194 protein-coding genes, 9 tRNA genes, 1 other RNA gene and 5 pseudogenes (1 of these 209 running past the window's edge) are annotated in these 230686 nt (G+C 50.2%); 134 read left to right on the forward strand and 75 right to left on the reverse strand.

Translation table 11 applies throughout. The features are described from left to right. The 10 genes from C2M36_RS16835 to C2M36_RS13520 form a co-directional block, all read right to left on the reverse strand. Window positions 1-906: hypothetical protein (locus C2M36_RS16835; protein ID WP_442792659.1), on the reverse strand; the 906-nt coding region annotated here is incomplete at its 3' end. 10 nt (window positions 907-916) lie between these two features. Continuing rightward, entirely contained in the window at window positions 917-2512 is a 1596-nt protein-coding gene (locus tag C2M36_RS13480; RefSeq protein WP_158678951.1) for a ShlB/FhaC/HecB family hemolysin secretion/activation protein, read from the reverse strand. Between the two features lie 424 nt (window positions 2513-2936). After that, entirely contained in the window at window positions 2937-3770 is an 834-nt protein-coding gene (locus tag C2M36_RS13485; protein ID WP_105255337.1) for a hypothetical protein, read from the reverse strand. 174 nt (window positions 3771-3944) lie between these two features. After that, a complete protein-coding gene (locus C2M36_RS13490) occupies window positions 3945-5294 on the reverse strand; it encodes a sodium-dependent transporter (protein ID WP_105255338.1) in 1350 nt (449 codons plus the stop codon). Window positions 5295-5491: 197 nt separating this feature from the next. Next, window positions 5492-6508, reverse strand: coding sequence for an ATP-binding protein (locus C2M36_RS13495; RefSeq protein WP_105255339.1), 1017 nt, complete (start codon window positions 6506-6508; stop codon window positions 5492-5494). A gap of 26 nt (window positions 6509-6534) precedes the next feature. Continuing rightward, window positions 6535-6753 carry a hypothetical protein gene (locus C2M36_RS13500; RefSeq protein ID WP_105255340.1) on the reverse strand — a complete coding sequence of 73 codons (219 nt, stop codon included), beginning with the start codon at window positions 6751-6753 and terminating at the stop codon, window positions 6535-6537. 22 nt (window positions 6754-6775) lie between these two features. Continuing rightward, window positions 6776-7498: a response regulator transcription factor gene (locus C2M36_RS13505; protein WP_105255341.1), complete on the reverse strand. Its 723-nt coding sequence runs from the start codon at window positions 7496-7498 to the stop codon at window positions 6776-6778. Continuing rightward, window positions 7498-7920: a DUF3019 domain-containing protein gene (locus C2M36_RS13510; RefSeq protein ID WP_105255342.1), complete on the reverse strand. Its 423-nt coding sequence runs from the start codon at window positions 7918-7920 to the stop codon at window positions 7498-7500. The genes C2M36_RS13505 and C2M36_RS13510 overlap by 1 nt, the downstream gene beginning before the upstream one ends. Continuing rightward, a complete protein-coding gene (locus C2M36_RS13515; RefSeq protein ID WP_105255343.1) occupies window positions 7910-8746 on the reverse strand; it encodes a MipA/OmpV family protein in 837 nt (278 codons plus the stop codon). Before C2M36_RS13515 ends, C2M36_RS13510 begins: the two co-directional genes overlap by 11 nt. Window positions 8747-8842: 96 nt before the next feature. After that, on the reverse strand, window positions 8843-9670 hold the full coding sequence (locus C2M36_RS13520) for a hypothetical protein (RefSeq protein ID WP_158678952.1): 828 nt from the start codon (window positions 9668-9670) through the stop codon (window positions 8843-8845). A gap of 143 nt (window positions 9671-9813) precedes the next feature. On the opposite strand from C2M36_RS13520, the gene C2M36_RS13525 reads away from it, so the two are divergent. Next, window positions 9814-10965 (forward strand): serine hydrolase domain-containing protein, encoded by a 1152-nt coding sequence (locus tag C2M36_RS13525; protein WP_105255345.1) that lies wholly within the window; start codon window positions 9814-9816, stop codon window positions 10963-10965. A gap of 90 nt (window positions 10966-11055) precedes the next feature. Here the strand turns inward: C2M36_RS13525 and yhbY are convergent, their stop codons facing one another. Continuing rightward, entirely contained in the window at window positions 11056-11352 is a 297-nt protein-coding gene (gene yhbY / locus C2M36_RS13530; RefSeq protein WP_105190062.1) for a ribosome assembly RNA-binding protein YhbY, read from the reverse strand. Between the two features lie 89 nt (window positions 11353-11441). Between yhbY and rlmE the strand changes: the two genes are divergently transcribed. From rlmE to C2M36_RS13675, 29 genes and pseudogenes are all read left to right on the forward strand, one after another. After that, on the forward strand, window positions 11442-12071 hold the full coding sequence (gene rlmE / locus C2M36_RS13535) for a 23S rRNA (uridine(2552)-2'-O)-methyltransferase RlmE (protein WP_105255346.1): 630 nt from the start codon (window positions 11442-11444) through the stop codon (window positions 12069-12071). 64 nt (window positions 12072-12135) lie between these two features. Next, entirely contained in the window at window positions 12136-14070 is a 1935-nt protein-coding gene (gene ftsH / locus C2M36_RS13540) for an ATP-dependent zinc metalloprotease FtsH (RefSeq protein ID WP_105255347.1), read from the forward strand. A 115-nt stretch (window positions 14071-14185) separates the two neighbouring features. Beyond that, on the forward strand, window positions 14186-15034 hold the full coding sequence (folP, locus tag C2M36_RS13545; protein ID WP_105255348.1) for a dihydropteroate synthase: 849 nt from the start codon (window positions 14186-14188) through the stop codon (window positions 15032-15034). A gap of 19 nt (window positions 15035-15053) precedes the next feature. After that, window positions 15054-16394 carry a phosphoglucosamine mutase gene (gene glmM, locus C2M36_RS13550; protein ID WP_105255349.1) on the forward strand — a complete coding sequence of 447 codons (1341 nt, stop codon included), beginning with the start codon at window positions 15054-15056 and terminating at the stop codon, window positions 16392-16394. An 80-nt stretch (window positions 16395-16474) separates the two neighbouring features. Next, the gene (gene tpiA, locus C2M36_RS13555) at window positions 16475-17218 is read left to right on the forward strand and encodes a triose-phosphate isomerase (protein WP_105255350.1); all 744 of its coding nucleotides are present in this window, start codon (window positions 16475-16477) and stop codon (window positions 17216-17218) included. A 6-nt stretch (window positions 17219-17224) separates the two neighbouring features. Then, window positions 17225-17581, forward strand: a complete 357-nt coding sequence (gene secG / locus C2M36_RS13560) for a preprotein translocase subunit SecG (RefSeq protein ID WP_105255351.1) — start codon at window positions 17225-17227, stop codon at window positions 17579-17581. Window positions 17582-17590: 9 nt separating this feature from the next. Then, window positions 17591-17676, forward strand: a tRNA-Leu gene (locus C2M36_RS13565). Between the two features lie 440 nt (window positions 17677-18116). Beyond that, window positions 18117-18572: a ribosome maturation factor RimP gene (gene rimP, locus C2M36_RS13570; RefSeq protein ID WP_105255352.1), complete on the forward strand. Its 456-nt coding sequence runs from the start codon at window positions 18117-18119 to the stop codon at window positions 18570-18572. Between the two features lie 38 nt (window positions 18573-18610). After that, entirely contained in the window at window positions 18611-20110 is a 1500-nt protein-coding gene (gene nusA / locus C2M36_RS13575; RefSeq protein WP_105255353.1) for a transcription termination factor NusA, read from the forward strand. 25 nt (window positions 20111-20135) lie between these two features. Continuing rightward, window positions 20136-22811 (forward strand): translation initiation factor IF-2, encoded by a 2676-nt coding sequence (gene infB / locus C2M36_RS13580; RefSeq protein WP_105255354.1) that lies wholly within the window; start codon window positions 20136-20138, stop codon window positions 22809-22811. A gap of 105 nt (window positions 22812-22916) precedes the next feature. Continuing rightward, window positions 22917-23306 (forward strand): 30S ribosome-binding factor RbfA, encoded by a 390-nt coding sequence (gene rbfA, locus C2M36_RS13585; RefSeq protein ID WP_105190053.1) that lies wholly within the window; start codon window positions 22917-22919, stop codon window positions 23304-23306. A gap of 5 nt (window positions 23307-23311) precedes the next feature. Further along, window positions 23312-24253 (forward strand): tRNA pseudouridine(55) synthase TruB, encoded by a 942-nt coding sequence (gene truB, locus C2M36_RS13590; RefSeq protein ID WP_105255355.1) that lies wholly within the window; start codon window positions 23312-23314, stop codon window positions 24251-24253. Window positions 24254-24350: 97 nt separating this feature from the next. Continuing rightward, complete coding sequence (rpsO, locus tag C2M36_RS13595; protein WP_105190051.1) at window positions 24351-24620, forward strand: 30S ribosomal protein S15; 270 nt, start codon at window positions 24351-24353, stop codon at window positions 24618-24620. A gap of 263 nt (window positions 24621-24883) precedes the next feature. After that, on the forward strand, window positions 24884-27013 hold the full coding sequence (gene pnp / locus C2M36_RS13600) for a polyribonucleotide nucleotidyltransferase (RefSeq protein ID WP_105255356.1): 2130 nt from the start codon (window positions 24884-24886) through the stop codon (window positions 27011-27013). 86 nt (window positions 27014-27099) lie between these two features. Further along, window positions 27100-27978: a lipoprotein NlpI gene (gene nlpI / locus C2M36_RS13605; RefSeq protein ID WP_105255357.1), complete on the forward strand. Its 879-nt coding sequence runs from the start codon at window positions 27100-27102 to the stop codon at window positions 27976-27978. Beyond that, on the forward strand, window positions 27968-29155 hold the full coding sequence (locus tag C2M36_RS13610; RefSeq protein WP_105255358.1) for a hypothetical protein: 1188 nt from the start codon (window positions 27968-27970) through the stop codon (window positions 29153-29155). Before nlpI ends, C2M36_RS13610 begins: the two co-directional genes overlap by 11 nt. Window positions 29156-29419: 264 nt before the next feature. After that, complete coding sequence (locus tag C2M36_RS13615) at window positions 29420-32212, forward strand: monovalent cation/H+ antiporter subunit A (RefSeq protein ID WP_105255359.1); 2793 nt, start codon at window positions 29420-29422, stop codon at window positions 32210-32212. After that, window positions 32212-32562 carry a Na+/H+ antiporter subunit C gene (locus C2M36_RS13620; protein ID WP_105190046.1) on the forward strand — a complete coding sequence of 117 codons (351 nt, stop codon included), beginning with the start codon at window positions 32212-32214 and terminating at the stop codon, window positions 32560-32562. The genes C2M36_RS13615 and C2M36_RS13620 overlap by 1 nt, the downstream gene beginning before the upstream one ends. Beyond that, window positions 32563-34086 (forward strand): monovalent cation/H+ antiporter subunit D, encoded by a 1524-nt coding sequence (locus C2M36_RS13625; RefSeq protein ID WP_105255360.1) that lies wholly within the window; start codon window positions 32563-32565, stop codon window positions 34084-34086. Between the two features lies 1 nt (window position 34087). Beyond that, entirely contained in the window at window positions 34088-34624 is a 537-nt protein-coding gene (locus C2M36_RS13630) for a Na+/H+ antiporter subunit E (protein WP_105255361.1), read from the forward strand. Then, a complete protein-coding gene (locus tag C2M36_RS13635) occupies window positions 34618-34887 on the forward strand; it encodes a K+/H+ antiporter subunit F (protein ID WP_105255362.1) in 270 nt (89 codons plus the stop codon). Before C2M36_RS13630 ends, C2M36_RS13635 begins: the two co-directional genes overlap by 7 nt. A gap of 8 nt (window positions 34888-34895) precedes the next feature. Beyond that, entirely contained in the window at window positions 34896-35225 is a 330-nt protein-coding gene (locus C2M36_RS13640) for a Na+/H+ antiporter subunit G (protein WP_105255363.1), read from the forward strand. Window positions 35226-35646: 421 nt separating this feature from the next. Then, the gene (locus C2M36_RS13645; protein ID WP_105255364.1) at window positions 35647-36906 is read left to right on the forward strand and encodes an efflux RND transporter periplasmic adaptor subunit; all 1260 of its coding nucleotides are present in this window, start codon (window positions 35647-35649) and stop codon (window positions 36904-36906) included. Between the two features lie 29 nt (window positions 36907-36935). After that, complete coding sequence (locus C2M36_RS13650) at window positions 36936-37670, forward strand: ABC transporter ATP-binding protein (protein WP_105190041.1); 735 nt, start codon at window positions 36936-36938, stop codon at window positions 37668-37670. A gap of 1 nt (window position 37671) precedes the next feature. After that, window positions 37672-38985, forward strand: a complete 1314-nt coding sequence (locus C2M36_RS13655; protein ID WP_105255365.1) for an ABC transporter permease — start codon at window positions 37672-37674, stop codon at window positions 38983-38985. A 9-nt stretch (window positions 38986-38994) separates the two neighbouring features. Then, window positions 38995-40199: pseudogene (locus C2M36_RS13660) on the forward strand (ABC transporter permease). A 48-nt stretch (window positions 40200-40247) separates the two neighbouring features. After that, entirely contained in the window at window positions 40248-41573 is a 1326-nt protein-coding gene (locus tag C2M36_RS13665; RefSeq protein WP_105190038.1) for a sigma-54-dependent transcriptional regulator, read from the forward strand. Continuing rightward, window positions 41573-42889, forward strand: coding sequence for a sensor histidine kinase (locus tag C2M36_RS13670; protein ID WP_234399177.1), 1317 nt, complete (start codon window positions 41573-41575; stop codon window positions 42887-42889). Before C2M36_RS13665 ends, C2M36_RS13670 begins: the two co-directional genes overlap by 1 nt. 105 nt (window positions 42890-42994) lie before the next feature. Further along, window positions 42995-43717: an SIR2 family NAD-dependent protein deacylase gene (locus C2M36_RS13675; RefSeq protein WP_105255366.1), complete on the forward strand. Its 723-nt coding sequence runs from the start codon at window positions 42995-42997 to the stop codon at window positions 43715-43717. Window positions 43718-43794: 77 nt separating this feature from the next. Here C2M36_RS13675 and C2M36_RS13680 read toward each other — a convergent pair whose 3' ends face one another. Further along, on the reverse strand, window positions 43795-44220 hold the full coding sequence (locus C2M36_RS13680; protein ID WP_105255367.1) for a hypothetical protein: 426 nt from the start codon (window positions 44218-44220) through the stop codon (window positions 43795-43797). Window positions 44221-44469: 249 nt separating this feature from the next. Between C2M36_RS13680 and C2M36_RS13685 the strand changes: the two genes are divergently transcribed. Beyond that, the gene (locus tag C2M36_RS13685) at window positions 44470-45405 is read left to right on the forward strand and encodes a general glycosylation pathway protein (RefSeq protein ID WP_442792663.1); all 936 of its coding nucleotides are present in this window, start codon (window positions 44470-44472) and stop codon (window positions 45403-45405) included. Window positions 45406-45518: 113 nt separating this feature from the next. Here the strand turns inward: C2M36_RS13685 and rnk are convergent, their stop codons facing one another. Next, window positions 45519-45932, reverse strand: a complete 414-nt coding sequence (gene rnk, locus C2M36_RS13690; RefSeq protein ID WP_105255369.1) for a nucleoside diphosphate kinase regulator — start codon at window positions 45930-45932, stop codon at window positions 45519-45521. A gap of 427 nt (window positions 45933-46359) precedes the next feature. Here rnk and C2M36_RS13695 point away from each other — a divergent pair, with 427 nt between their 5' ends. Next, window positions 46360-47169, forward strand: a complete 810-nt coding sequence (locus tag C2M36_RS13695) for an ion transporter (RefSeq protein ID WP_105190035.1) — start codon at window positions 46360-46362, stop codon at window positions 47167-47169. Between the two features lie 365 nt (window positions 47170-47534). Here C2M36_RS13695 and C2M36_RS13700 read toward each other — a convergent pair whose 3' ends face one another. Continuing rightward, the gene (locus C2M36_RS13700; RefSeq protein ID WP_105255370.1) at window positions 47535-48080 is read right to left on the reverse strand and encodes a hypothetical protein; all 546 of its coding nucleotides are present in this window, start codon (window positions 48078-48080) and stop codon (window positions 47535-47537) included. 78 nt (window positions 48081-48158) lie between these two features. Between C2M36_RS13700 and C2M36_RS13705 the strand changes: the two genes are divergently transcribed. After that, window positions 48159-49259, forward strand: coding sequence for a hypothetical protein (locus C2M36_RS13705; RefSeq protein WP_105255371.1), 1101 nt, complete (start codon window positions 48159-48161; stop codon window positions 49257-49259). Between the two features lie 126 nt (window positions 49260-49385). Beyond that, on the forward strand, window positions 49386-50057 hold the full coding sequence (locus C2M36_RS13710) for an inovirus Gp2 family protein (RefSeq protein ID WP_105255372.1): 672 nt from the start codon (window positions 49386-49388) through the stop codon (window positions 50055-50057). A gap of 30 nt (window positions 50058-50087) precedes the next feature. Here C2M36_RS13710 and C2M36_RS13715 read toward each other — a convergent pair whose 3' ends face one another. The 3 genes from C2M36_RS13715 to radC all read right to left on the reverse strand — a co-directional run bounded on the left by C2M36_RS13715 (window position 50088) and on the right by radC (window position 51730). Further along, window positions 50088-50570: a lecithin retinol acyltransferase family protein gene (locus C2M36_RS13715; protein ID WP_199883051.1), complete on the reverse strand. Its 483-nt coding sequence runs from the start codon at window positions 50568-50570 to the stop codon at window positions 50088-50090. An 11-nt stretch (window positions 50571-50581) separates the two neighbouring features. After that, complete coding sequence (locus tag C2M36_RS13720) at window positions 50582-51142, reverse strand: tyrosine-type recombinase/integrase (protein WP_105255373.1); 561 nt, start codon at window positions 51140-51142, stop codon at window positions 50582-50584. A gap of 120 nt (window positions 51143-51262) precedes the next feature. Then, the gene (radC, locus tag C2M36_RS13725) at window positions 51263-51730 is read right to left on the reverse strand and encodes a RadC family protein (RefSeq protein WP_105255374.1); all 468 of its coding nucleotides are present in this window, start codon (window positions 51728-51730) and stop codon (window positions 51263-51265) included. 117 nt (window positions 51731-51847) lie between these two features. On the opposite strand from radC, the gene C2M36_RS13730 reads away from it, so the two are divergent. From C2M36_RS13730 to C2M36_RS13755, 6 genes are all read left to right on the forward strand, one after another. After that, entirely contained in the window at window positions 51848-52036 is a 189-nt protein-coding gene (locus C2M36_RS13730; protein ID WP_105255375.1) for an AlpA family transcriptional regulator, read from the forward strand. Window positions 52037-52130: 94 nt separating this feature from the next. Beyond that, on the forward strand, window positions 52131-52847 hold the full coding sequence (locus C2M36_RS13735) for an NYN domain-containing protein (protein ID WP_105255376.1): 717 nt from the start codon (window positions 52131-52133) through the stop codon (window positions 52845-52847). Window positions 52848-53089: 242 nt separating this feature from the next. Then, window positions 53090-56320 (forward strand): ATP-binding protein, encoded by a 3231-nt coding sequence (locus C2M36_RS13740; protein ID WP_158678953.1) that lies wholly within the window; start codon window positions 53090-53092, stop codon window positions 56318-56320. Further along, window positions 56313-56900: a DUF7680 family protein gene (locus tag C2M36_RS13745; RefSeq protein ID WP_105255378.1), complete on the forward strand. Its 588-nt coding sequence runs from the start codon at window positions 56313-56315 to the stop codon at window positions 56898-56900. The genes C2M36_RS13740 and C2M36_RS13745 overlap by 8 nt, the downstream gene beginning before the upstream one ends. A gap of 9 nt (window positions 56901-56909) precedes the next feature. After that, window positions 56910-60137: a DUF1156 domain-containing protein gene (locus tag C2M36_RS13750; protein WP_105255379.1), complete on the forward strand. Its 3228-nt coding sequence runs from the start codon at window positions 56910-56912 to the stop codon at window positions 60135-60137. Window positions 60138-60165: 28 nt separating this feature from the next. Next, entirely contained in the window at window positions 60166-63987 is a 3822-nt protein-coding gene (locus tag C2M36_RS13755; protein ID WP_105255380.1) for a helicase-related protein, read from the forward strand. 7 nt (window positions 63988-63994) lie between these two features. Here C2M36_RS13755 and C2M36_RS13760 read toward each other — a convergent pair whose 3' ends face one another. The 3 genes from C2M36_RS13760 to rnt all read right to left on the reverse strand — a co-directional run bounded on the left by C2M36_RS13760 (window position 63995) and on the right by rnt (window position 66542). Beyond that, window positions 63995-65185: an integrase domain-containing protein gene (locus C2M36_RS13760; RefSeq protein ID WP_105255381.1), complete on the reverse strand. Its 1191-nt coding sequence runs from the start codon at window positions 65183-65185 to the stop codon at window positions 63995-63997. 164 nt (window positions 65186-65349) lie between these two features. Continuing rightward, window positions 65350-65706, reverse strand: a transfer-messenger RNA (tmRNA) gene (gene ssrA / locus C2M36_RS13765). Window positions 65707-65870: 164 nt separating this feature from the next. Then, entirely contained in the window at window positions 65871-66542 is a 672-nt protein-coding gene (gene rnt, locus C2M36_RS13770) for a ribonuclease T (RefSeq protein ID WP_105255382.1), read from the reverse strand. A gap of 173 nt (window positions 66543-66715) precedes the next feature. Here rnt and C2M36_RS13775 point away from each other — a divergent pair, with 173 nt between their 5' ends. Then, complete coding sequence (locus tag C2M36_RS13775; RefSeq protein ID WP_105255383.1) at window positions 66716-67582, forward strand: flagellar protein MotY; 867 nt, start codon at window positions 66716-66718, stop codon at window positions 67580-67582. 50 nt (window positions 67583-67632) lie between these two features. Here C2M36_RS13775 and C2M36_RS13780 read toward each other — a convergent pair whose 3' ends face one another. Together C2M36_RS13780 and mnmC are read right to left on the reverse strand one after the other, a co-directional pair. Next, window positions 67633-67992 (reverse strand): hypothetical protein, encoded by a 360-nt coding sequence (locus tag C2M36_RS13780; RefSeq protein ID WP_105255384.1) that lies wholly within the window; start codon window positions 67990-67992, stop codon window positions 67633-67635. 165 nt (window positions 67993-68157) lie between these two features. Further along, entirely contained in the window at window positions 68158-70137 is a 1980-nt protein-coding gene (mnmC, locus tag C2M36_RS13785) for a bifunctional tRNA (5-methylaminomethyl-2-thiouridine)(34)-methyltransferase MnmD/FAD-dependent 5-carboxymethylaminomethyl-2-thiouridine(34) oxidoreductase MnmC (RefSeq protein WP_105255385.1), read from the reverse strand. Window positions 70138-70323: 186 nt separating this feature from the next. Here mnmC and fabB point away from each other — a divergent pair, with 186 nt between their 5' ends. The 10 genes and pseudogenes from fabB to purF all read left to right on the forward strand — a co-directional run bounded on the left by fabB (window position 70324) and on the right by purF (window position 83283). Beyond that, entirely contained in the window at window positions 70324-71538 is a 1215-nt protein-coding gene (gene fabB, locus C2M36_RS13790; RefSeq protein WP_105255386.1) for a beta-ketoacyl-ACP synthase I, read from the forward strand. Between the two features lie 105 nt (window positions 71539-71643). Beyond that, window positions 71644-72758, forward strand: a pseudogene (locus tag C2M36_RS13795) (4-phosphoerythronate dehydrogenase). A 17-nt stretch (window positions 72759-72775) separates the two neighbouring features. Then, on the forward strand, window positions 72776-73792 hold the full coding sequence (locus C2M36_RS13800; RefSeq protein ID WP_105255387.1) for an aspartate-semialdehyde dehydrogenase: 1017 nt from the start codon (window positions 72776-72778) through the stop codon (window positions 73790-73792). 240 nt (window positions 73793-74032) lie between these two features. After that, the gene (locus C2M36_RS13805; protein ID WP_105255388.1) at window positions 74033-77155 is read left to right on the forward strand and encodes a FimV/HubP family polar landmark protein; all 3123 of its coding nucleotides are present in this window, start codon (window positions 74033-74035) and stop codon (window positions 77153-77155) included. Window positions 77156-77446: 291 nt separating this feature from the next. Then, the gene (gene truA / locus C2M36_RS13810; protein WP_105255389.1) at window positions 77447-78235 is read left to right on the forward strand and encodes a tRNA pseudouridine(38-40) synthase TruA; all 789 of its coding nucleotides are present in this window, start codon (window positions 77447-77449) and stop codon (window positions 78233-78235) included. 144 nt (window positions 78236-78379) lie between these two features. Beyond that, the gene (accD, locus tag C2M36_RS13815; RefSeq protein ID WP_105199116.1) at window positions 78380-79255 is read left to right on the forward strand and encodes an acetyl-CoA carboxylase, carboxyltransferase subunit beta; all 876 of its coding nucleotides are present in this window, start codon (window positions 78380-78382) and stop codon (window positions 79253-79255) included. A 27-nt stretch (window positions 79256-79282) separates the two neighbouring features. Then, window positions 79283-80542, forward strand: a complete 1260-nt coding sequence (gene folC / locus C2M36_RS13820; protein WP_105255390.1) for a bifunctional tetrahydrofolate synthase/dihydrofolate synthase — start codon at window positions 79283-79285, stop codon at window positions 80540-80542. Between the two features lie 12 nt (window positions 80543-80554). Continuing rightward, complete coding sequence (locus C2M36_RS13825; protein WP_105255391.1) at window positions 80555-81196, forward strand: SPOR domain-containing protein; 642 nt, start codon at window positions 80555-80557, stop codon at window positions 81194-81196. Between the two features lie 60 nt (window positions 81197-81256). Then, window positions 81257-81751, forward strand: a complete 495-nt coding sequence (locus C2M36_RS13830; protein WP_105255392.1) for a CvpA family protein — start codon at window positions 81257-81259, stop codon at window positions 81749-81751. A 17-nt stretch (window positions 81752-81768) separates the two neighbouring features. Then, a complete protein-coding gene (gene purF / locus C2M36_RS13835; protein ID WP_105255393.1) occupies window positions 81769-83283 on the forward strand; it encodes an amidophosphoribosyltransferase in 1515 nt (504 codons plus the stop codon). Between the two features lie 78 nt (window positions 83284-83361). Here purF and C2M36_RS13840 read toward each other — a convergent pair whose 3' ends face one another. Then, window positions 83362-83961, reverse strand: coding sequence for a Yip1 family protein (locus C2M36_RS13840; protein ID WP_105255394.1), 600 nt, complete (start codon window positions 83959-83961; stop codon window positions 83362-83364). A gap of 153 nt (window positions 83962-84114) precedes the next feature. On the opposite strand from C2M36_RS13840, the gene miaE reads away from it, so the two are divergent. After that, entirely contained in the window at window positions 84115-84885 is a 771-nt protein-coding gene (gene miaE, locus C2M36_RS13845) for a tRNA isopentenyl-2-thiomethyl-A-37 hydroxylase MiaE (RefSeq protein ID WP_105255395.1), read from the forward strand. A gap of 89 nt (window positions 84886-84974) precedes the next feature. Here the strand turns inward: miaE and C2M36_RS13850 are convergent, their stop codons facing one another. Both C2M36_RS13850 and C2M36_RS13855 read right to left on the reverse strand, forming a co-directional pair. Continuing rightward, complete coding sequence (locus tag C2M36_RS13850; RefSeq protein WP_105255396.1) at window positions 84975-85709, reverse strand: UDP-2,3-diacylglucosamine diphosphatase; 735 nt, start codon at window positions 85707-85709, stop codon at window positions 84975-84977. 48 nt (window positions 85710-85757) lie between these two features. Beyond that, window positions 85758-86249, reverse strand: a complete 492-nt coding sequence (locus tag C2M36_RS13855) for a peptidylprolyl isomerase (protein ID WP_105255397.1) — start codon at window positions 86247-86249, stop codon at window positions 85758-85760. A gap of 188 nt (window positions 86250-86437) precedes the next feature. Here C2M36_RS13855 and cysS point away from each other — a divergent pair, with 188 nt between their 5' ends. Both cysS and C2M36_RS13865 read left to right on the forward strand, forming a co-directional pair. After that, window positions 86438-87817 carry a cysteine--tRNA ligase gene (cysS, locus tag C2M36_RS13860; protein ID WP_105255398.1) on the forward strand — a complete coding sequence of 460 codons (1380 nt, stop codon included), beginning with the start codon at window positions 86438-86440 and terminating at the stop codon, window positions 87815-87817. A gap of 291 nt (window positions 87818-88108) precedes the next feature. Continuing rightward, window positions 88109-89005 carry a DMT family transporter gene (locus C2M36_RS13865; protein ID WP_105255399.1) on the forward strand — a complete coding sequence of 299 codons (897 nt, stop codon included), beginning with the start codon at window positions 88109-88111 and terminating at the stop codon, window positions 89003-89005. Between the two features lie 31 nt (window positions 89006-89036). Here C2M36_RS13865 and folD read toward each other — a convergent pair whose 3' ends face one another. Beyond that, complete coding sequence (folD, locus tag C2M36_RS13870) at window positions 89037-89891, reverse strand: bifunctional methylenetetrahydrofolate dehydrogenase/methenyltetrahydrofolate cyclohydrolase FolD (protein ID WP_105189989.1); 855 nt, start codon at window positions 89889-89891, stop codon at window positions 89037-89039. 361 nt (window positions 89892-90252) lie between these two features. Between folD and C2M36_RS13875 the strand changes: the two genes are divergently transcribed. From C2M36_RS13875 to ppiD, 11 genes are all read left to right on the forward strand, one after another. Then, a tRNA-Pro gene (locus tag C2M36_RS13875) sits at window positions 90253-90329 on the forward strand. Window positions 90330-90459: 130 nt separating this feature from the next. Beyond that, window positions 90460-90536: transfer RNA gene (locus C2M36_RS13880), tRNA-Arg, on the forward strand. An 8-nt stretch (window positions 90537-90544) separates the two neighbouring features. Then, window positions 90545-90620 (forward strand) — tRNA-His (locus C2M36_RS13885). Between the two features lie 21 nt (window positions 90621-90641). Then, window positions 90642-90718: transfer RNA gene (locus tag C2M36_RS13890), tRNA-Pro, on the forward strand. A 52-nt stretch (window positions 90719-90770) separates the two neighbouring features. Continuing rightward, window positions 90771-90847, forward strand: a tRNA-Pro gene (locus C2M36_RS13895). Between the two features lie 442 nt (window positions 90848-91289). Then, window positions 91290-92594 (forward strand): trigger factor, encoded by a 1305-nt coding sequence (gene tig, locus C2M36_RS13900; RefSeq protein WP_105255400.1) that lies wholly within the window; start codon window positions 91290-91292, stop codon window positions 92592-92594. A 104-nt stretch (window positions 92595-92698) separates the two neighbouring features. Then, window positions 92699-93316, forward strand: a complete 618-nt coding sequence (gene clpP, locus C2M36_RS13905) for an ATP-dependent Clp endopeptidase proteolytic subunit ClpP (protein WP_105255401.1) — start codon at window positions 92699-92701, stop codon at window positions 93314-93316. Window positions 93317-93437: 121 nt separating this feature from the next. After that, entirely contained in the window at window positions 93438-94721 is a 1284-nt protein-coding gene (gene clpX, locus C2M36_RS13910; RefSeq protein WP_105255402.1) for an ATP-dependent protease ATP-binding subunit ClpX, read from the forward strand. Window positions 94722-94848: 127 nt separating this feature from the next. Beyond that, window positions 94849-97209: an endopeptidase La gene (gene lon, locus C2M36_RS13915; protein WP_105255403.1), complete on the forward strand. Its 2361-nt coding sequence runs from the start codon at window positions 94849-94851 to the stop codon at window positions 97207-97209. A 224-nt stretch (window positions 97210-97433) separates the two neighbouring features. After that, window positions 97434-97706, forward strand: a complete 273-nt coding sequence (gene hupB, locus C2M36_RS13920) for a nucleoid-associated protein HU-beta (RefSeq protein WP_105189984.1) — start codon at window positions 97434-97436, stop codon at window positions 97704-97706. A gap of 161 nt (window positions 97707-97867) precedes the next feature. Beyond that, the gene (ppiD, locus tag C2M36_RS13925) at window positions 97868-99769 is read left to right on the forward strand and encodes a peptidylprolyl isomerase (protein ID WP_105255404.1); all 1902 of its coding nucleotides are present in this window, start codon (window positions 97868-97870) and stop codon (window positions 99767-99769) included. A gap of 147 nt (window positions 99770-99916) precedes the next feature. Here ppiD and C2M36_RS13930 read toward each other — a convergent pair whose 3' ends face one another. From C2M36_RS13930 to pspF, 6 genes and pseudogenes are all read right to left on the reverse strand, one after another. Next, on the reverse strand, window positions 99917-100678 hold the full coding sequence (locus C2M36_RS13930) for an ATP-binding cassette domain-containing protein (protein ID WP_105255405.1): 762 nt from the start codon (window positions 100676-100678) through the stop codon (window positions 99917-99919). Beyond that, window positions 100678-101718, reverse strand: a complete 1041-nt coding sequence (locus tag C2M36_RS13935) for an oligopeptide/dipeptide ABC transporter ATP-binding protein (RefSeq protein WP_105255406.1) — start codon at window positions 101716-101718, stop codon at window positions 100678-100680. Before C2M36_RS13935 ends, C2M36_RS13930 begins: the two co-directional genes overlap by 1 nt. After that, a complete protein-coding gene (locus tag C2M36_RS13940; RefSeq protein WP_105255407.1) occupies window positions 101718-102611 on the reverse strand; it encodes an ABC transporter permease subunit in 894 nt (297 codons plus the stop codon). The genes C2M36_RS13935 and C2M36_RS13940 overlap by 1 nt, the downstream gene beginning before the upstream one ends. Next, the gene (locus tag C2M36_RS13945; RefSeq protein WP_105255408.1) at window positions 102598-103632 is read right to left on the reverse strand and encodes an ABC transporter permease; all 1035 of its coding nucleotides are present in this window, start codon (window positions 103630-103632) and stop codon (window positions 102598-102600) included. The genes C2M36_RS13940 and C2M36_RS13945 overlap by 14 nt, the downstream gene beginning before the upstream one ends. Further along, a pseudogene (locus C2M36_RS13950) lies at window positions 103629-105232 on the reverse strand (ABC transporter substrate-binding protein). The gene C2M36_RS13945 and the pseudogene C2M36_RS13950 overlap by 4 nt, the downstream one beginning before the upstream one ends. 3 nt (window positions 105233-105235) lie before the next feature. Beyond that, window positions 105236-106327, reverse strand: coding sequence for a phage shock protein operon transcriptional activator (gene pspF / locus C2M36_RS13955; RefSeq protein WP_105255409.1), 1092 nt, complete (start codon window positions 106325-106327; stop codon window positions 105236-105238). A 189-nt stretch (window positions 106328-106516) separates the two neighbouring features. Here pspF and pspA point away from each other — a divergent pair, with 189 nt between their 5' ends. The 21 genes from pspA (at window position 106517) to C2M36_RS14060 (ending at window position 127873) form a co-directional block, all read left to right on the forward strand. Further along, on the forward strand, window positions 106517-107188 hold the full coding sequence (gene pspA / locus C2M36_RS13960) for a phage shock protein PspA (protein ID WP_105255410.1): 672 nt from the start codon (window positions 106517-106519) through the stop codon (window positions 107186-107188). 82 nt (window positions 107189-107270) lie between these two features. Continuing rightward, entirely contained in the window at window positions 107271-107504 is a 234-nt protein-coding gene (gene pspB / locus C2M36_RS13965; RefSeq protein WP_105255411.1) for an envelope stress response membrane protein PspB, read from the forward strand. After that, window positions 107501-107899 (forward strand): envelope stress response membrane protein PspC, encoded by a 399-nt coding sequence (gene pspC / locus C2M36_RS13970; protein WP_105255412.1) that lies wholly within the window; start codon window positions 107501-107503, stop codon window positions 107897-107899. The genes pspB and pspC overlap by 4 nt, the downstream gene beginning before the upstream one ends. Window positions 107900-107975: 76 nt before the next feature. Then, window positions 107976-109367 (forward strand): YcjX family protein, encoded by a 1392-nt coding sequence (locus C2M36_RS13975; protein WP_105255413.1) that lies wholly within the window; start codon window positions 107976-107978, stop codon window positions 109365-109367. Continuing rightward, complete coding sequence (locus C2M36_RS13980; RefSeq protein WP_105255414.1) at window positions 109364-110413, forward strand: TIGR01620 family protein; 1050 nt, start codon at window positions 109364-109366, stop codon at window positions 110411-110413. The genes C2M36_RS13975 and C2M36_RS13980 overlap by 4 nt, the downstream gene beginning before the upstream one ends. A gap of 109 nt (window positions 110414-110522) precedes the next feature. Further along, window positions 110523-111707 carry a methionine gamma-lyase gene (gene megL, locus C2M36_RS13985; protein WP_105255415.1) on the forward strand — a complete coding sequence of 395 codons (1185 nt, stop codon included), beginning with the start codon at window positions 110523-110525 and terminating at the stop codon, window positions 111705-111707. A 237-nt stretch (window positions 111708-111944) separates the two neighbouring features. Then, window positions 111945-112742 carry a phenylalanine 4-monooxygenase gene (gene phhA / locus C2M36_RS13990; RefSeq protein WP_105255526.1) on the forward strand — a complete coding sequence of 266 codons (798 nt, stop codon included), beginning with the start codon at window positions 111945-111947 and terminating at the stop codon, window positions 112740-112742. A 10-nt stretch (window positions 112743-112752) separates the two neighbouring features. Continuing rightward, window positions 112753-113097: a 4a-hydroxytetrahydrobiopterin dehydratase gene (locus tag C2M36_RS13995; RefSeq protein WP_105189970.1), complete on the forward strand. Its 345-nt coding sequence runs from the start codon at window positions 112753-112755 to the stop codon at window positions 113095-113097. 111 nt (window positions 113098-113208) lie between these two features. Continuing rightward, on the forward strand, window positions 113209-113754 hold the full coding sequence (apt, locus tag C2M36_RS14000; RefSeq protein WP_105199146.1) for an adenine phosphoribosyltransferase: 546 nt from the start codon (window positions 113209-113211) through the stop codon (window positions 113752-113754). A gap of 2 nt (window positions 113755-113756) precedes the next feature. Next, on the forward strand, window positions 113757-116210 hold the full coding sequence (gene dnaX, locus C2M36_RS14005) for a DNA polymerase III subunit gamma/tau (RefSeq protein ID WP_105255416.1): 2454 nt from the start codon (window positions 113757-113759) through the stop codon (window positions 116208-116210). Between the two features lie 56 nt (window positions 116211-116266). Continuing rightward, on the forward strand, window positions 116267-116593 hold the full coding sequence (locus tag C2M36_RS14010; protein WP_105189967.1) for a YbaB/EbfC family nucleoid-associated protein: 327 nt from the start codon (window positions 116267-116269) through the stop codon (window positions 116591-116593). A 146-nt stretch (window positions 116594-116739) separates the two neighbouring features. Then, complete coding sequence (locus tag C2M36_RS14015; protein ID WP_105255417.1) at window positions 116740-117528, forward strand: FG-GAP repeat protein; 789 nt, start codon at window positions 116740-116742, stop codon at window positions 117526-117528. Between the two features lie 100 nt (window positions 117529-117628). Next, complete coding sequence (gene recR, locus C2M36_RS14020; protein WP_105212950.1) at window positions 117629-118240, forward strand: recombination mediator RecR; 612 nt, start codon at window positions 117629-117631, stop codon at window positions 118238-118240. Window positions 118241-118384: 144 nt separating this feature from the next. Beyond that, window positions 118385-120301 carry a molecular chaperone HtpG gene (gene htpG, locus C2M36_RS14025; protein WP_105255418.1) on the forward strand — a complete coding sequence of 639 codons (1917 nt, stop codon included), beginning with the start codon at window positions 118385-118387 and terminating at the stop codon, window positions 120299-120301. Window positions 120302-120435: 134 nt separating this feature from the next. Next, window positions 120436-120780 carry a hypothetical protein gene (locus tag C2M36_RS14030; protein ID WP_105255419.1) on the forward strand — a complete coding sequence of 115 codons (345 nt, stop codon included), beginning with the start codon at window positions 120436-120438 and terminating at the stop codon, window positions 120778-120780. Window positions 120781-120884: 104 nt separating this feature from the next. Next, window positions 120885-121490 (forward strand): class I SAM-dependent methyltransferase, encoded by a 606-nt coding sequence (locus C2M36_RS14035; protein WP_105255420.1) that lies wholly within the window; start codon window positions 120885-120887, stop codon window positions 121488-121490. Between the two features lie 108 nt (window positions 121491-121598). Beyond that, window positions 121599-122633, forward strand: coding sequence for an isoaspartyl peptidase/L-asparaginase family protein (locus C2M36_RS14040; protein WP_105255421.1), 1035 nt, complete (start codon window positions 121599-121601; stop codon window positions 122631-122633). Window positions 122634-122709: 76 nt separating this feature from the next. Next, window positions 122710-123138, forward strand: a complete 429-nt coding sequence (locus C2M36_RS14045; RefSeq protein ID WP_105190259.1) for a CBS domain-containing protein — start codon at window positions 122710-122712, stop codon at window positions 123136-123138. A 67-nt stretch (window positions 123139-123205) separates the two neighbouring features. Continuing rightward, a complete protein-coding gene (gene hrpA, locus C2M36_RS14050) occupies window positions 123206-127108 on the forward strand; it encodes an ATP-dependent RNA helicase HrpA (protein WP_105255422.1) in 3903 nt (1300 codons plus the stop codon). 73 nt (window positions 127109-127181) lie between these two features. After that, complete coding sequence (locus C2M36_RS14055; RefSeq protein WP_105255423.1) at window positions 127182-127553, forward strand: response regulator; 372 nt, start codon at window positions 127182-127184, stop codon at window positions 127551-127553. Between the two features lie 20 nt (window positions 127554-127573). Further along, window positions 127574-127873: a PilZ domain-containing protein gene (locus C2M36_RS14060; protein WP_105255424.1), complete on the forward strand. Its 300-nt coding sequence runs from the start codon at window positions 127574-127576 to the stop codon at window positions 127871-127873. A 38-nt stretch (window positions 127874-127911) separates the two neighbouring features. On the opposite strand, the gene C2M36_RS14065 is transcribed toward C2M36_RS14060, so the two are convergent. After that, window positions 127912-129102 (reverse strand): class I SAM-dependent methyltransferase, encoded by a 1191-nt coding sequence (locus tag C2M36_RS14065; protein WP_105255425.1) that lies wholly within the window; start codon window positions 129100-129102, stop codon window positions 127912-127914. A 379-nt stretch (window positions 129103-129481) separates the two neighbouring features. Here C2M36_RS14065 and C2M36_RS14070 point away from each other — a divergent pair, with 379 nt between their 5' ends. The 3 genes from C2M36_RS14070 to C2M36_RS14080 all read left to right on the forward strand — a co-directional run bounded on the left by C2M36_RS14070 (window position 129482) and on the right by C2M36_RS14080 (window position 131302). After that, on the forward strand, window positions 129482-130120 hold the full coding sequence (locus tag C2M36_RS14070) for an HD domain-containing protein (protein ID WP_105255527.1): 639 nt from the start codon (window positions 129482-129484) through the stop codon (window positions 130118-130120). Next, a complete protein-coding gene (locus C2M36_RS14075; RefSeq protein WP_105255426.1) occupies window positions 130113-130511 on the forward strand; it encodes a VOC family protein in 399 nt (132 codons plus the stop codon). Before C2M36_RS14070 ends, C2M36_RS14075 begins: the two co-directional genes overlap by 8 nt. An 80-nt stretch (window positions 130512-130591) precedes the next feature. After that, window positions 130592-131302 (forward strand): M48 family metallopeptidase, encoded by a 711-nt coding sequence (locus C2M36_RS14080; protein ID WP_105255427.1) that lies wholly within the window; start codon window positions 130592-130594, stop codon window positions 131300-131302. An 84-nt stretch (window positions 131303-131386) separates the two neighbouring features. On the opposite strand, the gene C2M36_RS14085 is transcribed toward C2M36_RS14080, so the two are convergent. After that, window positions 131387-131471: transfer RNA gene (locus tag C2M36_RS14085), tRNA-Tyr, on the reverse strand. A 38-nt stretch (window positions 131472-131509) separates the two neighbouring features. Next, window positions 131510-131594, reverse strand: a tRNA-Tyr gene (locus tag C2M36_RS14090). A 112-nt stretch (window positions 131595-131706) separates the two neighbouring features. Between C2M36_RS14090 and C2M36_RS14095 the strand changes: the two genes are divergently transcribed. Further along, the gene (locus tag C2M36_RS14095; protein WP_105255428.1) at window positions 131707-132216 is read left to right on the forward strand and encodes a VC2046/SO_2500 family protein; all 510 of its coding nucleotides are present in this window, start codon (window positions 131707-131709) and stop codon (window positions 132214-132216) included. 99 nt (window positions 132217-132315) lie between these two features. Next, on the forward strand, window positions 132316-132852 hold the full coding sequence (locus C2M36_RS14100; protein WP_105255429.1) for a hypothetical protein: 537 nt from the start codon (window positions 132316-132318) through the stop codon (window positions 132850-132852). 47 nt (window positions 132853-132899) lie between these two features. Here C2M36_RS14100 and C2M36_RS16905 read toward each other — a convergent pair whose 3' ends face one another. Both C2M36_RS16905 and C2M36_RS14110 read right to left on the reverse strand, forming a co-directional pair. Beyond that, window positions 132900-133358, reverse strand: coding sequence for a YchJ family protein (locus tag C2M36_RS16905; RefSeq protein ID WP_105255430.1), 459 nt, complete (start codon window positions 133356-133358; stop codon window positions 132900-132902). Between the two features lie 123 nt (window positions 133359-133481). Beyond that, window positions 133482-133928 carry a hypothetical protein gene (locus tag C2M36_RS14110; protein WP_105255431.1) on the reverse strand — a complete coding sequence of 149 codons (447 nt, stop codon included), beginning with the start codon at window positions 133926-133928 and terminating at the stop codon, window positions 133482-133484. A 231-nt stretch (window positions 133929-134159) separates the two neighbouring features. On the opposite strand from C2M36_RS14110, the gene C2M36_RS14115 reads away from it, so the two are divergent. Further along, window positions 134160-135452 (forward strand): NCS2 family permease, encoded by a 1293-nt coding sequence (locus tag C2M36_RS14115; protein ID WP_105255432.1) that lies wholly within the window; start codon window positions 134160-134162, stop codon window positions 135450-135452. A 278-nt stretch (window positions 135453-135730) separates the two neighbouring features. Here C2M36_RS14115 and C2M36_RS14120 read toward each other — a convergent pair whose 3' ends face one another. Both C2M36_RS14120 and C2M36_RS17155 read right to left on the reverse strand, forming a co-directional pair. Next, a complete protein-coding gene (locus C2M36_RS14120) occupies window positions 135731-137587 on the reverse strand; it encodes a DNA polymerase II (protein ID WP_325050555.1) in 1857 nt (618 codons plus the stop codon). Then, window positions 137542-138090 carry a hypothetical protein gene (locus C2M36_RS17155; protein WP_325050556.1) on the reverse strand — a complete coding sequence of 183 codons (549 nt, stop codon included), beginning with the start codon at window positions 138088-138090 and terminating at the stop codon, window positions 137542-137544. The genes C2M36_RS14120 and C2M36_RS17155 overlap by 46 nt, the downstream gene beginning before the upstream one ends. Window positions 138091-138346: 256 nt before the next feature. Here C2M36_RS17155 and C2M36_RS14125 point away from each other — a divergent pair, with 256 nt between their 5' ends. Next, complete coding sequence (locus C2M36_RS14125) at window positions 138347-139204, forward strand: hypothetical protein (protein ID WP_158678954.1); 858 nt, start codon at window positions 138347-138349, stop codon at window positions 139202-139204. A gap of 61 nt (window positions 139205-139265) precedes the next feature. On the opposite strand, the gene C2M36_RS14130 is transcribed toward C2M36_RS14125, so the two are convergent. Then, window positions 139266-140030, reverse strand: a complete 765-nt coding sequence (locus C2M36_RS14130) for a hypothetical protein (RefSeq protein ID WP_105255434.1) — start codon at window positions 140028-140030, stop codon at window positions 139266-139268. Between the two features lie 353 nt (window positions 140031-140383). Between C2M36_RS14130 and cysB the strand changes: the two genes are divergently transcribed. After that, complete coding sequence (gene cysB, locus C2M36_RS14135) at window positions 140384-141361, forward strand: HTH-type transcriptional regulator CysB (RefSeq protein WP_105255435.1); 978 nt, start codon at window positions 140384-140386, stop codon at window positions 141359-141361. Window positions 141362-141445: 84 nt separating this feature from the next. Here the strand turns inward: cysB and C2M36_RS14140 are convergent, their stop codons facing one another. The 3 genes from C2M36_RS14140 to pabB form a co-directional block, all read right to left on the reverse strand. Next, on the reverse strand, window positions 141446-142822 hold the full coding sequence (locus tag C2M36_RS14140) for an L-serine ammonia-lyase (RefSeq protein ID WP_105255436.1): 1377 nt from the start codon (window positions 142820-142822) through the stop codon (window positions 141446-141448). Between the two features lie 83 nt (window positions 142823-142905). Beyond that, window positions 142906-143484 carry an NUDIX hydrolase gene (locus tag C2M36_RS14145; RefSeq protein WP_105255437.1) on the reverse strand — a complete coding sequence of 193 codons (579 nt, stop codon included), beginning with the start codon at window positions 143482-143484 and terminating at the stop codon, window positions 142906-142908. Window positions 143485-143494: 10 nt separating this feature from the next. Next, window positions 143495-144847 (reverse strand): aminodeoxychorismate synthase component I, encoded by a 1353-nt coding sequence (gene pabB, locus C2M36_RS14150; RefSeq protein ID WP_105255438.1) that lies wholly within the window; start codon window positions 144845-144847, stop codon window positions 143495-143497. A 157-nt stretch (window positions 144848-145004) separates the two neighbouring features. Here pabB and C2M36_RS14155 point away from each other — a divergent pair, with 157 nt between their 5' ends. From C2M36_RS14155 to C2M36_RS14175, 5 genes are all read left to right on the forward strand, one after another. After that, complete coding sequence (locus C2M36_RS14155; protein WP_105255439.1) at window positions 145005-146531, forward strand: fumarate hydratase; 1527 nt, start codon at window positions 145005-145007, stop codon at window positions 146529-146531. A 53-nt stretch (window positions 146532-146584) separates the two neighbouring features. Further along, the gene (locus C2M36_RS14160; protein WP_105255440.1) at window positions 146585-148639 is read left to right on the forward strand and encodes a S9 family peptidase; all 2055 of its coding nucleotides are present in this window, start codon (window positions 146585-146587) and stop codon (window positions 148637-148639) included. Window positions 148640-148983: 344 nt separating this feature from the next. After that, the gene (locus tag C2M36_RS14165) at window positions 148984-150024 is read left to right on the forward strand and encodes a Leu/Phe/Val dehydrogenase (RefSeq protein WP_105189940.1); all 1041 of its coding nucleotides are present in this window, start codon (window positions 148984-148986) and stop codon (window positions 150022-150024) included. Between the two features lie 87 nt (window positions 150025-150111). After that, window positions 150112-150795 carry a CatA-like O-acetyltransferase gene (locus C2M36_RS14170; protein ID WP_105255441.1) on the forward strand — a complete coding sequence of 228 codons (684 nt, stop codon included), beginning with the start codon at window positions 150112-150114 and terminating at the stop codon, window positions 150793-150795. Window positions 150796-150924: 129 nt separating this feature from the next. After that, a complete protein-coding gene (locus tag C2M36_RS14175; protein WP_105255442.1) occupies window positions 150925-153897 on the forward strand; it encodes a ligand-binding sensor domain-containing diguanylate cyclase in 2973 nt (990 codons plus the stop codon). Here the strand turns inward: C2M36_RS14175 and C2M36_RS14180 are convergent. Next, window positions 153894-156260 (reverse strand): DEAD/DEAH box helicase, encoded by a 2367-nt coding sequence (locus tag C2M36_RS14180; protein ID WP_105255443.1) that lies wholly within the window; start codon window positions 156258-156260, stop codon window positions 153894-153896. The genes C2M36_RS14175 and C2M36_RS14180 overlap by 4 nt on opposite strands. Window positions 156261-156351: 91 nt before the next feature. On the opposite strand from C2M36_RS14180, the gene C2M36_RS14185 reads away from it, so the two are divergent. The 5 genes from C2M36_RS14185 to C2M36_RS14205 all read left to right on the forward strand — a co-directional run bounded on the left by C2M36_RS14185 (window position 156352) and on the right by C2M36_RS14205 (window position 162610). Continuing rightward, the gene (locus C2M36_RS14185) at window positions 156352-157179 is read left to right on the forward strand and encodes a M90 family metallopeptidase (protein WP_105255444.1); all 828 of its coding nucleotides are present in this window, start codon (window positions 156352-156354) and stop codon (window positions 157177-157179) included. Between the two features lie 138 nt (window positions 157180-157317). Further along, window positions 157318-157635, forward strand: a complete 318-nt coding sequence (locus C2M36_RS14190; RefSeq protein ID WP_105189935.1) for a hypothetical protein — start codon at window positions 157318-157320, stop codon at window positions 157633-157635. A 53-nt stretch (window positions 157636-157688) separates the two neighbouring features. Beyond that, complete coding sequence (locus C2M36_RS14195; protein ID WP_105255445.1) at window positions 157689-158204, forward strand: outer membrane protein; 516 nt, start codon at window positions 157689-157691, stop codon at window positions 158202-158204. Between the two features lie 223 nt (window positions 158205-158427). Further along, window positions 158428-161622, forward strand: a complete 3195-nt coding sequence (locus tag C2M36_RS14200) for an amidohydrolase family protein (protein ID WP_105255446.1) — start codon at window positions 158428-158430, stop codon at window positions 161620-161622. Between the two features lie 154 nt (window positions 161623-161776). Then, complete coding sequence (locus C2M36_RS14205; protein ID WP_105255447.1) at window positions 161777-162610, forward strand: Tim44 domain-containing protein; 834 nt, start codon at window positions 161777-161779, stop codon at window positions 162608-162610. A gap of 50 nt (window positions 162611-162660) precedes the next feature. Here the strand turns inward: C2M36_RS14205 and C2M36_RS14210 are convergent, their stop codons facing one another. After that, window positions 162661-163554 carry an AraC family transcriptional regulator gene (locus C2M36_RS14210; RefSeq protein WP_158678955.1) on the reverse strand — a complete coding sequence of 298 codons (894 nt, stop codon included), beginning with the start codon at window positions 163552-163554 and terminating at the stop codon, window positions 162661-162663. A gap of 156 nt (window positions 163555-163710) precedes the next feature. Between C2M36_RS14210 and exaC the strand changes: the two genes are divergently transcribed. Beyond that, on the forward strand, window positions 163711-165231 hold the full coding sequence (exaC, locus tag C2M36_RS14215; RefSeq protein WP_105255449.1) for an acetaldehyde dehydrogenase ExaC: 1521 nt from the start codon (window positions 163711-163713) through the stop codon (window positions 165229-165231). 71 nt (window positions 165232-165302) lie between these two features. Here the strand turns inward: exaC and C2M36_RS14220 are convergent, their stop codons facing one another. From C2M36_RS14220 to C2M36_RS14250, 8 genes and pseudogenes are all read right to left on the reverse strand, one after another. Then, window positions 165303-166811: a leucyl aminopeptidase gene (locus tag C2M36_RS14220; RefSeq protein ID WP_105255450.1), complete on the reverse strand. Its 1509-nt coding sequence runs from the start codon at window positions 166809-166811 to the stop codon at window positions 165303-165305. 173 nt (window positions 166812-166984) lie between these two features. After that, a complete protein-coding gene (locus tag C2M36_RS14225) occupies window positions 166985-167404 on the reverse strand; it encodes a hypothetical protein (protein ID WP_105255451.1) in 420 nt (139 codons plus the stop codon). A 65-nt stretch (window positions 167405-167469) separates the two neighbouring features. Next, entirely contained in the window at window positions 167470-168006 is a 537-nt protein-coding gene (locus C2M36_RS14230) for a helix-turn-helix domain-containing protein (RefSeq protein ID WP_105255452.1), read from the reverse strand. Between the two features lie 222 nt (window positions 168007-168228). Further along, window positions 168229-169257 (reverse strand): CNNM domain-containing protein, encoded by a 1029-nt coding sequence (locus tag C2M36_RS14235; RefSeq protein WP_105255453.1) that lies wholly within the window; start codon window positions 169255-169257, stop codon window positions 168229-168231. An 85-nt stretch (window positions 169258-169342) separates the two neighbouring features. Continuing rightward, window positions 169343-170050, reverse strand: coding sequence for a LysR family transcriptional regulator (locus tag C2M36_RS14240; protein WP_234399178.1), 708 nt, complete (start codon window positions 170048-170050; stop codon window positions 169343-169345). Between the two features lie 48 nt (window positions 170051-170098). Beyond that, a pseudogene (locus C2M36_RS17210) lies at window positions 170099-170227 on the reverse strand (LysR family transcriptional regulator); the annotation flags it as partial. A gap of 780 nt (window positions 170228-171007) precedes the next feature. Further along, a tRNA-Pro gene (locus C2M36_RS14245) sits at window positions 171008-171084 on the reverse strand. A 135-nt stretch (window positions 171085-171219) separates the two neighbouring features. Further along, window positions 171220-171870, reverse strand: a complete 651-nt coding sequence (locus C2M36_RS14250) for an arylesterase (protein WP_105255455.1) — start codon at window positions 171868-171870, stop codon at window positions 171220-171222. Between C2M36_RS14250 and C2M36_RS14255 the strand changes: the two genes are divergently transcribed. Next, the gene (locus C2M36_RS14255) at window positions 171871-172587 is read left to right on the forward strand and encodes an ABC transporter ATP-binding protein (RefSeq protein WP_105255456.1); all 717 of its coding nucleotides are present in this window, start codon (window positions 171871-171873) and stop codon (window positions 172585-172587) included. Further along, entirely contained in the window at window positions 172577-175078 is a 2502-nt protein-coding gene (locus C2M36_RS14260) for an ABC transporter permease (protein WP_105255457.1), read from the forward strand. Before C2M36_RS14255 ends, C2M36_RS14260 begins: the two co-directional genes overlap by 11 nt. A 23-nt stretch (window positions 175079-175101) precedes the next feature. Here C2M36_RS14260 and C2M36_RS14265 read toward each other — a convergent pair whose 3' ends face one another. Next, the gene (locus C2M36_RS14265) at window positions 175102-175992 is read right to left on the reverse strand and encodes a TIGR01777 family oxidoreductase (RefSeq protein WP_105255458.1); all 891 of its coding nucleotides are present in this window, start codon (window positions 175990-175992) and stop codon (window positions 175102-175104) included. Window positions 175993-176257: 265 nt separating this feature from the next. On the opposite strand from C2M36_RS14265, the gene C2M36_RS14270 reads away from it, so the two are divergent. Beyond that, complete coding sequence (locus C2M36_RS14270) at window positions 176258-177265, forward strand: AI-2E family transporter (RefSeq protein WP_442792664.1); 1008 nt, start codon at window positions 176258-176260, stop codon at window positions 177263-177265. Between the two features lie 10 nt (window positions 177266-177275). Here C2M36_RS14270 and C2M36_RS14275 read toward each other — a convergent pair whose 3' ends face one another. The 5 genes from C2M36_RS14275 to C2M36_RS14295 form a co-directional block, all read right to left on the reverse strand. Beyond that, window positions 177276-177695, reverse strand: coding sequence for a lysozyme inhibitor LprI family protein (locus C2M36_RS14275; RefSeq protein WP_105255460.1), 420 nt, complete (start codon window positions 177693-177695; stop codon window positions 177276-177278). Window position 177696: 1 nt separating this feature from the next. After that, complete coding sequence (locus C2M36_RS14280; protein WP_105255461.1) at window positions 177697-179034, reverse strand: ATP-binding protein; 1338 nt, start codon at window positions 179032-179034, stop codon at window positions 177697-177699. Then, complete coding sequence (locus C2M36_RS14285) at window positions 179028-179702, reverse strand: response regulator transcription factor (protein WP_105255462.1); 675 nt, start codon at window positions 179700-179702, stop codon at window positions 179028-179030. The genes C2M36_RS14280 and C2M36_RS14285 overlap by 7 nt, the downstream gene beginning before the upstream one ends. After that, complete coding sequence (locus C2M36_RS14290; RefSeq protein WP_105255463.1) at window positions 179702-179956, reverse strand: PepSY domain-containing protein; 255 nt, start codon at window positions 179954-179956, stop codon at window positions 179702-179704. The genes C2M36_RS14285 and C2M36_RS14290 overlap by 1 nt, the downstream gene beginning before the upstream one ends. Window positions 179957-180107: 151 nt before the next feature. Further along, complete coding sequence (locus C2M36_RS14295) at window positions 180108-180410, reverse strand: YciI family protein (RefSeq protein WP_105255528.1); 303 nt, start codon at window positions 180408-180410, stop codon at window positions 180108-180110. A gap of 244 nt (window positions 180411-180654) precedes the next feature. Here C2M36_RS14295 and C2M36_RS14300 point away from each other — a divergent pair, with 244 nt between their 5' ends. Beyond that, a complete protein-coding gene (locus tag C2M36_RS14300; RefSeq protein ID WP_105255464.1) occupies window positions 180655-182079 on the forward strand; it encodes a sodium-dependent transporter in 1425 nt (474 codons plus the stop codon). Between the two features lie 15 nt (window positions 182080-182094). Here the strand turns inward: C2M36_RS14300 and C2M36_RS14305 are convergent, their stop codons facing one another. Next, a complete protein-coding gene (locus C2M36_RS14305; protein WP_105255465.1) occupies window positions 182095-182733 on the reverse strand; it encodes a CPBP family intramembrane glutamic endopeptidase in 639 nt (212 codons plus the stop codon). A 58-nt stretch (window positions 182734-182791) separates the two neighbouring features. Next, the gene (locus tag C2M36_RS14310; protein WP_105255529.1) at window positions 182792-183385 is read right to left on the reverse strand and encodes an inner membrane-spanning protein YciB; all 594 of its coding nucleotides are present in this window, start codon (window positions 183383-183385) and stop codon (window positions 182792-182794) included. A gap of 134 nt (window positions 183386-183519) precedes the next feature. On the opposite strand from C2M36_RS14310, the gene C2M36_RS14315 reads away from it, so the two are divergent. Beyond that, window positions 183520-183795, forward strand: coding sequence for an HU family DNA-binding protein (locus C2M36_RS14315; RefSeq protein ID WP_105255466.1), 276 nt, complete (start codon window positions 183520-183522; stop codon window positions 183793-183795). Here the strand turns inward: C2M36_RS14315 and trpA are convergent. The 6 genes from trpA to C2M36_RS14345 are packed head-to-tail and all read right to left on the reverse strand — an operon-like array spanning window position 183792 to window position 190346. Further along, on the reverse strand, window positions 183792-184595 hold the full coding sequence (gene trpA / locus C2M36_RS14320) for a tryptophan synthase subunit alpha (RefSeq protein ID WP_105255467.1): 804 nt from the start codon (window positions 184593-184595) through the stop codon (window positions 183792-183794). The genes C2M36_RS14315 and trpA overlap by 4 nt on opposite strands. Further along, a complete protein-coding gene (trpB, locus tag C2M36_RS14325; protein ID WP_105255530.1) occupies window positions 184595-185779 on the reverse strand; it encodes a tryptophan synthase subunit beta in 1185 nt (394 codons plus the stop codon). Before trpB ends, trpA begins: the two co-directional genes overlap by 1 nt. Window positions 185780-185786: 7 nt before the next feature. Next, window positions 185787-187151 carry a bifunctional indole-3-glycerol-phosphate synthase TrpC/phosphoribosylanthranilate isomerase TrpF gene (gene trpCF, locus C2M36_RS14330; protein ID WP_105255468.1) on the reverse strand — a complete coding sequence of 455 codons (1365 nt, stop codon included), beginning with the start codon at window positions 187149-187151 and terminating at the stop codon, window positions 185787-185789. After that, window positions 187144-188148: an anthranilate phosphoribosyltransferase gene (gene trpD / locus C2M36_RS14335; protein ID WP_105255469.1), complete on the reverse strand. Its 1005-nt coding sequence runs from the start codon at window positions 188146-188148 to the stop codon at window positions 187144-187146. Before trpD ends, trpCF begins: the two co-directional genes overlap by 8 nt. 3 nt (window positions 188149-188151) lie before the next feature. After that, entirely contained in the window at window positions 188152-188742 is a 591-nt protein-coding gene (locus C2M36_RS14340; RefSeq protein ID WP_105255470.1) for an aminodeoxychorismate/anthranilate synthase component II, read from the reverse strand. Further along, window positions 188739-190346: an anthranilate synthase component 1 gene (locus tag C2M36_RS14345; RefSeq protein ID WP_105255471.1), complete on the reverse strand. Its 1608-nt coding sequence runs from the start codon at window positions 190344-190346 to the stop codon at window positions 188739-188741. Before C2M36_RS14345 ends, C2M36_RS14340 begins: the two co-directional genes overlap by 4 nt. Window positions 190347-190856: 510 nt before the next feature. Here C2M36_RS14345 and rnm point away from each other — a divergent pair. The 5 genes from rnm to rluB are packed head-to-tail and all read left to right on the forward strand — an operon-like array spanning window position 190857 to window position 194666. Continuing rightward, entirely contained in the window at window positions 190857-191696 is an 840-nt protein-coding gene (gene rnm, locus C2M36_RS14350) for an RNase RNM (RefSeq protein WP_105255472.1), read from the forward strand. Between the two features lie 19 nt (window positions 191697-191715). Further along, window positions 191716-192336: an L-threonylcarbamoyladenylate synthase gene (locus tag C2M36_RS14355; protein ID WP_105255473.1), complete on the forward strand. Its 621-nt coding sequence runs from the start codon at window positions 191716-191718 to the stop codon at window positions 192334-192336. Next, window positions 192333-193184, forward strand: a complete 852-nt coding sequence (locus tag C2M36_RS14360; RefSeq protein WP_105255474.1) for a segregation and condensation protein A — start codon at window positions 192333-192335, stop codon at window positions 193182-193184. The genes C2M36_RS14355 and C2M36_RS14360 overlap by 4 nt, the downstream gene beginning before the upstream one ends. A gap of 25 nt (window positions 193185-193209) precedes the next feature. Next, the gene (gene scpB, locus C2M36_RS14365) at window positions 193210-193797 is read left to right on the forward strand and encodes an SMC-Scp complex subunit ScpB (protein ID WP_105255475.1); all 588 of its coding nucleotides are present in this window, start codon (window positions 193210-193212) and stop codon (window positions 193795-193797) included. Beyond that, a complete protein-coding gene (gene rluB / locus C2M36_RS14370) occupies window positions 193797-194666 on the forward strand; it encodes a 23S rRNA pseudouridine(2605) synthase RluB (protein WP_105255476.1) in 870 nt (289 codons plus the stop codon). Before scpB ends, rluB begins: the two co-directional genes overlap by 1 nt. Before the next feature lie 78 nt (window positions 194667-194744). On the opposite strand, the gene C2M36_RS14375 is transcribed toward rluB, so the two are convergent. Continuing rightward, on the reverse strand, window positions 194745-195491 hold the full coding sequence (locus C2M36_RS14375) for a YciK family oxidoreductase (protein WP_105255477.1): 747 nt from the start codon (window positions 195489-195491) through the stop codon (window positions 194745-194747). Between the two features lie 199 nt (window positions 195492-195690). On the opposite strand from C2M36_RS14375, the gene C2M36_RS14380 reads away from it, so the two are divergent. Beyond that, window positions 195691-198114, forward strand: coding sequence for a VolA/Pla-1 family phospholipase (locus C2M36_RS14380; protein ID WP_105255478.1), 2424 nt, complete (start codon window positions 195691-195693; stop codon window positions 198112-198114). A gap of 100 nt (window positions 198115-198214) precedes the next feature. After that, window positions 198215-199231, forward strand: a complete 1017-nt coding sequence (sohB, locus tag C2M36_RS14385; protein WP_105255479.1) for a protease SohB — start codon at window positions 198215-198217, stop codon at window positions 199229-199231. A 77-nt stretch (window positions 199232-199308) separates the two neighbouring features. Here the strand turns inward: sohB and C2M36_RS14390 are convergent, their stop codons facing one another. Continuing rightward, window positions 199309-200643: a dicarboxylate/amino acid:cation symporter gene (locus C2M36_RS14390; RefSeq protein ID WP_105255480.1), complete on the reverse strand. Its 1335-nt coding sequence runs from the start codon at window positions 200641-200643 to the stop codon at window positions 199309-199311. Between the two features lie 426 nt (window positions 200644-201069). On the opposite strand from C2M36_RS14390, the pseudogene topA reads away from it, so the two are divergent. Next, a pseudogene (gene topA, locus C2M36_RS14395) lies at window positions 201070-203720 on the forward strand (type I DNA topoisomerase). A gap of 105 nt (window positions 203721-203825) precedes the next feature. Here the strand turns inward: topA and C2M36_RS14400 are convergent. Both C2M36_RS14400 and C2M36_RS14410 read right to left on the reverse strand, forming a co-directional pair. Then, a complete protein-coding gene (locus C2M36_RS14400) occupies window positions 203826-204062 on the reverse strand; it encodes a hypothetical protein (protein ID WP_105255481.1) in 237 nt (78 codons plus the stop codon). A 270-nt stretch (window positions 204063-204332) separates the two neighbouring features. Then, the gene (locus C2M36_RS14410; RefSeq protein ID WP_105255483.1) at window positions 204333-205949 is read right to left on the reverse strand and encodes an alpha-glucosidase family protein; all 1617 of its coding nucleotides are present in this window, start codon (window positions 205947-205949) and stop codon (window positions 204333-204335) included. A 657-nt stretch (window positions 205950-206606) separates the two neighbouring features. Between C2M36_RS14410 and C2M36_RS14415 the strand changes: the two genes are divergently transcribed. The 5 genes from C2M36_RS14415 (at window position 206607) to C2M36_RS14435 (ending at window position 216849) form a co-directional block, all read left to right on the forward strand. Then, window positions 206607-209411, forward strand: coding sequence for a TonB-dependent receptor (locus tag C2M36_RS14415; protein WP_105255484.1), 2805 nt, complete (start codon window positions 206607-206609; stop codon window positions 209409-209411). Window positions 209412-209472: 61 nt separating this feature from the next. Then, on the forward strand, window positions 209473-210984 hold the full coding sequence (locus C2M36_RS14420; RefSeq protein ID WP_105255485.1) for a tryptophan halogenase family protein: 1512 nt from the start codon (window positions 209473-209475) through the stop codon (window positions 210982-210984). Window positions 210985-211107: 123 nt separating this feature from the next. Next, window positions 211108-212949 carry an alpha-amylase family glycosyl hydrolase gene (locus C2M36_RS14425; protein WP_105255486.1) on the forward strand — a complete coding sequence of 614 codons (1842 nt, stop codon included), beginning with the start codon at window positions 211108-211110 and terminating at the stop codon, window positions 212947-212949. Then, complete coding sequence (locus C2M36_RS14430; RefSeq protein WP_105255487.1) at window positions 212939-214426, forward strand: MFS transporter; 1488 nt, start codon at window positions 212939-212941, stop codon at window positions 214424-214426. The genes C2M36_RS14425 and C2M36_RS14430 overlap by 11 nt, the downstream gene beginning before the upstream one ends. A gap of 14 nt (window positions 214427-214440) precedes the next feature. After that, window positions 214441-216849, forward strand: a complete 2409-nt coding sequence (locus tag C2M36_RS14435) for a glucan 1,4-alpha-glucosidase (RefSeq protein WP_234399180.1) — start codon at window positions 214441-214443, stop codon at window positions 216847-216849. 69 nt (window positions 216850-216918) lie between these two features. Here C2M36_RS14435 and C2M36_RS14440 read toward each other — a convergent pair whose 3' ends face one another. Beyond that, on the reverse strand, window positions 216919-217806 hold the full coding sequence (locus C2M36_RS14440) for a hypothetical protein (protein ID WP_158678956.1): 888 nt from the start codon (window positions 217804-217806) through the stop codon (window positions 216919-216921). A 27-nt stretch (window positions 217807-217833) separates the two neighbouring features. Further along, window positions 217834-218283, reverse strand: coding sequence for a hypothetical protein (locus tag C2M36_RS14445; RefSeq protein ID WP_105255489.1), 450 nt, complete (start codon window positions 218281-218283; stop codon window positions 217834-217836). Between the two features lie 253 nt (window positions 218284-218536). Here C2M36_RS14445 and C2M36_RS14450 point away from each other — a divergent pair, with 253 nt between their 5' ends. After that, window positions 218537-219001, forward strand: a complete 465-nt coding sequence (locus tag C2M36_RS14450; RefSeq protein WP_158678957.1) for a hypothetical protein — start codon at window positions 218537-218539, stop codon at window positions 218999-219001. Between the two features lie 32 nt (window positions 219002-219033). Here the strand turns inward: C2M36_RS14450 and C2M36_RS14455 are convergent, their stop codons facing one another. After that, the gene (locus tag C2M36_RS14455; protein ID WP_105189889.1) at window positions 219034-220059 is read right to left on the reverse strand and encodes a LacI family DNA-binding transcriptional regulator; all 1026 of its coding nucleotides are present in this window, start codon (window positions 220057-220059) and stop codon (window positions 219034-219036) included. A gap of 357 nt (window positions 220060-220416) precedes the next feature. Here C2M36_RS14455 and glk point away from each other — a divergent pair, with 357 nt between their 5' ends. The 10 genes from glk to C2M36_RS14505 all read left to right on the forward strand — a co-directional run bounded on the left by glk (window position 220417) and on the right by C2M36_RS14505 (window position 230453). Beyond that, on the forward strand, window positions 220417-221478 hold the full coding sequence (glk, locus tag C2M36_RS14460) for a glucokinase (RefSeq protein ID WP_105255491.1): 1062 nt from the start codon (window positions 220417-220419) through the stop codon (window positions 221476-221478). Window positions 221479-221496: 18 nt separating this feature from the next. Next, window positions 221497-222534 (forward strand): LacI family DNA-binding transcriptional regulator, encoded by a 1038-nt coding sequence (locus C2M36_RS14465; protein ID WP_105255492.1) that lies wholly within the window; start codon window positions 221497-221499, stop codon window positions 222532-222534. A gap of 364 nt (window positions 222535-222898) precedes the next feature. Next, complete coding sequence (edd, locus tag C2M36_RS14470) at window positions 222899-224761, forward strand: phosphogluconate dehydratase (protein ID WP_105255493.1); 1863 nt, start codon at window positions 222899-222901, stop codon at window positions 224759-224761. Between the two features lie 25 nt (window positions 224762-224786). Continuing rightward, window positions 224787-225410, forward strand: a complete 624-nt coding sequence (gene eda / locus C2M36_RS14475) for a bifunctional 4-hydroxy-2-oxoglutarate aldolase/2-dehydro-3-deoxy-phosphogluconate aldolase (RefSeq protein ID WP_105255494.1) — start codon at window positions 224787-224789, stop codon at window positions 225408-225410. A gap of 14 nt (window positions 225411-225424) precedes the next feature. Next, window positions 225425-226429, forward strand: coding sequence for a type I glyceraldehyde-3-phosphate dehydrogenase (gene gap, locus C2M36_RS14480; RefSeq protein ID WP_105255495.1), 1005 nt, complete (start codon window positions 225425-225427; stop codon window positions 226427-226429). A 140-nt stretch (window positions 226430-226569) separates the two neighbouring features. After that, window positions 226570-226914, forward strand: a complete 345-nt coding sequence (locus C2M36_RS14485) for a metalloregulator ArsR/SmtB family transcription factor (RefSeq protein WP_105189883.1) — start codon at window positions 226570-226572, stop codon at window positions 226912-226914. Window positions 226915-226940: 26 nt separating this feature from the next. Next, complete coding sequence (locus tag C2M36_RS14490; RefSeq protein WP_105255496.1) at window positions 226941-227945, forward strand: ArsJ-associated glyceraldehyde-3-phosphate dehydrogenase; 1005 nt, start codon at window positions 226941-226943, stop codon at window positions 227943-227945. Window positions 227946-227955: 10 nt separating this feature from the next. Beyond that, window positions 227956-229161 carry an organoarsenical effux MFS transporter ArsJ gene (gene arsJ / locus C2M36_RS14495; protein ID WP_105255497.1) on the forward strand — a complete coding sequence of 402 codons (1206 nt, stop codon included), beginning with the start codon at window positions 227956-227958 and terminating at the stop codon, window positions 229159-229161. A 93-nt stretch (window positions 229162-229254) separates the two neighbouring features. Beyond that, window positions 229255-229962: a signal peptidase I gene (gene lepB / locus C2M36_RS14500; RefSeq protein ID WP_105255498.1), complete on the forward strand. Its 708-nt coding sequence runs from the start codon at window positions 229255-229257 to the stop codon at window positions 229960-229962. Between the two features lie 65 nt (window positions 229963-230027). Next, window positions 230028-230453, forward strand: coding sequence for a hypothetical protein (locus C2M36_RS14505; protein WP_105255499.1), 426 nt, complete (start codon window positions 230028-230030; stop codon window positions 230451-230453). Window positions 230454-230466: 13 nt separating this feature from the next. On the opposite strand, the gene C2M36_RS14510 is transcribed toward C2M36_RS14505, so the two are convergent. Further along, window positions 230467-230686 carry the final stretch of a patatin-like phospholipase family protein gene (locus C2M36_RS14510; protein WP_234399181.1) on the reverse strand. Its footprint extends 650 nt past the window's final position, so the window shows 220 of its 870 coding nt (coding positions 651-870); its start codon lies off the right edge, out of view; its stop codon occupies window positions 230467-230469.

Genomic DNA, 230686 nt, shown 5'->3' on the forward strand with positions numbered 1-230686 from the left:
TTCGATGGGTGTCGGCACGGCTACATCGGCTTTATTGGGCTCCGGATAGCCCGTGCGAGTCGGCGTCGGTGTTTTCTGCTCGATGGGTGTCGGCACGGCTACATCGGCTTTATTGGGCTCCGGGTAGCCGGTGCGAGTCGGCGTCGGTGTTTTCTGCTCGATGGGTGTCGGCACGGCCATATCGGCTTTATTCGGTTCCGGGTAGCCCGTGCTGGCACCCGTGTTAATGGGCGTCGGTGTTTTCTGCTCGATGGGCGTGGGCACGGCCACATCGGCTTTATTCGGTTCCGGATAGCCAGTGCGAGTCGGCGTCGGTGTTTTTTGCTCGATGGGCGTGGGCACGGCCACATCGGCTTTATTCGGTTCCGGATAGCCAGTGCGAGTCGGCGTCGGTATTTTTTGTTCGATGGGCGTAGGCACGGCTACATCGGCTTTATTGGGCTCCGGGTAGCCGGTGCTAGTCGGCGTCGGTGTTTTCTGTTCGATGGGCGTAGGCACGGCTACCTGAGTAAGTTCAGGCTCAACAAGTTGGGAAGGGGTTGGCTTGGTCTTTGAATTGTAAGTGGCCGTAGTAGAGGGCCGAGGCTTTAACGTCGCTTTTTTCCCTAGGCCGTAGGCATTCGGCCCCTTATGGTATTTTTTCTTAACTGCCAAAGGGTGAGTGATAACTGGGGTCACATCGACATTGTGTTCGCTGGTAGTTGAGCCCAGCGTCGGGTTTACCGGATCGGGATTCGGTGTTGTGCCCGCGTTATTGCCGCTATTAGGCGGATTCTGATTTGTTTGCCCATGATTTTGCTGGCACTGCCAGGAGTGGGACGTTTGGCAATGAGGCGATGCCTCGGCTACCTTGGCCACAGTGATTGATGCGATTGCCAGGGTGAAAAAAACTAGGTTACTTTTCATGATTGCGGCCTTAAAAACTGTAAATGGCTTGCGCCCAAAAGCGATAATCACTGTCCGATTCATCTGTGTCGAAACCTGTGAGGGCATCGGCCCCCAGATTACTACCCACCTGTTTTCCTGCAATTAAATTTACGCTGAAGTCATCACGCAGGTTGATATGGGCACCAAGGCCTAAGGATTTGAGTTTAATTTTATTGCGTAGGGTCGGGTTATTTAGTTGCCAATTTGGCCAGGTGTTGTGGTACAGCTTTGCCTCGCCGTATGAATAGAAGGCTGAGACCTGCGCGCCATAAAGGACGTTAAGATCATAACGAATATCGGCATAAACAAGGGTCGCATCATCACCGCTCAGTTCACCGACCGGATAGCCGGGCGAGCTATATGGCCCGCCGATATAAAACTTTTGCGACGCGTCCAGGTTTTCGCTGGCTCGCTGACCCTTTAATGAAAAATAGGCAGAAAATGCGCCCCCTAAGTGCTGAGCACGCGCAAGTTCAAAATTTATTTTGCTAAAGTGACCGGACGTTTGTGCATTGGCGTTATCAAAGTCGATGTAATCCTGATTTGCCGCAATGTCCAGGTCGCCGTAAGTCACCGAAAAGGAGTAGTAGGAGACTCCAGCGGCAAAGAGTTCATCATCGTGATCGCCACTGATCCCAAGTTGCAGCGCATTGAGTCGCCTTTTCGAAAGAAGCCCAGAGTTATCGCTGTCTTTTGAAGATAGGTGGACCAAATCACCGAGGAAATTAAGGCTTTTATGGCGGCTAGCGATAAATGGGTAGGAGGCAAACACCCTGAATTCGGAGCTGTTTCCCTTGGCATCAAGTACGGCGAAGCGTTTACCTAATTTGTAGTCCACCGCATCCGCACTGAGGCCAAAGCGGGCGCCATTACCGCCCAAGGGCCTGCTGTAACGAACCAGGAGGTAATTCGACTTTGAGCCAGAACTTACCACATCAAGGCTGAGCAGATCACCCGACTTGGTGGGGCTGTTAACGTTAATATTTGCACCCAGGCGCTCTTCGCCGGTGTAATAATTACCAAAATTATTGACATAAACACTGCCATCGAGCTTTGGCTCATCGAAGGTCTCAACTAAAAAATTGGCTGTGCCCACCTCGGCGCCCGGGTAGAGCGTTGCCTTAGAGCTGATCCCGGGAATGCGTTCGATTAAGGTGATGACCCGCTCGAAGTCATCCGCAAGGACATGTTCCCCCTGAGTAATGTTGTTTTGCAAATAGGAGATGAGGCGCTCATTGTCTACCCGCTCCTGAGAATTCACCAGGTGAACGCCATTATTGGCCAGCAACCCTTCATAGACATGCAAAACAATCGTCCCTTTACTCACGGCCTGTGCTGGAATAATGACACGGGCCGCAAATAGACCTTGGGCTCTATAGGCCTGCTGTAGCGCATTGGCGGCTTGGTGGATTTCTGCGGTGCTCAGTTTTTTATCCTTGTAGGGAGCCAGTACCTGTTCAACCAGCTGTTTGTTGAGTAGGGTATTACCATGAACTGTATAAGCCTGCACCCATACGGCTGCAGTCGACTGCGTCCGCTCGGTTGTGGGCAGCAACTGGTTTTGCTCTAGTTCGGCGCGCTCCACTGGTTTTAGAGGTTGCCTGTTTTGTTGCCTTACTAAAGTACTTGGGTCCGCGTTCCTTACGGAAGGCGCAGCAGATGCGTATCCGTACCCGCACATAAATAGGGCTGCAGGTATCCAGAATGCTCTGCCAGCGAAGCAAAGTTTGTTCATGTTATTGTTGGCTTTTCTAAAAGAGAAACAGTTGTTTTTCTACTTTTAGTCCATTTCCTCCTATTTTTCAATAAATTAGAAATGAATTTTTATATAAGGATGGCCGCTTAATTCGACACGCCAAAGCACATTTTTTCTTCAGTAACCTAGATAAGTTGGCCGTTAAACCTGTTATTTAATTTCTACTACTGAGGCGAGTCTTATGCTTTGGGGCAAAACAAAGCGGAGCACTAGGCTCCGCTTTTGGCTCTCACGGTTGGGGATAGCTCATAGATTAGGGGTAGGTTTGGAAAGCCTGATCTATGTATGGGGCTAACGGCTCAAGCGGCGTCTCTTGGGTATAGCCAAACGGGTCTTGATACTTGATCCTAAACTGGTGGTCAGTGAAGCCATCAGGGAAGGTCTGCGTTTGAATTTCCAAATCGGCCGCTTTAAAGAATGAGTATTCTTCGGCCGGAATGGGTGCAGGGACGTTAATGATTTTTTCTCCGTTGCCCATCCAGTTCACCTTGATCTTAAAACCTTCGCCATTGAACTCGTCAAACTTGGGCTTTTGATACAAGGTGAGGGTCATGTCTTTCTCTTGGTAGCTGATGGTTTCAACATCGGCGACCGTCATCGGAGTGACATCGTTTAAAATTCCGTTGGCGTTGAATATCATCAGGCCGTGCGAGTAATTTAGCTCGTTCAGGGCATTGGTCATTTCCATAACCTGTAAGTCGATAGTAAGGTCCTTACCGCCGCTAATCTTACCAGGAGCGGTTACGGTGACCAATACTTTGCTGTACACCCAGGCATCGTGAGCTACGGCTCTATATACTTCAGAGCCGTTATAACTGTATGAACCACCTTCTTTTTGAAAGCCTTTAACGATCAGGTTAGTGGCATTTTCGAAAACAATTTCGACTTCATCCAGTGATTGTTCGGGCGTATGAATTGAGCTCGATGTTTTGACCTTTACCTTTTTTACCATGTTCAGGTCCAGGCCCGGGTAAGGCACTGATGAACTGGCGCTAGGGTAGTTGATTTCATACTCTGCGGCCTTAGCTTCGGAGCTTAGGCCTAGTGTCAGAACTAGGGTAGATAAAAAAACCAGAATGGCTTTCATTTGTATTTCCTTGTTATGTGTTTGTTATTCCAAATGTGAAAGCCAACAAATGCTAGCATAGAAAAATCGGTACATCCCGTCTAACGAGCAATTAGCTTGTTTTATAAGGCATATTTAAGGAAAAGGGGTGATAAAAAAGGCCGCGAGTGCGGCCTTTTTTAGTATTACGTAGAATTAACGTAACGAGTTAATAAACACCAGGGCAATACACACCGGGCATACAAATTTGATGTACCAGGGCCAAATCTTCCAGAACCAACCGTCAGCGGCTTCCGGGTGGCCGGATTGGATTTCTTTAAGTAAAGACGCACGGTGCCAAATCCAACCCACAAAAATACAACACATCAAGCCCAGCAGCGGTTGACCTATACGTGTGGTGATGGCGATCACCAGGCCGAAAAGCTGTTCAAAGTTAAGCAGGATGATGGTGCTGACAGAGCCTATCAATGCACCTATGGTCCAGGTGGCAGGTTTACGGTCAAGGCCAAACTTCTCTACCGTGTACGACACCGGAGCCTCTAGCATGGAAATAGAGGAAGTCAGGGCGGCAATACTCATAAGCGCGAAGAAGGCAAAGCCAACAAACAAACCGGCGCTGCCCATGGTATCGAATAGGGCCGGTAGTACCTGGAATACTAATGTGTCTTCTGAGAGTAATTTACCTGCCTCGTCAAAAATCTGGACGCCTTGCTCCTGTGCCACATACATGGCTGGGATAATTAACAGACCGGCAACGAAGGCGATAAACACATCGATAAGCGTCACCGAAGCACCCAGGGTAACCAGGTTCTCTTGCTTAGAGATATAAGAACCATAGATGATCATCACGCTGGTACCGAGCGACAGGGAGAAAAACGCCTGGCCGAGCGCGCTTACCAACAGGGTCGGCTCGAAGATGGCGCTAAAATCTGGAAGTAAGTAATTGCGCAGACCTTCGCTGGCGCCGTCTTGGCTCATTACATAAGCGATCAACGCAAATAAAATACCCAGCAAGGCCGGCATTAGACGCTTGGACCACTTTTCGATGCCGTTCTCCACGCCCTTACTGATGATCATCACCGTCAGCACGATAAAGCCGCCGGCGAAAAGCAGGTTACGGGATAGAGATTGGCTGGTTAGCCAGTTTGCTGCCTCGGGAGCGCCTACAAGTTTGGCAACGGGTTCAGCGGTATAGCTAATCATCCAACCGGCCACGATGGCATAAAAACTTAAAATCATACCGGCACAAATAATGCCGCCAAAACCAACTAAAAATGCCAGTGGATGTTGCCATTTATGATTGGATACTTTTTTCAGCGAGCTAACGGCATTGGCTTGACCATAGCGGCCAACAACCAGTTCAGCCATTAATGCTGGATAGGCTAAACAGAAGGCCAGAACCAGATAAGCAAGCACAAAGGCAGCACCACCATTGGAGGCGGTTTGAGTAGGAAAGCCCCAAATATTACCTAGCCCCACCGCCGAACCGGCAGCGGCCATTATAAAACCAAAACGGGAGCTAAACTCCCCACGCGACGCACTCATATTATTATACTTCTCTGTAGGTGAACTGCGCCCTAAATCTACTGTAATTTACATGAAATAAAAAGCACAAAGCGGTAATTAGTGCTGTGCAGCCAGGGTAAAGCGCGCTATACGGACAAATTCCAATCTATCCGCGCAGTGCCTAGTTGCAGAGCGTCGCCACGTTACCGAATTGCCTGAGCGTTGTAAACACTGTGTTACAACGGTAGCCTTAAGGTGAATTGTGCCCCACCTAATTTTGTCGAGGAGCCTACCTGCAAGTTGCCCTGATGCCACAGCATCACTTTATGGCAAATGGCCAAGCCCAAACCATAGCCATCCTGGTTGCGATGCTTGGCACTTTGATAAAAGGGCTTAAGCACTGCGGCGCGTTCTTGTGGCGGGATACCGGGACCATCATCGGCGATGGCAATGCATAGTTGTTGGGCATGGGTGTAGGCGCTGATAACGACCTGGCCATTGGCATAGCGTAGCGCATTGGTAATTATATTGTGGATGCAGCGGGCCAACCAATGCAGATCGCCATGCACTACCAATTCGCGGGGACAGTCTATGTGCAGCTGTTTATCGCCCAGTTGTGGTAGTAACTGCTCACCTACCTCCTGTAGATAGGGGAGAAGCTCGGTGCGGGTATAATTAAGGGCAATATTTTGCTGTTGCAGCGCGGCAAAACTGAGGTAGCTTTTGAGCATGGACTCCATGGTGTCAAGATCCTTTTCCATGCGCTTAAGGTAGGCCTGTTTGCTTTGTTCGTCCTCACTGTCCATGGCAGCATCAAGGCCAAAGCGCAGGCAGGCGATGGGGGTGCGAATGTCATGGGAGAGACTCGACGCCATCAGTTTGTTTTCGGCCAGAAGCGCATTTATCTGCTCGGCCATGGAGTTAAAGCTGTGCTCGAGCTGCTGTGTATAGCTAAAACGGCTTTTAGCAATGCGGGTGTCGAGCTTGCCTTTAGCAAAGCGTGTGGCGGCATTGGCTAAGGTGGTAATTCGGCGGGTTAAAGGAATAAGGGGTAACCACATGCACAGGCTGAAGCCGCTGTAAAACAACACAGTGAGCAGCAGGTCGTGTTGGGTGCTGGCCGGTTTGGGTAGACGCATGGTGAGATGGTGGTTGTTCAGCTGCTCTGCCGAGCGCACCAAATAGAGGCCATCTTCATCGGCCAAGGTTATGCCCTGATAGTGTTCTAGCTGTTGGCGCAGGGGCGAGGGCAAGGCCAGGGTGCTGTTGGCTGCGTAACCTAGGTCGAGATTAAAGTGGCTGTTAAGCTCTGCAAGTCGTTGGCGTTGTGCTCTGCGGGATAGCTGCCTAAATAGGAGAGCATGCCGCTCAACAGCGCCTGCTGCTGACTAAAATCATTGTGTTCATCATTATCGTTGGCAATCCCGTCGATCAGCCAGCTCAACAGCACCACAGACAGCAGTGCCGTGCCAAGTAGGGATATATAGAGCTTTTTCATTGCTGCCGCTTACCTTGGTCGCCTAGTCGGCGGCTTCCATATGCCAGGCATCTTTAACCAATAAGTAGCCCTTGCCCCAGATGGTTTTGATCCGTTGCGGTTGCTCGCCATCACCATCAAAACGCTTACGCAGCGCCGAGATCACTACATCTATGCTTCTGTCTAAGCCATCATATTCGCGACCCTTAATGGCTTTGAACACCGAGTCTCGGTCAACAACCTCGCCAGCGTGACGGGCAAGATAAGCGAGCAGTGAAAACTCCGCATGAGAGAGCTCCACGGGTTGCTCGGCCAGAGTCACGCGGTGCGCTTGAGTGTCGATATGCAATTGCCCCACGTTAATATGCAGAGGCTCTGCTTGTGGCTGTGAGTCATCGCTGACATCGCGTAAATTAGCCTTGATGCGTGCCAGCAATACCCGGGGACGAGCCGGTTTAGCGATGTAGTCGCTAGCGCCGACCTCCAAGCCAATCACCTCGTCGAGCTCATCATCCCGTGCGGTAAGCATAATAATGGGTTGCTGATAAAATTGGCGCAAGCGGGTACAGACGCTGATCCCGTCGAGACCGGGGAGCATAATATCGAGCAAAATTAAATCCGGGCTATGCTCGTGCACGTAGGCTTCGACGTCGGCGCCGTTATCGCATAAGCCGACGCGGTAGCCGTTTTGAGAAAGAAACTCACGCATCCACTCGCTTAGCGAGGGGTCGTCCTCGACCACTAAAATAAGGGGCTGCTGACTCATTAAAATAACCTCCATCGCCGTTTTTTCTGGCCACTGGTGTATACCCACTGCACCCGAACTTCGGTGCTGGCAAGTACTTTTCCCGTGGTGACATGAACCAATTCAAAACCTTGTGCCGTAGCGCTGGCAAATTCCAGTACCAATTCACCTTGTTGCTGCTGTTGCCAGCAGTGCAGGACCTGAGTTGCCTGGCTTTGACGGATACAGTAGCGCTCTTCATTGGCCACCTGCCAGCTCAGGGTGATATCGGAATAACAGGTGCGTCCCTGACGCAGCGCCACACAGGTATTCGGGGTACTTAGCAGTGCCGAGCTAGGCGATGGGCCTGGCGCCGAGCTCAGCATGGCTTCGCCCTGAGTGTTGCTCGCCCAACCCGGTGCGGCAAACAGTAAACTAAGGCTCGCATAGACTCTAAAAAACATAGCGTACGCCTACCTTGGCCTTATGCTGGTATTCTTGAGAAATTATCGGGCTGTCGCTGATCTCTGAGGAAAACCAAGTCGATAACCAGCCCGCTAAAAACACCCAGTTTTGCGATAGCGGATGTTCGGCGTGCAGCTCCAAGACTAAGGACTGGGAGGCATGGGCTTTGTATACGGGCCGCTGGTCGGTGGTTTCATGGGGATCGATGCCAAAGTAATAATCGGTGAAATCGCCGCCATAGTAGTTAACACCCAGGCCGGTGCGCAGCTCCCAGTTTCGGTATTGGCTAATGCGCGTTAAGAAGCTGGTAAAAATCCATGAATTATGGGTGCCGGTCACATCATGCATCAATTCAAAAGACAGCTGAGAGTCGCCAAAGCGCCGAGTTAGCCTTAGGCCCACATCGAAATCGTAATGGCGGCGGTCGATACCCGCGAGCTCGTCCACCACATCGCGGTCATAGATTTTTAGCCCGGTTTCGTCGAACCCCGATTGCACATTGGTGCCGACTATATCCAAGCCCCAGTCAAACTTATCTATGAGGGAGTAACCTATGACCAGGCCGCCACTTAATTGACTGTGGTCGATATCCAGGTAAAAGTTGTTGTAGCTGACAACCAGGTTTAGATCCGGCTCAAGGCCGTCGTCATATGAGTCGAGACCAACCAGGTAGGAGTCTTCAATATAGTAGCCGGCGCCTATGCTCCAATCCCAATTGAAGCCAGGTTGGGGTTCCAGGCGGTTGTCGGAATAATAGCGGTTGGTAGCCAGCGTTTGTTGGCTAACAAGCAAAAACAGCAGGACAAGTAGGGTACGAATTGGCATAGCTTCAGGCTTTTTATTTTATAGTAGGTTGCTTGGGCGCCGAAAACTGTAAGAAATTGTAGATGGGCTTGCCCGTGCGTTGACAAGCCCCTGTGCTCAGTTGATGTTGATCTTCTCCAGCAAAATACCGCTTAAGTAGTAGTGCAGGTCCGGCACCAGGGCACTCACCTCTGTGTCATTGCAGGCACCGGCGACTTTTTCCAGCGCCGAGGTTTTGCTTACCACCTTATACTGAGGTGCCTTAGGCGCTGGGTTTTCGCCGCGCTTAGCGAGGGCGTCTGGTGAGTTATGAGTCTGTACGAATTCCTGCACTTGCTGCAGATTATCTATGTAATCTGTGATGGTCAGCTGATAGCGCAGTGGGTTGCGTTGGAAACTGGCGGTATCGAGGGATGATTTGGCAAACCAGACCACGTCTTTGGAATCACGATGAAACAGTTTCATGCTCACCGAGCCGGAGATATTGCTGCATTCTTGCTGCGCAAACTCTTCCATAAGGCGCTCATCACCCAGAATATGGCTGTTGCTTAGGCGATAATCAACCTTGTCTGCTTCGCTGATATCTAGTTGGTTGATGCTTAGAATATAGTCAGCCTGTTTGGCGTCACTGATCACCGTGAGCGCTTTATCGTTAAAAATGGCAACCAGGCGATTGCGCAGGCGGTCTGTTAGGGCCACTTGCTCGCTTTCGATCACCACGCTTTGCCCACGTCTAACCGGATGAGCAGGCAACTGCACGGATTTCACCCGTGGTTGCTGATGGTCAACCTGGTATTCAAGAACATAGGTGCGCTCACTGAGGCTCGGCTTAGCCGGCATAGCAACCCTTTGCGTCTGTTGTACAGAAGTGGTCTGGAAGCTGCTGCACCCGCTGATCAGGATTGCCAAACCAAGCATTCCCAGTGCTAAAGAATTCTTCATCATACTATTTATAACTCTTAGTTTCCCTTATCGCTGCGCCTGGGCGCCCCTACTCAGGTATACCCGAACAGCATTGTACGTGAGTTTAACCCAAAGTTCATGATAATATTTACCCAATCTGAATTGTTAACACTAAAACAACAATAATGAAAACCAAGAGTTTAGTTGCTTCTTTCTGTCTTTTCCTCAACAGTTTAGTGCCGGCTTATGCCGCTTCCATGGGGACCGATGCGCGTCAATGGCATGGCTTTGTGGATTCTTATGTCACCGATTTAGAGCGCCAGCTTAAGCAAAAGCGTGTGCCGGGGGCGGCCTTATCAATCGTGCACCCAGATTATCCCTCCATCGCCTTGGGTTTTGGTAAAACCAAAGTAAGAAGAGGGCGCCGCGTTGATGTTAATACCCGTTTTCGACTTGCCTCGGTATCGAAAACCTTTGCCGGGTCGCTGGCCGCAAAGCTGGCCGAACAAGGGGTGATCAAGCTGGATGCCCCTGTTTATCAATACATTCCCGAACTGCGTAGCACGGATTATAAAAATACTCTTAAGGTTTCCCACTTACTGAGCCACTCCAGTGGCCTAGTGCCCAATGCCTACGATAACCTTGTAGAATCGCGCATGTCCTATGCGGATATTGTCGAAAAGCTGCTTAAAGTAGAGCCCGTATGCGAGCCTGGAGAGTGTTATGGTTATCAAAATGTGATGTTTTCTTTGGTTGGCGATGTGATTGAGCGTGCCAGCGGCAAAGATTATGAAACCTGGATGCGAGAGGATATTTTCCAGCCGCTGCGGATGCGTCACGCCAGCTTAGGTTATGAAGGCATGATAGCCGATGAAAACTATGCCTATCCCCACATACGTGGGAGCAAACGTTGGCGTACTGCGCGTTTAAAGAAAAACTATTATAAGGTGCTGCCCGCGGCGGGCGTTAATGCCAGTGCCGCGGATATGGTGCAATGGCTGAAGGCGCAATTGGGCATGTACCCAAGTGTGTTGCCACCGGCGGCGCTGCAAACCCAAGTGCAACCTTATACCCTGACCTCAAAAGAGCGTCGTCGCCGCATTTGGGGCGAGCATGTTAACGAGGCGCACTATGGTTTGGGGTGGCGCATTTACCAGTATGATCATGAAACCATCTACTACCATAGCGGTTGGGTACAAGGCTATAGAACCGATATCGTGGTGATCCCGCGTCTCAATGTTGGCTTTAGCCTATTACTCAATGCCGAAACGGGCTTAATCAATGAACTGACCACGCAATTTATCGACCAGCTATTGGCTTTGCCACGTACCGCCTAATTGTGAAGCCAAGAACTGAACAACAAAAAAGGTCAGCAGTTGCTGACCTTTTTTTCTTTATCCGATACGAGCCAAAGGCACGCCAAGCGATTAGTTGCGCGGCAACTGAATCTTGCGGTCTTCGCTTTGGCGATACAGAGCAATGATGTGACCAATGCTTTGCACCTTATGAGCACCGGTTTCGCGTACGATGGCGTCAAAAATCAGGGCTTTGGTCTCACGATCTGTGGTTGGCACCTTCACTTTGATCAACTCGTGAATATCCAAAGCACTGTCTATTTCGGCGATGACGCCCTCGGTTAGACCATTGGCTCCCAGTAAAACCACAGGTTTCAGTGGGTGCGCAAGGGATTTAAGATACTGCTTTTGTTTATTCGATAGTTTCATAGATTTTATAAATTTTGCTGATTCGAGCTTGAATTACGGGTATTCTAACGCCATCTAGCAGATATTACTATTAAGTTACGTGTTAATTTATGACGAATAAAAAGCACTCGGCGAGCTCGAAGCGCTGGCTAAAAGAGCATTTTGACGATCACTATGTTCATGAGGCACAGAAACAGGGCTGGCGCTCGAGAGCGGTGTTCAAACTCGAAGAGATTCAGCAAAAAGATAAATTACTCAAACCCGGCATGGCGGTGGTGGACCTCGGGGCTGCTCCCGGTAGCTGGTCCCAATATCTGGCACAGCAGGTGGGCGACAATGGCCAGGTGATTGCCTGTGACATTCTGCCCATGGACTCATTGGCCGGCGTTGATTTCCTACAAGGCGACTTCCGCGAAGAGGCGGTGCTTAATGCCTTGCTAGATCGTATCGATGGTAAAAACGTCGACGTGGTCTTTTCCGACATGGCACCGAATATGAGCGGGAATATGAGTACCGATCAGGCCGGCAGTATGTATTTGGTCGAACTGGCCTTAGATATGTGTCACCAGGTGTTGAAGAAAAATGGTGCTTTTGCGGTCAAAGTATTCCAGGGGGAAGGTTTTGATCAGTTCGTCAAGGACGTACGCGAGAGTTTCCGTACCGTAAAAATCCGCAAGCCCGATGCGTCAAGACCGCGCTCTCGCGAGGTATATGTAGTAGCGACGGGCTACAAACTGTAGTACAGTTGTCGGGAAAAGTTGAACTTAATTAATTTAGATACAAGAGGTTAACACCTTGAGTGATATGGCAAAGAATTTAATACTCTGGCTTGTTATTGCCGTGGTTTTAATGTCTGTTTTTCAGAGCTTTAACGGTTCGGAAAACATCGACAGACAAACGAGTTACACCCAATTCGTAAAGGATGTACGCAATGGCGCGGTACGTGAAGTCGTTATCGATCGCGGCACTGGCGCTATTACCGGCACAAAAACCAGTGGCGAGCGGTTCCAAACCACCATGCCAATGTATGACGAAGACTTGATGAATGACTTGTTGAAAAACGACGTCAACACAAAGGGTGTTCAACCTGAAGAACAATCCCTGTTAGCCAGCATTTTCATTTCGTGGTTCCCAATGCTGTTGTTGATAGGTGTGTGGATCTTCTTCATGCGTCAGATGCAGGGCGGTGGCGGTAAGGGCGCTATGTCCTTCGGCAAGAGTAAAGCCCGCTTAATGAGTGAAGATCAGGTTAAAACCACCTTTGCCGATGTAGCCGGCTGTGATGAAGCCAAGGAAGATGTCACCGAGTTGGTTGATTTCTTGCGCGACCCATCTAAGTTCCAAAAATTGGGTGGCAGCATTCCTAAGGGTGTATTGATGGTGGGTCCTCCTGGTACGGGTAAAACCTTGTTAGCCAAGGCCGTGGCCGGTGAAGCCAAGGTGCCATTTTTCACCATCTCAGGTTCTGACTTCGTAGAAATGTTTGTGGGTGTCGGTGCGTCGCGTGTACGTGATATGTTCGAGCAAGCGAAAAAAGCCGCGCCTTGTATCATCTTTATCGATGAGATCGATGCTGTAGGTCGCCAACGTGGTGCCGGCATGGGCGGTGGTCACGACGAACGTGAGCAAACGCTTAACCAAATGCTGGTAGAAATGGACGGCTTTGAAGGTAATGAAGGCATTATTGTAATCGCTGCCACCAACCGTCCTGATGTGCTTGACCCTGCGCTATTGCGTCCTGGTCGTTTCGACCGTCAAGTCGTAGTTGGCCTACCGGATATTCGCGGTCGTGAACAAATTCTTAAGGTACATATGCGTAAGGTACCACTGGCAGACGATGTAGAAGCATCCGTGATTGCCCGTGGTACGCCAGGCTTCTCTGGTGCGGATTTGGCTAACCTGGTGAACGAAGCCGCCTTATTTGCAGCCCGTGGTAACAAGCGCGTGGTGAGCATGGCCGAATTCGACGCCGCTAAAGACAAGATCATGATGGGCGCCGAGCGCAAGTCCATGGTGATGTCGGAAGAAGAAAAAGAGATGACCGCCTACCACGAAGCGGGACACGCCATCGTGGGTCGCATTGTGCCGGAGCACGACCCTGTTTATAAGGTGTCAATCATTCCGCGTGGCCGCGCCCTGGGTGTAACCATGTACTTGCCAGAGCAAGACCGTGTGAGCCACTCTAAAGAGCATCTGGAGTCAATGATTTCCAGCCTGTACGGTGGTCGTATTGCCGAAGCCATCATCTACGGTGATGATAAGGTTACAACCGGTGCCAGCAATGATATCGAACGTGCCACGGAAATCGCCCGTAAGATGGTGACTCAGTGGGGTCTAAGTGCCAAGATGGGCCCACTTCTTTATGCCGAAGAAGAAGGCGAAGTCTTTATGGGTCGCGGCGGTTCGCGCAGCATGCACATGTCTGACGAGACCGCGAAAACCATCGATAGTGAGGTTCGCCTGCTCTCGGATCGCAACTATCAACGTGCCGAGCAGATCCTTCGTGACAACATTGATATTCTGCATTCAATGAAAGACGCACTGATGAAGTACGAAACCATAGATGCGAAACAAATCGATGACCTAATGGCTCGCCGTGAGGTTCGCCCACCGAGCGATGCCCATGACCAAAAAGCTGCCAAGGCAAAGCCGTCAGTAGCAGAGCCTGAAAAATCGGCACCAGATCAAAATGCCTCATCCTCTCAGGATGACAATCCAAGCTCTGAAGACGATAAGTAATAAACTCAAGCCCCAAAACATTGGGGCTTTTCCTTCTTTGGATCATCTTATATACCAGCACCCACCGAACTTTCGTTTCCAGGGCGCTGTGTCTTTTTATTAGGGAAGAGTAACCATGTTATCTTTACCCCGAGGTCGTCTACTAGACCTTAACACCCCTCAGGTGATGGGGATCCTCAATGTCACGCCAGATTCCTTTTCTGACGGTGGCCAGCACAATGACTTAGACAACGCTGTCAAAAAAGCGCTAACCATGTTGGAGCAGGGGGCCACCATTATTGATATCGGTGGTGAGTCGACCCGCCCAGGGGCGGCGGATGTAATCGAACAAGAAGAGCTTGAGCGGGTTATCCCAGTAATAGAGGCGATACGCGCACAGTCAGATTGCGTGATCTCCATCGACACCAGCAAAGCCGCAGTTATGACAGCGGCGGTTCAGGCCGGAGCCGATATTATTAATGATGTGCGTGCATTAGAAGAACCGGGCGCATTACAAGCAGCGGCCACCTTAGACGTTCCCGTGTGTTTAATGCATATGCAGGGGCAGCCAAGATCCATGCAGCAAGCGCCGGATTATAAGGATGTGACCGCCGAGGTCTGTGCCTATTTGGCTAAGCGCGCCCAGACCTGTATTGATGCGGGCATTAAAGCCGAGCATATTATGATCGATCCGGGTTTCGGCTTTGGTAAATCGTTGCAGCACAATTATCAATTATTAGCCGAGCTTGAGCAGTTGCAACAGCTTGGTTATCCGGTATTAGCCGGGCTTTCACGCAAATCCATGTTTGGCCAACTGCTGGGGCGACCGGCAGACCAACGCCTCAGCGCCAGTCTGGCGGGGGCATTGATTTGTATGCAAAAGGGCGCGGCAATAGTGCGCGTTCATGATGTTCAAGAAACCGTCGACCTGTTGCGAGTGCATGAGGCGATGTTGCGGCCCACAGACGTGCAGCCGAAAGAATAAGAGTACAGGAGTAACAAGAATGAGTAAGAGAAAATATTTTGGCACCGACGGCGTTCGTGGCCTGGTTGGGCAATACCCGATCACTCCTGAGTTTGCCCTAAAATTAGGTTGGGCCGCGGGTAAGGTGCTATCAAAAATTGGCACCAAAAAGGTCATTATTGGTAAAGACACCCGCATTTCCGGTTATATGCTAGAAACTTCGTTGGAAGCCGGACTTATCGCCGCGGGCATCGATGTGGTCTTGCTTGGTCCTATGCCAACTCCGGCGGTGGCGTATCTAACGCAAACTTTCCGCGCCGAAGCCGGTATTGTGATCAGTGCCTCGCATAACCCTTACCATGACAACGGTATTAAATTTTTCTCCAGCGAAGGTTTGAAACTGCCGGATGCAGTTGAGCTCGAAATTGAAGCCATGATGGATCAGGACATGGAATGTGTGCCTTCTGAAAAACTGGGTAAGGCCCGTCGCTTGGTGAGTGCCGATGGTCGTTATATCGAATTCTGTAAGAGTCAGTTTCCTCAAGGTCATTCCCTTGAAGGCTTGAAGATCGTGCTGGACTGCGCCAATGGCGCGACTTATCACATTGCCCCAGCGGTAATGCAGGAACTCGGCGCTGAGGTGATCCCTTTTGCTTGTGAACCCAATGGCCTGAATATCAACGCCAAATGCGGTGCTACCGATGTAGCCGCCTTGCAAAGCAAGGTTGTTGAAGAGGGTGCTGACGTGGGCATTGCCTATGATGGTGACGGCGACCGAGTGATGATGGTGGATCAGCAAGGGCAAGTATTCGATGGTGACGACATTGTTTATATCATCGCCTGTGCCCTGCATGAGCAAGGCGCTTTAGGTGGTGGTGTTGTCGGTACCGTGATGTCGAATATGGGCTTAGAAAATGCTCTTAAGGCGAAGGGAATTGGTTTCGAGCGCTCCAAGGTAGGTGACCGTTACGTTATGGCACTGCTAAAAGAAAAAGGCTGGAAAATCGGTGGAGAAAGTTCGGGTCACGTGTTGAATCTTGATCTGATCAGTACCGGTGACGGCATTATTTCAAGCCTGCAGGTACTTGCCGCCATGGTAACTAGCAGCAAAACCCTACGTGATTTGGGCAACGGCTTTGTTAAATACCCGATGAATATGATCAACGTGCGCTATCAGCCTGGCACCGACCCAACGCAAAGCCCAGAGGTGCTGGCAGCGGTAAGTGAAGCAGAGGAGTTGCTCGCGGGCAAAGGTCGAGTGTTACTGCGTAAATCCGGTACCGAGCCGGTAGTGCGAGTGATGGTTGAAGCCGAGGACCAAAGTCAGGTCCTTGAGTACAGCAGCAAAATCGCGCAAGTTGTTGAAAGTGTGAGCAGTTAAGCGGCGCTACAAAAATAACTGCTTGTAACTTAGGGCGAGTCGAGTTAGTATCTCGCCCGCTTTCGAACATGGAGTAAATCATGACATCACGTAAGCCTCTAGTGGCTGGAAATTGGAAGTTAAATGGCTCGTTAGAGCTACTTAATGACATGGCCCCCGCGCTTAAAGCCGTAGCCGGCCAAGATGTTGATGTGGCTCTTTTTGTTCCTGCATTGCTGGTAGCCAGTAGCGCGCAGCAGGGCGTAGTGACAGGTGTTCAAACCGTCTCTGAATACGAATCCGGTGCCTATACCGGAGAGATTCAAGCCTCGCTGGCTAAAGAGCTAGGCGCAAGCTTCGCCTTAGTGGGCCACTCTGAGCGTCGCCATATTTTTGGTGAGAGCAATGAAGATGTTGCCGCTAAGTTCGCCATGGCACAACAACAAGGTTTAACGCCTGTTCTTTGTGTTGGTGAGACCGAACAGCAACGCGAGCAAAACGAAACAGAATCAGTTATCAGCGCGCAAATCGACGCGGTGATAGAAAAATTAGGTGTGGCTGCGCTGGCGCAATCTGTGGTAGCATACGAGCCGGTTTGGGCCATAGGCACGGGTAAAACCGCAACGCCGGAACAAGCTCAACAAGTACACCAATTTATTCGTGCGAAAATCGCTTCGTTAGACAGCGAAATTGCACAGCGACTGCTTATCCTTTACGGTGGCAGCGTTAATGAACAAAACAGTAGTGAATTATTTGCACAAGCGGATATAGACGGTGGCCTAATTGGTGGTGCCAGTCTTAAAAAAGATGCCTTCATAAGCATCTGCGAAAGTGCAAAAGGATAGAATTAAATGTACGAAATTCTTTTAGTAGTTTATTTAATTGTTGCTTTAGCCTTAGTTGGCTTCGTGCTAATTCAACAAGGTAAAGGTGCTGACATGGGTTCGTCATTTGGTGCTGGTGCCTCGGCAACCGTTTTCGGTTCATCGGGCGCAGGTAACTTTATGACTAAAACGACCACGGTACTGGCCACGATTTTCTTCGTTTTGAGCATAGTGTTAGGTAACCTAACCGCTGGTCAAATCAAGCAAACCGATCAATGGGAAAACCTGGAAGCAGCCCCGGCGGTAGAAACCGTTGAACAGCCTGCATCAGACGTTCCAGTTGAGGAAGAAAAGGGTTCTAATAACCCGGACGTTCCAAACTAAAAAAATTAAGCCGTGGTGGTGGAATTGGTAGACACGCCATCTTGAGGGGGTGGTGAGCTATGCTCGTGCGGGTTCAAGTCCCGCTCACGGCACCAAATAAAAAGGCCAAGCACTTAGCTTGGCTTTTTTGCGTATAAGGCCCAGCTAGTAAGGGCTTAAGTGGTTAACTAAGGTTGCTTATTAGCGGCCATGCCACTATAATAGTCGCCGTGAATGAAGTTGGTTCGTAGTGACCCTTCAGGCAGCAGATTTATAAACGAGTAGAGCGCTATACTCTACTTGCTTATGTGATGTTCGCGCATTCTTTGAAATGCGCGTTTTGCGTTTAGCAGAAGAGATTTTGCTAAGTCGTCGCAGCGGTTTTATCGTACGGATATAGCCCGCAGCCAAGCTAGGCCCTAGGCCGCACAGAAAATCAGGTTGCATATACTCAGGTATATGTTGCCAGTGTGACGCCCCGCTTGGTTCGGGGCGTTGTTGTATCTGTATTGAAAATGGGGCTTTAGCCCTTTTTTTGTTTCTATGGAGAAGTTTCGTGACAAAGCTCGAACAAACATTAACCGAGATGTTAACTCCGGCAGTCGAAGCATTAGACTTCGAGCTCCTGGGCCTTGAGTTTATTCAAGCCGGTCGTCATTCCACCTTACGTGTGTATATCGACCACCCAGACGGTATTACGGTAGATAACTGTGCGGATGTCAGTCGTCAAGTTAGCGCGATCCTCGACGTAGAAGATCCCATTACCAATGAATATGATTTGGAAGTGTCTTCACCTGGTGTCGATCGTCCACTGTTCAAACCAGAACATTATCAAAATGCAGTGGGTGAGGAAGTCAGATTAAGAACTAAGCTTCCACAAGATGGTCGCCGTAATTTTAAGGGCGATTTAGTAGCAGTTAACGGTGATATGATCACAATTAATGTTGATAACCAAGAGCACATGCTCATGATCAGCAACATTGAGCGTGGGAACATCATCGCCAAATTTTAATTTCAGTGCGAAGGAATAGGGCAAGCGAGGCAATACCTATGGCAAAAGAAATACTGTTGGTGGCGGAAGCCGTTTCCAATGAAAAAGCGGTCCCCAAAGAGAAGATTTTCGAAGCATTAGAGTTCGCACTAGCGACCGCAACAAAGAAAAAACATGACGGCGACATTGATGTACGCGTATCCATCGACCGTAAAACCGGCGAGTACGATACTTTCCGTCGTTGGCAAGTAGTTGAAGCGCTAGAGGATGGCAGCTTAGAAAACCCATACCGTGAAATCACCCTAGAGGCAGCGCAGGTCGATGAGCCTGAAATTCAATTGGGTGATTACGTTGAAGAGCAGATCGAGTCAATCAAGTTTGACCGTATCACCACGCAAATGGCGAAACAGGTTATCGTACAAAAGGTACGTGAAGCCGAGCGTGCTCTTGTGGTTGAAGCTTACAAGGATCAAGAAGGCGAACTAGTAACAGGTGTGGTTAAAAAAGCCAGCCGTGACGCCATCATTCTTGACTTAGGCAACAACGCCGAAGCCGTTATCTACCGCGATGACATGCTACCGCGCGAAAACTTCCGTCCAGGCGACCGTGTACGTGGTCTTCTGTACGCAGTACGCCCAGAAGCTCGTGGCGCTCAGTTATTCGTAACTCGCTCGAAGCCGGAAATGCTGATGGAGCTATTCCGCATTGAGGTGCCAGAGATTGGCGAAGAGATGATCGAGCTTCGCTCGGCGGCTCGCGATCCAGGTTCACGTGCGAAAATCGCTGTTAAATCAAATGACAAGCGTATCGACCCTGTTGGTGCCTGTGTGGGTATGCGTGGTGCACGCGTACAAGCGGTATCATCCGAGTTGGGTGGCGAGCGTGTTGATATCGTGCTTTACGATGACAACCCGGCTCAATTCGTTATCAATGCGATGGCTCCGGCAGAAGTTGCCTCTATCGTGATGGACGAAGACTCGCGTTCAATGGATATCGCCGTAGAAGCGGATAACCTGGCACAAGCCATCGGCCGTAACGGTCAAAACGTACGTCTAGCCAGCCAGCTGACTGGTTGGGAGCTAAACGTCATGACGGTTGAAGACATGCAGGCGAAGAACCAGGCCGAATCAGACAAACTGATCACCCTGTTCACCGAAGGTCTGGACATCGACGATGATTTTGCCGAGCTACTTATCGGTGAAGGCTTCTCAACGTTAGAAGAAGTGGCGTACGTACCGACCAGCGAATTCCTAGAGATCGACGGCCTAGACGAAGATACAGTAGAAGAGCTACGTAATCGCGCCAAAGACGCCTTAACAACGAAAGCGTTGAAAGACGAAGAAAGCCTTGAAGGCGCAGAGCCGGCTGAAGACCTATTAAACCTGGACGGCCTAGATCGCCACCTTGCCTTTGTCATGGCGAGTAAGGGCGTAGTTACGCTTGAAGATCTAGCCGAGCAGGGCATCGACGAACTAGTAGAAATTACTGAGCTTTCTGAACAGGAAGCGGGCGACCTAATCATGGCCGCACGTAATATTTGCTGGTTCGGTGACGAGTAATTTATTAACGGAGGTAACAAAGAATATGGCAGAAGTAAGTGTAACAAAACTGGCCGAGGACATTGGTACAACTGTTGATAAATTGCTACAGCAATTGGACAGTGCGGGCATTAAAAAGCAAGCGGGCGACCAGGTAAATGAGTCGGAAAAAGCGCAGCTGCTCGATCACTTGTCTAAGCAGCACGGTGGGGCTGGCGCCTCGGGCCCAGAGCGCATGACTTTACAACGTAAGAAAAAAAGCACCCTAAGCGTGACCGGTTCAACCGGTAAGGCCAAGGCGGTGCAGGTTGAAGTGCGCAAGAAGCGTACCTACGTTAAGAAAAGCGCCCTGGAAGAGCAGCAAGAACAAGCGCGTTTAGAAGCACAAGAGCAAGCGCGTCTTGAAGCCGAAGCACAGGCCAAGCAAGAAGCAGAGCGTAAGGCTAAAGAAGAAGCCGAGCGTAAAGCGAACGAAGAGGCAGAGCGTAAGGCCAAAGAAGAAGCCGAACGTAAAGCCAAAGAAGAAGCGAAGCGTAAAGCCGAAGCACAGCGCAAAGAAAGTAAAGGTTCTGCAAAGGATGAGGCGCAAACTCAGAAAGAACGTGATGAAGCAGAGCGCTTACAGAAAGAAGCAGAAGAGGCAGCATTGAAGAAAGCCGAAGAAGAAGCACAACGTCAAGCGGAAGAAGCTCGTCGCCTAGCCGAAGAAAACGAAGCGCGTTGGAAGAAAGAGGAAGAGGAACGTAAACGCCGTGAAGAAACGGCAGATCACCACCTAACGACCTCTACCTACGCACGTGAAGCGGAAGACGAGTCGGATGCACGCGAAGAGAAAAGCGCGCGTCGTAAGAAGAAAAAGCCTAAGGGTAAAGAAAAACCTGAAGCACCAGTTAAGCTCAAAGGTAAAAAAGGCAAGCTTAAAGCGCCTACCTCATTACAGCATGGTTTCCAAAAGCCTGTTGCCGATAAGAAAGCAGAAGTACGCATCGGTGAAACCATCACGGTTGCCGAGCTTGCTTCACGTATGGCGGTAAAAGGTGCCGAAGTCGTTAAGACCATGATGAAAATGGGCGACATGGTAACCATTAACCAGGTTATCGACCAGGAAACTGCACAGCTAGTTGCCGAAGAAATGGGTCACAAGGTTGTGGTAGTTCGTGAAAACGAACTGGAAGAGAAAGTACTAAGCGACCGCAGCGAAGGCGGTAAAGCTGAATCTCGTGCACCGGTAGTAACCGTAATGGGTCACGTTGACCACGGTAAAACATCGACTCTGGACTACATCCGTAAAGCTAAAGTTGCTTCGGGCGAGGCCGGTGGTATTACCCAGCACATTGGTGCATACCATGTTGATACCGACAACGGCATGATCACCTTCCTTGATACTCCGGGACACGCGGCATTTACCTCAATGCGTGCTCGTGGTGCGAAGGCAACGGATATCGTAATCCTGGTTGTTGCTGCGGACGATGGTGTAATGCCACAGACCAAAGAAGCGGTACAGCACGCTAAAGCGGCTGAAGTACCTCTGATTGTTGCCGTGAACAAGATGGATAAAGAAGGCGCCGATCCTGACCGCGTTAAGAACGAACTAGCTCAGCTAGACGTTATCCCAGAAGACTGGGGCGGTGAGACACAGTTCGTACACATCTCGGCTAAAACCGGCCAGGGCGTTGACGAGCTACTTGAAGCTGTACTAATGCAATCAGAAATCCTTGAGCTAACCGCTGTTTCTGAAGGTATGGCCTCGGGTGTGGTAATCGAATCTCGCCTTGATAAAGGTCGCGGTCCGGTAGCTACCGTACTGGTACAAGAAGGTACGCTGAAGCAAGGTGATATCGTTCTTTGTGGTCTTGAGTATGGCCGTGTTCGTGCAATGCGCGATGAAAACGGTGAAGAAATCAAAGAAGCAGGCCCTTCAATCCCGGTAGAGATCTTAGGCCTTTCTGGTGTACCTGCCGCTGGTGACGAAGCAACGGTTGTTCGCGATGAGCGTAAGGCACGTGAAGTTGCTCTATACCGTCAAGGTAAGTTCCGTGAAGTGAAGCTAGCGCGTCAGCAAAAAGCTAAGCTTGAGAACATGTTCACCAACATGACCGAAGGCGATATCTCAGAAGTGAATATCGTACTGAAAGCGGACGTACAAGGTTCTGTTGAAGCCATCTCTGATTCATTGGTTAAGTTGTCTACCGACGAAGTGAAAGTGAAGATCGTAGGTAGCGGTGTAGGTGGTATCACCGAAACCGACGCATCACTTGCGGCTGCTTCTAACGCCATCATGGTTGGTTTCAACGTTCGTGCCGACGCTTCAGCGCGTAAGGTTATCGAAGCTGAAAACCTAGACCTGCGTTACTACAGCGTAATCTACGACCTGATCGAAGAAGTGAAGCAGGCCATGACTGGTATGCTTGCTCCTGAGTTCAAACAAGAGATCATCGGCCTTGCCGAAGTACGTGACGTGTTTAAGTCACCTAAGATCGGTGCGGTTGCAGGCTGTATGGTTACCGAAGGTGTGGTGAAGCGTTCTAACCCAATCCGTGTACTTCGTGAAAACGTGGTTATCTACGAAGGTGAACTTGAATCACTACGTCGCTTTAAAGACGACGTACAAGAAGTTCGTAACGGTATGGAATGTGGTATCGGCGTTAAGAACTATAATGACGTTAAGGTCGGTGACCAAATCGAGGTATTCGAGATCGTTGAAGTACAACGTTCTCTATGACCTTGATCATTAAGTAAATTTGATGGGGGCCCTTGTGCCCCCATTTGTGATTGTGTAATACCTGCCGCCTCGTTTGCGCAGGTATCCTAAATATAAGTGGTGAAAATGAGAGAATTTTCTCGCACAGAGCGCGTTGCGCAACAGATCCAAAAAGAAATCGCGGTGATCATTCAGCGTGAGATTAAAGACCCCCGTTTAGGCATGGTAACGGTATCGGCGGTAGAAGTGTCGCGTGACCTGTCTTACGCAAAAATCTTTGTTACCGTGTTCAATCAAGAAGACGAGAGCAAGAGCAAGCAGAGCCTGCGTGTGCTAAACGATGCCAGCGGTTATATTCGTTCTTTACTGGGCAAGCGTATTCGCGCCCGTATTATTCCAGAGCTACGTTTTGTTATTGATACTTCATTACTAGAAGGTATGCGTATCTCTAACCTGGTCGAATCGGTTATGCGCGAAGACAAGCAAAAGCGCGGCGGCAGCGACGAGGAAGAATAATCAGTATGGCCAGACGTACAAAAGGCCGTCCGGTCGATGGCGTGCTGTTATTGCACAAGCCACAAGGGATCTCCAGTAACCGCGCCTTACAACAGGCCAAAGGCATTTACTATGCGCAGAAGGCGGGGCACACAGGGGCACTTGACCCGTTAGCCACCGGCATGCTGCCGATTTGCTTTGGTGAGGCGACCAAGTTTAGTCAGTTCTTACTCGATACCGACAAGACCTACGTGGTGCGCGCCAAGCTGGGTGAACGTACCACCACCTCGGATGCCGATGGCGACGTGGTTGAAACTCGTGATGTGCAGGTCACCAAGGCGCAAATCGAACAGCATGTTGCCGGCTTTATTGGTGAGTCGGATCAGTATCCGTCCATGTATTCGGCGCTCAAGTATCAAGGCCAGCCCTTATACAAGTATGCCCGCGAAGGCATTGAGGTGCCACGCAAGTGTCGTCGCATTACCGTCTATAGCTTGACGCTGGACGAGTTTGACGAGCAGACCAATGAAATTCAGATGACCGCTCATGTGTCTAAAGGCACCTATATTCGCACCATAGTGGATGATTTAGGTGAGTTACTCGGCTGTGGCGCGCATGTGATCATGCTTCATCGCTCCAAGGTGGGCCATTACCCGGCTGAGAAAATGGTGACTCTTGACGAGCTTCAAGCCCTGCTTGATGAAGCCAAAAGCCAGGACAAGGCACCCAGCGAGGTGTTGGATCCCCTGTTGCTGCCCATGGATACGGCAGTGCAAGACTTGCCCAGCGTGGAAATTGACGAGCAACAGGCAATAGCTTTTACCCATGGGCAAACCGTGGTGATTGGCGAGGTGCCAGAGGAAGTGTGCGCCGTGCGTTGTGGCGAGCGTTTCCTGGGTGTGGGTGAGCGTAACCAGCATGGTCATCTAAAAGCCAAGCGTGCCGTGGCCATCACAAATAACTTGTAGTTATTGGTCAGCTTGGTAAAATAGCGCGCTCAATTGGTGGGGCTGGATTAGTGATCGGCTCTTACCGTATATAAACACTCATTTTTTGGAGTAATTTATGTCACTAAGCAACCAAGAAAAAGCAGATATCATTGCTAAATTTGCACGCGCTGAAGGCGATACTGGTTCACCTGAAGTACAAGTTGCACTTCTAACTGCAGATATCAACAAGCTTCAAGGCCACTTTGCTAACCACAAGCAAGACAACCACTCACGTCGTGGTCTTCTTCGCAAAGTAAGCCAGCGCCGTAACCTGCTTAACTACCTTAAAGGTAAGAGCATCGAGCGTTACACTGCGCTGATTAAAGAACTTGGCCTACGTCGCTAATTCTTTGATACCAGTTTGAAAAAGGGGCCTAATCGCCCCTTTTTTTGTGCGCTTTTGGCGAGTATACTTAGCTCTGTCTAAGTAAGTAGGCTGAGCCTACACACTAGATGGCACCATATTGCCAATTGTAGTAAATAAAGGCATTCGCTCGAGTGTGGTTATTTACTGTAATTGGTAAGGTGCTTAAGAAAACCTTTTTAACCTAGCTTAAGGTTGGCAATTCAACTTTTGAGCGGGTTAAATGCAACTTAAGGAATGATTAAGTGCAAGCAATTATTAAAGAATTTCAGTACGGACAACACACTGTAACGCTAGAAACCGGTGCTATTGCCCGTCAGGCTGACGGTGCGGTACTAGCAAGTATCGGCGATACGTCGGTACTAGTAACCGTAGTAGGTCGTCGCGAAGCGAACCCAGGTCAGGACTTTTTCCCTCTGACTGTTAACTACCAAGAAAAAATGTATGCGGCTGGCCGTATCCCTGGTGGTTTCTTAAAGCGTGAAGGTCGTCCTAACGACGGCGAAACGCTTATCGCGCGTCTAATCGACCGCCCAATTCGTCCACTTTTCCCGAAAGGCTTCGTAAACGAAGTGCAGGTAATCGCGACCGTGGTTTCAGTAAACCCTGAAATCCAGCCTGATATCGTGGCCCTAATTGGTACTTCTGCGGCCCTAGCGCTTTCTGGTATTCCATTTAACGGTCCTATCGGTGCATCACGCGTAGGTTACATCGATGGTCAATACGTATTGAACCCATCACTAACCGAGCTTAAAACAAGCAAGCTAGACCTCGTTGTTGCCGGTACCGACAACGCCGTACTTATGGTTGAATCAGAAGCAGAAACGCTTCCAGAAGACGTAATGCTTGGCGCCGTTGTTTACGGTCATGAGCAGTCTCAAGCCATCATCAATGCTATCAACGAGTTCAAAGCCGAAGCGGGTAAAGCTGCTTGGGATTGGACTGCGCCAGCAAAAGATGAAACCCTAGCGGGTAAAGTTGCAGCTATCGCCGAAGAGAAAATCGGTGAAGCGTACCGCATTACCGACAAGGTAGCGCGTAAAGACGCTCTTAGCGCAGCGAAAGCAGAAGTGATCGAAAAACTAAACGCTGAGCTTGGCGAAGACGAAAGCGTGGACGAGCAAGAAGTATCAGGCGAGTTCGGTTCACTTGAGAAGAAAATCGTTCGTGGTCGCATCATCGCGGGTGAGCAGCGTATCGATGGTCGTTCACCTGAAATGGTTCGTGCCCTTGACGTGAAAACTGGCGTACTAGCCCGTACTCACGGTAGTGCTATCTTCACCCGTGGTGAAACTCAGGCGCTAGTAACGGCAACACTAGGTACAGAGCGTGATTCTCAGATGATCGACGACCTAACAGGTACTTCTACTAACCGTTTCATGTTGCACTACAACTTCCCTCCATTCTGTGTGGGTGAAACTGGCTTTGTTGGTTCGCCTAAGCGTCGTGAAATCGGCCACGGTAACCTAGCGAAACGCGGTATTGCTGCGGTACTACCTACACTTGAAGAATTCCCGTACTCAATCCGTGTGGTATCTGAAATCACTGAGTCTAACGGTTCATCGTCAATGGCTTCTGTATGTGGTACCTCACTGGCGCTAATGAACGCCGGTGTTCCTACTAAGGCATCAGTTGCCGGTATCGCCATGGGTCTAGTGAAAGAAGGCGACAACTTCGTTGTTCTTTCTGACATCTTGGGTGATGAAGATCACCTTGGCGACATGGACTTTAAAGTAGCCGGTACCTCTGAAGGTGTTACCGCACTACAAATGGATATCAAGATCGAAGGTATCACTAAAGAAATCATGCAGATCGCCCTTAACCAGGCACAGGCTGCTCGTCTACACATCCTAGAGGTGATGGACGAAGCGATTTCTGCACCGGCTGCTGAGCTTTCTGACTACGCGCCACGCATCTATGTAGTGAACATTCCACCTAAGAAGATTGCCGATGTTATCGGTAAAGGTGGTGCGACGATTCGTGCGCTTACCGAAGAAACCGGTACTACCATTGAAATCGAAGACGACGGTACAGTTAAGATTGCTGCAACTGACGGTGAAAGCGCTCGCGCTGCCATCGCGCGTGTTGAGCAATTAACGGCTGAGCTGGAAGTAGGTACCATCTACGAAGGTAAAGTAGTACGTATCGTTGATTTCGGTGCCTTTGTTAACGTTCTACCTGGTAAAGACGGCTTAGTACACATCTCACAGATCAGTGATGAGCGTGTTAACAACGTTGCCGACCACCTGAGCGTAGGCCAGGAAGTAAAGGTTAAGGTACTAGAAGTTGATCGCCAAGGCCGTGTACGCCTAAGCATCAAAGAGGCGCAAGAGCAAAACGCGCCTGCAGCGGAAGCGGCAAAAGACGCCGAATAAGCGATAAAAGCATAGTAAAAGGGGCTGTTTAGGCCCCTTTTTTATGGTTTAATGAAAATCCACACACGGATTATAGGTATAGGACTTTGAGAAAAACATTATCGCTTACGGTAGCCAGCGTTATCACGCTACTCTTAACCGGTTGCCAATCCGTACCAGATAGTCCCCAATACGTAGTTACCGTGCCTTTTGCCGCGCCTTTGCCCAGTGATTACCGCAGTGAAGTGGCAGTTGCCCGCTACAGCGAGCTGATTGAGCAGGCCGAGCTGCCCAGTGAGCAACAAGCCTTACTTTATTATGATCGCGGTAAGCTATTCGACAGTCTGGGGTTAAGTACCTTAGCGCGCATCGACTTTAGCCGTGCGGTGAACCTGAAACCAGATCTGGCCGAGGTGTATAACTTCCTTGGCATTCATCACACCCTGATGCAGCAATACGGCAAGGCCTATGAAATGTTCGACTCGGTGTTAGAGCTCAACAGCGAGCATGAATACGCCTATTTGAACCGCGGCATCGCTCTGTATTATGGCGAGCGCCCGGGCTTGGCCAGCGACGATCTACAGGCCTTTTTACGTTTTGCCCCGGACGACCCCTACCGGGTACTTTGGGTTTATCTCGCCGAACGCGCCGAAGATCCGCTAAAAGCCAAGACCAGTCTGGCAGATATGGCTCAGGCCTTAGATCCACAAAATTGGGCCTATCAACTGGTGGCCTTCTATCAGGGGAAAATCACCGAAAGGGAACTCCTGGCCACCTTGGCCGAGGGAGTCGAGTCGCATCAAGAATACGCCGAGCGTTTGTGTGAGGCCTATTTCTATATCGCTAAAAGCCATCAGGCTAAGGGCGAAAATACCCTGGCCAGCGACTATTTCAAACTGGCGCTGTCGACCAATGTGTATGAGTTTGTCGAATATAAGTATGCGCGCCTTGAGCTGGACATAATGGCAGGCGAGGGTGCGCACTAGCCTTATTGCCCTCATCTTGTTATGCCTGTGCGGGAGTATCAGTCATACCCCCGCATTGGTGTATTTCCAGGCGCCTAATCATGTCGCCGCCGCCACCTTTTGGTTTTATCACAGCCCCGAACACTTAACCTATCAGGATTACAGCGAAGCTGTGTTTCGCCGCCTCGCCAAGCTGGGTGCGCCCAAGGCCCGGGTTTTGTTAGCGCAACAGCTGCTCAAGCAAGGCGATATTAATGGTGCTCGCCTACATTGGCAGCAGGCGCTGGGCGATAATGAGGAATTAGGGGGCACACTACAGCTATGGCAGCAACTGGCCGAGACCTTGGCACAACGCGGGCAATGGCAGGCGCTGGGCGAAATTAATCAGGTTTATGCCTTACCCGATGAGCTGGAATATCGCCGCCGTTTCCATCTTGGTTTAGAAGTTGGGCCCGCCGGACAAGTGCAGGCTCGGCAGCTGGGTTTTGGCACCGACTTACGACAAGTGCGGGCGCAATCATGCCGCTACAATTTGCTGCTCCTTGGTGACAGCCTGGCAGCCATGCATAAGTTGCAACAATTGCGAGGGCGCTACCTGGCTAATCCCGAGCCCGAGGCCGGGTTATTTTGTTTGTCTGAGCCGCAGTATCTGGGCGATACCCTGGATTGCCAATATTCCGCCGATAGCTTTGGTCGCTGTGACTGGCGCCCGTTAGCGCGCAAACCGAATAAGTTGCCGCCGGGATTTGATTTTATCGTCATGATGACGGGCGGGGGCCTGGCCAATGTTCAGGGCGGCATTATGCACCTGAGCGTAAGTGCCCCTTATCATGTGTTTATGCACGAGCTCCTGCATTTCAGTGGCTTCACCGATGAGTATCCGGCGCCGCCAGCGCAGCAAAGCGCCTGTGAACAATCGGGACGTGTGTATGCCAACCTCTTTGTCGGTGAGCAGGCGCCTCAGGGCTGGGTGCCCAGTGCCTATTGCGGGAATGGTCGTGGCTATAAACCCAGCGCAGAACAAAGCCTGATGGAGCAATCGGAAGTCGGGATGACGCCTTTATACAGAAGGCTGTGGCTAGCCGAGCTGGCAAGGCCTAGGAAGCATATTCGTTTTGCCGACTTATTTTATCGTCTCAGTGGCGAAACTCGGTGGCGTGAATATCGCGACGCACTGGATAATAAAAGTGACTCTTAGCCATGTCACATTGGGGTGTGGCCTAGATTTTTGTTAGGTAGGTTAGTAGGGTGTTAACCGGCGTCTAAGATTTAGCCGAATAGCCTTAGCGAGTCTAGACAAAGCCTGGGCAGCCCAGTATAACTGATTAATTATTAAAATTTAATTGGCACTGAACTAATCTTAGTATTGACGCTCTCGGTGTCTCAAGAGCCCGCCCCTTGCGGGGTCAAAAATAACAGTTTTACCAAGGAATTTGGTAACAAAAGTGAAGGTTTTTAAACTATGACATTGCTGTGGATACCCTTGTTATCCTTGTTAGGCAGTTTACTTGCGAGTTTTACCGGCAAATTGTCGCGCAATCAAAGCGCCGCCGTGACCGCAATCATGCCTATAATCTGCCTGGCGCTGGTGATCAGCATGGCGCCGCAGGTATTGGCCGGCGAAACACTCTACGCCAGCCTACCTTGGATACCTGAATTAGGGGTGAATTTATCCTTTCGCTTAGACGGTTTAAGCCTGCTGTTTTGTATTCTGATCTTGGGTATAGGTCTGCTGATCATCCTCTATGCGCGCTATTATTTGAGCGCCAACGACTCCATGCCCAAGCTCTATGCCTATTTAATGCTGTTTATGACCGCCATGCTCGGCATAGTCACGGCGAACAACATTATTCAAATGTGGTTTTTCTGGGAGCTGACCAGTGTCAGTTCTTTCTTGCTGATCAGCTATTGGTGGTATAACCCCGAGGCGCGTAAGGGCGCGCGTATGGCTTTGGCTATTACCGGGGCCGGTGGTCTGGCCCTGCTTGCAGGTTTGGTGCTACTGGGACAACTGGTTGGCAGCTACGAGCTGGATGTGATTTTGCAAAGTGGCGAGCTGGTAAAAAGCTCCGAGTGGTATCCGCTTATTCTGGTGCTGGTGCTCCTTGGTGCCTTTACCAAATCGGCTCAGTTTCCGTTTCATTTCTGGTTGCCCCATGCCATGGCGGCACCGACGCCAGTCAGTGCCTACTTGCACTCGGCAACCATGGTTAAGGCGGGTATCTTCCTGCTGGCGCGTTTCTATCCGGCTTTAGCGGGTACCGAGCTGTGGTTTATTATCGTTGGCGTTACCGGCTTAACCACCTTGTTGGTGGGTGCTTACATTGCTTTGTTTAAGCACGACCTCAAAGGTTTGTTGGCCTATTCGACCATCAGTCACTTAGGTCTGATCACCTTGCTGTTGGGTCTGGACACTCAACTGGCAACGGTGGCGGCGATTTTCCATATCATCAACCATGCCACTTTTAAGGCCTCCTTGTTTATGGCCACGGGTATTATCGACCATGAAACCGGCACCCGGGACATGCGCAAACTCAATGGCATGTGGCGTTATATGCCCTATACGGCGACCTTAGCCATGGTGGCCGCGGCGTCCATGGCCGGGGTACCGCTCCTGAACGGCTTCTTATCGAAAGAAATGTTTTTTGCCGAAACCCTGCACCAGCAGATGCTAGGCTCCATGTCCTGGCTGATCCCTGTACTGGCGACCGTAGCCGGTGCCTTGTCGGTGGCTTATTCGGCGCGCTTTATCCATGACGTATTCTTTAATGGTGAGCCAAAAGATTTACCAAAACAGCCTCATGAAGCGCCGCGCTATATGCGTGTGCCGATCGAAATTCTGGTGACCCTGTGTGTCTTGGTTGGTCTGTTCCCAGCATTTGTGGTGGACCCGCTGTTAACCGTGGCCTCTCACGCCGTGCTGGGTGCCGAGGCGCCGGACTATCACCTGGCTATCTGGCATGGTTTCAACCTGCCGCTACTAATGAGTGCGGTGGCGGTGGCCGGTGGTCTCTTTATTTACTCGCAGCGTAAATACCTGTTCCAATTCCAGGCCTCTTTGCCTAGCGTCAGTGCCAAAAAAGCGTTCGATGCCAGTATTCAACGAGTGGTGGTGTGGTCGCGCGAGCAAATCCTGCGTATTGAGAACGGCTCATTGCAGCGTTACGTCTTTATTCTTTTGCTCTCTACCTTAGTGGTGGCGGGTTTACCCTTGTTTGAAATGCACACCCTGGCTGGGGCAACCGGACTTAGTGAGATAGATGCTCATAATGCCATCGGTGCGGCGTTGCTGATGATAGGTGCGCTGGCCACCTTGATATGGCATCGCTCGCGGATGATAGCCTTGATCCTGGTGTCCGTGGTGGGTCTGATGACGTCCGTGGCCTTCACCCGTTTCTCGGCGCCGGATCTGGCCCTGACTCAGCTTACCGTAGAGGTAGTGACCGTGATGTTGCTGATGCTGGCGCTGTTCTTCTTGCCGCAGCGCACCCCGAAGGAGTCGAGTTCGCTGCGTATCTTGCGTGACTTAGGGGTTAGTAGTGCCATAGGTATTGTAGTTGGCAGTATCTGTTATGCGCTGTTAACGCGCCCGCAAGAGAGTATTTCCCAGTTCTTTATCGGCAACGCCAAAACCGGCGGTGGCGGTACTAACGTGGTCAACGTGATCCTGGTGGACTTCCGTGGTTTCGATACCCTAGGTGAAATCACCGTACTAGGCATCGCCGCCTTGGGTATTTACAAGCTGTTATTAAATCTACCGTTATTTATGCCGGCCTCGGACAGCGAAGGGCGTCCTTGGGCACGTGAACGCCATCCTTTGCTGTTGGCGAGTATTTCACAAAGCTTGTTACCGCTGGCGATTATGGTCTCCGTGTATATCTTCCTACGCGGTCATAACCTGCCGGGTGGTGGCTTTATCGCCGGCCTGGTAACCTCGATTGCCTTTATTTTGCAATACATGGCCAACGGCTCCAATTGGATCCGAGCGCGTATGGATATTAACTACCGCAAGGTCATCGCCTCGGGTCTGGCCATTGCCACCCTGAGCGGAATAGGTAGCTGGCTGTTTGGCCGTAACTTCTTAACCAGCTGGTTCGATTATTTCGATATCCCCTTGGTGGGTAAGACCGAATTGGCCAGCGCCATGATATTTGATTTAGGTGTGTATCTAACTGTGGTAGGCGCAACATTAATGATCCTTGCCAGTCTTGGTAAATTGACGGCAGAAACCCCGAAAGAAAAGGTTAATCTCTAATGGAACTCTTATATGCAAGTTGTGTAGGTCTGTTAGTGGCCTGCGGCATTTACCTGATTTTGCGCGCCCGTACTTTTCCCGTGGTGCTGGGGCTGACCATGCTCTCTTATGCGGTCAATCTATTTCTGTTTTCATCGGGCCGATTGAAAATAAACCAGGCTCCGGTGCTTGGACAATCCGCCAGTTATGCAGACCCATTGCCACAGGCGTTGGTACTGACCGCTATCGTAATCGGCTTTGCGATGACCGCCTTTGTGGTGATCCTAGCCATTCGTGGCCGTGCCGATTTGGGTAACGACCATGTGGACGGTCAACCGCGAGCAAGCCGCGCCACTAAGGGGTCGAAATAAATGCAGCATTTGATCACCTTACCCGTATTATTGCCGCTGTTGGCGGGCATCATTTTATTGCTGCCGCCATGCGGGAAGAACCTGGTATTAAGACGTTGGGTGGCCACCTTTATGGCCTTGTTTACCCTGGTTGCGTCGACCTTGCTATTAACTACTATCTTGGGCAGTGGTCCCCTGGTCTACGCCATAGGTGAATGGCAGCCGCCCTTTGGTATCGTCTTGTATGCGGACCCGCTGGCGGTGGCCCTGTGTATCCTCACCAGCTTTTTGTCTTTGGTGACCATAGTGTATGCCAGTCGTGGCGACGACAAGGCGGGGAGTTTCTTTCATCCTTTGGCGCATTTCCTGCTGATGGGCGTTAACGGTGCCTTTTTAACCGGTGACCTGTTTAACCTGTTTGTATTTTTCGAGGTCTTATTGATCGCCTCGTACGCTTTGCTGATGCACAAAAAAGATAAGCACACCACCAAGGCGGCGCTGCATTATGTGATTTTAAACCTGGTTGGCTCGAGCATTTTCTTGATAGCCCTGGGCGTACTGTACGGCGTGCTGGGTACCTTGAATATGGCCGATATGGCAGTGAAGGTGGCGCTGTTGCAAGGCGATGATATTTATCTAGCCAAGATTGGTGGTCTGCTGCTGCTTATCGTGTTTGCCCTCAAGGCAGCCTTGCTGCCCTTGCATCTATGGCTGCCGGCTACTTATGGCCGTGCTATGCCGGTGATTGCCGCTCAATTTGCGATCATGACCAAGGTTGGGGTCTACGCCATTATGCGTGTCTTCACCATGATCTTTGGCGAGCAGGCAGGGGAGCTAAGCGGTATCGCCAGCACCTGGTTGTGGCCTTTGGCCCTGGTTACCCTGGTGGTGGGTGCGGTAGGCGTGTTGGCGGCGGAAGACTTACGCCGTTTAAGTGCCAATCTGGTGATTGTGTCCGTCGGTACCCTGATTGCCATGGTGGCGCTCAACAACGAGCAGGCCACGGCGGTGGCCATCTATTACCTGATCCACTCCACCATTGCCTGTGCCGCCATGTTCTTGGTTGCCGATATGATAGCCCTGCAGCGCGGCAAGGTGCAGGATCGCCTGGTTAATAGCCGTGGCGTCGCCCAGCCTAAATTGTTGGGTTTCTGTTTTGTGTTTGCCGCCATCGCCCTGGCCGGTTTACCACCCTTATCCGGTTTCGTTGCCAAGCTGTGGTTGCTCGACGCCTCTTATGGCGCCCAAGTGGCCTGGGTGTTTTGGCCCATTTATCTGCTAGCCAGCCTGGCCACCCTGGTGGCGTTGTCGCGCGCCGGAACCAGTTTGTTCTGGCACGATCACCCCAATCAGGATGAGCAGTTTGAAGACAATGTCTACGCCGGTAAACGCCGTACCTGGGCCTTGGTGTTGATTTTGGCCGTGCCCCTGATGATGACGGTGTTTGCCGCGCCGCTAAGTGAGATGAGTAATCAGGCGGCCGCCGCTTTGCACAATTCTCAGGTGGCCATAGACACAGTATTTGCCTTGGCTAAGGAGCAATAACATGCGCTTACAAGCTCGTTATAAGTGGTTGCCAACGCCATTTCGTAGCATTTTATTATTCGCCGTGTGGCTGCTGTTAAACAACAGTGTTTCCGCCGGCCACCTCATTCTTGGCGCCGTGCTGGCGATTGTGATCCCCCTGGTGATTGCACCGTTTCGGACCGCCCAGCCACTGATTTTGCGCCCGGGCCTGGCGACCAAGCAGTTGTTTATTGTATTGTGGGACATCATTACCGCCAATGTCGAAGTGGCCTTTAAAATTCTGGCTCCGACCAAACGCTTGCGCCCAGGTTTTATCAAGGTGCCGCTGGACTTAGAGCATGAGCTGCCTATTACCATGCTGGCCAGCACGGTGTCGTTAACGCCCGGCACCGTCAGTGCCGAGGTGTATCCCATTCCTGAGTCCTTGCCCAAAGGCGAGGTGCCAACGCAGCGCTTCTTACTTATCCATGTGCTGGACCTTGATGATGAGCAGGCCCTGATCGAGACCATTAAGCGTCGCTACGAAGCGCCCCTTAAGGAGATTTTTCAATGCTAGAAAATGTATTACTGATGGTTTTTGCCATGATCGGCGTGTCCTTGATGCTTAATCTGTGGCGCTTGATCGTCGGCCCTTCGGTACCGGATCGCATCCTGGCCTTGGACACCATGTATATCAACACCATAGCGCTAATTATTCTCTATGGTATCGGCATGCAAACGCAGATTTATTTTGAAGCGGCGTTGCTTATTGCCATGTTGGGTTTTGTCAGTACGGTGGCGGTCTGTAAGTACCTGCTCCGTGGCGACATCATTGAATAGGAGCGGCTATGACTGAATGGCTTATTTCGGCGTTATTAATCCTCGGCGGACTGTTTATCCTTATCGGCTCCATTGGCTTGGTGAAAATGCCGGACTTTTTTATGCGCCTGCACGGGCCGACTAAGGCCACTACCTTGGGTATGGCCTTGCTACTGATAGCCGCCAACGTGTTCTTCAGCGTAGAAAATGGGGTGATTAATATTAAAGAAATCCTGATCTCCATCTTCTTGTTGATCACCGCGCCCATTACCGGCTATATGTTGATCAAATCAGCCATCCATCATGAGCTCAAGGCGAAAGATGGCACCAAGGGCATGGATAATATCGAGGACGATTAAATCTCCCAAGTCCCATCGGTGGCCGAGGCATCTGCGGCCACCCAGTTATTTTCCCGTTTCTTCTTACTCACCAATCATATTTATCTCTCACTGCTACTTTGTATCCTTTGGGCTTATCCTGGTTCGGCCAAAAGCGTCCGGCTGTCGCGAAAAAAGTGTCCGAAGCGGACACTTTTAATGTCCGCGGACAAGCGCCAAGCTTCACCTTTTTAAATTAAAACCCATTAAAAACAAGAAGTTATATTTTTACTTATATTGGCACGCTTCTCGTAACTAATAAACCAATTAGAAAACATACGGATAGCACCATGTTGATCACTACCTTAGTCTTTTTTACCTCGCCACTGTTGATGCTAGTGGCGGCGTTTATTATTGGTTTGATGAAAACACCCAACCTCACTAACCAGTGTGAGGCGTTACTATGATCCGCGATACTCAGGGGCAAGATATTCAACTAGCGGCCACTAAAAGCTACCGCAAATATTGGCTTGGAGCGGCGTGCGTGGCCTTGGTTGCGGCCTTGGCTGCCTACGGCCTGAGCGCCAGTAACGGTGATACCCAATTATCACTAAGCCGAGACGCGGTGAAAACTGCAGCCGTGGTCCGTGGCGACCTAGTTCGTGATATCGCTACCACAGGGTTTATTGTGGCCGCCAATGCGCCGCAAATTTACAGCCCGTCAAAGGGCTATGTACAGCTATTGGTCAACCCAGGCGACGAAGTGGCAAAGAACCAAACCATAGCTAAGGTGCACAGCCCGGAACTGACCAACGAACTTAAACAACAAGAATCAGAGCTGCAGCGCCTGAGCGATGAGCTATCACGCAAAGAACTGCAGATCCGTCGCGACAAGTTGACCCTGGCGAAAACCTTAGACATGGCCGAAGTCACCCTGAATGCCGCCGAGCGTGAGCACCGCCGGGCGCTGTTATCTATTAAGGATAACCTTATCAGCCAAATCGACATGGAGCAGGCCCAGGACGACCTGGCGCGCGCTAAGCTGGCCTACAAACACGCCCAACAAGAAGTTGAAATCGGTAAAGACACCTTGGCTTTTGAGCTTAAATCGGCGCAGGGAGATGTAACGCGCCAGCAACTGGTGGTGGATGAACTAAACCGCCGCGTTAACGAGTTGCAGATTGTCGCTCCCGTTGATGGAGTGGTGGGTAACTGGCTGGTGCAGCAGCAGGGGGCGGTGTCGCCAAGCGAAGCGCTGATGACCTTGGTTGACCTGAGCGCCTTTGAAGCCGAGCTGCAGGTGCCGGAAAGCTATGCCAACGAGCTGGGCCTGGGTCTGGAGGTTGAGCTTAAAATTGCCGACAACCGCGTGGTGGGCACCTTGTCGTCCATCTCGCCGGAAGTGAAAGAACGCCAGGTCAGTGCCCGTGTACGCTTCGATCAATCGCAGTTTGACAAAATTCGTCAAAATCAACGCCTATCGGCACGCATCCTATTAGAAAACAGAGAAAACGTATTGATGGTGCGTCGCGGGGCCTTTATGAACGAGGGCGGCTTGATAGCCTACCGCGTCAATGGCGATGTGGCCGAGCGCATTCAAATTCAAACCGGAGCGACCAGCGTAGCCAATGTGGAGCTCACCGCCGGCGTCGCCGAAGGCGATACCCTGGTGGTATCAAACTATGACTCATTTAAGCAGGCCGAGCGCGTTTTACTGCGCTAACTCCAGCTCAACATCAGAGGAAGAATACAATGATTAAAATGAATAACATCAACAAGGTATACCAAACGGAAATGGTGCAGACCCATGCGCTACGAGACTTTAATCTCGAGGTGGAGCAGGGCGAGTTTATCGCCGTCACCGGCCCAAGCGGCAGCGGTAAAACCACCTTTTTAAATATTGCCGGCATGCTGGAGCCCTTTTCAAGCGGCACCTATGAGCTCGATGGTATCGATGTCGGCAAGCTCAACGACAATCAGCGTGCCGATCTGCGTAACCAAAAAATCGGCTTTATCTTTCAGGGCTTTAACCTTATTCCCGACTTGAATCTGTATGAGAACGTGGAAGTACCCTTGCGGTATCGCGGCATTAAATCAGCGGAGCGCAGAAAGCGCATTGAACGTTGCCTGGAGCTGGTAGGCCTGGGCGCCCGTGCCAAACACCTGCCGCAGCAGCTTTCCGGTGGTCAGCAGCAGCGGGTGGCCATCGCCCGGGCTTTGGCCGGTGAGCCACGTTTTTTACTCGCCGATGAGCCAACCGGTAACCTGGACAGTTTAATGGCTCGCCAAGTGATGGAAATCCTCGAAGAAATTAACCGCGAAGGCGCCACCATAGTCATGGTGACACACGATCCTGAGTTGGCTCGTCGCGCGCCGCGCAATATTCAGGTGGTCGACGGTCAACTTGCCGACTTCAGCCTGTATCAGGGTGCGCCCAATAAAGAACAGACGGCGGGTGACATCGCCGCACGCGCAGCGGAGGCCTAATATGCTTTGGTACTATGTAGATTTAAGCTGGCGTTCGTTTAAACGCACGCCCCTGGTCAGTGCCTTGATGGTGATAGCCATTGCCATAGGTATCGGCATCACCATGACCACCTTGTCGGTGTATCACATGATGAGCGCCGACCCCATTCCAAGCAAAAGCGAGCAGCTATTTGCGCTGCAACTGCAAACCATGGACGAAGGCGAGGGTTGGTTTACCAAGGATGATATTCCCTACCAGTTGACCTTTAAAGATGCACAAAGGTTGATGACGGACGCCAAAGGCGATGCCCAGGCAGCCATGGTGCGCACCGGCTTTGCCGTGCACCTGGGCGACGAGAGCAATACTCCTAAATTGATGGACGCCAGGGCTACGGGGCGGGACTTCTTTTCCATGTTCAACGCCCAATTTATCCATGGCGGCCCGTGGAGCCAAAGTGATGAGGACAATGCGGTGAACAAGGTGGTGTTAGAGCGTAGCCTCAGCGAAGAGCTCTTTGGTGATGCCAACCCGGTAGGCAAGACGGTGTTTCTCGACAAGTTCTTGTTTGAAGTGGTGGGGGTGATTGAGCCGATTACCGAGCACACCAAATACTACGATTTGAATAACGGTGCTTTTAGACGTGCCGAGCGGGTGTTTTACCCATTTTCACTGGTCAAGGAGCTGGAAATCGGCACCTGGGGTAACAGCAACGGCTGGAAGCGTGAAATGGTGACTACCTTTAAACAAAGGCTCGATTCTGAAGTCATCTGGATCCAGTACTGGGTGCAGCTCAATAGCCCTGAAGCGAAAGCCAATTATGAGCAGTATCTAAAAGGCTATATTCAGGAGCAACAGAAAATAGGTCGCTTTGCCCGAAAAGACCCTAAATATAGCCTGCGCGATGTTAACCAATGGATGGAATACAACGAGGTGGTCAGCGAGGATAACAAGATACTGGTGTTGTTAAGCTTTATGTTCCTGGCCGTGTGTTTGGCCAATATTCTAGGTCTGCTGTTAGCTAAATTTATGCGCCGAGCGCCCGAGGTGGGCGTGCGTCGTGCCCTGGGGGCGAGTAAAACTCAGGTATTTTTTCAGCACCTTGTTGAGGTGGGGCTATTGGGACTCTTCGGTGGCCTGCTGGGCATTTTACTGGCGCAGCTATGTTTGTGGGGTGTCAGAGAAAGCTACAGCTATTATTCGGGTCTGGCGAAGATGGATTTTTTGATGCTCGCCAGCGCCCCCATCATTGCCATTGTCGCTTGTATTTTGGCGGGTTTACTGCCGGCCTGGCAGGTGTGTCGCACTAACCCAGCTTATTACCTGAAAACGCAGTAGGAGAGACCCATGTTAGAATTAAAACCCATGATCAACGCACTGCTGCGCTCAAAAATAGGGGCGGTGCTCTTGCTGATACAAGTGGCAATCACCCTGGCCATCGTCAGCAATGCCGCGTTTATGATCAGTGACCGCCTGACCTATCTGAATCAAGAAACCGGTTATGACGAAGAAGCGATTTTCGGCCTTAGTGTCAGCACCTTCGACCCCAGTATTAACCTGGTGCAGCAATATGCGCAGGATGAGCGCGACCTGCGCGCCATTGACGGTGTTATCGATGCCGCCATGACTAACTGGATGCCGTTGTCGGGCAGTGGCTCGTCAAGTAGCATGCATGTGGTGCCGGATCCCGAGATAGTACCGGGGTGCGGGCGGCTTACTTCACCACCAATGAACATATGCTCAATACCTTGGGCGCCAAACTGATCGCAGGGCGTAATTTCTACCCGGAAGAAGTGGTGCACGCGGATAACTACGATAAGTTGCCCAGTACCACGATAGTTACCAAGGATTTTGCTGAAGAGCTGTATCCCGATGGCTCAGCCCTCGGCAAGTCGCTGTATCAGGGCGAAGATGCGGTGGAAATTATCGGTATTATCGACACCATTAAAGGCCCCTGGCTGAATGACAGCCGTCCGGCTAACGTGGTGATCTTCCCATTCAACCTGTCTCAACCTCGCACCGGATTTTTAGTACGTACCGAGCCAGGCAAGCGCGCACAAGTGATGGCAAAAGTGGAAGAGATCTTATTAAAAAGCGAATCGCGCCGTGTTTTTTACGGCATCGAAGGCTTGGATGAAAGCAAGGCATCTTATCTGGCCCGTGATACCCTGGTGATGCGCATGCTGATGGTCTTGATTGTGGTGTTGGTGCTGGTCACTGCTCTGGGTATTTTCGGCCTTACCCTGTTCAATATCAGTAAACGCACCAAGCAAATTGGTACGCGCCGCGCTTTAGGGGCACGCAAGTCGGCCATTGTTCGCTACTTCCTCATTGAGAACCTGTTAGTTGCTGGACTGGGACTGGTTATTGGCGCGGCCTTGGCGGTCTTGTTAGGACAACAGCTAATGAAAATATTCTCATTACCTAGCTTATCTTTGAGTTTCGTATTGGCGAGTGCGGTATTTATGCTCATAATGAGCCTAGTGGCAGCATGGGGACCCGCACTGCGCGCTGCCAAAGTGGCACCAAGTATTGCCACGCGCTCAATATAATAACAACAATTCAGCGCGCCCTTGGGCGCGCTCTAGATTATGGATAATATGAAAAAGATACTGATAGTTGACGATAACCCGGCGGTGTTAGACGCCTTGTCGCTGCTCCTAGAGCTGCATGACTACCACGCCGTGACCTGTGAAACGCCCGCCGAGGCGTTACATATTGTGCGCTATCAGCGTATCGCGCTGGTGCTTCAGGATATGAATTTCAGCGCCGATACCACCTCGGGTGAGGAAGGCAAAAAATTATTTTACGACTTGCGCGACATTAACCCTCATTTGCCCATCGTCCTTATCACCGCCTGGACCGAGCTCAGTACCGCGGTGGAGCTGGTTAAGGCCGGAGCCGCCGACTATCTGAGCAAGCCCTGGGATGACCAAAAGCTGCTCACCACCATAGATAACCTGGTGGCCCTGGGCGAGGCGGCCAGTGAAAATGCCACCTTTAAACGCCAGGCTCAAGAGCGCACCCAGGTCCAGGAAGGTGCCGATTTGGCCGGTCAGGTCTTTGCCAGTGCCGCCATGCATCGGGTGGTGGACATGGCCTTGCAGGTGGCGCGCTCGGATGTGCCCGTGCTTATCACCGGTGCCAACGGCAGTGGTAAAGAAGGCATCGCCGAGATTGTCCACCGTAATTCTCCCCTTAAAGCCAAGCCTTTTATTAAGGTTAATGCAGGAGCCTTGCCGGCGGATTTGATTGAGGCCGAGCTCTTTGGCGCCGAAGCGGGGGCCTTCACCGGTGCCAAGCAAACCCGAATCGGTCGTTTCGAAGCCGCCGATGGTGGCACCTTGTTTTTGGATGAAATTGGCAACCTGCCGCTCGATGGTCAGGTGAAGCTGTTGCGGGTGCTGCAAACCGGCGAATTTGAACGTGTGGGTTCAACCCAAACCCGCAAGGTGAATGTGCGGGTGATCTCCGCCACTAACGCCGATTTGCTCGGTGATATCCAGCAGGGGCGCTTTCGCGAGGACCTGTACTATCGTCTTAATGTTATCGAGCTTAGCATTCCCCCTTTAGCGCAGCGCAAGGACGATATTGCCGCCTTAATCGCACACTTTCTACCGGGACGGGAATTAAGCCCTCATGCCGAAGCCATGCTGCGCCAGCATTCCTGGCCTGGCAATGTGCGTGAGCTGGAAAATGCCTGTAAGCGCATTGGTGTGCTCAAACCCGAAGGAGAGTTGCAGGCTGAAGACTTCGCGCTGCATCATGTCGGTGAGAATCACCAGGTTAAGCATGAACCGGAAAAACACGAAATTGAAGCGGCCATGCGTGCCCATCAGGGAGTAGTCGCTAAGGTCGCTCGGGAGTTTGGTTTATCGCGTCAGGCCTTGTATAGACGCATGCAAAAGTTTGGTATCGATTACTGATGATTATATTTCCCAAAGGGGCGGGTCGACTTATCTGGCAGCTCAGTCTGTGGATGAGCCTGTTTATCTGCCTGCTTGTCACCATCGGCGTCTTATTTGACGTATTTAACCTTATGCAGGGGCTGGTTCTGGCCCTGGCTTTGGGTGTAGTTCAGGCGCTCTTTGTGACCCTGGTGGTATCGCCCATAGCAAAAGGCTTACAGGCGGTCGAGTCGGGGCTGTTAAACTTTAAAGACGGGGATTTTTCAACCACCTTGGCCTATCAGGGCAACAATGAGCTGGGGGATTTATGCAGCCTGTACAATGAAACCGCCAACAAGCTGCATCAAGAGCGCCAGTGGATCTATCAACGAGAGCTGATGCTCGACAAGGTGCTGCATAACTCGCCGCAGGCTTTGCTGTTGGTGAATTCGAAAGGGCAAATCGTGTATACCAATCACAGTGCTCGCGGTTTGCTATTTGCCGGTATTAAGGTGGAAGGGGAAACGCTCTCGAATCTTTTTAGTGGCATGCCCGAGGCCATTGCCGAAGCCTTGCAACGCGGCGGAGAGGGTCTGTTTAGCGTTGATCAGGAGCAGCAACAAAGGCAAACCTGGCACCTGGCCACCGGCGAGTTTTTATTAAATAACCAACCCCATAATCTCTATATTCTAAAACCCATGACCCGGGAAATATCGCGTCAGGAAGTACAGGTATGGAAGAAGGTGATACGCATTATCAGCCATGAGCTGAATAATTCACTGGCACCGATTTCTTCCATGTTGCACTCCGGGCGTTTAATTGCCCAACGGGTAGACGATGAACGCCTAGAGCGGGTGTTTAATACCATAGACGAGCGCATCGCCCGCCTGAGTGAGTTTGTACAAGGCTATGGCAAGTTCGCCAAACTCCCGCAGCCACAACTCAGCGAATTTAGATGGGCCGAATTAATACAAGGGTTGGCGCAGCAATGGCAGTTCAAGGTCAAGGGGGAGTTGGCGGAGTTTGGTTATGGCGACGAAACACAAATTCAGCAACTGCTTATCAATCTGTTGAAGAATGCTCATGAGGCGGGCGGTGCCGCAGAGGATGTCTGGCTGAGCGTGGAAAGCCATGGACAGCAGGTGATTTGCGTCGGCGATAAGGGCAAGGGCATGACCGAGACCGTGATGGCCAGCGCCTTGGTACCATTTTATTCCACCAAAAGCAGTGGCAGTGGTCTTGGCTTAGCCCTGTGTCGGGAAATCTGCGAGGCCCATCATGGTGATATCAGCTTGCATAATCAGCAACAGGGTGGGCTGGTGGTGCGGGTAAATCTGCCCATGGTCAAGGTTTAGCCTTGGCCGTAGCCTTTGGCTCTGATAAAAACGGCGGGCAATTACACTTGCTCGCTCACATCGCTTGGGGCAAGCTAACCACATGATCCTTAATCGCCCACAATTATGAGCAATACCTTGTATATCACCGGTGCCGGCGTCAGTGCCGCCAGCGGTATTCCCACCTTTCGCGGTGAAGACGGCTTTTGGCGCATCGGCAGTAAAAATTATACGCCGATGGAAATGGCGACGCGGCGCATGTACCAAATGCGCCCGGATGAGTTTCTCGCCTGGTATTACCATCGATTTGCCAGTTATCGTAACCATGGTCCGAACGAGGTGCATTACTGGTTGGCGGATAAAAATCTGATCACTCAAAACATCGATGGTCTCGATGGCAAGGCCGGTAACCAGGACTATATCGCCATTCATGGTCGCCTGGATTTGATGACCGAATTTCACAATCAGGGCGAGCCGGTTGATAAACTAACTGCTCCCTGGGAGCAGGTGGATGAGTCGCGGCTAAGCCAATCCCTATTAGAGGTGTTTGCCATCCCAGAGCAGGGGCCGGTGCTGCATCGCTCGTTTAAGCCCTTTGTGTTGCTGTTTGATGAGTACTATACCGACCTGTACGGTATAGATGAGGCGCAGCGGCGCATGCTGGCGGCGGATCGCATGGTGTTTATGGGCACCTCTTTTAGTGTCAATATTACCCAGATGGCACTCGAGGTGGCGCGCAGCTTAGCCATTCCCATTGAGGTGGTCGACCCGCAGCCCACGCATATTCTGCACCCTAACGTCACTTATCATAAAATGACGGCCTTGGAATATATTCAAAAGCAGGGCTAGGGCGAGCCCAGGTTTTGGGCAAATAAAAACCCGGCTTTCGCCGGGTTTGGTAACATCACATTTGGGTGGTTAAACGCTTATTGATTCGCTTCTAACTCTTCACGGGTTTCGCGGATTTTCTCAATCAGCGCGTCAATCTGGTTTTTGGTTTCATCCGATAGCTCGCCGGCACCTTCTTTTGACTCATCCCAGGCCTTTTGCGCTAACTCTTTGGAGTCGGCCATCAGCTGGCTGAACTGAGTTTTGCCTTCTTCACTGGCCGCTGAGGCAAGCGCCTTGGTTTCAGCCATCAATTCATCAACTTTTTCAGAGAAGGATTCTTCTTGCAAGTTGTTGGCCGCTTCTTTTACTTCCTCAACGGCGCTGTCCCAGGCAGCCACCACTTCTTCTTTGGCCTCTGCGGCGCTTTCTTTGGCTTTTTCGCTGCTGGTTTTGGCATCTTCACAGGCGCTTAGTACGAATGCGCTGGCGAATAAGGTGATTACGGCAACTAGCTGTTTCATAACATTTTCCCTTTTTTGTATTACTAATGGGTTCATTATAGAACAAGAACTTAAATAGAGAATGAATGTTTTTACAGGTTGCACCGAAGCGGGGCACGGGCTTAGTGATTTCGCCCCGTTTTAGTACATCCAGAGTCCAGATAAAGGCGGTTTTAAGATGTAATCATATGATATTTAGGCTTAATTTAATTTGGCATCAAACCTGCGTGCAGAAAGCTTAAGCAATTGCAGCGAGGATTGAGTATGGCGATGAGTTACTTAAGCGTTATTGAGCGATATCGAGAACATTACGCCGATGTGGTGCCCTTATTGGAATCTTTAATACATTCGCTGGTTGCCCAGAACGATTGGCCGGGCAATGTGAATAAAGCAGTGGCACAGGTATGTCGGTGTTATGGCTTTGCCGAGCTGGTGTATGTGCTAAATGCCCAAGGCATGCAGCTCAGTGCCAATATTCAAGCCGATGGCCATATTGCTCCGGGCAGGGGCGTCAATCGTGCCAGCCGGCCTTATTTTATCGCCATTGCGGACAATCAATCCGCCGTGGTGATGACCGAGCCCTATATCTCTTTAGCATCGGGCAATTTGTGCGTCTCTGTATTAACAAGTTGCACCCTGGCAGAGCATAAACAAGGTTACGCGGTTGTCGATGTTAACCTGGTTAAGCTTATTGAATATATCATGGGGGATCGCTCCCGCGGCCGTTTTAGTGGTGCATTTAAAGTCGGATACAGTGTGATTGTGGTGAGCTTATTTACCCTGGTTTTAGTCTTGGTTTATAACGTTGGTATAGAAATAGTAGATTTACTGGCCAACCTTAATAATGTGAGCGATCCGCTAAGGCCGTTCGGAATTATTATTTTTATCACCTTAGCCCTGTCAATATTTGACCTTGGCAAAACCATTTTAGAAGAAGAAATCTTAATGCATAAGGATATCTTCAGACATAGCTCAACCCGACGTACCATTACCCGGTTTATCTCGACGATATTGATAGCCGTGTCCATCGAGGCATTGCTCACCATGTTTAAAGCCTCGTTAGGGCAAGGCGAATTTACCATTCCTGCCTTATTGATGATGCTGAGTGTTATCGGCTTATTAATCGGCTTGGGGATTTATGTTTACCTTGGTGCCAAGGCCGAATTAATGCTGGTGGAAGCGCAGCAGCGGCGCACAAAAGTGTAGATTGCGCAACCAAAGGCAAGTAGGGTAATGCCCTAGTTAGGGTTTAAATAGTTATGGGGGAAATAGCCAAGTCCGGTATTTCCCCTGTTGTTTAAGCCCAAATAGGGTTTACTTTATGAAACGAAGTCGCCAGCGCGCTCGGGCTGATACAGTACCTCGGTAATTTGTACTTTAAGGGTGCCACCACTGGGCTTAGGCCACTCAATTTCATCGCCCACGGCCAAACCAATTAAGGCACTGCCTGCCGGTGCAAGAATAGATATTTTTTTACCGCTGGTGTCCATATCTTTTGGATACACTAAGGTCAGTTCGAGTTCTTTATCCGTCGACGCCACGTAAAATTTAACCGTTGAATTCATGGTAACCACATTGGGTGGCATCTGCTCAGGCGGCAGCGCATTGGCTCGATTTAGTTCTTCCTCCAACAACTCAAGGCCAGAGGCGCTGTTGTGAGGCAAGGACTCAATCAAGTCATAAAGGCGATCTAAATCTAAGGTAGAAATAGTAATGTCAGGCTTCTTGTTCATTTTTCTCAGCTAGCAAATAAATGCCCATAGGCATACAGGGTATTTAGCCGAGTATATCTACAAAATAAATAAAACCAATGGTTATTTTTGATGTTTTATTTAAGAGGGTTTATTGGCTTTTTTGCAATATAAATATTGATTCCAAGGTGGGGGAATAAAATTGATATCGCTCCCTTTTCATGGAAACCAGTCAAGAACGTAAGGCCACAATGAAGAACGTTATATAGATGCCTTTGGCACTCGTGGCCCGGGCAATTCGCGCTCCCTGCAAGGGATTCGGCTGCTTGACCTAATGTGCTTAAGGCTCCTAATGTACACCTAGTGTAATCATCTGCTCCAACTAAAAATTTAACGATACGCTTTTTGTTTTCCAATGATAGAATCGCGCTCACTGCGTCTATTTTTGGTTTATTAAATTTAGCTCATCATGTACGAAAACATTAGATACTCGTTAAACAACCTGAAGAACAACAAGCTGTTCGAGCTGGCCGTGGTGTCGGTGATAATTATTTCCGCCTTAGAGATAGGAGCAAAAACCTTTTCTTTACCCGATGGTGCGATGTCTTTCACCAACATACTGGATGTATTCATCACCGTCTTCTTTTTGTTCGAAATATCGATCCGCTTCATCACAGATGAAGATAAAAAGAACTTCTTCAAAAAAGGCTGGAATATCTTTGATACCCTGGTTGTCGCGGTCAGCCTGATCCCCATCAATGACAGTGAAATGGCCCTGTTAGCGCGCCTGGTCAGGGTATTCCGGGTACTGCGTATGGTGTCGGTGGTGCCGGAGCTGCGGGTACTCATCAACTCCCTTATCAAAGCTCTGCCCCAGTTGGGTTATGTGATCCTGCTGATGTTTATTATCTTCTATATCTACGCGGCGTTTGGCAGCTTTCTCTTTAAAGACATCAACCCCGAACTCTGGGGCGACATTGCCATTTCCATGCTGACCCTATTTAGGATCATGACCTTCGAAGACTGGACGGATATTCAATACGAAACCATGGAAGTCTATCCCATGTCTTGGATTTTCTACCTGACGTTTATCTTCTTCACCGCGTTTGCATTTTTGAACATGGTGATAGGCATCGTCGTTAACGTAATGGAAGACGAACACGCTAAGGTGCGCCAGGAAAAGGAAGCGGCGGACAATACGCCAACCATCGACGATCTGCACAAGGAAATACAAGAGCTGAAACAGCTAATTAAAGAGCAGGGCAAGGGGCAAGGCTAAGCGCCTCTATCTCGGTGGGTCTTTTATATCCACCAATCATATATAAGACAGAGCCATCGGGTTTAAAACTCATCAATAGTTTGACCTGATGGCTGATTTTATCGCCTTATCTTACCTGTGTAATTGTACGCCATTTCATTCATGCACCTGCCTGAGCAGCCTAATCTGCTCTTGGTATATTTGTCACTATCCAAATTCCACGCAATAAAAAACCCCGTGCTTGTCAGCACAGGGTTTCTTTATTGGTGGAGCTGGGGGAGTTAAAGTTAGCTATGTAGTAATTTGTTTTTTATAGTTTTATATATTTGTTCTAGGTCGGTTTGTTACCTTGTTTGTTACATTTATGGCTAGTGTGGTCACAGCGTCTAATTTGTATCTAGTAATTTTTGACTGAGTTTTTCTAGAATTTCATATTGTTTCGATATATCTTTTTCCAGCTTAAATATTGTTTGCTTTAAATATAAGTCCCTATCTTTAGGTTTAGTTTCAAGACTCTTGGTTTTAGCTGCTTTTACATTACGCCTATTCTCTATATAAGCGTGATAATTGTTGTCAATTAACAATGCTAAAGTTTCGTTAATGCTCTTCCCCTCCACCTCCGAGGCGAGCTTGATGAGCCTTTTCCTGACTTCATCAGATATTGTTATTTCTAACCTATTCGTTTTCGATTTTTTATTTGCTCTATAGCAATGGGCTCTCCATGCATCAAGCATGTTTTTATATATTTCACTTTCGGTATTGAAGTGACATGCATTTTGATACAGAGCTTTAATTGCTAAACCTTTGTCCTGATGAACAAGGGAAGGCATTGGATACTTTCTTTGCAAGTAATCAATAACCCAATCCATCTTATTTTTTTGGTGCTTATCTTTATTAATCCAACTTACTAACTTCTGAAATTTACCATTCATAATCTTGGTCGTGATGCGTAACGTGACAAATCATGTTTATTTCTATATTGTAGGATTTATAGATGCTAGAGGTTAATTATGCAATTAAAATATCATGAGTTACTTATTGCATTGAACACAGATGACACATTGAAAATGGTAATTTCAGTCAATGAGCGCGTGTTTTTGAGTAAGCTTGTGACTCAAATAATATTTAATAATTCTTCGGCTACGGTTCGGCATATAGCTTCAACAACATCCACAAATTTAAGAGTTGTGAGTGACCATCTAAAAGCTTTAAGCGAAAGGGGGGTGCTAGAGAAAGTCCAGTTGTTAAACCTGTATTCAAGCTCTAGAGGGGCAAGGTTTAAATATCAGTTGTCGCTTCATACACAACAATTAATTTCCGAAGCAATGTCCAAGTCTAAGTTTCGCTATATATGTGGAGTTTTTCGTCAGTGCATTGAGAAGTTAAGTGTTGCAAAGGGTACTAAATCAAGTGGTTTGGCTGATGTGTTAGCCATTTTAGTAAGTATTGCAGACAAGCAGTTGTTGTTGACTGAGCAATCATTTCGGCTTTTCTCGCAAATGTATAAGGTAAAAAAGAAAGACCTGCCTCTTTATATAAATGAGTTAATTAATGTTGGCATCCTTCAATGTTTTGACTTATTTGAAACTAGTAAATCTAAACTTAAATATTGGGAGATCATCGTACCTTCAAAAAGCTTGAGCGCTAAAACTCAATTGGTTTTCAGTAAATCTAAAAGTGGCGTACCCGCACCACTTTTAGATTTGGTCAAGTTTGAAACTTCAGTGAACAAAAAAAATATTGATAGAGAGGTGTTAGGTACTCTAAACGATATGATGTGCCACATGTTGAGTAAAGAAATTACAACTGAATGTGAGGAGCTGTCTAGGGACAAATATTTATTTTTTGAAGATATTATCGATATGTTTGAAATCAGAACACAAGCAGATCGCAATGAATTTAGGGAACTCTTAATTGGTACGTATTCTGATTTTTTAGAGTTAAGTAAGCGAAGATTGAACAGTGATTCAAGCAGATTCATGCTATTAAAGCTCCACCAGTTTTGGGATACCTCCACTACTCACCCTAAGTGCTTTAGCTTCTTTTCTATGATCAAACTTGACTCTAACTCCCCAGAACACCAATTTACGAATACCCCACGAAATAAATAAGTTTTTGTTTTAAGGCGCAACGATTCTATAGGGTATCGCTGTCTGTAATAGATATATAGATCTACCCATCAATAAAAAAATAAACAACTGACAACTCCTATGTCATAAACCAATAGGAAAGCTCAGATGAATCAATCAAATAAAACACCTAAACACTTAACAATAAATACAGCTAGCTCTTATCAAGGTCTTAGCGTGAATAATAACCATGGGATGGTTGTTCAGTACTTAGATAGAACGAAAATCGTTCTAGATAATGCACTTCAGCAGTTTCCAAGAACTTTAGTTATAAATTTTGGCCTAAGCTTTCCTCAAAGTTGGGAGGGAAGCTGTGTGCACGCTGACGTAATTAATCGGTCAATATCCCTCTTTTTTAAAAACTTCGAAAGAGAAGTAGATAAAGTGTTAGCTGAACGGAGGGGGCAGGGTAAACGCGTTCACCCGAATTGCATTCGGTACGTTTGGGCTCGCGAGCGTGGGAGTTCATTAAACCCACACTACCATGTAGCTATCTTTTTAAATGCGGATTGTTTTAGGGGCACAGGAGCTTATGACTTAGCTAGCAATTCGATAGCTTCAAGTATTCAAATTGCTTGGAATAAAGCGCTATACCTTGATTCATTTCTTTCTTACGGGTTGGTTCATTTTCCTCAGAACAGCGAGTATCGAGTAGATTCAAATAGTATGTTATATCCAAAGCAATACGGTGATGTAATAAATAGGCTTAGCTATTACTGCAAAATCACGACAAAAGAGTATAGTTCTGCACATCGCAACTTCGGCTATAGTTTAAAGTAAGTAAGGGAGTGGGCGTATAGCCCACTTTAACTAAAACAAATCAATATCCCATTGTCGCCAAATATTTGCTCTGAAGTAAGTCTCGCACTCATATTTCAGCAGCCTTAACATATTGGACGAGTTTTCAAAATCACCGGTAATACATCCTGCTGAGAATTGGTGGCAGTTATCTAGCAACACATTGTAGTTACGTTTGTCATGAATTGCTTGCCGAGCCCTGTCTGCTGTGAAGTCGCAACCAACAGCATATTTGTTACGGCATGAAACATAAATATTTATGGCTGTAGTGCCTTCAACAAACTCATACGGTGAAACTACTTCTACCTTACCTTGTCCATTCAAATGAACAATTTGGCCATCACCAATATAGACACCTGAATGTTCTGCGTAACCAAATACCAAGTCGCAATACAAAATAGAGCCCTCAACTGGAGTGACTTGAACTCTACAACTATCCACGACACCTTCCACCATGTTTACCAGTGGCGTTACAAATGGTAAAAACTTCAACATAACGAACCTCCTTATAATTCCAGTGAAACAAAGTCATGATCGACTTCTTCTTGAGTGATACCGATATAACGAAGGGTGACACCTTCTGAGCTATGGCGTAGCATTTTCATCACACGACCAAGATCTTTTGATTGCTTGTATAGGTGATAGCCACGTGTTTTTCGCATTGAGTGAGTACCGAGTGCTAACTTGAGCTCGTGTCCTACTTCTTGAAATGCGTGAGTTACAGCTCTTCGAGAGAGCGGCTTAGGTATACCGAACTTTGTTTGATTACATCGGTACGATTGAAAGAGGTAATCGTGAGTAGGGTGAGAGGTTTTAATCTCGTTGATAATCGTGAGTGCTTTATCATTGAGTTTAATACTGGCTAACTTACCTGTTTTCTTTTCGATAACATGAATACGGTCATTTTGAATGTCATCAAACCTTAAATTTAGTAAGTCAGAGACTCTTAGGGCAAGGTTGATACCTAGTTTCCATACATGGGCCATTTGCTTACTAAATCGGATTTCTAGCAAATGACCTATCATACTGATGGTTTGGGGGTCTTTAATCGCGTGAACTTCAGCCATGATGCTTCCTTATTTGGATTTAAATGAAGAAAAAGAGAAGTAAAATCAGAAAGGATTTGTAAGTTACTGATTTTATTAAAGTGGCAGCTTCCCAAAATGTAAAAATGAGGAGCTGGTGGATTAGGCGCCTAGGCAACCATGTTCTGCCATTGAATAAACTGATTCTCCGACAATCAAATGGTCAAGCACAGGCACGTCAATAAGAGCAAGCGCGTCAGCAATTTTTTTGGTGATTTGCTTATCTGCAAAAGAAGGCTCAGAGACCCCAGATGGATGGTTATGAGCCAAAATCACACTAGCGGCATTGTTTGCTAGTACGGTTTTAACAATTTCTCTTGGGTAAACCGATGCAGCATTGATAGTGCCGTAAAACAGCTCATCCATTTCAATCAGTCGGTTTTGAGAATCAAGTAGTAAAACCGCAAATATTTCCCGCTCATTCATTCTCAGCTTACATGCTAAGAATTGCTTAACCTCATTAGGCGACTCAAACACAGTGTCTTTAGATAGCTTTAGGTTTAATACCGCAGCGGCTTGTTCAAGCACTTTACATTGCTCTTGTTTAGTTAATGTTGATACGTCACGCATAGTTAACTCCTTAGTTAGGTTGATATGCGCGTAAGTAATATAGAAGTGTAATTTTTTGGTTTGATATTTTTTTACATACCAGCTCCATGATGTGCACTAATACATCGGAGTAAAAAGATGAAATTAATCAAACTGGCAGAAGTGAAAGAGATTACAGGTTTAGGCCGTTCAACAATCTACAACTTTATTAAAGATGGGATTTTTCCAAAACAAGTTGAGCTAGGGCCTAGGGCCGTTGCATGGGTAGAGGAAGAAGTTTTAGAATGGATTGAAGGTAAAATCTCTGCTAGAGATAACGCTGCCTAGTGCAGTGTTATCTCTTTTTTATGCCGTGACGTTTTAAAAAATATGATAATGTTCGACTGCCCAGTGGAAGGTCAAGTTAAGGATTTAAAGCATAATGGAAAATAAAAGAATTGCGGTACTCATTGATTCTGAAAACACACAGCACTGCAAACTGAATTTGATAATTGATGAATTGTCGAGTTATGGACAAATTGTTGTAAAAAGAGCATATGGTGATTTTTCTAGTGATCAACTTAAAAATTGGAAAAAACCGTTAAACGAGATAGCGATTCAGCCGAGGCAACAATTTGCTTTCACCACAGGAAAGAATTCAACAGATGCCTTAATGATAATTGATGCTATGGACCTACTCTATAGCGGTAGGTTTGACGCATTTGCATTAGTTTCCAGCGACAGTGACTTCACAAGCTTGGCTACTCGCTTACGAGAATCTGAAATCCAAGTCATAGGTGTTGGTAAAACAACAACCCCTAAATCATTCAAGAACGCTTGTGATGACTTTATAAGCATAGAAAACTTAGAGCCTGAACTTAGCCCACAAAACAATAAAGCAATCGATAACGAAGTGGATAAAGAGTTATGGCAGCTTATGCATCAAGCTTGGCAAAATTATCGTGATGAATCTGGTTGGGCAAAACTAGGTGAAGTCGGTAAATATATTAAACGACTAAAACCAGACTTCGATCCAAGAAATTATTCTTTAAAAAAACTATCAGACTTCTTTGATTACTTTCCCAACAGATATGAAACAAGAAGCAAGAAAGGTAGTGGATTAGAGATTAAATTAATAACTAAAGCGAGTTTGAAGTGATTATGTTAAAGATTAAATGAGTGAATTTAAGGCAATGATTGTTCACCAAAACAGCGATTATGAGCTTTTTGTGTTTAAAATTGAATACTCCTAAATTTTCCCATATTCTCTCATGTAAAATTTTAATATAAGTGTGAACTTGAAAGAGCAATTTAGGCGGAAGATCAAATACTTACACTAAAAGAAGTAGGGCTGCAAGGCCTCAACAAATAAGTATCAGAATAATAATGGAATTAAATTCAATGAGTATTTTACAAAACTGTAACCCTAGACAAGATATCATCCAAGGTTCTTTCAATCCTGAAATCTTCACTGCCTCGATCAGTCAGGTTGCCTCCGCATACTCAGGAAAAGGCAGCGCGATTGATTCAATCTACACAGATGCCGAAGCGTTCTTCAGAGAAGCAACTTTCCCGACCGAAGGCTTACGCCGCGTCGTGCGGGATGTAATGGGTCGCCTTAATGGTGATAGCAGCAAGCCAGCTATTCACCGATTAGAAACAGCATTCGGTGGTGGTAAAACCCACACCTTGATCGCGCTAACACATCTCAGCCATCGCGGAAGCGACATTGTATCGGCCGCTGCAGATGTCGTTGAAGCTAAAGTTCTACAGCCTGCTGGTAGCATTGATGTTGTTGCCATTGCCTGTGATGAAATGCCGGTAATCGCACCCAGCGGTGAAAAAGTACTGGCATATACTCTCTGGGGAGAAATGGCAATTAAGCTTGGCGGCGAGAGCTTCTACAACGACAACATTAAAGAAGTGACTTCAGCGGCATTCCCAGGCCAATACTTTTTGGAGCGTATGTTTGAAGGTCGCAAAGTACTGATCATGCTCGACGAGCTGGCACAATACGCAACCCGTTATGAAGCTGCTCACGTAGGCGGTGGTGAACAAATTAGTGCATTTTTAATGGCACTTCTAGGCTACGCACGTACTCATAGCTGTGTCAGTATTGTGCTTACCCTTGCCAGCCAAAGTGATGCATTCCAAGGTCAAACCGGCATGCTGCAGGGGGTTCTATCTTCAACACTAGGCCGAGATGTTGATGAAGAAGAAGCTGCCGCACTAGCGCAGCGAGCAAGCCAAAGCATCATGAGTGTTGTAAAGCGTGATGCAACCACAACGGTACCTGTACGTCCCACGGAGATCTCTCGAGTATTGGCACGTCGCTTGTTCACTAAAATTAACGGTGCCGAAGCTTCTACAACCGCCACAGCCTATATGGAAATGTATAAGCGCAGTGGCTCGCAATTACCTGACACAGCTACCCGCGACGATTACAGCAAATCGATTGTTGCGAATTACCCATTCCACCCAAGTTTTATTGCCTACTTGACTAATAAGCTTGCCTCTGCTGAAAGTTTCCAAGGCACGCGAGGAGTCTTACGCGTGTTGGCCATGGCCATTCGCACTATTTGGCAAAAGCGCATGGAAATTCCTTTGGTACATACCAGCCATCTAAACATGGCAAACCCAGACTTAGCAGATGAGCTTATCGGTCGTACCGGCGCGAATGACCTATTAACAGTTCTCAATGCCGATGTGGGTGGTGCAGACTCAAGTAACCTGGAGATGGGCTTATCTGTTGCGCAAAACCTTGATCGCAACAATCCTCACCCGCAAGGTTTACCGCTTTACGAGTGGACCTGGAAAACCGTATTTCTGCATAGCCTTATCGGCCGTGGCGAAGGTCTTTCTTCTAATGTCTTCGGCATTACATTTGCCGATGCATTGCTTGAAGTGGCGATGCCTAATATCCCGCCATCACAGGTTGAAGCGGCATTAAAAGCTATTTCAAACGAAGCCTATTATCTACGCGCAAAAGACGGTCGTTTCTACGCGCATACTGATCCTACCGAAGCGCGTATCGTTTCTACGATTAAACAAGGCCTCCAGCCCGATGATGTTGAAGAGCAGCTCACGGTCGTGGCACGTAAAGTGGTTAGTCACAACAGCCCAACCTTCCAAGTGGCTCAAGATGTCTCTGCACCCGAGCACGTGCCTGATAAAACTGGTCGCCCTGTATTAGCCATTGTTCGCCTGGATGCAAACAAGGTCGATCCAACGGATATGACCACAACAGCTGGTAACGGTCAGCCTCGCTTAGAGCAAAACAACGTATTCATGCTGGTGCCAGAAACCGTTCAAGTCGCTGGCGATACTTGGAGCGAAGATCGAGTCAAAAAATCCCAGTACCGCAAAGACCGTTTAAATGATGTCGCACGCACCGTTATCGCCATGCGTCGCTTACAGAGCAAGCCCGAAGACTACGGCATGTCAGCGGCCAAGCTGCAAGACAGTGGCTTCACTGCCAAGCTTAAAGAGCGAGAAATGGCGCTACAAACCTCGGTTGCACAGGCTTACGACACTATTTTATTCCCAGGCGCTTCGGGTCAGGTTACCCAGAAAAGCATCAAACAAGCAGGCGGCGAAGGCGGCTTATCTGTGGATGAAGAGATTCGTCGAGTCCTGACTGAAGAAGGTGAATTGATCACCGCTGAAGCAGCAGCGACACAATCCATGCTGTTACAACTCGGCCAACTCATCTTTGGCAGTATCAGCCAAACCCCATCGTTGGAGCAAATCAGCAACCAGTTTAATCAAAACCGTCGCTGGCCAATTCTGGACAATCAACGTGTACTGGAACAAATCATTCGCAGCGGTGTAGAGAAAGGCCAATGGTGCCTGTATCGCATGGAATCAAGCGAATCCACCAAACCTGAGCACTTCCACAGCCGTGAAACCGGTGGAATTCCACTAGACGTTAACTTGTCCGAAAAAGGCTGGAAGTTGGTATCTGAGCAAGGTGCCAAACAGCGTGGCTGGAATCCGGAAGCCGAACCTGCGGTTGAGCAAGTGACTCAATGGGTTGAACAAGTGATGACTGAAGAGCCTTGCACCAAGGTCAAAGAAGTCATCGCAAAGGTTCAAGAAAAGCATGGCAGCGTGCAAAACAGCACCGTCTTGCAAGCGGTAGATAACATCGTCCAAACCGGTCGCGTGTATACCTATGAAGTGCGAGAGCCAAGCGATGAAGACAGCCCGAACCTAATCTATGGCTCTTCTGCCATGTTCCATCAAACGCAGGAAGACGACATGCTCGTTACGCCTGCAACGGCAGCAGAGAAAGGCTGGGTACAACCGGAAGATACCCGCTACACAAAACAAGGCCATGGACTTGCTATAGCGCTGCATAAACAGCTCAATAAGATCAGCTCCCTATACAGCCGAGGAGCAACAACCGAGCCCGATACTTTGCGCCTGGCTTATTTACATCTACCAGGCGGTGGCAAGTTAAATCTTGACCTAATCAACGCCACCAGCAAAGACATGAAGGCATTAAGCGAATTGTTTGAGGTACTCGCCGATTTAACAAGTGTAGGCGACGACAGTCAGGCAATGATAGACATTCAAAATGCACCAGAAGACTGTGCATTTTTAGATTTGGTAAAACAAGCTGATGACTAAAAAGAAACTGACGTTACAAGAGCTCTTCGACAAGACCTTAAAAAATCGCTGGCGCACAGCACCTTTTGTCTTGCGATTTACTGAGCTCGCTGATCACACCGGTACGGTTTTGGTGATCAAAGAACGTGTTGAAAAAGAAACCTCCGAGAGCGGTAAAAAGCTCGGAAGTCTGCGTGATCGCGGCACCCTATATGGTGAAAATTTAAAAATACTTTCGCCGCGCCTCAAGCCTATTTTGGAGCAAGTGGTTGATGATGGTGGCGTGCCCTTAGACCTGCAACGCTTTATAAGCCAAGAAGGTTTCAAGCTGCGAGATAACCTACCTTTAGATGAAGAAGCCGGAGCAAAAATTGCCTTGATTGTAAAGTTGCAGTCTCGCCTTCACAACCCTGACCGTCTTGAACTGCTCGCCCGACGAGTACAGCGATTTAGCCGCGAAGAGGCTGCCTATTGGCTAGGCCGCACTACTCACTACGGTGCCGATGCAAACCGCTGGGCAGTCGCTGGATTACGCACCATGCTATGTGGCACAACAAATAATGATGTTGGCATTACTCGCCAGCTGAACAAATTAAGGTAATTGAACGTTATGACCGATAGACGACTGATTGAGGCAGGCTTTCCTTGCCACCAGGTAGGTGCCGAAACCGCTAGGGAGCGCGGGGCAAGCAATATGCTGCCACCAATATACTACTTACATGTTTGGTGGGCGCGCCGCCCTCTGACGCCTAGTAGAGCCGCTATCGCAGGCTCTCTTTTACCTGAAGAAACGAATGTCGAGACATTTGTTAAAGAGCTTGGTATCGAAAAGCAAGTTGTCGAGCTAAATGGTGGCCAGTGGGTGCTCACAGGCAAGCTACTGGAACGGATTGAAAAATCAGGGGCTATCGAATCATTAAAGGTGGACGCTGTTGTCTTACGCGCTTTTGATAAAGAGCTTGCCAGAAGAGCAAAGAACTTGGAAACCATTGCTCTGCTTAAGCAACATTCGGTCGAGCTTGCTAACAACCCGGTATTACTGCGATGGGAGAAAGAGTCTCAACATCTAGGGCAGTTACATAGCGGTGAAGTATTGAGCATTAGACGAGTAATGGGTGACCCTGCTCACACTAATGAGCGGATCGAGTTTAAAAAACTACCAGAAGTTAAAGAGGCTTTGGGTGGCGAACTCAATTGGGACAATGATGATCTTTATGGCTACAGCAGAGCATATCAAAATGACCATCCAGTAAAGCCTTCTGGACTAACTGTTCTTGATCCCACGTCGGGTGGTGGCTCTATTCCATTTGAAGCTTTACGACTAGGTCATAAGGTAATTGCAAATGAACTGAATCCAGTAGCAACAACCATACTAAATGCGACTCTGGATTTTCCCTCGCGCTTCGGAATTAGCCTTTTGGATGAAATTACTGAGTGGGGATCAAAACTTGTTGACCTCGTTGAGCCTAAACTCAGTTCTTTCTACGCCACAGGGGATATTCCAAATAGCGAATTTAAAAAGCTTTCCATACATCTTGAAAATTATCCTGAATATATTGACAGTTATAAGAAAGAAGAAATTGCAGATTTTTTATATTGCCGGGAGGTTACATGCCCAAGCTGTCTTAAAAAAACACCTTTACTAAATACTTGTTGGCTATCTAAAGCAAATAGCGATGCTTGGGGTGTAAAGCCAATTCCGAAAAAAGGCAATAACGATGCTCCTTATCATTTTGAAACATACCAGTGTCAAAAAGGACTAGGTCCTAATGGCGAGAATCCCGAGCCTGGTACAGTTAAAAGAGGAATTGGGCAATGTATTCATTGCAGTCAGGCTATCGAAGGCGATGAAATCAAGAGACAAGCTCGGAACGAATCTGAAATCGGAGAATGGAAGGATACTATCTACGTAGTCGTAGCCACACGGACGCAACCAAAAATCAATAAGAAAGGAGAGTTGCAGGTATATTCTACTGGAGAACTCAAAGGCACACCTAAACTTGAGACAGTACGATATTTCCGAGCTCCAACCCAATCTGATATCGATATTTATAACATAGCTAATCAAGAACTTCAGAATAAATGGGAGTATTTTGAGGATCAGGGATTAATCCCAACAGAGAAATTGCCAGATGGTTCTAAAACCAGCGAACCACTCCGTTATGGGATGAATAGGTTTTCTGACATGTTCAATTGTAGGCAGCTTTTGGCACACCTACATATTATGGAGTCACTTCAAAGCTTAAAACCGGAGATTATCGATAGGTATGGATTTGAAAAAGCAAAAGCCATCATTACATACCTGCAGTTTGGTGTTGACAAAATTGTAGACTATAACAGCAGACAAACTCGCTGGATTACTCAGCGAGGCATAGTATCAGGAACCTTTGGTCGCCATGATTACTCCCTCAAATGGACTTATGGAGAAATGAATTATGTTGGAATTCATTCGGGTGCTAGATGGGGTCAGAAACAAGCTGCTAAAGCCTATAAAGAATTAAGTGGTCTTTTAGAAAGTGTACATAGCACATATCAAGGAAAGCCTCCTCTTCAAATCGTGAATGGCACCGCAGCGCATATAGAAGGGGTTGAAGATAAATCCGTAGATTTGGTGTGTATGGACCCTCCGTACTATGACAACGTTCAGTATGCGGAGTTATCGGATTTCTATTACGTTTGGCAAAAGCGAACTTTAAAAGACCTATATCCTGATGTCTTTTCAATCCGATTAACCAACAAAAGAGATGAAGCTGTCGCCAACCCATCGAGAGATGGTTCCGCGAAAAATGCCAAGGCCGAATATCAAAGGCTAATGCAGGAAATATTTGAAGAAAGTCGCAGAGTTGTAAAAGACAATGGCGTAATGACTCTGATGTTCACCCATAAAGCGCAAGACGCCTGGGAGACATTAACTAGGTCTTTAATTGAGGCTGGCTGGGTGATAACCGCATCATTCCCTGTGGAATCCGAATTTGGCTATTCAACTCATCAGCTAAATTTAGCTGCCGCAGCAAGCTCGATATTTATCACCTGCCGAAAACGCCAAGAAGTACAAACACAAGCTGCTTTTTGGTCTGGCTTGGGCGGCACCGGCGTACAACACCAAATTCGCTTTGCTGTAGAAGCAGGCCTTGATGAATTCAGACCACTGAAACTCAACGCCGTTGACCAGATGATTGCCTGTTACGGTCGCGCCCTTCAGGTATTAAGTGAAAACTGGCCAGTAATGGATGGCGATGAAGAAGTATCGCCTATTCGCGCCATGAACGAAGCCAGCCGAGTCGTTGCAGAACACCAGATAAAAGTGATTACGGATGGCAATATCTCAGTTGACGACTTGGATACTGAAACTGCCATGGCGCTGACCATGTACGGTATCTGGGGGCATAATGAGGCTTCCTTTACCGAAGTATTAAACCTGTCGCGCTCGCTCAATATTAGCCTCGAAACCCGCACCGGTGGTTACGGCATTGAAGGCCGCATGGTGGGTATTAACACCGAGATCAGCGGTCGTACTGCCGTTGCAGGTCAAGCTGCCGAAGACAAAGGCTACGCCGCACCATTAGTGAAAAAAGGCTCCAAGCTGCGTTTGGCTAAACCGCAAGAGCGCAGTGCTCGCCGGGTTGCTAAACCACAATCAGATTGGGATGTACTGCATGGCCTGTTGCTGAAGTTCCGCGAAGGTGATGTACCAGTGGCACGTGCTTATTTAGATGAACAGCGTGAAGGCAATGACAACATCATACTCGACTTGCTTGAGGTTTGGGGAGAGGAAGCCGAAACGCCAGAAGCACGTAACGAAGCCCGAGCACTACTGTTTGGCTTAAGGCAACAATAAGACTGGTTTGGAAGGAGCTAGGCGTCGAATGGGGCTGAAAGATTTTAACTGGGAATACAGTTATAAAACATCTCAGGTGAGAGCACCGGGAGAGCCTGCCGTAGATATTCTGCGGGAATTCTATGTGCCATTGTTGCAACGTATTGTTCGCTATGATCGGGTAGCTGGTTTCTTCCGTTCATCGTCGCTTGCTCTTGCCAGTCGAGGCATGACTTCTTTTGTTAATCGCGATGGCAAAATGCGCCTGATTGCTGGCGTCGATATGACACCTAAAGATGTGCAAGCCGTTATCAACGGCCAGCATGCCATTCTTGAATCGCATCTTGATCAGGAACTTACCGGTAAAGAACAATGGCCAGAAGAAGCTGAGCGTGGTGTCGAGTTACTTTCTTGGATGGTTGCCCATGGCCACTTAGAGATAAAAGTTGCCTTAAGGAAACATGCCCAGACCGGTGAAGCAATCAGCCTGGATTCCAGTGAAGATGGCTACGTGCATGAAAAATGGGCACTGGCATACGATGATGAAGGCGAAACCCTCTATGCCAGTGGTTCGTGGAACGAATCAGAAACAGCGCTGAAACGTAATGCAGAGAATGTCGACGTTGATTGCTCGTGGGAAGGTAAAAAAGAACGTGCGAAAATTGCCGACGCTGCGCAATCATTTGATGCAATGTGGAATAACACCCATCCTGCTTTTTTAGTTAAAGACCTGCCTTCGGCTGTGCGTGAAAAGCTACTGCGTTTTTCTGAAAGTATCACGGTTCCAGTAGAGATCGACAACCAACCCGCGGAGCTTGAGCAACCTAAGATTTCCAGTAAGGATGCATTACGTTTTACCGCTCTGAAATACGCACCTTTGATGCCTAATGGTGAATACGTTGGTATGTATACAGCACCAGTTGAGGCTTGGCCCCATCAAGAAGTGGTTGCTCGACGAATTATCGAGAACTTTCCAGCATCGCACCTGATGTGTGACGAGGTTGGACTCGGTAAAACCATTGAGGCAGGCCTAGCCTTCCGCTCGCTATACTTAAGCAAACGTGCAGAAAGAATACTTATAGCAGCCCCAGCCAGTTTGACGCGCCAGTGGCAACGTGAAATGGCAACCAAGTTTTATCTTGGGTTTGACCGAGTAACAGCATCTCCATCACCGCAAAGTGAATCGATCTTTCCTCTTGAAGAGAAAAAGTTTATCGGCAGTCTATATAGCCCTAACCTAACGATCGTATCGACAGGTTTGATGGCGAGAAAGGAAAGACGCCGATTGCTGGATCAAGCGGATAAATTCGATCTGGCCTTGGTGGATGAGGCTCACTATGCCCGTCGGCAAAACTCTCAACGTGGAACGAGAGGCTTTCCTCGTTTTAATCAGCTATATCAGACTATTGCTGATCACATGCGAGGCAATACTCACTGCTTGCTCTTGGCAACTGCAACGCCGATGCAGCTTGACCCTGTGGAAGTGAGTGACTTGATTCGGCTCACCAATCGCGTTGGCGCATTTCAATACGACCCATCATTAATGCTGGCTTACTATCGCCTTGTTAATGCGGTTGCCTCTGGCGAAAAGCTAAAGCAGGAAGAATGGGACTTTATTCGTAAGTCCGTCACGACAATAGAAAACCTGGACCCGAAACTTTGGCGATATCTTAACGACGTAGTCATTGATCCTATGTCGAAGATCTCGCTGGAGCAATGGTTAAATCGTGGCACGATCCCAATGCAACATGAGCTCGCCGCCTTAGCGAGACTATTATTTGCGGCAGCACCACTGTCTCGAGTGATGCAGCGCCATACGCGTGATTTGCTCAAAATTTATCGACAGAAAGGCAAGCTCAGCGCAAACCTAGCCGATAGAACCGTTATTCCAACACCCCGAATAACCTTTACCAAGAAAGAGGCTCGCGTAGATGGCCTGCTCGGTGAATATTGCGAAGGATTGAGAGAACAGCTTCTGGCTAGTGGGCTCAATGAGCCAGGTCAGGTGGCACTAGGCTTCTATTTAAGCTTCTTGCGCCTACGATTTGCATCCAGCCTTAAGGCATTACAACTGACACTTTCGCGACGTAAAACAAAAGTTGAAGCAACGCTCATTGAGCAACTGAAATACAGTACAGATCCTACCGATAATGAGGAGCTTCAGGAGTTACTCATTGACGGTGGTGACGATGACATTGACGCAGTTGAAATGCTGCTCAACAACAGGACCAAAGATGATCTAAGGTGGGAACGCGATATGCTCGACTCACTGCTAGGTGAGTTGGCTGACATCTATGAGGACTCGAATAAGTTCAGAGCGTTACTGACCGCACTCAAGCCCCGCATCGAGGGCAAGCGCATTAAGCAAACCGTAATTTTTACCCGCTTTCTCGACACCCTTCATGATATCCGGGAGCGACTACAGGCCAAATTTCCCGAACTACTCATAGGAACCTATTCAGGTGAAGGTGGGCATTACTACGACCCACATAAGAATCAAATGGTGGGTGTAGAGCGTGACGTAATCAAACATCGATTTGTTCAAGGCCATATCGATATTTTGCTCTGTACCGACGCTGCCGCTGAAGGTCTTAACTTACAAACCTCTGATCTACTGGTTAACTATGATTTGCCCTGGAACCCAATGAAGGTTGAACAGCGTATTGGTCGTATCGACCGTATTGGGCAAACTCACAAAGAGATTTTTGTTCTCAATCTATGTTTTGCTGACTCTGCAGAGCAATTTGTCTATGAGCGCTTATTGAATCGTTTGGCTAGCGCAAATCTTGTGGTAGGAACACAGCAATTCTCAATGCTCCCTGTTAGTACGGAAGAGTTCCAAAAATTGGCCGAAGGGACGATGACTGAAAAACAGGTAGAACAGGCTGCAATGGACCGAGCCAAAATCCAACAAGCGAACAACAAGCTTATGGAAGTACCTGTGGAGGAAATGTTTAATGTGTATGTAAGGCTCAGCCAAACATACCGCAAACAGCCTCTGCCGGTTTATTTAACTGAAATTTGGCAAACCCTAATTGAATCAGAATTCCTCAAAGAAATTGGCTGCAAGCTGAGTGATTGTGGAAAATACCTTACCTTAAATGGCATTGAATCGATCGTTGATGGCTCTGTATTAACTATCGATAGGTCTTTATTTGATACGGGTCTACCGGATGGCTCGCACGTTTATTTCGCTACCTACGGTGAGCCCGTTTTTGAGCGATTGCTTAATTTCGTATTGGAGCAAATTGACGAACCAGTCTGCCAAGTTATTCACTCAAAGGAAGACAACATTGAATGTGCAGCTATTGCGTATTTAGATCATAACAACAGAATGCAACTGGCAACCTCTGTGAAACAAGCTCTCGCTGCCGATGATGTCAAGAGTTGTGAGGACCAAACTAGCATCCAACGCGCTCAATCGCAGATAGATAAATTCGCTAAAGACACTCACCGAAACCAAAGCAAAATCGCAAATGTAGAGAGGAACAACCTGCTTCAAGCAAAGGCTCAGGTGCTATTGAACAATCAGGTCGTTCGTTCATTGATGTCTTCCAAACTCAAAACCAGCAAGCTCGATGATAACGCTACGGTCATGCTTCGAGCGTTGGAAGAGCAATTCAGTAAACGAGATACGGCCGTAAGAATCAGTAATGTCCCAAGAAGCATGGAGGCCCCGCTGACTGCAGGTATCATCGATGCAAAGTTTCCTCGACAAGGCGACGGGCATATTGATACACCGGTGCTTATCGTGAATACGGCACTAGAGTCTCTTGCTAGAAGAGTTGATGGGAGTAAAGGTGGTGCTCGCAGGCAAACAGCCAGTGCGATCATTGATGGGATTCAAAAAAATCCCGAAGAGATTTGCTGAGCCCTAATTATGAATTAGCCTTTTCAATATGATTAGACCACCAGCACATCATCTCTCTGCGCTTTTCAATATACTCTGCACGGTTATATGCCCGGCGAACTTCGTTTTTGTCTAAGTGGGCAAGCGCGGCTTCAATAACATCTGGGTCAAAGCCTTCTTCATTTAATGTTGTACTTGCTAGGGCACGCATGCCATGCGCAACAAGCTTACCGCCATAGCCCATTCGCTTCAGCGCCGCATTAGCACTTTGCTCATTCATATGGCTTCTCGGGTTTCTGTCTGCGGGGAACAAATGTTCTCTGTGGGCGGAAATCGGCTTTAACATATCTAAGATTGAGAGCGTTTGTGGCGTTAGCGGGATTCTATGCTCTAAATTTTTCTTCATCCGTTCAGCCGGAATAATCCACAGTTCTTTGTCAAAATCAATTTCTTCCCACTTGGCACCGACCGCCTCTGACGGGCGAGTCATTGTGTGTAACTGCCATTCTATAAGTAACCTAGTTGTCCTTTTGATACTTGCATAGCTAATATCTTTCATCAACTTACCAAGCTCTTCAGGCTTGAGCGTGGCGTAGCTTTTTTTCTGAGGAGATGCGAAAGCGGCTTTTATTCCTGTCAGAGGGTTTGAATGTACAAGCCCGGTATTTACTGCATATGTCATGATTTCGTTTAGTCGTTGGCATAACCTTTTTACTGTTTCTAGGCTTCCCTTAGCCGCAATTGGCTTTATAACTTCAATGGTTTTTGGGGCCGTGATATCAATAAGAGGTGTATTACCTATTGATGGGAATATATGCAGTTCTAGAGAATTCCAAACATCTTCAGCGTAGTTGGCGCTTACTTCGGTTTGTTTTACTTTAAACCACTCTTCTGCGGTTAACTTAAGTGTTTGCTGCTGCGCAGCATATTGATTGTTTTTTAGATCGATCTTATGTGTTTTAGGGTCAATACCATTTCGAATTAGTTCTCGGTATTCGCTTCTGATCTCTCTGGCCTTTGCTAAGGTCATTTCTGGATACGGACCAAGACTCAAGTTTCGTCGCTTTTTCAAAGTAGGGTGGGTGTAATTGAAAATCCAATACTTACCGCCGTTTGGCATAATGCGTATTGACAGCCCTTGACCATCAGACAAGTTATATTCTTTATCTTTTGGCTTGGAATTCTTGATTTGAGTATTGTTAAGTGGTGTAACAGCCATATGTAACAAATCCTTCTGAGCATAAATGCTTTTGTTACGTTTAATGTTACAAAAAACATTGGATGTTACAAGTTCACTTTGGACTGTAATGGAAATAAAAAACCCGCTAAACCTTTATTTTATTGGGTTTGCGGGTTTTTAATGGTCCTTAATGGACCTTGTGTTGGTGGAGCTGGGGGGATTTGAACCCCCGTCCGGAAAGCGTCGACCTTCGGTCCTACATGTTTAGTATCGTCTATTGGTTAACCTTTGAGTCTCGGACGAACACGATAAACAAAGGCGAGGCCGCTTAGTTTTAGCCCTTCAACCCCGGCCAGGGTTTCCGTAGCGAGTCCGTGTAGGGTGACACTTCAGAACCGGGTCCACAGACATACACCGGAGAAGTGCTAGCGGGCTATTATGCCGCTAGAGCGTAGTTATCGTCGTTTGCGATTACTTTAAATGCGGCTTTTTTACGAGGCCAACCGCACCTCGACATGCACCTTAGGCTTCTTGAATCCCGTCGAATCCTAATCAGCCCCTGAAATACGTTTCAGTCCTTGTAGTATAACTGAGTCGGCGCCTTTACCACAAGCACGATATTAGAAATTGTTATAAATCAGGAGCCTTAGCCTAATTACTGTGCAAGAAAATGCGCTCTGCAGACCAAAAGACTTATCATCAGCCCTGTTTGCGGGTATCGGAGCTACTCCGAGGCCGTTTGCTCTTGCGCTTCTTCTAATTCTTCGACCGGCAAAGGCCAGCCGCCGAGGGCTTGCCATTTATTGACGATATAACAGAAGAGCTCGGCGGTGCGCTCGGTATCATACAGGGCGCTGTGTGCCTGAGAGTTATCGAATTCGATGCCAGCGGCACGACAGGCCTTGGCCAGCACGGTTTGCCCCAGTGCCAATCCCGCTAAAGAGGTGGTATCAAAGCTCACAAAGGGGTGGAACGGCGTGCGCTTAATTTTGCAGCGCTCAATGGCGGCATTAAGAAAGCCGTGATCAAATGCGGAGTTATGAGCAACCACCACCGAACGTTGGCAGCCCGCATCCTTTTGTGCCTTGCGCACAAACTTACAAATGCTTTTCATCGCATCAAGCTCGTCAACCGCACCGCGCAGCGCGCAAAACGGGTCGATGCCGTTAAATTCGATGGCCGCTTGCTCAATATTGGCCCCTTCAAACGGGGTAATATGCAAATGCTGGGTTTGGTCCAGGCTCAACACCCCCTGGTCATCCATTTTTAGGGTGGTGACGGCAATTTCCAATAACGCATCGGTTTCTTTATTAAAGCCAGCGGTTTCGACGTCGATAACTACAGGAAAAAAGCCGCGAAAGCGTTGTGAAAAAAGAGGTTGTTGTGCGTCTGCCATCTAATTACTGCCCAAAGCCGATAAAGGTCGGCTATTATGGCAAAAACTCGACGCGGCCAACAGGGCTAAGGAAAAATTATTCTAGTCACAGAGCCGTCTGGTAATGGTACATATATTGCTTGTAACTTTAGATTGTAATTTGATGTCAAAGAACCAGCGAGGTGGGGAAACCCATGATTAAGTATACCGCCATTGTTATGGCACTTGTGGCTAGCACTGGCGCTCAGGCGGCCATGCGCACTTATACGGCCGATGCCCAATCATCAACCTGGGAAATGGTTGAAAACTCGCGCCTGCAGTGTCAGCTTAATCATGCCGTGCCTTTTTATGGCGATGCAGTATTTCGCAGTGTTGCCAGTAAAAACAAAGACGTACGCTTCAATCTCGATATGGTGGTACGCCCTAATAACTATGATGTGGCGGCGTTAGAATCGGTGCCGCCAAGCTGGCGTCCGGGTCAGCAGGGTAAGGCTTTGGCCTCCATGGAGCTGTTACGTCAGTTCGATGGCGAGCTTAATAACGACACCGCCTGGCTCATGCTGACCGAGCTGGAAAAAGGCTATCATCCAACCTTTTACTATCAGGATTGGCGCAATGAGCAAGACCGCATTGCCGTGGCGTTATCGGCAATTAATTTCCCATCCGCCTATTGGTCTTTTCTGCAATGCCGCGATGCCTTGCTTCCCTATAGTTTTGAAGACATTGCCTTTACGGTGATGAATTATAAGAAAAACTCCAGTGATTTAACCAAGTCGTCGAAGCAACGTCTGCAGCAAATTGGCGAATACCTTAAGCATGACAAAGAGATAGAGTCGGTCACCATTGCCGCCTACACCGACAGTTATGGTGGCCGCTGGAATAACCTGGAGCTATCAAAGCGCAGGGCCGAGGCCATTGCCGAATATATCAAAGAGTTGGGCGTGGACGAGGGTAAGCTGGTTACCACAGGGTTTGGTGAAAAGCGCCATGTTGCGCCCAATGAAACCGTGATCGGCCGGGGGAAAAACCGCCGCGTGGTGATTCAGATTGCCAAGCCTTAGCAGGCATGAGAGAAAAGTAAAAAGCCAGCGAGTTGCTGGCTTTTTTGTGCTTACATGTCGCTTGCGCTCTTGGCATTGACCATGGCGCTGATTTCCGTCCATTCACCGCGTTGGTATACGGCGATGCGCAGCGGGTGGCCGGCAACATTATAAAACAGGGTAAAGCGATCGATATCACTGGTGATCTTCATTGGCTCACCCAGTTTATCGCTGTAAAACGCCTGTACTTGAGTGTCGCTAAGGCGAGTGAAACCGTCCAATACCATAGGGTACTTCTTTTCCACCGTCATGTGGGTTTGAAAATCTTCTGGCAACGGCAAAATAGATAAGTCGGCGTTAGCCTGTTGGCTGGCGGCCATTAACAGGCCCGCAAATGTTAAGGTTGCCGCTCGACGAAGCGCGTTGTTCATGATTTCACTCCATTTATATAAAATTATTAACCTGCGTTGTGGGGTTAGGGCTTTATTCGCCTTGTCCTTGCTAAGAGAATAAATAAGTTACAGCTCAAGCAGTTACTATCCCAGTTCAGGTTTATTACTTATCATATATAAAGTTAACCCATGTTTAACGAAAAATCATGTTATTTGTCCGCGTTTTAGGCCGCGGATAATAAATCGGGCCGGGTGTAGCGCCTGATCGACCCGTAAACTCAGTGGGCTTGGCTCGTCACACAGGCTCGCGACCAGAGCTTCGGCACAGAGAGGCGCACTGCATAATCCCCTTGCTCCGAGGCCGGTAAACAGGTGCAAACCGGTATACTCGTGCTGCAACGGCTCGGCTTGTTGCCAAACACCCACACCCAGTTGCGGAAAGGCCTTCATATACTCATGGTCCTGGGCATATTGACCAAACAGCGGCAGGTGATCGCTTAAGGTGGCCCGTATCGCCGCTTTCGCCCCGCTAATGCTGCCTAATTCCTCGGTCCATTCACTCTGGCCATAAAAGTCGGCAAATTGTTGCCAGTTGCTGTCGTTATCCTCGGCGCGAATATCCCGCTCTTGGGTGTCCTTGGTAAAGGTGGCGCCCATGCAATGCGCGCCCCGATTACTCGGGGTGAAATAGCCCTTGTGACAGAGCACGGTATTGAGCTTGCTTGACGCTGGACTGCTTTGCAGGTGTGACACTTGTCCGCGCACGCTTTGCAGTGCCAACCCCTGACCCGGCAGCAGGCTATCGCTGTGCTCACCCATGCAAATAAAGACATCGTTGAACGGGCCATAGGTCTGCTGCTCGCCCTCTAGATACCATTGTCCGTCTTGTTGGCTCAGGGAGCGGATAGGGGTATTGAAGTTGAGTTCATGTGCCACCTTTTGACAGGCGGCATTCGTTAGCGCCTGTACCAGTTGCGGTGGGCTCAACCAGCCGCCTTGGGGGATAAACAGACCGCCATAAGGAATATCCACGGCGGCTAATTTGCTGGCCTGCTCGGCATCCACTTCATGGATAAGCCAGCTTGGCCAGTTATCCTTGGCCACCAGGTTAGCATGACGTTTGCGCATTTCCTCTTTTACGCCTTGTAACAAGACGCCGCACCATTGATGGTCGAAGGCATAGCCATCGGCCAGCAACTGCTCATAAAGGCGTTTGGCGTAGATAAAGCTATGAGCGAAGAATTCGCTTGAGGGTGACACATCCGCCTGCAGGTGCGGGTAGAGGGCTCCTTGATTATTGTGCGAGGCTCCCTGGGCCAAATCGCCATCGGCACAAAACAAGGTGGCGGCTATATTACGGGCGCTAAGGCGATGCAACAACAGGCTGCTGGCGATGCCGCCGCCGATAATGGCGACCTTATTTAAGGTGCGAGCCTGGCGTTGATAGGGAGCTGGGTAGTTGGCCTGTGCGGTAGGTGTAGTCAGCTGACCGACGATCATCTCCCGTTTACGACCATAGCCTTTTACTTTTTGTACCTCAAAGCCGGCATCCTTCAAGCCGCGACGGACAAAACCGGCTGCGGTAAAGGTGGCAAAGGTGGCCTGCTCGCGGCCTAAGTGGGCCATGGCATCGAACAGGCTCTGCTGCCACATATCCGGGTTTTTGCTCGGTGCAAAGCCGTCTAAAAACCAGGCGTCGACCAGTCCGGCGCTGCCATAATTAAGCTGTGTTAAGGAGTCTTGTACATCGCCTATCCATAAGTCCAGGGTGACCTTATCGAAATGCAAACGATGGCAACCGGGCAGGGCATCCGGGTATTGGGCCAGCAGTTGCTCGGCGAATTGGCTCAACTGTGGCCAGTTATTCAGGGCCTTGGCCAGGTCTTCTTTGCGAATGGGAAATTTTTCAAAGGAGATAAAATGCAGGCGTTCAGCCTTTTTATCGGCACACTGGCTAAAGCGATGCCAGGCGTTAAGAAAGTTTAGGCCGGTGCCAAAACCGGTTTCGGCAATCACAAAATGTTTGCGCGGGTGCGTTTTTAATCTCTCATCTATATGATTATGCTGATAAAATACAAAATCAGATTCGGCCAAGCCGTCTTCGTTGGAAAAATAAACATCGTCAAAGGCATCGGCAACCGGCGTGCCGGTGTCATTAAAATGGATAGTCGCGTGGGTGATCATGAAGACTCAAGGCTTAACAGTTTGGCCACTATTTTAGCGTCTTTAAAGCGGCACGTATATTGTCACCAAAAGATCATCGCGACACGCTTGAAAAATTCAGAGTACAGATGTACGCTGGAATGACCACTTCGTAGGAAGTTTCCGCGTACACTACACGCAATTTAGGAATAAGCAGGGTAAATTCTCATGAGAAGAGCCGTAATTACGGGTATCGGTGTGGTTTCAAGCATCGGTAATAATAAAGAAGAAGTATTAGAGTCTTTAAAAACGGGCAAAAGCGGCATCGCTTTTAACCCGGAGTTTGCTGAATATAACCTTCGCAGCCAGGTTTCTGGCAGCATAGATTTAGATGTAAAAGAGCACGTTGATCGCAAAGCATTCCGTTTTATGGGTGATGCGGCGGCTTATGCTTATATCTCAATGGCACAGGCGATTGCCGATTCTAAACTATCGGATGAGCAAGTATCTAACGAGCGCACTGGCCTTATCGTTGGTTCGGGCGGTGGTTCATCTAAGTACCAGGTTGAAGCGGCGGATACCCTGCGTGAAAAAGGCGTTAAGCGTGTAGGTCCTTACATGGTTCCTCGTACTATGGCGAGCACCACCTCTGCGTGTTTGGCCACTCCTTTTAAAATTAAAGGCGTTAACTACTCAATCAGCTCGGCCTGTGCCACATCTGCACACTGTATCGGTCACGCGGTTGAGCAAATTCAGCTGGGTAAACAAGATGTGATCTTTGCCGGTGGTGGTGAAGAGCTACACTGGACCCTGGCAATGGAATTCGACGCCATGGGTGCCTTGTCTACCAAGTACAATGAGACTCCTGAAAAAGCATCACGTACCTATGACGCTAACCGTGACGGTTTCGTTATCTCTGGTGGTGGCGGTATCGTGGTTGTTGAAGAGCTAGAGCATGCCCTTGCTCGTGGCGCGCACATCTACGCTGAAATCACAGGTTACGGTGCCACGTCTGACGGTTACGACATGGTAGCCCCTTCGGGTGAAGGTGCGGTACGTTGTATGCGCCAGGCCATGCAAGACCTAGACACGCCGGTTGATTACCTGAACACGCACGGCACTTCGACACCTGTGGGTGACGTAAAAGAGCTGGGTGCGATTCAAGAAGTATTCGGTGGTAACTCACCTGCTATCAGTGCAACCAAGGCGATGACGGGTCACGCCCTAGGCGCGGCAGGTGTACACGAAGCGATTTACTCACTGCTAATGCTTGAGAACAACTTCGTAGCGCCGTCTATCAATATCGACGAGCTGGATGAGCAGGCACAAGGCCTAGACATTGTGACCGAGCGTCGTGATGTTGAGCTTAACACCGTGATGTCTAACAGCTTCGGTTTTGGTGGCACCAACGCGACCTTGGTAATGAGCAAGTACAAAGCTTAATACCGACCTGAGTTTGCAGAAAAAGCCACGCAATTGCGTGGCTTTTTTGCTTTGTGGCAGCAGCATGATTAAAATAGCGCTCCGCCGTTGTTGCTAGGATAAATAATGAAAATATTAGCAGACCAAAACATGCCCCTTGTGGATGCCTTTTTTGCCCCTCTGGGCGAAATTGAGCGATTCGATGGCAGGGCCTTGACTCCAGAAATGGTCAAGGATGCGGACGTATTACTGACGCGCTCGGTGACCCAGGTTAATGCTGCGTTATTGGCGCAAAATACCAGCTTAAAATTTGTCGGCACCGCCACCATAGGCGTGGATCATATAGATCAAAACTACCTGGCCGAGCGCCAGGTGCCTTTTGCCAGTGCCCCAGGCTGTAATGCGGTGGCCGTAGCCGAATATGTGCTCAGTGCGGTGTTTGCCCTGGCGCAAGAGCAGCATTTCTCGGTGTTCGACAAAACCATCGCCATTGTTGGTGTGGGCAATATCGGCCAGTGTCTGGCGGATAAACTCGCCGCTATCGGTGTGAAAACCCTGTTGGTCGACCCACCACGGCAGGCGCGGGTGATGCCGGTGACTGGCACAGCCTGGAGGCGGCGTTAGCCGAGGCCGATATCATCACCTTTCACGTGCCTCTGGTTAAAGACGGTGAGCATTGCACCTATCATTTACTCGATAAGCAGCGCATTGATGCTCTGGCCGAGGGTAAAATTGTGATCAACGCCAGTCGTGGCGATGTTATCGATAATCAGGCCCTGTTAGTGCGTCAACAAGCCCAAGATGATTTATGTTTGGTCTTGGACGTGTGGGAAAACGAGCCGGACATACTCGAAGACTTGTTGCCCTATGTGGAGTTGGCCTCGGTGCATATTGCCGGACACACGCTAGAAGGCAAGGGCCGTGGCACCTTGATGCTGTATCAAGCCCTGTGCCAGCACCTGGGTCTAACACCTAGCAGTGATTTAGCGCAGCACTTACCGACACCAAGCCTAGCTCAGCTCACTCTGAGCGAGAGTTGGAGCAAGGAGGAGCTAGGCGCCCTGGTTCACCTAATTTACGATGTGCGTCGTGATGACGCCATTTTACGTGCACAACTGCATAGCCACGGCTTTGATCTGTTGCGCAAAACCTATCCGGTTCGCCGCGAGCTCAGTACCTTGACGCTCGGTGGCAACAACCCTTACCTGAGCGCCTTGGCAGCGTTTGGGTTTAGTATTTAACGCCTTGAGGAAGACACATGTCGCAAAAATATAATGTCGCGGTATTGGGCGCCACTGGTTTAGTGGGCCGTCAAATCATAGAGACCTTGGCGGAAAGAAAATTTCCGGTTGACCAACTGTTCCCATTGGCCAGCAGCCGTTCGGCGGGTGAAGAGATTGAATTCAACGGCGAAACCATTGAGGTGCTAGATGTTGAGCAATTCGACTTTGCCAATGCGCATATCGGCTTGTTCTCAGCCGGTGGCAGTGTTTCTGAAAAATACGCGCCTATCGCCGCCGAAGCTGGTTGCGTGGTGATCGACAATACCTCACAGTTTCGTTACGACTATGACGTGCCCCTGATTGTGCCAGAAGTGAATGCGGCGAGTCTGGCGGACTTTCGTAACCGCAATATTATTGCCAACCCAAACTGTTCAACCATTCAGATGCTGGTGGCACTTAAGCCTATCTATGATGCCTATGGCATTGAGCGTATTAACGTCTCTACCTATCAGGCGGTGTCGGGTGCCGGCAAAGAAGCGGTTGACGAGCTGGCAAAACAAACCGCTAATCTGATGAACGGCCGTCCTCTGGATAATCAAGTCTTCATCAAGCAGATGGCGTTTAACGTGATCCCGCAAATCGATGCCTTTGAAGATAATGGCTATACCCGTGAAGAAATGAAGATGGTGTGGGAAACACAGAAGATCCTGGGTGATGAAACAGTGATGGTAAACCCAACCGCGGTACGTGTGCCTGTGTTCTTCGGTCATGCCGAGGCCATTCATTTAGAAACCCGTATGCCGGTGGACATTGAGCACGTTAAGCAGTTATTACAGGATGCGCCGGGTGTGGAGCTTATCGAAGACGAGCATGATTACCCAACGCCGGTTTCCGATGCCAGCGGCAACGACAGCGTGTATGTAGGTCGTGTCCGCCAGGATATCTCCCATCCCCATGGTTTAAATCTGTGGGTGGTGAGTGATAACACCCGTAAAGGGGCGGCAACCAACAGTGTACAGATTGCCGAAGAGCTGATTGCTCATTACCTCTAAACTGTGTCTAAAAAGAGAGCGGCCAATGGCCGCTTTTTTTATACATATCAACTGCTTCGATATACCTTGAAATTGCTACCTTGGCCGTGGATATTCACCCATATCTGGTTTATAGTTTGCTGGTGGAATAATACTTGCTATAAAACGCAATAAAGCTCAAAAATAATAACGAATCGTCAAAAAATGCTCGTTTGCCCACGGTCCTGCAAATACAGCACTTAACGTTAGTAAAGGAAAAGCATGCGCTCTCTAGTTACCCTGTTTTTTTTACTCCTAGCCCTGAGCCATGGGGGTGCCAGTGCGCAAAGCACCGAAATTCGCGGCCCCAAAGGGGTTGATAATAGCGAGCAAGGTCGCGCTATCGGTCCCATCAAACCCAGCGATACGCTGTGGCGTATCGCTGCCAAGGTGCGCCCGGACAATTCGGTGACCATGTACCAGGTTATGGTCGCGCTGTATGAAAAGAATCCAAATTCCTTTTTAGATAACAACCTCAATCACATGCGTGACGGTGCTTACTTACAGATACCGTCAATGAGGGAAATTCGCACCGTTGATCCGCAGCAGGCCAAGGCCAAATCGGAGCTGGATGACAAGCTGTGGGCCGGCCTTAAAACCGCCTCCGCGGCAGGTAACAAGGCGGGGGCCAGCGCCACTTCGACTACCACAGACAAGCAAGCGAGTGCCGCGCGTCAACGGCAAACGGCCCTAGCAAAACAAGAATTGGAATTAGAACTGGAGCGGCTGAAACAGCAGCAAAATGAGCGCTTAATCGAACTACAACAGCAGCTTAGCGCTTCGGTAAGCAATGCGGAGTCGATCTTGGCGGACAATGATCGTCTGCGAGCACAATTGCAGAAGATCACCGAACAGCTCACCCAGGTTAAGGCGCAACTCGATGAAAAAGATGCCGAGTTGCAGCAACAGCTACAGCAATTTATGGCCGAACGTAAGGCCATGGCGCGGCAACAGCAAATTCAACAAGAGCAAAATGCCGGCTGGTTTAACGCCCTGCCGGGTTGGTTGAGTTTACTGTTAATGATGACCTTACCGGCGCTAGCCATTTTGGCGCTGGTGGTGGTGTTCTTGAAAAAGCGCAACCAGGACGAGGATTCAAAGCCGGTCGCCGAAGAGCCCTTGATGGACATGTCACAGCCGATTGCAGCGACTAGGCCTACGAGTGGATTGGACGAGCTGGATTTGTCGAAGGGCGACGATACCCTGGAAGACTTGCCGCTCGATGACACTCTTGAGGAACGCCTGGATGACTTCCTTGATGAGCCCTTAGACGAGCCTCTGGATGACCCTTTAGACCAGCCGTTGGAAGACCCTTTGGAGGACCCCTTAGGGGACATGTTCGCAGAGCAGGGTATCCAGCTTGATGAGGGCAGCGATGATACCCTCTACGACGACAATGATGACGGCAAGAGTATAGACTCCTTGCTAGAACAAGATGAGTTAGATGATCTGCTTGCCGATGACGATCTGCTTTTTGGCGATGATGGCAAAAAAGACATTAGCCCGGAGGAAGCGGTCCTTCAGCAGAATTTTGATTTGCCCAGCGACGATATGGAGGCGCTGAGTGATGACGAAATTGATGACTTGTTTGCGACAGAAGCGCCTAGCAGTGTGGAGCCTGCTCTTGATGACTTGCTTGATACGCTACCGGAAGATTTACCCGAATACTCGGATGAGCGAGAAAATGAGGTATTACCCGAGGACGTATCTGAGCTTTCAGCCGAGCCGTCAGCCGAACTTTCAGCCGAACTTCTACCTGAAGATCTACCTGAACTCTCGGGTGAGCAGGAAAATGAGGTAGCCAAAGTAGTAGAAGACGTCGCGGATGAATTCGATATCGATGATCTACTTGACGAAGTTCAGGACGAACAAGATGAGTCTGTGGCCGAGCCTTCAGCCGAGCCTTCTGCCGAGCAATCAGATGAACTTTCAGTGGAACTTTCAGCCGAACTTCTACCTGAAGATTTACCTGAGCACTCAGCCGAGCAAGAAAATGAGGTATTACCCGAGGACTTGCCTGAACTTTCAGCCGAACTTTCAGCCGAACTTTCAGCCGAACTTCTACCTGAAGATTTACCTGAGCACTCAGCCGAGCAAGAAAATGAGGTATTACCCGAGGACTTGCCTGAGCTTTCAGCCGAGCATTCTGCCGAAGTAGTAGAAGAGGTTGCGGATGAGTTCGATATCGATGATTTGCTGGATGAGGTTCAGCAAGGCGACGACACGCTTGATGAACTCGAAGAGGAAGGCTTAAGTGAGCTTGATGAAGCTGAACCCACCAAGCAATCTGCACAGCTACTTGAGGATGAATTGGACGAGGCGCTGGCACTGAGCGACGATTTGGATGCGGGGGACGATCCACTGGCGCAGCTGGACGGGCCTCTAGCGGAAGAAGACAGTGGCGACGCCAGCATGCCTTCAGCCGAGCTTTCAGTCGAGACCTCAAATACAGCCCTATCCGGTGACAATTTAGCCGAGTCAGCGGCATCTCTCGATGCTGTTGACGCAGACTTAGACATCGACCTGGGTGATGATCCCTTGTTGGCGGACGACGACCTCGAATCGCAAAGTAACGCCGACCTTCTTAGCGAACAAGTCGACTTGGGTGATGTGAACAATCCCAGCGCACAGCTTGAGGATTATCCCGAACTGGAAATGGATGAGCAGTTCAGCAGTGCCACCGAGCAGCAGCTGAGCGAGGCGATGGCCGACGCCGATGAGTTTGATATAGATGCCATGTTGGCCGCCGAGTATGATGAAGACTCGGCCCTGGATGATGAGCAACTGGATGAAGACTTTCTTGCCGACCTGAGCGAGACGGACTTCGATGCCATGCTCGACGAATTGGCGGAGTCGCCGGCTCAGTCACAGGAACACTCGCCGGAGCGGGATGATATTGCCGGTGATTTAGACCTTCAGGCACTGTTGCATGACGGTGATAATGAACTGGCTGACCTTGAAGAAGCCGCGGATGCAGCCCAAAACACAAATGATGCCCAGCCGGCAGAGGTAACGCCTGAAGCGGTCACCGACAGTGAGGGCAATTATGTGGACATCGATGAACTATTGGCGCAAAGCGATGACGCCGAGCTCGATGATGAGCCCTATAAGGATGCCAATATGGATGTGGGCCTGGGTGAGTTCGATGATTTGCTGGAAGATACACCGAAAACCGATGTCGATACCGAAGACGGTGGCTACAGCGCCAAGCTGGATCTAGCTCGTGCCTATTTGGAAATTGATGATGTCGACTCGGCACTGGAGGCCTTGCAGGAGGTGCTTGATAACGGCCCGCAAACCTTGCAGCAAGAAGCGCAGGCACTTAAGGAGCGACTACAAAGCTAAGTGCCTAGGCGTAAGCTTGTAAATCGATAAAAAGCAGCCCTAGGTTGCTTTTTTTGTCGCTGCCGGACTATACCAATTCACTTAAATAGCTAATCACTCTAGCGGGCTAAATATCATGCTCACGGCGTTGAAATTTTTCTATGTAGAATAACTACATAAGAAACATTCCGCCTTGTGAACATATCATTTATCCAGCGCAATCTCTGCTCACATACATAACAGAATTGGTATTAGCTATTTAGGGCCAGAGCAGATAAAATGCCGAAAATTTTGCAAACGAAAAGAGTGTCAATGCGCGTCGCGTTAGGAATTGAGTATAACGGTGCTCGCTACAGTGGTTGGCAGCGCCAGTCCCATGTCAGCAGTATTCAGCAAGAAATTGAAACGGCCTTATCGCGAATTTGCGATCATCCGGTTGAGATCACCTGTGCCGGGCGCACCGATGCCGGTGTCCATGCCACGGGGCAGGTTATACACTTTGATACCCACGCCAAGCGTGATATGGGCGCTTTTACCCTGGGCATGAACTCGCAACTGCCCGACGACATTGCCGTGCGTTACGCCATGCAAACGGATGACGAGTTTCACGCCCGCTTTAGTGCCACCGCTCGCCGTTATCGTTATGTTATCTACAATCATCCCTACAGACCGGGTATTTTACGCTCCGGTGTGACCCATTATCATCACCCTTTGGATGCCGAGCGCATGCAGGCCGCTTGTCACTATATGCTGGGCGAGCAAGACTTTACCTCATTTAGGGCGGTGCATTGTCAGTCGAACACGCCGTTTCGCAATATTCATCATCTTAACGTTGAGCGGGTGGGGGATTACATAGTCGTCGATATTAAGGCCAACGCGTTTTTGCACCATATGGTGCGTAATATCACCGGCTGTCTGATGGACATAGGTGTGGGGGCACAAGAACCCGACTGGATGCAACACTTGTTGCAGATTAAAGACCGCACCCAGGCCAGCGCCACCGCCAAGCCTAACGGGCTGTACCTCGTTGATGTCGACTATCCCGAGAAGTGGCAGATACCCTCTACGCCCTTGGGGCCTCTGTTTTTACCTAATAATTAAGCATGAGAGGTCGGTAGTTTGGACTACACCGACCAGTTTTTTATATCTAAGCAACTAAATTCATGTTTTAATTGTGCTAATTTATCGGCTAATTTTGGGGTGGTGCATCTGCCCCGCTACTAACAAGCATTAAGAGAGTTGCAAATGAGCTGGTTAGAAAAGATCTTACCAAAAACAACCAAGTCTTCGGGCAAAAAAGAGATCCCAGAAGGTGTTTGGGCTAAATGTACTTCGTGTGACGCCATCCTTTATAAGGCTGAGCTAGAAAAAGCGATGAACGTGTGTCCTAAGTGTGACCACCACATGCGTATCACCGCCCGTAAGCGTCTGGAGCTATTCCTAGACGACGCCGGTCGCACCGAGTTGGGCGCTCAGCATGAGCCTAAAGATGTCTTGAAATTTAAAGACTCGAAAAAGTATTCAGATCGCATCAACGCTGCACAAAAGAGCAGCGGTGAGAAAGATGCTCTAGTGGCCATGAAAGGCCAGCTTAAGGGTATTCCGGTAGCTGCTGTTTCATTTGAATTCGCCTACATGGGTGGTTCAATGGGCTCGGTAGTGGGTGCGCGTTTCGTTGAAGCCGTGAATGTGTGTTTAGAGCACAACATGCCACTGGTGTGCTTCTCTGCGTCGGGCGGTGCTCGTATGCAAGAAGCGCTTATGTCACTGATGCAGATGGCGAAAACCAGTGCTGCACTGGCGAAGATGAGCGAAAAGGGCTTGCCGTTTATTTCGGTATTGACCGACCCAACCATGGGTGGTGTATCGGCGTCATTAGCCATGCTAGGTGACGTTAACGTGGCTGAGCCAAAGGCACTTATCGGTTTCGCCGGTCCACGCGTAATCGAGCAAACTGTACGTGAAACCCTGCCTGATGGTTTCCAACGCAGTGAGTTCTTATTGGAGCACGGTGCCATCGACATGATCGTTGACCGCCGCGAAATGCGTGACACCTTAGCGCGTCTGCTGGCCAAGTTAATGAACTTGCCTTCTACTGAACAAGAGCATAGAGTAGCGTAAATTTCTCGGCAATCTAGAAACTTACCTATGTCAGATTCGAAACCGAGCCAATCATCTAGCCTAGATGATTGGCTTTGTTATTTAGAGCAGATCCATCCTGCCAATATTGAAATGGGCCTCGAGCGCGTCCAGCGCGTGGCAGAGCAAATTGGCCTGCTTGATACCCGCAGCAAAATCATTCTTATCGCCGGCACCAACGGCAAGGGCACCACAGCACAATGCCTGGAAGCGCTCTTGTTAGCCCAGGGCTATAGCGTCGGTACCTATGCCTCGCCTCATTTGATTCGATATAACGAGCGGGTGCGTATTAACGGCGCCGAGCTTGACGACCAAGTCCATGTGGATGCCTTCAGCGCGCTTGAGCAAGGGCGAGGGGATACCGCACTCACCTATTTTGAATACGGCACCTTAGGGGCGCTACACATCTTTAAGCGCATGGATGTTGACTATGTGCTGATGGAAGTAGGCTTAGGCGGGCGTTATGACGCCACCAATATCGTCACTCCCGTTGCCAGCGTGATCACCACGGTAGACCTGGATCATAAAGAATACCTGGGCGATACCCGCGAATTGGTAGGCTATGACAAGGCCGGTATTTTCCGCACCGGTGTGCCTGCGATTGTGGGCGATTTGGATATACCCCATACCGTAGTCGATTACGGTGAGGAAATTGGCGCCGACCTCTGTTTATCCCGTCGTGATTTTCATTTCAGCGAAGATGAGGTCACCTTTAGCTGGCAAATGGACGATTATGATCTGTGCTTTGCGCAACCGGCCATTCCGGCGCAAAACGCCGCTACGGCGCTGAGCGTACTCTATAAACTCAACCTATTACCGGATATTACGGTGATCGCCGATTGTCTCAAGGCCCTGAAAGTCACCGGGCGTTTCCAGACCTTGAGCGAAAAGCCACTGGTGGTTACGGATGTGGCCCATAACCGCGAATCTGCACGTTTTCTCGCCAAGCGTTTACAATCCTTTAAGCAACAAGGGCTTACTATCTATGCCGTGGTTGGCATGTTGGCCGACAAAGAGCATGATGATGTGATTGGTGCGATGAAGGATGTGGTCGATTATTGGCATGTAGCTACCTTGGATAACCCCAGGGGCACACAGGCCGAGCAGCTGTCACAGACCTTGAGTAAGCAGGTAAATGTGGCTGGTGCGCATACGTGTGTTGGTGATGCCATTGAGGCGGTTTTACCACAACTTTGTGAGCAAAGCCTTTTGATTATATTCGGATCGTTTTACACTGTAGCAGAAGCAATCACATTTTTTGAGAGTTAGGGGCTGTAAAGAGTGAACTCAGGGTTTGTTAATCGTTTGATCGGAACCACTATTGTAGTTGTTGCTGCTATTGTTTTTATTCCCAACATCTTGGATGGAGACAAGGTGCGCTACAAGGAAGGTTTTAAAGCCATTCCCGAGCGCCCTGAGTTCAAGTCTATCGACTTACAGCAGGCCCTCTCTGCCAAGGCCGATGCGGCTGCGCTACCCAAAGATGAAGCAGTAGAAGAAGTGGCTCCGGACGATGACAAGCTAGTGGCTGAAGGTTCGGCCGACGGCTCGGTTGCTAACACCGCCGATGAGCCATCACCAAAACCGCAACAAGCCGACGCTGAAAATGACACCGTAACAGTTGCGACCCTAAACAAGGAAGAGCCTCTGGAGCGTCCGGCACAAAGCGGTTTAACGCAAATGGCGTACGTAGTTCAATTAGGGGCCTTTTCTCGTCAGGCTAGTGTCGATGCTTTGATGGCCAAGCTCAAAGACAACGGTTTTAAGGTCTTTACCCGTAAAGTGAAAACGCCTAATGGCACGCTCACCAAGGTGTTGGTGGGCCCGGAGTTGAGTAAGGCAACCCTTGAAAAGCAACTGCCTAAGTTACAAAAGCTGACTAATTTACAAGGTCGCATCACCCAGTTTCAAGTAACAAAATGATCTGGTATTTAACGCCTCGCTCCGCTAGAATGCGCCCCAAACGAACGACTAGTGGTTATTATGATCTGGGTTGATTACGCCATTGCCGGCATTATTGCACTGTCTACCATTATTGGCTTAGTGCGAGGCTTTATTAAAGAGTCGATGTCGCTGGCCGTTTGGGCCGCTGCGTTTTTTGTATCCAGTATCTTTTACCCCTATTTAGCTTCCTACCTAACCAATATTTCAGAACCCCTTTTAAGAAATGCCGCAGCGATAGCCATATTGTTCTTCTCTACGCTGTTGTTGGGTGGATTGTTAAATTACATTTTAGGTGAATTGGTGCAACGCACCGGTTTGTCGGGTACCGATCGCGTTTTTGGAATCGTGTTTGGTGCTTTGCGTGGCGTGTTGGTCGTAAGCGCCGTCCTATTCTTTCTCGATGCCTTTACCGGAGCCCCAAATACAAACTGGTGGAGCGCATCTCGACTTATCCCTGAATTTGGCTTTGTGATCGAGTGGTTTTTTGACTACCTTGAGCACAACTCAAGCTTTTTAAATTCAGCTAACCGTTAATCGGCGAGGAAAATTTAATGTGTGGTATCGTTGGTATAGTCGGAACATCGCCTGTTAATCAGGCTTTGTATGATGGCTTAACTGTTTTGCAACACCGCGGTCAGGACGCGGCGGGTATTATTACGATTGAAGATAATACCTTCAGTCTGCGCAAGGCCAATGGCTTAGTAAAAGATGTGTTCCATACAAGGCACATGAAGCGCCTGCAGGGCAATATCGGTCTTGGCCATGTGCGCTACCCAACCGCGGGCACATCAAGCTCAGCGGAAGCCCAGCCTTTCTATGTGAACTCGCCATTTGGTATTGCCATGGCCCATAACGGTAACTTGACTAATGCTGAGCAGCTAAAAGAGCAGCTGTTCAACGAGGCACGCCGTCATGTTAATACCACCTCGGATTCAGAGATCCTGCTGAACGTGTTAGCTCATGAGCTGAGCAAGAGCGATAAGCTGAAATTAGGCGCAGAAGATATCTTTGCCGCGATTTCAGAGGTGAACTCTAAGGTGATCGGTGGTTACGCCACGATTGCCATGATCATCGGCCACGGCATGGTGGCGTTTCGTGACCCACACGGTATTCGTCCGCTTATCTTTGGTAAGCGCGAAACGGAAAAGGGTACCGAGTACATGTTCTCATCAGAGAGCGTGGCACTGGACACCGACGGCTTTGAAGTTATCCGTGACGTTGCCCCTGGCGAAGCCATTTATGTGACCGAAGACGGCCAGCTATTCTCACAATTGTGTGCCGATAAGTCGGTTTACAACCCCTGTCTCTTTGAATTCGTATACTTTGCCCGCCCTGACTCGACCATCGACAATATGTCGGTATACGCCACGCGCGTAAACATGGGCACCAAGCTGGGTGAGAAGATCAAACGTGAATGGGCTGATAAGGACATTGACGTGGTGATCCCAATTCCTGAGACGTCGTGTGATATCGCATTGGAAATCGCTTCTGTACTTGAACTGCCTTACCGCCAGGGTTTTGTGAAGAACCGTTATATCGGTCGTACCTTCATCATGCCGGGTCAGGAACTGCGTAAAAAGTCGGTACGTCGTAAGCTCAACGCCATTGCCCGTGAATTTAAAGGCAAAAACGTTTTGTTGGTTGATGACTCAATCGTTCGTGGTACCACGTCGGCCCAGATCGTAGAAATGGCCCGTGAAGCCGGCGCCAAGAATGTGTACTTTGCCTCAGCGGCGCCAGAAGTACGCTTCCCGAACGTCTATGGTATCGATATGCCATCGGCCGCCGAATTGATCGCCCATGGTCGTGAAGTAGAAGACATCAATGCCAGCATTGGCGCCGATGGTCTTATCTATCAATCGCTGGAAGATTTGGTTGCGGCGGTGTCGCAAGAGAACCAGGAAATCACCCGTTTTGAAACCTCCGTTTTCGATGGTAACTATGTGACCGGTGATATTAACCAGGATTACCTAAATCGTATCGACGAGCTGCGTAATGACTCGGCCAAATCTGGTCGTGAAAAGGCGATGTCGGCCAACTTGGAAATTCATAACCAAGACGATTAAGTGCGTGCATAAGCAATAAAAAAGGAGCCACAGGCTCCTTTTTTATTGCTTAAAATTATTGCTAGCGGCTGAAGTCAGCTAGCTAAAGATGGGTGAGACGATACCGTTGGTCCATAAAATGGCGGTAGCAGCCAAGATTATCACCAGTAACACCAAACCACAGGTCACCACCGAGCTGGCATAAATAAAACCGCGTTCGTAGGGGATATGCATCAGGATCGGCACACCGGTGTAGAGTAGATACACCGAATAGCTGAGCGCTACCAGGCCAACACAGACAATAAACCACAGAGTCGGGTAGAAGGCCGCAAAGGCCGCCATAAATACCGGAGTCGAGGTATAGGCCGCAAGCTCAAGCGTTTGCGTGAAGGTCGGCTCAGCGCCGAAGGTTTTTGCCATCCAATGAGCCAGATAAGCGAGCGCAAATACGCCGACAATCAAGGCCGCATACATGGCGCCAGCGATCATCAAGGCACTGTCGTGAGTCAGGTAAACCGGATCACCGGTACCAACACTCCAGCCTAAATGAACTGCCGAATAATAGCCCATGATACTGGGGATCAAGGCAATGAGTAGAATGTGCGATAAGCTATAGAGCAGGCTTTCGTGGCGATTGTCGATGGTTTGCCACTCTTCAACTGGATGGGCATATAAGCCCCAAAGGTGATTTAGAATCATAGAGTTACCCCTTAAATAAACTGGTTTTTGGCTGTATTATTTTTCACCAGCACTCATTTATGTATCGTCTAGAGCCTGGCGTTTGTCAAGAAAGTCCCCGAGCGCGTCGAATATGGTAAAATAGCGCCAATTACCAAGATATTGATTGAAGTTATGCTGGCCAAGTACCAAGAATTATTAGCTCCCATTCATTCGTTTTTAGGATGTGAAACGCCGCAATCCTGGGTTGAAGAAGCGAAAAAGCCTGAGAATCTGCGCATTATTCTGACCGATCACCTGATCTGTGAACTCAAAGCCGCGCAAAGCGCCATGTATCTTATTCGCCGTTACGCGGTGGACGAGCAAAGCGGCGAGGCCTTGTTGCAGTGGCTGAAGCCTTACGAAGACTTTACCTATCGCCAGGTGGGTGATTGGCAGGCCTTGGCTGATCACAATAAGCTCAATAAATCCATAATCCCCAAGTCTAGTGTGCCCTATGGCCAGGACCTCATAGATAAAATGGTGCTGCTGATCAAAGAGGAATTGCACCACTTCTATCAGGTGCTGGAAATCATGCAGGAGTGCGGCATCGACTACGATAAAATCACCTCCAGCCGTTATGCCAAGGGGTTATTGCGCCATGTACGTACCTATGAGCCACAAGCCCTGATCGACAAGCTGATCTGTGGTGCCTATATCGAAGCGCGCTCATGCGAGCGCTTTGCCATGTTAGCGCCTCATGTGGATACGCGTCTGGGAGAGTTTTATATTTCCTTGCTGCGCTCGGAAGCGCGTCATTATCAGGATTACCTCACCTTGGCTTCGGCTCTCGCCGGTGAGGATATTTCCGAGCGCATCGCGTTTTTTGGTGAGGTGGAAGCGGAGTTAATTGCTTCACCGGATGAGGATTTTAAGTTTCACAGTGGCGCACCCGTTGCCGCTTAGTACCTAACTAAAAGTGACTAACTAAAACAAAAAAGCCCAGGTTCAAATTACGCCTGGGCTTAATTCAAACAGAGCTATCGGCCGAGTTGCTAAAAGAACAAACGCTCGCGCTCATGGCCATGACACAGGGTAAGACCGCTAGCATCGGCTACTATGTAGGAGCTGTGCTCATACCAATCACCGAGTACCACCCGGGTTTTACCGCCGTGGTCATGAATAGCGGGGCGGTGGGTGTGGCCGTGGATCATCAGCTCCACCTTATGGGCAGCAAAGGTTTCCAGCACCGCACTAGGCTCGACATCTAAAATCTCGGCGCGTTTGTTTTGCTGGCTCATTTTACTCTTGATACGCGCATTGCGGGCAACGCGGCGGCGATACCAAAGCGGCATGGCCAGCATTAAGCGCGGCCACCACCAACCGCGTGACTTGCGGCGAAACTTTTGATATTCGATATCCTGCGTACACATTTCATCGCCATGGAGCAGTACCACCTGGGTACCGTAAAGGTCGATAACGGTTTGCTCGGGTAACAAAGTCATGCCCGCTTGGGCCGCGTATTTTTGGCCGAGCAGGAAATCACGGTTGCCATGAATAAAGTAGACCTTAACGCCACTATCACTTATCGCTTTTAATCTTGTGGCAATATCATCGCTCAGTGCTTCATTGGCATCATCACCAACCCAGACTTCGAAAAAATCCCCGAGAATATAAAGCGCATCCACATCTGCATCTATATGGGTATCTAAAAACTCAAAGAAGGCGGCGGTGATATCTGGCTGAGCGGCGCTCAAATGCAGGTCGGAAATAAACAGCGTACGTTTCATGGGGCCCTTAATAGCAAAAAGCGCGACAGAGCCGCGCTTAATAAAGTATTACTCTACAGTAACCTTAGTGATCACCACATCTTCAAGTGGTACATCCTGGTGGAAGCCAGCAGAGCCAGTGGCTACGCCTTTAATCTTCTCTACCACGTCCATGCCTTCTACTACTTCTGCGAAGACACAGTAGCCCCAGCCTTGTGACGTTTCGCTGCTGAAGTTTAGGAAGTCATTGTCATTAACATTGATAAAGAACTGAGCGGTCGCAGAATGTGGATCCGGCGTACGCGCCATGGCTACCGTGCCTTTTTTATTGCTAAGGCCGTTGTTAGCTTCGTTTTCAATTGGATCTTGCACAGACTTTTGGTCCATACCCGGTGCAAAACCACCACCTTGAACCATAAAGCCATCGATAACACGGTGGAAAATAGTGCCATCGTAAAAGCCAGACTTGGCGTAGTTTAAAAAGTTGGCGACCGTTTTTGGTGCTTCTGTTTCAAATAGCGCCAGCTTAATGGTGCCCATATTGGTTTCTAATACAACCATGATGATTCTCTATGTATTAAGGTGAAAAGGTTATTTTATCCCACGGTGGTGAAACTCTCAATCTACTAAGGGAGGATAGGGCCATTAAGTCCTTTAATTTTGTTGCTTTTAGCCTTTTGCGCGGTGGCGGCTTGCCATGCGCGATGGTAAGATAACGCCATTAATATAACCGATAGGATCCCCTTGTAATGTTGCAGATATACAACACACTTTCACGTCAAAAAGAACACTTTGAGCCCTTGAATGCCAATAAAGTGGACATGTATGTGTGTGGGATCACCATTTACGATTATTGCCACGTTGGCCACGCCCGTACTTATGTGTCGTTCGACGTGATGAACCGTTATTTGCGTTACCTTGGCTATGATGTCACCTATGTGCGCAACATTACCGATGTCGACGATAAGATCATCGCCCGTGCCAATGAGAACAAAGAGCCCATCGACGCTTTAACCAAGCGTATGACGGCCTCCATGCATGAAGACTTTGATGCCCTTAATATCCTTGCGCCGGATATCGAGCCTACGGTAACCGGTCATATGGACGATATCATCGCCATGATTGAGCGTTTGATTGCCAAAGGGCACGCTTATGTAGCGCAAAGCGGCGACGTGCTGTTCGATGTTTCCAGCTTCAACGATTACGGCAAGCTTTCACAGCAGGACTTGGAGATGCTTCAGGCCGGTGCGCGTGTCGAAGTTGCCGAAGGCAAAGACGATCCTTTGGACTTCGTGCTATGGAAAAAAGCCAAGGCCGGTGAGCCAAGCTGGTCGTCACCTTGGGGTGAAGGTCGCCCGGGCTGGCATATCGAATGTTCGGCCATGAGCTCTAAGCACCTAGGCGAATACTTTGATATTCACGGCGGTGGTTCGGATCTGCAGTTCCCACACCATGAGAACGAAATTGCCCAGTCGTGCTGTGCTAACAATGGCCGCTATGTGAAAACTTGGATCCATACCGGTATGGTGCAGGTAAATAAAGAAAAGATGTCTAAGTCATTAGGCAACTTCTTTACCGTGCGTGAAGTATTAAAAGCCTACGATCGGGAAACCGTGCGCTACTTCCTGATCAATGGTCATTATCGCAGCCAGTTGAACTACTCGCAGGAAAACCTGGAGCAGGCTCGTGCATCCTTGGAGCGTATCTACACCGCCTTACGTGATGTTGAGCCGGTTGAGATTGAGCTTAAAGGCAACAAGTATGCGGCGCGTTTTGAAGCGGCCATGAATGATGACTTCAATACGCCGGAAGCCTTGCCTGTGTTATTCGAGCTGGCAAAAGAAGTGAACCGCCTTAAGGGTGAAGATGCCCCAGCGGCGGGCCAACATGCTTACCTGCTGGTTAAGCTGGCGGAAGTATTAGGTATTGCTCAGCAAGACCCAGCAGCTTTCCTTCAGGGTGAGCAAGACGACGATGAGGCGGCGCACATCGAAGCGCTGATTGAACAGCGTCGTCTGGCCCGTGAGAACAAAGACTGGGCAGCAGCGGATGAAGCCCGTGATGCGCTTACGGCCTTGGGTGTGGTGCTTGAAGACAGTGCCGGTAAAACCACCTGGCGTAAAGCGTAAACGCAAAGGTATAACGCCTTGTTAAAAACGCCGCGCATTTGTTCGCGGCGTTTTTGTTTGTCGTTTCTGTCTTGACCTCAAGCTAATACCAATTCACTTAAATAGCTAATCATTCTAGTGGGCTAAATATCATGCTCACTGTGTTGGAATTTTTCGATGTAGAATAACTACATAAGAAAAATTCCGCCTTGTGGTCCTATCATTTATCCAGCGCTATATCTGATCACATACTTAACAGAATTGGTATAAAGGTTTTAGCCTGGCTGCCGTTATTATCAATCAGGAATCCGAATGAATATTTTTCTTGCCATGATCCCCGCCTTCTTATGGGGAACCACCTATGCGGTCACCAAGTACGCCATGCCCGACTGGCCACCCATTTTACTTGGTGCCTTGCGAGCTTTACCGGCAGGGATTGTGCTGTGGTTTCTTAAACCCTCTTTGCCCAAAGCCGGGCAGTGGCGCCCCTTGCTGCTTTTGGCTGCGGTGAATATCGCTCTGTTTTTTGCCTGTATCTTTGTGATGGCGGTTAATTTGCCAGCTGCCATTGCCGGGGTTGGCATGGTTTCCGTGCCCGTGGTCGCACTGCTTTATGCCTGGTTGGTAAAAGGGCAGCGACCGGCCATCATCCAAGCCATTTGCGCCCTGTCTCTAGTGTTTTTGGCCTGGCTCTTATTTGACCCGCAAGAGGTGAGTTTAACCCTGATAGGCATGGTGGCGTTATTTGCCTCCATGCTGTGTATTGTGGTTGGCAGTGCCTTAGTGCAAAAGTTTTCCCTGCATATTCATTGGTGGACGGTATTGACCTGGCAACTGATACTTGGCGGCGGGTTACTTGCCTGCGCCGCTATTGTCCAAGCACTTTATTTTCAGCCTCACGCTTATGCGGTGCTTCAGGAGCCGATAGCAAACCAACAATGGCAGGCAATAGTGTGGCTCGTGCTGCCTAATACCGCAGTGGCATACAGCCTGTATGTATGGTTGTTAGGGCGCATGTCGGTGGTGGAGTTCACCTTTGGCACCATAGCTAATCCCATCGCAGGTATAGTGACGGCGGTGTTGCTATTGGCAGAGACGTATCAAGGTTGGCAATATGCCCTGATGATGGCGATGATAGTTTTTTCGGTGGCGCCACAAGGGGTGCAGTTATTGCGTACGCGATGGGGAAACAAAAAGGCCAGCATTTAAAGCTGGCCTTTGGCGTGATTAACACTATTACTTAGCTGTGATAGTTTTCACAGGCTTCCAAGGTGTTTTCAATCAGGCTGGCAACCGTCATTGGGCCCACACCACCTGGCACCGGTGTGATGTAGCTGGCGCGTTGACTGGCAACGTCATAGGCTACATCGCCTACCAAGGTGCCGTTATCTAAACGGTTAATGCCCACATCGATCACCAGGGCGCCTTCTTTGATCCATTCACCAGGAATAAACTCCGGCTTACCTACGGCCACTACCACTAAGTCGGCACGGCGTACGTGGGCTTCTAAGTCTTGAGTGAACTTATGACACACAGTGGTTGTACAGCCAGCCAAGAGTAGCTCAAGAGACATAGGACGGCCAACAATGTTCGAGGCGCCAACCACAACCGCGTGCATGCCTTTATAGCGAACGCCAGTTGAGTCTAGCAGGGTAATAATGCCTTTTGGCGTACAAGGGCGTAGCGCCGGCATGCGCTGGGCTAGGCGACCAATATTATAAGGATGGAAGCCATCCACATCTTTATGTGGGGTAATGCGCTCCAACACTTTCTCGGCATTGAGGCCCTCTGGAAGCGGCAATTGCACTAGGATGCCATCAACCTCAGGATCGGCATTAAGCTGGTCAACTAAATCTAGAAGTTGTTGTTCGCTGGTATCACCAGGCAGATCGTAAGACTTAGAAACAAAACCTACTTCTTCACAGGCCTTACGCTTAGAGCCAACATAAACCTGGCTTGCCGGATCCTGACCTACCAGTACAACCGCTAGGCCGGGTGCGCGCAGACCTTGCTCTTTACGTTCGGCAACACGCGCTGCCACTTGGGCGCGAACTTGCTTTGCAATTGCCTTACCATCAATGATGTTTGCCGTCATGAGTAACCTTTAATTGGGGTTAGTGTGCTTTTTAGGGGGCGCTAAAGAGTCACACGAAATTAGAACGAAATACTTATAATAGTGCCGTGCGGTATAAAAAGGGGTCACCACACTGAACTTGACCAATATTTTCGCAGAAAAGCGCTGCCTAGCCAAGCTGTGAGCTATAGGAAAGCACTGTTTTATGGGCTAAATTGATAAAATATCGAACAAATTCGTTAAAACTTAATCAAAGCGGGTTAAAAATAAGCAAACGCACCACGGCAGCGAAAAAAATGTTTGACCTCGCCAGGTCAAATCACTATTATGCACCCCGTTGTCAACGAGGGGTCGAGTTCGAAACCTCAGGCAAAACAAGTATCGGCGATTAGCGCAGCTTGGTAGCGCACTTGGTTTGGGTCCAAGGGGTCGCAGGTTCAAATCCTGCATCGCCGACCACTTTTCAAAAGTGAAGTGAGCGTCTTGGTTTGGGTATTTAATCCAAACTATCGCAGAATCTAATTCCGCATGTCGATCACTTTCTTTAGGAAGTGTCACTTGATGAGCACGAAGAAGTATTCGTTGCACCGCGCCCGTAGCTCAGTCGGATAGAGCAACGGCCTTCTAAGCCGTCGGTCGAAGGTTCGAATCCTTCCGGGTGCGCCATTATTGTGGCGGCTGTAGCTCAGTTGGTAGAGCCCTGGATTGTGATTCCGGTTGTCGCGAGTTCAAGTCTCGTCAGTCGCCCCATTTTTCTAAATATACGTATATCGGCGTTTAGCGCAGCTTGGTAGCGCACTTGGTTTGGGTCCAAGGGGTCGCAGGTTCAAATCCTGCAACGCCGACCACCTTTTCTTAAGGTGAAAGCGAAAACATATTTAGAAAACACAATTTGAGTATCGGCGATTAGCGCAGCTTGGTAGCGCACTTGGTTTGGGTCCAAGGGGTCGCAGGTTCAAATCCTGCATCGCCGACCACTTTATTTATAAGAAATAAAAAGCAGTTTGTTTGGGTATTGTGCCCATCGCTTGCAGGTTAAAATCCTGTATCGCAACCACGTTCTCCCCCCTAAAAAATATCTCTTTTTTCTTTTAGATAGCAATAACTCTTAATTTAAGTAGCTCCAGCGTATCATTGTGATCAAGTATTTGACGCGAACTGTATGCAAAGTGCGCTAAGTCATGCCCAATAGCCGCAGATCCGCTAATTTCTCGGCCTGCGCTCTCGACTCTTATAAATATTAGGTTATAATGCCGCGTCTATTGTTAAACATAAGTGCCCATAGGGCAGTGCAGGCATAGGGATCGCCCCCGTCATCACCGCGGCAAAATTGCCATTTTGCGTGAGTGGCCATGATAAACGATCGCCGTGTATGTAACGAAGGCGCAACGCCGCCATATTTGAAGATTGAGGTAAATCATGCAAGTTTCTGTTGAGACGACTCAAGGCCTTGAGCGCCGTCTGACTATCACTGTTCCTTCAGCGAACGTTGAGACCGAAGTTAAAAAACGCTTACAACAATTGTCTAAAACTCAGCGTATCGACGGTTTCCGTCCGGGTAAAGTACCAGTTTCTATCATCCAAAAACGCTTCGGCGCAGCGGTACTTCAAGAAGTAGCTGGCGACCTAATGCAGCGTAACTACATCGATGCCATCATCGCTGAAAAAATCAACCCAGCCGGTGCACCTACTTTCGCTCCTAAAGCGCTTGAAGCAGGTAAAGACCTAGAGTTTGAAGCCACTTTTGAAGTTTACCCAGAAGTTGAGCTTAAAGGCCTAGAGAACATCGAAGTTGAGCAACCAGTTGTTGAAGTAAAAGACGAAGACCTAGCTAACATGCTAGAAACACTTCGTAAGCAACACGCTTCATGGACTGAGTCTGAAGAAGCTGCTGGCGAAAACGCACGCGTTACTATCGACTTCGTTGGTACTATCGACGGCGAAGAGTTCGAAGGCGGTAAAGCTGAGAACTTCCCACTTGAACTTGGTCAAGGTCGTATGATCCCAGGTTTCGAAGACAACATCGTTGGTAAGAAAGCCGGTGAAGAAGTTGTTGCCGATGTAACTTTCCCAGAAGAGTACCACGCTGAAAACCTAAAAGGTAAAGACGCGCAGTTCACTATCACTGTGAAGAAAGTAGAAGTACAAGAGCTTCCAGAACTTAACGAAGAGTTCGCGGCGCTATTCGGTATCACCGAAGGTGGTGTTGACGCACTTAAAGAAGAAGTGAAGAAGAACATGAGCCGTGAGCTTAGCCAAGCTGTTAAAGCTAAGGTTAAAGAGCAAGCGATCGAAGGTCTTCTAGCGCAAAACGAAATCGAAGTACCAAAAGCCCTTGTAGAGCAAGAGATCGACGCACTTCGCAAGCAAGCTGCACAGCGTTTTGGCGGCGACGCTCAAAACATGCCTGAGCTTCCAGCTGAGCTATTCCAAGAGCAAGCTATCAAGCGCGTTAAAACTGGCCTACTACTAGGCGAAGTGATCAAGTCTGGCGAAATCAAGGCTGACGACGCGAAAGTAGAAGAGCTAATCAGCACTATGGCTTCTGCTTACGAAGATCCAAGCGAAGTAGTTGAATACTACAAAGCCAATGAGCAACTAATGCAGCAAATGCGTAACGTTGCCATGGAAGAGCAAGCGATTGAAGCAATCGTTGAGAAAGCTAAAGTAACTGACGTAGAAACTGCGTTCGACGACATCATGAACCCGCAGGCGGCTCAATAAGTCGTTGACTTAAGTTACAAGCAACGTTTAAATGGCTCGTATGCTTTGCTCGCAAAGCACCGAGCCATTTTAGTTTGTGTCGCTCATTAAGGAATCAAGTAATAATGAACAATGGTATGACAGATCCGCTTAACGCATTAGTTCCCATGGTGGTAGAACAAACCGCTAAGGGAGAACGCTCTTATGACATCTACTCGCGCCTTCTTAAAGAGCGAATCATCTTTTTAACGGGTCCGGTTGAAGACCATATGGCCAATCTGATTGTGGCCCAGTTGCTATTCTTGGAATCAGAAAATCCAGAAAAAGACATTCACCTGTATATCAACTCTCCGGGTGGCTCGGTCACCGCAGGTATATCTATTTACGACACCATGAATTTTATCAAGCCTGACGTCAGCACCTTGTGTGTGGGTCAAGCGGCCAGTATGGGGGCATTTTTGCTTTCTGGTGGTGCCAAGGGTAAGCGTCATTGTCTGCCTAATTCACGTGTGATGATCCACCAACCGCTAGGCGGCTTCCAGGGTCAGGCATCCGATTTTGAAATTCACGCTAAAGAAATCCTGTCTATCAAAGATAAACTAAATAGATTGTTGGCAGAGCACACGGGACAGCCTTTGGATGTGATCTCTCGTGACACCGACCGTGACAACTTTATGAACGCCGATGCAGCGGTTGAATATGGTCTGGTTGACTCTGTTTTTGATCGACGCAGCGCCAAGTAATCTAATTGCTGCGCTTTAACCAATTGGCGGCGCAATGCGCCGCAAAGTTTGGTATATTTGTTTAAGAAGTCCATTTGCTACAATGTAATAAAGCTCGTAGCGTAAAGAATGAGGTAGCTGAATGTCCGATAAACCAACAGACGGCGAAAAGACAAGTAAACTGCTGTACTGCTCGTTTTGTGGTAAATCTCAGCACGAAGTACGAAAGTTGATCGCAGGCCCATCCGTTTATATTTGTGATGAGTGTGTTGACCTGTGTAACGACATCATCAGGGAAGAAATTAAGGATATCGCGCCCAAGGCGAACGCATCTGACAAGTTGCCGGTTCCAAAAGAGATCCGCTCTCACCTAGATGATTATGTAATTGGCCAAGAACACGCCAAAAAAGTACTGTCGGTTGCGGTTTATAACCACTATAAGCGTCTGCGTAACGCCGGTAATACCGATGGCGTTGAATTAGGCAAGAGTAATATCTTGCTGATCGGTCCAACCGGTAGCGGTAAAACCCTATTGGCCGAGACCATGGCGCGCCTATTGGATGTGCCTTTTACCATGGCCGACGCCACCACCTTAACCGAAGCCGGTTATGTGGGTGAGGATGTTGAAAACATCATCCAAAAACTACTGCAAAAATGTGATTACGACGTTGAGAAAGCGCAGCGTGGTATCGTCTATATCGATGAAATCGACAAGATTTCTCGTAAGTCGGATAACCCGTCTATCACCCGAGATGTGTCCGGTGAGGGCGTGCAGCAAGCGCTACTGAAACTGATTGAAGGTACGGTTGCCTCAGTTCCACCGCAAGGCGGCCGTAAGCATCCGCAGCAGGAGTTCTTGCAGGTAGACACCTCTAAGATCCTCTTTATCTGTGGTGGTGCCTTTGCCGGTCTTGATAAGGTTATCGAGCAACGCAGTGCCAAGAACACGGGTATTGGCTTTGGTGCCAATGTGAAATCGAGCAGTGCCGAGCGCAGCCTAAGCGAGTCTTTTAGAGACGTGGAGCCGGAAGATCTGGTTAAATATGGTTTGATCCCAGAATTTATCGGTCGTCTTCCCGTGGTAGCAACACTGACAGAGTTAGACGAAGATGCGCTGATTCAGATCTTGAATGAGCCGAAAAACGCCTTAACGAAACAGTTTGCCTCCTTGTTTGCGATGGAAAATGTTGAACTGGAGTTCCGTGAAGACGCACTAAAAGCCATTGCTCATAAAGCCATGGAGCGTAAAACCGGTGCCCGTGGTTTACGTTCAATTGTTGAGGGTGTCTTGCTTGATACCATGTACGAGTTACCGTCTATGGAAGATGTCAGCAAGGTAGTAATCGACGAAACCGTGATCAAAGGTGAGTCCGACCCCATCCTTATCTATGAAAATAACAGTCAGGATAAGGCTGCATCAGAATAAAAACTAAGCAATTGAATTTAAAAAGGAGCCTAAGGCTCCTTTTTTTATAAATTTGTTGAACTTTGCCCCGCCAATCCCCATATACTTGGGTAATTGTTAAATTTTGAGAAGTCCGAAGAGAGTTAGTATGACGCTTGAAAGAACGGATCGCGTTGAAATTCCAGTACTGGCATTAAGGGACGTGGTGGTCTATCCCCACATGGTGATCCCGCTATTTGTCGGTCGCGAAAAGTCGATTCGCTGTCTTGAGGCAGCGATGGATAAAGACAAACAGATTTTCCTAGTGGCGCAAAAAGACGCCTCGGTAGACGATCCAACCAGTGAAGAAATTTATACCGTTGGTACGGTTGCCAGCGTTTTACAACTATTAAAGCTGCCCGACGGCACGGTTAAGGTGCTCGTTGAAGGCACCCAGCGTGCGCGCATCGAAAAATACACCCAAGAAGATGACTTCTTTGTTGCCGAGGTTGAGTACATTCCCTCTAGCGATATCGACGAGCGTGAGCACGAAATCTTTATTCGCAGTGCGGTGAGCCAATTCGAAGGCTACGTCAAACTGAATAAAAAGATCCCGCCCGAGGTACTGACCTCGGTGTCCGGCATTGAAGAGCCGGCACGTTTGGCCGACACCATGGCAGCACATATGCCGATTAAGGTGCCGGAAAAGCAAAAGGTGCTTGAGATCAGCGATGTGACCGAGCGTCTGGAATACCTGATGGCGATGATGGAAGGTGAAATCGATCTATTACAGGTCGAGAAGAAAATCCGCGCCCGGGTGAAAAAGCAGATGGAAAAATCGCAGCGTGAGTATTATCTCAACGAGCAGATGAAAGCCATTCAGAAAGAGCTCGGTGAGATGGAAGATGTGCCAGACGAGTTCGAAGGGCTGCAAAAGAAAATAGCCGAGTCGGGCATGCCGGCCGAGGCCGAAGAAAAGGCCATGGGCGAGCTGAAAAAGCTGAAAATGATGTCGCCGATGTCGGCCGAAGCCACGGTTGTGCGCTCCTACATCGAGACCATCACCAATGTGCCGTGGAAGAAAAAGTCGAAGGTGAAAAAAGACCTGGCCGGGGCGCAGAAGATCCTCGATTCTGACCATTACGGTTTAGAAAAGGTTAAAGACCGCATCATCGAATACCTCGCGGTGCAGCAGCGTACCAATAAGCTCAAAGGGCCGATTCTGTGTTTAGTAGGGCCACCGGGTGTAGGTAAAACCTCGCTGGGGCAGAGTATTGCCCGCGCTACCGGTCGTAAGTATGTGCGCATGGCCTTAGGTGGCGTTCGTGATGAAGCGGAGATCCGTGGTCACCGCCGTACCTACATAGGTTCTATGCCAGGTAAATTGATTCAGAATATGACCAAGGTCGGCGTACGCAACCCGCTGTTCCTGCTTGATGAAATCGATAAGATGTCATCGGATATGCGTGGCGACCCGTCATCGGCATTGCTTGAGGTATTAGACCCAGAGCAAAACAGCACCTTTGCGGATCATTACCTTGAGGTGGATTACGATCTGTCGGATGTGATGTTCGTGGCGACCTCCAACAGCTTTAATATTCCTGGCCCCTTGTTGGACCGTATGGAAGTGATCCGTCTGTCCGGTTATACCGAAGACGAGAAGCTTAATATCGCCAAGCAGCACCTTATTCCTAAGCAGATTAAGCGCAATGGTTTAAAAGAAAAAGAGCTGACCATAGACGACAGCGCCATCATCGGCATTATTCGTTACTACACCCGCGAAGCGGGCGTACGTGGTCTCGAGCGTGAAATTTCTAAACTATGTCGCAAAGCGGTGAAAAACATTCTACTTGATAAGAGCCTGGAGCATATCACCATAGACGATAATAACCTGGAGGAATACCTCGGGGTGCAGCGTCATGATTATGGTAAGGCCGAAGGTGATGACCGCATTGGTCAGGTAACCGGTTTGGCGTGGACCGAAGTGGGCGGCGATTTGCTAACCATAGAATCATCTGCGGTACCAGGCAAGGGCAAACTAAGTTACACCGGCTCCTTGGGCGATGTCATGAAAGAGTCGATTCAAGCGGCCATGACGGTAGTACGCTATCGTGCCGAAAAGCTGCGTATTAGTTCGGACTTCCACGAGAAGCGTGACATTCATGTGCACGTGCCTGAAGGGGCAACGCCGAAAGACGGCCCAAGTGCGGGTATCGCTATGGTGACTGCCTTGGTGTCTAGTCTCACAGGGAACCCGGTGCGCTCGGATGTGGCCATGACAGGTGAAATTACACTGCGCGGTGAAGTATTGCCTATCGGCGGCTTAAAAGAGAAGCTGCTGGCGGCACACCGAGGCGGCATTAAGACGGTGATCATTCCGCAAAAGAATGAACGCGACTTAAAAGAAATCCCTGAGAATGTTCGCGAAGGCCTAGCTATTCACCCTGTGCAATGGATTGACGAGGTGTTGGAGCTTGCTTTAGCCCAGCCAATCGAGCGTTTTAGCCTTGATTGCGCAAAAAGTGAGTAAAAATAGTAAAAAAATATCGTAAAGGGCTTTTCAAATCACTAAGGTGTGATAAGTTAGGCACTGGATTTGAGCCTAGGCCTTGTGTGGCCTAGGTTTCAAGACGATTAAGGCGTTTGGAAAGGATGCGTTCTTTTCTAAATTTAATAGCACAGAGATGCTCTCAAGCTGTACACTTTTCACAAGCTGAGTCGCTCTGGATAATAACAATGTAAGGGGATGATATTGTGAATAAGTCTCAATTAATCGATCAAATCGCAGCTGATGCTGATATCTCTAAAGCGGCTGCCGGTCGTGCGTTGGATTCATTCATTGAGTCAGTATCAAATGCACTTAAAGAAGGCGATTCAGTTGCCCTAGTTGGTTTCGGTACTTTTTCTGTACGTGAGCGTGCTGCTCGCACCGGCCGTAACCCACAAACTGGCGAAGAAATTCAAATTGCTGCTGCAACCATTCCTTCGTTCAAAGCAGGCAAAGCGCTTAAAGACGCAGTTAATTAATTTGCGAAGCTTGAATTGCTAGCAAACGGAAAACGATTGTTAGCTTCAAGTGAAAAAGCGTATCTGCTAAGATACGCTTTTTTTATATCCTTCACTTTATTGTAAGGTTAAAACCGTACTGAGAAGTGAAGGGGGTACTAAATAAATAGAGATAAAGATAAATGCTAGAAAAAATCAGAGAAGGCTCGCAAGGCTTGGCGGCCAAAATTATTCTAGGGCTAGTGATTTTATCTTTTGCTTTGGCAGGGATCGGGGGCTACTTAGGTCAGACTACCGAGCAATCCGTCGCTGAGGTGAACGGGGTAAAAATCACGCAGCGCGACTTTGCCAGAGCATTCGACAACGAACGCGCTCGTCAAGAGCAGCAATTCGGTGAATACTTTGCGCAATTAGCCAATGACCCAACCTTTATGGCTCAACTTCGCCAGTCCGTTACCAATCGCTTAATCCAACAAGAACTACAATCGCAATTAGCGGCAGAAATGGGTTTACGCGTAAGTGATGCAGAAGTACGTAAAGCAATTATAGACATGCCAGCCTTCCAGTTTGGCGGCAAGTTTAGCAACGACCGTTACCTTCAGGTCATGCGTCAAATGGGTTTCCAAGCCGATGACTTCCGCGAGTTTCTTCGTAAAGAAATGACGCGTTCACAGCTGGTCAGCGCCCTGGCAGGTACCGATTTCACCTTGAGCAACGAGCTAAACCAAGCGGTTGGCTTGCAGCAACAAGAGCGTGCGATTGATTATTTAGTCATTGATAACGACAAGTTTAAAGAAACGGTCACCGTTAGCGATGAAGAAATTCAAAATTACTATGACCTAAACCAAGCCCAGTTCTTAGCGCCTGAGCAGGTTAAGGTGGCGTACGTTGAGCTTAATGCCGACACCCTTGAGTTGGCCGAGCCTATCAGCGCAGAGCAAATCAAAGAGTACTACGAGCAGAACCAGGCCATGTACAGCGAGCCGGAAAAACGCCGTGTTGCGCATATCTTAATTGAGAACAGTGAAGATGACGCCGCAGCACAGCAAAAGGCTGAGGAGTTATTAGCGCAACTGCAGCAGGGTGCCGACTTTGCCGAACTGGCCGAAACTCAGTCGGACGATATCGTCAGTGCTGAACTAGGTGGTGATCTTGATTGGATTGAGCGCGACATGCTTGACCCTGACTTTGAAGATGCGGCGTTCGCACTGAAGGACGTAGGTCAGCTGTCAGAGGTAGTGCAATCTGAGTTTGGTTATCACATCATCAAACTAACCGACTTGCAGCCGGGTGAAATGAAGGCCCTGGCCGATGTTGAGCCTGAGATCCGCAGCGAGCTTGAGAAAGTTGAAAAAGCCGACATCTATTACGAAAAACAAACAGAGCTGGCAGAGCTGGCGTTTGAAGTATCGGATAGCTTGGAAGATGCGGCAGCGGCAATTGGCGCCACGGTGCAAACTACAGACCTATTAGCACGTGTACAACTGCCTGCACCGCTAAATCAGCCCAACGTTGCTAGCGTTATCTTCTCGCCTGAACTGCTTGAAGATCGTGTTAACTCAGAAGTATTAGAGCTGGGTAACGAACATGTAGTAGTGGTACGTGTTGATGAGCACAAGCCAGCGGCTACCAAAGAATTGGCACAAGTACGTGAGCAAATTCAAGATATCCTGGTAGCAGAAAAAGCTTCATCGCTTGCTAAAGAGCAGGCCGAGACCTTGTTCGCCGAGCTAGAAGCTGGCACGGCTATCGCTACACTAGCGGAGCAAGCCGGTGTTGAACTGCTAAGCGAAGATAAACTAACGCGTCGTACCTTTAGTGTGCCGCCAGCGTTGACTCAACAGGTGTTCAAGCTGGCTCACCCGGATGCGACTCCTGTGGTTGACCTGGTAGAGCTTAATAACGGTAACGTGGCCCTGGTAGCGCTTAAGTCGGTAAATACGCCGAGCGAAACCGAGGTGGACGATCAGGTTAAGCAAAGTCTAACCATGCAACTTGCTAATAAAAACTACCAGACCTTCGTAGAAGCGCTAGAAGCGCAAGCGGAAGTGGTACGTAAGCCAATGGCACCGCAAGGCGAATAATCATCGCTAAAGCATAAAAGAAAGGCCGCATTTGCGGCCTTTTTTATTGCTGTGCGCGACTCTTCGGTGAGCAAGGGCAGAGTGTTTAATAGGTTAAGTGTGTCCTGAGTCCGTACTTGAACCCTAAGCTTGTTTTATCCAGGGTAACTAGCAGGTCAGCAGCCGCTGACAGGTTTTTGATTGCGGGTTGGTGAAGATTTCCCGGGTGTTACCGTACTCCACAACCTCGCCGTGATCCAACACCATCACCTGATCGCTCATATGCTTTACCAGGCTCAGGTGGTGGGTGATCAATACATAGCTTAGGCCGCTCTCGCGTTGCAACTCCAACAGCAGATTCACCGTCTGTGCCCGTACCGAAGGATCCAAAGAGGATAAGGCTTCATCAAGCACCAACACCTTGGGGTCGAGGATAAGCGCTCTGGCGAGCGCCACTCGCTGCAACTGCCCGCCGGAGAACATATGCGGATAATAGTGGCGGTGCTCAACTAACAAGCCCACTTTGGAGAGGGTCTGCTTAATTTTTTCCAGGCGCTCGGCAGCGCTTAATTTAGTATTAAAACGCAGGCAATCGTCCAAGGTTTCCTCTATGGTCAGGGCCGGATTAAGCGAGGTCGTTGGGTCTTGAAAGATCAGGCGGATAGCACTGCTATCACCCAAATGCTTGGGGCCATCCTTAATCAGCTCGCTTTCAAGAATGATCTGCCCACTACTGACTTCATCGGCACCGGCCAACACCTTGGCGAGCGTGCTTTTCCCCGCGCCGGTTTCGCCTATCACCGCCAGGGTTTCGCCTTGGCCAATACAAAAGGAAATATCTTTGAGCAGGGACACCTTTTTATGGCTGAGCAAACCGGCGCGGACATTGATCATTTTATTCAGTGCTTGCACTTTCAGTAGGGGTTGCATCAGCTTTGCTCCTGCTTATGTTCCTGTAATTCCTGCTCTAGCGTATGTTCTTTCTCCTGCTTATGCAGCGGAAAGTGGCAGGCGTAGCTGTGGCCATGCTCTTTTTCCAGCTTAGGTGTCACCACACAGGCTTTTTGTGCGTTGGGACAGCGGGGACCCAGGCGACAGCCTATTGGCAGGTGCTGCAAGGTCGGAATGGTGCCTTTGAGGGCGTACAGGGGTTGCTTATGGCCCAGGGCCATATCGTAGTCGGGCAGGCTTTGCAGTAATGCCTTGGTGTAAGGATGGCGCGGGTGAGCAAATACCTGCTCGGTGGGCCCTGCTTCTACCATCTGACCGCAATACAGTACATGCATGCCATGGGTCCAGTCTGTGAGCTCTTCGAGTTCGTGGGAGATCATCAAGATGGACATGTTTTTGAGCTGGTTTAAACTCTTTAACAGCCTAAATACCTGGGCGCGCGTGGTACTCTCAAGCGCCGTGGTGGGTTCATCGGCAATAAGCAAGCGCGGTGAGCGGGCGATGGCCATGGCGATCATCACCTTTTGACACACCCCTTCGGAGAGTTCATGAGGGTAGCTGGACAGCACCTTTGAGTGCTCCTTGATACCGACCTTATGCAACAAGGCACGTACGCGTTTTTTCTTGGCACGGCGGCGCTGGAAAATATTACCGCTTTGATCCGTTTCGGGAATACTTTCTTCAATCTGGTCGCTGATTTTCGCCGTTGGATCCAGGCAGCGGCTTGGCTCCTGATAAATCATCGCCAGGTCTTGGCTCACCAGCTTACGGCGCTTTTCATCGGACAGGCGCATTAGGTCCACACCGCGCCAGTGCATACGATCCGCACGCACCTCCCAGCGTTTATTGAGGGCACCCACCAAGGCTTTGGCAATCAGACTCTTCCCCGAGCCGGACTCGCCGATAAGGGCATGCACTTCACCTTCTTTAAGGCTGAAATTAACACCGTCAACCACGCGAATAATGGAGTCCGAGGTTTTCAACTCTATGGTGAGGTTGCGAATATCAAGTAACTGCATTAGTCCGCCCGTCGCTCTTTAAGTACGTTGCGCAGGCCATCGCCAACCAGGTTGGTGGACAGCACGGCTAAAAATAGCAAGATCCCCGGCAGCGCTACGGTCCAGGGCGCCAGATAAATTAAGCCGAGGTTTTCCGCCAAAATCGCACCCCATTCTGCGGTCGGGGGCTGGGCACCGAGCTTTAAAAAGCCCAGGGCAGCAATATCGAGGATTGCCAGCGACAAGGCCATGGTGAAGATAACCACGATGCGCTCATAAATGTTGGGGAAAATACCGCGCACTAAAATTTGCCAATGGTTAGCGCCGTCCAAACGAAAGGCGCTGATATAGTCCTTGCTCAGCTCTTCCACCACCAGGTTGCGTACCGAGTGAATAAATTGCGGCAGCAGTGCGAAAATAATGGCCCAGACGGTATTCATCAGACCCGGACCGAGTATGGCAATAATAATAATGGCCAGCAGCAACGAGGGGATGGACAGGGTGATATCAAGCAGGTGATTCAAAAAGCTGGCCCGCAGTCCGCGGCTGATCCCAGCAACCGTACCCACCAACACGCCCACGAGCGTGGTCACCAGCGCCGCCACGATAGATAGGCCAAAGGTGTAGGTGGCGCCATTCATTAGCCTGGAGAGCACATCACGGCCCAGATCATCGGTGCCGAGAATAAAGCGCACATCGCCGTCTTCGTGCCAAGATGGCGGGATCAACAGCGCGTCGGCATGTTGCTCATTGATACCATAAGGCGCCAACAGGGGGGCGGTGGCCGCTAACACGGTAAGCGCCAGGAACAACCACAAGCCAACCAGGGAAACGTGGTTGGCCCTAAATTTACGCCACAGCCTGAAAAGCGGCGAGACGTTGGATTGTTCGGTAAATAATTTAAAGTTTGCCATGCGCTTGATTCCGTGAGATCGGGTCGAGCAGGGTATAGAGTAACTCGGTGAAAATAGTCGCAAAAATAATAAACATGGAAATAGCTAACAGGCCACCCTGAATAGCCGGGAAGTCACGCTGATAAATGCTGTCGATAAGCCAACGGCCTATACCCGGCCAGGAGAAAATAACTTCGGTGATCATCGCCAGGGTGATCAAGGCGCTAAACTGCAAACCAATTTGCTTAATGACCGGCAGCAAGGCGTTACGCAGGGCGTGGTGAATAATCAACTGGCGACGACTCAGACCCTTGGCGCGCGCGGTTTTGATGTAATTTTGTTCTAGTACGTTGAGCATGGAATCACGGGTAAAGCGCACCAATACCGTGGTTGGGTAGGTGGCCAGCACTAGGGTCGGCAATGCCAGGTGATGCAGGGCATCGGTAAAGGCCTGACCGCCATAGGGGAAACCGGCAAGCATCACATCAAGGAGAATAAAGTGGGTGCTGGCGGGTATTTCATACAATAAACTGATGCGTCCGGACATGGGGAACAGGCCCAATTGCAGGCAAAACACCATGATCAATAACAGCGCCAGCCAAAATATGGGCACCGAGTAACCCACCAGGGTGATGCCGCTGATCAGCTTATCGGGCCAACGACCCTGCGACAGCGCCGCGAGAATACCGGCGGGAACGCCGACAATCACCGAGACCAACAAGGCATACACGGCGAGCTCGAAGGTGGCCGGTGCCAAGGTAAGCACATGACTAAAAACCGGATCCCCTGAGGCAAAGGATAAGCCCCAGTCCCCTTGGAGAATACGCCCGACAAAGGCCAGATATTGGCTGATATAGCCCTCATCGAGATGGTACTTGGCGCGTAGCTCGGCGCTTTGTGAAAAGCCCGCAGTTTCTATGCCACTGAAATTGGTGAGCGGCTCTCCGGGAAACAGATAGCCCAGGGAAAAGGTAAACAGGCTCAGGGTAAAGAGCATAAACAGCAGCAGCGAGAACCGGCGAATGGCAAATTCAAACATCATGGCTCTTTACTCGCGTGGGCTAGGGAAATACCGCCAAACGGGCTTAGGGTAATGCCTTGGATATTGGCATCATTGGCCTGTGAGCGTTTACCGTGGGCCAAAGGCAGCAGCGGCAATTGCTCGGCAATCATTTGCTGGGCCTTAACATAAAACTCTTTGCGCTGTGCTTGATCCGTGGTGGCCAGTGCCTGGGTGAGCAAAAAGTCGAATTCCGGGTTACACCAGTTGGCTGGGTTTTTACCGCTAAAGGTAGCGGCACAACTGAGTAAGGGACTAAAGAAGTTATCTGGGTCCGGGGTGTCGGCAGCCCAGCCCAATAACACGCTGTCGTGACGATGTTCATCGACGCGCTGCAAGAAGGTGTTCCACTCGTATTCGACTATGCGCACCTTCACGCCCACCTCGCGTAAGTCGCTCTGCATCAGCTCCGCCATTTTACGCGCGTTGGGGTTGTAAATCCGGCTCACCGGCATGGCCCAAATGCTCATTTCAAAGCCATTTTCATAGCCGGCCTCGGCCAGTAGCTCGCGGGCCTTATCCGGGTTGTATCCGGGTAAGTTATTTTGTTCCTGGTAGGCCCAACTAATGGGCGGCAGCATGGAGGTCGCCTTCACACCTTGGCCGTAATACACCGCCTGCATGATTTTATCCACATTAATGGCGTGGGCGAGGGCACGACGCACCTCGGGGTTGTTAAAGGGCACACGCTCTGTGTTAAAGGCCCAGTAGCCAATATTTAAATTATCCTGCTGCTGTAAGTCTATGTCACTGCGCTGGCGTAATACATCGAGCTGGGTGGCACTGGGGTGCGGGGTGACATCACACTCCTTGGTTAACAGCTTGACGATACGCGTGGTGCCGTTGGGGGTAATATCAAACACCAGCTGGTCGAGGTTGACCTGGTGCTCCCAATAATCCGGGTGGCTGTAATAGCGAATAAAGCGGTCTCGTTGATACTCGCGATAAACGAAGGGTCCGGTGCCCACTGGGTATTGGTCGAACAGCTCCATTTGCTCGTTTTCCATCAGTTTCATGGCGTACTCGCGCGAGGTGATGGCGGCAAAGTCGGTGGCCAGGTTGGCTAAAAAGCTGCTTTCCGCATTAAAGAGCTCAAAGGTCACCTGATATTCCGAGTCCTTGCGAATATTGCGGATCAACTGATCCAAGCCGACACTTTGAAAATACGGGTAATTGGCTTCACCAACAAAGTGATAAGGATTATAGACATGAACAAGCGATTAAAGGAGAAGACTACATCGTCGGCGTTGAAAAGGCGCGTGGGTGAGAAATAGGCGGTGTTATGAAAATGCACGTCTTCACGCAGTTTAAAGGTGATTTCGGTGCCATCTCGGCTTATTTTCCAACTGGTCGCCAGCTCGGGAATAAATTCGCCGCTGACCGGGTCGATACGCAGCAGTCTGTTGTAAAGTTGTTTGGAAATGATGTCTATGGTGGAGCCGGAGGTGGTCACCTGAGGGTTAAACGACACCGGGTTGGCTTCGGCGCAATAAACCATGCCTTCTATGGGCGCATAGTGGGCATCTTCATTTTGGCACCCGGCGAGAACTAACGCCACGGTGCCCAACAACCATTTATACACGGGCTAAGCCTCTTGTTTTTGCTGCGAATCAAGCAAATTGTATTTCTTTAAATATCCTCTCAGTTGATGATACGTTAATCCGAGCATTTGTGCAGTTTTCTTTTGATTAAATTGACTAAATTTAAGCGCTTGGCGTAACAGCTCGGTTTCGTATTCAGCGGATAACTGCTTCAGGTCGCACGGGAAGCTAAAGCTTGGTTCGCTGGTGTTGTTGGCCACCGTCCCAGCGCTTCCTGAGTCACTGTTTTGGGCCGAGTCGTGAGCGCCTATTGATGGCGTGGCGATCGGGCGGTTAGTTGATGCCTGTGGTCGAAACGGGCTGGCAAAGGGATCAAGGTTAATGCTGTGCACCGCCAGGTCTTCATTACCATGGCGATAGAGGCTGCGTTCAATTACGTTTTTTAATTCACGCACATTGCCGGGCCAGTGATATTCCAACAGGGCTTGTTTGGCTCGGGTGGTAAAGCCGCTAAAGAGTTCCCAACCGAGATTACGGGCCATGTTTATGGCGAAGTGCTCTGCCAACAGCAATATATCTTCTTGGCGCTCACGCAGTGGCGGCAAGGTGATCACATCAAACGCGAGGCGGTCGAGTAAGTCGTGGCGAAAATGCCCTTGGTCGGCCAGGGCGGGTAAGTCTTCATTGGTGGCACAAATGAGCCGGGTGTCGACCTTAATTGGCGCGCGGCCACCGACGCGCTCAAACTCGCCATATTCTATTACCCGTAACAGTTTTTCCTGTACCGCGGCCGGGGTATTGGCTAATTCATCGAGGAACAGGCTACCGCCATTGGCGCGCTCGAAGCGCCCTTCATGGCGTTTGCTGGCGCCAGTAAAGGCCCCGCTTTCATGGCCAAACAGCTCGCTTTCCAGCAAATTTTCGTTCAGCGCCGCACAGTTGAGGCTCACATAGCTTTGATCCCAACGTCGCGAGAGATAGTGTAAACGGGCGGCAATAAGTTCTTTACCCGTACCGCGCTCGCCAATCACCAACACCGGCTTATCCAGTGGCGCCAGTTGAGAAACCTGATCGAGCACGGTTAAAAAGCTGTCGGATTGGCCGAGCAGATTGTCATTTTTACGAAACTGACTCATTTACACTAACTCTTAGTAATTTTTGCTAAAGCTTAGTGTATTTCATTATTTGACGATTAGAAAGGGGTTTGTTAAAAGTGGTGTAACTGAATGAAAAGTATGGCTTTATTAAGTTATTTTAAAGTTGGCAAGCAACTTGATACCACGTAGAGTAGTCAACGAAGACTTCTACATTTGAGGTATAAGATTATGGGAATTTTCTCACGTTTTGCAGATATCGTTAATTCGAATATCAATGCCATTTTAGACAAGGCCGAAGATCCTGAAAAGATGGTACGCCTGATTATTCAGGAAATGGAAGACACCTTGGTTGAGGTGCGTTCTACTTCGGCAAAAACTTTGGCGGAAAAGAAAGATCTTAGCCGTCGCTTGGAAACACTGAACAAGCAGGTTGAGCAGTGGCAGGAAAAAGCCGAGCTGGCGCTGTCGAAAGACCGTGACGACCTGGCTCGAGCGGCGCTTATCGAAAAGAATAAGGCGGCGGAAGCCCAAGTTGCTCTAGAGCGCGAGATGGAGCATGTTGAAGAGCACATCAACAAGCTGCAGCAAGAGATCAGTACCTTGCAGGAAAAGCTGAGCGATGCCAAAGCTCGTCAAAAAGCCATTATTTTGCGTCAACGCTCGGTACAATCGCGCCTTGATGTCAAGAAAACACTTGATGGCAACAAGGTACAGGACGCGCTTGATAAGTTTGAGCGTTACGAAACTAAAATCGACGGTTTAGAAGCCCAGGTTGAATCGTACGAGCTAGGTCAAAAGTCATTGTCTGACGAGATCGAACAGTTGGAAAAAGACGAAAAGATCGACGACGAATTGTCGGCGCTTAAAGCGAAAATGGGTAAAAGTGAAAAAGCAGAATAACAATGATTAGTGGGCGAGCTCGACAAGTTTCACGGCTACGCCCACACTTATAATACGCCGAAGCAACAGGCAGGAGAGGAAGATGTTTGATTTTGATTTATTATTGCCCCCCATCGTAATATTTTTGGTGTTGGTGGCGCCGCTGTGGCTTATTCTGCACTATCGCAGTAAAAAGCAAGTAAGCCAGGGGTTGAGCGAGCACGAGCATCGTCAATTGGTTGAGCTGGCGAACAAGGCCGAGAAGATGGCCGAGCGTATTCATACGCTAGAAACGCTGCTTGATCAGGAATCGCCACAGTGGAGGAATAAGGTATGAGCACCAAGCGCGAACTCTATCGCGACCCCAAACGCGGTAAATTAGCCGGGGTATGTGCGGGGATCAGCGATTACTTTAATATCGAACTGTGGCTGGTACGCATTGTTTTCGTCACCGCCGTTCTACTTGCCGGTGGCCCACTGTTTATCGTTGCCTATATTGCCGCCTGGTTTATTCTGGATACCAAGCCCGCAGACGTGGCTCAAGCAGACGCGCAAAAAGCGGCACATGTGGGTGAGGTTAAAGCCAAGGTCTGGCAAAGGGGTGAGCCGCCACGCAAGGCACTGAAAGATTTAAAAGAGTTTATGACCGATTTAGATGGGCGCATTCAGCGCATGGAAACCCATGTGACCTCGCCAACCTTTACGGTGAGCCGAGAAATAAACAAACTTTAATAATCCCATCCTGCCCAATGGATAAGCTGACCTCGTCGGCTTATCCTTTTATTGTTTTAGGGAAAAAGGAGCTAATTTGTCCTACTCTCGCCTTGATACGCTCAAAGACAAAGCTAAAAAAACACTGCAGCGCACCCTCGATGGTCATATCACTCTGGCGGTGACCGGCTTGTCTGGCAGCGGTAAAACCGCATTTATTACTGCCTTGGTACACCATTTAAGTGAGCAGGCCAACGATAAGAATCTGCCTTTTTTCCGCGTCATGCGCGAAGGGCGCCATATAGCGACCACCCAGGTGCCACAAAAAGCCCTGAACATTCCGACTTTCGGCTATCGCCATGCCATCGAAAGCATTACTCAGGAGCCGCCACAGTGGCCACAATCTACCAAGCGCATTAATACCTTGCGCCTGGCCATGCGCTATCGCCCCCACCGCGGGCTGCGGGCGCAACTTGGCGACACCGCCACCTTGACCATAGATCTAATCGATTACCCCGGCGAATGGTTAATGGACTTGCCGATGCTGAATATGGATTACGCTACCTGGAGCGAACGTCAGATCACCATGCTTAATTCCAAGGTCCGCCGCGCCCATAGCGAATCTTTTTTAGCGCAACTGGCAGGCTTTGATAGCCAGGCCCCAGTGGATGAAGCACAACTAAAGACCCTGAGTAATGAATATAAACAGGCGTTGATGACCATTAAAGCCAATGCCCATGCCGCCAATTTACAGCCAGGGCGCATGCTTATTCCCGGTGAATTGGAAGGGGCACCCTTGTTGGCATTTTTCCCTTGCCCAACGCCGCAGGAATCTGGTGAGAACACCCAGTATACCCAACTGCAAGCGCGTTTCGAGGCCTATAAAAGCCAGGTGGTGAAGCCGTTTTATAAAGACTATTTTTGCCGCTTTGACCGTCAGGTGGTGTTGGTGGATTTACTTCAGGCCTTAAAACTCGGTCCGGAGATCTTTGCCGAGCAGGCCGAAGCCATTACCGAGTTACTGGCGTTTTTTGAATACGGTAAAAGCAACCTGCTGCGACGCTTATTCCGCCCCAACATAGATAAGCTGCTGTTTGTAGCGAACAAGGCCGATCAGGTCGGGGTGAACTACCACCAGGACTTAGCCCTGCTGTTGCATGACTTGGTGAAGGCCAAGGCCAATGAACTCGCTTTTGCCGGGGTCGAAGTCGACACCATGGCTATGGCCGGGGTGTGCGCCACTCAAAGCAAGACGGTCAGTGAGCAAGGCCGTAATTTGCACTGTATATATGGTAAACCCCTAAGCGAGGAAAACTGGCTTACCTATTTACCGCCACAGCCACCACGGCATCGCCTTAACGAAGGGCAGTGGCCAAAACAAGGTTTTGATTATATCGATTTTGCGCCGCTGCCAGGTAATGACGGCAAGCTGCGTCATATGCGCCTCGACCATGCCTTAGAATTTTTATTGGGAGATAAGCTGCGATGAGCGACGAAGTAAAGTTGAGCGCCGGACGCCGCATACAAGAGCAAGGCCCCACACCAGGGGCCGAGCAACTGCAAGGCGCGCAGATAGTGGCGCGCTCTGAACAAGCCCCTAGCAGCGAAGAGGAAGCCCTCTTTGGTGATGACTCTGAACTTGAACAAAGCATCGAGAGCACCATCAAGGGTCGCAAGGGCTCGCTGTTAAAGCGGTTATTTGTATTATTGTTACTTAGTTTAATCCTGGTGGAGACCGGATTGAGCATTGTCGCCAGCTTTGCCACCGCATGGTGGTTAGGCGCCTTATACAGCGCCGTGATCGCCTTGGCTGTACTATTAATGGGGCGCTTGTTATGGCGTGAGTTGGTGAATTTAAAGCGTTTGAAGGTCAATCAACATCATCAGCAGCAGGCCGAGCGTTTGCTTGAGAGCGAGCAAATAGGTCAGGCCTTGCCCTGGTTGCAAAGCGTTAATCAGATACAAACTCATCCTGAATTTGAAACCTTTAAGGCGCGCATTGGCGATCATTTAAGCGACCGTGAGGTGATGATCTTATATCGCGATACACTGCTGGTCAGTCAGGACCAACAAGCCAAGCAGTTGATCAATCGTTATGCGGTGGAGTCTGCGGTACTGGTGTCGGTGAGTCCACTGGCGGTGGTCGATATGCTGGCGGTGCTGTGGCGTGGCTTAAAGCTGGTGGATGTATTGGCTAATAACTATGGTCTGGCTCTGGGATATATGAGTCGGGTGCGCTTATATCGCAGTCTGCTCAAGCAAATGCTGTTCGTGGGCTCAACCGAATTGCTGGCCGATTTGGCCGCCACCGCCTTTGGTGGCAAGTTGTTAAGCGTGTTGTCGACGCGAGCGGCGCAGGGCCTCAGTGCCGGCGTACTCACCGCGCGCATAGGCTATAAAACCATGGAGCTATGTCGTCCCTTGCCGCGTCTTGAAGCGAAACCTTCGCTGCTTAGGGCCACGGTGAAAAGTCTGGCCAGTCGGTTGGCGCGAGTCGACAAACAAACCAATGAAGAGCAAAAAAACGTCAACTAAGGTTGACGCTTTTTTGGCCCTAAAATAGTGTTTCATGGCCGTCCAAGCGGCTAGCTTGCTTGTTTTTAAAACAATTATGCCCCTATTTTAAAAGAAAAAAGGTGGCAATATGAGCAAACACACATACACAGACGAAACCCTTTGCATCCACAGCGAGCAAGGTCGACAGGATCCCCACAGAGCGCTTGCGGCGCCCTTATATCAAACCTCTACCTTTGTCTTCGACAACGCTGCTCAAGGGGCAGCACGCTTTGCTGGCGAAGAAGCCGGCTATATATATTCTCGCTTAGGCAACCCTACTGTCCGTGAGCTTGAAGAGCGACTGGCGGCACTTGAACAATGTGAAGATGCGGCGGCCTGTGCCACGGGGATGGGAGCGGTTTCGGCGGCGGTCATGAGCTTTTTAAGCGCCGGCGACCATCTGATTGCATCCAAGACCGTTTATGGCTGCACCTATGCCTTATTTAGTCATCTGCTCACTCGCTACGGGGTTGAAGTGACCTTTGTCGACTTTAGCGATCTGGACGCTATTAAGGCGGCGCGCCAGCCCAACACCAAGATGGTCTTTGCGGAAACCCCGGCCAACCCAAATATGAAGGTGTATGATCTTGAGCAGATCTGCGCCTTTGCCAAACTGCATAACCTAATAAGTGTTGTCGATAACACCTTCTTGACGCCGCTGTTGCAAAAACCGGCTACCCTGGGGGCGGATTTAGTGGTGCACAGTGCCACCAAATACCTAAACGGCCACGGTGATGTGGTGGCAGGGCTGGTGTGCGGCAGCGCCGAGCATATACAAACTATTAAGTTTACCGTGCTTAAGGATATAGGCGCGACCATGAGCCCGTTCGACGCCTGGTTGATCCTGCGTGGTTTAAAAACCTTGTCGGTCCGCATGAAGGCGCATTGCCAAGGGGCACATACGGTGGCTGAGTACTTGGCCGCCCACGAAAAAATTGAAAAGGTGTATTACCCAGGTCTGGCAGGGGACCCCGGCCATGCTTTTATTGGCACGCAGATGAAAGACGCAGGCGGTGTTATTGCGTTTGAGCTCAAAGCTTCGTTGAAAAAAACGGAATCCTTTATCAATCGCCTTGAACTGTGCACCCTGGCGGTGAGTTTAGGTGACACCGAAACGCTAATACAACATCCGGCCTCAATGACACACTCCACCTATGAGCCTGAGCAGCGCCGCGCCGCCGGGATAAGCGATGGCCTGGTGCGCATTTCCATTGGCCTCGAAGATGTTAACGAAATTATTGCGGATTTAGAAATGGGGTTGGCATCCATTTAGTTAGGTGTAATTAATATTGTACGAATGTTTTGATAGGTATCCCTTTAATTTAAAGGGGTGTCTATTTTTGTTTATGTGCGTGTAATTTTAGGTTTACGAACGATTGTGTTTGACGATAGCCCTTGTTAGCTCCATCTATTACAAATCTGCGTACTTTTACTTAGTATCTGGTTAACACAGATTAGCTACCAGTTGAGCGTTTAGGTACGTTCATTGGTCGAAGATGTAAAGGTTATTATGGCTAAGTCAAGTAAGTATGTCTCCAAGACCCCCGATGAAAATGGGGTGATCCACTGGAGCGATGAAGAGAACCAAATTTGGTCAGAATTGGTTGAGCGTCAGTTGGCCTGTATTGAAGGCAAGGCCTGTGACGAATACCTGGAAGGGTTAAAGAAAATTAACCTGCCACATGATCGCATTCCGCAATTACACGAACTGAATGAAGTGTTAGAGCGCGAAACCGGCTGGCAGGTTGCCCCTGTGCCGGCGCTTATCGACTTCGATGAGTTTTTCCGTTTATTGGCGAACAAACAATTTCCTGTGGCGACCTTTATTCGTACCCGTGAAGAGTTCGATTATCTGCAAGAACCGGATATTTTCCATGAAATCTTTGGTCATTGCGCCATGCTGACCAACCCGGATTTTGCCGAGTTTACTCATAAATACGGTCAGCTAGGCTATGCGGCAGATAAAAAAGACCGCGTCTATCTAGCACGTCTATACTGGTTCACCGTTGAGTTCGGCCTGATGCAAACCGAAAAAGGTCTGCGTATATACGGCGGCGGCATCTTATCGAGCCCGGGCGAAACCCAGTACGTGTATGGTGATGAGCCAGAAATTAATCCAATGAATGTACTGAATGTGCTGCGCACACCGTACAGAATCGATATTATGCAACCGGTGTACTACACCATTAACTCCATCCATGATTTATTTGATATTTCACAGATGGATCTGATGGCATTGGTAGCCGAGGCAAAAGAATTAGGCTTGTTTGAGCCCAAATTTCCCCCTAAAGAAAAGATAGCAAGTTAAGGAATTAGTAATGTCTGAATTAAGCGCACAAAAATGTGAAGCGTGTCGTGCGGATGCGCCTAAGGTGTCAGATGATGAATTGGCAGTATTGATCAGAGATATCCCTGAGTGGGTGCCTGAAGTACGTGATGGCATTATGCAGCTTGAGCGAGTATTTAAGTTCAAAAACTTCAAGCAAGCACTGGAGTTCACCAACCTAGTAGGCGCCATGGCCGAAGAAGAAGGTCATCACCCGGGTCTTCTGACCGAATGGGGCAAAGTGACCGTTACTTGGTGGTCGCACTCTATCAAGGGTCTGCACAAGAATGATTTCATTTGTGCTGCCAAAACAGACGCGGTTTTTGCTGCTCTGTAATTAAATACTTCCGTGTTTGAGCCACCTCGCTATTCTCTAGCCGGGTGGCTTTTTTGTTTTTCACAACTTGCTATAATGCAGCGCTAAACAAAACAAAATATGAAATGAAATATGAGCGCTGCTGATCTTGATTACATCAAGCAATCCATTGCTACGGTTGCCGATTATCCTAAACCGGGCATTATGTTCCGTGACGTTACCAGCCTATTAGCCGACCCTAAGGCATTACAACTGACCATAGATCATATGGTTAATAAGTATAAAGACCTTGGTTTTACCAAGATCATTGGTACCGAATCGCGCGGCTTTATCTTTGCCGCACCTTTGGCTTATGTATTAGGTGTGCCTTTTATTCCGGTGCGTAAGCCGGGCAAATTACCTCGTGCGGTCATTGCACAAAGCTACCAGTTAGAATATGGTGAAGATACCCTGGAGCTGCACCAAGACGCCATAGTGGCCGGTGATAAGGTATTGTTAGTCGATGATTTATTGGCAACTGGCGGCACCATTGAAGCCACCGCGAAATTGGTTGCCAAGCTCGGCGGCGAAGCAACTCATGCGGCCTTTGTGGTTTCCTTACCGGACTTAGGCGGTGAGCAACGCGTGCGCCAACAGGGAATTGACGTATTTAAACTAGTCGAATTCGAAGGCGATTAAGCATGAGCTATCAGGTTCTTGCCAGGAAATGGCGACCGCAAACCTTTCACCAACTTGTTGGTCAAGACCATGTAAAACAGGCACTGGTAAACGCCCTGAATGAACAGCGTTTACACCATGCTTATTTGTTTACAGGGACGCGAGGCGTGGGTAAAACCACCATCGCCCGAATCTTTGCCAAGAGCCTGAACTGTGAGCAGGGTATTTCAGCTCAGCCCTGCGGCCAATGTAGCACCTGCTTAGATATCGAAGCGGGTAAGTACATAGATCTTATCGAAATCGACGCGGCCTCACGTACCAAGGTTGAAGACACCCGGGAAATCCTCGATAACGTGCAATATGCACCGACACGAGGACAATTCAAGGTGTACCTTATCGATGAGGTGCACATGCTTTCCAAACACAGCTTTAACGCGCTGTTAAAAACCTTGGAAGAGCCCCCCGAACATGTGAAATTCTTGCTGGCGACCACAGATCCGCAAAAATTGCCGGTGACCATCTTATCTCGCTGTTTGCAGTTTAATCTCAGCGCCTTATCGGTTCCGCAGATCAGCACCCAGTTGCAGCACATTCTCGGCCAGGAACAAATCCATTACGAAGACTCGGCCCTGGCGGTACTGGCCAAGGCAGCCGACGGCAGTATGCGTGATGCCTTGAGCCTGACCGATCAAGCCATAGCTCAAACCAATGGGCGGCTGGTGGAAGAGGCGGTCAAAGACATGCTCGGCCTAATGGATGTACGTTTTGCCCAGCAGCTACTGAGTGCCGTACTCCTGCACGATGGCGCCGAGCTGATGCAACAAACCCGAGCCTTAGCGCAGCGTAACCCTAATTATGTTGCGGTGTTAGACGATTTACTTAACCTGATGCATGGCATCCAGCTGACTCAGCTGGTGCCCAGCGCCGCGGCGCTTAGCGAGCGCGATGCCCAATACGTCATTGCGGCGGCCAGCAGCGCCGATCCTCAGCATATTCATACTCTGTACCAATTGCTGTTAAGCGGCAAACGTGACTTGCAATGGAGCAGCTCACCACAGGTAGGCTTTGAAATGCTGATGTTACGCCTACTTGCCTTTGAACCGGCGGCCTTGGCATCCATGCCAACAGCGCAAACCAATGTGAGCGAGATGGCCAGCCCTAAGGCCTCGGGCCAAGAGCAAGCGGCTAACCTGCGCGCCATGCTGGCCCGCAATAATAATGATCTGGCTTCAGCGCCAAAAGCTGCTAGGCCAGAGCCTGTGTCCGCACCTGCGGCTACACCCGCGACAACGCCTGTCGCTGCACCTGAAGTGCCTTCTGAATCCTCTGCACTAGCTGTAGAAATGGATGAGGAAGTGGCGCAGGAGCAAGAAGCAGCGGCGCAATTTGATGCCGTGTTACAACAGGCTCAAGAGTTAGGTTATCAGGGCAGCGAGCCAGTGCAGCCTAATACAGCAGAGCCTGTATTCCAGCACCAAGCCGCACCAGAGCAAGTACATCAGGGCGCCGTTCAAGAACAAGACCAAGTGCAACCCCGCATTGAGCAAATGCAGCCAGTAAGTCCAGAGCCGGACAATCAAGCTCAGGCGGCACCGGCCGAGCAGCTTCATGCCTTGGAAGAGCAAACTCAATCGGCCATCGCCCGTATTCTGCAAAACCGTAAGTTGGCAACGCCTTCGGCAACGTCTTCGGCAAAGCCTGCGCCTGCAGCCGCACCTGGCCAAAGGGCGCAAAGCGGCAATGAAGTGATCCAAGGTGGCGGTGACGTAAAAAAGGCAGCGGCCCGGGGTGAGCGGGCCGAACTAAGCGCATCACCAGGTTATTTTGATACCCCTGTTGCAACTGCAGTTGCCATGCCTGAGCCTGCTCAGCAACAGCAACAGCAACAGCAACAGCAACAGCAGCTAGAAGCGGCCAAGCGTAAGCAAACGCCGGCGCAGCGCCTGCTCGACAGGCACCAGCCGGACCCGCAAAAGCTGGCCCCCGAGTTGCTGCAACAGTTGCAGGCACCGGCGACAAATACCGAGGCGCAAGAGCAGCCCTTGGTGATCCCCGTGCCCGAAGGCTTTACCAGCAGCATTAGCGACATCAAATTTGCCCATCAGCAAGATGCCTGGGCGGCCTTGATAGACGAGATGAATTTAGGTGGGCGTACCCGTCAGTTTGCCCTGCAAAGCTGTTACCGTAAGGAACAAGGGCAGGTGCTTTTGCAGGTTGATGCCAGTCAGCAACATCTCGATGGACCGGCGTTACGCGAACGCTTGGCGCAATGTTTTAGCGAGCAACTGGGCGAGCCTATCGAATTGCATATAGCGTTTAGCCCAGAGGTAGCGGGTACGCCAAAACTGATCCAAGAAGCGCTCGACGCTCAGCGTTTGCAACAGGCGGTGGCGGCGATGCACGGTGATAACAATGTGCAGCGTTTAATGACGCAATTTTCGGCGATCCTTGATGAAAACTCGGTGCAGCCATTGTAATTTTTCCTCGCTGGCCTTATCTTTGCCAGCATAGATTTAAATGAAGAGAGAACACTATGTTTAAAGGTGGAATGGGCAACATGATGAAGCAAGCGCAGCAAATGCAAGAGCGCATGCAAAAAGCCCAAGAAGAAATCGCTAACTTAGAAGTAACCGGTGAAGCCGGTGCCGGCCTGGTTAAAGTAACCATGCTGGGTAGCCACAATGTGCGTCGCGTTGAGCTGGATGAGAGCTTGATGGAAGACGACAAGGATATGATTGAAGACCTACTGGCTGCTGCCTGTAACGACGCCGTACGTCGTGTAGCCGAAGAAAGCCAGAAGCGCATGGCCGAAGTAACCGGTGGTATGAACTTACCTCCTGGTTTCAAAATGCCGTTCTAATTAAGAACCATATAAAAATAGCGCCTTAGGGCGCTATTTTTTTGCTCATTAGTCCCTAAGAGCAATACGTTTAGATACTCAGATGCGTTATCATTGGCATCACAATAAGACCCCTCAGAAAACCCCAAGAGAAAGGATACTCGGCTATGAAGTTCAAACTAACCCCAATTTTAATGACGACGACACTGCTTGCGCTTGGCTCGATGCACGTTCAAGCCGGCGACCAAAGCTTGAAAGCCCTCCAGGCAATAGAAGAATTTAAAGAACCCTTTATACATATGATTGAGGACGGTGGTGAATTTTTTTGCCCGGACGCGGATACACAGGGAAGCCTAAGAAAATATGCCAGTTGCGATGAGTATTCAGCCTTGCTCAAGCGCGGTTGCTATGGCAAATCACGAGAGGAGTTTGGGCGGGAACTCGTCTACGGTGCAGCGTGCGCCGAGTTGACCCTGCTTGAACAGGTCAAGGTGGCCAAGGAAAATCATTTTGATATGGACTCTGCCAATTGGTGGCACCATATTCCCACCAGCATCATTCCATTACCAGGTGGGATTGAGAGCGACGAAATGAAGCAGCAAGCACAACGTGAGCTTGAAACCCTGGTTAAAGGCAAGACCCTGGGTGAGCTCTCGCTTGTTAATAACAAAAGTCACCCACGCTTGTTTGAGGCCGTGCTTGGTTCACACACGCGAGAGTGTGGCGTGGTAAAGGATACGCTTAAATTGTTTGTGCAATTAATCGCCGACTTTAACGGCGATGGCAAGGCCGACTTGCTGCTGAGCGGCACTCGCAGTAACCTTTCCGATGATTGCCCTTTAAATGCCTACAAAGAGGGCGGCGGCTCGACCACTTTCTTGTACGAGAAACACAGTGCTCAGTCAGAACTTAAAGTTACGCCATATCGAGAGCTAATCGAGTCGGCCTCAAAGTAGGGCTAACAACTCCCTTATACTTTTGCGCTTGGTTTTGATACCTTAACGCCACATAATAGAGCGCTGAATTACACAGTGTCGCAGCTTAATCGGAATTTACATGCAGCTTTCGCCAAAATTAACTCAACTTGTTGATGCTTTGCGTTGTTTACCGGGCATAGGCCCGAAATCGGCTCAGCGGATTGCCTTTCACTTATTGGAGCGTGACCGTGAGGGCGGCAGCCAATTGGGGGCTGCGTTAAGCCAGGCCATGGTGGATATTGGTCATTGCAACAGTTGTCGTACTTTTACCGAGCAAGAGCAGTGCGAGCTGTGTGGCAATATTAAACGCCAGGATTCCGGCTTGCTGTGTGTGGTGGAATCGCCCAGCGACGTATTAGCGGTGGAGCAAACCGGGCATTATCAGGGCCTATACTTTGTCTTAATGGGTCACTTGTCGCCCCTTGATGGCATTGGCCCAAAAGAAATTGGCCTGGATGTGCTCGAGCAGAAGCTGGCCGCGGGAGACATTAACGAGGTGATCCTGGCGACTAACCCGACGGTAGAGGGCGAAACCACGGCCCATTATATTGCCGAGCTGTGCAAGCAATACCAGGTGGGTGCCTCACGCATCGCCCATGGTGTGCCTGTCGGTGGCGAGCTGGACCTGGTTGATGGCATGACCTTATCCCATGCCTTTAATGGCCGTAAGCAGGTCACCTTCGACGATTGATTTGCTCTAAAATCCAGCAAAAATGCGCCTTTTGGCGCTTTTTTCGTTTTTTATCTCTTGAATCCCAACCGCATCACCCCATATACAAGAGCATATCTGGTTATCAACCTACTCAGTTGAACCTGTTTGCTAACGGAGAGAGAAATGACAGCAACATCAGAAAAAGAAACGCTTGGCTTTCAGACTGAAGTAAAGCAACTGCTTAACTTAATGATCCACTCTTTGTATTCAAACAAAGAGATCTTCCTGCGTGAGCTGGTATCGAATGCTTCTGATGCCGCAGATAAACTGCGCTTTCTAGCCCTTGAAAATGGCGATCTGTACGAAGGCGATGCAGAACTCAAGGTGCGTATTAGCGCCGATAAGGACAAGGGCACGGTAACCATTGCCGATAATGGTATCGGTATGACCCGTGATGAAGTGATCAGCGCCTTAGGCACCATTGCTAAATCAGGCACCGCAGAATTTTTCAAAAACTTGACCGGTGACCAAGCCAAAGACTCTCAGCTGATCGGTCAATTCGGTGTGGGTTTCTACTCGGCCTTTATTGTGGCCGACAAAGTAACCGTGCGCACGCGCAAAGCCGGTGAAGCGCATGCTATCGAGTGGGAATCAAAAGGTGAGGGTGACTACACCCTGGCCGAGATCGACAAAGACAGCCGTGGTACCGAAATCATCCTGCACCTGCGCGACGATGAAAAAGAGTTCCTCGATGATTTCCGCCTGCGCGGCATAGTTAATAAATACTCGGATCATATCGCCATTCCGGTAGAGATGTACCGTGAGCCAGTACCAGAATCAGAAGGCCCGGATGGCGAGAAAATCGAAGCGCAACCGGGTCACTGGGAAGCCATTAATAAGGCAGAGGCGCTGTGGACTCGTGATAAATCAGAGATCAGCGATGAAGAATACCAGGAGTTTTACAAGCATGTAGGTCACGACTGGGAAGAGCCGCTGACCTGGGCACACAACAAGGTGGAAGGTAAAACCGAATACACCAGCTTGCTGTACATTCCTAAGCGCGCCCCCTTTGATATGTATAACCGCGAGCGTCAAAGCGGCTTAAAGCTGTATGTACAACGCGTATTTATCATGGATGACGCCGAGCAGTTTATGCCAAGCTACCTGCGTTTCGTAAAAGGTCTGTTGGACTCAAACGATCTGCCGCTAAACGTGTCTCGTGAGATTTTACAAGACAACAAGATCACCCAAACAATTCGTAAGGGCTGTACTTCTCGCGTGTTGAAAATGCTGGATCGCATGGGTAAGAACAAACCGCAAGAGTATCAAACCTTCTGGGATGAATTCGGCAGCGTGATCAAAGAAGGTCCGGCGGAAGACATGGCGAACAAAGAAGCCATTGCCAAGCTGCTGCGCTTTGCTTCAACGCATACGGACGAAGCCACGCAGAATGTGTCACTCGAGCAGTACATCGAGCGTATGAGCGAAGGCCAGGACAAGATTTACTACGTGGTGGCCGACAGCTTTGAAGCAGCGAAAAATTCGCCACACCTTGAGATCTTCCGCAAGAAGGGCATCGAAGTCTTGCTACTGAGCGACCGTGTCGACGAGTGGATGATGAGCCACCTCACCGAGTTCCAGGACAAGCAGTTCCAGTCGATCACTCGCGGCGACTTGGACTTAGGTGACCTTGACGACGAAGAGAGCAAAAAGGCCCAAGAAGAGTCTGAGAAGGAAGTGGAAGGCTTGCTTGAGCGCATTAAAACGGCGCTGGGCGATAAGGTCAAGGAAGTACGCTTTACCCATCGCCTAACGGACTCACCGGCCTGTGTGGTTGCCGATGAGCACGATATGAGCTCACAGATGATCAAGCTTATGGAGTCCGTCGGTCAAAAGGCACCGGAAACCAAGCCGGTCTTTGAGCTCAACCCTGAGCACCAGCTGGTTAAGCACCTTAACGACGAGCAGGACGAAGACAAGTTTACTCAGTGGTCAGAGGTACTGCTGGACCAGGCTCTGCTTGCCGAGCGCGGCAGCTTAAAAGACCCGGCCGGGTTTGTAACCCGCCTGAATAAGCTGATGCTGGATTTAAGCAAGTAACAAGTAAAAAATCCCAACTTTGAGCCCGAGCTAACCACTCGGGCTTTTTTTATGAGATATCGAGTGATTTCCATAAATTACATAAGATAGACTAGGGGAGTTCTTTTCTAACTAAATGATTTCAAGGATGAAAAATGCAAGACTTTCTGTTAGTTATGATTTTTATAATCTCAGCGCTCATCTATCCAGTTTTTTTTGTTTTTATGATGATGTTTTCGGAGCACTTAGACAAACAGGTGTTTAAAGAGAAAACTCCGGCTTTCTTTAGGTATCTAGCCTTACCACTATGGAGTGATAAATATAATAAGTTTGAAGAACGTTCCCACAAAAAAATTTTATTCTTTTTTATTCCGGGCATCTTGTTAGCGTGTTGTTTTGGTTATGCGCAAAAAGCGATTAAAGACAAAACCGCTTCTTTTTTTGCGACCTTTCTTGCGGTATTAATAGTGCTGGATATCACTCTTATAATAATTCGATAAGCTTCCCAAAGTGCCCATTGGTTGTTGTGGTTTTACTTTGGTTACGTGCCAGAGTGATGAAATAACAGTGACACCTAGATGCCTGTCAAAACAAGGAATAGGGGATGACAACCACAGAGAAAAGTCGCTATTACGACTTAACCGAGCACAGCGCCGTGAGAGATGACTTGCGCTTCGCTGTGACGTGCGTGGCTAAACATGGGGTGGTTATCGATTGTGGTTGTGGTGCGGGTGCCGACATTGCCTATTTACGCGCACAGGGTTTTACCGTGCATGCCTTTGATATAGAGTCCGAAGCCATGGCGCGTTGCCAAACGCGTTTTAGTCATGACCCGCACGTTCACCTTAGCCAAGCGAGCTTTTCCAGTTTTGCCTATCCTCAGGCCGACCTCATTGTTGCCGATGCCAGCTTATTTTTTTGCCCGGTAGCTGAGTTCGATCGGGTTTGGGAGAGACTCACTGGCGCCCTGTTGCCGGACGGTCTATTTTGTGGCTCCTTTGTCGGCCCCGAAGACACCATGGCCTCCGAGCACTACAGCAGGGATGCCTATTGGCCCGAGGTTTTGGTGTTGGATGAAACGCAAATCAAACATAAGTTGCTAGGGTTTGACATACTGCGTTGGCAAGAACACAGGGTATCCGGTGAAACCGCCAATGGCGAGCCGCATCACTGGCATATATTCTCCGTGGTGGCGAGAAAATCAAACTAAAGGCGTTGCCAGCGGCGTTGAAACATACACGGCCCATCGCAAGCACTTGCGCACAACATGAACATTGCGCATAGTGGAATTCTATTATCCCCATCATTAAGGCAAGGTATGAAATCGTCTTTACTCGGTGCGTTAGCACTTCTTAGCATGTCTTCTTTCTCGGCATTCGCAGATACTTCTGCAAATCCAATCGCCATCGCCATTCACGGCGGTGCCGGCACCATTGAAAAGGCGCGCTTTACGCCGGAGCAAGAAAAGGCGTATCGCGCCAAATTAAGCGAAGCGGTGGAAGCAGGCTATGCGGTGTTAGACCAAGGGGGTGCCAGCCTTGATGCCATCAATGCGGCCATTAATGTGCTGGAGAATTCGCCTTACTTTAATGCCGGTAAAGGTGCGGTGTACACCTACGAGGGTGAACATGAGCTCGACTCCTCGATTATGGACGGTCGCACCCGGGAAGCCGGTGCCGTTGCCGGGGTGAAGCATATTGAAAACCCCATCGATTTAGCCCGCCTGGTGATGACCAATTCCGTGCATGTGATGCTCAGCGGCGCTGGGGCTGAAGAATTTGCTCAGCAGCAGGGCATGAAGCTGGTGGAAAACAGCCTGTTTGATACCGAAAATCGTTATAAAGCTTTGCTTAAGGCCAAGGAAAAGTTGGATAAGGCCAAGCCGGCCACAAAAGATTACCAGGCCCTGCATCAGGCCTTGCCAACATCATACAAGATGGGCACGGTGGGCGCGGTGGCACTCGATAGCCACGGCAATATCGCCGCAGGCACTAGTACCGGCGGCATGACGGCCAAGCGCTTTGGTCGTATTGGCGATTCACCTGTGATAGGTGCGGGTACTTTTGCCGATAATGCCTCCTGTGCGGTGTCTGCCACGGGCCATGGTGAATACTTTATCCGTTACCAGGTGGCGAGCGATATTTGCGCCCGGGTGCAATACCAAGGAAAGAGCATTGAGCAGGCGGGTAATGAGGTTATTTTTGGACCCATGTTTGAAGCGGGTGGCACAGGTGGGGTGATCATCGTCGATGCCAAGGGCAACATCAGCATGCCGTTTAATACCGAAGGCATGTATCGTGCCAGTAAGAGCAGCAATACCCCAACCTATGTGGCTATTTTTAAAGACGAATAAATACTCCCCTAGCTACGCAAAAATCCTGGCGCCAACTATATTTAGTATGTTGGCGCTAATAATTTTGGGGGTGCGTATGCAATCTATCAAAGTCGCTGATTACTATAACCACAGACCTGTGACTTTCAAAGCCAATATGTCCATTGAAAGCGCGGTGGAAAAACTACTTCAAAGCTGTCAAACCGGTGGTCCGGTGGTCGATGATCTCGGCACCGTCATAGGGTTTGTCTCCGAGCAAGACTGCTTGCAACAAATGCTTAATTCAACTTATCAAAACGAAGCCCATTGTGTCATTGGTGATGTGATGACCAAGGATCCCTTGTGTGTTTCGCCTGAGCACAGCGTGATGACGCTCGCCGAAAACATGAAGATAGATAAGCCGAAAATGTATCCGGTGTGCGACGAGCAAGGCAGGTTGCTTGGCATAATCACTCGGGCTCATATTTTGTTGGCGCTGGATAAGCACTTACATGACAATTATGCACCTGGGAAACGCTTTGTCTAACGATACACTTTAGAGCAATATTTTGCTAAGCTGGCCGACCATTTTATGCCGTTAATTAGGGGCCTGCGTGTCTGCCAGCAAATCCTTGTATGCCAAGCTCAATGAGTGTTTGAAAAAAGATCAGTTTATACTCAAAAAACGCCTACAAGGGGCGCAAAAAATAACCGACGCCCACAAGCAGCAGGGTGTAATAGCCAAAATAGCCGCCGCTATTGATGCCAGTATTGCCGCTCGCGCCAAACGCCTGGCCGAGCTGCCTAAGCCCAGCTTCCCAGCGGCCTTACCCGTTAGTGAAAAACGCGAAGACATTAAAGCGGCCATTGCTAACCACCAGGTGGTGATTGTCGCCGGTGAAACCGGCTCGGGTAAAACCACTCAGCTACCAAAAATCTGCTTAGAGCTTGGTCGGGGTGTCGAAGGTTTAATCGGTCATACTCAGCCACGGCGTCTCGCGGCACGTAGCGTGGCCGCCCGTATCGCCGAAGAATTAGACAGTGAAATTGGCCAAACCGTCGGCTTTAAAATTCGTTTTAGCGATCAGGTGAGCGAGCGCAGCTATATTAAGCTGATGACCGACGGTATCTTGCTCGCCGAGATCCAAAACGACCGCTATCTCAACCAGTACGACACCATCATTATCGATGAGGCCCACGAGCGCAGCCTGAATATCGATTTTATTCTCGGCTATCTGAAGAATCTCCTGCCCAAGCGCCCAGACCTCAAAGTCATTATTACCTCGGCCACCATAGATCCGGAGCGTTTTTCTCGTCACTTTAACGACGCGCCTATTATCGAGGTGTCTGGGCGTACCTATCCGGTTGAAGTGCGCTACAGACCGATTACAGAGCTTAGCGGCAGCGACGAGGAACAGGATGAAAACGATCAGTTGCAAGGGATATTCGATGCCGTAGATGAGCTCTACGACGAAGGCCCGGGCGATATCCTGATCTTTATGAATGGTGAGCGGGAGATTCGCGACACCGCCGATGCCCTTAGCAAGCGTAACCTCAAGCATACCGAGATACTGCCTTTGTATGCCCGGTTATCCAATGCCGAGCAAAACCGTATTTTCCACCCCGGTAATAAGCGCCGTATCGTCCTGGCCACCAATGTGGCGGAAACTTCGTTAACCGTGCCGGGCATTCGCTACGTTATCGACCCGGGCACCGCCCGCATTAGCCGGTACAGTTATCGTACCAAGGTACAGCGCCTGCCTATTGAAGCCGTGTCCCAGGCCAGTGCCAATCAACGTAAGGGCCGTTGTGGACGTGTGGAGGCGGGTATTTGTATTCGCCTTTATTCAGAAGAAGACTTTTTAGGGCGCCCCGAGTTTACCGATCCGGAGATCCTGCGCACGAATCTGGCCTCGGTTATTTTGCAGATGCTTGGCCTTGGACTGGGTGATATCAGCCGTTTCCCCTTTGTGCAGCCGCCGGATAGCCGCAATATTAATGACGGTGTACGTTTACTCGAAGAGTTAGAAGCGGTTAAACCGGCAAAGCAACGTAATCAAATCGAGCTCACCAGAATGGGCCGTGATTTGGCGCGCATTCCGCTTGATCCTCGTCTTGCGAAAATGGTGCTGGCCAGTGTGCCGCTTGGCGCCATGCGTGAGGTGATCATCATCACCGCCGCCTTAGCTATCCAGGATCCGCGCGAGCGCCCGCAAGATAAAAAGGGCAAGGCGGACGAGTTACACGGTCGTTTTAACGACGATGATTCGGACTTTATCGCCTTTTTAAATGTGTGGAACTACCTTGAAGAGCAACAAAAAGCGCTGACCAATAATCAATTCCGTAAGCTTTGTAAGCAGGAATTCTTTGCCTATATGCGCATTCGCGAATGGCAGGACATCGTTTATCAGGTATCGACCATCTGCGATGAAATGGGCTTAAAGGATGCGACCAATGAGCCCAGTTTTGAGACCCTGCATCAGGCCCTGCTCAGTGGCCTGCTGAGTCATGTGGGGCAAAAGGACGATAAAAACGCCTTCTATCAGGGCGCGCGCAACAGTCAGTTTCATATCTTCCCAGGCTCTAACCTATTTAAAAAGCGGCCTAAATGGCTGATGTCGGCGGAGCTGGTGGAAACCTCCAAGCTCTACGCCCGTATCAATGCCAAAATCGATGTTGCCTGGCTGGCGCCTCTGGCACAGCATTTGGTCAAGCGCAGCTACAGCGAACCCCATTGGCAGAAAAAAGCCGGGGCGGTCATCGCCTTTGAGCAGCAAACCCTGTATGGCCTCACCATAGTGGCGAAAAAGCGCAGCCAGTATGACAAAATTGACCCGGTAGTCAGCCGTGAAATCTTTATTCGCACCGCCTTGGTGGAGCAGGAGTTAGGCGCCAACGAGTCCTTCTTGCAGGTGAATCGTAAACTCATTGAAGAGGTGCAGGACTTAGAGAACAAGGCGCGTCGTCGCGATATTTTGGTCGACGAGCATACCCTGTACGAGTTCTACGATAAGCACATTCCGGCGGATGTCTGTAACCGCGTCAGTTTCTTGAAATGGTATAAGGAACAAAAGCGCAAAGATAAACGCTTTTTGCATATGAGCAAAGAGGCGCTGATGCGCCACGGCGCCGATGATATTACCGCCGATAATTACCCGGATGTGTGGATGCAGGGCAACCTGGTTTTGCCGCTGCGCTACAGCTTTGAACCGGGACAGGATATCGATGGTGTGGCGGTGCAAATACCCTTGGCACTGCTTAACCAGGTGCAAAGTGAGGGCTTTGACTGGCATATTCCCGCCTTCAGGCATGAGCTTATTTGTGCGCTGATTAAGTCTTTACCAAAGGCCCAGCGCCGAAACTTTGTACCTGCGCCTAACTATGCCGATGCGGTATTGAGTTCGGTGCAGCCGCTGCAGGGTAAGCTGGTGGATGCCCTGGCACTGCGCCTATTCCGTATGACCGGCGCCAAGGTTGAGGCCGAACAGTTCGACTTGCTGAGTGTCGATGAGCACTTACGCATGGCCTTTGAGGTGCGTGACGATAAAAACAAATTGGTTGCCCGTGGTTATGATTTGGATGCCCTCAAAGCCAAGCTGGCAGATCAGGTGAGTGATACCCTGTCTCAGGTGGCCGATGAGGGTATAGAGCGTCAGGGCTTAACCGAGTGGCAATTCGACGCTCTGCCCGAGTCGTACGTGAAGAAACAGGGGCAGTATGAGGTTAAAGCCTATGTTGCCCTGGTGGATAAAAAAGACAGTACCGCCATCGAGTTGTTCGACTCGCCAACCAAGGCGCAAGTGGCCCATCAACAGGGTTTGCGCCGTATGGTACTGCTGAATATTCCTTCGCCGATAAAATACCTGCAGCAAAACCTGCCGAATAAGGCCAAGCTGGGTCTGTACTTTAATCCCTTTGGCAAGGTGCAGTTACTGATTGATGACTGTATTGCCGCCGCCGTCGATAAGCTCTTGGCGGATTTCGGCGATATTCGAGACGCCGAGCAATTCAATGGCGCAAAAGAACACATCCGCGGTGAACTTGGCGACACTGTAGTGGCCATCGCCTTGCAGGTGGAGCAGGTACTCAGTCGCGCCCATGCCATTCATAAGCGCATGCGCGGCAAGGTGGATCTCAGCATGATCACCGCCCATGGCGACATCAAAACGCAGCTTGAAAGTTTGATTTTTAAAGGCTTTGTCAGCCACCATGGTGCCGATAAAATGGCCGATCTAAGCCGTTATATGCAGGCCATTGAGCGCCGTTTGGAAAAACTCCCAGTGGATCCGAATCGTGACCGTTTGTGTACCTTGGAGCTGGATAAGGTCGCTGAGGCCTATAAAAAATGCCTGGCCAAGCACCCTAAAGGGGAGCCGCAACCCGAGGCGTTAAAAGAAATATTTTGGATGCAGCAGGAGCTGCGCGTCTCTTTATTTGCGCAAACCCTGGGCACGCCTTATCCGGTGTCAGCCAAACGCGTCCTTAATGTTATAAATGAATACCTTAGCAATGGCTAAGCGGCTGTGAGCTTGGCCTAAGGTGAGTTATAATTACAATTATGAGAGCGCATAGACAAGGAGTGAGATAGCGTTGCGTACACAAGATAAAGCTAGGCTACTGGTCGTTGATGATGAGTATTTTAACTTTACCTTCTACACTCATGTATTAGGTGAGCAGTTTGAGTTGAAATACGCAAAGTCAGGTGAGCAATGCTTAAAAGAGGCGCTTATATTTCGTCCCGATGCCATCATGCTGGATGTGTGCATGCCCGGGCTGGACGGCTTCGATACCTGTCGCATATTGAAAAACACGCCAGAAACCAAAGACATCCCTATATTGATGGTGTCTGGACTGGAGTCTGAGGCAGCTAAAAAACACGCCTATGAGGTTGGTTGTGATGCGTTTTTTGTTAAACCTCTGGCGCTGAATGAGCTAATGGAGAGCTTGCAGACACTGATTTAAAGCAGCTTGAGGAGATCCTTATGCTTTATCATCAAGAGCAACGCAACTTCCGGCGCATGTTGGTGGACGCCCACGCCACCGTTGAAGTCAATCAAGGCCACGAGGTGTTTAGCCGAACGGCTATTTGCCACGATTTGAGCGCTTCCGGCATGCAATTATTTCTCGATACCGCCGTCGACCCCGGCGCAACCATCAAGGTCCGTATTCAATCCGCCACCGCCAGCGTGGCTCCCTTAAATGCCCTCACTCGAGTGGTACGCTGTACCCGCGAGGACGATGGTCAATACAGTGTCGGCGTGCAAATGTTGGAAATTAATTAAGTGAGTGCAGGGCTGCACTCACTCAGAGGTGACTAGGATTAGTAAACCTTACACACCAGGCCTTTAAGGTAAAAGCCTTCCGGGTAGGGGCCTGAAATAGGGTGATCGGCGGCCTGATTGAGACGTTCGACAATCAAGAGATCACGGTGCGCGTCCAGCGCCGCATCGGCCACCACTTTTTGGAATAAATTCTGCTCCATCAAGCCCGAGCACGAGAAGGTTAACAAGGTGCCGCCGGGCTTCAGCAATTGCATTGCCAGCATATTGATGTCCTTATAGCCACGACAGGCGCCGGTTAGCTGTGCCTTGGAGTCGGCAAACTTTGGCGGATCCATGACGATAGTGTCAAAGGTACGACCTTGCTCACGATACTCACGTAGCAGCTTAAATACGTCCTGCTTTACAAAATGCGCTTTAGTCATATCCAGCTTATTATGCTCGACGTTGCGTTTTGCTATATCCAGGGCATTTTGTGATACATCGACATTGGTGACTTCCTTACAGCCGCCACGCAGGGCATACAGACCAAAGGTGCCTGTGTAGCAGAAGCAGTTCAGTACTTCCTTGTCTTTGACAAAGCGCTCAAGTGCGGCGCGGCTGTCACGTTGATCCAGGTAAAAGCCGGTTTTATGGCCACCTATGATATCCACTTCACAGGTGAGGCCGTTTTCTTCAATCAGTACCGGAGTCGTTGGAGCGTCGCCTACTAAAGGACCCGTGGTCGGAGCCAGGCCTTCTTTTTTGCGCACATCCACATCTGAGCGCTCGTAAATAGCACAATCAGGGAAGATGCGCTGCAAGGCGGCAACAAGATCGCCTTTATGGCGCTCGGCGCCGGCACTGAGAAGCTGACACACCAGGTAATTGGCGAACTTGTCTATGGTAATACCGGGCAGTCCGTCGGACTCGGCCGCACACAAACGAAAACCGGTTAGACCGCCTTCGGCTATGGTATGTTGACGTGCGTCGAGTGCACGCAGTAGGCGCTGATGGAAAAAATCCACATCGATTTGTTCGCGCTCGTCAAAGCTCCAAACACGGGCGCGGATCTGCGACTCAGGGCTGTACGCTGCGGTGGCGAGGAATTTGCCTTGGCTGTCGTAGACAGTAACTGTATCGCCAAGGGCTAGATTGCCTTTCACTTTCTTTACGGCCTTGGAAAAAATCCAAGGGTGTTTGCGCTTAAGTGATTTTTCGCGCCCAGGTTGAAGATAAATTGCGCCGGCCATAGCAGCTCCTGATAGTAAATTGAGGCGCTATTCTAGGTAGTCGAGGGCCGATACTCAAATTAATTTTGCCAATTGGCTATCATACCAATTCACTTAAGCAGCTAATCATTATAGCGGGCTAAATATCATGCTAACTGTGTTGGAATTTTTCTATGTAGAATAACTACATAAGAAAAAATCCGCCTTGTTATCACATCATTTATCCAGCGCTATCTCTGATCACACACTTAACAGAATTGGTATCAGTCCTTTATTGTCGGTTACAATGACCCTGGCGCTGATTTTATTAGGTGCCTAGTAAGCGTATAGTTAAGCGTAAACCCAGCCAAGCATAGAGCGAGAAACTGTGAATTATCAGGCCCCACTGCTGAGCGAAGCGATGCAGCAATTAGAACTACAATGCCGAGACTTTATCCTTGAATGCGGCAGTGCCGATTCGGCCCATGATATTACCCATATTGAGCGCGTGGTGCAGGTGGCCAAACACCTGTGTGTGCAAGAGCAGGCAGACATGGCAGTGGTGTTGCCGGCGGCCTGGCTGCATGACTGTGTGGCGGTGGCAAAAAACCATCCGGATCGTGCCAAGGCGTCTTTGCTTGCCGCCGATAAGGCGCTCACGTTTTTGCACAGCATCGGCTATGAACAACAATATTTAGAAGGCATTCATCATGCCATTGTGGCTCACAGTTTTAGTGCCAATATCACCCCGGTGACCTTGGAAGCACAAATCGTTCAAGATGCCGATCGCATGGATGCCCTAGGCGCGGTAGGTATAAGCCGTTGCATGAAGGTGGGCGGCGCTATTTGTCGTGGCCTGTATCATCCGAGCGACCCGTTTTGCCAAGCGCGTGAGGCCGATGACGGCAAGTACACCTTAGATCATTTTTTCGTAAAGTTACTTGGCTTGGCCAAGACTATGAATACCCACAGCGCGCGCGTTGAAGCGCAGCAGCGTACCGCGTATATGCAGGACTTTCTACGTCAGCTGGGGAAAGAGATAGGAATGAGCTATGACTAAGGCGCCGCTGTTGCGAGGAGTGCACCATTGTCACCTACAGGTAAAAGACATGGAGCAGGCGTTAGCCTTCTATCGCACTGTGATGGGCTTTGAAATTGTGCCCGAGCTGGAGTTTTGGTATCACCATCAGGACGATGGTCCATTGATGTTGCAAGATCAGGCTAAAACGATTTGCCTGGCATTGTTTATGGGCAACCGCATCAGCAATGGCATTGCCTTTGCCGCCGATGCTCTGGCCTTTGTTCACTGGGTTCGTCATCTTGAAGAGCAGGGCGTTAAGACTACCTTGGCGGATCATCAGGTTTCTCACTCCCTTTATTTTCGCGATCCCAGTGCCAATATGCACGAGATCACCTGCTTTGAATACGAGGCCGTGCAGAAACTGCTTTAACCTAAGGCAAAGCCTAAGGCGACTCAGGCTTAGCCCATTCACCTAATCGAACTACCCAAGCAACGAAATAAGGCGTTATTGTGCATCAACAAGTGGCAGCCGATGTGCCGATGGACTATCAAATTACTTACAGTGCGAAGCGCTCCACTGTGGCCATTATCATCAAAGCGCAGCAACTGCAGGTCAAGGCGCCAACGGGCACCTGTGAGCGTTTTATTGCCGAGTTTGTCGCCAGTAAACGGGATTGGATTGCCAAACAGCTAGTGCGCCAGGGAGCGCTGCGAAGCTTTAAAAGTCGCCCCCTTGTGGATGGCGCCCTAAGCTTATTCGGTCAGCCTGTGCCCCTGGCGCTTAAAAGCGCCAGGAACAGCTCGGTTAGACAGTTCGATAACCGCATTGAGGTGAGCCTGGGCACTCGGGTTCAACACCGACAGGAAAAAGCCAAGGAGCTGTTATTGGCTTTTATGGCCGATAAGCTAGGGCGCTTTATTGAATCTCGCTTGGACTATTGGCAGCCGCGTTTGGGCGTACAGGCACAGGGTGTGAAGGTACGTGTCTATAAACGCCGTTGGGGCAGCTGTGATCGTCGGCAAAGATTGACCTTTAATACACTGCTGGCGGGAGCGCCACACTGGGTGATTGATTATGTTGTGGTACATGAACTGGCGCACATTTGTCATATGGATCATGGTCCAATGTTTTGGCACCTGGTTAATCAGCATTACGAGCATACACACAAAGCTAAGGCGTGGCTGCGAGAGCAAGGAGCGAGTTTAGAATTGGAATTTTAATACCAAGCCATGCCATGGTTCGATGCGTTATAGCAGGTTACCGATGAGCTGGGTTTTATTTACTGGAAACAAGTAAGAAAGAAGTGGTGGAGGGAGCTGGATTCGAACCAGCGAAGGCAGTGCCGTCAGATTTACAGTCTGATCCCTTTGGCCGCTCGGGAACCCCTCCACTAAAAATGGATGCGTGCTTATGAAACTTTATAAAAGTGGTGGAGGGGGCTGGATTCGAACCAGCGAAGGCAATGCCGTCAGATTTACAGTCTGATCCCTTTGGCCGCTCGGGAACCCCTCCTAAGCAACGGCGGCGATAATAGCAAACTGAGCATTCAAGTAAAGAAAAAAACTAAAGAAATACTAAATTTTGCCGATAACAGCATAGATATAAATCAGCTTGTCGAAAGTTTATGCAAATCGAGTCGGTGCTCATCAATGAGGCACAATTAGGAACAGCACTTAATAGCAGTCTTACGCAAAGACGTCGTAATGACTTTGCCTTGCTGTTGGCTTCGCTCTCTTATGACGCCCTGGATTTTGCTCAGTTTCAACTGCCTAAGACTCGCAATCAATCTCCCGTTGTTGGCGAGCAGCAGTTGCGTCGTGAGCTTGGGGCAGCAAAGCACAGGCCCTGCGCGCCCCCTCATTATGATGTTGTTTTAACTCAGGGGCAGCGCCAAACCCTGGCGTTGAGTTCCTTAACCAGCCTGCGTCTACAGGACTGCTTGGCGCCCACCCCCCTTGCCATACGTGATGATGCCACCCATATACCCTTGCCCGTTATCACCAATTGTGCGCCCAACGTGCAAGCAAAGCAAGGTCAGCAGAGCATGTCGCTTAGTGAAGCACAAATGGATGCCGCCGCATTCTACGACCAACTTAGCGAGATAAAAGCACAAAAGCTGTTTGCCAGCGCATAACACCACGGCATAGGCCATAAATACTGGGCACAGGGCCCAGGGCGTCTATACTCTTTAAGGCAGTATTTAAGGTAGTAAAACTCACCTGAGGATAGTGTTATGAACAAAACAACCGCTCTAGTGCTGAGTGCTTCACTGGCCGCAGTGGCCGGCTCAGCCACTGCTAATGAAGATACACAGGCCCTACTAGAGGATGCCCTGAGCGCCGCGCCGCCGACGTTAAGAGATAAGGTCACGGTGATGGACTGGCAACAAAATGTGTTGCAAGAAGGCACCAGTAATTACACCTGTTTCCCCACACCGCCGAGCCTAAGCGGTACCGCCCCCATGTGTATGGACGGGCCTTGGATGGAGTGGGCCGATGCCTGGACCAATAAAAAACCATTTCAAGCCAAGGCGGTAGGGATTTCCTATATGTTGGCCGGTGACGGTGGCGCCAGTAATACCGACCCGTACGCCGAAGGGGAGACGGAAGATAATCAATGGATTGTTGAAGGTCCGCATTTAATGATTATTATGCCGGACAATGCCTTACTGGATAGTTTGCCCACAGACCCTTATGCAGGTGGCCCCTATGTTATGTGGAAAGGAACCCCCTATGCGCATATCATGGTGCCGGTCGGCCCGAGAGAATAAGTGCTCTTATCAACGCCCAGGCAATACTTGCACGGGCGTTTTTTATTCTAGCTTCCACAGCACTTTTTATATTTTTTACCACTGTCACAGGGGCAAGCGTCGTTGCGGCTGAGTTTGTGCTCCGGCGTCGGCATCAGGGTGCCCGAGTCATAAAGCCACTGACCGTTTTGCTCAATAAAGGTTGAGCGCTCATGAATACAGCACAGGGTATTGGCAAATAGATAGAAGGCTTTAAATTCCACTTCGCCGGGGTAAGTGTTGAGATTGGTGTCGACTATCTCAAGCTTAATAAATTTAGCTGCTTTGGCAAATTCGGCTACCTCGTCGGCCTGATTGTTCTGCAGTGCAGATGCCGAGCAAGTGGCGACCAGATACTCTGTGGCTTGGGTACAAAAAGCGCTGTAGCGCGATTTCATCAGGGTGAGGGGATCGCCAGCGTGTAACCCCCCATCGATATACCGACCACAACAATCGGCATACTGCTTTTCAGACCCACAATAACACATACATGCACTCACAAAGGCAAAAGCAGCATTTTATACCAATTCACTTAAATAGCTAATCGTTCTAGCGGGCTAAATATCATGCTTACGGCGCTCTACCTGGGCACATAGTTAACAGAATTAGTATTAGCAAATTTGCATGGCTTGGGGTAGCGTCGCCTGCTCATCATAGGTGTCGGAGGCAAAACAATATAATTGTGCCTTGGCCTGATGGGTATTGAGTTGCATGGTGTCGAGTTGTGCCAAGGTAACAATATCCGTCCAGGTAACAATGGCGGCAAAACGGCCATTTTGCAGTGCGCAATTGAGCATATATTCGCAATCAACAATGTGTTTACGGCGGATCACTAACAGCTTGCTGGTGTCGATAGAGCAAGAATCTAGCAAGTCGCGGCTGGGGATATGATCCGGTGCAACCAGCAGGGTCCAACCATTACTGCTGTTGTATCGGTGAATGATTTTTAGCAACTCAAACGATGCCGAGATCTCATCGTCTGTGTGCACCAGGTTGATGGCCGTGGGGTTGTCTTGCTGATAGCTTTTTACGCGTCGAACCGTTGCTGTATGTAACATAATTGCCTCGCTGGGGGTAAAGTGAACGATATACAGTGTTTTATACAGTGTTAATATACAGTAGTTTATACAGTTGTTGGGTGCAAGCTTTTTTTGCCTCTTTTTTAAACTGCGCCTTTTTGTTGGCATTAAAATTTTGCATGGAAATATGAGTGAAAGCCGCTATTTATGCGGTCATTGTCCGTATTTGTGCTAGCATTGCCGGCTTGTTTGTTAGCTCGAAAAAGACCAATGCTAGAGAGTGTTTTTAAGATCAAAGCGCATGGAAGCTCTGTGAAACGTGAGGTGATTGCCGGTATCACTACCTTTATCACCATGGTGTACATTGTTTTTGTTAACCCAGCGATGCTGGCGGAAGCGGGTATGGATCAAGGCGCAGCCTTTGTTGCTACCTGTATTGCTGCGGCCATCGGCTGTTTTATTATGGGTTTTTGGGCCAATTATCCGCTGGCCTTGGCACCGGGAATGGGGTTGAACGCCTTTTTCACTTATGGTGTGGTATTAGGCATGGGCTATACCTGGCAAGCGGCTCTGGGTGCGGTCTTTATGTCAGGCAGCATCTTTTTACTGCTGAGCCTGTTTAAGGTCCGGGAATGGATTATTAACGCCATTCCCCTGGTGCTTAAAAGAGCCATCGCCACGGGTATCGGTGCATTTTTAGCCTTGATCGCCTTAAAAAATGCCGGCATTGTCGTTGCCAGCCCGGCGACCTTGGTGCAGATGGGTGATATCACCAGCAGCGGTCCGCTGTTGGCTATTTTGAGCTTTTTTATCATTGCCGCGCTGCTGTATCGCGATATCAAAAGTGGTGTCTTGATCAGCATTATGTTGGTTACCCTTGTAGCCCTAGGCCTTGAATTGGTCGAATATCAGGGCATTGTTTCCGCACCACCGTCAATTATGCCGACCTTTATGCAACTGGATTTTGCCGGCGCCTTGGAGCTGTCAATGCTCAGCGTGGTCTTTGCATTTTTGTTCGTTGATTTATTTGATACCTCAGGCACTTTAGTTGCGGTAACGCAAAAAGCGGGTTTAGCCGATGATGAAGGTCGCATGCCACGACTGGGTCGAGCGCTGAGCGCCGACAGTAGTGCTACTATTGCAGGATCCATGCTGGGTACATCAACCACCACATCTTATATTGAGTCGGTGGCCGGTGTTTCCGTCGGCGGACGCACGGGTTTAACCGCCGTTGTGGTCGGTGTGTGTTTCTTATTGATGATGTTCTTCGCGCCCTTGGCAGCCATGGTGCCCGCCTATGCCACCGCTGGAGCAATTTTGTATGTTTCCATTTTGATGCTGCAAAACCTGAAGCTGGTTGACTGGGACGATATGACAGACGCCATTCCGGTCGCCGTGGTGTTACTGATGACGCCGCTGACCTTCTCGATAGCCCATGGTATTGCCCTTGGCTTTATCGCCTACACCGCGGTCAAGGTGGTCTGCCATAAGGCCAACGAGGTAAGTATCAGTGTGTGGATACTCAGTATCCTGTTTGTGCTGAAGTTTATCTTCTTATCCTAGTTCAGAAAGCCGCTGTTAAGCGGCTTTTTTGTATCTCCGGTGCTGTCCCTTGCTTATTGATGTTGCGCTCGCTGTGCTAGTTTAATTAGAACTCACAGAAAGATAGGTGCTTAATTGGCGGCATGAAGTCACAAAACCTGGCTTTATACCACCAAGTGACTGAGCTGCGCGAAAAAAACAGGCAGTTAATAAAGTCAATCAACCTCTCAACAAAGAAACACGGCATATCATTGTATTAGCCAAATAATATAGGAAGACAGAGCTACAAAGCGGTTCTCTTAAAACAGTCCTAACTGAGGCTCGCTGAGTTGCTTAAAGTCGTATCCCACAAAAGGTAAGATGGCGTCAGCAACCGGCTTTAGTTGCTTTTCAATGTAATGCTGGTAGTCAATCGCACTTTCCAAGTACTCTTTAGGCTCTGGGCCTTTGACCGTAATTAAATACTCTATGCGGCCACGGTTTTGGTACTGCTGCGGTCGTCCCAGGCTGGCGTTTTTCTCATCGGCTATACGCGCAGCTCGAACTTGAGGGGGAATATTTTTTTCGTATTCGTGGAGTCGTCGACGCAATCGCTTTTGATAGGTCAGCATGTCATCAAACTCACCCGCTTGAGTGCGTTCAACCATGTTTCTCACATACCCAGATGGGTCCTGGCCGCGAAATACCATCATATAAAGTTTTTGCTGAAATTCTTGAGCGAGTGGGGTCCAGTCGGACCGCGCACTTTCAAGACCTTTAAATACGATTTTCTCCTCGCTGTCTTTGACCACCAGTCCTGCATAGCGTTTCTTTGACCCAGTCTCTGAACCACGAATGGTCGGCATCAAAAATTTACGGTAGTGGGTTTCGTATTCCAGCTCCAAGAAGGAGTCGATCCCGAAATCTTGTTTTAGTTCATGCTTCCACCACGCATTTATTTCCTTAACGAGCTTCTTGCCAATTTCATCGGCTTGTTGCTCTGAATAAGTACTATTAAGTGACACAAAAGTAGAGTCGGTATCACCATAGATGACTTGAAAACCTTGTTCCTCTATCAGTTGTTTAGTGGTTTTCATGATTTCATGTCCACGCATCGTGATACTCGAAGCCAAACGGGTGTCGAAGAAACGACAGCCAGAAGACCCCAGTACCCCATAGAAGGAGTTCATAATGATTTTTAGGGCTTGAGAAAAGGCGGGCTCATTGTTTTTCTTAGCTAGATCGCGTGCTTGCCAAATATCCTCAACCATTTTCGGTAAGAAGTGTTTTTCTCGATGGAATTGTCCACCTCGGAACCCTTCGATAGCACTACCCGGTGTATTACCCGTTGGCAAGCGCAGTCCTTCTATAAGCCCAAGTGGGTCTATCAGAAATGAGCGAATGATCGCCGGATAAAGGCTCTTGTAGTCAAGGACAAGGACCGAATCATAAAGGCCAGGGAGGGAGTCCATTACATAGCCACCAGGGGAGGCTATCCAGTTTTCAGGGTGCAGGTTGGGTGCCACATAACCTGCACGGTGTAACTGGGGCAGGTAAAGGTTAGTGAAAGCCGCAACAGAACCACCTAAGCGCTCTAGCTCAAGCCCGGTTAGGCATGAGCGTTCGATGGCAAAATCGAGTAGATGGGTTTTAGCGAAGATTCGACTAACCAAAACGCAGTCTTGCAAGTTGTACTTAGCTAAAGCAGGCTTATCCGAGCGGAACATGTGATTGATCTCTTCCATTCGGTCGTGAACGTTGTGGATGAGCTTACTTTCACCTAACAACTCTTGTGAGACAGACTCAAGCGACCAAGAGCGGAATTGGTAGGTCGCTGTTTTGAGCATATCAATGCCATCAATCACCACTCGCCCTGGAATCGAAATAAAGCCTTGCTGATTGTTGCTCAAGCGAAAGAAGGCATTGCGCTTATTACGACCAATGGCGAGCGGAACATTATTCCACTGAGCGCGCTTATCCAATAAGCGAAAGTCGAAATCGATAACATTCCAGCCTATGATGACATCAGGATCGAATTGTTGAAACCACTGATTGAGAGCAAGCAGGAGGGCTTTTTCATCGGCGACCCATTGAATCGGTGTGTCCGCAGGGGTTGGTTGGCCTATCATAATCACACGGCTATCTCGCTCGCAATCAAGGCCGATTGAATACAGCACTCCGTTTTCCGAGCATTCAATATCGAGTGACACACACACAAACTTGGCTTGTACTGACCAGGACGACACTTAGCCGTCGGCAGATAGTAGTGATTACGACGTGCGACTTGATGCCCGGTAAACTCGATACTGCCTTTAATGAAACGCTCCATCAAATAGCGGTCAGCGAGGCGAATATCACTTTCGTAAGCGACAACGTCATTTTGTTCTAGTAGCTTGATTGCCGTATTGGCATCTGCAAGCGTAGTGAAGTAACAGGCTGCTATCTTGTAATCTTGGAAAGTCTTGAGTGGCAGAGGCTTGAGTTCAAATTTAAGCCCTTGGCTAATGAACAAGGCCCTAGTTTTCTCGGTACTGCTGACTTCGATGAAAAACGTTGGACGCTCACCCTCAATATCCAGCTGCACCGGCCCTTGAGGGGTTGATACCCAGAGTTCGATAATGGTTTTGTTACCTCTGTCTCTTGCTTGTCGGGTTAAAACAAACCCCTGATTGATGTTCAATCGACTTCCTACATTATGTTGCTACTCACCATTATCTTAATCATGGTATCAAAAATCGTTGAACGAAATGGATATTATTTGGATGTGAGCAGGAGATGCGATTAGTCGTTCCGGTGGACCTGCGGCAAATCGTGTTGAAGCAGCTTTGTTTGTATATCAGCTGCTTGCGTCGAATAACCCATTGGTTGTACCTTGCATATTCTCAATAGCCTAAGGGATTAGCCAAGTTAGTTATGAATTATTTGATAGTATTCTTGTGTGCGTTTGTTACGAGCAGCATTCACGCCAAAGAGGGTCTACCGCTGATGCGGCCTTGCCACCGGCTTCTTCTTCGCAATTAATCTATGTGCCTCCGAATAAGATAAAAGACCATTCGCCCCTGATCATTGGCGAGACACATGGCACCCAGGAAGTGCTTCTCTTTCTAACCAAGCTCATCAAGAGTGAACACAGACCCGCCGAATCCACGGCCGTATTATTAGAGCTGCCGGCGGACTTAAATCCACTCATTGAGCTGTATCTCAAAGGAGAGTCAGCGCAAGATGCGCTTGTGCGGCATCCATTTTGGCATCGAAAAGTGCAGGATGGGCGAAGTAGTCAGGCCATTGTGGACTTTCTGGAAAGTGTCAAAGTGGCCCGTGATAACGGCGCCGTTGTAGAGGTTTACGGCTACGATAGAAAACGGGATGGTTCACAGCGGCCCTCGCAGCAGGGCTTAGAGCGTGAAAACATCATGGTCAATAACGTCAGTGCTTATCTTAAAGCAAATAAAGCGGACACCACCTTTATTGTGACCGGCAGAGTGCATGCCAAAAAAAACTTTGTGTATGTTGGCGATATCCCAAGCCTGGCGAACCAGCTAAGTGATGTACATCGGGTGACCAGCGTAAACATGGTGGCCAACAAAGGAAGCTATTGGGCCTGTTTTGCCCACCCGGTAAAAACCTTTGATTGCGGCGTTAAGGAAATTCAAACTAAAAGCGAATTAGCGGCGCAATACCTCCAGGGGGAGGGGGTGTATTTATTTCCTAAAGCGAGCTCAGACTTTGATGGTGAACTTTATTTTGAGCGCGTGCAATTTTCCCCACCCGTTATCACTTCGCAGCAACAATAAGGGTGATTTTGCTATAGAAAAAGTGCCATTTATTTAGACTAGCTCGTCTTGGCTAATGCCATCACCACTTTTTCTTAGGTGCAAATAACACGTCTAAGTCGTCTTTTTCCTGCTCTTCGCGCTTTTTCCGTGCCGAGGCATTGGATGCCTTTAGATGTGTACTGATCTCATTGAGCAGTTGCTCCAGCTGTTGTTTCTTGGCGTTGACATAGTCATCCTTGTAGCTCAGGGCGCAAATGGTGGCGTAAGCCTTTTCGAAATACTGACGCGCCGAGCCCACCATATTGGCATGACGAGCGGCGTTACCGCGTTTGATCAGGCTTTCAATATTAATCTTCAGTTGCAGGTGCTCAAACAGCTTGTCTTCTTTGGTGAAGGTGGGCGTGTCTATTTTACCCTTACTGTGCTCCGAGCGCAGAATACTGCGCAACTTTTTAATCCCCTGAATAAGGCTGATCAGTTGTTTATCATGCTCGGGTAAGACAAAGGTGTCGCCATTATTAACCTTATCGTCGCTGCCATTGATAAGGCGCTGTTTGGCATCATGAAGGCGGGTTTTTAATTCTTTTGACTGGGGCGACATTTCCACCATGACCGCCAGGGCATTGTAGATACGGCGATACAAAATGGTCAGCAAACTGTTGGAGAGGGGAATATTTACACTGTTAACCAAAGCCTCTTCGGTGTCTTCGATGATTTTCTTTTGCTTGCTCAACTCCTGGCGTCGCAAGGCTTCTTGTTTTTCTCTATGTTGCTGTACGGCGCTGACCCACACCGCAATAACGATTAGCGCAACAATCAACATGATTATGATAGAGGCAATCATGCACAGGCTCTCTTAGTGGTTATTATTCTTTGTTGTGGACCCATGTTACCTAAAGAACCGGGGACGCGGTAGTAATTCAGGTTAAATTCAATAAATAACCTTGCCCCGTTTAACACCCTAATTGAGCGCAATGGTAAGACCTCTAGGGGGTGGAGCTAAATCAACAGTACCGAGCACCAATTAAATATGCTAGCCTAACCCTCCGCAATAGTTGGCTCATTTTTGGCGTTTATCGACTTGTCGTTTTGGCGACCTGGTTTTGTGCATACGCCTAGCGGCGCTTTGAGCGCTGTCCCTAGTGGCCGCTGCTTGTGTTTGTTTTTTAAGTAAAATAATAAAAGAAAGTAAATATCATGAAATTACAGCAGCTAAAGTACATAGTTGAGGTGCTTAATCACAACCTCAATGTGTCCGCCACCGCAGAGAGCCTCTATACCTCTCAGCCGGGGATTTCTAAGCAAGTACGCATGCTTGAAGACGAGCTCGGTGTGCAGATATTTGGCCGCAGTGGTAAGCATTTGACTCATGTTACCAGCGCCGGTAACGACATCATCAACATTGCTCGAGAAATTCTTTCCAAGGTCGAGGGCATTAAAGCCGTGGCCAACGAGCATACCTTGCCGGATCAGGGCAAGCTCAACATTGCTACTACCCATACTCAAGCCCGTTACGCCTTACCCGGTGTGATCCAAGGCTTTATGAACAAGTATCCGGCGGTGTCCCTGCATATGCATCAAGGCACACCACAGCAAATCTCCGATGCCGCCGCTCGCGGTGATGCCGACTTCGCCATTGCTACCGAGGCGCTGCACCTGTATTCGGATTTGGTGATGTTGCCTTGCTATCACTGGAATCGCAGTATTGTGGTAGCCAAAGATCACCCCTTGGCAAAAAAGGCCCATAACCTTACCATCGCCGATGTGGCTCAGTATCCTCTGATCACCTATGTATTTGGTTTTACCGGTCGCTCCGAGTTGGATAAGGCCTTTAACGCCCAGGGTCACGAACCTCATATAGTCTTTACCGCTACCGATGCAGATGTGATTAAGACCTATGTGCGTTTAGGATTAGGAGTCGGTGTGGTGGCTTCTATGGCCATAGATCAGGTGAGCGACACAGATCTGGTCTGTATCGACGCCAGTCACCTATTTGAAGCCAGCACCACTAAGATTGGCTTTAGAAAGGGCACCTTCTTGCGCGGTTATATGTACGACTTTATAGAGCGTTTTGCTCCGCACCTGACTAAGGACAGGGTTGAAAAGGCCTGCTTATTGCGCAACCAGGATGATGTGGATGCCATGTTTGCTAATATTGAACTGCCCATACGCTAAGCGCTCGCGCTATCTTTGGCGCTTTAATGACGCAATAAAAAAGGCGACCTGGGTCGCCTTTTTTATTTGTAACTCGAAGCCGAATTAACACTCGATAATATTAACCGCTAGGCCGCCGCGGGCGGTTTCCTTGTATTTGGTTTTCATATCGTTGCCCGTATCCCACATGGTTTTAATCACCTTATCCAGTGAGACCTTTTGTTCGCCGCTGCCACGCATGGCCAGGCGAGAGGCATTAATGGCTTTTACCGCGCCCATGGCGTTACGCTCGATGCAGGGTACTTGCACCAGACCACCAACCGGATCGCAGGTTAGGCCCAGGTTGTGTTCCATACCGATTTCCGCGGCATTCTCAACCTGAGTTGCGTTGCCGCCCATGATTTCGGTGAGTGCACCGGCGGCCATGGAGCAGGCCACGCCCACTTCACCCTGACAGCCAACTTCGGCGCCAGAGATAGAAGCGTTCTTCTTGTACAAGATGCCGATAGCCGCCGCGGTTAGCAGGTAACGCGTGGCAATTTCCTTATCCACTTCCTTGATAAAGGTGTGGTAGTACATCAGTACCGCAGGCAAAATACCGGCCGCACCATTGGTCGGCGCTGTCACCACGCGGCCGCCGGCGGCGTTTTCTTCATTTACGGCCAGAGCGAATAAATCAACCCAGTCCATGGCGCGCAGCGGGTCGTTATTGCTCTCAACATTGAGCTTTAAGTACAGGCTAGGGGCGCGACGGCGTACCTTAAGGCCACCAGGCAAAATGCCTTCCGTGCGCATGCCGCGCTCGGTGCAGGCCTTCATGACTTCCCAGATATGGAAAAGCTCATCGCGAATCTCGCTTTCATTGCGCAGCGTTTTTTCATTGGCCATCATCAGGCTGGAGACGCTGAGCCCCGATTCCTTACACAGCTCAAGCAGCTCTTGTGCGCTATCAAAGGGATAAGGGGCCGGGTTTTGCTCGCGAATATCCAGTGCCGCCTGCTTTTCTTTATCGAAGTCTTCATCGCTGACGATAAAGCCGCCGCCGATGGAGTAGTACACCTGAGAGGCGATAATTTCTTTGTCTTTAAAGGCGATCAGCTCCATGGCATTAGAATGCTTAGGCAAGGTTTTACGGCGGTGGAAAACAATCGCCCCTTGCTTGGGAAATTTGACCTGATGCTTTTTATCGAGGTGAATGATTTGCTCTTGCTCAATCTTGTCTAGGATATCCGGTACCGCGTGGGCATCAACGGTTTCTGGATCATAGCCGGCCAGGCCTAAGATCACCGCCTTACCCGAGCCGTGACCGACGCCCGTTTGGCCTAACGAACCAAACAGCTCGGCTTTGACTTCGGTAACGTCCTTAAGCTTACCTTGCTGCTCAAGAGATTGGACAAACAGTCGCGAGGCGCGCATTGGGCCTACTGTGTGCGACGATGAGGGTCCAATACCAATGCTGAACATATCGAATGCACTGATCATATAACCTATTACTCACATAACCTTTGAACGGTCGGCCATGATAACGTTAAATAATTATAGATGTAATCCCAGGGATCGGTTTTTTAGCTGATCAGACCAAGTTGTTTTACGAATTGGTTGATGATGCGCTCGGTGGCGCCCCACAACACCCCATAGGGCGTGTTGAGCAGCGGAAATTCCAAGGGTTGGCCATGGCGCTCGACGACCAGCGGGTACCAGTTTTCCTGTACCGCCAAGGTGGCAAATGGAATAAAAAAGGCGGCATCCACTTCATTGCGGTCCAGCTGCCAATGGGCACCGGGGTGCAAATAGGCCAGATAGGGGGTAATGACCATGCCACCCAGGGTTTCTATGTCGGCGAGGTGGCCGATAATATCTACCTCGCGCGCAGCAATATTGAGCTCTTCGTGCAACTCGCGCAGTGCGGTGTGTTTTAAGCTGGCGTCCTGGCGCTCTTGTTTGCCACCAGGGAAACACAACTGACTGGGGTGGCTGCGTAAATGGCGCGGGCGTTTACACAGCAGTACCTGGGCGCCGTGGGGCGAGTCGCTAAGCAGCATAACCACGGCGCTACGCCGTTTTGGGTGGCGCTTGGGCTGCGGGTCTTTAACCACAGAGAGGTTAAAGCGGCTGATCAACTGGGCACAGGTACTGGCTGGCAAAAGGCGATACTCACTCTAATACGGGTAAGATTTTATTTACCTTATGGTAGGTTTCCTGGTATTCCAAATCAACGTTTGAGTCGGCCACTATGCCGCCGCCGGCCCAACAATAGAGTTGGTGGTTGTGGGCCACCAAGGTGCGAATGGTGATGCTGGTATCCATATCGCCGCAGGCGCTCAAGTAACCGATGGAGCCGCAATAGGCGCTGCGTCTGTGTGGCTCCAGCTCTTCGATGATCTCCATGGCGCGGATTTTCGGCGCGCCGGTGATAGAGCCACCGGGGAAGGCGGCGCGCAATTGATCAATGGCGGTTTTACCTTCCGCCAGTTGGGATTGCACCGTGCTGACCAAATGATGCACCGCCGGGAAGCTCTCGATAGCAAACAGCGAGGGTACGGTGACGCTGCCGGGCTTGGCTACTTTACCTAAATCGTTGCGCAGCAAATCCACTATCATGACGTTCTCGGCGCGATCCTTTGGCGAGCTCGCAAGTTGCTCGGCCAGGGCCTTGTCTTCTTGCGCGTCTTTACTGCGTGGCAGTGTGCCCTTAATGGGCTTGGTTTCCACTTGCTTGTCTTTTACCTCGATAAAACGCTCCGGCGAGATGGACAGGATGGCGCCTTGGGTTAGACGAATAAAGGCGGAGAAAGGTGCTCGGTTATGCTCGCGCAGACGCTGATACGCTTGCCATTCGCAGCCTTGATATTGGGCGCAGAAGCGTTGCGCCAGATTGATTTGGTAACAATCGCCGCTGCGCAAATAGTCCTGGATCTTAGCAAATTGCTGCGCATAAAAGGCATAGCTCATATTCGATTGCCATGTTGAGCTCAGGGCAAATTCTTCGGTCTTAGCGGGAGTATTAAGCCGATCGAGGTATTTTTGTAATCCGGCTTCGGCGTCGATACTAGGCTGCGCCAGGTAATACCATTGCTTGGCAGCCTTATCGAAGATCAGCGCATCGAGATACAAACCGATTTGCATCTCGGGCAGGTTAATATCTTTTTCGGCGGTTTCGGGCAGGCGCTCCAATAAGCGACCCAGGTCGTAGCCAAAATAGCCAAGCCAACCGCCGTTAAAGGGCAGGCCATAAGGGGCTTTGTCCTGACAAAGTTCGTTGATCTCGGCCTGCATCTGCACAAAGACGTCTTGCTCTAGGGGCTGGTCGTCCAACATGGCTTTGCCATCTTCGACACTGAGCCATTTGCTAGGGGCAAAGGCGATGATGTCATAGCGACTATTGACATGGTTATCGCTTGCCGAGTCGAGGAAAATGGCGCCCGGCAAATGGTGAAAATGGGTAAAAACATCACAGGGTTGTGCCTGTATTGGCGCCTTGATGCAGTGCAATTGCGATTTTGTCATTATCTTCAACTCGAAGAACTAGCCCGAAACGGGCTGGGAGGGTATCATAAGTTACACTTTTTCAGAAGTCGCGGTCTCTCACCGTGCGCACGTCACCGAGTTGTCGTGCTTGCCATCACTTTATTTTGGCACCACGACCCAGTATGAAGGAAGAATTATGAGCACTATTCGTCAGCAAGACTTCATCGACAGCATTGCCGATGCGTTGCAGTACATTTCGTTTTATCACCCATTGGATTTTGTTCAGGCGCTTGAAAAGGCATATAACAAAGAGCAAAACAAAGCGGCAAAAGATGCCATTGCACAAATCCTAATTAACTCACGCATGTCTGCTGAAGGTAAACGTCCACTGTGTCAGGACACGGGTATCGTAACCTGTTTCGTTAAAGTCGGTATGGACGTGAAGTGGGACAAAACGGACATGACGGTGCAGCAAATGGTTGATGAAGGTACCCGTCGCGCCTACCTAAATCCGGATAATCCACTGCGTGCCTCTATCGTTGCCGATCCGGCCGGTTCACGTAAGAACACCAAGGACAATACGCCATCTGTTGTGCACATCGACTTGGTACCAGGCGCGGAAGTGGAAGTGATGATCGCGGCCAAGGGCGGCGGCTCTGAAAACAAAACCAAGATGGCGATGTTGAACCCGTCGGATGATGTCGCCGAGTGGGTTGAAAAAACCTTGCCAACCATGGGCGCTGGCTGGTGTCCGCCGGGTATGCTGGGTATAGGTATCGGCGGTACCGCTGAAAAAGCCGCGGTACTGGCAAAAGAATCCCTGATGGACCCGGTTGATATTCACGAGCTAATGGAGCGTGGCGCCGAGACTACAGAAGAAAAACTGCGTCTGGAAATCTTCGAGCGCGCTAATAAAACAGGTATTGGCGCACAAGGTCTGGGCGGTTTAACCACGGTTGTTGATATCAAGGTTAAAACTGCGCCAACGCACGCGGCCTCTAAGCCGGTGGTGATGATCCCTAACTGTGCGGCGACCCGTCACGTACACTTCACTCTAGATGGCAGCGGTCCGGCCGACCTTAAAGCGCCAAAGCTTGAAGACTGGCCAGAAGTGACCTGGGAAGTGGGTGCCGACACCCGTCGCGTAAACCTTGATACCTTGACCAAAGAAGATATCAAAGAGTGGAAGATGGGTGAGACCGTGCTGCTAAGCGGTAAAATCCTCACTGGCCGTGATGCCGCCCACAAACGCCTGCAAGGCATGATCGAAAGCGGCGAAGGCATGCCAGAGGGCGTGGACTTCACTAACAAATTTATCTACTACGTGGGCCCGGTTGATGCGGTTGGCGATGAAGTGGTAGGCCCGGCAGGCCCAACAACTTCTACCCGTATGGATAAGTTCACCGACCTGATGCTGGAAAAAACAGGCCTTATCGGCATGATAGGTAAAGCAGAGCGTGGCCCGGCAACCGTTGAGTCAATCAAAGAAAATAAAGCGGTTTACCTGATGGCCGTCGGCGGCGCCGCTTACCTGGTTGCTAAAGCAATCAAGAAAGCCCGTGTCGTGGCGTTTGAAGACCTAGGTATGGAAGCCATCTACGAATTTGAAGTAGAAGACATGCCGGTAACCGTAGCGGTGGACAGCGAAGGTGCCAATGCGCACACCCAGGGTCCAGCTATTTGGAAAGCAAAAATCGAAGAATTAGACGGCGCTTTAAAGTAATGTCTAAACCTTAGAAAAAGAGCGCTTTGGCGCTCTTTTTTATGGAGTAAAAAATGATAACAACAACTCGTATCGCCGCCGCATTGGCGCTAAGTGGTCTCAGTCTAAGCGCTCAAGCCGATGTATTGACGGTAGATAAGCTTAACAGCCTAAACAAAATTCACAGCGTGGCGCTGTCACCGGATGGCAACACCCTGGTCTACGCCATTAAAACGCCAAAGGGCAGCGAGCTTTATGCGCAGGCGTTAAATGCCGCTGGCGCAGCAGGGCAGGCGCAGCCAATCACACAATTAACCTACAGCGCCGGTATCGAGTCGGATGTAAGCTTTAGCGCCGACGGCAAGGGTATCTATTTTCTATCGCCGCGCTCGGGTTCGCAGCAGCTTTGGTATTTGCCATTAGCCGGCGGTGAAGCCAAACCCATCAGCCAATTTCCACTGGATATTGAAGGCTACCGTCTAAGCCCGGACAACCGCTCTTTGGTGGTGACGTTTGACGTCTATCCCGAGTGCGACTCGCTCGCCTGCACCGTGGAAAAAGACAAGCAGCAGCAAGAGGTGGCCCATAACGCCCAGGTCTACGATAGCCTGATGGTGCGTCACTGGGATCACTGGAATGACGATAAGGTCAGACATTTGTTTGTTGCTGGTATGGGCAAGGATCTTATTAAAGATGCCAAGGACCTGACCCCACAATGGCAAACCGATGTTCCGGCGAAGCCTTTTTCCGGGATGGAAGAGGTGGCGATCAGCCCAGACGGGCAAAAGGTGGTGTTTAGCGCCAAGGTGAAAGCCAAGGATAATGCCTGGAGCACCAACTTTGACCTGTTTGAAGTAGCCATTGACGGCGGTGAGGTTCGTAACCTTACCGAGGATAATAAAGCCTGGGACTCGAGCCCGCAATTTTCCAGCGATGGTCGTTATCTGGCCTACAAGGCCATGAGTAAGCCGGGCTTCGAGTCGGATAAATTCACTCTGCAATTGATTGACCTGCGCAGCGGCGAGCGCCAGGCCTTGGCATCGCAGTGGGACAGAAGCGTCGGCAGCTTTAGCTTTGGCGCCAATGGCCGTGCCATCTATGCTACCGCTAAAGATCTAGGGCAAACCAGCTTATTTGAGGTGAGCACCGCCTTTGGTGATGTGCGCAGCCTGTTCTCCGACGGTTACGTCGGCGATGTGCTGGTGCAGGGGCAGCAGATCATCTTCTCGCGTCACGCCCTTAATTCACCCAAAGAGCTGTATCGCATTAACCGCGATGGCGCCGGCCTAAGCCAGCTTACCGAGGTGAACAAGTCTAGCCTTGATACCCTGCAACTGGGTGAGGTGGAGCAGTTTACCTTTACCGGCGCCAATGATGATCCCGTGTATGGTTATCTGGTTAAACCGGCCTTATTCGATCCCCAGCAGCGTTATCCGCTGGCGTTTTTAGTGCACGGTGGCCCACAGGGCTCATTCGGTAATATGTTCCATAGCCGTTGGAATGCGCAGCTGTGGGCGGCACAAGGTTATGGCGTGGTGATGATCGATTTCCACGGCTCGGTTGGCTATGGCCAGGAATTTACCGACTCTATCTCCCGGGATTGGGGCGGAAAACCACTGGAAGACTTACAAAAAGGTCTGGCGTATGTGAAGAGCAGCTACAAGTGGCTTGATACCGATAACGGTTGTGCACTGGGTGCTTCGTACGGCGGTTATATGATGAACTGGATCGCCGGCAACTGGCCAACGGGCTTTAACTGCCTGGTAAACCACGCCGGTTTGTTCGATATGCCGAGTTTCCATCAAAGCACCGAAGAGCTGTGGTTCGCCGAGCATGAAATGGGTGGGCCGTTCTGGGCCAAAGACGCGGATTATAGCCGTTATAACCCAGCGAACTTCGTTGAAAACTGGCAAACGCCCATGTTAGTAACTCAGGGTCTGAAGGACTATCGCGTCCCTTATGCGCAAAGCCTGGGTGCCTTTACCACCTTGCAGCGCAAGGGCATCGACTCGCGCCTGGTGGTTTACCCGGATGAAAACCATTGGATCCGCAATCCAGACAACTTGAAGCACTGGTATGAGCAAGTATTTACCTGGATGGCGAAATACACTGGCAGCTCTGACCAGTAACCCTTGGCTGGCGCTTTTTCGGCGCCAGCTCCCACCATCACTGGATTCGACATTTTCCCCACGCGTATTAAAATATTTACATAATTGTTGCCGTTGACGTAAACGTCACAAGGTGAGGGTTAGATGTTATAATTTAGCAGGCATGAAGTGGTTCCAGAATCTGCTTCAAGAGACTTTGATGAATATATTTTTCTAAATAAAGTTTGCATGGGGATATAATATCCACATTGTTAACCAGCTGCGACTTTATCATCTCATTCAGTGGCAAGGGGCGCGACTTAGTGATAGAGTCTGCGGCAATTTCAGCGCACCCGTATCTCGGGTATAAAGTTCGGAGAATAATAGTGGCTGTTTTTAATCAAGTTGACTTCGATAACCACGAGCAAGTGGTATTTTGCAGTGATAAAGAATCAGGCCTTAAGGCAATTATCGCAGTTCACAGCACCAAACTAGGTCCAGCGGTAGGTGGTTGTCGCCTTTGGAACTACGCCAGTGATGAAGACGCAGTAACAGACGTTTTGCGCCTGTCTAAGGGCATGACTTACAAGAACGCGGTAGCGCGTTTACCGTTCGGCGGTGGTAAGTCTGTGATCATCGGTGATGCGAAAGCGATTAAGTCAGAAGCATTGTTCCGTGCTTTTGGTAAACAACTAGAGCGTTTAGGCGGTAGCTACTACTCTGCCGAAGACGTAAACATCACCACGGGTGACGTGATGATGATGCACAAAGAGACCAATTATGTAATGGGTCTTGAAGGCAAAAGCGGTAACCCTTCGCCATTCACCGCTCTAGGTACTTTCCTAGGCATTAAAGCGGCGTTCCAGCATAAGCATGGTCACCAAAACCTTGAGGGCGTTAAGGTTGCGGTTCAGGGTTTAGGCGCGGTTGCTTATGATCTGTGTAAACACCTGCACAATGCCGGTGCTGAGCTGTTCGTTACAGACATCAACGAAGAGTCGGTTACTCGCGTTGTTAACGATTTCAATGCCACAGCGGTAGGCATCGATGAAATCTATGACCTGGACGTAGACGTATACGCACCATGTGCCCTGGGCGCAACGGTAAACGACAACACCATCCCACGTCTTAAGGCAAGCATCATTGCCGGTTGTGCGAACAACCAGCTAGCCGAGCCTCGTCATGGTGAAATTCTGCGTGAGAAGGGCGTACTGTACGCACCGGATTACGTGATTAACGCCGGTGGTATCATCAACGTATACTACGAGACCAAGCCGGAAGGTTACAGCGCCGAGGCGGCCACCAAGCACGTGGAAGGCATTTACGATACGCTTATCGAAATCTTCCAGCGTTCTGATGAAGAGCAGGTGTCTACGCACGTTGTTGCCGACGAACTGGCAGAAGAAATTATTGCCAAAGGGCTGTAATATCTTCTAACTTGCGCGTAATTGATTGCGTCGCAATAATGAATAAGGCATGCTCCAGAGCGTGCCTTTTTTATAAGCAGTCACCTTATGTCAACACCCTACACCACAGTCGATCTAGATAATTGGGAAAGGCAGCAACATTTCGCCTTTTTTAAAGACTTTCAGCAGCCTTACTTTAATGTATGCGTCAGCCTCAGGGCTGAGCCCCTGTATGATTATTGTCGTGCCCATAAAAAATCATTTTTCTTGGCTTATCTCTATCTGGCGCACATCAGTGCCGCCCAATATTGGCCCATGGGCCTGCGTATCGTCGATGGCCATCCGGTCCACTGTGCGGACCCCTGTATCAGTGTGGTGCAACTAGCGGACGATAATACCTTTCGCTTTAGTTATTTACCTTCGGCGCTCAGCTTTAGTGACTATTGTGAGCAACATAGCCGAGCCAAGACCCGCGCCTTGCAGCAACCCTTATTTAGCGAAGGCTTTGCCGAAAGTGAAGGGCGTTGCGACTTAATTCATGTGTCTGTGCTGCCCTGGCTGAATTTCTCCGCCTTTTCTCATGCCACCCATGAAGGTAACGCCAACGGTGTGCCAAAACTGGTTTTTGGCCAGTACGATAGGGGCTCAGGCAGCATGACACTGTCCCTCGATGTTCATCACGCGCTGATGGATGGCTTACACAGCGGCCAGTTTATCGCGCAGCTGCAACAGAAATTTCGTGATCCTCAGCGCTACCTTAGCGGCCAGCTGACCGACTCGCTAGCCGAATAGGTGGCTGCTACGCCAGTAAAAATGCGGTGGGCGGCGCTAAATAACAAGGTAATCCTTTGTAATTGAGCCGCAAGCGTGTAAAGTTATATGTTCATACTGTGTTAAGAATAACTATAACTAAGAGTTCAGATGGGCAAGGTGCGGTTTTTAAAGATTCCCATGACGCTGATGGTCAGCATAGTTTGCTATGTATTATTGATGACCATCACGCCAAGCAGGGCCGATGAACCAGCCCCTTACCCCTCGCCAGCATCCGCGATTGCATCTCAACCCGAAAATGTTCCCCTAAGTCATTACTTTGCCGAAACCTGGGACACCCGAGATGGCCTCCCTCATAACAGCATTAATGCCCTGGCCCAGACCACCGACGGCTATATTTGGGCCGGTACTTGGGAAGGGGTGGCGCGCTTTAATGGCCGCAAATTCACCCTGTTTACCCGAGGCGAAGAAACCGGTTTGCCCGACTCAGGGATACGTAGCCTTAGCCTGGATAGTCAAACGAACGAGTTGTATGTCGCCGGCTCCCGTGGCGGCGTCAGCGTAGTTAATGGCAGTTCCTGGCAGGCGTTACCCGCCGCCGCATACATGATCAACTTCGCCCAGCGTGTCAGCGATGGCGCTTTATGGCTGGCGCTTGAGGACGGGGGAGTCGTTCGTCGCCATCAGGGACAAGAGCAGCTTTTTCTCAGCGGCACCAGCACCTATCATGTTCTCGAGCAAGGCGATAAGGTGTGGGTGGCCAGCAGTGATGGCCTTTATGTATACCAGGACGGGCAAATGCAACGCCCAGAGGCGGCTAATAGCGCCTTAAAGGGGATGACCTTTAAGCTTGCGCTTGATCACCAGCAGCGTCTTCTGGTGGGCGCTGAGCAGGGTATTTGGCGTGATGATAATGGACGCTTTCATCTTTTGGATGAAGCCCTGGCATATGAATCGGTGTCGGCTGTGATGGTCGACTACCGTGGTGATGTGTGGTTTGGCACCATTAACCACGGTCTGTTTCGCTACAGCGAGTTTGGTCTGGAAAAGCTCGATGCCAATGTCGGTTTGCCCAGTAACCGTATTCTTTCCTTATTGGAAGACCAGGAGCGGAGCATTTGGATTGGCACCAATGCCGGGTTGTTCCGACTGCGTCAGGCTCCTTTTACCACCCTAAGCCAATCACGCGGACTGTCGGGTGATTATGTGCGCACCCTGTTAAGCCACAGCGATGGCGCCTTGTATTTGGGTACCAGTAACGGCCTTAATCGCTATCGGAATGGTCATGCAATGCCTCTGGCAGAGCGCTCCGGAGCACCTATTTCGGTGCTCAGTTTAACCTCGGCGAGTGACGGCGGTATTTTCGTTGGCACTTATACCGACGGCCTCATGTATTTCGATGGCTTTAAATTAAAGCGCTTTTTAAACCGCGAAACGGGCTTGCCAAGCAATGAAGTGCGCGCCGTGTTAGAGCAGGAAGATGGCGGTGTCTGGGTGGGTACCGCAGCCGGTTTGGTGCATCGTGAAAAGCGCGGACAGTTGCAGTTTTTCACCGATGAAGACGGCTTGCCCGGCAACTTTATTATGGCTCTGAGTGAAGATGATCGGGATCGTATCTGGGTTGGCACTGGGGTGGGTGTGGGTTACTTCGAGCAAGGCCAGTTTTATCAGGTTCCGCTGACCGAGCAATTCGATGCCGAGTATGCCTTCGGTTTTTTAATGGAGCCAGGGGTGGTTTGGATGGCCACCGATCGAGGGTTGGTACGCTATAACAGTGAGACCGAACAGTTGCATAAGATTGGCAAAGAACAGGGCTTACCCGTAGATAAATTATTTGCCGTGGTGGTGGATGAATTTGATCACTTCTGGCTCAGCAGTAACCGTGGGGTCATTCGTGTCAGCCGCGAAAGTGTCCTCGCCAGTATGAAGCAACCGGCGCGGCAATTGGAATACACCCTGTTTGATCAGGGTGATGGTATGCTTAGCTCACAAGCGAATGGCGGCTCGCAATACCCGGCCATTTTTCATAACGACCAGAATGTCTGGGTGGCCACTGCTCGCGGCGCGGTGATGGTTGACCCCAATAAACTTACCCGTATGGCTAATGTGGCATTGCCGGTGAGCATAGAGGCGGTGCAGTTTGATAATCACCCGCAACAGGCCTATCAAAACACAGTGGTCAATGTGCCCCCGAAGCACAATCGTATTTCTTTTACCTACGCCGGTTTAGGCTATGTGATGACCGAGCGTATCGAATATCAGACTCGCTTATTAGGCTATGAAAAACATTGGGTCGATCGCGGCAACCTGCATATCACCGAGTACACCAACCTGCCACCGGGCAATTATCGCTTCGAGGTCCGTGCTCGATACCCTTATGGAAGCTGGCAACCCAGTGGCGCCGCCGTTGATATTAAAGTGGCGCCGAAGGCATGGCAGACCTTGAGTTTTAAAATTGCCGTGGTGGTGATGTTGCTCTTGCTGCTTTTACTTGTCTACCGTCTGCGTTTTTATCACCTTAAACGCTCCGAAGCCCAGCTGAAAAAACGGGTGAAAGAACAAACTCAGGTATTGGCGAAGCAGGCTCAGGCATTCGAGCATCAGGCTACCCACGACCAACTGACGGGCATAGCCAACCGTCGTGCCTTCGACCAATGGTTGGTGGCGCACTTTGCAGAGGCTCAACGTGAAGAACAGCCGCTTAGTCTGTTGTTAATCGACATCGACCATTTTAAACATATAAATGATCATTACTCTCACTTGGTTGGCGATCAGGTGATTGCCACCGTGGTGCAGGTGGTTGCCCGCTGTTTACCACCCGAGGCGCTGTTTGCCCGCTGGGGGGGAGAAGAGTTCACCATCCTATTCCCCGGTCTTGATGAAGACGGTGCGCTGCGATGGGCACAGCGCATTCGTCACCAAGTAGCCAGTTACGATTACTCGGTATTGGCCAATGGCCTGCACGTGAGTGTCAGTATTGGCGCCGCCGATATCGACTGCGCGGTTAACGCCGATAGGCTATTGTCGCACGCCGATAAAGCCCTGTATCTGGCCAAAGAGCAGGGCCGTAACCGCAGCCTGGGACACCGCAGGGATTATCTCTTGTGTGAAGAGCTGTCTTAGCGAATATCCACCACCTTACTGGCTTTTTTGTAGCGAATTTTTAGGCCACTCCAACTGGGTAGCTCCCAGCGTTTTGGTGGGTCCTTACGTTCGCCGCTGTGATAATGGGCTATGACTCGCTTGGCCTTAAATAAATACTCAATGGCGAGGGTCATGCCCGGCAACGTTACTCGCAGTGGAAAGCGCTCTATAAACTCCTTGGTCTGCCAGGGTTCAAGCCCCTGGTAATGTAAATCTGCTTGCTCAATGAGCGTCAAGTCTTCCTGGTTTTGCACGCCAAGCTCAACCAGTCGGGTGTGTAAATGCTCGGCGGCGCTTGGGACGCTTTGCTCCTGCTGGTGATACAGCAGATAAAGCTCATGGTAGGCAAGGGCATCGTTGAGCTGTTGTGCCAGCCCAGGAAATAGCGCCCCATTGAGGATGAGCTCGGTGACCGCTGGCAGTAAAAGTTCATTGGGTACCCGGGTCTCGATGCTGGCCAGGGTGACCTGGGCATAACTGTAGGTCAGCTTGGCTCGGACTTCGCCATCTAGCACCTCGGGGTCCGCTGCCTCCTTGGGCTGCCAATAACACTCGCCTATCTCCTGCGTTGTCGGGGCACAGTTCAACACCTGTTTTAAGGTTAAAGGTGCGCACAGGGTTGCCAGGGTATCAGCGTGCTTTTTTCCTTTGCCCGCCAGTGAAAATGTGGCCAAGACCAGGGCTGCATCCTGATGCTCGCCGAGCAAGGAGTTTTTGGCGGGACGAATTTCTTGTTCGCCATTACCAAAACCGCCACGGCGGTTGCTGCGTTTTACAAAAATGCAATCCGGGCGAGCCGTGGCAATGGCCTGTATCAGCGCGTCGTAGTCGAAACGGGCGCTGCGTGATAGTTCCGGGAGCTGATAGGCCTGGCGCAAATAATTGCTGTAGGTTTGCGCTTCCGTTAGGGCGAGGTCATCGATTTGCAGATAGTCGCCACATTGACCGCGCAGTGCGGCTATATTCATGGCTACATCACTGTGTTCAAGGTGCTCGCCCAATGCCTTGGCCAATTCGGTGAGAGCGTCCGGGCTTGGCATGGCATAAAGCTGTGCCGGCGTAACGATAACACTGGCCAGATCTATCATGGCCTGACGCAGTGTGGAGCTGGGCATTTTTTCTATCAGGTAGCCGAGCTCTGCATCCACGGGCAGGGGGTAAATGCGCCGCCCAAGTTCGGTGGCCACGCCCTGTTCATCAATAGCGCCTAAGCTGGTTAGAGCCTGCTTGGCTCGGGCTAGGCTTGACGGCGCAGGCGGGGTTAATAATTCAAGCTTATCTATAGCGATATTGGCACAGGCGCTGGCCAATACCAGCTCATCGAGGGCTTCACGCTCTATTTCTACCGGTGTCTGTGCCAACAAGGGGGCATGCTCGCCAAAGAGCGCAATATACAGCCCCGGTGCGGTGCGTCCGCAGCGCCCCTGGCGCTGTTTTTGTGAATCTCTGGCGATGGCGTCAAGGCCGAGCACGGTTTTGCCTTTACGCAGATGGGTGCGCCTTTCCAGGCCGGAATCTATCACACACTCGATACCCGGTACCGTCAGCGAGGTTTCGGCGACGTTAGTGGCGAAAATAATACGCCGCTGCTTGCCTTCTTGCATGGCGCGGCGTTGTTCGGCAACCGGACTGGCACCATGTAAGGCAACGCCCTCGGCGGGTAAATCACGACAGGCACTGAGGCAACTGGCTATCTCGGCGCGCCCGGGTAAAAACACCAGGATATCTTTATTGCTATGCTCTAGCGCATAGACACAGGCCTCGCGCACTCGCGGTGCTAAGTCCAGGCGAGAGGGCATGCTCTGGCGTTCGTCGACCAGATATTCGCTGCTGATGGGGAAGAGTCGGCCTTTGCTGTACAGGGTTTTGGCGCCTAGATAGCTGACCAGTAGCTCGTCATTGAGGGTGGCCGAGGTGACAATAAGGCGATGGCTGTTGTGGTGCCTGAGCAGCCCTAACAGCAGATCGGTATCCCAGCGACGCTCATGAAATTCATCAAGCATCACCACATCATAATCGCTTAGCTTAGTTTCGAAAAACCACCGCAAAGCAACGCCTGGGGTGGCGAAAACCACCTGGGTTTGCTCATTTAGCTGAGCCTCGAAACGAATGGCGAAGCCGATATCTTCTCCAGGTTGTTGTTGTCTTTGCGTTGCCAGATACTCTGCCAAGGAGGTCGCGGCAATGCGCCTTGGCTGGATCACCAGCACGCGGCCTGCTGTAGCTGCCCAAAGGGGTAAGCAGGTCGACTTACCGCTGCCGGTGGGGGCATGAACAATGACATGGTGTTGCTTAAGCGCAGCTAAAAAGTCCTGCTCTAAAGCCTGAATGGGAAGCGTCATGATGCGTTTTTATTCGTAAATATGTGTCGTTGAGATTGAATTAGCGCGCTAAGGGTCATATTTACAAGTAACTATGTCAAGGAATTAACAGATGATAAATGTCGCATTGATAGGCCTGTTGGTGGCTTTTGTACTTGTGTATTGGCAGCAGGATACGTTGCGTCTGCGTTATTGGCGGCGTAAATACCATAACGCCTCACTAAACGAGGCGCAAAAGCAAATCTTGCTCAGGGCCATGCCCATATACCGCGCCATGACGGATGCAGACAGGGCCAAGCTTGAGCGCCATATCTGTTGGTTTTTAGGGGAAAAACGTTTTTTAGGTCGCGATGGCCTTAGGGTTAATGACGCCATGAAGCTGGTGGTGGCGGCCAATGCTAGCCTACTGATGCTCAATAAACCCTGGCCGTTGTATCCCAATGTCAAAGAGATCTTGCTGTACCCCAGTGCCTATTATGCCGATGTGACCGAGCGGGATATGGCGGGTCTGGTGAGTTATCACCAGGTGGTGCGCGAGGGCGAATCCTGGCCCGGCGGCACCTTAGTATTAAGCTGGCATGACGTGCTTGAGGGTAACCGCTTGCCTGGTGATGGCCACAACCTAGTGTTTCATGAATTTGCCCATCAACTCGACCAGGTGACCGGGCAAACCAATGGCACCCCCTTATTGGCAGACAGGCAAAGCTATCGACGTTGGGGTGAGGTGTGTTCGCGTGCTTACAACAAGCTTAAAAGCCATATCGCCTACAATATGCCGCACGTGATGCACGGTTATGGTGCCACCAATGAGGCGGAGTTCTTTGCCGTGGCCACCGAAACCTTTATCGAGAAGCCCGCCGCCATGCGCCAATTTGATGCCGAGCTTTTTAATGTCCTTAAAGACTACTATCAGTTTGATCCCAGTGACTGGCAGCGCTAGGGTCCCCCTTGCCAAGCAAAGCTTACATTTTGCCCGATTAAGGATGAGTGTTAATTAATGTGATTATTGTAATTTAATTGTTATTAACATACCGTATCTTACTTCGCCATAACGAGTAATAAACCAAGGAGGGGCGCGATGATAATAAGGATTGTGGCATTAATTACGGTATTTTTGCTGAGCGGTTGTGACATGGCCGCCACCTTTGCCGACATGAACAATAAAACCGAGGCCGTACAGGCCAGTTTGCGCTCCGAGCTAGGAATTGATGCTCAGTTAAGCTGGAATATCCATAATGGGGTGCTGACACAAGTTTCGGTGCACATTGCCGCCGATACTGCTCCCGATGTCCAAGTACAGCAGCTCCAACAACAAATCTATCCCATAGTGCTTAGGCACTTCGACGAAAACCCCCAGGTATTTCAAATTGTATTGCAGTACGAGGAGATGCAGTAGCACTCACCTCGCACATTAACCTCATGTAAAACAAAACATTAAAGGATATAACAATGTTTAAAAAGACCTTACTAGCCGTTGTTTTGGCTGGCACATCATTCGCATCGCAAGCAAACTGGCAAGCGGGCGCGGGCTATATGAACTTATCGGATGACGACGCGGGTATCGATATCAGCTTAGATGGTATCTATGGCTCTATCGGTTACAAGTTTGACTCAGGCAACGACTTTTACTTTATGCCTGAGCTGCGTATTGGTACGGGTATCGGCGATGACAAGGTTAATGTCTTCGGCACGAACGTTAAAATTGAAATGGACAGCTTCATTGCTTTATCGGTACGCGGTCAATATGATTTTGACAACGGCTTCTATTTATATGCCGCGCCTTCTTATGCCAACCTAGAAGTAACCGCTTCCGCTGGTGGCGTTTCTGAGTCTGAAGATGACTGGGAATTTGGTTTCGGTGGTGGCGCGGGCTATCAGTTTAGCAAAACCATGGCTGCTGAGCTGTCATACGAGCAGTTTGACGGCACCGATGCAGTGAGCGTGGCCCTTAAATTTGATTTTTAAGGCCTAGCGCGTAGATACAGCAAAACTTGCGTTTGGTTGCGATTCATAGCAGCCAAACGTTATCCCACTGTTAGCTTCAGTCCTGTACCTCCAGTTTTCCCGTTTCAGGTTTTCGGATTTTCATCCATCCCTCATTTTCGCCCATTAACCCCAACTGACTTTCCCTTTGTCACACATTTTGCTTTAGTAGGGGGTGATAATAACTAAATCCGATGAGAACTCTATGAAGACTCCATTATACAGTGCGCTGGCACTGGCTATTTCTCTGGCGCTGCCCTTGGCGCAGCCTAGTGCGTTTGCCGAGGAAGCCGCAAAAGAAGAACAAAAATGGCAAGTAGACAGCCCACAAGGCGAATTCCTGGATGCCAAGATCAGTGTCAACCAGGGCACCTGGATGAACGTGGATATCAGCCCCGACGGCAAAACCCTGGTATTTGACCTGCTCGGTGATATTTACACCATGCCGATTAGTGGCGGCAAGGCCACTCAGTTAACGTCGGATATCGGCTGGCAAATGCAGCCGCGCTTTAGCCCGGATGGCCAACATATTGCCTTTACCTCAGATCAAGGTGGTGGCGACAATATTTGGGTGATGAAGGTCGATGGCTCAGAGCAAACCCAAGTGACCAAAGAATCTTTCCGCCTGTTGAACAGCCCGGCCTGGAGCCCGGACGGTGACTTTATCGTTGCCCGTAAACACTTTACCGCCAGTCGTTCATTGGGCGCCGGTGAGGTGTGGATGTACCACAAGGCCGGTGGCTCGGGTGTGCAACTGACCGAGCGTCCAAACGACCAAAAAGATCTAGGCGAGCCGGCGTTTTCACCGGATGGCCGTTATGTGTATTTTTCTCAGGATGACACCCCCGGAAAAACTTTCCACTATTCCAAAGACTCGGTGCAGGGCATCTACAAAATTAAGCGCTATGACCGCGAAACCGGTGAAATCGACACCATCCTAAGCGGCACCGGTGGCGCCATTCGCCCAACGCCGTCGCCCGATGGTAAGACATTGGCTTATATCAAGCGTGACGACTTCCAAAGCACGTTGTATCTGTATGATTTAGAGTCTGGTAAAGAAACCAAGCTGTACGATAAGCTTGAGCGTGATATGCAGGAAACCTGGGCCATTCACGGCGTCTATCCGACCATGGCCTGGACCCCGGATAACGAGTCCTTGGTGTTTTGGGCCGGCGGTAAAATCCATAAGCTGGACGTAGATAATGGCGAGAGCGAAGAAATCGCTTTTGAGGTTGAAACCACCAAGTCGATTCAAAAGGCGCTGCGCTTTGAGCAAAACCTGGATACCGATGAATTTGACGTAAAAATGCTGCGCAACGTACAGGTATCGCCGGACGGTGAAACCGCCATTTTTGAAGCCATGGGCCATATCTACAAGCGCGACCTTGAGTCGGGCAAGATCAAACGCCTGACCAAGCAAGACGATCATTTTGAATTTTTCCCGACCTTCTCACGTGATGGCAAGCAAATCGCCTATGTCACCTGGGACGACGAGAAGCAGGGCAGTGTGCGTGTTGTTTCTGCACGCTCGGGCCGCGGTGATACCCTAACCACAGAGCCGGGCAAATACGTTGAGCCGGCCTTTAGTCCAGATGGTGAAACCCTGGTCTTTAGAAAGTCATCCGGCAGCAGCTTGTTGGCGCCGGAGTGGTCGTTGAAACCGGGTATCTACGCGGTGAACATAGACGATCCCGAAAAGCCTGAGCTTGTTACCCAGCACGGTTATCAGCCGCAATTCGGTAAAGACAATGACCGCGTGTATATCATGAGCCCTTGGCCTAAGCCGACCTTCAGCGTGGTTGAACTTGAAAGTAAGAAAATTCGCAAGTTGTACGAGTCTAAGCATGCCACCGAATTCCGCATCTCGCCCGATGGCCAGTACCTGGCATTTGCCGAGCGCTTTAAGGTGTTTGTGACGCCTTTTGTTGAGCGTGGCAAAACCATCAGCATAGGCCCGAAAGACAGTCAGTTTCCGGTTGAACAGCTTTCTGTACGCGCCGGCGAGAACATCAGTTGGAGCGGTGCCAGCGATCGCCTGTATTGGAGCCTGGGCCCTGAGTTGTACCATGCCTCTCTCGACGGTATGTTCAATATTAAAGGCGACGCCGATGCCGACTTTAAGGTGAAAAGCGGCGAAAATATTGGTTTCAAAAAAGCCATGGCCGAGCCTAGGGGGATGATTGCCCTGGTTGGCGCTAAGGTGATCACCATGAAGGGTGAGCAGGTTATCGACAATGGGGTCGTGCTAACCGATGGCAAGCATATTAAAGCCGTGGGTGCGCAGGCCGACGTGCAGATCCCTGAAGACGCCGAAGTGATTGATGTCAGTGGTAAAACCATTATGCCTGGGATCATCGACGCCCACGCCCATGGTGGTCAGGGTAGCGATGAAATTATTCCCGAGCAGAACTGGAAAAACCTGGCCGGTTTATCTTTAGGTGTCACTACGATTCACGACCCAAGTAACGACACCACGGAAATCTTCGCTGCCAGCGAAATGCAAAAAGCGGGCGAGATCGTCGGTCCGCGTATCTTCTCCACCGGGACTATCCTTTATGGTGCCAATATGCCGGGGTATACCTCGCACGTTGACTCCCTGGATGATGCTAAATTCCACCTTGAACGCCTGCAAAAGGTGGGTGCCTTTAGTGTTAAGTCTTACAACCAGCCGCGCCGCGATCAGCGTCAGCAGGTGGTGGAAGCCGGCCGTGAACTCGGCATGATGGTAGTGCCAGAAGGGGGCTCTTTATTGCAGCATAACCTCACCATGGTGATCGATGGCCACACCACCATAGAGCACTCGATTCCGGTGGCCAATATCTATGATGATATTCGCCAGCTGTGGTCGCAAAGTGACGTGGCTTATACGCCGACCTTGGGCGTGGCCTACGGTGGTATCTGGGGTGAGAACTACTGGTACGATAAAACCGAGGTGTGGAACCACCCGCGTCTAAGTAAATTTGTCCCTAAAAACCAGTTGTTGCCGCGCTCTATGCGTCGCACCAAGGCGCCTGAACATCACTACAACCACTTCAACAACGCCCGTGTTGCCGGCGAGTTGCAAGATCAGGGTGTGTTAGTGAATGTCGGTGCGCACGGTCAACGTGAAGGTCTGGCTGCGCATTGGGAAATGTGGATGTTTGCCCAAGGCGGCATGACGCCCCTTGAGGTGATCCGCACCGCCACCCTAGATCCGGCTAAGACCCTAGGCTTAGATAAAAATCTCGGCTCATTGGAAGAAGGGAAACTGGCGGACTTAATTGTGATTGACGGCGATATCCTCAGCGACATTCGTCAGTCCGATAAGGTGCAATACACCATGATAAACGGTCGTTTATTTGACGCCGAAACCATGACGGAAGTGGGTAAAAAAGCACGCACACCGCTGTTTTTTGAGTAAGCTCGGCAACGTTTAAATCAGCAATTAGGCCCGTATTTTACGGGCCTTTTTTATGCCTAAAAACTGGGCAGTTAGGGCGCGCAATATCCCGAATTGCTTGCCTTAGACCAGGGCTAAGGTACACTGCCGCCAGTATTTATTTTTAAGGATAACCATGAAAAATCTGGTAATTATGCTAACGCTATTGAGCGTATTATTTACCGCCAGCTTCGATGCCCAGGCGCGTAAAAAGTTTGGTTCAAAACGCACGACGGGTAAGACCGAACAAACACAGACCACACAAAAGCAGCAAACTACGGACACCAATACCGTGACGGCGAAGAAAACTTCAAGCAAAAAAGGCATTATGGCCGGTGTGCTTGGCGGCCTGCTCGCCGGTGGTTTAATTGCTGCCATGATGGGCGATGATTTTGAAGGCGTGCAACTGCTGGAAATCTTATTGCTGGCGGGGCTTGGCTTCTTACTCTTCAAGTTTATTCGCTCGGCAATGCGCAAAAACCAGCCGCGGCCCATGATGGCAACGCCGCAAGGCCAGGCCTATGCGGGCCAGGGTCAGTGGCAGCAAAGCAGCGCCTCGGCTCAATCTCGGCCGCAACCGAGCTCTGTGCCCATGCAACTGCCGCCGAACTTTGATCAGGTTGGCTTTATACGTGCGGCCAAAGAGCATTATGTCACCATCCAACAGGCTTGGAATGACAATAACTTGGACCTGGTGTCGGAGTATTTAGCTCCCGAGCTGATCGATGAATTTAAGGCGCTGCGCGCCGAGCAGGGCGAGGTACTCACCGAGGTGTTATTTGTTGATGCCAATATTGTTCGCGCCAGCTGCGACAATAATGTGTGGGCTATCAGCATCCACTTTAGCGGCCAGTATCAGGACCGCATTGCTCATGCGAAAGAGCGTATCGATGAAATTTGGCATATGGAGCGTAAAAACGCTGATTCGGCGCCTTGGTTGATTGTTGGCACCGAAGACTTGGTTGATTAAGCTAAGCACTAATTTTCTCTCACAAGGCCGCATATGCGGCCTTTGTTCGTTTAACTCACTCCTTGCTGGCGATAGCCCCGCGGCGATACGCCAAAGTGTCCTTTAAAGCTGCGGCTAAAATGGCTGACGCTGTTAAAGCCGGTTTCAAAGCAGACATTGGTCACCGACTTGCCCTGGTTAAGCAGTAACTGGGCGCGCTCGAGGCGGCGCTTAAGAATATAGGCCTGCGGGCTGATACCAAAGCGCCGGCGAAAGGCGGTAAAAAACTTACTTCGGCACATGCAGGCCAAGCCACACAGGGTATCGACATCAATCAGGTTGCCGAGGTTGTGTTCGATATGGGCCACCACAGCATGCCAGAGCGTCGCTTGCGGGTCTTGCTGGGCGCAGCTAAGCAACTGCTTATGCTCTTGCTCACGCAGTAAACGCACCAGTAATTCGGTGCTGGCGAGCTCGATGAACAAGCCTCTGTCCTTTTCATTTTCACTGAATGCTTCAATTAATCTTTGATACACGCCCTGGGTGCTGGCGCTGTGATTCAGTTGCAAGGTGGCTGTCTGCGCAGGGGCGTCACTATCGCTATGCAAACGCATTTGCCGGGCTACTTGATGCAGCTTTTGGGTGTCTATTTCTATGGTCAAACATCGGGTCGGCGTGCTCAATGTGGCATCGGGGAAATCGATGGCCACATGCTCCTGGGGCGCAATCACAAAACTTTGCCCGGGGATAAAATTCTGCCCCTGCTCCAAGCTTGGATGATGCATCACCTTACGCCCTTGGATCATGGCACAAAACATGATTTCGTCGGCCTTAAAGGGTATGCCGTCGCTGTGCTCATAGGTGTCGTATAAACACAATTGCACGCCGTCGGCGTTAAACACCGAGCGGTGATCGACTAGGGTATCGAGGCGCTCGAGTGCATCTGGGTGGGTTGCTGCTTGCATCGCTAGGCTCCTTTGCTGTGACCAAAGCTTGTTCAAGGCTTGCTCTAGCATGGCCAAAAAGTGTACGTGGAGTCAAGCAAGATGGAATGCCAATCAAGTTTTTATCACCAAACTGGTCTAGCGTTAAAGGGATTGCAGCAAAGAAGGACAATAACAATGATTTATGCAAAGCCTAATTCAACCGACGCGGTGGTGTCTTTTGCCGCCCAGTATGAAAACTATATTGGAGGGGCCTGGGTGCCGCCGGTCGATGGCGCCTATTTTGACAATACCACGCCGGTGACCGGCGAAGTCTTTTGCCGGGTGCCACGCTCAAACGACAAAGACATCGAGTTGGCGTTGGATGCGGCGCATCAGGCCAGAGTAGCCTGGGGTAAAACCTCGGTCACCGAGCGCAGTAATCTGCTGCTGAAAATTGCCGACCGCATCGAGGCTAATTTAGAGCAATTGGCGGTGGCGGAAACCTGGGATAACGGCAAGGCGGTGCGTGAGACCCTCAATGCGGATATTCCTTTGGTGGTGGATCACTTCCGCTATTTTGCCGGCTGTATTCGCGCCCAGGAGGGCAGCATCGGTGATATCGATGAAAACACCGTGGCCTATCATTTCTATGAGCCCCTGGGCGTAGTAGGGCAAATCATTCCTTGGAACTTTCCGATGCTGATGGCGGCCTGGAAGCTGGCGCCAGCCCTGGCCGCCGGTAACTGTGTGGTGTTAAAGCCCGCCGAGCAAACCCCGGCGTCGATTTTAAAGCTGGTTGAGGTGATTGGCGATTTGTTACCTCCCGGCGTGCTTAACGTGGTTAACGGTTATGGTGCCGAGGCGGGGCAAGCCCTGGCCACCAGTACCCGCATCGCCAAAATCGCCTTCACCGGCTCCACCCCGGTGGGGGCTCATATCTTAAAGTGCGCCGCCGAAAACATTATTCCATCAACGGTGGAGCTCGGTGGTAAATCTCCCAATATCTACTTTGAGGATGTGCTTGGGCAATCGGATGAGTTTATCGATAAGTGTGTGGAGGGCGCGGTACTGGCGTTTTTCAACCAGGGCGAGGTCTGTACCTGCCCATCCCGCTTGTTAGTGCAGGAGAGCATCTATGATGAGTTTATCGCCAAGGTGATCGATCGCACCAAGCAAATTAAGCGCGGTAACCCGCTCGATACCGAGACCATGGTCGGTGCCCAGGCATCGCAGCAGCAGTTCGATAAGATCATGAGCTACTTCACCATAGGCCGCGACGAGGGTGCCGAGGTACTCATTGGCGGCGATGCCGAGCGTTTCGATAACGAGCTTAATCAAGGCTACTATATTCAACCAACCCTGTTTAAGGGTAATAACCAGATGCGGGTGTTCCGCGAGGAAATCTTCGGCCCCGTGGTCAGTGTGACCACCTTTAAGGATGAGGCCGAGGCCATTGCCATCGCCAACGACACCGAGTTTGGCTTGGGGGCCGGTTTGTGGACGCGGGATATGAACCGCGCTTATCGCATGGGCCGCGCCATCGAAGCCGGGCGCGTCTGGACCAACTGCTATCACCATTATCCGGCTCATGCGGCCTTTGGTGGCTATAAAAAATCTGGGGTAGGGCGAGAAACCCATAAGATGATGCTGGAACATTATCAGCAGACCAAGAACCTCTTGGTGAGTTACTCGGACAATGCCCTCGGCTTTTTCTAACCCAAGTATTCCGAGTTAGATTTTCCAACCAACAAAAAAGGTGGCCTAGGCCACCTTTTTCATCTGTGCGCTTATTTGGTTTTTAAAATCCATTCGCTCAGCAGGCGCACACCATAACCTGTACCACCTACATTCACTTCACCTTTGGCCTTGCTGGCCAGGGCATTACCGGCGATATCGATATGCACCCAGCGGGTGTCTCCGGCAAAGTGCTGCAAGAAAGAAGCGGCCGTGGTTGCACCCGGGCCACCAGAACCTATGTTTTGCAGATCGGCGATATCCGACTTCAGCATGTCTTTATAGCCCAGTGGCAGGCGCCATACCTGCTCATTCACTACCTTACCGGCGGCGGTCAGCTCGCTAACCAGTTGGTCGTCTTCAGAGAAAATGGCGCTGTAGCGGTTACCCACGGCACGCACCTTAGAGCCGGTTAATGTGGCCACGTCCACCATGATCTCTGGTTTAAAGTACTCGCGGGCATACCACATGGCATCGCTCAGTACCAAACGGCCTTCGGCATCGGTGTTCACCACTTCCACGCTTAAGCCTTCGGCGGTGCGCAGTACATCACCCGGGGCAATGGCGTATTGGGACACCATGTTGGCGGCCATGCCCATCACGGCAACGACATTAACATCGGCCTTGCTCAGCGCCATGGCCTTAACCGTGCCCAGTACCGCAGCAGCGCCGGCCATATCCGATTTCATGCGGGCAATGGAAGGGCCGCTTTTAATGCTGTAGCCACCGGAATCAAAGGTAATGCCTTTACCCACCAGGGCGATTGGCGCATTGTCGGAACCCTTGTAGTGTGCAACAACAAGGCGGGCGCCATGCTCACTGCCACGGCCAACGCCTTCTAAGGCACCCATCCCCAGCTTTTTAAGCTCTTTGGGACCCAGCACGGTGACTTCAACACCGTATTGCTCAAGCTCTTTGGCGGCCTTGGCAAATTCGACCGGGGTCATTTCTGTGGCCACTTCCGAGGTTAGGTCGCGGGCTAAAAACACCCCTTTCTCGATATGAGCCAGGGCTTGGTAAGCCGCTTCGGCGCGCTCGCCGTTAGCGACATTGAAGTGATAGCTGACACTGGTTTTCTCGGCGTCTTTTTTGTAGACATCGAAGCTGTGGTCGCGAAGACTGGCGCCGTGGGCAAACTGAGCTGCCAGTTGGGCATTGCTTAACTGGCCTTGTACCTCGGCAAAAGCCAGGTCAACATCGGTGATTTTATTGGCTTTAAGCTGGCCATGAACGTTGCCACCGAGCTTCGCCAGGTTGGCGGCGTTTAACTCATCCTTGTCACCCAAACCCACAACCAAAATGCGCTCATAGTCGGAGTCAACAGGAGCTAGGAGCTCGAGGGTGCTGCCTTGGCTGGCATCAAATTGAGCAGCGTCCGCAGCCTTTTTCAATTGCGCCTGAGTCGCTGTAGGTAATTGACCTGCAGGTAAGTCTTGCCCTTTGGTTTGCATAACCACCAGGGTTTTTGCGCCGTTTAGGCCAGTAAAATTAAAATCTGCTGCATAAACATGAGCACTCAAGAGTGTGGCGGCAACCGCACTAAGACTAAAAATACGCGACATATTGCTCTCCTAGATTCGCAAAGTTGCGCCTTTTTACCTTATTTCACTACTAATATTAACCAAATGTCGGTGAATGAACGAGAATTACGGTTTAACGTCGGTACTGGGTGTGTGAGCGGGGCGACACATGGCTATGCCATCTTGTGTCGCCACCTAGTTGGGCGGATAAAGTATTATGCTGTTTTGAGGGAGGTTTTACGCATGTTGCACAGCAGCATGGCGGCAAGCAAGGTAATAGGCAGTGGCGTTAGCACCTTTATAAATTGCGCCCAAACAGCGTGTTGTGGGTGCAAATATACCCCCAAAACACCGTACAGGGTGAGAAAAATGCCGCACACCAGGGTGTTTTTATATCCCAACTCCTTACCGAAACGCACACTCATCGCGCCAACCAGCAGACAACCAATGAGCCCTGCGAACATACTCTGAATTTGCAAGCCTAAGTCCTGCTCCGCCAGTATCGTGGCTTGCTCTGTTGCTAGACCATCGGGGAGCCATAATTGGACCAATACTATGCCTGCAATAAGCACGTATATGAAAAAGGCGGCGATGGTTACGCTGATAAGTTTAATATCTAATTTATTGCTAAACATGGGTTTTCTCCTTTGGTTAAAATGGAGTTAGCAAGGAGAACCCCGATGCTTTGGTTAACTGACTATTACTTAAAGATACCTTCTTTATAGCCCTTGTAGGCCAGCAGACCCACCGAAAAGAGCAGCGCCAGCGACACCAGGTTTTTGAGTAAACTCATGGTCTCGTGATCGATGCGCCCGCCATGATAAGCATCAAAAATGCCCCAGAAGCCAAAGCCATTGGCGGCGATGACCAGTAGCATACTCCACAGGTAGCTGTGCTTATTGGCTTTAGGTTTAGCGGCCGCTTGCTCCTGTGGAGCCTGTGCTGAGGCGGTCTCTGAGTCAGTCTTTGTGGCAGGGATCTGAATGTGTTCAGACACAGCCGCCGCTGAGGCGCTGCCTTGTACATGAACACTGTGATCCAGAGCCAACAATTGCTGACAATCGATATCCAGTGCCGCGGCGATACTTTTAATCGACTCCAATGAGGCAACGCCCTTGGCTTCGATTCTTTGTACCGTGCGCAAACTTAACCCCGACATCTCTGCCAGCTGCTCTTGTGAGTAACAGCGGCTATCGCGCAGGGTCTTAATGACCTGAACATTTACTTTCATTTTCATCTTGCGGGTCTCCTTGCTAACTGGATTTTAAATTAGCAATAGACCCTCTCCAGCAATACGTTAGGGCTGCGACATGCACCCGAAATCATTACGTAACCAATACGACACTATAGGTTACGACTGTTGTTTTATAAAGGTTTTTTAAATTTCAGTTCCACCACATAAAGGCTCTGGACAGCGACTTAAATCAGCACTTGGTAGCCGCTTGACCGACCTAAAACATTACTCTTGTTCTTTTTTCTGTGTCAGTTTTTGCTTCATCCAACGTCGTCGGGCATAGCGACGCATGTTTGCTATTTGATCGGTCTCATCCAAAATCGAACGGCCGATAATGGTTTCTATAATGTCTTCCATGGTGATTAATCCTTGCCACGAGCCGTACTCGTCATACACCAAACACATGTGGTTTTGCTCTTCGATGAGTTGGGTAAGCAAATGCTCCAAGCTGGTGTTGTTAGAAACGACTTTAGCCGGGCGAGCAAACTCAATCGCGTATTTTTTGTCGCCCACCATAATCAAATCCGACTTAAAAATGATGCCGTGGGGGGCCTCGTCCTCATCTATGATGGGAAACCGGGTAAACTGACTTTTGACGACTTTGGTACGAATGTCGTCCAGCGGCAAGTCCGGTTTTAGCGTTTCACACACAATACGGGGCGTCATCACATCGCGCACCTTAATAGTATGTAAATCGAGAATATTGCTGATCGCTCTGTACTCGGTCTCATCAACACAAGCAAGCTCGGTACCAAGGGAGGCCAAGGCTTTAATTTCTGAGCGCAGGTCCTCTTCGCTGGTGCTGCCACCGAGTAAACGGGTAATTTTGTCCGAGATCCAAATAAAGGGTTTGAGTATCCAGATCAAGACGTTAAGTATTGGCGGTAAGACCACGGCAAGCTGGCGCCAAAATTGCGCGCCTATGGTTTTGGGGATTATTTCTGATAGTACGAGAATAAGAATGGTCATGACCGCCGAGGCGATACCCAGATAGCCATTACCGAAAACGACCGTGACCTGAGCGCCAACCCCGGCAGCCCCCACGGTATGGGCCACCGTATTAAGCGTGAGAATCGCCGCCAGCGGTTGATCAATCCTTTCTTTGAGATTTTTTAGTGCCTGATAGCGAACCGGGTTCTCCAATTTTTGTTTGGCAATATAGCTAGGTGTAATGGAGAGTAATGCCGCTTCTAAAATGGAGCACATAAATGACACGGCAATAGACAGTACGGCGAATGCAATGAGCAATAGCATAGTGGATTGTGTGGCCTCGCTGGCAAAGTGACTTACTGTTAGTTTAGTTAGCTATCTTTGGGTTAAAACGAATAAATAAAGGGTGCTACCCAATAAACTCATCAGTGCACCCCATTAACTGATGTTGTCGGTGTTTTAATAGGGTATAGAGCTCGCTCATCAGCAGTTTAATTCTGGGGACTTCAATGAGTGTGGGGTGTGTCAGCACCCAAAACTGTGCAAATTCCTGCGGCTCAGCATCACCGATTGGCATCAGCTGCTCCATGGTATCGGCGATATAACAGGCGCCGCGAATAAGGCCCAAGCCCTTATGTGCGGCCTCATGGCGTACCATCAAATCATCAATCACTAAGCCCGCGGGGGCGTGTGGGTAGGGGCTTTGTTTGATCCATTCGCTGTGGGCGGCATCGGCTGAACTAACGAGCCAGGTGTATTGCTTACTGGCCGTATGCGATAAGTAGTGCTTTTGGGCATAGTAATTCACGGACACAACGCCGGCGCGGTGGCCAACCAGGTGCTCGGATGGCGCGTTGGCGACGCGAATGACAATATCCGCCTCGCAGTTGTCGATATCGGCGATGTGATAACTACACTGCATAACCAAGCGAATGTTGGGGTAGCGTTTAACAAAGGCAGCTAAGTCATCCAGAAGCAGATAGTGCGCAATGGCAGGGGGCACTGAAAGGGTGATTTGACCGCATTGATCCAGGTTATCAGCGCGCTGTGCATGCCTGTCTGCCAGTACCAGCGCTTCAACTTGCTGCGCTGTGTGCAATAAGGTATGGCCCGCCACGGTGAGTGCGTACCCTGAGGGGGTGGACTCCACCAGGGTATGGCCGTGGCTGTGATTGAGCTGTGCTAATCGCCTTGCCACCGTGCTGTGGTTCACGGCCATTATTTTTGCCGCGTTGCGCAGTGTTTTCCCCCGGTGAATTGCCAATATCAGGCGATATGCATCCCAATCTTCCATAATCACGTGTTACGTTAAAGAGTTTGCACTCCAGTATGCTCGTGTACCGCAAAACTAGCAATACGCCACTGCGATTGCGGTTTATATAAAAAGTAAGTGGCGCCGACCCGGTTATAGATTTCGCCATTGGCGCGATAACGGGTGGCGATATGGTGGCGATGGCAATATTGTTATCCAACAGCCTGATATTCAGTTCTTGCCAGTTGACCGAGGTCACTCCCTTGGACTTTAAACCATCGAGAAAGACCACCACCTGTTTACCAAACTCGTCGGCACTCATGGCCACCGGTGGGTTGGCACTGGACATCAGCATGACCTGGGGCATATATAACTGCTCCACATGTTCCAGCGACTTGCCTTGTATATAGCCATTGTACTTATTCATGTAGCTGGAGAAGAGGGCTTTAATAGCGGCCTCGTCCTCTGCTTGCTGCGCCGAGCCAGTGGCCAAAGCCTGCGAGCAAAACAGCGGCGCTAAAAATAGCGTTAAGAGTAGAAACAGTAAGTTAGGTAAACGCATCATGATCCCCTTGGAGTAAAATTGACCGTTTAAGCGTACCAACTTAATGATGCAAGGGCGTGGATTGTTTTGTCGGTACCCTGGTGCGGATTTGCAACACACGAGCATAACGTCGGAATAAGGCTAAACGGAAGCACAGACAAGGACGTAAGGTTTTCGCTAAGAAAATGGTTTTGTGGTGTTTAAAAAAGTTTACTTAGGAAATTAAGGGCACGTTAGGTGCGAGAACGAATTAAGATTTGACTGGGGAGAGAAAAGAATGGTCGGCATAGCAGGATTTGAACCTGCGACCCCTGACACCCCATGACAGTGCGCTACCAAGCTGCGCTATATGCCGACTAGGACTGCAATAGTACGGATAATTTTTTTAATTGCAAGTGGGTGTTGAATCGTTTGCCTATAAATTATTCATATCGATGAAGTTTCTTATTTTTTTCTAAAAAAGCGCTGCACTGACAGCGCCTTTTGCTTCTTATTTAGCCGTGTTGGTTGCGCTTAATTGCGGGGCGGCCAACCAGGCCTCGATATGCTCGGCCATAATGTCGCGCAGCAGCGGCTGGGCCTCGGCATTGGGATGAATATTGTCGTTTTGCATCAAGGAGCTGTCGGTGGCGACCTGCTCGACAAAAAATGGCAGCAGGTGAGCACCGTGTTGTTCGGCCACTGTGGCGAAGCTGGCCTCAAACATTTGGGTGTAGCGGGGACCATAATTGGGGGGGATGCGAATGGCCATCACCGCCACTTCGGCGCCGGCCGCCTGGCTTTGTTTAATTAAGGCACTGAGGTTTTGCTGCATCTTGGGAATAGGGAATCCACGCAGGCCATCGTTGCCGCCCAATTCAATCAATACATGACTGGGCTGGTGGCTGGCCAAAATGCCTTCCAGGCGTCGCAGTGCGCCACCGGTGGTTTCGCCACTGATACTGGCATTGATTAATTTAATGGGCTTTTTTTGTTCTTCATACGTATCTTGTAACAATTGCACCCAACCTTGGTGTTGTTTTAGACCGTAGGCAGCGCTTAAGCTGTCTCCTAGGATCAGGATTTGGTTGTCAGCCCAAGCCATAAATGGTTTAGTGACAACTAATAGGACGAGCAAAATACGTAGGATTAAAGCATTCATATGTCAGCGTTATCTCAATTAAACATTATTCAAGTCAAAGAATTAACCAAGTCCGTTAATACGCTTGACGGCGATTTAACGATCCTCAGCGACATCAGCTTTAATGTCAAGCCGGGCGAGTCGGTGGCCATAGTGGGCGCGTCCGGCTCGGGCAAATCAACCCTGCTGAGCCTGTTGGCGGGGCTTGATAGAGCCACTTCCGGCAGCATTATCGTTGATGGTGATGCCCTAGAGAGCCTAGATGAAGAAGGCCGCGCCGCGCTGCGGGCGCAAAAGGTCGGTTTCGTGTTTCAATCTTTTATGCTGGTACAAAGCCTAAGTGCTCTTGAGAACGTAATGCTGCCGGCGGAGCTGGCCAATCAGCCGGATGCCAAAGAGCAGGCTTTGGCGCTGTTAGAAAAAGTGGGCTTAAGCCATCGTATAGAGCACTACCCGTCACAACTGAGCGGTGGTGAGCAGCAAAGGGTGGCCATTGCCCGCGCCTTTGTCGGCACTCCAAAAATCCTGTTTGCCGATGAGCCCTCGGCCAATCTCGACAGCAAAAATGGCAAGCTGATTGAAGAGCTCTTATTTGAGCTTAATCAGCAGCAGGGCACCACCTTAGTCTTGGTAACCCACGATGAAGCCCTGGCGCAGCGCTGTGAACGAATTTTACATATCGAAGGCGGTGAGCTCACCCAGCTACGTGAGCCACAGGAGCGCGCGCATGTGGGCTAAGTTAGCGATACGATTATTTTTTAGGGAATTGCGCCGCGGCGAACTGACGGTGATCTGTGCCGCCATTGCCCTGGCGGTGATGACGGTACTTACTCTGTCATCGGTCACTGACCGCATCGGCCAGGCCATATTACAAAAATCCAACGCCTTTATCGCCGCCGACCGAGCCTTGGCCAGTAATCATGCCTTGCCTGAGAATTATCTAGAGCAGGCGCAGAGCATGGGCCTGCAAACCGCTCGTTTAACCTTTTTCGATACCATGCTGTTTGCCAATGAGCGCATGCAACTGGCGGCCATCAAGGCGGCATCAAATGACTACCCCCTTAAGGGCGAACTGCTGATCAAGCGTGATTTCGATGCCCAGGAGCAGGTGGCCAAAGGCGGTCCAGAGCCAGGCACGGTTTGGCTCAACGAGTCGGTGATGTATTCCCTGGACTTGGCGGTGGGTGATAGCGTAGAGCTGGGTGCCGCGACCTTTGAGGTCAGTGCCATTCTCAGTGAAGAACCGGATGCGCCCTTTAATATCTTCTCCGGTAGCCGCCGCGTGCTGCTCAATGAAGCGGATATAGAAAAAACCAAGGTTATTCAGCCGGGCAGCCGGGTGTTTTATCGCCAGCTATACGCCGGGGAGGGCGACAAGGTCGAGGCCTTTTATCAGTGGTTAAAGCCGCAGTTGGCCGAGAACCAACGCTGGTATGGGGTTAAAGACAGACAGTCGCCCATTTCCAATTCATTGGAGCGCTCGGAGCGCTTTTTACTGCTGGCGGGCCTGCTGGGCATTATCCTCGCGGCGGTGGCTATCGCGGTTTCGGCGAAGCGTTATTGTGAGCGCCAGTACGACCCAGTGGCTATGATGAAAACCTTGGGGGGAGCGCGCTCGCAAATCCGTAATATCTATCTGCTGCATCTGGCATTGGTGTGTGGCTTCTCCCTGGCGCTTGGTTTGGCGGTAGGTTATGGGCTGCAGTATGCGGCAGGCAATTACATGGCCGCCAACATGGATGTACAATTGCCGCCGGCATCGTTGCGCCCCTGGTTGAGTGCGGTGTTTATCGGCGTGGTGTGTGCGGTGATGTTCTCCATTAAACCGCTGCTTGATCTTTTCGATATTCCACCGCTGCGGGTCTTGCGCCGTAACCTGGGTGACCGTTTATTGGTGAGCAAGATTCACCTAGCGCTTTCAGCATTCACCGTCTTTGCCTTGATGTGGCTGTTCAGCGGTAAGATTATGATCACCCTTATCTTGTTCTTATCCTCGGCGGCCGTAGTCCTGGTGCTCTTTATCCTTTCTAAATTGATCTTTGGCGGGGGTCGTAAGCTAGGTTTAAGCCCTGGAAATAGCTGGTCTTTGGCCATTGCTTCCATCCAAAAGCGGGCCAATGCCAATGCGGTGCAACTGATCAGTTTTGCGCTGGCCATCAAGCTGCTGCTGTTTCTAATCGTGCTTAAAAACGACATGATCAATGACTGGCAATCTCAGCTGCCGGCGGATGCGCCCAACGCATTTTTGGTAAACATCACCGAGGAAGAGAAACAGCCGGTCAGTGACTATTTGGCGGCTAAAGACATTGAGGTGTCGCGTTTTTATCCCACCATTCGCGGTCGTGTTAATGCCATTAATGGCGAGCTGGTGGCCCGTGAGGTGTCGTTAGAGGACAATGAGAAAAAAGACGAGGAAGCGCGCTCCGGCGTGGGCCGCGAGCTCAATCTGACCTGGGTCAGTGAGATGCCGAGCCATAATACCTTGAGTGGTGGGCAATGGTTTAGCGACGAAAGCCGGGGCGAGGTGTCGGTGGAGCAGTCCATGGCCGAACGTTTGGATATAAAACTTGGCGATACCCTGAGCTTCTTAATTGGCGCGCAAAGCTTTGAGGCCAAGGTCACCAGCTTCCGAGAGGTAAACTGGTCTACCTTAAAGCCGAATTTCTTTATGATTTTAAGCCCGGATGTGCTGGCGGATTTCCCCGCAACCTATATTGCTGCGGCGCGCATCGACGAGGGGGAGAGCAAGGCTTTTACCCAGTTGCTGCGCCAGTATCCGACCATCACCGCCATTGATGTCGATAACTTTGTTGACCAAATTCGCTCGACCATAGAGCAGGTCTCCTTGGCCATCGGCTTTGTGCTTGCCATTGTTGTGGTCTGTGGCGCCCTGGTGCTTATCTCCCAGGTGCAGGCGAGCTTGGGCGAACGCATGCAAGAGGTGGTGATATTGCGCACCCTGGGCGCGCGTGGACAACTTATTCGCCATGCAACCCTGTATGAGTTCTTATTGCTCGGCTTGGTGGCCGGTGTGGTGGCGGCGCTCTCCAGCGATCTAGCCTTGTTTGTAGTGCAGCGCACCCTGTTTGAACTGCCGGGCAAGTTGCACCCGGATATCTGGCTCATAGGGCCCGTATCCGGTGCCTTGTTTGTGGCCGTACTGGGTTACACCATGATTGCACGCACACTGAACAAAAACACCAGTGGCCTGCTGCGTAAGATAATCTAGTGGGTTTGTTTTTGCCTAGGCCGCTAAGGGCGGCTTAGGATTTGCGACAGTGCCGGTTTCAGCTCGGGATGACGAAAACGAAAGCCTTCTTTGAGCATGCGTTTGGGCTGCACATTTTGCCCATACAACATGAGATCGGCCATTTCTCCCATCAACAGCCTGAGCACGGCTTTAGGCATGCGCATAAACGCCGGACGGCGCAGTATTTCCGCGAGGGTTTTGCTGAATTCTTCATTGCTGACCGGGTGCGGGGCAGTGGCATTAATGGGGCCGCTGATATGGTCGTATTTGATTAGATACATGATCACCTGCACCATGTCATCAAGGTGGATCCAGGACATATATTGGCGTCCATCACCCAAGGGGCCGCCAAAACCAAAGCGAAAGGCCGGCAGCATTTTCGATAAGGCGCCGCCACGTGCCGAGAGCACTATGCCGGTACGCAGCAGACACACTCGGGTTTGCGCTTTTTGCGCCGCTTGCTCCCAGTCTTTACACAAACGGTGGCTAAATTCGTCGTAACAGTGTTCATAGTCTTCGCCTATCACCTGCTCACCTTGGCGGCCGTAATAGCCGATGGCGCTGCCGGAGATCAGGGTTTTTGGTTTTTTTTCTGCCTGGTTTATGCGCTCGGCAATCTCTTCGGTGAGGGCGATACGGGAGTCATAGACCCGCTGTTTTTGTTCGGGGGACCAACGTTTATTGACTATGGGCTCACCGGCGAGGTTAATCACCACGTCGGTATCGTTGAAGTTAACCTTGTCTAGACTGCGCACCGCCTCGATGCGATGACCGAGTTTAAGGTAAGCCTTTGCAGGCGTGCGCGTGAGTACCGTCACGCTGTGATGGTTTAACAGGTGTTTATAAAGTTCGGAGCCAATCAAGCCGGTGGCCCCGGTAATAAGAATGTTCATGTCGCTATAACGCCAAGCCGCTCTATACAAGTGTAGGACATTTCCAGCACAGTGCCGATTACGTCTGTTTTTTGTCCCATATCAAGAGTTTATTTTCATCATTAAGTCGCCTAAACTAGGCGTTAATTAGAAAAATAAGCATACGGGCCGAGTTTGCGTTGCGATCAGCTTTGTTTCGATTTAGCCCTAAAATACCGCAAATTAACCCCAGAAAAATAAAAAGGAATGAAGTGTGCCTAGCTTTATTGGAGCAAGTAAAAGTTTAATGGTGTTGGCGTCCCTGGTCATCGTCTTGGCCGGAATAAAAATAGCCAGCCCCTTGGTGGTGCCGTTTATTCTCTCTGTGTTTATCGCGGTGATCTGCAGTCCTTTGATTAATGCCCTGGGGCGCTATCGCATTCCCAAGGGATTGGCCATTATCCTTGTGATCATGTTGGTTTTTGGCTTGATTTTAAGCCTGGCCGGACTGGTCGGGCAGTCGGTCAATGATTTCTCCGCGCAACTGCCTCAATATAAAGAGCAGCTTAAAAACGAATTTGAATGGCTGGTCAATACCCTGGCGCAATACAATATCTTTCTTGATAAGGCGCAAATAATGGCCATGTTTGACCCGGCCAAGATGATAGATGTGGCCACCAATATGCTTACCGGTTTCGGTGGGGTAATGGCCAACCTGTTTTTAATCATAGTCACCGTGGTGTTTATGCTGTTCGAGGGACCAAGCATAGGTAATAAAATTCACCTGGCGATGGACGACCCGGACATGAAAATGGCGCAAATCGACCGTTTTCTTGCCTCCATTAATTCCTATTTGGCCATTAAAACCCTGGTAAGTCTCGCCACCGGTGTTTTGGTTACCTTGATGTTATGGCTGCTGGATATCGATTACTTCCTGCTCTGGGGTGTAGTCGCCTTTATGCTTAACTATATTCCCAACATTGGCTCCATTATTGCCGCCGTTCCCGCGGTGTTGTTGGCCTTGATCACTCAAAGCCCGGTCACCGCGGCGCTCGTTGGCGGCGGCTATATGCTGATCAACATGGTAATGGGCAATATGATTGAGCCCCGCTTTATGGGCCGAGGCTTGGGCTTGTCGGCATTGGTGGTGTTTTTATCGTTAATTTTCTGGGGCTGGCTGCTTGGCAGCGTGGGCATGTTGTTATCTGTGCCGCTGACCATGGTGGTTAAAATAGCGCTGGAAGAGAGTGAGGAAGGGCGCTGGATCGCCACCTTACTAGGTAGCGATGCCGAAAGTATTAATAAGCCCAGCTAAAAGCTGAGCCTTATTCCAGCGCCTGTTTATGGCTGGCAGTGCGCTGAGCAAACATATGTAGCTTACATTGCTTGTAGACGCCGGCGGCCTTTTGGCTGTCCGGCAACAGACGAACATAACGCCAGCGGCAATTGTCTTCCAGGTAGGTCTCAAAGCTTTGCTCGGCGCGTAAAAAGATATCCAGGGCCTGAGTCAGGCCAGAGTGTTTTGCTTCCGTTTCCAGCTGCAAGCGGCGCTTATTAGCCCAGGACTGTAATTGACGCTCGGCGCCTTTGAGGGCCGAGTCCAAACATTGCAGGTAATCTCGGTGTGCCTCAGGCGTTGTCCCGGTAAGCTCACAGGCGCTCTCTTGCGCTTGAGCCGCATGGGTTACGAAGGCGCTGCCAAGCAGCGCTATGGCGACAAAGCGCTTTTTATATGTTGTTATCACGCTAAGTGGTTTCCTGATAATCAAATTCTAGCTCGAATAGGGCGCCGCCCAGGGGGCTGTCGCCTATGGTCAAGTGGCCATGGTAACCTTTTACCAAATCGGCAACAATGGCCATACCCACACCGTGGCCGCTTTCATAGCTGTCCAGGCGGGTACCGCGTTGTAATAGCAATTCCCGTTTATGCTCGGGCACGCCTGGGCCGTCGTCTTCAATAATTAAACGCAGGCGTTTTTTCATCTGCACTACCTTGAGACTCACCTTCGACTCGCAGGCCTTACAGGCGTTATCCACCAGGTTACCAAGTAATTCCATTAAATCGGTTTTATCGCCGAGGAAAAAGTGCTTGTCGTTCACCTCGACGTTAAATTGGATATTTTTATCGCGGTACACCTTACTCATGGCATTAAAGATGGAGTCGGCCACGGGTTTGATCAGGGTTTGCTTTTTCCAGGTATCGGAGGCGCCGGTGGCGGCCCGTTTCAATTGGTGCTCGATCATCACATTGATGCGGTCGAGTTGCTCCTGGGCATCACTATCTTGTGCGAGCGGGCTCGACTTTAACACCGCCAGCGGGGTTTTCAGGGCATGGGCGAGGTCACTTAATGAGGCGCGATAGCGTTCTTTTTGGCGCTGCTGCGATTCCAATAGCAGATTCAAATCCGCCTTAATGGTTTGTAGCTCCACCGGGTAATGGCCCTTAATACTCATGCTGTCGCCGCTTTCGATAGCCTTAATTTCCTTATCGAGACGATGCAGGGGCCGAGAACTCCAAATAAAGCCGATAATCATCAAGACGGTGATCACTACACCCATGATCAGCATCCAGTTGATGGAGGTTTCCTTAAAGCCCTCCATCAGGCGCAAAATGCCCTCATTGCTTTTCACCAGGATAAAGCGTGCTTCTATGTCTTGATCCAGGTTACCGAGAATACCGGTCAGCGAGAGCTGCCAATATTTCTTACCCTTATGGGTGACCATGCGAAAGTCTGACTTACCGGTTTCGGCGATAAAAAGGTCGGGTTTAAAGTCGATATTCAGTGCCGACTCGCTTTGCCATAACTGCTGATCGCCGTTATAGATCATTGCATAAGTGTCAGAGGTGACGCGGTTGAGCTCAGGGGCCAGGATGCTGCGCGGCATTTCTACGCCTTGCTCCGAATATTCGACTTCGGAAATCAGTGAGTAGAGGTGCGCTTCAAGGGTTTTTTCGGTGGCCTCAATTAAGGAGGCACGATAGGCATTGCCGATGGAAACGAAGAGCGTTGGCATGGCCACGATCAACAAAAAGACAAGGATAAATCCTTGTCTTATTTTCAGTGAAACCTGATTTCCTACCACTGCGAACGCAACCTGTATCCTCGACCACGCAGGGTCTCAACAGGGTTTAGCGTGCCATCGGGGTCAAGCTTTTTCCGTAATCGTAGGACGAAGACCTCGATGACGTTGGAGTCTAGGTCAAAGTCCTGGTCATAAATATGCTCGGTCAATTCCGATTTTGAGATCACCTTTTGCGGGTTAACCATCAGGTATTCCAGTACCTTGTATTCGTAAGCGGTTAGGTTCAGCTCGCGATCTTCAACCCATACTTGCTGAGAGCGAGTATGAATACGGATTGGACCGTTTTTAATTTCTGGGTTGGCCTGACCGGCGCTGCGACGAATAAGGGCGTTACAACGTGCGATCAGCTCTTCCACGTGGAAAGGCTTGGTCAGGTAATCGTCGGCACCGGCATCCAGGCCTTCTACCTTGTCCTGCCAGCGGTCGCGAGCGGTCAAAATAAGAATAGGAATATCAACGCCGTTTTTACGGGCTTGCTTAATGACCTCAATACCGTCAATTTTTGGTAAGCCTAAGTCTACCACCGCCATGTCCAGCGGGTATTCGCAAATGTGGAACAAACCGGCTTCGCCGTCGTTACATAGGTCCACGCTATAACGCTCTTTTTCCAGAGCGCTACGTAAGTTATCTGCTAAATGCAAATCGTCTTCGATGACTAAAATACGCATTAATTATTTTCCTTCTCAACTTGCCCCGTGCGTTTAGAGACAATAATGTCGATAACTCGGCCCTTGGGCTTTAGGATTCGAACAACAAATTTATCCTTTTGTTCCGAAATTTTTAAAACTTTACCGTTTTCGGCTTCTTTCGCAATGGTCACTGCCTGTTTCTTATCGATCACCTTAGCGGGCGCCGGTGCGGCATAGGCCGCGGAGATAGACAGTGTAAATGTGATTAAGATGGCTGCGATTAGTCTTAACATGATTCAAAGAGCTCCCGGTGAATCCTCGGTAACCTTATATGGGTTAACCTCTGGTTTACCCCTTGGATTAATACTTAGACTAATCTGTGGGCATACCCATAGGCAGTGACATATGGTTAGCATACGGAACACCAATTAACCTTTACTGAACTTAGGCCCCTAGTACTTTCTTAAATGGCTTTACGATGGAATTGTCGTAAACGCCGGCAGCAATATAAGGGTCTTCGGCAGCCCATTCCCGTGCTTGTTGCAGCGATTCAAACTCGGCGATAACCAGCGAACCGGTAAAGCCGGCTTCACCTGGGTCATTGCTATCGACGGCGGGAAGCGGTCCGGCTACAAGCAAGCGGCCTTGGCTCTCAAGCTCTTGTAAGCGGGCTAAATGAGCGGGGCGGGCGGCTAGGCGTTTTTCCAGCGAGTTTTCGACATCGCTTGAGTAAATCATGTACAACATAAATAAAACCAAGTATTTGGTATGAATTACTTTTATGATAGCCAGCATTGAGGGCGCTTGTAAATTTTTATCGTGCAATGACATAGTCGCTTGACGAATAAAAGGGCATGTATTAACACGAATGCACGTAATTTACGCTGTAAACAAATGCACACCGATTTACTCGGGCAAATACGTCTATAAAGCTTGAAAAGGCCGGTTTAACACTGCTAGAGTCGGGTTAAAACAATAACAAGGTTTTTCTATGAGCGAAAAACGTGAACACTTTAGCTCGCGCCTGGGCTTTATTCTCGCAGCCGCCGGTTCGGCGGTCGGTATCGGTAACCTGGTTGGTTTCCCTGTTTCGGCCACCAAAAATGGTGGTGGTGCCTTCTTACTTGTCTATGCACTTTTTGTGGCCTTTATTTGTCTGCCGGTGATGATGGCGGAAATGGCCATGGGTCGTAAGGCTCAAAAAGACCCTTACGGCGCGTATCGCATGTTATCGGAAAACTCGCCCCGTTGGTGTGGTGCCGGTGCGCTGGCGGTAATGACCCCCTTTATGATTGCGGTTTTCTACATGGTGATCACCGTGTGGATCTTCGGCTATCTGGCGCAAACCGCCTTTGGTAACCTAGAAGCCTTGGCCGATCCCGGCAACTTTGGTCTCTTTATCAATGAATACAGTGTCTTTGCCTATATGCTGGTGGTGGCCGTGGTGGTCAACCTGATCCTAGTCGGTGGAGTTAAGGACGGCATTGAAAAGGCGGCGAAGTTTTTAATGCCCGCGTTGTTTGTGTTGCTGATTGCCCTGGTAGCGTATGTATTGACCTTGGACAATGCCATGGCTGGGGTGCGTTACTATGTGGTACCCGATTTCTCTAAGATGAATGCCAGTGTGCTAAACGGGGCGCTATCGCAGGCGTTTTTCTCCTTGTCCCTGGGCATGGGTATCCTGATGACCTACGCCTCCTATATCTCGAAAAAAGACGATATCGTTAGCGGCGCCAAAATGGTGGCGATCACCGACTCCTTGGTGGCCTTTACCGCCGGTCTTATGGTGTTACCGGCTATCTTTAGCTTTAACCCAAGCACCGACCCAAGCGAGTTATCCGAGTCCTCGGTGTCCATGATTTTCGTATACCTGCCGAAAATCCTGCTCGCCCTGCAAACGGACATCGGCTATGTCGGTGCGTCCATCGTCGCCTTTATCTTCTTCTTATTGGTGTTCTTCGCCGCTATCACTTCTTTGGTGTCTATTGTCGAAGTACCGACCGCTACCTTAATCGAAGAGCGTGGCTACAGCCGTAAAAAGGCCCTGCTCGTCTTAGCCGGTGCCATTGGTATTTTGACCGTGGGCTGTACCTTGTCATTCGGCATGGTTGATTGGCTTACGCAATTAACCCATTACGGTGGCAGCGATAAGAGCATGTTCGATGTGGTTTATGATGTTTTCTATGACACCATATTGCCGCTGAACGGTTTGATGGTCTGTTTATTTGTGATGTACCGTTGGAAAAAAGCCAAGCTAAGCGCCGAGCTTTCGCAAGGCTGTGAAGGCTACGCCGGCAGCTTTATGGAGAAGTACGTGAACTTTTCGCTGTCGACCTTTATCCCAGCCATCTTATTGCTGATCTTTATCAATACCGTGGCGACCAAGTTCTTCGCCGTGAGTATCTTTGGTTTCTAAACCAAGCGCGGGAGCCTAAATGGCTCCCGCATCCAAATAACTGCCTGCCCCAATCGTAAACATCCACAACCCCCACAAACTGTGTTCAAGCACACAAGCTATGGTCGAGCGCGAATGCGCATAGGTGTAAGAAAACAATAAGCCTCCAAAGAACGCCAACAGTACGGCCACCACATTGCCGTAGACCACATGGGCCAGGGCAAATACGGCTGCGCTCAGCCACACGCGTTTGGTCTTGTTGGGAATAATCGGTTTATAGCGATGAAAGAAATAGGTGCGAAAGATTAATTCCTGGGGTAGGACCGAGAGCAAGGGGTAGAGAATGAGCAGCATCAGCCAGCTCGCCGGTGATTGCAGCGGGTAGCTAAACCAGTTCTCCTGGTTAATGATGCCGTACAAGACGCCGGAGAGCAGGGCGCCGGTGAGAAAAAATGTGGCCATGCGCTTTTTCACCACGGGAAACTGGCCCATGGAGGTAATGCGAAAGCGTTTAAAATGGGGGTCGGTTAACAGAATAAAGCAGCACACGGCGGTGAGGATGATCAGCGCCGGGATCAGCCAGTTTTGTAAATGCTCACGCAGGCCTAAGCCGGCCAGGGGCAGGAGTATAAAAACGCAGAAAAGCTCAAGCCAGCGATACTGGGTATTAGTCAAGGAGACGCTCCATTGCTACACCGCGATGTATTAAGTGTAGCAATGGATTAAGGCAGGGTTATGACTGTTCGTCAGGAAAATAAGGGTAGACGCGTGCTATGGTGAAAATGATGGCAACAAAGGTGATCCCCATCAGACCGAAGACCTTAAAATTCACCCAAAAATCAAGAGAGAAATTATAGGCCACATAGATATTGAGCGCGGCAATGGCGCTAAACAGTACCACCCAAAATATATTCAATTGCTCCCACACCTTTTTGGGTACCAATATGCTCTCGGCGCTAGTGCCAGCCTCGCCCTCATTTTGCTTTTCGGCAACCGAGTTTAAAAGTCCAAGCAGGGCTTTTTGCACCAGGTTTTTATCAAAAAACCATCTTGAAATAATCAAGGTCAGCGCCAGTATGGCGTAGACAAAGGTCGCCTTCCACTGAATAAAATGCTCGTCGCGAAACAAGATGGTCATGGTGCCGAGCACCAGGGCGATGGCGAAAAACACCCAGTGACGGGTGCCTATTTTACCTTCCTTAAAATAGGCGTAGGCCATTTGTATGGCGCTGGCAGCGACCAACACCCCAGTGGCCCAATAGATATCGACCATTTTATAAACGGCAAAAAATAAAATTAGCGGGATATATTCGATTAGTGTGCTCATAGCCACATCCATTACTTCTGGTAGCTGGTGTTTTACCAGTAACGGCGCCTAAGCTCAAGGATAAAGGCTGTGTTTGACATTTACAGCCGGCGCTTTTAGGCTGCGCGCCTTTAAAGTTTTTAGTAGGGATTCAAGTGAATAAAAAACAGCTTATTGATGCCATGGGGCAACACAGCGGTTTAACAAAAAAGCAATGCGGCGCGGCGCTAACGGCCATGGTCAAGGCTATCAGCCGGTCACTGCATGAAGGGGATGCGGTGTTTATTCCCAAGTTTGGCAACTTTTCTTTGAGCTATCATCCGACCAAGATGGGCCGTAACCCGCAAACCGGCGAACAAATCGAAATTACCGGGCAAAACAAGGTGGCCTTTAAGTGCGCCAAGGCACTTAAAGACCGATTACAAGCTTAACGGGTCGCGGCCTTCATTTCACGACAAAACTCACGCAGTGCCTGGCACATGGCCGCTTCATCATCTAGGTGCTGGGCAATGATTTTAACCACGGCCGAGCCACTAATAGCACCGCTAGCACCACTTTGCAGTGCTTGCCTTACATCCTCAGGGGTGCTGATCCCAAAGCCCAGCAAGGCTGGAGCGGCGTGATACTCGCTCAACTTAGTGACTAACTCCTGGGGCGGCATCTGCGCTTTGGTTTCTGTGCCTGTGACCCCGGCGCGAGAGAGCAAATAGGTGTAGCCGCGGCCATAGGAGGCACATTGGCGCAAGGTGTCATCATCGGCATTGGGCGTGGCGATAAAAATAGGCGCTATGCCCTGGCTCATCGCCGCACGGCGAAAGACCTTGGACTCATGCAAAGGCACATCCGCAACCAAAATGGAGTCCACACCCGCGTCCTTGGCCAACTGGTAGAAGTTTTCTATGCCCTTGGCAAAGACCAGGTTTGAGTAAAGCAGCAGGCCGATGGGAATCTCATCGTTGTATTCGCGCACTTGCTTGATGATATCGAAGCAGGCATCGGTATCGATATTCGCCGCCAAGGCACGAATATTGGCCTGTTGTATCACCGGACCATCGGCAATAGGGTCGGAGAAGGGAATGCCCAGCTCCAGCGCATCGGCGCCGCCATCGATCAGACTTTTAATAATCGCCAGGCTTTGCTCCTTGTTGGGATCGCCTATGGTGACAAAGGGTACAAAGGCACCTTCGTTGTTGGCACTTAGATTGGCGAAGGTGGTGCTATAGCGATTCATTACTGCTCTCCTTTTGCTTGTAACACACTGTGGACATGGGCTAGATCCTTATCCCCGCGACCACTGAGGTTCACCACTAAAATGGTGTCCTGCTCTTGCTGCTCGGCGTATTTTAAGGCGTAGGCCAGGGCGTGACTGGACTCGAGCGCGGGAATAATCCCTTCGTTGCGGGCCAATGCCTTAAAGGCATCCAGGGCTTCGTCATCGGTTATTCCCACATACTGGGCGCGCCCGGTTTCATGTAAATAGGCGTGCTGCGGTCCCACAGCAGGGTAATCCAGGCCTGCGGATACCGAGTAGGACTCTTCAATTTGCCCCTGCTCGGTTTGCATAATATAGGTGTAGGCACCGTGCAGCACACCCTTGGTGCCCTTACACAAGGTGGCACCGTGCTCGCCGCTGTCCAATCCCTTACCCGCAGGCTCAACGCCAATCAATTTGACGCTAGGCTCATCGATAAAGTCGTTAAACATGCCAATGGCATTAGAGCCACCGCCAACGCAGGCGATCACCGCATCCGGCAAACGACCTTCTGCGGCCAGCACCTGTTGCTTGGCTTCTTCGCCGATCATTTTTTGGAATTCGCGCACCAGCGTCGGGAAGGGGTGTGGTCCCGCCGCCGTGCCCAACAGGTAGTGAGCGGTTTTATAGTTGGCAGACCAGTCGCGCAGCGCCTCATTGACCGCATCCTTCAAGGTGCCGGAGCCAGCGGTGACGGGGATCACTTCGGCGCCCATTAAGCGCATGCGAAACACATTGGGTTGCTGGCGCTCGACGTCCTTGGCACCCATATAAATACGGCATTTAAGCCCCAGTAAGGCACAGGCGAGGGCCGTGGCCACGCCATGCTGACCGGCACCTGTTTCCGCTATCACTTCTTTTTTGCCCATACGCTTGGTCAGCAGGGCCTGCCCGAGCACCTGGTTGGTTTTATGGGCGCCGCCATGGAGCAGATCTTCTCGCTTAAGGTACAGCTTTACCTTAGGGTTTTTGACCAGGTTGCGGGTTAGAGTCAGGGGTGTTGGCCTGCCGGCATATTCGTTTAATAGGGAGTGAAACTCTTCCTGGAAGCTGGCATCCTGTTGTGCCTTGTTAAATTCATCTTCTAGCTGCTTAAGCGCCGGGACCAAAAGTTGCGGCACATACATGCCGCCAAAGTCGCCAAAATAGGCTGGATTTTTCATAACCACCTCAGTAATTCCGAATTGCCGCAAAGGCAGCGTTAATCTTATAAATACATTTTTTTCCGGGTGAGGACTCCACCCCGGAATTTAAATCTAAGCCCAGAGCGCGGCTTTGCTGGGCGCTTTGGATATTGTCGGCCTGAATACCGCCGGCGAGCATATAGGGCGCAGTGGCGCCGCCGAGTAAGCTCCAATCAAATTGCACGCCGGTGCCCCCCTTGGCCGTTTTGCTATAGGTGTCGTACAGCACTCGGTCCACCCCTTGAATACCCACGGGGAGGGTGTCGGCCACCGCCTGGGCCTTCCAGATCTGACAGGTCAGCGGCAGGGTGTTACGCAGGGTGCGAATATAAGCCTCATCTTCATGACCATGTAACTGCACCGCAGCTAATTTAAGGCGATTGGCGTACTCGCTGACCTGCGCAATATCGGCATCGACAAACACCCCAACATAGCGCAACGGCGCGCTGTCGACGATGGCCGAGGCACAGTCTATATCAACATAACGGGGCGAGCCCGGGTAGAAAATAAGGCCACCATAATAGGCACCGGCCTGGTACACGGCCTCGGCATCCTGGGTGCGGGTCAGGCCGCAGACCTTGTTCTCACCAAAAATCAGACTGCGACAGGCGCCTTCTAAATCCGCCTGGGCCATCAGCGAGCTGCCCACCAGGAAGCCATCGACCAGTGGGCTTAGGCGCTTAACATCCTGATGACTGTAGATGCCGGACTCGGAGATCACCAGGGTATCTTCAGGAATAAGTGCCCGTAGGCGCTCCGTGGTGGCCAAGTCCGTGCTCAAGTCCCTGAGGTTGCGGTTGTTGATGCCGATAATCTTGGCATCTAGCGCCAGGGCGCGAGTCACTTCTTCTTCGTTACTGACCTCGGTTAGCACCGCCATATTCAGCGAGTGCGCCAGTGCGGCCAACTCTTGATAGGTATCGTCATCGAGTACCGACAGCATGAGTAAAATGGCATCGCCGCCGTACAGGCGCGCCAGATAAACCTGGTAGGGGTCGATAAAGAAGTCCTTACAGATCAGGGGTTGTTCTACCAGAGATCGCACCTTGGCAAGGTAGTCATAGCTGCCTTGAAAATACTTTTCATCGGTCAGTACGCTGATGCAACTGGCATAGTGCTTGTACACAGAGGTGATGGCCTCTAAGTCGAACACCTCACGGATCAAGCCCTTTGAGGGCGAGGCTTTTTTGCACTCGAGAATAAAATTGGTCGGCGCCGTGCTTAGGGCGCCATAAAAATCACGGCGACTTGGCTCGATTTGCGCGCTAAAAGTTGCCAGCGGGCGCGCCTGTTTACGCGCTTCCACCTCGATGCGCTTGTCGGCGACGATTTTCTCTAAAACATTAGCCATGACTCACCTCGATTATGGCGTTAAGTGTGTGTTGTGCCTGGCCGCTAGCCAGGACTTGGCGCACCTGCTCGGCGGCGTCCTTAAAATTTGCCGCCTTATTATTGATAACCAGCAGGGCGGCGACATTGGCAATGATGGCGGCGTTATGGGCATCACTTCCTTGTCCGGCGAAAATGGCACGGGCCGCCTGGGCATTATATTCTGGACCCTGACCGCTTAGCTCATCCAGACTAAAGTGGGGGAGACCAAAGTCATTTGCGGTCAGGGTATATTCGCGTAACTGACCATCATTTAGCTCTACGACTTTAGTGTCGCCGTGCAGGGCAATTTCATCGGTACCACTGCCGTGCACTACCATGGCGCGCTGACAACCGAGTTGCATCAAGGTTTTCGCCATGGGTAGGCACAAAGCCGGGTCGTACACGCCAAGCAGTTGCGCTTGAGGCTTAGCCGGGTTAGCCAAGGGGCCAAGCAGGTTAAACAGGGTGCGGGTTTTCAAGGTGGTGCGCACCGCCATGGCGTGTTTTACACCACTGTGATACAGAGGGGCAAATAAAAATGTAAAACCGGTTTGTTCCAGCAAGTTGGCGGCCTGCTCTGGGGTCATACTAATATTGACGCCCAGACTTGTAAGTAAGTCGGACGAGCCGCTGTTGCTGGAGACACTGCGATTGCCATGCTTGACCACATTTAGGCCGCAGGCAGCCGCCACTAATGAGGCGGTGGTACTGATATTGATGGTATTGGCGCCATCGCCACCGGTACCGCAGCTGTCGATTAAGTCCGTGGCTTGGGTGTGAAAGGGCACCGCATTGGCGCGCATGGCAGCCGCCGCACCGGCGATTTCTTCGCTGCTTTCACCTTTGATTTTGAGCGCGGTAAGCAGGGCTGCCAGGGTAATATCATCCATACGCCCTTGCATAATGTCGTTAAAGAGCGCCTGGGTTTGTGCAAAGCTCAGGTCCTGTTGTTGGTAAAGTTGGGTTAGTGCGTCCATGGCTCACTCCTTAGCGGTTAAATAGTCTAGGCTTTGGCGCAGCAACTGGGCGCCATTGGGCGTGAGGATCGACTCCGGATGGAATTGATACCCGAGCACCTTATCCTGCCCCTGGCAAATGGCCATGGTCATACCGTCATAGTCGGCGATCACCTCAAGTTCAGCCGGTACGCTGGTTGCTACCAAGGAGTGGTATCGGGCCACCACTAAAGTATCGCCAAAACCGCTAAACGCCAGATGTGGAGCCAAGGAAATAGCCGATGACTTACCGTGCACCGTTTCCTTGGCGTGACCGATAGTGCCGCCATAGGCCTGAGTCAGGGCCTGCTGGCCAAGGCAAATGCCCAGCATGGGAAATTGGCCGCGACACAACTCAATTAACGCCATCAGGCAACCGGCATCGTTTGGCGCGCCCGGGCCGGGGGAGAGCACCAGCACTACCGGCTGGGTTTCGGCGCACATGCGCTGATAAATGCTCTCGGCATCGACCGTATTGCGATAGACCACCAGGTCTTGTCCTAGCTGGGCAAACTCATCTACCAGGTTGTAACTGAATGAGTCGACATTATCTAAGAAGTAAATCTTATATTTCATGCCCTTGTCTCCTGGTTACCTGCCACTTGGTTGGCCGATTGGCTAGCCGCGATGGCGCTGAGCACGGCGCCGGCCTTGGCTCGGGTTTCATCCGCTTCGCTTTGCGGGTTGGAGTCATAAACCACGCCTGCGCCCGCTTGCACATGGGCATAACCGTCTTTAACAAAGGCACTGCGGATCACAATACAGGAGTCCATGGAGCCATCGCCGGTAAGATAACCCACGGCGCCGCCGTAGCTGCCGCGGCGCTTTTGCTCCACCTCACGAATTAGGCGGGCGGCACTGACCTTGGGGGCGCCGACCAGGGTGCCCATATTCATGCAGGCCTGATAGGCGTGCAGGGCATCCAAGTCTTCCTTCAATTGACCGACCACGCGAGATACCAGGTGCATCACATGGGAGTAGCGGTCGACCTTCAGCAACTCCTTAACATAGCGGGTGCCGGCTTGGCTGATACGGGCCACGTCGTTACGAGCCAAGTCGACCAGCATAATATGCTCGGCGCGCTCTTTGGTATCATTACGTAAGTCCAGCTCGATGCGTGAGTCGAGGTCGAGATTGATACTGCCATCGGTATTTTTGCCGCGCGGCCGAGTGCCGGCAATGGGATAGACTTCAACCTGATTACTGCTGGCGCAATATTTAAGCGCCGACTCCGGCGAAGCGCCAAACAGGCTGAAATCTTGATCACGCAGATAGAACATGTAAGGGCTGGGGTTTTGCTCCTTCAACTTGGCATAGGCGGCCAAAGGATCGGTGCAGGGCAGGGTAAAGGTGCGCGATGGCACGACCTGGAAAATATCGCCATCGATAATGTGTTGCTGCAATTGACTGACCTGGGCCATAAAGTGGGCATCGTCGATATCGACCTGAGCCTGGCTTGGCGCTACTGGATTGGGTGTGCTCGTTAGCGTGAATTGGTTCAGGTCGTCACACAGTGCATTAAGGCGCTCAACCTGCTGTCCTACTTCGAAACAATTGGCGTGAACCTCGGGGCCATTAAAGACATTGCCGATGATCTCTGTGCTTTGTTGTTGATGGTCTATTACCACTAAGGTTTCGGCAAGGTAAAAAACATAGTCGGGACAGGTATTTTCCTTGCTTGGAACGCTGGGTAAATCCTCCGCATTGGCGACCATGTCATAGCCCATGACACCGCCAAGAAAGATCGAGAAGGGATTGTCGCCGTTGCTGTGGATACCTTTGATACATTGTCTTAGCGCATCAAACGCATTGGCAGCCTTGAGCTTGGCATACTCGTCAAGGTTTTGGTCAACGCCCGGGTAATCTATGTTCAAGGTATCTTGGTGTAACTCGGTCTGGGCGTCGCGCAGTTGTTGCTGCAGATAAGGCAGCAACTGGGCGCCATTGTTGGACAGTGCCTTGACTTGTACCTGGTTGCCGTTGCACTCGATACGCAGCGCCGCATCGACGAGCACCAGGCTTTTCAAGTTGGCTTTGGAGTCGATTTCCGCCGACTCCAGCAACAGCGCATTGTGCTTGTCCAGTTTGGCGAACAGGCTTAGCGCGGACGGAATATAATCCCGCCGCTGACTAATGCTGGTCACTTGCCCGGCGTTTGTCGAGATGTGACTAAATATCATAAAAAGGTCCTCATTCCCTAGTATTTTCAGAGGCTTAAAACGCGATGTTTTGGTTTTAAACGCTCCATAATAAAAAACCCGCTAACTTAAGAATAAGCAGCGGGTTTGAAAATTGCTCAGCCACGATTAGGCCCACCCGCTATCTCGAGTGCCACCACCAAATGTTAATATGCTTAGACTGAGTAAAAATCATTGTTAGTTACCAAATTTAGTTACAAAAAAACCCGCTGCATGGGCGGGTTTGTTATCAGTTCTTTGCTGGCCACAGCCACGACTAATCCCACCCGCTAGTTCGAGTGCCACCACCAAGTGATATGAATTAGTTTTGCTGAGCGCATAATCTATTACTTATTAGAACCGATTAATTGTGCCGATTAGTAAAACTTACCTCGGCATTGGTGTCAACCCCGAAGGGCATAAAAGTACAAAGAAAACTTTGTTGCCCCAAGGTCCGGCATAAAATGGTACACTGGCCTGGAGTTAACAGTATGACCGAATGGGATAACCGCGTTGAAGTATGATCTCCACAGCCACAGTCAATTTTCCGATGGCAAGCTTAGCGTTACTGAGTTGGTACAGCGCGCCGCAGACAAGGGCGTGGATGTATTGGCCCTGACCGATCATGACACCCTGGCCGGCATCGCTCCGGCGCAGGCGGCCATTCGCGAGTTGGACCTGCCCCTGGCCTTAGTGCCTGGGGTTGAAATCTCCACCCGCTGGCATAGTTTTGAAATTCATATCGTTGGTTTGCAGGTCGACACAGAAACAGAACAACTCAATGAGTTGCTCGGTCAACAGCAGCAAAAACGCAGAGAACGTGCCGCTAAAATAGGTGAGCGTCTCGATAAGGCCGGTTTTGAAAATACCCATGAAGAGGCCCTGGCGCTGGCCGAAAAAGCTCAGGTAACCCGTGCCCATTTTGCCCGGGTGCTGATGGCACAGGGGGCGGCGAAAACCATGCAGGGGGTGTTTAAAAAATACCTCAGCCGCGGTAACACAGGTTATGTACCAAGCACCTGGTGCGATATGGGCACGGCTATCGACGCCATTCACAGCGCCGGCGGTCAGGCGGTATTGGCTCATCCCGGGCGCTACAAGATGTCAAACAAGTGGTTGCGTAAGCTCATTGGCGAGTTTAGCGCCCTTGGCGGTGATGCCATGGAAGTGGCACAAACCCAGCAGGCGCCTTGCGAGCGGCAGTTTTTGGGCCAGTTGGCGCGCGAGCATGGGCTCTTAGGTTCACAGGGTTCTGATTTCCATTTCCCTTTACCTTACATAGAATTAGGAAAGAACCTATACTTACCAAAAGACTGTGAAGGCGTATGGCAACGCTGGCAGTCACACGCTTAAATTAATACCAAGGATAGCAATGAGTCAGTTTTTCCATATCCATCCGCAAAACCCGCAGCGTCGCCTTGTTCAACAGGCGGTGGACATTATTCGCCAAGGTGGGGTGGTGGTCTACCCAACCGACTCTGGTTATGCCATTGGCTGTCAGCTCGGTGAAAAACAAGCGCAGGAGCGCATTACCCGCATTCGCGGCATCGAAAAGCACCATAATTTTACCCTGATGTGCCGCGATTTATCCGAGCTTGCCACCTATGCCCGAGTCGACAACCAGATGTTCCGCCTCATTAAAAACAATACCCCAGGGCCCTATACCTTTATTTTAAAAGGCACCAAAGAGGTTCCGCGCCGAGTCCTAAATGAAAAAAAGAAAACCATAGGTATTCGCGTCAGCAACCATCCTATCAGCCAGGCCATATTAGAAGAGCTCGGCGCGCCCTTGATGAGCTGCTCGCTGATCTTACCCGGTGAGCAATTTACCGAGTCGGACCCGGATGAAATTCGCCTGCGTTTGGAAAAACAGGTGGATGTGATTATTCACGGCGGCTATTTAAGCGAGCAGGCTACCACTGTGGTGGATATGTCTGAGGACGAGATCGAGGTGTTGCGCGTCGGCTGTGGCGACCCAAGTCCATTTCAATGACAGAGCAACTCGCCCCCCAGCAACAAAAATTACCTCTGGCCTTTATTCGCGGTGAAGCCGTAATAGAAAAGCCGGAGGACTTGTATATTCCCCCGGATGCCTTAGAGGTGGTGTTGGAGACCTTTGAAGGCCCGCTCGACTTGCTGTTGTATCTGATCAAAAAGCACAAGCTCGATGTGCTGGAACTCTCGGTGTTTAGCATCACAGAGCAATACATGAAGTATGTGGAGATGATGCGCGAGTTTCAGCTTGAGTTGGCGGGAGAATACCTGGTGATGGCGGCGCTGCTGGCGCAAATTAAGTCACGGCTGTTGCTGCCGGTGCACCAGGAGCTGGGGGAGGACGAGGAAGATCCCCGTGCCGAGCTGGTGCGTCGTTTGCAAGAATACGAACAATTTAAAAAGGCCGCCGAGCGCCTTGACGAAATCCCCCGGCTGGAGCGGGATATTTTTACCGCCCATGCCTTGGTCGACGAGCAGGCAAAACCCGAGCCGCTGTTCCCCGATGTCGCCATGCAGGACCTTATGTTGGCCCTGAGCGATGTTATGGCGCGAGCAAAAACCTTTGAGCATCATCATATTAGTCCTGAGCACTTGTCTACTCGTCAGCGCATGAGCGATATCCTAGCGCGACTGCAACAGGCGCCGGGCTACCTTGACTTTCATGCCTTATTTACCGTCTCCGAGGGCCGCGCCGGCGTTGTCGTCACCTTTATCGCGATTTTAGAGCTGACCAAAGAGGGGCTGATTTTATGCCAGCAGGCTACTAGCGATGCGCTTATTCATGTGCGCCTAAAACCTCAAGACGCGGCATCTTCTCCTTTGCCTTCGGCCGAGGCTCTGCCATAATAGCCGCTGCGACGGAGGTGCAGTCATGAGCAGCAGACGTATTAGTGATGAGCAACTGGTCGAGCTTGTAGAAGCGGCTATTTTTGTATCACCACAACCACTGACAAAAAAACAATTAAAAGAAACCGTACTCAGTGATATCAGCGTGACGCCCAAGCGGCTAAACCAGGCACTGGAAAGCATCGAAAACCATTATCAAACCCGCGGTATTCGTCTGGTTCAGGTGGGGTCGGGGTACCGCTTTCAGGCCTGCAGCAGCCTTAGCCCCTGGCTTAGTCAGCTGTTTGTGGAGCGCGCTCCCAAGTATTCGCGGGCGTTACTTGAAACCCTGTCGCTTATCGCTTATCGCCAGCCCATTACCCGGGGTGAGATAGAGCAGGTACGGGGTGTCACCGTGGCCAGTAATATCATCAAAACCCTGCAGGAGCGGGGTTGGGTAAAAGTAGTGGGGCATAAAGAAGTACCGGGTAGGCCGGCTCTGTATGCGACCACCAATGAATTTTTAGACTATTTTTCTTTATCTGGCCTGGATCAATTGCCGCCCTTACCGGCGCAACAGCAAAGCCAGATTGAAAAGCTATTACATGATCCTTCTGTGAGAGAACCATCTTAATGAATGAAAAGTTACAAAAAGTGTTAGCCCGTGCCGGTGTTGGCTCCCGTCGTGAGATGGAAAAGTACATCGAAGCCAATCGCGTCAGCGTTGACGGCAAGGTGGCGCGCTTGGGCGATAGGGTTGAAGCGACCCAGGTGATCCGTGTTGACGGTCATATCGTCAAGATTGAGCAACCGGCTGAGCGTATTTGCCGCGTGCTCATGTACCATAAGCCCGAGGGCGAGTTGTGTACCCGTAAAGACCCGGAAGGCCGTCGCACCGTGTTTGACCGTCTGCCGCGTGTAGAGGGTGATCGCTGGATTGCCATTGGTCGCTTGGACATCAATACCTCGGGCCTGTTGTTGTTCACCAACGACGGTGAATTGGCCAACCGCCTGATGCACCCAAGTTATGAAATTGAACGTGAATACTCGGTACGTGTGTTTGGTGATGTCACCAATGACACCTTGCGTACCCTGACCAAGGGTGTCGAGCTTGATGACGGCCCCGCGCGCTTTCACAGCATTCAACCCATGGGTGGCGAGGGGATCAATAAATGGTTTAATGTCACCCTGAGTGAAGGCCGTAACCGTGAGGTGCGTCGCATGTGGCAATCACAGGGCGTGGAAGTATCCCGTCTTATTCGCGTGCGTTACGGCGAGCTGGATTTGGATAAGCGTTTGCCGCAAGGCGGCTGGGTAGAGCTGGAGTTAGGCCGAGTAAACTATTTGCGTAAGAGTGTTGGCCTGCGTCCAGAGAAGCAAACCAAGCTGACCGTTGAGCAGATGCAGCCCAAGCGTAAGGACAAGCGCGCCCAGGTGAACCGTATTCGCAAAGCGGTGAAAAAGCACAATCAACGAGTGCAGCAGCAAAAGAAACGCAGATAATCAGCATGCAACCGCAAAGAATAAAAAACGCCGTTTGATACGGCGTTTTTTATGTCTAAGCCAAAATTAATTGTTGGCTTACTTTTTTGTTTGCGCATCCAGCGATTGACCATTTACTCCGATTGAGTCGTCGCTCATCAGGTAAAGGTAGGTCGGCATGAGATCTTCAGGGGTGGCCAATTTCTCTCTGTCTTCACCTGGGAAGGCGCTGGCACGCATGCTGGTGCGCGTTGCGCCCGGGTTAATGCAGTTGATGCGGATATTGGTTTTAGCTACTTCTTTAGACCAGGTCTGCATCATGCCTTCGGTGGCGAATTTCGAGATAGAGTAGGCACCCCAAAATTCACGGCCCTCGCGGCCTACGCCAGATGAGGTAAAGATAATCGACGCATGTGGCGCCTTACGCAGGACCGGGAACATGGCTTTGGTTAACATTGCCTGAGCGGTGACATTGACCTTCATAATGCTTTCAAAGGTCGATGAACAGAAATGCTCAAGGGGACCCAGAGAGCCTAAAATACCAGCGTTGTTTAACAGGCCATCAAGCTTGCCAAATTGCTGTTCTATGGTGGCAGCCAGGTCGCGATAGTTTTGTTTGGTTGCACCTTTTAAATCAAGAGGTACAATCGCCGGCTGCGGGTAACCGGCTTCGACGATTTCGTCGTACACGGCTTCCAGCTTTTTGGTGGTTTTACCCAGCAGGATCACGGTGGCACCGTGTTTAGCGTAAGATAGGGCGGCGACACGGCCAATGCCATCGCCTGCACCCGTAACAAGGATTACTTTTTGGTCTAATGCATTCGCACTTGCATTGTAGTTTTGCATAACTGTAGCACCCAGTGCATGATTTTTGCGGGATTTTACCACAGTCAATAAACAAGTAAGTGATTTATTACAAATTTAAGTAGCGAAACGTACCTGTTTACGATAAGTTAAACTGGTCTAATGTGTCATTAACGATTTTTTACCCTTTTGATTAACATTATTTGCGCAGAACAATAAGAATAGGTTTGGAGCCAACACAATGAAAAAAATGCTACTTTCTCTCGCTGTAGCTTCTGCTCTCGCTGGTTGTGGCAGCGAAGACACGCTCGAAGAAATCAAAACTGAGACCCCGACTGTAATACCGCAATCCACCGTGGTTTTTGACCCAAGTAACGGCAAGGTGTCGGTTCCTAACGACCTGCTATTTAGCGGTACCCAAGACGGTACTCTAGCTATTCCTGGCGAGGGAGATGATTACAGCAGTCCACAGTTGGCACTCGGTGCTTTGGATGGCTGGTCGACACAAACGCCTTTTAAAATCGACTTAAGCTTTGCGGCGGGCGTGAGCCTGGACGCAACCTCGGCGGCGACTCCGGGCAGCGTGCGTATTTTTGAAGTAGTAATGGGCGCAGATCAAAGTTCACAAACCTGTGCAGCCGTGCCCGCTGGTATCGCCTGTGAGTTTGTTAAAGAACTGAGCTTCGGCGTAGATTTTATCACCCAAGGCAGTGGTGACGCAGTGGCCGTAGTGCCGTTGAAACCTTTCACGCAAGGCCGCTCTTACATCACGGTATTAACAACCGGTCTCAAAGACAGTGAAGGTCGCGCCATCGCGTCTTCGTCAACTTACGCCTTGGCCAGTGGCGAAGAGCCGTTGGTGACGCCAGAGCAAAAATCACTGCAAGCTGTGCTCAACAGCTATGAAAATGTCATTGTTGGCAGCACAGATTTAAGCAAGGACGATATTGTTTATTCGGCGGCCATGACCATGCAATCGGCCGGCGAAATCTTGAATACGATTAAGAGCATCCTGGCGGCCTCACTCCAAGAGCCAAGCCTGCCGACGCCTGCGGTGCAAATTCCTGAGCAGCCGTTGCTCACCGTTGGTCAGGTCTTCGCCATGCAAGGCATGCAAGATGTGCCTGTGATGTTTAACGCGGTCAGTTATGAAAAAGGCAGCGTGCTGCTTCCTAATTACCTGAAAACACCACAGGGTAAAGAAGTCAGCGACTTGAGCGACATTTACTGGCAGGGTGCCTGTGATAATGCCGTTGCGGTAATGGCTTATAGAGCCAGTGTCGGTGAAGCTTTCCCTGAGCAACCACAAACGACCGAGGATGCCTTCTGTCATTCCCTAAGTGGCGGGTTACTGCGTGATCTGGGTCTTGATGAGAAGCGTCACCTCACCAAGTACAACAAGATCCCGAAAGTACAAAGTTACGCCAATGTTCCGGTGCAGATCACCAAGCCGAGCGATTTGGCCACTCTTAACGCCATTCGTGGTCAGTTAGGTTTACCGGCGATGACGATGCCAGAAGGCGGTTGGCCCGTGGTTATCTTACAACACGGCATTACCCGTCAAAAAGAAGACATGCTGGCACTAACTGGTGCGCTTAGCCTGCAAGGCTTGGCAACCGTGGCCATCGATTTACCGGCACACGGTGAGCGCGGTATTGACGTTGACCATGATGGTAAAGACGATTTCAATGCCACCACCGGCTCTATTTTGGCCTATATGAACTTGCAATCCCTGTTGGTGGGCCGTGATAATGTACGCCAGTCAACAGCGGATCTATTGGGTCTGCGTTTGGCCTTAAACTTCAGTGGCGACCCTGAACTAAATGCCCAAGACGTTAGCCTGGGTGCCATTTCCATGGGCTCCATCGTGTCGCCTTCGTTCCTGGCAACAACCAATACGCCGCTGGCACCTCAGGTAGACCCATTATTCAAGGTGCATACCGCAGCGCTGAGCAGTGGTGGTGGCGGTGCCGCCAGCATCTTACTTAATTCCGATACCTTTGGTCCCTTTATCCAGGGCTCGGTATTATTAGGCGCAGGTACCGCAGAATCGGCCACCTTTAATGCCTTCTTGCAAGACGGTGCCTTGGCCAGCTGTGCTCAGTATGTAGAAAACCAAGAAGCCTATGTAACTTGTAGTTATCAGGCCTTCCTGGCTTCGCTTAACGCTACGGGCGACAGCGCCAGCCTGGCGAGCATTCAAGGCCTGGCCAGTGAATTCTCATTTGCGGCCCAGACCATTATCGATGCCGGCGACCCAACCAACTACGCCATGCGCGTCAATGCTCAGGGCACGCCGGTGTTAACGACTGCGGTTGTCGGCGATGGTATGACAACAAAACCTGACACAGTAGTTCCGGTGCAAGTGGCGACCAACCCAATTGCCGGTACGATCCCGCTGTCGTTATTGATGGGAGCCTCTGTGGCCACCGAAATGCAAATGACGCCAGAGCCGGCAAGCTACCTGGTGCGCTATGCCAAGGGTCACCATGGTTCGCTACTCACGCCAGCGCCAGATCCGTCGGCTAGCTTGAGTTCTTCAGCCGAGGAAGACGCGCAAAACAGTGCGGCGGCTAATGCGGAAATGCAGCGTCAATTTGCGACCTATCTGGCGACCAAGGGTACGGTATTACCGATTACCGACACCTCTGTGATCGCTCAGTAAGCCCAATAATAAAGATAGAAGCCGTACCCCTGGGTGCGGCTTTTTTTATGCCTGTACGCTGTGTTACATTGCCTGCATAGCTAATTTAAGAGGAATTTCAGTGGAATACTTGTTTGAATACGGCCTATTTTTGGCTAAAGCCGTGACCATAGTGTTAGCCATAGGCGTGGTCATAGCGCTTATCGTTGGCGCTGCGGCCAAGCCGAAAAGTAAACCAGGCTCTTTAGAAGTTGATGATTTATCAAAGCAAATGAAGCAGATAAAGGATGACTTCTTGGACAATACGCTGGATAAAAAAGCGTTGAAGGTACTTAATAAAGAGCGCAAGCAGGCGGCCAAGGAAGAGGCGGATAAAGAGCCTAAGGGCCGGCTTTATGTCATCGACTTTAAAGGCTCTATGGATGCACATGAAGTCGAATGTCTGCGCCAGGAAGTGAGCGCCATTATTAGTTTGGCCGATAAAGATAAGGACAGGGTGCTGGTGCGCCTAGAAAGCGGTGGTGGTGTGGTACATGGCTATGGTCTGGGAGCGTCTCAGTTACAACGTCTGAAAGACGCTGAGATTAAGCTGACCGTGGCCATAGACAAGGTCGCTGCCAGCGGTGGTTATATGATGGCCTGTGTGGCCGATGAGATCATCGCCGCCCCCTTTGCCATTGTCGGTTCCATCGGTGTGATTGCGCAAATCCCCAACTTTAATAAGGTGCTCAAAAAGCACGATATTGATTATGAGCAGATCACCGCCGGTCAATATAAGCGTACCCTGACCCTGTTTGGCGAAAATACCGATGCCGGGCGGGAAAAGTTCCGTGAAGAAATAGAGCAAACGCATACCCTATTTAAGCAGTTTGTTGCCGAGCACCGTCCCGCGCTGGATATGGAGCAAGTGGCCACCGGGGAGCATTGGTTTGCCCTGGATGCGTATAACAAGGGCTTGGTGGACAGAATTAGCACCAGTGACGATGAACTGTTAAATCTGGTGAAGGACTATCAGACCTACAAGGTCACCTATAAGCAAAAAACAGGCTTGGCTGAGAAGGTGGCGAAGAATTTTGCCATTACCATAGAGCAGCTTGGAATGCGCCTTTGGAGCAAGAGCAAAGGCCTAAGGCCATAATTTTATAGTGTAATTAAAAAAGCCTCGCGTATTGCGAGGCTTTTTTATTGCGGATAACAGCCCGTTGGCCTGAGCCGTTAGCTCTTGGCCTTGGGGTTGTACTCTTCAAGTTCCTTGGCCGATTCTAAGTCGTTAAACACGGCTTCATCGAGCTGACCTTCCGATTTGGCAACCACACAGGTCACCATACAGTCGCCGGTCACATTAACCGCGGTGCGGGTCATATCCAGCAAGCGGTCAACACCTATGATCAGGGCAATCCCTTCTACCGGCAGGCCAACCTGGTTCAATACCATGGCCAGCATGATCAGACCAACACCGGGTACACCAGCGGTGCCTACCGAGGCCAGGGTGGCGGTCAGAATAACCATAAGGTAATCGGAAATCGTTAGATCAACGGCGAACACCTGAGCGATAAACACCGTAGCCACACCTTGCATGATGGCGGTGCCATCCATATTAATGGTGGCGCCTAATGGCACGGTGAACGAGGCCACCGAGTTGCTGGCGCCGAGTTTCTTAGTGGCCGTCTCAAGGGTGACCGGCATGGTGGCGCTGGAGCTTGAGGTACTAAAGGCAAATAAACAGGTGTCTTTCATTTGCGACAGGAATTTTACCGGGCTGAGGCCGGTAAAGAGTTTAAAGAGCACGGAATAGTTAAAGAGGCCGTGGATAGCCAGAGCCAAGAGCACCACTCCAAAGTATTTAGCTAGGCTCCAGATCACGTCGATTTCAATGGTGGTAAATAATTTCGCCATTAAGAAGAACACGCCGTATGGGGCAATATTCATAAGCAGGGTTACCAGCTTAAGAATAACATTGTTTAGGTCTTCGAAAATCGCACTGAGGCGCTGTCCCGCTTCGCCGCTAAGCGCCATGGCCACACCAAAGAGCAATGAAAACACGATCACTTGCAGCATGTTGCCATTGGCCATGGCATCAATGGGGTTGGTCGGGAACATGCCGATGATCACCTGCGCCAGGGTCGGTGCCTGTTTGGCATCAAAACTGGCATCGTGAGGCAGGGCAATGCCTTCACCTGGGTTAAACAGCAACGCCAGGGTAATAGCAACGGTGATAGCAACGGCGGTGGTGGCCAGATACAGAACGATGGACTTGCCGCCCAAGCGTCCCAGGGTTTTTGGATCGCTTAGATTACAGGTACCGCAAACCAGAGACACAAACACCAAGGGAACTACCAACATCTTTAAGCTGGCAATAAAGATTTGTCCGCCGATATGGAACAGTCCATCAACGAAAAATGCTTTAACCGGCAGGGAGAAAAGCCCTAAATTCAACAGTAATTCTTGTTCACCGCCGAGTATGAATTTAAACAGGAAGCCAACAAATACTCCCAGTCCCATACCCAGCATAATGCGCGTGGTGAGACTTAATGAACCTTGTGAAGACATAAGTAACAATCAACTTCATTATAATAATTTTGCTATAGCCTATCAGCGAACCGGCTTTAATGCAGCGAAAAACGATAACTTTTTATCAATCTGCGCGCTAATTAAGCAGGCGGTCAGAAACGTTTTGCCAGGCACCGAACAGCGAATAAACAGGCTATTTTTAGCCTTTGGTGGTAAATGAAGGGGTCGCGGTTGGCAATTTTGTTTTTATTCCTATATATTTGCCCGGATTTCGTCAGCGGGCGCTATTTTACATAATTCGCCTCTGGTTAAAAGCGCAGCAAGCGCTGGTTAAAAAATCACTGATTGGATAAAAGTTTAGTGTTAAAGCTTGTAACAATGGGTGATAGTAGATATACCTATATTTATTCGTGCCCAGGACAAGGGCAGTCATTATATACAAGAGATGGGTCAACTTAGGCTATTATGGGCAAATCGCTAGTCATTGTAGAGTCTCCTGCAAAAGCAAAAACAATCAATAAATACCTGGGTAAGGACTACATCGTTAAGTCCAGCGTTGGTCACGTCCGTGACTTGCCGACGTCTGGCTCGGGTAAAGCCAAAGCACCTGCAGGTAAGTCTCCGGCAGAAGTACGAAAAATGGCGCCGGAAGAAAAGGCGGCATATAAAAAGAAGCGAGACTACCAAAACCTAGTTGCGCGCATGGGTATCGATCCGGAAAAAGGCTGGCAGCCCCATTATGAAATCCTTCCCGGTAAAGAGAAGGTGGTTCAGGAGCTGAAAAAGCTAGCGCAAGATGCTGATGAAATCTATCTCGCAACCGATTTGGATAGAGAAGGGGAAGCCATCGCCTGGCACCTGGAAGAGATCATCGGTGGCGACAAAGACAAATATAAGCGTGTGGTGTTTAACGAAATCACCAAAAACGCCATTCAACAAGCCTTCTCCGCTCCCGGCGAACTCAACACCGATATGGTCCAAGCGCAGCAAGCGCGTCGTTTCCTTGATCGGGTGGTGGGCTTTATGGTGTCGCCGCTGCTGTGGCAAAAGGTCGCTCGTGGCTTGTCTGCCGGTCGTGTGCAGTCCGTTGCGGTGCGCTTATTGGTTGAGCGTGAGCGTGAAATTAAGGCCTTTATCCCGCAAGAGTTTTGGGATATCCATGCCGATGTCAGCGCTAAAGAAGAAGCGTTACGCCTGCTGGTGAGCAAACAACAAGGTCAGGCATTCAAACCTGTTAATAAAGAGCAGGCCGAAGCCGCTACGGCGCAGTTAAAAGGCGCCCGCTATGTGGTTAGCGAAGTTGAAGAAAAGCCAAGTAAAAGCCGCCCAAGTGCGCCCTTTATTACCTCGACCATGCAACAGGCCGCCAGTACGCGCCTGGGTTATGGTGTAAAGAAAACCATGATGTTGGCGCAGCGTCTGTACGAAGCCGGTTATATCACCTATATGCGTACCGACTCGACCAATCTGTCACAAGACGCCATCAACATGTGTCGCGACTATGTTAACGATAACTTCGGCGCCAATTACCTACCGGAAAAAGCCAATATCTACAGCGCCAAGGGCAATGCCCAGGAAGCGCACGAAGCCATTCGTCCTTCCGATGTGAAGGTGCTTTCAGGGCATGTTGAAGGCGTCGATGCCGATGCTAAGAAGCTGTATGAGCTGATCTGGCGCCAGTTTGTGGCCTGTCAGATGGTGCCGGCACAATACGATTTAACCACCATTCGCGTTGAGGCCGGTGACTTTGAGCTCAAAGCCAAGGGCCGAGTAATGCGTTTTGACGGTTGGACTCGGGTGCAACCAGCGGTGCGTAAGAAGAACGAAGAAGAGCAGGCCCTGCCGGCATTGGCAGTGGGGGACGAGTTGTCCTTGGTCGAACTTGATCCGCAGCAGCACTTTACCAAGCCGCCGGCACGTTACAGCGAAGCCAGCCTGGTTAAAGAGCTTGAAAAGCGTGGCATTGGCCGACCTTCTACCTATGCCGCCATTATCAGTACCATTCAGGACCGCGGCTATGTGCGCGTTGAAAATCGCCGTTTCTTCGCCGAGAAAATGGGTGAGATCGTCACCGATCGTCTGGTGGAGAACTTCACCGAGCTGATGAATTACGACTTTACCGCCAAGATGGAAGAGCGCCTGGATGATATCGCCGAGGGCGAGCGTCAGTGGACCCAGGTACTGGATAACTTCTATACCGACTTTAGCAACCAGCTAAACATTGCCAGTGGCGAAGAGGCCGAAGGCGGCATGCGTCAAAACCAGATGGTCGAGACCGATATAGATTGCCCGACCTGTGGTCGTAAAATGGGTATTCGTACCGCCTCGACCGGCGTGTTCTTAGGCTGTACCGGTTACAACCTGCCGCCGAAAGAGCGCTGTACTACCACAATGAACCTTACTCCGGGTGAGGAAGCGGTTAACGCCGACGAGGTGGAAGACGTAGAAACCTCCACTTTGATGCAGATGAAGCGTTGTCCTAAGTGTGAAACCGCCATGGACTCCTACCTGATCGACGAAAACCGTAAACTGCTGTGTGTGGTAATAACCCGGGCTGTAGCGGTTATATCATCGAGCAGGGGCAGTTTAAGCTGAAGGGCTATGATGGCCCCATTATCGAGTGCGATAAATGTGGCAACGATATGGAGCTTAAAAACGGTCGCTTTGGTAAGTATTTTGGTTGTACCAATGAAGAGTGTAAAAACACCCGTAAGCTGTTGAAAAACGGCGAGCCGGCGCCACCGAAAGAAGATCCCGTCCATTTGCCGGAATTAGCCTGTGAAAAATCGGACGCCTACTTTGTGTTGCGCGATGGTGCCGCCGGGGTATTCCTTGCCGCCTCGACCTTCCCGAAATCACGGGAAACGCGAGCGCCTAAGGTGGAAGAGTTGCAGCGCTTCAGAGACCGTATTTCGCCTAAGTTCTATTACCTTGCCGATGCGCCTGCAGAGGACTCGGACGGTAATCCGGCAATTGTACGCTTTAGCCGTAAAACCAAGTCACAATATGTGATGACCGAGGTAGATGGCAAGGCAACGGGCTGGAAGGCGACCTACGAGCATGGCAAGTGGGTCGTTGAAGAAAAGAAAAAAGCCGCGGCTAAAAAAGCCAAATAAGGTTTAGGTATAAAAAAGCCGCCCAACTAAGTTGAGGCGGCTTTTTATTTTCCCCTAGGCTTATAGCAAGCCTTTGAACGCGCTTGCTATGAATAAGCTAAGTGGTTATTTGATATCCACTTTCTCTACGGTTTGGTAACCGGCAGAGGTCAACTCATCGTTGACGCAGTCCAAGACGTACTGATACAAGCCTTGCTCGTCGATGTCATCTTCCTTGGCCCAGTCTAGGCACATCTGCGTGTACTCCTTGATAGTCTCCGCGGGGGCGACTGGTAAATCATCACTGGCGTAAGCATTGCTTAAGCTAATAGCAAATAACACACTTAAAACTTGGCATTTCATATTCTTATCCTCTAGGAATTAATATTGTTGCCATGGTTGCCTTGGGCAAGACCATTCAACATGGCTGTATTTTTAGCTCAGTGTTGGCACTTAGAAAAGTGAGTTATTTTTATCGTCAGGATAAACAAACGAAGAGGTGGCGAAAGACAATCTCGGCCCAGGTCCGCTCGATTCACGAGACAAAAAAAGAGCACCTAATGGTGCTCTTTCGTGATGAACGCTTGTAACTGTGAATATCGTAAGCGTATTTAAAACTTGCTTAAAGCGTACTTAAAGCTTAGCAAACCAACAACCAAAGCCAGGCAGGGTCAGAGTATTGCCCTCCAGCACACCGGTATGATGGCTGAGCTCGCTAAACTGCGTTGACGGTTGCGTCTCCAGGGTGATCTGCGCGCTGTATGCAGCCAGGTTGAAGTAACACAGCAGGGTGTCGCCCTGGTGCGCTCGTCGAAACGCTAAAATCGGCTCGTCGCTGTCAATAAAGGCGATGTCCCCTTCAAGTAAGACGCTCTGGGTACGTCGCCAGTGCATAAACTCCTGATAGGCCTTAAGAGTGGAGTCTTGCTGTTGCTGCTGGGCGGCGACACTGGATGCCAAATGGTCAGGGCTCAAAGGCAGCCAGGGTTTGGCGCTACTAAAGCCACCTTGCTCACCGTCCTGCCAGGGCATGGGCGTACGGCAACCGTCACGGCCTTTAAAGTTCGGCCAGAAGGTAATGCCATATGGGTCTTGCAGGTCTTCAAACGCCACACTGGCTTCACCTAAGCCCAGCTCCTCGCCTTGATACATACACACACTGCCACGTAAAGAGGCGAGCAGGGCGGTCAGCATTTTCACTTGCTGTGGCTGTACCTCACCGCTCGGTGACCAGCGGCTGGCAACGCGCTCCACATCATGGTTGCTAAAGGCCCAACACGGCCAGCCTTCAAGCATACGTGCCTCTAAGGTTTCTACCGTAGTGCGAATGTATTCGCTGCTGTAGTCGTTGGTCAGCAGCTCAAAGCTGTAGCCCATATGCAGCTTGTCGCCGCCTGCGGTGTATTCGGCCATGGTCGCCAAGGAGTCTTCCGAAGAGATCTCGCCCAGCGCCACGGTACCCGGATACTTGTCCAGCAGGGCACGGATATCGCGCATAAACTCCAGGTTTTCCGGCTGCGTGTTGTTGTAATAGTGGTACTGGAACGCATACGGGTTGTCTTCACTGAAGCCGCGACCCTGGCGTTTTTCCTTCGGCTTAGCCGGATTATCCCTTAGTTGGGCATCGTGATAACAGAAATTAATGGCATCCAAACGGAAACCATCGACGCCTTTTTTCAACCAGAACTCGACATTATCCAGCACCGCTTTGCGCACGTCCGGGTTATGGAAATTAAGATCCGGCTGCTCGGTGAAGAAGTTATGCAGGTAATACTGTCCGCGGCGGGGCTCCCATTGCCAGGCCGGGCCACCGAAAATAGACAGCCAGTTGTTTGGCTGGGTGCCGTCTTCTTTGGCGTCGGCCCATACATACCAATCCGCCAGGTCATTGTCTTTGTTTTCGCGGCTTGCTAAGAACCAGGGGTGTTGATCCGAGGTGTGGCTTAAAACCTGATCGATAATAATTTTAATATCGCGCTTATGGGCTTCTTCGATGAGCTCATCAAAGTCGGCCAGGTTACCAAACAAGGGGTCGATATCGCGATAGTCGCTAATATCGTAGCCAAAGTCTTTCATGGGCGATTTAAAAAACGGCGAGATCCACACGGCATCCACGCCTAAGTCATTAATATAGTCTAAGCGGTTGATAATACCGCGAAGATCGCCAATTCCATCGCCATTGGTGTCTTGAAAGCTACGGGGATAAATTTGGTAAATAACCGCACCTTTCCACCACTGTGGGTTTGCCATATCGCACTCCAGATGAAAACCTAATTAGTCAAACTGAGAAAAGAATACGGCAAGCCACAAAGGCTTGTAAAAGAACTGCATACGTATGCATGCTGGATACGTATGCACAGCGGGGAGCGCATGGCTTGTTTTAAACTGGGTTTAGGGTGGAGTAGCAGAGTTAAGGTAAGCTTACCAATGCACTATGAGCACAACTTAGTTGCTGTTAGGGCAATAATCAAAATGCACTAACTTAGGGCGTTGCGGCTGGGTTTTGCACCAGCATGGTGTTATTATATTTTGGTCTGACCAATTAACATCGTGCTTAGAGTAAAAACAGCAGTGTAACCAAGGGGTGACTTAGGCGATGACAAAGGCCGTGCTTTTGTTAACATTTACTCTATTACGCCGGTCCTTCGGTCAGCATTTAACACTTTTATAAATGCGCCCTCGCTGCATGCTGCGTCAACTGGCGCTGTGCCTATATCGGTGTTATTTTTCATGTAAGCCAAATGTTAACAAAACAACCATGATAGGCGCTGAATACGTATGCATAAATTTGTTATTAATTTAGCACGGGAGTTAGTATTTTTTGCGACAACAACATGAGCCAACTTGGTGCAGCGCTAACTACCACCTCGTTTGGCCACAAATTATGGTTAATTGGGGTAAAACAGTATGTCTATGTTCAAACCAAGTATGCTAACTCTTGCGCTGATCAGCGCCGGGGTTGCCAGTAGCAATGTTGCGTTGGCACAAGAAAATGAAGCGTCAAGCGCCGAAGAGCAACAAAAGGTTGAAGTGATCGAAGTACGCGGCTTTCGTCGCAGCGTCGCCGAGTCAATCAACACCAAGCGTTTCGCCAGTGAAGTAGTAGAGTCTATTTCTGCCGAAGACATTGGTAAGCTACCGGATTCATCGATCGCCGAGTCAATCGCGCGTCTACCCGGCCTGACGGCCCAGCGCCTTGACGGTCGTGCATCACGTGTAAGCGTACGTGGTTTTAGCGAAAACGAAAGCGCCACAACGTTTAATGGTCGTGAGCAGGTCTCCATCAGCGACAACCGCGGTGTTGAATTTGACCTTTACCCATCCGAGATCATGAGCGGTGTAACCGTATATAAAACACCGAGTGCCTCGATTGAAGCTGAAGGCATTGCCGGCGTTATCGACATGCAAACCGTACGCCCACTTAGTAAAGGTGAGCAGGTTATCCAGTTTAATGGTCAATTCGAGCAGACCAGCTTTGATAAACTAAACCCGGACGGCGACGATAAAGGCTTCCGTGGTACCCTTTCTTATATTGACCAATTTGCCGATGACACCTTCGGCGTGGCCTTTGCGTACACATCAATGAGCTCGCCTAATCAGGAAAAGCGTTGGAACTCATGGGGTTACCCGGATGTTGAAACGCCTGATGGCAACACCTATTCTATCTTGGGCGGCGCCAAACCTTTCGTTCGCTCTTCTACGCTAGAGCGTGACTCGGCCATGTTGGTGCTTGAATATGCACCGACCAGCGATCTAAATATGGCATTCGATGCTCTATACGTTGATTTTTCAGATGAAAAGATCCTTCGTGGTATCGAGGTACCTTTCGCCTGGGGCCAAGGTTCAAGAACTCCTTTGACTGTTGATGATGAAACTGGATTTGTTACCAGCGCCATCACCGAAGGTCAGCGTGTCGTTGTACGTAACGATTTTGAAGAGCGTAAGGCCGAGCTGACTCAGTTTGGTTTTAATGCTGAATACCTTATCAGCGACGAATGGTCGGTGGAATTTGACGTCAGCCGCTCTGAAGTCGAGCGTCAGGTCTGGAGTATTGAAAGCTACTCGGGCACCGGCCGCGGTGACAACAATGGCGTAGCCGATGATCTGGGTTATACCTTTAACGGCGGTAACACGGGTGCGCAATTTAGCCATGGCCTGGATTACAGCGACTTTAACCTGATCCAACTCGGTGGTCCATTGACCTGGGGTTACAGCCAACCACTCAATGAGAAATACGGCCTGATCGGTTCACCATACGAAAATGCCGCGCAGGATGGCTTTATTAACGCCCCTGAGATTGAAGACGAGCTAAGCACCTTAAAGCTTGCCGCCAGTAAACTGTTGGACAATGCCTACTTCAACAAGGTGAGCTTTGGTATTTCTTACCGGGACCGCGAAAAGAGCAAGTTGTCTGAAGGCTATTTTATGACGCTTTCAAGCTTCTCTTTGGATAACCCGGGCATGATGATGGTGCCTGAGCAGTACCGTTTAGGTTCGGCTAATCTCGACTTTATCGGTATGGGCGACATGATTGCCTATGATACCCGCGCCCTGATTGACGATGGTTACTACGACCTGCTGCAAGAGAGTTTAAATGACTCTAAGCACAAGACCCGTTCTTGGACGGTTCAAGAAGAAGTGACGGCGATGTTTGTTCAGGCCGACATTAATGCAGAGCTAGGTGGCATTCCGGTGACCGGTAATATTGGTGCCCGCTATGTTAAAACCGAGCAATCATCTCAGGGCTTCGAAGCCGCGACGGTTGATGGCCAAGTGGTGGCTACGCCAATCGATGTGAGCCATGATTATTCACATTTCCTACCGAGCGTGAACTTGAATGTGGCGATCACCGATGACCAAACGATTCGTTTCGGTGCGGCTAAGACCATTTCTCGTGCCCGTTTGGATGAGATGAATTCATCGGTGGCGATCAGCTACAACGCCACGGATAAGCCGGATGAAAACGGTAACTTCTGGTCGGTTTCAGGCGGTAACACCAAGCTGGAGCCTAAAGAAGCGGTTGGTTTTGATCTGAGCTATGAAAACTACTTCAGCGCCGAGGGTTACTTTTCAGCGGCTCTTTTCTATAAAGACTTAAAACAATGGACATTCGACGAGACTTACTTTGTCGACATGGGTGACCGCCCCGATCCGGCCACCGGCATCGTGCCTCCGGCGGACAGACAAACTGCATCACGCAGCAGTAAGGTCAATGGCGGCGGCGGTGACCTATGGGGTTACGAGCTATCGGTAGCACTGCCGTTCAACCTGTTTGCCGATGAGTTGGAAGGCTTTGGTTTATTGGCCAGCCACACGGGGGTGGAGCAGGATATCGAAGACCAAAATGGTAATGAATATGAACTGCCAGGCCTTTCTGATAGCATTCAAAGCCTGACCCTATATTATGACCGTTATGGTTTTAGCGCTCGCACCAGCATGCGTAAGCGTAGCGACTTTAAAGGCGATGTATATGGACCGGGTTTTGCGACCGATCAGGTTGCAATCCAAGGTGAAACCATTTGGGATGCCCAAATCGGTTATGACTTTGGTGAGTCGGGTATTGCCGGCCTAGAAGGCCTGGAAATGACCTTCCAGGTGCAAAACATCACCGAAGAGCCGTTTGTGTCTTTACAAGGTGACAACTCACTGCAAGTACGCGACTACCAGGATTATGGTCGTACTTACTTGCTGGGCTTCAAGTATGAGCTATAACTCTTAAATGAAGTAAAAAAAGCCCTTGAATTTTCAAGGGCTTTTTCACAGGAGTAGAAAAATGGCGGAAGTGAAAAAGGTGCTGATCCTCGGCGGTGGCACCGCCGGTTGGTTAAGCGCAGCCTTATTGGCCAAACTCATGGGCTCACGTCTGGATATCACCCTGGTGGAGTCGACGCACATTGGCACCGTGGGGGTAGGAGAAGCCACCATACCGCCCATCGTTGCCTTTAACCAGGCGCTCGGTATCGACGAGAAAACCCTGATGGCCCGCACCAGCGCCACCATTAAACTGGGCATTCAGTTCGAAAACTGGGGGCAGGTGGGCGATAGCTATATGCATGCCTTTGGCTCGCTCGGTAAGGCGTTTCCTTTTTGTGATTTTCACCATATCTTTCATGCCGCCAAGGAGCAGGGGCACCCAGGCTCAATTTGGGATTACTCGCTCAATTACCAGGCCGCCAAAGCCGAGCGCTTTAAACCCATGGTGCACATTCCCGGCACGCAATTACCAGGCACCCAACATGCCTACCACTTCGATGCATCCCTTTATGCCCAGCTGTTGCGCGAGCGCGCCGAGGCACTTGGGGTGACGCGTATCGACGCCAAGGTGAGCGAGGTGAGTCAGCACGATAACGGTGATATTCGCGCCTTGGTGCTTGATAATGGTACCGAGGTGGAGGCCGACCTCTTTATTGACTGCAGCGGCCTGCGCGCCTTGCTTATCGAGCAAACCCTGGGTGTGGGCTTTGAGGATTGGAGCCACTGGCTGCCGTGCGACCGCGCCATTGCCGTACAAAGCGAACTGCCCGAGGGACACAGCCCTAAGCCTTATACCCGAGCCATCGCCCGTGAATACGGTTGGCAGTGGCAAATTCCGCTGCAACATCGCATGGGCAATGGCCTGGTTTATTGCTCGCGCCATATGAGTGAGGAGCAGGCGATGACTCAGTTGCTGGAAAACCTGCCGGGTAAGGCCATTACCGAGCCCAGGGTTATTCAATTCCGTACCGGGCAGCGCCGCAAACAATGGCAAAACAATGTGGTGGCCATTGGCCTCAGCAGTGGCTTCTTGGAGCCGCTGGAGTCCACCAGTATCCACCTTATTCAAACGGCCATTATTCGCTTGATTAAGCATTTCCCTCATCAGCAAATAAGCACTGCGGCGCGAGATTCGTATAACCAGCAATTCAGTACCGAAATGGCGCAAATTCGCGATTTTATTATTCTCCATTACGCCTTGAATCAGCGTCAGGACAGCGCCTTTTGGCGCCACTGTCAAAGCATGGAGTTACCCCAGTCGCTCAGCCAAAAGCTGGCGCTGTTTACGCAAACGGGCACTGTCTTTCGCCAGCAGGACGAATTATTTTCCGAGGTGGCCTGGCAGCAAGTTTTGCTTGGGCAAAATTGCTGGCCGCAGCAGCGTCATCCTTTGGCCGAGCAGTTCAGCGACGAGCAGCGCAGCGAATTACTCGCCAGTTTACGCACCTTGATAGAGCGCTCCGTGGCGCAAATGCCAAGCCATCAGGAATATATTGATACCATGGTTGCCAGTGCCAAAGAAGCTGGCTGATCCGAACCTGAACAGGCAAGGAATATGGCTTTGGCATGGCTTGAATACGTATGCACGCCATACCCAAGTTGGTGCAGAGCACGTAATATTTTTGTCATAACAATAGATAAATAAAGTAAGCGAATGATAAATAGCAAGTTGAAAACGCCGTTATTGGCATTGTCGCTGAGTGCGGCGCTGGTGGCCTGTGGCCAGCAGGGGCAAGAGCCCAGCGCAAAGAGTGAGAGCAGCGAACAGCAGAGCCAGCAGCAGCTGCAAAAGCCTGTGGTCTATCAGGTATTCACCCGCCTATTTGGTAACACCAACACCACCAATGAGCCCTGGGGCACCCTGGAGCAAAACGGTGTCGGTAAATTTGCAGATTTCAATGACGCGGCCCTTGAAGGCATTAAAGAGTTGGGTGTGACGCATATCTGGTATACCGGTGTTTTACATCATGCCATGGTGACCGATTACAGCGACTTTGGCTTGCCAAGTGACGATCCGGATGTGGTCAAAGGCCGCGCCGGCTCGCCCTATGCCATTAAGGATTATTACAACGTAAACCCCGACCTGGCTGCCAAGCCCGCCGACCGCTTACGTGAATTTGAAGACCTCATTGAACGCACTCATAAGCATGGCATGAAGGTGATCATCGACATAGTGCCCAATCACGTGGCCCGTGATTATCATTCCGTCAGCAAGCCACAGGGCGTTGAAGACTTTGGTGCCAAGGACGATACCAGCGTTGCCTATAAGCGCGACAATAATTTCTATTATGTGGTGGGTGAGGACTTTATTGTTCCCCAAGATGCCAATTACCAGGTGCTGGGCGGCCAAAGCCACCCGCTTGCGGACGGTAAATTTGCCGAAAGCCCGGCGAAATGGACCGGCAATGGCGCTCGCAAGGCTCAGCCGGATATTAACGACTGGTATGAAACGGTAAAGATCAATTACGGCGTCAAGCCGGACGGTAGCTATGACTTCCCGCGTTTGCCGGATAACTACGCCGAGCTGGATTATCGTGCCCATTATGCCTTTTGGCAGGAGCAGGAGCTGCCTGATAGTTGGTATAAGTTCCGCGATATCACCCAATACTGGCTCGAGAAGGGTGTAGATGGCTTCCGCTACGATATGGCGGAAATGGTGCCGGTGGAATTTTGGAGCTTTTTAAACTCCTCCATCAAGATGAGCAACTCGGATGCCTTCTTGCTGGCCGAGGTTTATAACCCCGAGCTGTACCGCCCCTATATTCATTTAGGCAAGATGGATTACCTGTACGACAAGGTCGGTTTCTACGACAGCCTTAAGGCCATTATTCAAGGTAAAGCAGAGGCCAGCGAGCTGCTGGCAACGCACCAAGAGGTGGCAGATATTGAACAGCATATGCTGCACTTTTTGGAAAACCACGATGAGCAGCGCCTGGCGAGCCCGGACTTCGCCGGTGATATGAATTGGGGCAAGCCGGCGATGACGGTCTCAACCCTAATTGGGCGCTCACCTAGCATGTTGTATTTCGGCCAAACCGTGGGCGAAGACGGCTCTGAAGAGCCGGGATTCGGCGACCCAACACGTACCAGTATTTTTGATTATATCGGCGTGCCCGCGCATCAGCAGTGGATGAATGGCGGCAAGTTCGACGGCGGCGCGCTTAACGATGAGCAGCGTGCGCTGCGCCAGTTTTATATTGATTTGATGGCACTTAATTCTCTTCCTGCGATTGTCGCCGGTGAGCTGATCCCAGTGCCAAACTCGGCGCCCCATTCAGTGATCAGTTTTGAGCGCAGGCTAGGCGAGCAGCGTATTGTTGTGGTTGCTAACTTTGGCAAGCATCAGGTGTTTGTGGATATTGAGCCGGAGCAAGCCATGGTCGGGAAAACCCTCCTGGGTACGGATCCTCTGTATTTAGATAAGCAAATTCCAATCAAGTTGCCATATCAGGGCGTTACCGTGTTTCAGATGGGGATCCAAGTAGATGAATATTGAAAGACCGAGCCTGAGCTTCTGGCAAATTTGGAACATGTGTTTGGGCTTTATGGGCATACAGTTCGGCTTTGCCCTGCAAAATGCCAATGTCAGTCGTATTTTCCAAACCCTGGGTGCCGATATCGATGATATTCCCATTCTTTGGGTCGCAGCGCCTTTGACCGGCTTGATCGTACAGCCGATCATCGGCTATATGAGCGATAAAACCTGGGGTCGCTTAGGCCGTCGTCGTCCTTACTTTTTCTATGGTGCCATAGTTACCACGGCAGCATTGTTGGTAATGCCGAACTCGCCAACTCTGTGGGTGGCAGCCGGTATGCTGTGGATTATGGATGCCTCCATTAACGTTACCATGGAGCCGTTTCGTGCTCTGGTAGGCGATAACCTACCGAATAAACAGCGCGCCCTGGGTTATTCGCTGCAAAGTTTCTTTATTGGTGTCGGTGCCGTGGTAGCTTCAAGCTTGCCCTGGATCTTGAGTAACTGGTTCGATGTCAGCAATACAGCCGCCGCAGGGGTGATCCCAGAGTCGGTGCAATATGCCTTTTATATCGGCGGTGCCTTCTTATTGGTGTGCGTGATGTGGACCGTGTTTACCACCAAGGAATACAGTCCAGAGCAGTTGGCGGCGTTTGAAAAGAGCGAAGCGCACCTTGAGGTTGAAACACAAAAACAGGTGATTAACTTTGGTCGCACCATGAGCATCAGCGGTGTGATTGGCTTGGCAATTGTCGCTTTGGTTACCCTGATGGGCCTGGAAAAAGAGCTGTACCTGCTGGGCGCCGGGCTATTGGCCTTTGCCTTGCTCCAAGGCATTGCCCTGTGGCAACAAACCAAGCAATACACAGAGAACGGCTTTTTTGCCGTGGTGTACGATGTTTTCACCATGCCGACGGGCATGCGCCAATTGGCCTGGGTGCAGTTTTTCAGCTGGTTCTCACTCTTTGCCATGTGGATTTATACCACCGCAGCGGTAACCAGTTACCACTACGACACCCTGGATGTGACGTCCAAGGATTATAACGACGGTGCCGACTGGGTGGGTGTGCTGTTTGCCGCCTACAATGGTTTTGCCGCCCTCGCAGCGCTTGTTATTCCAATCATGGTTAAGCGAATGGGCATACGTTTGACCCATGCGCTGAATCTAATCTTAGGCGCGGCGGCGCTAATTAGCTTTATGTTTATTGAAGATCCCAGCTGGCTCATGTTGCCCATGGTGGGCATAGGTTTTGCGTGGGCGTCGATTCTCTCTTTACCTTACGCCATGCTATCGACCACCTTGCCGAGCGCAAAAATGGGGGTCTACATGGGTATTTTTAACTTCTTTATCGTAATTCCACAATTGCTCGCGGCCAGCGTCCTGGGTCTTATTCTCAAGCATGGGTTCGCCAATCAGCCGATTTACGCCTTAGTGATTGGCGGCATTTCCTTTGTCCTGGGTGCCATCGCGGTTAGTCGAGTCAAATTAGTAAAATAATAAGGGGACACTCAGTGAAAGTTTTAAACTCAATTATGGCGGCCATGTTGGTCGCAGGGCTGACGGGCTGTAACAGCGCCGAGCAACAAACAACTGCGGTTGTGGCTTCCTCCGAGGCTGCGCCGGGCGCCCCTGGCGATACGCCTTATTGGGCCTATTCGGGCAAAACCGGCATAGGCACCTCGTTTGAGGCCTATCATAACGGCCAATACAGCGAGCAGGCTGCGACCGGCCCCGTGTCTAAGGTGTGGTTCTCCCTGGCTAAAGGCATGATCACTGAAACCATGTTTGGCCTTATCCACCAGGCGCAAATTCGCGATATGCAGTTTATTGTCACCGGCGATGACTTTGTGGTCAGCGAACAAGGTGGCTTAAAAAACACGGTGGAGTACCTGGACACCGACGAGCAAGGCCGTCCGCTTTCTTTGGCCTACCGGGTAACCAGTGAAGACGAGCAGGGGCGTTTTCGTATTATCAAGGATATCTTTACCGATCCGGATGCCCAGTCGCTGATGGTGCGCGTGCGCTTTGAAGCAAACCAGCCTGGCCTAACGGCGCATGTGCAGGTTAACCCCTATGTAAACAACGATGGCTTAAACGACAGTGCCAAGGTCGCTGGTGATGCACTGCTTGCCTATAGCGAAGACAAACACTTCCTAAGCCTGCAAAGTAAACAAGGCTTAAAAGATGCTTCGGTAGGCTTTTTCGGTCAAAGTGATCGCCTAACCCAGCTAAATAAGGAAAATACCTTTTCACGTTACACCAGCACCGGCGAGCAAACTGGTAACGTCACCCTGAGTGCAACCCTGGGCGACATTAAGGACGGTGCCGAGTTTGACTTGGTATTGAGCTATGGCAGCACGGAGCAAGGCGCGTTGGCCGAGGGGCAAAAAACCCTGAGCCGAGGCTATGACACAGTATTGGCGCATTACAACGGCGAAGGCGACTTTATCGGTTGGCAGGACTATCTGCAAAGCCTGACTATCACGGACTTATACCCATCCACAAAGGATGGCGGCAAGCTGCTTAACACCAGTGCCCTGGTACTCAAAGCGCAGGAAGATAAGACGCACGCCGGTGCACTGATTGCGTCATTGTCGAACCCCTGGGGCGATACGGTGAAAGCGGAGCAGGGCCACACAGGTTATAAGGCGGTGTGGGTGCGTGATTTCTATCAGGTTGCCATGGCGTTTTTGGCCATGGGCGATAGCGATACCGCCAAGGCTGCATTCAACTACTTGCCTAAGGTTCAGGTGCGTGAGAACACGCCCGGCAATCAGGGCGACAGTGGTTGGTTTTTACAAAAGACCCATGTTGATGGTGAGTTGGAATGGGTGGGTGTCCAGCTGGATCAAACCGCCATGCCTATTATGCTGGCGTGGAAACTTTACCAGGGTGAGGTACTCACCAAGGAAGAATTGAGCACCTGGTATACCCAGATGCTTAAACCCGCCGCCGATTTCCTTGTCGACGGTGGTTTGGCCAAAATTCTTTGGAATGATACCCAGATCACTCCTCCGCTGACGCAGCAAGAGCGCTGGGAAGAGCAGGCTGGATACTCGCCTTCGACCACGGCAGCAGTGATTGCCGGCCTTATTAGCGCTGGCGAAATTGCCAAGCTAAGCGGCGATGAGAAGAATGCCGCACGTTACCTGGCGACGGCCAAACAATATAACCAGGATGTTGAAGCCCTGATGTTTACTACTAAAGGGACACTTAAAGGCGATGGCGTCGATGGCCGTTATTTTGTCCGTATTGCCCAGGATCTGGATGCTAACGCCGACACTAAACTGGCCGCCAACAATGGCCGTCAGGGCATGGATAAAAAGCAAATCCTCGATGGTGGTTTCCTGGAGCTGGTGCGTTATGGCGTACGCGCCGCAAGCAGTGACTCGGTACTCGAATCTCTGCCAGAGTACGATGATCAATCCTTGGCGGAAAACCTGCGCGTTAAATACACCTTTACCGACGCTCAGGGCGAGGCCTTTCCGGGCTGGCGCCGTTACGGTAACGATGGCTATGGTGAGGATGAAAAACGCGGAACCAACTACGCCGAGGGCGGAGTGAATACCGACGGTCAGCGCGGTCGCGTGTGGCCTTTCTTTACCGGCGAGCGCGGTCATTATGAAATTGCCGCGGCACAATCGCTAACAGGTGATGCGGCAGCGCAGAAGTACGCCGATATCCAACACACATACGTGCGTGGCATGGAAGGTTTTGCCAATAAGGGCATGATGCTACCCGAGCAGGTGTGGGATGGCGTTGGCGTCAACCCCTTTGGCTATGAATTAGGGCAGGGCACTAACTCGGCTACACCACTGGCCTGGACCCATGCAGAATATGTGAAACTGCTGCGCTCGCTAAGCGATAAACGGGTGTGGGATCACTATCCGCTGGTGGAGCAAAAACTTAAGCAAGATTAATAGGGCTGCGACCAATTAGGCTAAAAAAAGCCGCCTATATTTTTAGGCGGCTTTTTAGTGTGGAGTCGTTTAAAACTGTGTCGGTATTAGGTTAGACAAGGCTGATTGTGAGTAATTAAGATCATTTACTGTCAATTGAACTGTCTTTGTTTTAGCTCGCGCATATTCAGGGTCATTAAAGGTACTGAGTTGTCTAGTCGGACGTCGCCTCATATAATCTTCGTAGCCGGCTATGCCACCCCAATCTCGAGCAGTTACGGACAAACTTAGTGAATTCACTTTAGACTCAAGTGCTGACTCATCTATAAACTCAGCAAGGTTTAAATTTTCGATATTTACACTTGTGCCGCTTGGAGGCGCAAAAATACTCCACGCAAGAAGTGGACGATTATTGTAAGAAGCTTCCATGCCAATGAAAATGAAAGCGTAGTCTACTCCGCTTTCGGCTATATCATAATCTTGACCGTCAAGCGTCAGTACAGAGGCCAGGTCATCTACACTCAGAGCTATGGGAGGTAAATCAAATGTTTGATTTACCTCTTTTGTTCTGACAGTTGATGAGGTGAATATGTATCCATCACCGGTTGAATTGTCTAAATTCTCATATTCGTAAGCAGTAATGCTGTGATTTTCGATGCTCTCATGGGTGAAAGCGTAGACATCGTTTGAGCCGTTAAATGCATAATTGTACAAGTGGTTTCCGTTATCCACGATAGCAGAGACTTGTTTGTAGGACATATAAGAATTGATGACAACAGGGGTGCCGATAAGCTCCGCTGCAACCTCTGTTGTGCCACCGTCATTGAGGTCGGCGAATAAAGCGCCATACGCTTGCTCAGGCGAGCTAAACTGATTCACCACAGAAAGCTGCGGCCATTGCTCGGAACCACTTTGTTTACACTGAGTAACTGCTTGATACGTTACTGAACCAGTCCCTTTCAGGTAGGTGTCGAACATTGCGCCACGCAACATGCTTCTTTCTACCTAGCTGTTAACGCGTGCGGGGACGTCTACTTGTACATTGCTTGTCCTACATTCACATGCGCTGGAATCACCCGTTTGGAAAGCGTTTTTTCCTAGATCAATCACAGGGTGGTCAACAAAGGTGAGCAAATCTACGGGCGTAATACCATCGATTTTCTCTTGTACTAGCCTGACTAAAGAAAATGTTTCAGAGCCATTCGTGGTTGGGTAGCTAATGACGCCATTATCATCGGCATAAACCGTGGCTTTATTGGAATAATCGGCATTATGTATGATCAGGGCTGCATCCCTGTCCGGGGTTTCGTTGCCACAGGCGTCCCTGTACACAGCGGTAATGGTTAACGTTTTACCGCTGGGCTCAGGAGTTTTTGTTGAGCTAGAATCGCCTGAGCCACCACAACCGGCTAACACGGCAATGCTTAATGCACTTAGGATAAAGCTGCGATACATCGGACAAGTTCCTTCTTTTTTTGTTATTGACTAAGAGGGTCATTTTCATAATAGCCCTAGATTTATTATTGTAAATAAAACAGGCAGTTAATTAACATATGTATCAAAGTGTGCTTTATAATCCTGCTAGTATTCTTCGTTGTTTACTCTTTAGCTCTTAAGTTGCGGTCTTTAAACTAGGCGTAATGAATTTACCTGGTGTAAGCTGGCGTAGATATAAACGAGAGGAACCAGGTTTACTCGAGGTAATGGTGTGGAAATAAGAAATGGGACCTACACCCTGTATAATAATACCCATATGCTGGTCAGGGAGTATTATGGGCATGGCATATCAGACCCTGAAATAGACAAGATGAGAGAAATCTCCTATGCAAAAAAGTTAGGTTATATCAGAGGGTTTACACTGGAAGAGAAGGAAGACCGCTATTGTAAAAGTATCAAAATTGCAGATATGAGCAATGCTTATGAAGTAGAAACAAGAGGGCGTTACAAGGGGCAAGAGTTTATCATTTGCGGATATCGTTCTCTTTCCAAAGCATTTGGTTTAATAACCCATGATGAACAGCTTGCATCGAGACTAGGATTTATAAGCCTATCAGATGGCTTTATATTAGAGGTCGATGCCGCCGATGTGGATGAGATATGGGAGATAAGAGGCAAAAGTAAACTCGGTTTACCCTTGCCGCAAGGGCTAAAAGCAAAGGTTATTATCCTTTAACTATGCGTTTCTTTTAGACAAAACCGCATAACCTACTTGCTTGACTGCCTGACGATTAATTGCGGCGGCAGCACGCTGCTGGCAACATCTACCTCTTGATCGGCAATCAGGTTAAGTAAATTAGCCACCAACATTTGTCCTGCCAAGGTGGTGTTTTGCTGAATTGTAGACAGTGGCGGGGTGCAAAAACGAGCCACCGCCAGGTCGTCAAAACCGACCACAGAAACATCGTGAGGCACCCTGAGCCCCGCCTCTTGCAGCGCGCGAATGGCACCAATGGCGATTAAATCGCTGGCGCCGAACAGGGCGGTGAATTTAATGTTATTGGCCAGCAAAGACTTGGTTGCCTGATAGCCTGATTCCTCGGTGGAAATGGCGGTGGCAATTTTGCGCTCACTCACATGCACGCCATGGGCTTTTAGGCGCTCGGCAAAGCCATTAAAGCGGGCGCTGAATTCCGGGCTATGATGCGACGTATCGCCAATAAAGGCGCAGTCGGTCCGCCCTAATTCAATAAAGTGTTCGGCCACCAGGGTGCCACCGCGACTGTTATCGCAACTCACGGTTAATTCCGGACGCCCCTCAACATTGGCACCCCAGCAGACAAATTTGGTGTTGCTCTCAAGCAGGCGGTCAAACTTGCTTTGATAATCAATATAGTCGCCATAGCCGAGCAGGATAATGCCATCGGCGCGGTGACTTTCGGCATAATCGGCGTGCCAATCGTTGCTACTGGATTGAAATGAAACCAATAGATCATATCCGGCCTTGGCGCAGGCGCGAGTAATGGAGCCGAGCATGGACAAGAAGAAGGGATTGATTTGCGACTCGTCTGACGTCGGGTCTTCGAACAGCAGCACGGCCAGGGTCGAGCTTTGTTGCGCCCTTAGGTTGCTAGCGTTTTTGTCGACCTTGTAGTTGAGCTTACGCGCCACCTCGACCACCCGGCGGCGGGTTTCTTCATTGACCAGGGGACTGCCGCGCAGTGCCCGAGAGACCGTTGATTGCGATACCCCTGCATAGTGGGCGATATCGAAAGAGGTGGCTTTGCCTTTCATGTACTTCCTCATGGGTTGGTAACCAACCCAGTTAAAACTGATAGTTGTGCGTTCAGCACGCAGCCTACGGATTTAATAGGGGGCGCATTTTGCATTATTTTTCCGGCGAACTGAAAATTTTTATTGATCCTCATCTGACACCGGTGTCATAATGTTGGCGTTTTATCATTTTGTTGTCACAAAACGGTTTGGCTGCCCGCTGCCCGGGCAGCACTTTTTTCAGTAGCGCGAAAAAAGAACTGCTAACATAAACTTAATAAGTTTATACCAAGTAAGTCAATGGTGGGTACAAGCTATGTCACTGGATAACCCCAGACGACCCCAAGACTTGGTATAAATTAAAAAAGAGAAACGACAATGAGCTCATCAGGTCCACAGGCAGGTAGCAAGGTGGCTTTTGCACCTATTTTAGTCGCCGATATTGGCGGCACGAACGCCCGTTTTGCGTTAATTACCGATTATTGCAGTAGCAGTAACGCTTTCGCTATCGATCACCAGCACACCTTTCCAAGCTGCGAATTTAAATCTTTCGAAGATGCGGTCGATGCCTATTTATCTCAGGTTAACGCCATCAGCATTACCCGAGCCTGTCTTGCCGTAGCCGGTCCGGTTAAGGGCGAAGAGGTCACCCTCACAAACCTGGGTTGGCAATTTAACGTCAACCAGCTCAAGGCGCGTTTTGGTTTTGCCAATTTACAGGTGATCAATGATTTCGCCGCTTTTGCTTATGCCGCCCCTTACTTGAATGAACGCGATAATATCTGCGTGAAACAGGGCATTGCCCAGGCGCATGCCAATATCGCCGTGTTCGGCCCTGGCACCGGTTTTGGCGCCGCTTGCCTGGTGCGCTCGCAAGGTCAACAGGCAGTCATGAGTTGTGAAGCGGGGCACATCAGTTTGGCTCCGGTCACCGAACTGGATCGTCAGCTGCATAATGTACTGCGTGAAGATCTGCAGCATGTGTCGGTGGAAAATGTTTTTGCCGGCCCGGGTATTGCCCGTTTATACCGAGCCATGGCCAAGGTGCATGGAAAGCAGGTGGAAGATATCGATGCGGCGCAGATAGCGGCATTGGCAGAAAATAAACAATGCATGATTGCCGATCGCACCTTGAACCATTTTTGTGATTGGCTCGGCAGCGTTGCCGGCGATATTGCTTTAAGTTTTGGTGCCCTAGGCGGAGTGTTTATCGGCGGTGGCATTTTACCTCGAATGCAACAGCGCCTGCTAAATAGCAGATTTAATGAACGATTTATTGCTAAAGGGGTGATGTCGCAGTATAACAGTCAAATCCCTGTGACCTTGGTATGCCAAGAACATATCCCCTTTATTGGGGCCGCCGCCTGTATCCATCAGGGTTACCAATCGGGTTCCCAAATGGGGTCCCCGATGGGTTCCCCAACCGGGCAAGGCGATTAAGGAAGATACTAGTCAACGATGAAAAAGATAACTATAAACAGTGTTGCTAGCTATGCTGGTGTATCGAAAAAGACCGTCTCCCGGGTGCTTAATAACGAGCCCAATGTCAGTGACGTAACCCGGGAAAAGGTGCTAAAGGCATTTAAAGAGCTCGACTATACACCGAACCCTATTGCCCGCGGACTGGCCCGTAATCGCAGCTTTATTATTGCCTGCCTGTATGATAACCCGTCCAAGAGTTATATCACCCGCTTACAAAGCGGAGCCTTGGCGGCCTGTCATCAGCATGGTTTCAATTTGTTGATCCACCCTTGTGAACTGCGTGGCCAGGCGTTGCTCGATAATATAGAACAGTTATTGCAAACCTCGCGACTTGACGGTTTGGTGTTAACACCACCGTTTTCCGATCATGGCGAATTAGTGGCATTTTTGCGCCAGAAAAAGGTGCCCTTTGCCCGTGTTGCGTCAGTGAAACTCGATGATGATTCGGTTTCGGTGCGCAGCAATGATGAGCAGGGCGCGTTTGAGATAACCGAGCTGCTTATTAAGCTTGGCCATAAAGACATCGCCTTTATCAAGGGTCACCCGGATCACAGTGCCACCGAGCAGCGCTTTAATGGCTATCGCCGAGCCCTGGCTCAACATGGTATCGAGTATCAGGAGCGGCTTGTGGAGGAGGGGAACTTCTCCTATCACTCCGGTGCCGACAGTGCCGAAACCATTTTGCATTTAAACCCAAGACCGACAGCCGTGTTTGCGTCGAACGACTACATGGCGGCGGCGGTGCTCAAGGCGGCCACGCAGATGAACTTAAAGGTGCCCGACGACATTGCCATTGCCGGTTTTGACAATGCCCCGATTGCGCGCCATATCTGGCCGGGGCTGACCACCATAGCCCAGCCGGTAGAAGAAATGACAAGGTTGGCGGTTGAGCACCTTATTGAGCAGATCAATCAGGGTGACAACGGTGATGAGGAGCAGCAAAAAGAGCCACTGCAGATCACCTTGGAAGCCAAACTGATTTGTCGTGAGTCTACCGCAGCGCCGAAATCCTAACGATTTAATCCCAATTGCACGGAAATTAAAAACCAACACCCGGGTTAACCCAGGTGTTGGTTTTTTGTTTTCTGCGTTCAATTACTCGCAACATAGATTTTTTAGACTAAATTTACAAGGAGGGTTGACACCGGTGTCAGGGTTGTGAGTTAATGCTCTGACACCGGTGTCAGCTTGGTTGTGAGAGACAAGTTGGCAGCGTACCTTTGAACGGGTAATCAAAGCTGCTCAGTACCTCAGTGCGGGGAGTCTGTACTGAAGTGCTGAGCCTTTTATACCAATTCTGTTAAGTATGTGAGCAGATATTTGGCTATTTAAGAGAATTGGTATTCATCCCCTATAACTGGTAAGAAAGAGCAGAACTATGTTGCATCCGCGCATTAAAGAAGTCACCGAACGGGTTATCGAACGCAGTCAAGCAAGCCGTGCCGCCTATTTGGCCCGCATGCAAGCGGCTAAATCACAAACGCGCGTTCGTGCCGGTATCGGATGCGGTAACCTCGCCCATGTGATGGCAGCCTGCAGTAGCGACGATAAGGCCCGCCTCAGCGGCGACGAAAAACCGAATTTAGCCATTATTAACTCCTATAACGACATGCTTTCTGCGCATGTGCCTTACAAAGAGTATCCGGATTTAATTAAAGACATTGCGAAAAAATATGACGCCACAGCGCAAGTAGCCGGTGGTGTACCGGCCATGTGTGACGGCGTGACTCAAGGCCGTGACGGCATGGATTTGTCACTGTTTTCTCGCGATGTGATTGCCATGTCGACTGCCATCGCCTTATCTCACGATGTTTTCGATGGTGTATTCTGTTTGGGCGTGTGTGACAAAATCGTCCCTGGACTGGTTATCGGCGCCTTATCATTTGGCCATTTACCGGTATTTTTCCTGCCAGCAGGGCCCATGCCTTCAGGCATTCCCAACAAAGAAAAGGCCCGCGTACGACAAAAATTCGCCCAGGGTCTGGTCAGTCGTGAAGAGCTGCTAAAGGCCGAAAGCGAGTCATATCATAGCGCCGGTACCTGCACCTTCTACGGTACCGCGAATTCAAATCAGATGCTCATGGAGATCATGGGCCTGCACCTGCCGGGCAGCTCATTTATCAATCCTTACACCGAATTGCGTGATGGTTTGACCGCACATGCGGTAGAGACCATGCTTAAACAGTTACAAGGCGCCCAGGATGCGGTGCCCATGGCCGAGGTGATGAGCGAAAAAACCATTATCAATGGTCTGGTTGGCTTGTTGGCCACCGGTGGCTCAACCAACCATGCCATTCATTTGGTGGCCATGGCCAAGGCCGCAGGTGTTGAACTAACCTGGAAAGACATGGCTGATCTCTCGGAAGTGGTGCCCTTATTAACCCGTATTTACCCTAACGGCTCGGCCGATGTGAACCATTTCCAAGCCGCCGGCGGCATGGGCTATTTGATGAAGCAACTGCTGGCTAAGGGCCTGTTGCACAATGACGTCAAAACCATCTTGGGTGAGGGCCTTGAGGCTTATACCACTGAGCCGCGCCTGGACAAAGACGTGAACTTAATCGTCTCCGACAACACCGGCCCGGCCAAGGTGAAATGGGTACCGTGCGCCGAGCAGTCTCACGATCAAGAGGTCTTGCGCCCTGCAGACAACCCATTTAACCGCAGCGGCGGCTTGCAACTGCTGACCGGTAACCTCGGCAAGGCGGTGATCAAGGTCTCCGCGGTGCAAGAACAGCATCAGGTGGTGAGTGCCCCGGCCAAGGTGTTTGCCGATCAGGGCTCGCTACAAAGCGCCTTCGCCCGCGGCGAACTCAACCAGGATTTTATCGCCGTGATTAAAGAGCAGGGCCCCAAAGCCAAGGGCATGCCGGAGCTGCATAAGCTCACTCCGGTTATGGCCAGCTTGCAGGACCAAGGCTTTAAGGTGGCCATTGTCACCGATGGGCGTATGTCCGGTGCCTCCGGTAAGGTGCCCGCGGCCATCCACCTGGCGCCAGAAGCGGTTGAAGGGGGCATGATAGCCAAGGTCAAAGATGGCGATTTACTGACCCTAGATGCGCCAAACGGAATACTCAAACTGCATGTTAGCGATGAAGAGTTGGCGGCGCGCCATATCGAATTGGTGCACAGCGGCGCCACCTTTGGCACCGGCCGTGAGCTGTTTGCCGGATTTAGGAATATTGTCAGCAGTGCTGATTTAGGGGCCAGTGCCTTCGCTCCGGCCTACGAACAAGAATAACCGTCACTGGGAATGAGGATTTAACATGACAATAGAAAAGATTTTAACATCGGCCCCCGTGGTTCCTGTGGTGGTGATAGAGCGCCTTGAAGACGCCGCACCGCTGGCACAAGCCCTCTACAATGGTGGCTTGCGCGCCTTAGAAATTACCCTGCGCACACCGGTGGCGGCAGAGGCGGTCAAAATCATGAAGGAAACAGTCCCTGAGGCTTACGTGGGCACAGGGACGGTGATCGATAAGGCCACCTTTGAAGCCTCAATCGACGCTGGCGCCGATTTTATGGTGAGCCCGGGCGTTAACGATGAATTATTGGCTTTGGCCAGCCAAAGCGATACCCCTTTCTTGCCCGGAGCGGCCACGCCAAGCGAAGTAATGAGGCTCGCCGAACGTGGCTTCTCTTTTTTAAAGTTTTTCCCAGCGGCCGCAGCCGGTGGTCCGGCCATGCTTAAGTCCATCGGTGGCCCTTTACCCGGTGTTAAATTTTGCCCCACCGGCGGTATCAGCCTGGCCAGTGCGCCCGAGTACCTAGTATTAGACAACGTGGTCTGTGTCGGTGGAACCTGGATGCTGGATAAAACATTAATCGCAAATAAGGACTGGCAAGCCATCGAAGAACTTGCACGCCAAGCCAGCCAACTAAATAATTAATGGGGAGAGTGAAGATGATTAAAGTAGCTATCAATGGTTATGGTCGTATCGGTCGTAACACCCTACGTGCGCTCTATGAATCGGGTCGCAATGAATCCATCGCCATCGTCGCCATCAATGATTTGGCGCCGGCTCATGTTAATGCACACCTGACCCAATTTGATTCGGTACACGGGCAGTTTTCGCAAAAGGTGAGCCTGCAAGATGATGTGATGCTGATTGGCAATGATGAAATCAAGCTGGTGCAGGAGCGCGATCCGGCAAACTTGCCGTGGGCGCAACTAGGCGTCGACATTGTGTTGGAATGTACCGGCCTGTTTACCAGTCGCGAAGCGGCGGCCAAGCATATCGAAGCGGGTGCCAAGAAGGTGATAGTCTCCGCTCCGGGCACCGACATGGATGCCACCGTGGTGCACGGTGTGAACGACCAAGTGTTGAACGCCCAATGTGCCATTATTTCCAATGCGTCCTGCACCACTAACTGTTTGGCTCCAGTTGCCAAGGCCTTAAACGATGCCATCGGTATAGAGCAGGGCAGTATGACCACCATTCATGCCTATACCAATGATCAAAATCTGTCAGACGTTTATCACCCGGATCTATATCGGGCGCGCAGTGCCACGCAGTCGATGATCCCGACCAAAACCGGCGCCGCTAAGGCGGTGGGCTTGGTGTTGCCGGAATTGGCCGGTAAGCTCGACGGCATGGCGGTGCGGGTGCCCACCATTAATGTCTCCTTGGTTGATTTGACTTTTATTGCCAAGCGCGAAACCAGTATCGACGAGGTCAATGCCGCGGTGAAGGCCGCCTCTGAAGGCGCCATGGCCGAGGTGTTGGCGTATAACGAGCTGCCGCTGGTGTCTATCGACTTCAACCACAACCCGGCCTCATCGGTATTCGATGCCACTCAAACCCGAGTGGATGGCAAATTGGTTAAGGTCATGGCCTGGTACGATAACGAGTGGGGTTTTTCTAACCGCATGTTGGATCAGGTGCAAAACCTCGCCAAGTTTTTATAATTCCATTGTTGTTATGTCAAAGCCGCCTCGAGCGGCTTTTTTTTTATGCCCGGGTTTTGAATAGCTTATGTATATACGTTATTGCGTATATACAAAACCTGGGCTAGTATTCGCTATATACGAATTTTCATATATACACGATGGCCGTTAACTTTTTTAAAGCCCTAAGCGACGATACCCGCCTACTTATCTGCTTGTTGATCCTCCACGAGCAGGAGCTGTGTGTGTGCGAACTGGTCAGTGCCTTAGCCCTGAGCCAGCCCAAAATATCCCGTCATTTGGCGCTGTTAAAAGAGGCGCAGATGTTGCGTACACGCAAACATAAACAGTGGGTGTATTACCGTATCAATGAGCATATGCCTGCGTGGCAACGTCAGGTATTAGACACTACATTAAGCGAGAATCCACACCTGTTGGCGGCGGCCTTAACCGGTTTAGACAATATGGGAGCCAGGCCTGAACGCCAGGCTTCATGCTGCAATTAGGGTTAATACACCCAAAGGAGACAGAGATGACAATCAAAGTAGGGATCAACGGTTTTGGTCGCATGGGGCGGCTGATTATGCGCGCCGCCTTCGACTGGCCCGAGCTCGAGTTTGTACAGATCAACGACCCCGCCGGCGATGCGGCTACTCTGGCGCACTTATTAGAATTTGATTCCGTGCACGGGCGTTGGCATCACGCTCCAAGCGCCAGCGATGGGCAGATGCAGGTTAATGGCCAAAGTCTAAGCTGCTCAAAATATAAAACCATCGCCGAGGTCGACTGGTCAGGGTGCGATATTGTGATTGAGGCCTCGGGTAAAATGAAAACCCGAGCTCTGTTACAGCAATACTTGGATCAAGGAGTTAAAAAAGTAGTAGTAACGGCGCCGGTTAAAGAAGAGGGCGTGCTCAATATCGTGATGGGGGTGAACGATCACCTCTATAAGGGCGATGAGCATGATATTGTGACCGCCGCTTCTTGCACCACAAACTGTTTAGCGCCTGTGGTTAAGGTGCTACAAGAAAAAATAGGCATTAAACACGGCTCAATGACCACGGTGCACGATATCACCAATACGCAAACCATTTTGGATGCACCGCACAAGGATCTGCGCCGCGCCCGCGCCTGCGGCATGAGCCTGATCCCCACCACGACCGGGTCGGCGACCGCCATTACCCATATTTTCCCCGAGCTTAAGGGCAAGCTTAACGGTCACGCCATTCGTGTGCCACTGGCCAATGCCTCAATCACGGATTGTGTGTTCGAGCTTAATCGCGAAACCACGGAGCAGGAGCTAAATGCCTGGTTTAAGGCTGCCGCAGAAGGCGAGCTAAAAGGCATTTTGGGCTACGAGGAAAAGCCATTGGTGTCCATCGACTACCGCACCGATCCACGCTCGAGCATCGTTGATGCGCTCTCAACCATGGTGGTGAACGGCACCCAGGCGAAAATGTACCTGTGGTACGACAATGAGTGGGGTTATGCCAACCGCAGCGCCGAGTTGGTGCACAAGGTGGCGGCCAGTCTGTAATTAGGGCCCTATGATGATGAAATCAACGCCCTTGCAGCAGTACGGGGTGATCACCGCCAACTACTGGGCCTTTACCCTAAGTGACGGCGCCCTGCGAATGCTGGTGGTGCTGTACTTCTATCAGCTTGGTTATACGCCCTTGGCGATAGCCATGCTGTTTTTGTTTTATGAGTTCTTTGGCGTCGTCACCAATTTGGTCGGCGGCTGGCTGGGTGCCCGCATCGGGCTTAACCGTACCATGCAGCTGGGAATGGCACTGCAAATTGGAGCCCTGGCCATGCTTTTGGTGGATAAGAGCATGTTGACCGTGCCCTGGGTGATGGCGGCGCAGGCGCTCAGCGGTATCGCCAAGGATCTCAATAAAATGAGTGCTAAAAGTGCCATCAAGCTGGTGGTTAAGGAGCAACAGGAGGGGCGTTTATATCAATGGGTGGCGCTGCTTACCGGCTCGAAAAATGCGCTTAAGGGTTTAGGCTACTTTCTTGGCGGCCTGTTGTTATCCCTGTTGTCGTTTCAAGGTGCGGTATGGTCGTTAATTGCCTTGGTAACACTCGGCTTTATAATGAGCTCCTTGCTGCTTGGTGAAGACCTGGGGCGTAGCAAGTTTAAGCCCAAATTTAGGGATGTGTTTTCTAAAAGCGCGGCCTTAAATCGCTTGTCTGTAGCCCGTTTACTCCTGTTTGCCTCACGGGATGTGTGGTTTGTGGTGGCCTTGCCGGTGTTTTTTATCAGCCAGTTAGGTTGGCAGCATCAGCAGGTGGGCGGCTTTATGGCGCTGTGGATCATTGCCTATGGCGTGGTTCAAAGCATGGCGCCCAAGTTTACCCGCAGCGCCGCACACTCGGTGTTTGTGCAGGCGAAACGATACAGTGGTTTGCTGGCTGCGGTCACCGCCTTATTGCTGTTGGCACTGACCCTGCTGGCAGACAGCATCAGTGCACAAACCTGGGTTTTGGTCGTGGGCTTGCTGCTGTTTGGCGCCGTATTCGCTATTAACTCGTCGCTGCACAGTTATCTGGTGGTTAAGCTGGCCGACCGTGACGCCGTGTCTTTGGATGTGGGCTTCTATTATATGGCTAACGCCAGTGGTCGTTTGCTTGGCACCTTGCTGTCGGGTTGGCTCTATCAGGTGAGTGGCTTGCTGGCCTGCCTAGTCTGTGCCCTGGTATTTCAGTTGGCAACCTGGTGGGTGTCGCGGCATTTGTCTGAAGGATAATGTGACGACTATATAAGTTGTTACATTTGCGGCTAAACTTTTCTTATATGGGGCGCTCTAACCAGGAATATAAAATCCTAATTGGAGCGCACCATGGCGAAAAAAGAAGCGACCAAAACATCATCCCTAACCCTTTCTAACGTATCTCTTATTTCGCACAAGGCCCTTAAAAATAACTGGGGCTTGATCCTTTTTCTTGCGTGTTTATTTACCATGCGCAGCTCCTTTGCTGATTGGTATAGGGTGCCGAGCGGCTCCATGTTGCCGACCATAGAAATAGGGGATCAGATAACGGTCAATAAGATGGCTTATGACTTACGTATTCCCTTTACCGAATACTCGCTGATGCGCACCGGTGAGCCAAAGCGCTGCGATATTGTGGTGTTTCAGTCCGCCGCCGCCGATGAGTTGTTGATCAAGCGGGTTATCGGTTTACCCGGAGACACCATCACCATGGAAAATGAAATACTGACGATCAATGGTGAGCCGCTGAGCTACAGCGTCACCTCTGATAATACCAACGCGCTGTTGGCTATAGAACAACTCGGTGAAGTGAAGCATGCTATTCGTATTGATAAAACACGCTCAGGCGCTAGCGGCAACTTTGCTTCTGTGCTTATTCCCGCGGACTATTACCTGATGATGGGGGATAATCGTCGCAATAGCGCCGACTCGCGCTTTTATGGTTTAGTGCCCCGAAGCGAGCTCAAGGGCAAGGCGCACCATGTGGCTTATTCGCTGGACTATGACGAGCATTATTTACCCAGGTCTGAGCGTTTCGGCAAAAGCCTTTATCGATAAAAAAGACTACACTGGATACACGGGTTTTAAAGGCAGCAGGCCTATGCCAATGTCGGTGGGTTCCTATGGATACACAAGCCAAGCTAAGAAGCTATTACTTTACCGCGGTGCTCAGCCTCGTTTTTGCCGTTATTGGCTTTACGTATAATGCCTGGCGGTTAGAGGTTTCAGAGGATAATAACATAGTTCGCACCGCTTCCTTCGAGGTGCTCAAGGAATTGTGGGAGCTAGAGCGCATCATTTATGCAGCCCATTATGACGAGGATGAAGTCGAAGGTAACCCAAGAAAGGGCTGGATTCAGGTCGGACTTATCACCGATTTAAGTGTTTTGATCAGCGGTGATATTGAACGCCAAACTCAGCAATTAAAACGCCTTTGGGCCGCACATTGGCAGGACCTGGGTCGTGATGATAAAAAGGCCGATGAGCTGATCGAAACCTTACATGGTGTGCGGCAAGACATAAAGCAGGTGCTTATCGAGCTCGACTAATATCGTTTGCCATTTAGCCCGCGTCTGCCGGGGCAACACTCCACTTTTTAACCGCCTGCATGCCCAATTCAAAACCAAGGCGGTAATCATCTTGCAGGTTTTTAGCATCCGAGCCCAGAGTCATGGAATGCAATGGCCGGGTGGGGGCTATTTGCACTATGTTGACGCCCTCTGGCGGTGCCTTCATAAAGTCTACCGCATCGGCATAACGATGCTGATAGTGATGATACATG

It is taken from the genome of Pseudoalteromonas sp. T1lg75 (assembly GCF_002964705.1).
GTDB lineage: Bacteria > Pseudomonadota > Gammaproteobacteria > Enterobacterales > Alteromonadaceae > Pseudoalteromonas.

Coding starts and splice junctions, on each gene's coding strand:
- C2M36_RS14360 (WP_105255474.1), top strand. CDS start 192,333: ATGACAGAGCAACTCGCCCCCCAGCAACAAAAATTACCTCTGGCCTTT.
- C2M36_RS13645 (WP_105255364.1), top strand. CDS start 35,647: ATGATCCGCGATACTCAGGGGCAAGATATTCAACTAGCGGCCACTAAA.
- eda (WP_105255494.1), top strand. CDS start 224,787: ATGACAATAGAAAAGATTTTAACATCGGCCCCCGTGGTTCCTGTGGTG.
- pabB (WP_105255438.1), bottom strand. CDS start 144,847: ATGACAAAATCGCAATTGCACTGCATCAAGGCGCCAATACAGGCACAA.
- purF (WP_105255393.1), top strand. CDS start 81,769: ATGTGTGGTATCGTTGGTATAGTCGGAACATCGCCTGTTAATCAGGCT.
- rbfA (WP_105190053.1), top strand. CDS start 22,917: ATGAGAGAATTTTCTCGCACAGAGCGCGTTGCGCAACAGATCCAAAAA.
- C2M36_RS13865 (WP_105255399.1), top strand. CDS start 88,109: ATGAATATTTTTCTTGCCATGATCCCCGCCTTCTTATGGGGAACCACC.
- C2M36_RS13665 (WP_105190038.1), top strand. CDS start 40,248: ATGAAAAAGATACTGATAGTTGACGATAACCCGGCGGTGTTAGACGCC.
- C2M36_RS14265 (WP_105255458.1), bottom strand. CDS start 175,992: ATGAACATTCTTATTACCGGGGCCACCGGCTTGATTGGCTCCGAACTT.
- C2M36_RS14095 (WP_105255428.1), top strand. CDS start 131,707: ATGCAAATCGAGTCGGTGCTCATCAATGAGGCACAATTAGGAACAGCA.
- C2M36_RS13995 (WP_105189970.1), top strand. CDS start 112,753: ATGTCTGAATTAAGCGCACAAAAATGTGAAGCGTGTCGTGCGGATGCG.
- C2M36_RS13930 (WP_105255405.1), bottom strand. CDS start 100,678: ATGCAACCCCTACTGAAAGTGCAAGCACTGAATAAAATGATCAATGTC.
- C2M36_RS13780 (WP_105255384.1), bottom strand. CDS start 67,992: ATGAACAACGCGCTTCGTCGAGCGGCAACCTTAACATTTGCGGGCCTG.
- C2M36_RS14030 (WP_105255419.1), top strand. CDS start 120,436: ATGCAAGACTTTCTGTTAGTTATGATTTTTATAATCTCAGCGCTCATC.
- trpB (WP_105255530.1), bottom strand. CDS start 185,779: ATGAAAAATCCAGCCTATTTTGGCGACTTTGGCGGCATGTATGTGCCG.
- C2M36_RS14075 (WP_105255426.1), top strand. CDS start 130,113: ATGACTAAGGCGCCGCTGTTGCGAGGAGTGCACCATTGTCACCTACAG.
- C2M36_RS14290 (WP_105255463.1), bottom strand. CDS start 179,956: ATGTTAAGACTAATCGCAGCCATCTTAATCACATTTACACTGTCTATC.
- C2M36_RS14300 (WP_105255464.1), top strand. CDS start 180,655: ATGAGCGAAAAACGTGAACACTTTAGCTCGCGCCTGGGCTTTATTCTC.
- C2M36_RS14445 (WP_105255489.1), bottom strand. CDS start 218,283: ATGTATCGCAGCTTTATCCTAAGTGCATTAAGCATTGCCGTGTTAGCC.
- C2M36_RS13655 (WP_105255365.1), top strand. CDS start 37,672: ATGCTTTGGTACTATGTAGATTTAAGCTGGCGTTCGTTTAAACGCACG.
- ppiD (WP_105255404.1), top strand. CDS start 97,868: ATGCTAGAAAAAATCAGAGAAGGCTCGCAAGGCTTGGCGGCCAAAATT.
- folP (WP_105255348.1), top strand. CDS start 14,186: ATGTTATCTTTACCCCGAGGTCGTCTACTAGACCTTAACACCCCTCAG.
- radC (WP_105255374.1), bottom strand. CDS start 51,730: ATGCGTGACGTATCAACATTAACTAAACAAGAGCAATGTAAAGTGCTT.
- C2M36_RS14065 (WP_105255425.1), bottom strand. CDS start 129,102: ATGGCCGGCGCAATTTATCTTCAACCTGGGCGCGAAAAATCACTTAAG.
- C2M36_RS14465 (WP_105255492.1), top strand. CDS start 221,497: ATGAAAAAGATAACTATAAACAGTGTTGCTAGCTATGCTGGTGTATCG.
- C2M36_RS13500 (WP_105255340.1), bottom strand. CDS start 6,753: ATGAAAAAGCTCTATATATCCCTACTTGGCACGGCACTGCTGTCTGTG.
- C2M36_RS14035 (WP_105255420.1), top strand. CDS start 120,885: ATGACAACCACAGAGAAAAGTCGCTATTACGACTTAACCGAGCACAGC.
- accD (WP_105199116.1), top strand. CDS start 78,380: ATGAGCTGGTTAGAAAAGATCTTACCAAAAACAACCAAGTCTTCGGGC.
- C2M36_RS13775 (WP_105255383.1), top strand. CDS start 66,716: ATGATTAAGTATACCGCCATTGTTATGGCACTTGTGGCTAGCACTGGC.
- C2M36_RS13615 (WP_105255359.1), top strand. CDS start 29,420: ATGACATTGCTGTGGATACCCTTGTTATCCTTGTTAGGCAGTTTACTT.
- megL (WP_105255415.1), top strand. CDS start 110,523: ATGAGCAAACACACATACACAGACGAAACCCTTTGCATCCACAGCGAG.
- C2M36_RS13625 (WP_105255360.1), top strand. CDS start 32,563: ATGCAGCATTTGATCACCTTACCCGTATTATTGCCGCTGTTGGCGGGC.
- pspF (WP_105255409.1), bottom strand. CDS start 106,327: ATGAGTCAGTTTCGTAAAAATGACAATCTGCTCGGCCAATCCGACAGC.
- C2M36_RS14190 (WP_105189935.1), top strand. CDS start 157,318: ATGATAATAAGGATTGTGGCATTAATTACGGTATTTTTGCTGAGCGGT.
- cysS (WP_105255398.1), top strand. CDS start 86,438: ATGTTGCAGATATACAACACACTTTCACGTCAAAAAGAACACTTTGAG.
- C2M36_RS14160 (WP_105255440.1), top strand. CDS start 146,585: ATGATAACAACAACTCGTATCGCCGCCGCATTGGCGCTAAGTGGTCTC.
- C2M36_RS14415 (WP_105255484.1), top strand. CDS start 206,607: ATGTCTATGTTCAAACCAAGTATGCTAACTCTTGCGCTGATCAGCGCC.
- folD (WP_105189989.1), bottom strand. CDS start 89,891: ATGACGGCAAACATCATTGATGGTAAGGCAATTGCAAAGCAAGTTCGC.
- trpCF (WP_105255468.1), bottom strand. CDS start 187,151: ATGGCTAATGTTTTAGAGAAAATCGTCGCCGACAAGCGCATCGAGGTG.
- C2M36_RS13695 (WP_105190035.1), top strand. CDS start 46,360: ATGTACGAAAACATTAGATACTCGTTAAACAACCTGAAGAACAACAAG.
- C2M36_RS14285 (WP_105255462.1), bottom strand. CDS start 179,702: ATGCGTATTTTAGTCATCGAAGACGATTTGCATTTAGCAGATAACTTA.
- C2M36_RS14140 (WP_105255436.1), bottom strand. CDS start 142,822: ATGATCAGTGCATTCGATATGTTCAGCATTGGTATTGGACCCTCATCG.
- trpD (WP_105255469.1), bottom strand. CDS start 188,148: ATGGACGCACTAACCCAACTTTACCAACAACAGGACCTGAGCTTTGCA.
- clpX (WP_105255402.1), top strand. CDS start 93,438: ATGTCCGATAAACCAACAGACGGCGAAAAGACAAGTAAACTGCTGTAC.
- C2M36_RS13730 (WP_105255375.1), top strand. CDS start 51,848: ATGAAATTAATCAAACTGGCAGAAGTGAAAGAGATTACAGGTTTAGGC.
- C2M36_RS14375 (WP_105255477.1), bottom strand. CDS start 195,491: ATGCAAAACTACAATGCAAGTGCGAATGCATTAGACCAAAAAGTAATC.
- C2M36_RS14195 (WP_105255445.1), top strand. CDS start 157,689: ATGTTTAAAAAGACCTTACTAGCCGTTGTTTTGGCTGGCACATCATTC.
- C2M36_RS13515 (WP_105255343.1), bottom strand. CDS start 8,746: ATGCCAATTCGTACCCTACTTGTCCTGCTGTTTTTGCTTGTTAGCCAA.
- C2M36_RS14040 (WP_105255421.1), top strand. CDS start 121,599: ATGAAATCGTCTTTACTCGGTGCGTTAGCACTTCTTAGCATGTCTTCT.
- infB (WP_105255354.1), top strand. CDS start 20,136: ATGGCAGAAGTAAGTGTAACAAAACTGGCCGAGGACATTGGTACAACT.
- C2M36_RS13710 (WP_105255372.1), top strand. CDS start 49,386: ATGAATCAATCAAATAAAACACCTAAACACTTAACAATAAATACAGCT.
- ftsH (WP_105255347.1), top strand. CDS start 12,136: ATGGCAAAGAATTTAATACTCTGGCTTGTTATTGCCGTGGTTTTAATG.
- C2M36_RS14310 (WP_105255529.1), bottom strand. CDS start 183,385: ATGAGCACACTAATCGAATATATCCCGCTAATTTTATTTTTTGCCGTT.
- C2M36_RS14425 (WP_105255486.1), top strand. CDS start 211,108: ATGATAAATAGCAAGTTGAAAACGCCGTTATTGGCATTGTCGCTGAGT.
- rnt (WP_105255382.1), bottom strand. CDS start 66,542: ATGGCAGACGCACAACAACCTCTTTTTTCACAACGCTTTCGCGGCTTT.
- C2M36_RS13705 (WP_105255371.1), top strand. CDS start 48,159: ATGCAATTAAAATATCATGAGTTACTTATTGCATTGAACACAGATGAC.
- C2M36_RS13830 (WP_105255392.1), top strand. CDS start 81,257: ATGATCTGGGTTGATTACGCCATTGCCGGCATTATTGCACTGTCTACC.
- C2M36_RS14060 (WP_105255424.1), top strand. CDS start 127,574: ATGCTTTATCATCAAGAGCAACGCAACTTCCGGCGCATGTTGGTGGAC.
- C2M36_RS13680 (WP_105255367.1), bottom strand. CDS start 44,220: ATGAAACAGCTAGTTGCCGTAATCACCTTATTCGCCAGCGCATTCGTA.
- C2M36_RS14180 (WP_105255443.1), bottom strand. CDS start 156,260: ATGACGCTTCCCATTCAGGCTTTAGAGCAGGACTTTTTAGCTGCGCTT.
- C2M36_RS14045 (WP_105190259.1), top strand. CDS start 122,710: ATGCAATCTATCAAAGTCGCTGATTACTATAACCACAGACCTGTGACT.
- C2M36_RS14015 (WP_105255417.1), top strand. CDS start 116,740: ATGAAGTTCAAACTAACCCCAATTTTAATGACGACGACACTGCTTGCG.
- C2M36_RS13935 (WP_105255406.1), bottom strand. CDS start 101,718: ATGCAGTTACTTGATATTCGCAACCTCACCATAGAGTTGAAAACCTCG.
- C2M36_RS13650 (WP_105190041.1), top strand. CDS start 36,936: ATGATTAAAATGAATAACATCAACAAGGTATACCAAACGGAAATGGTG.
- C2M36_RS13635 (WP_105255362.1), top strand. CDS start 34,618: ATGCTAGAAAATGTATTACTGATGGTTTTTGCCATGATCGGCGTGTCC.
- C2M36_RS14410 (WP_105255483.1), bottom strand. CDS start 205,949: ATGGCAAACCCACAGTGGTGGAAAGGTGCGGTTATTTACCAAATTTAT.
- C2M36_RS14115 (WP_105255432.1), top strand. CDS start 134,160: ATGCTAGAGAGTGTTTTTAAGATCAAAGCGCATGGAAGCTCTGTGAAA.
- C2M36_RS14070 (WP_105255527.1), top strand. CDS start 129,482: ATGCAGCAATTAGAACTACAATGCCGAGACTTTATCCTTGAATGCGGC.
- C2M36_RS13510 (WP_105255342.1), bottom strand. CDS start 7,920: ATGTTTTTTAGAGTCTATGCGAGCCTTAGTTTACTGTTTGCCGCACCG.
- arsJ (WP_105255497.1), top strand. CDS start 227,956: ATGATGATGAAATCAACGCCCTTGCAGCAGTACGGGGTGATCACCGCC.
- C2M36_RS14175 (WP_105255442.1), top strand. CDS start 150,925: ATGGGCAAGGTGCGGTTTTTAAAGATTCCCATGACGCTGATGGTCAGC.
- glk (WP_105255491.1), top strand. CDS start 220,417: ATGAGCTCATCAGGTCCACAGGCAGGTAGCAAGGTGGCTTTTGCACCT.
- C2M36_RS14235 (WP_105255453.1), bottom strand. CDS start 169,257: ATGCTATTGCTCATTGCATTCGCCGTACTGTCTATTGCCGTGTCATTT.
- C2M36_RS14230 (WP_105255452.1), bottom strand. CDS start 168,006: ATGAAAATGAAAGTAAATGTTCAGGTCATTAAGACCCTGCGCGATAGC.
- gap (WP_105255495.1), top strand. CDS start 225,425: ATGATTAAAGTAGCTATCAATGGTTATGGTCGTATCGGTCGTAACACC.
- pspB (WP_105255411.1), top strand. CDS start 107,271: ATGTTTGATTTTGATTTATTATTGCCCCCCATCGTAATATTTTTGGTG.
- phhA (WP_105255526.1), top strand. CDS start 111,945: ATGGCTAAGTCAAGTAAGTATGTCTCCAAGACCCCCGATGAAAATGGG.
- rnk (WP_105255369.1), bottom strand. CDS start 45,932: ATGAACAAGAAGCCTGACATTACTATTTCTACCTTAGATTTAGATCGC.
- C2M36_RS14185 (WP_105255444.1), top strand. CDS start 156,352: ATGATAAATGTCGCATTGATAGGCCTGTTGGTGGCTTTTGTACTTGTG.
- C2M36_RS13685 (WP_442792663.1), top strand. CDS start 44,470: ATGAGTTACTTAAGCGTTATTGAGCGATATCGAGAACATTACGCCGAT.
- C2M36_RS14200 (WP_105255446.1), top strand. CDS start 158,428: ATGAAGACTCCATTATACAGTGCGCTGGCACTGGCTATTTCTCTGGCG.
- C2M36_RS13735 (WP_105255376.1), top strand. CDS start 52,131: ATGGAAAATAAAAGAATTGCGGTACTCATTGATTCTGAAAACACACAG.
- C2M36_RS14170 (WP_105255441.1), top strand. CDS start 150,112: ATGTCAACACCCTACACCACAGTCGATCTAGATAATTGGGAAAGGCAG.
- dnaX (WP_105255416.1), top strand. CDS start 113,757: ATGAGCTATCAGGTTCTTGCCAGGAAATGGCGACCGCAAACCTTTCAC.
- C2M36_RS14345 (WP_105255471.1), bottom strand. CDS start 190,346: ATGATATTTAGTCACATCTCGACAAACGCCGGGCAAGTGACCAGCATT.
- C2M36_RS13800 (WP_105255387.1), top strand. CDS start 72,776: ATGTCGCAAAAATATAATGTCGCGGTATTGGGCGCCACTGGTTTAGTG.
- nusA (WP_105255353.1), top strand. CDS start 18,611: ATGGCAAAAGAAATACTGTTGGTGGCGGAAGCCGTTTCCAATGAAAAA.
- C2M36_RS13760 (WP_105255381.1), bottom strand. CDS start 65,185: ATGGCTGTTACACCACTTAACAATACTCAAATCAAGAATTCCAAGCCA.
- C2M36_RS14390 (WP_105255480.1), bottom strand. CDS start 200,643: ATGTCTTCACAAGGTTCATTAAGTCTCACCACGCGCATTATGCTGGGT.
- C2M36_RS13715 (WP_199883051.1), bottom strand. CDS start 50,570: ATGTTGAAGTTTTTACCATTTGTAACGCCACTGGTAAACATGGTGGAA.
- C2M36_RS14130 (WP_105255434.1), bottom strand. CDS start 140,030: ATGATTGCCTCTATCATAATCATGTTGATTGTTGCGCTAATCGTTATT.
- C2M36_RS14380 (WP_105255478.1), top strand. CDS start 195,691: ATGAAAAAAATGCTACTTTCTCTCGCTGTAGCTTCTGCTCTCGCTGGT.
- C2M36_RS14010 (WP_105189967.1), top strand. CDS start 116,267: ATGTTTAAAGGTGGAATGGGCAACATGATGAAGCAAGCGCAGCAAATG.
- C2M36_RS13755 (WP_105255380.1), top strand. CDS start 60,166: ATGGGGCTGAAAGATTTTAACTGGGAATACAGTTATAAAACATCTCAG.
- C2M36_RS14430 (WP_105255487.1), top strand. CDS start 212,939: ATGAATATTGAAAGACCGAGCCTGAGCTTCTGGCAAATTTGGAACATG.
- C2M36_RS13525 (WP_105255345.1), top strand. CDS start 9,814: ATGAAAACCAAGAGTTTAGTTGCTTCTTTCTGTCTTTTCCTCAACAGT.
- C2M36_RS14420 (WP_105255485.1), top strand. CDS start 209,473: ATGGCGGAAGTGAAAAAGGTGCTGATCCTCGGCGGTGGCACCGCCGGT.
- C2M36_RS14455 (WP_105189889.1), bottom strand. CDS start 220,059: ATGAAAGGCAAAGCCACCTCTTTCGATATCGCCCACTATGCAGGGGTA.
- C2M36_RS14255 (WP_105255456.1), top strand. CDS start 171,871: ATGTCAGCGTTATCTCAATTAAACATTATTCAAGTCAAAGAATTAACC.
- C2M36_RS13630 (WP_105255361.1), top strand. CDS start 34,088: ATGCGCTTACAAGCTCGTTATAAGTGGTTGCCAACGCCATTTCGTAGC.
- C2M36_RS14260 (WP_105255457.1), top strand. CDS start 172,577: ATGTGGGCTAAGTTAGCGATACGATTATTTTTTAGGGAATTGCGCCGC.
- lepB (WP_105255498.1), top strand. CDS start 229,255: ATGGCGAAAAAAGAAGCGACCAAAACATCATCCCTAACCCTTTCTAAC.
- htpG (WP_105255418.1), top strand. CDS start 118,385: ATGACAGCAACATCAGAAAAAGAAACGCTTGGCTTTCAGACTGAAGTA.
- secG (WP_105255351.1), top strand. CDS start 17,225: ATGTACGAAATTCTTTTAGTAGTTTATTTAATTGTTGCTTTAGCCTTA.
- C2M36_RS13805 (WP_105255388.1), top strand. CDS start 74,033: ATGCGCTCTCTAGTTACCCTGTTTTTTTTACTCCTAGCCCTGAGCCAT.
- C2M36_RS13640 (WP_105255363.1), top strand. CDS start 34,896: ATGACTGAATGGCTTATTTCGGCGTTATTAATCCTCGGCGGACTGTTT.
- C2M36_RS13670 (WP_234399177.1), top strand. CDS start 41,573: ATGATTATATTTCCCAAAGGGGCGGGTCGACTTATCTGGCAGCTCAGT.
- C2M36_RS14155 (WP_105255439.1), top strand. CDS start 145,005: ATGAGCACTATTCGTCAGCAAGACTTCATCGACAGCATTGCCGATGCG.
- tig (WP_105255400.1), top strand. CDS start 91,290: ATGCAAGTTTCTGTTGAGACGACTCAAGGCCTTGAGCGCCGTCTGACT.
- truB (WP_105255355.1), top strand. CDS start 23,312: ATGGCCAGACGTACAAAAGGCCGTCCGGTCGATGGCGTGCTGTTATTG.
- apt (WP_105199146.1), top strand. CDS start 113,209: ATGAGCGCTGCTGATCTTGATTACATCAAGCAATCCATTGCTACGGTT.
- C2M36_RS14355 (WP_105255473.1), top strand. CDS start 191,716: ATGAGTCAGTTTTTCCATATCCATCCGCAAAACCCGCAGCGTCGCCTT.
- C2M36_RS13700 (WP_105255370.1), bottom strand. CDS start 48,080: ATGAATGGTAAATTTCAGAAGTTAGTAAGTTGGATTAATAAAGATAAG.
- C2M36_RS14505 (WP_105255499.1), top strand. CDS start 230,028: ATGGATACACAAGCCAAGCTAAGAAGCTATTACTTTACCGCGGTGCTC.
- C2M36_RS13485 (WP_105255337.1), bottom strand. CDS start 3,770: ATGAAAGCCATTCTGGTTTTTTTATCTACCCTAGTTCTGACACTAGGC.
- C2M36_RS14490 (WP_105255496.1), top strand. CDS start 226,941: ATGACAATCAAAGTAGGGATCAACGGTTTTGGTCGCATGGGGCGGCTG.
- C2M36_RS13720 (WP_105255373.1), bottom strand. CDS start 51,142: ATGGCTGAAGTTCACGCGATTAAAGACCCCCAAACCATCAGTATGATA.
- glmM (WP_105255349.1), top strand. CDS start 15,054: ATGAGTAAGAGAAAATATTTTGGCACCGACGGCGTTCGTGGCCTGGTT.
- C2M36_RS13850 (WP_105255396.1), bottom strand. CDS start 85,709: ATGAAACGTACGCTGTTTATTTCCGACCTGCATTTGAGCGCCGCTCAG.
- lon (WP_105255403.1), top strand. CDS start 94,849: ATGACGCTTGAAAGAACGGATCGCGTTGAAATTCCAGTACTGGCATTA.
- C2M36_RS14225 (WP_105255451.1), bottom strand. CDS start 167,404: ATGTTTAGCAATAAATTAGATATTAAACTTATCAGCGTAACCATCGCC.
- edd (WP_105255493.1), top strand. CDS start 222,899: ATGTTGCATCCGCGCATTAAAGAAGTCACCGAACGGGTTATCGAACGC.
- C2M36_RS13840 (WP_105255394.1), bottom strand. CDS start 83,961: ATGATTCTAAATCACCTTTGGGGCTTATATGCCCATCCAGTTGAAGAG.
- C2M36_RS14270 (WP_442792664.1), top strand. CDS start 176,258: ATGGTGTTGGCGTCCCTGGTCATCGTCTTGGCCGGAATAAAAATAGCC.
- C2M36_RS13745 (WP_105255378.1), top strand. CDS start 56,313: ATGACTAAAAAGAAACTGACGTTACAAGAGCTCTTCGACAAGACCTTA.
- C2M36_RS13740 (WP_158678953.1), top strand. CDS start 53,090: ATGAGTATTTTACAAAACTGTAACCCTAGACAAGATATCATCCAAGGT.
- rpsO (WP_105190051.1), top strand. CDS start 24,351: ATGTCACTAAGCAACCAAGAAAAAGCAGATATCATTGCTAAATTTGCA.
- recR (WP_105212950.1), top strand. CDS start 117,629: ATGCAGCTTTCGCCAAAATTAACTCAACTTGTTGATGCTTTGCGTTGT.
- C2M36_RS16905 (WP_105255430.1), bottom strand. CDS start 133,358: ATGTGTTATTGTGGGTCTGAAAAGCAGTATGCCGATTGTTGTGGTCGG.
- cysB (WP_105255435.1), top strand. CDS start 140,384: ATGAAATTACAGCAGCTAAAGTACATAGTTGAGGTGCTTAATCACAAC.
- C2M36_RS14250 (WP_105255455.1), bottom strand. CDS start 171,870: ATGAATGCTTTAATCCTACGTATTTTGCTCGTCCTATTAGTTGTCACT.
- C2M36_RS14210 (WP_158678955.1), bottom strand. CDS start 163,554: ATGCAAGCAGCAACCCACCCAGATGCACTCGAGCGCCTCGATACCCTA.
- C2M36_RS14440 (WP_158678956.1), bottom strand. CDS start 217,806: ATGTTCGACACCTACCTGAAAGGGACTGGTTCAGTAACGTATCAAGCA.
- folC (WP_105255390.1), top strand. CDS start 79,283: ATGTCAGATTCGAAACCGAGCCAATCATCTAGCCTAGATGATTGGCTT.
- clpP (WP_105255401.1), top strand. CDS start 92,699: ATGAACAATGGTATGACAGATCCGCTTAACGCATTAGTTCCCATGGTG.
- exaC (WP_105255449.1), top strand. CDS start 163,711: ATGATTTATGCAAAGCCTAATTCAACCGACGCGGTGGTGTCTTTTGCC.
- yhbY (WP_105190062.1), bottom strand. CDS start 11,352: ATGAAACTATCGAATAAACAAAAGCAGTATCTTAAATCCCTTGCGCAC.
- pspA (WP_105255410.1), top strand. CDS start 106,517: ATGGGAATTTTCTCACGTTTTGCAGATATCGTTAATTCGAATATCAAT.
- C2M36_RS13675 (WP_105255366.1), top strand. CDS start 42,995: ATGAGCAATACCTTGTATATCACCGGTGCCGGCGTCAGTGCCGCCAGC.
- C2M36_RS14220 (WP_105255450.1), bottom strand. CDS start 166,811: ATGTCGCGTATTTTTAGTCTTAGTGCGGTTGCCGCCACACTCTTGAGT.
- C2M36_RS14340 (WP_105255470.1), bottom strand. CDS start 188,742: ATGAAATATAAGATTTACTTCTTAGATAATGTCGACTCATTCAGTTAC.
- C2M36_RS13520 (WP_158678952.1), bottom strand. CDS start 9,670: ATGATGAAGAATTCTTTAGCACTGGGAATGCTTGGTTTGGCAATCCTG.
- C2M36_RS14295 (WP_105255528.1), bottom strand. CDS start 180,410: ATGTTGTACATGATTTACTCAAGCGATGTCGAAAACTCGCTGGAAAAA.
- C2M36_RS14100 (WP_105255429.1), top strand. CDS start 132,316: ATGAACAAAACAACCGCTCTAGTGCTGAGTGCTTCACTGGCCGCAGTG.
- mnmC (WP_105255385.1), bottom strand. CDS start 70,137: ATGATCACCCACGCGACTATCCATTTTAATGACACCGGCACGCCGGTT.
- C2M36_RS13940 (WP_105255407.1), bottom strand. CDS start 102,611: ATGGCAAACTTTAAATTATTTACCGAACAATCCAACGTCTCGCCGCTT.
- C2M36_RS14485 (WP_105189883.1), top strand. CDS start 226,570: ATGGCCGTTAACTTTTTTAAAGCCCTAAGCGACGATACCCGCCTACTT.
- miaE (WP_105255395.1), top strand. CDS start 84,115: ATGCTGGCCAAGTACCAAGAATTATTAGCTCCCATTCATTCGTTTTTA.
- C2M36_RS13620 (WP_105190046.1), top strand. CDS start 32,212: ATGGAACTCTTATATGCAAGTTGTGTAGGTCTGTTAGTGGCCTGCGGC.
- rlmE (WP_105255346.1), top strand. CDS start 11,442: ATGACGAATAAAAAGCACTCGGCGAGCTCGAAGCGCTGGCTAAAAGAG.
- pspC (WP_105255412.1), top strand. CDS start 107,501: ATGAGCACCAAGCGCGAACTCTATCGCGACCCCAAACGCGGTAAATTA.
- truA (WP_105255389.1), top strand. CDS start 77,447: ATGCGCGTCGCGTTAGGAATTGAGTATAACGGTGCTCGCTACAGTGGT.
- scpB (WP_105255475.1), top strand. CDS start 193,210: ATGAGCAGCAGACGTATTAGTGATGAGCAACTGGTCGAGCTTGTAGAA.
- fabB (WP_105255386.1), top strand. CDS start 70,324: ATGAGAAGAGCCGTAATTACGGGTATCGGTGTGGTTTCAAGCATCGGT.
- C2M36_RS13945 (WP_105255408.1), bottom strand. CDS start 103,632: ATGATGTTTGAATTTGCCATTCGCCGGTTCTCGCTGCTGCTGTTTATG.
- C2M36_RS13750 (WP_105255379.1), top strand. CDS start 56,910: ATGACCGATAGACGACTGATTGAGGCAGGCTTTCCTTGCCACCAGGTA.
- C2M36_RS13490 (WP_105255338.1), bottom strand. CDS start 5,294: ATGAGTGCGTCGCGTGGGGAGTTTAGCTCCCGTTTTGGTTTTATAATG.
- tpiA (WP_105255350.1), top strand. CDS start 16,475: ATGACATCACGTAAGCCTCTAGTGGCTGGAAATTGGAAGTTAAATGGC.
- rluB (WP_105255476.1), top strand. CDS start 193,797: ATGAATGAAAAGTTACAAAAAGTGTTAGCCCGTGCCGGTGTTGGCTCC.
- C2M36_RS14110 (WP_105255431.1), bottom strand. CDS start 133,928: ATGTTACATACAGCAACGGTTCGACGCGTAAAAAGCTATCAGCAAGAC.
- C2M36_RS14400 (WP_105255481.1), bottom strand. CDS start 204,062: ATGAAATGCCAAGTTTTAAGTGTGTTATTTGCTATTAGCTTAAGCAAT.
- C2M36_RS13855 (WP_105255397.1), bottom strand. CDS start 86,249: ATGGTTGTATTAGAAACCAATATGGGCACCATTAAGCTGGCGCTATTT.
- trpA (WP_105255467.1), bottom strand. CDS start 184,595: ATGAATCGCTATAGCACCACCTTCGCCAATCTAAGTGCCAACAACGAA.
- C2M36_RS14205 (WP_105255447.1), top strand. CDS start 161,777: ATGAAAAATCTGGTAATTATGCTAACGCTATTGAGCGTATTATTTACC.
- C2M36_RS13505 (WP_105255341.1), bottom strand. CDS start 7,498: ATGAGTCAGCAGCCCCTTATTTTAGTGGTCGAGGACGACCCCTCGCTA.
- C2M36_RS13980 (WP_105255414.1), top strand. CDS start 109,364: ATGAGCGACGAAGTAAAGTTGAGCGCCGGACGCCGCATACAAGAGCAA.